Raw genomic sequence first — 169,046 nt, 5'->3', positions numbered from 1 at the left:
CGGGCGTACTCCCGGGGGAGCAGGGGGAATCACTCCCCGGGCCGGATTCGGTGCGGGGCGCGGATCGCGAGGCTGGATCCATCGGTCGAGATGCGGCCGAACCGATCCAAGGATGGTCACTCATGATCGCAACCGTCGCGGCCGTCGCCGCGCACCCCGGGCACTGGGGCATGGCCCCGTTCTGGCCCTTCTTCATCATCGGCCCGCTGATGTTCCTCGTCATCGTCGGCCTGCTCATCGCCCTCCTCGTGCGTCGTCGTCGCTGGGGCGGTCCCGGTCCGTGGGCCTGGCACGGCGCTCCGGGAACCCCCGGTGCGCAGGCGCCCTGGGCCGGCATGGCGCAGCAGGGCGGTGCGGCGCAGAGCCGCACCGCGGAGCAGATCCTCGCCGACCGCTTCGCCAAGGGCGACGTGGATGAGACCGAGTACCGCGCCCGGCTCGAGGTGCTCCGCGCGAACCGCCCTGAGGCCTGAGCCGAACACCGGAGGCCTGAGCCTGACAGCCGAGGCCTGAACCTGTGACCGGTCGGCCCGTCGTGCCCGTGCATGGCGGGCCGCCGGCGCGCGTGCGCGAGAATGGGGGCATGCTCCGGCCGCCGATCCCCTGTCCTGCACGTCGGGGCGGGACGTGACCGAGGGATCGCGCGACAGCTCGCGCACGGCGCAGATCTCCGCGGATCTGCGCCGGCGGATCTCCGAGGGGGGCTTCGCCGCCGGCACCCGGCTGCCGAGCGAGGCGATGCTGAGCGCCGAGTACGGCACGACACGCAGCGTGATCCGCGGGGCGCTCGCCCGTCTCGCTCGTCTCTCCCTCGTCGTCTCCCGGCCGCGGGGCGGATGGATCGTCCAGGCCGCGCACCAGACCCAGGGCTTCGCGCGGATGCAGTCGTTCACGGAGTGGGCGAGCGAGGGAGGGCGCATCCCAGGGGGCGAGATCACCTCCCGCACCGTGGGACCCGCGGATGCGCGCGAGGCGCAGCAGTTCCGGATCCGGCTCGGTGAGCCGCTGCACCGGTTCGTGCGGCTGCGCACACTGGACGGCCTGCCGGTCATGATCGAGCGCTCGGTCTGGGCGCCCTGGGTGGCGGAGGTCATCACGCTGGTGCCGGACGACGTGCGCTCGACCACGGTCGCGCTCGCTGAGGCCGGGATCCGCGTCGCGTCGACGAATCATCGGATCGAGGCGGCCGCCGCGACCACCGAGGATGCGGCGCTGCTCGGCGTGCGCCGATCGAGCCCGTTGCTGCAGGTCGGCCGCACCACGACGACCCGCGAGGGCAGGCTCGTGGAGATCGGCGTCGACCGCTACCGCGCCGGCGCGATCGCGTTCGAGATCGAGGCGGGGCAGACGGTCCGCACCGCGCTCTGAGCCGGGGCTGAGCCGGTGCGCTGAGCGGGCGCGGCGTTTCGTCTCGCCTGCGGCTCGCTCAACGACCGGTAGAGCGGGCGCGAAACAGCCCAGTGTGCACGCTCGGCGGCCGGATCCGGGGTGCACAGGGCCGATGCCACCGGCTCGTCCTCCCGCGTTCACCCGCCGTTCCCCTCGGCTTGCTCTCCTCGAGGTCGGCGCCCGACTCCGGGTGCCCCGTCGTCCCGAGGAGCGTCCATGTCCAGCGAGCCCGTCCCGTTCAGCCCGGATCCCTACGAGCGCACGCGAACGGTCCCCGATGAGGTGCTGCACAGCGGCCTGAGCCGCCGCGGCATGCTGCGCGCCCTCGGCCTGCTGGGCGGCGCCGCCGCCGTCGGCGCCGGCTTCGGCGCGGGGGCGGCGGCCTCCTCCGCCTCGGCCGCCGGCGGAGCGGGCACGGGAGCGGCCGTCGCCGGTGCGCCCCGTGTCTACGCTCTGCCGGAGGGCTTCTCCGGTGACATCACCGACATCAAGCACGTCGTGGTCCTCATGCAGGAGAACCGCTCTTTCGACCACTACTACGGCGCCCTGCCCGGCGTGCGCGGCTTCGACGACAAGCAGGCCCTCCGGTTCCAGAACGGCACCGACGTCTTCTCCCAGCCGCAGGGATCCGCCTTCGTCAAGCCCAGCCGGGTGACCACGGTCGCGGGCACGACCACGGGCCTCGACCACTCGTACTCCGGCGGTACGTCGGCGTGGGCGGGCGGACGCTACAACAACTGGATCGGCGCCAAGGGCGCCAACACCATGCACTACGTCTCCGGTGAGGAGATCCCGTGGCAGTACTCGCTCGCGAGCGCTTACACGATCTGCGACAACTGGCACTGCTCGGTCATGGGACCGACCACGCCGAACCGGCTTTACGCCTGGACCGGCACCTCGGGCGGCGTCGTCGACAACGGCGGCGAGTCCAACGGCAACCGCACCTGGCAGACCTACCCCGAGGCTCTGCAGGCCGCGGGCGTCTCCTGGCGGATCTACGTCGACAACACGAACAACGGATCCAGCTGGGTCGGGGACTACACCGACAACCCGATCCGCGGCTTCAATGCCTTCACGACGTCGGGCTCGTCCGCGCAGGACCTCGCGAACCGTGCCGACGCGACCAAGAACGCGGCGGGCACGGGACTGGTGTGGCGGGCGGGATCCGCGCCCTACGCGTCGACCGGGGTGACCAACAACGACAGCGACGCCAACCTGAACGGCGTGCTGAAGGACTTCATCGCGGCCTGCAAGCCGGGCGCCCAGTATCCGCTGCCGCAGGTCTCCTGGATCGTCGCGCCGTACAGCTGGTCCGAGCATCCCTCGGCGAACCCCGAGCACGGCGCGCACTTCTCGAACCGCGTGATCCAGACGCTGCAGAGCAACCCGGACATCTGGAAGAGCACGCTGCTGATTATGACGTTCGACGAGAACGACGGCTACTTCGACCACGTGCTGCCGCCGTTCGCCGAGCCCGGCACCCCGGGGGAGTACAACGGATCCACCCCGATCGGGTACGGCGCCCGCATCCCGACGATCCTCGTCTCGCCGTGGACGCGCGGCGGCTGGGTCGGCACCGAGACCTTCGATCACACCTCGCTCATCCGCTTCCTCGAGACGTGGACCACCGCGATCGGCACCCCGGCGATGTCGACCACGATCAGCGCCTGGCGCCGCGGGATCAGCGGCGACCTCACGAGCGCGATGGACTTCGCGCACCCCGTGATCGACGTCCCCTCGCTGCCCGACACTGACGCCCTCGTGCAGATCGCCCGCGCGGGCGGCACGATCGGCACCCAGGTGCCGCCGGCCGACAAGTGGTCGAGCACCCCGCTCAAGCACCGGCCGCTGTCGTACCACCCGCACGGCGTCTTCGTGGAGGACCGCAAGACGGGCAAGGTCAGCGTGCAGCTCAGCGTGGTCGGAGGTCCTGCAGGCAAGGCACTGAGCCTGCAGGCGTTCCCCGACAAGTACCTGCCCTTCGCGAACACCCCCTACACGGTCTCCGGGACGAAGCCCGCGACGCACGTCTGGGATGCGACGGCGCAGGACGGCCGCTACGCCTTCTCGGTGTACGGCCCCGACGGGTTCATCCGCGCTCACGCCGGCACGATCCTGCCCGCGGGGCAGAACGGCGGCGCCGTCCCCCGCATCGACGTCGATCTCGTCGCAGGGGAGACGCCGACCGTCACGATCGCGCTGCACAACGACGGCCGCCAGAGCGTGCACTACGCGCTCACACCGAACGACTACGCCGGCACCGCGCAGCGCATCTGGGTCAAGCCCGGCGCGACCGAGACCGTGAGCTGGCCCACGTCCGAGGGCTACTACGACGTCGTCGTCACCGCCGACACGAACAGCGGCTGGCGGCACCGCTACGCCGGTCGCGTCGCGCAGCTGCCGGCCTGACCGCCATCCACCCCGCCGAGCACCCGATCACGCCCGCACCCGATCCGATGGAGTCCCGCATGCCCCACCAGCGCCGGCGTCTGCGCCGCCTCGCCCTCGCCGCCCTCGCGGGCGCCGCCGTCGTCGTCTCGACGTTCGCGGCGACGCCCGCGGCGGTCGCGGATCCGACCCCCGCACCGTCGTCCACCGCCGCCCCGACGCCCGCTCCCACCCCGGAGCCGTCATCGTCGCCGACCGCGGAGCCCTCGCCCGAGTCGACGACCGCGCCCGCGACGACCGCACCCGCCGCACCCGCGGCGCCGGCTCCGCGGGCCGCCGTGCCGGGAGCGATCTCGCCCGTCGCGGCGTACACCTTCGACGCCGACAACGGGTCGACCGTGAAGGACGTCTCGGGCAACGGCAACGACGCGCGCTGGGTCGGATCCCCGGGCTACCGCCCCGGCATCTCGGGATCCGCGGCGACGATCGGCCTCGGCACGAACTACGTGAAGCTGCCCCTGGTCGCTGGCAAGACCGACGGCGCCTCGAGCTTCTCCTACGAGTTCTGGATGTCGGAGCAGAACCGCACCTCCTACGGCACGCTCATGAGCAACCAGGACTTCGCCTCGTGCAACAACGCGGGACTCACGCTCTACAACCAGACCACGCAGGGCGTGCTGCAGGCGTGCTGGGGCACCACGGCGGGCGGCACGAAGCGCTACATCAACGGGGCCTCGCCGAACATCGCCGGATCCTGGCACCACGTGGCCGTCACGGTCGATCGCACCGCGAACGTCATCATCGTCTACACCGACGGTGTCGAGACCAAGCGTTCGGCCGCCGGCGAGGTGACTGCGTCCACGAACCTGAAGAGCGGGCTCGCGTTCAACATCGGCGGGTTCAGCGGCAGCGAGAAGGACGTCAGCGACGGCTACGTGAACGCCGCGATCGACGACCTCCGGTTCTACGACGCGGTGCTGCCGTCGGCTCAGGTCGCCGACGACTACGCGACGCTCAAGCCCGACTCCGGCACCTACACGGTCGCCTTCGACGGCAACGGTGCGACCTCGGGCGCCATGGCGGCGCAGACGTTCACGATCGGCACAGCGTCGACGCTCGCGGCCAACGGCTTCGTCCGCCCCGGCTACCAGTTCCAGGGCTGGGCGCTGAGTGCGAAGGGCCAGGTCGTCTACTCCGACGGGCAGTCGGCCGCGGACCTCACGGTCCGCGCGAACACCACGGTGACGCTCTCCGCGATCTGGAGCCGGCTGCGGGCGCCGGGCGACACGGTCGCCCCGTTCGCCTCCTACGATTTCGAGACCGGTGACGGCGCCGCGATCCCCGACTCCTCGGGACGCGGCAACGACGCGAGCTGGTCCGGATCCCCGTCCTACGTCACCGGCACCACCGGCAAGGCTGCCTACGTCAACGCGCCGGACGGCAGCACGCGCGGCGTGAACTTCTTCTCCCTGCCGCTGGTCCCCGGTCACACCGACGGCTCCGGCAGCTTCTCCTACACGTTCTGGCTCAAGGAGGCCTCGTCGAGCTCCGACTCGCCGATCGTCTCGAACCAGGACTTCCGGCACTGCTACAACCGCGGCGCGACGCTCTACAACACCGCGGGCAGCCCCGGCATCCTGCGCGGCTGCTTCGGTCAGAACGGGACGTCCACGACGCAGAACTACCTCGCCGATGCGAGCCGCACGTCCGTCATCGGATCCTGGCATCACGTCGCCCTGGTGGTGGACCGCTCCGCGAGCACGATGACCACGTTCGTCGACGGCGAGCAGACCGCGCAGAGCACGAGCCTCGGCTCCGGCTTCTCCCTGGTCAGCGGCTATCCGTTCCGGGTCGGCGCGGAGGGGTCGCTGCTCGACGACGGCGACGGCTTCGTGAACGCGGCGATCGACACGTTCGACTTCTACGACCAGGCGATCTCGGCCGCGCAGATCCAGAACGACTACATGGCCACGCACTCCGGCGACGTCGTGACGGACGGATCCACGCTCGCCCGCGGCTTCGTGTCCGGCGTGCTGCGCGCGCCCTCGGTACGCGCAGGCGGTGCAGTCTCGCAGACCGTCGCCGGTCTCTGGAACGGCGGATCCGTGACCTCGTACACGAAGGTCGAGGGCGACGGCTGGCTGAACGTCGACGCGCAGGGCGTCGTGACCGGCACGGCGCCGACGACGGCGCCGGCCGACCCGGGCTACCTCACGATCGAGGCCACGGACGGCACGACCACGGCCCGTATCGAGGTCGAGATCCCCGTGGTCGCGGCCGATGCCGCTGCACCCTTCGACGCGGTGACCTGGAATCTCTGGGACGCCGGCGGGCACGTCAACGACGCCGCCCTGAAGAACCTCGCCGTGATCGCCGAGAACGGCTTCGACGTGATCGGCGTGCAGCAGGACGGCGGCACCGCCGCGACCGCCCTCGCGAAGGCGCTCGGCTGGAACGCGCTCGAAGGACCGGGCGGGGTCGGGCTCCTCTCGCCCTACCCGCTCAGCGCGCGCACCGTCGTCGGAGACCAGCCGGGCCTCGGCGCCACCGTGGACGTGCTCGGCCGGAAGGTGCGGGTGTGGACCATGGGTCTGGACCGCACCGGCTACGGGCCCGAGGCCGCGTGCCTGGACGGCGTGACCGACCCGGCCGCGCTCGTCGCAGCGGAGCGCGGCAGCACCCGCTACGCCCAGGTCGACGCGCTCGCGGCGGCCATCGCGACCGAGACCTCCGCGTCGACCCCTGTCGTCGTCCTCTCGGATCTGGAGTCGCCGTCCGGCGCGGACTGGACCGCCGCCACGGCCGACGCGCACTGCGGCGTCGGTGCCGTGGACTGGCCCGTGCCCGCCCGCCTGCAGCAGGCCGGCCTCGCGGACGCGTATCGCACCGCGAACCCCGATCCGGTCGCCGACGCCGGCGACACCTGGTCGCCCCTCGTCGTGAAGACGCCGTCGGGCGCCGATGAGCCGCAGGACCGCATCGACACCGTGCACTACGCCGGCTCGGCGCTGCGCGTGCTCGGCGCGAACACGGTCGTCGCCGGCTGGCCCTCGCCGACCGCGGTGCTCCGCAACGCCTGGGCGAGCAACCACCGCGCCGTGGTGGCCTCGTTCGCGCTCGGCAAGGGTGCTCCGGATCCGTCCTCGCTGCCCGCGGTGGTCGCGAGCGCCGACGGCCGCACGGTCACGCTGCACACGGTCCCCGCGGGATCGGCGGGCATCGAGTACCGCGTCGACGGCGGCGCCTGGCAGTCCTATGCCGCGCCGTTCGCGGTGCCGGGCACGGCCGCCTCGCTCGTCGAGTACCGCGCCACGGACCAGGGTGTGAGCGGGCCGACCTCGGGTCTCACGCTCGCGGCGACCGGCGCCGATGCGGCTCAGGACGTGCAGAGTCTCGGCACCGCGAAGACCGTGCTGCGCGGCGAGGCCATCACCGGTCTCGGCGCGAGGGTGGTCGATGCGGCCGGCAACGGCGTCTCCGGCGCCGACGTGGTGTTCACGATCTCGGGCGGCGTGTTCGCCGGGGGAGCGACCACCGCGACCGTCTCCAGCAACGCGGCCGGCATCGCCGTCGCGCCGAGCGCCACCGCCGCGACGGCGGGAACGGTGACGATCACCGCGGCGTTCCGCGATCGCACCGCGACGCTGCCCCCGATCACCGTCGTCGACCCCGTCGCGACCCTGACCGCCGACGTCAAGGTCACCCCGGCCGTGGTCGCGGGCAAGGTCGTGCTCACGGTCGCGGTGACGAACACCGGATCCGCCGCGGCCGACGTGAAGATCGCCACCAAGTACGGCACCAGGACGTATCCGGCGGTCGCGCCGGGAGCGACGGTGTCCTACGGATTCAGCACCATGCTGGCCGCGATCCCCGCGGGCACCGCGACCGTCACCCTGACGAGCGGATCCGGCATGGCCACGATCCCGACGCCCTACCCGGCCGCGCGATGAGCGCGGTCACCCGATCCCGTCCACCGCGCACCCGACGCCGCGGAGACACCCACGCAGGAGGAAGCACCATGACGAACCACCGCACGGCGATGGACGAAGAAGGGGCTCTTCGGAGCGACCGCGGATGGACCAGGCGACGTGCCATCGTCGCCGGCGCCTGGTCGGTGCCGGTGATCGCGGCGGCGGTCGCGCTGCCGCAGGCCTCGGCATCGGTCGCGATCACGGTCGACCTCCTCGGCGCCGTCGACGACGCGCAGACCTACCCGTTCTCGGCCGCGGGGGACACCGCGCCGCTGATCTTCCAGGTCGCGGGATCAGGTCCGATCCCCGCCGACGGCACGGCGGAGCTGGTGAACGCCGGAGGGATCGCGTCCTGGGACGAGTCCGTCCTGCTGCAGGGCGCCCTGGCCTCCGCCTCGATCGACACGGACGGGACCCTGATCCTCCCGATCGTGGCGCTCGCCGCGGGCACCTTCTCGGTGCTGGTGCATGTGGGGACGGTGACGCGGACTTTCGTGATCACCCTGGTGCAGGCGTGAAGCGGGCGGCGGGGGCGGTTGCGCTGCTGGCGGTGCTCCTCCCCGCCGTGCTGACCGGCTGCACCGTGGGCGGACCAGGAGCGGCGAAGCCCTCGGCTTCGTCTTCCGCCGACGCCCCGCAGCACGGTCCGGCGATCCGCGTCGTCTCCCCGGAGGGTGCGGTGAAGCTCGGCGACGAGGTACGGCTCGTGATCCGTGTGACCGACGACGGCGCACCCCTCGCGGAGCGCGACGCGACCTTCGAGGTGCTGTCGGGGCCGGCGACGTACCCGGGCGGATTCGAGACCTCCGCCACGGATTCCGACGGGGTGGCGAGCTCCCTCGGGCTGCACGCGGAGGGGGCGGGCCGGGTCACGATCAGAGTCGCCGTGGGGGCGATCCGCAGCGACCTCACGATCGACGTCGCGGTCCCCTGACCGAGAGCTGCTCGAAAGCCAGCATTGTATACAAGAGGTGAAATGGAATACCATTTCGAAACCACTCGAAGTGGCGGGCCAGAGCCCCGCCGCCGACGACGCACGGATCCGGGGATCCGCTCTCGAAGGTCTTCCGCAGCTTTTCCGTGCACGTCGGCGCAGAGTCGATCCGGTGCGCCCGGAGGAAGCGAGTACGCATGGTCATCAGCACCACCACCCCCGGACACGGCACGATCTTCGTGGTTACGGAGAGCCACGGGGACAAGATCGCCTTCGTCGATCTGACGGCGCCCGGTGCGCCGGTGCAGTCGGAGACGGTCGTGGGCGAGGCGCCGTGGGCGATCGCTGTGCACGAGGCGTCTCGCCGCGCATACGTCAGCACGGCCGTCGGTCTCGCCGTCGTCGACCTCGGCTCCCGGGAGCGCCTCGCGCTCGTGCCGTATCTGTCGCAGCCTGCGGTCATCGCCTACGGCGAGGAACGCCCTGGGGGCACGGGCGTCGTCGTCACCCCTGACGGATCCGCCGTGTATGTGGCCGTCACCCGCACCGGCGAGAACTCCACCGTCGAGCGCTTCGACACGGCGTCCGGTGCATTCACCGACTCCTTCGGCGTGGGACTTCGGCCGTTCGACGTGCAGCTCTCACCCGCGGGGGACCAGGTCTACACGATCGATCACGACTCGTTCACGCTGAACACGATCAGCATTCCGGAGCACATCGTCACCAGCACGGAGATCGCGCCGTTCGGCACAGAGGGCGGGCTGATGTCCCACTACAAGCCGCACTACGCCGCGGTGGCCGACGACGGCACGCTCTACCTTCCGTACCAGGGGCAGGGCCTCGTGGTCTATTCGCCGGGGACCCGCACATATGAGACGCAGGCGATGACGGCGGACTCGCACCAGCACGGTGTGGGCCTGACGTCGGACGGGCGCCTCCTGGTGGTCGGGGTCGGAGCGATCGGCGGGGCGACCAAGGGGCCGAGCCTGACCATCCGTGACATCGCATCCGGCGACGAGGTAGTGCTGCCGCTGCAGAAGGGGCACGAGAACGTCGTCGAATGGCTGGACGCGCCCGACGGCGGCCGCAAGGCCATCCTCACCGGCGGATCCACCAGCCGCGGCCCATGGGACGGTTTGGCGATCGTCGATCTGGACTCGCTCGCGATCTCGGAGATCGCGGTCCCCGGCATGCCGCAGATGGGTGTCCTGATCGCTTCGAAGTAGGGGCGGATCGAGAGCGAGTCACCCCTTGACATCCGCAAATTTGTATACCAAAATCGAGTAGCGAAGGTAATGTATTACACACTACTTTCGCTACCCGACCCGTTTCCGTGCACTCGCTGACGCTCCGTGCCGGACGAAAGGAACCCGAAATGTCAATGAAGACACAGCGACGCGGGCGTCTCGTGGGCCTCGGTGCCGCGCTCGCCGTCGGCACGGTGCTGCTGGCGGGCTGCATGGGCAACGCCGGCTCGACGAGCAGCTCCGGCGGCAGCGGCGCGGCCACGACGGACAACGGTTCCGCGACCCTCGCGATGCCGACCGAGCCGGCCAACATCGACCCGATCATGATGCGCTCGTTGTCGGCCTGGAACATGTACTACGCGGTGTTCGACGGGCTCACCCGCATCGACGCCAAGGGCAAGATCCAGCCGGGGCTCGCGACGGATTGGAAGTCGAACGCCACTCAGGACGTCTGGACGTTCACGATCCGCAAGGGCGTGAAGTTCCAGGACGGGTCCGAACTGAAGGTCTCGGACATCGTCTACACCTACGACAAGATCCTCGCCAGCGACAAGTCCACCAACCGCGTCGCCATCGCGATGATCAGCAAGGTCGAGGCGACGGATGACCACACGGTGCAGTTCACGTTGAAGAATCCCTTCAGCGCGTGGCTCAACCAGGTCGCGACGATCGGGATCGTGCCCGAGAAGGTGTACGAGGCGGAGGGACCGGAGAAGTTCCCGAACGCTCCTGTCGGCACGGGCCCCTACTCGTTCGTCGCCTGGGACCACGGCGTGGACTACAAGGTCACCCGCAACGACGCCTACTGGGGTGACAAGGCGAAGATCAAGGACATCACGTTCTCCTTCGTCGGCGCTCCCGACGCGCGCGTCACGGGCGTCGAATCCGGATCGCTGGACACTGCGATCATCCCGGCCAGCCAGGTCCCCGTCTTCGACGGCGCGGCGAACGCCAAGGTGATCGAGGCGGCGTCCAACCAGGTCGCGTTCATCGGCGTGAACACGACCGCCGGGGCGCTGTCGAACCTCAAGGTGCGGCAGGCCATCCCGCTCGCGATCGACCGCAAGTCGATCGTGGACAGCCTGCTGAACGGCTTCGCGTCGCCGACCGGCGAGCCGGTCGCGAAGGGCGTCACCGGATATGTGGACGGGTTCCCCACGCCGAAGTACGATCCTGCGGCCGCGAAGAAGCTCGTCGAGGAATCCGGCTACGACGGTGCGGAGATCACGCTGCAGTACCCGAGCACCGGCGGATCCCCGACCGACCCCGAGGTCGCTCAGGCGATCGCGGCGGACCTCGGCAAGGCGGGCCTGAAGATCAAGCTGGTGGGCGCCGAACAGGCCAGCCTGAGCCTGAGCCTGGCCAACCACCAGATCACCGGGCTGTACCTGAACTACTGGTCCCCGTCGAGCATGGACGGAGACGTCGTGGTCAGCCAGCTGCTCGCCGGCGGCCCAGAAGACTACGCACGCAGCCCGGAGATGGCGCAGGCCTACCTCGACCAGCAGGCGGCGAACACGGACAAGCGGACCGATGTGTTCAAGAAGATCTGGGAGTGGAACGCCACCAACGTGTCGAACGTCCCGTTGTGGCAGAACACCAACGCGTACGCGACGGCGAGCACGATCTCCTGGACCCCGGCGGTCGACGGAATCTATCGCGCCGCAGAGATCGGCCGCTCGGCCAAATGACGTCAGCGCGCGGGCCCAGGGCCTCGGGCCCGCGCGCCGACCCCTGCTGAGGAGATCTCCATGTCCTACGTCATCCGTCGCATTCTTCAGGCCGTCGTCACGCTGTTCGTCGCCGTCACGATCGCCTTCGTCCTCGGACGTGCCTCCGGCAAGCCTGCAGCCCTGATCCTGACCGAGGGCGCGACCGCGCAACAGATCGACGATCTGAACAGCAGGCTCGGATTCAACGACCCGCTGCTGGTGCAGTACGGGCGCTACCTCGTCGGCCTGCTGCACGGCGACTTCGGCGTCTCCTACCGCAATCCGTCGCAGTCGGCCATCGGGATCATCCTCGACCGGCTCCCCGCGACGACGACGCTCGCGCTGACGTCCTTCGCGATCGGCCTGGTCCTGGCCGTCGTCGCCGCCGTGCTCGTTCACATCACGGGGAGCCACACCCTGCGTGCGATGTTCGTATGGAGCGGCGCGCTGCGTTCGTCGGTGCCGGACTTCTTCTTCGGCGTGCTGCTGGTGCTGATCTTCGCGGTCGCGCTCGGCTGGCTGCCGAGCCTGGGCTACACCGGTGCCGCCTCCTTCGTCCTCCCCGTCGCGACGATCGCCACGGCGCAGTTCGTGCTCTACGTGCGTCTGCTCGATTCGGCTCTCAGCGAGCAGACCACGGCGGAGTACGTGCGGACGGCGTATGCGCGCGGCAAGAGTCACGCGGCGGTCGTGGCCACCGAGATGCTGCCGAACGCGTTCCTGCCGATCCTCACCGTCGCCGGGCTGAACCTGGCCGGGCTGCTGGGCGGCACGATCATCGTCGAGCAGGTGTTCTCCTGGCCCGGCATGGGTGTCGCCCTGATCAACGCCGTCAGCCAGCGCGACTTCGCCGTCGTGCAGGCGGGGCTGCTCGTGGTGGTGCTGATCTTCGTGGTCGTCAACGTCGTCGTCGACCTCCTCTACTCGCTCATCGACCCGAGAGTGAAACTCGCATGACCGACACAGTGGCAATGGCACAGGTGACAGCGGTGACGCGCCGTCGACCGCGACTCAGTCCCCGTCAGGGGCGTCGGCTCTCCACGATCGGTGGCGCCATCGTGGTGCTCGTGATCCTCGCCATCGTCGGCGTGCATTTCTGGCCGGGCTTCGACGCCTTCAGCCAGGATCTCGCCAACGCCCGACTGGGACCCTTCGTCGACCCTGAGCATCCGCTCGGCACCGACGTCGTCGGCCGTGACCTGCTCAGCCGGGTCGCCGCCGGGGGACAGACCACGCTGCTGATCACCGCCGCGATCGTGCTCGTCAACTTCGTCGTGGGCACAGTGCTGGGGCTGCTCGCAGGCTTCTTCGGCGGCTGGGCGGACAACGTGATCGCCCTGGTCACCGACGTCAGCCTCGCGCTGCCGGCCGTGCTGCTGCTCATCGCGCTGTCCGCGATCTTCGGTCCGAGCGCGCTCCTGATGATCCTCGTCCTGGGCCTCACCCACTGGATGAGCTTCGCCCGCCTCGCCCGTGCGACCGCGCTGTCGCTCCGCGGCCGCGATTTCGTGATGGCTCCGCGGATGCTGGGAGCATCCGCGGCGCGCATCATCCGGACGCACATCCTGCCGCACGTCCTCCCGCAGATGTTCATCGTCGCGGTGACCAGCATCGGATCCGTGATCCTGCTGCAGGCCGGCCTCGACTACCTGGGCCTCGGCATCCAGCCGCCCGAACCCACGTGGGGCGGGCTCGTCCTGGAGGGGCAGAAGTACATGCGCCTGTCGCCGTGGCAGGTGATCCTGCCCGGCCTCGCGATCTTCCTCGTGGTCGGCGGGACGACGTTCTTCAGCCAGCGGTTCACGGCGGAGAGCACCCAGCCCCTCCGAAAGGTGCGGTGACATGCCTGCAGAGAAGATCGAGACGCCGCCGCTGCTGGAGGTGCAGGGGCTCGTCGTCACGACGACCGGGCCCGATGGCGAGACCGTTCGCCTCATCGACGATGTGTCGTTCACCGTGAACGACGGCGAGGTCGTCGGGATCGTCGGGGAGTCCGGCTCCGGGAAGAGCCTCACGATGCTCGCCGTGATGGGCCTGCTGCCGTACGGCCTCGATATCGCCGAAGGGGCGATCAGATGGCGCGGCAGGGACATCGTCGGTCTGGGTGAACAGGCGATGCGCGAGATCCGCGGACGTGACATCGGCATGATCTTCCAGGACCCGATGACGGCGCTCAACCCGCTGCGGAGGATCGGATCCCAGCTCGCGGAGGCGATCCGTCTGCATCAGAAGGTGTCGCGCGGCCAGGCCAGGACCCGCGTGCACGACCTCCTCGGCAGAGTCGGCGTGAAGGATGCGGCGAAGCGCGCCAGAGCCTACCCGCACGAGTGGTCCGGCGGCATGCGCCAGCGCGCTGTCATCGCGATGGCGATGGCGAATGACCCGTCGCTGCTCATCGCCGATGAGCCGACGACGGCGCTCGACGTCACCGTGCAGGCGCAAGTCATGCAGACGCTGGAGAAGGCGCGCGCCGAGCTCTCATCCGCGCTCATCCTCATCACGCACGACCTCGGGCTCGCGGCCCAGAACGCCTCGCGCATGCTCATCATGTACTCCGGCCGAATCGTGGAGACCGGCGCAACGCGCGACATCTTCCTGTCGCCGACCCATCCCTACACGCAAGGCCTGCTGAAGAGTCAGCTCACCGAGCGCGATGAGCGCGCCTATGCGATTCCCGGCAACCCGCCCTCGCCGCGGCTGCGGCCGCCGGGATGCGCGTTCGCGCCGCGCTGCGAGCTGTCCCGCGGGCGCTCGATCTGCGTCGAGGAGCGCCCCCTGCTCGAGCTGCGCGCGAACGGTTCGTGTTCCGCGTGCCACTTCTCCGACGAGGTGGGCGCTGCCGCGCCCGTCGGATCTACCGGATCGGAGGCACGATGACTGACGCCCAGACCCCGGAGCCGCTGATCGAGGTCACCGACCTGCACGTCACCTACGGCCGTCGCGGAGCCGTCCGCCGCGGACGCGGAGTGCAGGCGGTGAAAGGCGTGAGCCTCACGCTGACCGCCGGTCGGACGCTGGGACTCGTCGGAGAGTCCGGTTGCGGGAAGTCCACGCTGATCCGCTCGCTCTTCGGGCTGAGCCCTATCTCGTCAGGGAGCATCCGGGCGTTCGGGCAGGACATCACGCGGATCCCGCCGCGGCAGCGCCGCCGGTTCGGCGGGCGCATGCAGATGGTGTTCCAGGATCCGTACTCGGCTCTGGACCCGCGGATGACCGTGCATGAGATCGTCGCAGAGCCGTTGCGGATCACGGGGGCCTACGACCGCACGGCGATCGATGACCTGCTGGATCGGGTCGGTGTGAGCGCCGAGATGGCGGCGCGGCGCCCTGGAGAGTTCTCCGGAGGGCAGCGGCAGCGGGTGGGCATCGCCCGAGCACTCGCGCTCAACCCGAAGGTGCTGGTGCTCGACGAGCCGGTGTCGGCCCTCGACGTGTCGATTCAGGCGCAGATCCTCAACCTGCTGGACGACCTGCAGAAGGATCTCGACCTGTCCTACCTGTTCGTCTCGCACGACCTGTCCGTCGTCCGTCACGTGGCCGACGATGTCGTGGTCATGCAGGCGGGCCGGTTCGTCGAGGAGGGCCCGATCGAGCAGGTCTTCGACCACCCGGAGCACCCCTACACCCGCACCCTGCTCGATTCGATCCCCCACGTCGACTTCGCCTGAGAGGATCCGCCATGCCGCTGAGGATCGATCCGGGATCCGCGCCCGCACCCTCGACCGTGGTTCTGCGCGATGCCGCGATCCTCGATGTCGAGTCCGGCGAGGTGTCGGCGCCGCGCACGATCGTCGCGCGGGGCGGGGACATCGTCGAGATCTCGAGATCGACGCGCAGCGTCCCGGGCGCGGCCGAGTTCTCGCTCGCCGGAGCCACGGTGCTGCCGGGCCTGATCGACGCCCACGCGCACGTCACCCAGGCCTCGGGCGATTTCGCCGAGATCCTCTCCTGGTCGCCGGGCTATCACGCCGCGCGCACCGCGCGGGAGCTGCATCGCATGCTGCTTCGCGGCTTCACCACCGTGCGTGACATGGGCGGCGCAGACACGGGCCTCCGCCGCGCTGTCGAGGAGCGGCTCATCACGGGCCCGCATCTCAAGGTCGGCGGTCCGATCTTCGCCCCGACCGGCGGGCACGCCCTCACCCGGGTGATCGACGGCGAGGTCGACGTGCGGCGGGCGCTGCGCGCGGAACTCCGCGACGGCGCCGACCACATCAAGCTGACGCTCTCGGGCGGAGTGATCTCGAAGATGCGGATCGACTCGCTCGGATTCTCCGAGGCAGAGATCCTCGCGGCGGTCGACGAGGCGCACCTGGCGCACCGCTACGTCGGCGCCCACGTGTACTCGGCCGAGTCCGTGGCCCGGGCGCTGCGCCTCGGAGTGCGCACGATCGAGCACGGCAATTTCCTCGATGACGAGTGCGTCGCGCTCTTCCTAGAGGAGGACGCGTTCTACGTGCCGACGCTCGCGACGTTCTGGGCGATCGTCGAAGGCCATACCGGTCAGCACCTCGACGCGGCCAAGCGCGCCGCGGTCGCTGAGGTCTTCGAGCGCGGCCTCGAGTCGCTCGCGCTCGCGGATCGGGCCGGAGTGAAGATCGGGTACGGCACGGACCTGCACGGCGAAGGGCTCGCGTTCCAGCTCAAGGAGTTCGCGATCCGCGGCCGCGTGCAGGATCCGCTCGCCGTCATCCGCTCGGCGACCGTCGTCGGCGCGGACATCATCGGCGAGACGGGACGCATCGGTGTCGTGCGCGAGGGAGCCCGTGCCGATCTCATCGCGGTGGCGGGCGACCCGGTGGAAGATCTCTCCGTGCTGTCCTCCGGGGACGCGCTGCGATTCGTGCTCACGGGCGGGGATCCGATCCCGCGCGGCTGATGCCCGGTCCAGGTCCGGTCCGTGCCGGTCGTGCCGGTCTTGCGTCAGACGAGCACCTCGGTGCGGGCTCTTCCGCCGAGCCGAGGCGTGCGGAGCGGATCCGTCGAGCCAGGCGGCAGGAACCAGACCTTCGCTCGCACGCCGATGCCCTCGATGCGGATGTCCCACCCGTTGTCGTGGATGAGGTGATGACAGGTCTCGCAGAGGAGCACCCCGTTGTCCAGATCGGTGCCGCCGTGATCCCGGGCCCACCACTCGATGTGGTGGGCTTTCGTCATCCCGGGCGGTAGTCCGCAGAACGCGCACCCGCCGTCGCGTTCGGCAAGCGCGAGTCGCTGGGACGCCGTGAAGAAACGCTGTCTCCGCCCCCAGTCGAGGATCTCGCCCTTCGTTCCGCACACCCAGGGGATGACTCCGCCGCCGGCGGCCATCCTCCGCACCGTCGTGGCGCTGACGGGCTGCTCGATGCCGTCGATGAGGCCATGACCGGTGCCGCTCATGAGGTCGTCGAGCCCGATGCGCACGACGACGCTCGCGCCGTTGAGGGAAGAGGTGCTCTCGCAGGTCAGCGCGTGCTCGGCGAGGTGCACGAGCGCGTCGGCCTGGATGGCGGCGACAGAGCGCCGGTCCGCCTCGGGAGCGGATGGGTCGCGCCCGTCCCGCTTCGCGGCGAACTCGGCCGAGACGAAGCCCTGGATCGCGGCCTTGACCGGGGCGCCCCGCGCGGGGTCGAGGGCCGCGTTGATATGGAGCATCCCGTCGCGCTCGAACATCGATAGCGAGGCCCTGGCGCGCAACTCGTCCTCGCGAGGGGCGACGCCGTCGGGATCGAGCTGCGCCTCCAGGCGCGTGATCATGGTGCGGACGCCGTCGTGGGACAGCCCGGGCGCCCGCTCGATGAGGGTCCGCTCGGCGTCCGCCACCCGCGTCGCGCCGATCGCGAGCCGGATCTTCTCCAGGAACGTGATGATCGCGCTCGCCGAGGCTGTGCTCAGCCGCCCTTCGTGCACCGCGGCCTGCACGAGCGGGAACCGCGAGGGTCGCGTCTCCCCGAGGAGGTTCGTCCGCGGGGCGATCGCCTCTCCGACCTTCACCAGTCGTGCGGCCTCTCCTGTGGAAGCACCGGTCGTGGTCGCGATGAGCTACGCCGCATTGCGGAAGCCCTGCTGCTTGGCGAGCGATTGCGGGCCGAGCTCGGCGCGGGACTCGTACGAGATCCTGCTGCCGACCTCGGAGTGCAGGCCCTCCGAGACCCGCTTCACCAGACCGAGGGCATCGTTGACGGCCAGCATCTGAGCGCGGCTCAGGTCCGCAGACGTCCGAGCAGCACCCCACGCATCCTGGAGGACGCGTGTCGCCTCCAGGAGCGGATCGAGTGTGCTGGTCATGCTTCGATTCTACCGATTCTAGAAGACACCTTCGAAAGTTATCCACAGGGGGATGAGCTCCGTGAGGGGCGAAAGCCAAGACGCGATCGGTCGGATCCTTCGCCAGGATCAGGCCCGATGTGCGCACTCGCGGAGCGTTTCGGGCGGATTTCGTTCGGGCGCGCAGAGGATCCAGAATTGTGAGCTGCACCCCAAGCGATTCGCTATTTAGCTCAAGTGCTAGATTGCAAGCATGAACGACGCGGAGAACAGCGCCTTCGAGGCTCTCGCACATCCGACGCGACGGCAGATCCTGCAGGATCTGAAGGGCGGCGAGCTCGCGGCTGGAGAAATCGCGGCGCGATTCGCTGTGAGTGGTCCGACGATCTCCCGGCACCTGCGGATCCTTCGCGGGGCTGGTCTCATCGTGGAACGCAGAGACGCGAACCGGATCCTCTACTCGCTCGCCGGTGATCGGCTCGCGCTTTCGATCGGCGACTTCCTCTCGACGGTCTGTCCCGAGCAGATCGTCTTGCGCGAGGTGCGAAAACGGCGTGGATCCGAGATCGACGTGGAGGGCGCGGACGACGCGTCGCGGGTGGCGCTGTGAGCGTCGTGCCCGGTGTCAGAGCGCACCTGCGTCGCCGTCTCCTCGTGAGCTACCGTCTCGATCCCGAAACGGCGCGGACCCTCGTGCCCGCGCCACTGCGTCCGCAGCTGGTGAACGGGCAGGCGCTCGCCGGATTCTGCGTGCTGGGGCTCGACGGGATCCGACCGCGTTGGGTACCGGCGCGTGTGGGGCTGCGCTCCGAGAATGCTGCCCATCGCATCGCCGTGGAGTGGGACGACGATGGTGTGGTCCGCAGCGGGGTGTACATCCTGGAGCGGCACAGTTCGGCGTGGCACCCGGTGCTGTTCGGGGGTCGGTTGTTCCCCGGCGTGCACCGTCGGGCACGTTTCGCGACCGACGAACGCGGCGATCGCTATGCCATGACCATGGACGCAGAAGGGGAGCACCTCGCTGCGGATGTCGAGGTCGGAGGCGCATGGGCGAGCTCGGTCTTCGCCTCGGTGGAAGAGGCGTCGGCGTTCTACCGCGCAGGCCGGATCGGATGGTCGCTCGGACACGACGGCGTCACGCTGGAAGCCGTGGCGCTCGCCGCGGAGGAGTGGGCCGTGGAAGGGGCGCGGATCAGGGGCGTGCGCTCGTCGTTCTTCGACGCGCTGCCGGATGGCGCCGCCGAACTCGACCACGTCGTGGTGATGAGAGACCTCGAGATCACGATGGAGGCGCCGATCACGGGCGCGCCCACGGGCGCGCCCACGGGAGCGCGCGCGGCGGCCTGATGCGGGAAGACGGCTCCTCGACCGGGGCGCCGCGCCTGGGTGGGCAGGGAGCGCCCACGCGCGGGGTCGGTGCCCCCGGCCGGGAGCTCCTCAGCGCTGCCGCATCGCGCCCTCCGTGGAGACCGCGGCGCCCGCCAGGCGCGAGCGGTCGTCGGCGTCGAGGGCGCGCAGATCCGCCCCCTTCGTCTCGCGCGCGGCCGCCACGGCGACGAGCGTGATCGCACAGGCGATGGCCACATAGATCGCGACCGGAACGCTCGATCCGTACTGCGCGAGCAGGCTCGTCGCGATGATCGGCGCCAGCGAGCCGGCGAAGATCGACGTGACCTGGTAGCCGAGACTCACGCCCGAGTAGCGCATCCTGGTCGGGAACATCTCGGCCATGATCGCGGGCTGACCCGCGTACATCGCGGCGTGGAAGACGAGCCCGAGGGCGATGGCCGCCCAGATGACGATGGGGTTGCCGGTGTTCATCATTGGGAAGGCGAAGAAGCCCCAGACGGCTCCGAGGAGGGCGCCGGCCGCATACACGGGCTTTCGGCCCCAGCGATCGGACAGTCGCCCGAACAGCGGGATCACGAGGAAGTGCACGACGTGGGCGCCGGCCAGGATGAGAAGCGTCGCCGACGTCGCCTCCTTGACGGTCTGGGTGAGGTAGACGATCGAGAACGTGACCACCACGTAGTAGAGGATGTTCTCGGCGACGCGCAGGCCCATCGCGACGAGCACGCCCCGCGGGTAGCGGCGCACGACCTCGAGGGGGCCGAAGCTCTTCGCGGCCTCCTGCTCCTGGGCCTGCTTCATCTCCAGGAAGATCGGCGCCTCGGTGACCTTGGTGCGGATGTACCAGCCGATGAGGACGATCACGGCCGATAGCCAGAACGCGATCCGCCAGCCCCAGCCGAGGAACGCGTCCTGCGGCAGGGTCGAGGAGAGCGCGAAGAGGACGAGCGTGGCGAGCAGGTTGCCGACCGGCACCGCCGCCTGCGGCCAGCTGGCCCAGAAGCCGCGCTGTTCGCGCGGGCTGTGCTCGGCGACCAGGAGCACGGCTCCGCCCCACTCGCCGCCGATCGCGAAGCCCTGCGCGAACCGCAGCAGGACCAGCAGGGCCGGAGCCAGGTACCCGACCTGCGCGAAGCCGGGCAGGCAGCCGATGAGGAAGGTGGCCGCGCCGATGATCAGGATGCTGGCCTGCAGGAGCTTCTTGCGTCCGTACTTATCGCCGAGGTGCCCGAACACGATCCCGCCGAGCGGCCGGGCGATGAAGCCGATCGCGTAGGTGACGAACGCGGCGATGATGCCGCTGAAGGGGTCGTCGGACGGTGGGAAGAAGACGGTGCCCAGGACGAGGGTCGACGCCGACGCGTAGAGGAAGAACTCGTACCATTCGACGACCGTGCCCGCCATCGAGGCGGCCACGACCCGACGCAGGCCTGAGGGGGATGCTGTCTCGTACGCCATGTGTGTGCTCCTTTGCACGCTCGGAGACGTCTGTCGGTTCTCCAGCCTGAGCCGATGCCGTCGATGCGACAATGCCCATATGCGGCGGACGGAGTGTGCAGGAATGCACACTGTCAGGCCGGAAGGCATCCTGTCAGAGCACGCCGATGACAAGTCTCCTTGACATGCCAAACTGGTGGACGTAACCTCGCTCCATGACAAGCGACCTTGACATGGAGGGGGAGTCTCCCTCCGAGCTGCGGCGACGCCGCGGGTTCCAGATCCGCATGTGGGTCGGGTCCGGGCTCTTCGTCCTGACCTTCTTCGCGCTCTCGGCATGGGGGCATCAGCCCACGCCGTGGCGCTGGGTGCTGGTGGTGCTGCCGTTGATCCCGTTCGTGTGGATGGTGGCTGCGACCGTGCTGCGCGTGCGTCAGATGGACGAGTACCAGGTGAAGCTGTTCTTCCCGGGCCTTGCGGTCGGGTTCGTCGTGGCCATGCTGGTGTCGGTCGTGTTCGGAGTGCTCAGCTCCGCTGGTTTCGCGGTGCCGAACGGAGGATGGCTCATCTGCATCGCCGGCGTGCTGTCCTGGCAGATCACCAACCTCTTCACCGGCGCGCCGAACGCCTGATGCAGAACAGCCTCCGCGCCGAACGCGAAGAACGGGGATGGACCCAGGCGGCGCTCGCCGAGCGGCTGGATGTGTCGCGCCAGACCGTGGTCGCCCTCGAGACCGGGCGGTACGACCCCTCCCTTCCGTTGGCGTTCCGCATCGCCGACCTGTTCGGCAAGCGCATCGACGAGCTGTTCACCCCATCGACCACGCCGGCGCGAAACCGGTAGGAGGGCTGTCGCACTCGCCACGGCGGCATAGGCTGACCGTGATGTCCGCCTCCGCCGAGTCGCTCTCCGATGCCGCCGTCCCCGCCTGGCTGCGGGAGCGGGGCGTGCCGGGGATCGTGGATCTGCACGTGCACTTCATGCCAGATCGGGTGCAGCAGAAGGTGTGGGGGTTCTTCGACCGCGTGGCCGAGCGCGGCGCGCCGGCGTGGCCGATCCGCTACCGCGGCACGGACGAGGAGCGCGTCGCACAACTGCGCGCGATCGGGGTGAGCCGGTTCACGACGCTCAGCTACGCGCATCGTCCTGGCATGGCGCAGTGGCTCAACGACTATGCGGCGGAGTTCGCGGCGGCGTATCCGGACGCGATCCCCTCGGCGACGTTCTACCCGGAGCCGGGTGCGGGACAGATCGCGGAGCGCGCCCTGGAGCGGGGTGCGAAAGTGTTCAAGATCCACGTGCAAGTCGGCGACTTCTCGCCCCTGGATCCGCTCTTGACCGAGGCGTGGGAACGGGTCGCGGCGGCAGCGGCCCCGGTCGTGATCCACTGCGGGGACGGGCCGCACGGGGGCAGGTACACGGGTCTCGAGCCCGTGCGCGCACTCGTCGAGAGGCATCCTTCGCTCGTGCTCGTCATCGCGCATGCCGGGCTTCCCGACTATCTCGGGTTCGCCGAACTTGCCGCGCGGCATCCGAACGTCTACCTCGACACGACGATGGTCGGCACGTCCTACATCGAGCGGATCGCGCCGCTGCCGTCCGGCTACGCGGAGAGGCTCGCCGACCTCGGGCCCAAGGTCGTGCTCGGCACCGATTTCCCCTCGATCCCGTACCCCTACGCGCATCAGCTCGAGGTGCTCGACGGCTGGGGTCTGGGCGATCGCTGGCTGGCCGACGTCCTCTGGAACACCCCGCGCCGACTGCTGCGGATCGAAGGATCGGGACCCGAGCCGTCCTCGGCAGATCCGTCGCCGATCCCCGCGGGCTGATCAAGAGCGGCCATGTGCGCCCTCCGGCGCCGCGCCAGGAGGCTCTCGAGCGCGAGAGGTGCGGCGATGCCGAGGAGGACCAGCGCGAGTCCCGCGAGCTGTCGTCCTTCCAGGACCTCTCCGGCCACGAGCACGCCCAGGAGCACGCCGGTCACCGGGTTGAGCAGGCCGATGAGGCCCACCGTGCCCGAGGGCAGGTGCTTCAGCGCGGCGAACCACGCGACGTTGGCGAGGGCGGTCGCGACCAGGGTGAGGTAGCCGTAGGCGGCCAGGCCCGCGCCGTCGACGACGGGCGGCGGGCCCTCGACGACGATCGCGAACGGGATGAGCGCGAGGCCGCCGAAGACGAGCTGCCAGGCGGTGGAGGGCAGGATCCCGACCTCCCCGTTCCAGCGCTTGGCGAGGATGAATCCGACCGAGGACATGGCCATCGCGGCGATCGAGGCGATCACGCCTCTCGGGTCGACGGAGGTCGCGGTGCCGAGCAGCATGAGCGCGACACCGCCGATGCCGACGAGGGCGCCGAGCATTCGCAGGATCCCCGGACGTTCGCGCAGGATCGCCCATGCGGCGACCGCGATCGCGACGGAGGAGGTGGCCATGATCGTCGACGCGATGCTCGTCGGCAGCAGCTGCGCCGCGGCATAGACGAGCACGAAGAACGCGCCGACGTTGAGGGTCCCGAGAACGGCGGACTTCCACCACCACGAGCCTCGGGGGAGGCGCCGGACCAGCGCGAGGAGCACGAGCCCGGCGGGCAGAGCGCGGATGGCCGCGCCCCAGACGGGGGCATCCGGGAGCCACTCGCGCGTGACGAAGTAGGTGCTTCCCCAGGCGATCGGCGCGATCATCGCGACGGCGAGCCATCTCCGATTAGTTTCCATGGAAGACACTATAGCTTCCTCGGAAGATATAGTGAAGGGGTGACGGACATCGAAGATCAGGTGACGCGGATCCAGCAGGCGTGGCGGCGAGAGCGTCCGGACCTCGACGTGACCCCGATCGGCACGATCGGACGGCTGCACCGGCTGGCGCTGGCGCTGACCGAGGAGCTCGTCGGGGTCTACCGTGCGCACGGACTGTCCGAGGGGGACTTCGACGTGATGGCGGCGCTGCGCCGTTCGGGGGAACCCTACGAGGCCAGTCCCACGGATCTCGCCGCCTCGACGATGATCACGAGCGGCGGGATGTCCAAGCGCATCGACAGACTCGAAGGAACGGGGCTCGTCACTCGCCGGGTCGGATCCGGCGACGCGCGAGGCCGCGTCATCGCCCTGACGGCAGAAGGCAGGGCGCTGATCGACGCCGCCTTCGCCGATCATGTCGCGAACGAGCAGCGGCTGCTGGCGATGGTTCCGGCGTCGGAGCGGGCGGCGCTGGAGGCGACGCTGGCCGGGTGGCTCGCGCACTTCGAAGCGCGCGACTGACGCCGGCCGGAGTGCTGCGGCTCAGCCGGAGCACTCCTGGGACTGCTCGGTGATGATCCAGTCGCCCGCGGGTCGCGTCATCACCACGGTGCCGCAGTTGCCCGTCGCGAGGTAGGTGACGAAGAGCGTCGCGTCGGTCGCGGTCTCCTGCTGCACGGAGATGTCGACTGCTGCATCCTGATTCAGGGCTCGATAGAGCTCCGCCGAGACGACGATCATCTCGTCGCAGCTCGAGACGCGGATCGGGCCGCGCTCATTGAGCTCGGCAATCATCCGTGTGGCGAGCTCGGGGGAGAGGGCTGCGCACGACGCCGCGGCGTCGGGGATGCGCGATGTGTCGAGCCAGGCGCGGAACGCGTCGGCGGCGCCCTGACGCGGGGGCGCCGTCTGGGCCGCAGGCTCGGGATCCGTCGATTCGGCCTTCTGCACCGTGACGCCGCTGGGTGCTGCGGTGTCATGCGGGCTGTCCTCGATCGGGTTCGCCGTGCATGCGCTCAAGAGGAGGGCTGCGGCCGCAGCGATTCCGATCAACGCTGCGACGCGTCCGTTCCGATATATCACTGTTCAACCCTCGCACGTCGAGACGGACGGCGCGAGCCGCCGCGGCGGTCTTCAGCCCGCGTTCACCGCAGACCGGACCAGACCGGGAAGTCGGCTCGCCCCCCAGACGAGCGCTCCCGCCGCGCCCAGGACGGCCAGCAGCCCGAATCCCGTCAGCGCGATCGTGCCGGCGCCGCGCTCGGGCAGGAGGAATCCGTAGGGCACCCATCCATCCGTGGCGCCCCGCACGAGGACCACCACGAGCCAGAGCACGGGGTAGGGAGCCAGGATCCACAGACGGGACCACCGCATCGGCCCGCGGTCGCCGATCAGCAGCCAGTCCAGCGCCAGGAGTGCGGGGAACACGATGTGCAGAGTGACGCTCACCCAGGGCGGAGCGGATCCGGTCCCCGGAACCAGCCCGTTGTAGATCACCGCGACCAGCAGCATGCACGCGGTCGCGACTGCACGAGCCTCGACCAGCCAGCCCGGCACCGCTCGGCCGGCCATGCAGCGAGCCCCCACCAGGATCAGGACGACCGCGGTGAGCAGGCTCGTCAGATTCGTGAAGAAGCCGAAGTAGTCGAACGGGTTGAACCCGTTGACGGCTCCGCCCTGAAAGAAGGTGAGGAACAGGATCGCGATCACCGCTGCGCCCTCGACGAGGCGCACTGCGCCGACGACTCGCGCGCGGTGGGGCGGCGCGGGCGTCGTCATCATGGTGCGACGATACCGGGTCCTCGGGACCGGCTTCCGGGAGGGGGACGACGACCGTGTTCGAGGTGTTCGTGCCGCCGAGCAAGGTCATTTCTGTTCCTCGCGTCACCTTCACGAGGGAACGAACTCCTTCTATGAGGCAGGACGGTGGTGACTCGGCCACCGCGACAACTGGGGAGTAGATATGGAACAGCTCGGCAACGAGAGCCCGAAGAGAGCTCTTTCGCGGCGCACGGTCGTCAAGGGGGCGGCGTGGTCGCTGCCGGTCATCGCCGCAGCGGTGGCGGTGCCCGCGTACGCGGCATCGACCAGCGTCGTGATCGATCCGGAGGGCCAGCCGGTGCCGACCGGCGTCTGCACGCCGCTGGGCGTCATCAGCTTCAAGATCACCAGCAACGGCGCGCCGGTCGCCGGCCAGGCGATCATCGTCACGCTGCCGCCGGCGGCGCCGTCCGGTCAGTCCTCGTTCCACTGGGACGACAATTCCACCGCACCGAAGACCTTCACGTCGGATGCGAACGGCATCGTCGACCTCACGAACCGCATCGTGACGAGCTCCACGCCCGGTACCTACACGGTCCTCGGCCAGGTCGCCCCGAACGGCGCGACCTCGAGCATCCAGGTCATGGTCTCCGGCGTGTGGATCGGCGCATCCCAGGGCTACGTCGGCACGGGGATGCACGCGGTCTACAAGAACACGCCCGCGGACCTGAGCAACCCTGGCACGCCCGACTACTACTCGTACTGCGTCGAGCACAACGTGACGGCGAAGCCGAACATGGCGGCGACGACGGGGGATCTCTCCGCATTCCTCGGCGCGAACTACCTCACCGGGAGCGCCGACATCTACAGCAAGGTGCTCTGGATCATCCAGAACAGCTACCCGGGGGTCACTCTCGCCGCGTTGACCGCGGCCGTCGCCGCCAACGCTGCCGCCGCCGGACGCCCCTTCACGACGCCGCTCAGCGCGAACGACGCGATCGAGGCGACCCAGTACGCGATCTGGCGCTACACGGACCTGACGTTCGATGCGAACTGGAGCTTCGAGACGCCCAACTCCGCGGCGGTCTACTGGTATCTCATCGATCAGATCAACGCGGGCAACCGCGGTGTCCAGAGCGGCATGACCGGCCTGATCACGGCGGAGCCGACGACGGTCTGCTCCACGCCGACCGGTGGCAACCACGCGCAGTGCCAGATCCTGGTCGTGCCGGCCTGATCTAGCGCGCATCGCAACCGCGATGGCGGTGCCACCCGGAGTCTTCCTCTGGGCGGCACCGTCACCGCCGGTCGGATCCTTCCCGCTGCGAAGATCCGGATGAGCCTCGTTCCTGGGAGGGATCGTGGACGGTCGTACCGACGCCGAGCTCCTCGCCGCATTGCGCGGCGGTGACAAGTATGCGTACGCGGCGCTCTGGGAGCGGCACTCCGCTGCCGCCCAGCGCTATGCGCACCGCCTGTCCCCGTCCCGGGCGGAGGATCTGGTCTCGGAGTCGTTCCTCGCGATCTACCAGCAGGTGACGACGACGGATGCAGGACCGCAGTTCGCGTTCCGGTCGTACCTGAAGACCGTGATGCGCAATGCCGCGATCCGCTGGTCCAAGGAAGCCGATCGGCTCGTCCTCACCGACGATCTCGAAGGCGTCGATGAGCGCGATGCGCTCAGCATCGCGGAGTCCGACAGCGACGCGGGGGACGTGCTCGCCGCGCTGCAGGCGCTGCCGGAACGATGGCAGCGCGTTCTGTGGCTGGCCGAGGTCGCGGAGGCCGGGCGCCCCGAGATCGCGCGCGAGCTGAAGATCAAGCCCAACGCGGTCTCGGCTCTGCAGCGCCGGGCGCGGACGGGGCTGAAGTACCAATGGCTGACCCTCCAGGTCCCCGCGGCCCTCCGCAATGACGAATCCCATGCCGCGCGGCTCTTTCCGCAATACCTGACGGAGCCCGCGAACCGGGCGGTCTCCGCCGAGGTGAACCTGCACGTCGCCGAATGCGCAGACTGCCGTGTGCTGCTGCACGAGACGCGGGGTGCGGCTGCGCGCGTCGGCGGTGGCACGCTCGCAGTGCTGCTGGGCACGGCGGGGATCGGCGCGGCCACGGCGACGCTGTCGTCGGCGACGACGGCCACCGCGCTCGCTGTCGTGGCCGGCGCCGGAGCCGTGGCCTGGGCGATCGGCGGGGGAGTGGCCGCCGTCACCGCGGGGGGCCTCGTCATCACGTCGTTCTTCACCGTGGGTCCCGCGGAAGCCGTGCCGAAGCCGACACACGTGCAGACGGCGCCGGCCGCCCCGCAGGCTTCTGCTCCTTTCGTTCCTGGTCCCTCCGCCGCACCTCCGGTGATCGTCGAACCGGTCGGGCCGGAGGTCACGTCGGGGCAGATCGATCCCGCCGATCAGGCCATCGGTCTGACCGACGATCCTGCGCACTTCATGCCGGGGTACCAGCCGCGCCCTGCTGCCGCGAGCGGCGTGCCGGACCCCGCGCCCGCGTCGGGACCGGGCACTCCCTCCGAGCCGACCTCGACGCCGACGCCGTCGCCATCGCCCGGCCCAGGAAACTCGACGCCGTCCCCCGGCATCACCAGCCCGACGGCCTCGTCCGCCTACATCTCCCCTGTCATCACCGGCAAGACGGCACCGGGCACCCAGGTCGCCATCCAGCTCGCCACGCGGCGCTACAGTCCGACCGTCGCGCCAGACGGCTCCTGGACCTTCGACAGCCGAGGACTCGAGCTCGGTGCCGGATCGTACGCCTACCAGGTCTGGGCCTACACCGATGCGTCGTCATCCCCTGCCGTCGACGGCACGTTCACGGTGCTCCCGCTCGAGGTCTCCGGATTCGAGAACGTCACCGGATTCGAGGACCTGACGGTGACCGAGGCGAAGACGACGGGACTCGTCGTGGAGTTCAGAGGCCCGCCCAGGGGTGTCGTCTATGTGCAGACCATGGAGGGCAACACCGGCCTCGTCGCGCTCGACGACAACGGCTATGCGAAGCGGCGACTGCTGGTGAACTCGTACGGCTGGTACTGGTTCAACATGAGCTACTTCGACCCGGATGGTTACTGGGGTCCGATCTGGGAGCACAACCTCGATGTCTACGATCCCGTCGCCGTCTACGATCCGATGGGTCCTGCCCCGGAGGACATGACCTTCTCCTTCGTCGTCCCCTGATCCCGTGCCCCGCGACCGGGCGCGCGAGTCGGCGCAGCCTGACCGAGCCCCCAAGCCCCGGCCGACGTGCTCGCCCAGCCGCTTCCCGTCGCGGGAGGCTGCACCGACAGGATCAGCGGGGTCGGGGGAGGACTCCGCATCTCCTATGGACAAAGGAGCGCCTGAGGACGAAAAGGTGACGCGGCGGGCGACGCGCACATGGATGCGGGGAGGAGCAGAACGCTCCTCCCCGCATGTCCTCCAGTCGGTCCAGGCCGTCCTTCGGCTCGGCCGCAATGAGGTGGCGGCGAGCGCGAAGTCCGGGTGGGGACTCGATGAGCATGAGACCTGGGACGACGGCTGCGTTACCCCCGTAGCCGCCTGGAAGTCGGGCGTGAAGCCGTTCGCTCATCGGCCCGCCCATCCTGTCAAGGTGCTCCCGCTGCGGGAATGGCCGAAAGTCTAGAGATCACTGGACTTCTGGCCAGGACGCGCCGTCGCGAGGAGCGCCGTCTCCTCAGACGAGGGGGAACTGCACCTCGAGGACCCACGCCTTGTGCACGGAACCGACGGTGAGCTCGCCACCGAGCTGGTGCGCCCGCGCCGTCATCCGCATGATGCCGTAGCCGCCGGAAGGGAGCACATCTCGTGCGGCCTTCGTCGCCAGCGGGCTGCGCACGGACATCCGCACGGTGCCGGATGTGACGCGCACGGTGACCTCGACCGCCCCTCGGCCGCCGTGCTTGAGCACGTTGGTGATCGACTCGCGCGCGATGCGGGCGAGTGCCGCGTCGATGACGCGGGGAACGCGGGGGTCCGCGGCATTTCCGTCGAGGAGGAGCGTCGCCCCCACGCCGTGCAGCTCCGATCGCGCGCTCTCGAGGGCGTCGGTCAGGCTCTCACGAGGCGCCTCGGCCAGCACCGCGGGGCCCTTCGCCTGTTCGACGACCCGGCGCAGATCCCCGAGGGCCTTGTGCGCGGCATCGCGGATCGTCTGCTGGGACTGTTCGCGGAGCTCCTCGTCGATGGGCTGCTCCAAGACCCGGGTGTACATCGCGATGACGGTGAGGTCGTGGGCGATGACGTCATGCAGTTCGTCTGCGATCCTCTGCCGCTCGGCGAAGGCGGCCTCCTGTTCGGCCAGATGCTGCGCGCGCAGACTCTCCTGGAGGCGCCGCTCGCGCGCGGAACCCACGGTGAGCAGATAGCCGACTGCTCCTGAGACCGTCGCCACGACGAGTGCTGCGGCGACGTTGGTCAGCGTCAGGCCCGGCACCGCGAAAGTGGCGGCGGCTGCGCCGGAGAGCAGGAAGCCGCCGACGAAGGCCACCAGCAGCGGCCTGGTTCCGGTCCTCACGACACAGCCCATGGCGACAGCCAGGGCGACGATCGCCGCGCCCTCGTTCGCGACGGCGAAGGAGACGCACATCGCGGACAGGAGCATGACGACGGCCAGGAACGGCGACCACGCGAAGAGGGCGAACACCGCGGTGAGGGCGAGCTGGAAGATGGAGGAGACGAGATCGTCCGCGGGGGAGACGATCACGAGGACAAGGCTGATGACGACGCCCGCGGAGGTCAGGGCGAGCAGCGTCAGGCGTTCGGCCGTCACGAGCGGCGTGGACGCCCCGAGCCGGAGCAGCCGAGCGACCCGATGGGCCGGTGGCGACGGTTCGGAAGACATGGCCCTCATTATCGCGGGCCGTTCTCCCTGCGCCGTGAAGGTCGCAGGTGAGGCGCTGACCCACCTCGCCTGCGACACCACCACTAGTTGCAGACGCCGAACGTCTTGCAGAGCCAGTCCCAGATTCCGGTGTAGGTCGAGACGATGAACATGGCGCACTTCCTTCGCAGATTTGAGCCGGGCGTCGGGTCGCTCGGTCGGGTGTCTGCATGCTGATCCGTACGGGAAGTGCGCACATTGGACCATTGGCCAGCCCTGCCCAGACTTCTGGCCAGTCCTTTTCTGACCTTCGGAGAGCACGCGCGCGCGTAGTCTCGGAGAATGACCTCGACGACCGCGCTGATCGCCGATGACGATCCGTTGGTGCGGCGAGCTCTCGCCGTGTTCCTGACCACGGCGGGCATCGACGTCGTGGAGGAGTCTCCGGACGGCGCTCACGCGATCGCGGCCGCTCGGCGCCTGCGCCCGGACGTCGCTCTGGTGGACGTGCAGATGCCCGGCGTCGACGGCGTGGCGGCCACTGCAGGGATCATCGAGCACTCGCCGGACACGAAGGTCCTGGCGATCACGACGTTCGGGTCGATCGAGTCGATCATGCCCATGCTCCGTGCGGGAGCCTCCGGCTACCTGCTCAAGGACACCGATCCCGAGGACATCGTCGCCGCCGTGCACGGAGTGCTGGCCGGCAACGGCGTCTTGTCTCCGCGGGTCACCACCCGGCTCATCGCCTCGATCCGCGAGGTCTCGACGCCGGCCGTCGAGCCGCTCGCGGAGTTCGAGGTGCTCTCAGACCGGGAGGTCGAAGTGGTCCGGCTCCTCGCTGCGGGCCTCTCCAACGCGGAGATCGCCCTGGAGATGCACGTGTCCGAGGGGACCGTCAAGGCCCACCTCGGCAACATCATCGCGAAGTGGGGCGTCCGCGATCGCGTTCAGGTGCTGATCCGCGCCGCCCGTTCCGGGCTCGTCTCCTTCACCTGAGCGCCCGGCCATCCGTCTCATCGGTTTGGACGATCGTCTAGCGATGTCTGCACCTTCGTCCTAGCGCCTGGTGCCGCGCGCTCGCGACGATGAATGCAGGCGCGTTCCCGTTCGCGCCATGTCTGCATGTCTTGACGAGACCGACACCTGATCGAGTGTCGTGAGACCGTGCCGCAACGAGGAGATGACAGATGACCGACCCTCGACATCAACTGAAGTCGGCGACGTTCGCCGCGATCGGTCTCACGGCTGTGCTCGTCCTCACCGGGACAGCCATGACCGCGTACGCGCTCGTCGGACTGGAGCGCGGCTCCAGCCTGTTCACCGCGACACTCTTGTGGGCGCAGGTGTTCCTCATGGCCGGCGCCGTCATCGGCGTGGGCGCCGTGTTCCTGAAGCTGATGTGGCCGGCCGCGAGTCCCGCGGCATGATCGCCGCTCTGAGAAGGATCCGTCTGCTCTGCGGGCTGATCGCGGTCGGAGGTTTCGCGATCATCGGAGTGAGTCATCTCGTGGCGCTGCTCACGCACGCGCCGGGAAACGGGTTCCTGGGCGCCGCGGAGCCTGCCGTCTTCATCGTCGCGTGCACGCTGGTCGTGGCCGCGGTGATCTCGATCCCCTACCTCCGTGAGACGACGCACCCCGGTGGATCCAGGGGATCCGCGGCCACGAAGAGCCCGGTGACCCGCCTCAGCGAGGACAGCCTGCGATGAGGCAGCTGTCCGAGTGGTTCAGCTTCAACGGCTCGGTCTCTGTGCCGGTGACGTGGCAGGGGTGGGCGACGCTCGGCATCGCCATCGCGGCGGTCGCGGGCGCGGCCTCGCTATGCGTCCTGCTCGCGGGCGGCTCGGTCTTCCACTGAGACCGACGTCTGGCGCAGCAGCGCTCCTGGCGCTGCTCGTCTATATACTCTCCTATATAGATTCGGCGAAGGAGGAACCATGGCAGTCACATCCATCGACATCAACCCTGACGAGTTGAAGCAGGCCAAGGAGCTCGCCGGCACATCTACCAACCGCGAGACTGTCGATCTCGCACTGCGCACGCTCATCGCCGTTCGTCGCCAGCCTGCCGCCGTCGAGCGCATCATCGGCCGCACGTTCGCCCCGGAGCAGATCGACGCTCCCACGATCGCACCGGCTGCGGCGCGTACATGACGACGTACCTCGTCGACAACAGCGTCTGGCAGGGGGCGGGCTCGAGCAGAGCGATCGCCGACAAACTGCGATCGCTCTCTCCGAACCACCTCATCATCACCTGCCCTCCGCAGGTGCTCGAGTACTGCCATTCCGCGCGGGATCCTCACGAATACGCGGAGCTCCGGGAGGACATGGACGAGCTCCTGCCGGCGTGGGAGCACCCCGATGAGCAGGACGCCCTCGACATCCAGCAGGCGCTCTGGGAGAGGGGACTCGTGCGCGCGGCCGCAGCGTTCGACTGCCTGATCGCCGCCTACGCCGTCGCCAACGATGCGGTGATCCTGAACTCCGATCACGACTTCGGATACATCGCGCTCGCGACCGACGGAAGGGTCCGGCAGGAGTACATCGCGGCCTGATGGCCGCGAGCGAGACGGGGCCGAGCATCCGCGATCGCCGATCCCGTCGTCCACATCCCGCAGGGCAAGCGCGATAGGTTTGAGGCGTGTCGAGTCCCGAGTCAGACAGGTCAGGGGTTGACGGTCCCACCGCCAGCCCCTTGAGCCGCTGATCACGACGCCCACGATCTGAGTGGGCCGATGTCTGGACTGCCCCTGGGCGCCGGCCGTGGTGACGAGATGGACCATCTCCTGATCACTCACCTCGGAGCACTCGATGCCTTTTGCCCTCTATCTGCTTGCCCTGGCGGTCTTCGTCATGGGAACTTCGGAATTCATGCTGGCGGGACTGCTGCCCGCGATCGCAACCGAACTCGACGTCTCGGTCGGCACCGCCGGCCTGCTGAACTCGGCGTTCGCGGTCGGCATGGTCGTCGGCGCGCCCGTCATGGCGGCGTTCGCTCGCCGCTGGCCGCCTCGGCTCATGCTGATCGTCTGCCTTCTCGTGTTCGCGGGGAGCCACGTCATCGGCGCGTTGACACCCGTGTTCTCGCTTCTCCTCATCACCCGGGTGCTCGGCGCTCTCGGGAACGCCGGATTCCTCGCCGTCGCGCTGAGCACGGCAACCACCCTCGTGCCGGCGGACCAGAAGGGACGTGCCCTGTCGATCCTGCTGTCCGGCACGACGATCGCCACCGTCGCCGGCGTCCCCGCGGGGGCGCTGCTCGGTACCGTGCTCGGTTGGCGAGCGACGTTCTGGTCGATCGTCATCCTGTGCATCCCGGCGGTCTTCGGGATCATCCGGGGCATCCCGCGCGATGTCGGTCAGGCCGCGGCTGGTGGGTCCGCGCTGCGGCTCCGTGCGGAGCTCACCGCGTTGGCGACGCCGCGGCTCATCCTGGCGATGATGCTGGGCGCGCTGATCAACGGTGGCACCTTCGCGGCGTTCACGTTCTTCGCACCCGTCGTGACAGGGACAGCCGGTCTGGCTGAAGGGTGGGTTTCCGTCGCACTGGTGATGTTCGGCATCGGCTCGTTCCTCGGGGTCACTATCGCCGGGCGGCTGTCGGATCGACGACCCAGGGTCGTACTCGCCATCGGCGGGCCGCTGCTGCTGACGGGCTGGATCCTCCTGGCGTCGGTCGCATCGCATCCCGTTGCGCTCTTCGTGCTGCTCCTCATCCAGGGGTTCCTGTCCTTCGGCGTCGGCAGCACCGTGATCACGCGTGTGCTGTACGCGGCGTCGGGGGCGCCGACCATGGGCGGTTCGTATGCGACCGCAGCCTTGAACGCGGGAGCCGCAGCAGGGCCGGCGCTGGGCGCGATCGGGCTGACGACGGGCGCGGGGCTGTCCGCACCGATATGGATCGCCGCGGCTCTGACAGCGGTCGCTCTTGTGATCATGTGCTTCGCCGGCCGGGTGCTCATGACGACAGCGAGTGAGGCCAGGGAGTAGCTCACTCGATGCGAGATGGCAAAGCCGGTCGCGGCGATCTTCCAGGACGGAATGTCGCCGATGCCGGATCCCCGCTAGGAGCGGATCAGGAACTCCACACCGTCCGGGTCGCGGAGGATCATCGCTCCGGTCGGGCCCGCGCCGATCAGCGTGGCACCGAGGGACGTCATGCGCTCGAGCTCGTCCGGGAGCTCGAGCGGATCGACCGCGAGCACGAACACCTGACGTGAAGGGTCGCGCGCGGGGTCGACCTGATCGCCGCTCCAGGCCAGTTTCGTGCCGCCGGCGGGTGACTGGATGGCGGTCTCCTCGTCCTGGTCCCAGACAAGGGGCCAGCCCAGCGCATCGGACCAGAACCGGCCGGAGGCTCGTGTCCCTTCGCAGGTGGCTTCGCCGAGCGGCCCGCACCCGTCCAGATACCGGTTCTGATCCTCGATCACGCAGAACTCGTCTCCGGTCGGGTCGGACATCACCGCGTAGCTGCCCGCAGGGATGTTCCCGCTTCCGAGCCGTCGGCCGCCGGCGTCCTCCGCCGCCGCGATCGTCTCCCGTTGCGTGCGGTCGACCCGGCTCAGATGCAGGTGCACGCGGTTCTTGAGCGGAGAGTGCGCGCCACCCCGACCGAACCGCAGACCCACCTGTGTCGGCGTCCCTGCCAGCAGGATGCCGTCCGGGTCCTCCAGCGGAGAGCGCTGGAGCATGGTCGTCCAGAACGTGGCAGCGCCGGAGGGATCGGTGCCGCGGAACATCACGGATTCGAGTTCCAGCGGCATGGGTCGAGCGTAGCCTCCCGCGGAATCCGCAGGACCCGCCTACCCGTCGGAGAGGCGTGCGTACGCGTCACGCACGGCCGATCGAAGGAAGCTGTCCGGCCAGAGATCGTGAAGCTGTCGCCCCAGGCGGACATCGGAGGGAGCGACACCCGCGTCGTGAGCGGCTCGGATCTCATCGGCAACGGCCTGCAGCTGTGTCGCCTGCGTCTCGACGAAGGCGCGATCGACGGCGGATCCGTGCCCGGGCACGATCACGTCTGCGGAACGGATCTCCTGCAGCAGGCCGCGGAGTGCTCCCGGCCACTCGAGCGGAAAGGAGCCGGATCCGAACATCGGAGGGCCCGATTGCTCGATGACGTCGCCGAGGAACCACACCCTGGCGTCCGGGACGAGGATCGCGAGGTCGGTGTCGGTATGGCCCGGCGGCAACGGCAGAAGCTCGACGGCCCGTCCGCCGGGTTCGATGCGCAGCGGTGCGTCGACCAGCATCGTCGGCGCCGTGAGCTCGACGTCGGCCCACTGCTTGTCGGGCTCGGACTCGGGCTGATTCCGGACCTTCTCGAGCCGGCGCTCCTCGTGCCGGGCGAAGTGGTGGGGAATCCGGTGGTGCCCGTAGACCGGGATGCCCCGGGCGACGAAGACCTGGTTCCCGAACGTGTGGTCGTAGTGCGCGTGCGTGTCGACCGCGGCGACGACCGGGAGCGAGAAGTCCTCGGCCACGTCGCGGAGGATCTCCTCCGCCTCGGCGGGATTGCCACGGGTGTCGACGATCACGAGCCCCGTGGGGCCGACGACCACTCCGATCGAGATGTCGAGCGGCTGGTAGCGGCGCTGGAAGACGCCGCTGCCGACACGGATCCAGTCATCGTTCATGTGCGGATGCGCCTTCCCCCGCGGGGCGCGGGGCGAATGCCCAGGCGACCATCTCCCGAAACTCCTCTCGCCAGAAGGGGTCTCCGTGGGCTCCAACACGCTGGCGGGAGACGACATCGGCCCCCGCGCTACGGCGAGCCTCCGCCCAGCGGAGGGCGTTCTCCCGGAAGAACGGCTCGTCCCTTCCGAACACGAAGTATGTGTTCGGCAGCGGGGGCAGCAACGTCGATGACGGCCGGTACCCGCCACCGGGCGAGGCGCACAGAACGGTTCCGTAGATCTCTGGATGACGGATCCCCATCGCCAAGGCAAGCTCACCGCCGGCGGAGGCTCCGTACACGGCAGTACGTCGGCGTGGGAACGACACGTCGAAGCGCTTTCGCACCCAGGCCTGCACCTCATCGACGAAGAAGGACTCGTGCGCCGCAAAGAGCTTCGGATCGAACGAGAACTCGGCGTTGCTCGTACCCGCCACATACTCCTGGATCCGACGAACTTCGTCATCGACGCGGTGGGTACCGATGACAAGCACCGGAGGCAGATTCCCGGTTTCCAACAGGCGCCCCCAGGGCGCGGTCAACTGGCCATCGGCTGCGTACACGACAGCGGCAGGCGCAGACGCCGGAACATACGCACTCACCCGCCGTCCGCCGTCGAATCCCAAGGTCTCCGTAACGAGCGACCCAGAGGACAAAAGCATGAGCTCAGTGTCCGGCGGCCGTCATCGGTCGTCAAGCCGTAACGCGGCCCCAGAGGCGCGAGGTCCTTCCGTCTTCACTCGTCGGACCGGCGCAGCACCGGCACAGGTTCTGCGGGAGAGGCGTTTCGTCTCGCTGTGCTCGCTCAACGACCGGATGCGGAGCATCGGCGGAGCGGGGTTGATCCCGAGATCACCGGAAAAAGGCGAAACCCCCGCGATGTAGAAGCTACGCGAGGGTTTCTAGGGTGATTGTAACGATCACCCTTGTGGCTCCGACGGGCGTCGATCCGTGACCTCGTTTTCAGTTGGATGCAGCGGGGTCGTGGGTACTCCTTAGTCGCCGTCTGGCGCGAGATTCCGCGGAAGTCGTCGTGGTCGGCCGCGACTGGTTTGGGGTCGCTTCAGTGGGGCAACTGGCGCGAAAGACAACTGCCCATGTTTGGTTCCCGCGGATCAGCTGCTTGGGACGCGGAGGATCTCAGCTTCGATGGTCGCCCTTCGCATTTGCGCTTCCAATAAGAAGCCTCGACACGATGCTCACCGCGTGTTCCATGTCGCGACGCTCTATCTCCCCTTCCCCACCGCCATGGACCATTGCGTTTCGGTAAGCGCGAAGGCGCGCAATAAGTTGACGTTCGCCGTACGCAATCAGTGTCCCTTCCTTCTCGGCCTTCACCCATATTCGTTCCTGTAGTGAAGTTGAGTTCAATTGAGAAATTGCGAACTCAATTCTCTTCGTCTGGGCATCGTTGAGGCCTGTTATAGCACGGCGGCGGAGCGCTCGGAGCTCAGTCTTCCGAAACGGTGGAACGCCTGCGACATCTGCCGCGTAGTACTCCAGTGCTTCCCAGAGGGCGGAGACTCGCAACGCTGTCGGTAGTTCTTCGTTCGCGGCTCGTCTAAAAGCTGCATATGAGTTCTGGCTTTGCCAATCCCTCCGTGGAGCTGGCGTATTGATCAGCGCATCGGCAACAGCTGGAAAATCTGGATGCGAAGTGCTTCGCAGATCCCGTAGCCAGCTGCGGTGGGATCGAACTCCGGTTACGAGGACCGCGGGCGCGAGGTTTGGTTTGCCGCGAAAGTTCGCTCGTGTAAATTGCTCAACGGGCCTTTGGTTACGCGCCGAGCTCCCGTTGCGCAACAGGACAACCAGCCAATCAATCGAGCTGTTGATCCTCCGGAGGCCCGCTTTCTCAGCGTCTGACATCCAGCTTTGTGCATGGACATAAGTGACGGCCAATGCTCCCGCTTCGGCATACGTCTTCTGGAGATGGTCGAGGGCCTCTCCATGCTGGACAAAACGCGCCTCCCAATCACGGCTGAAGGGGATCAAGCGAACATCGTTCGCAATTGGGATTGGGGCCCCAATATCGCAGCCGACGATGGGGACTGCAATTTCGAAAAGTTCGGCGGCTGGATGGAGACTTGTGTCAATTTGGATTCGCTCACTTGCGAACCCAGCATCGCGTACAAGCATTTGCATGAGATCTGGTGGCGGCACATTGTGTGTTGCCCAGGGCGCTACGCCTTGTTCACGTAGTTCGGTCATTCCGAAGAGATTTAGGGTTAACCGGTTCCCGGTCCTCGTTGCATCTGTAATCGTGCCTGTGAAAACGGGGTCTGTGTCGTTGTATCGAAGTGCATCGACGCGAGCCATGAAATCGAACTGTGGAAGAGGTGCGCCTTCGAGAATGATGATCGCGCTTGGCACTCGTTCATGCTCGGTGATCTCCAGCCTGGTGACAAACTCCGTTAGGTCCACGTCGCCGCACCGAACCGTCACTCTTGGTTGGGCGATTCTGCTTTGAAGAAGCGGGTCGAGCTGAATCGGCTCTGAGGTCATGACTCCTCCGAACGGGTTAGCCGCACCTCAGCTGCGCTCATTGCGGCGCTCAAGCACTGCACCATCAGGGCGGCGATTGCGACTGTGATGGGTAGTGAAGGTGGCTCGCTGTTCCTCCCATTCACTAGTGCTCGGGCTTTCGGCGCCATAGCCATGAAAGCGTCGAGAGCCGCCTGTCGCTGCGGGGGATGCAGAGTCTCGGGGCGCTCGTCCCAAGCGTCAAAGGCATAGAGTGAATAGGTCAATGTAGCCTCAGGGAGACCAACCACGGATGCGCGTTGGGCGCATTCGAGCCAAACTTCATGTGCAGGCCGTTTCCACTCGGATTGGATGCCCATATTTCCTGCATCAGAGGCGGGTATCGCTTGTCCGACTCGTAGCAATAGACTTGCGCCGTCTCTGAGCATTGTGAAGCCGCCCGACGTCCACCAGTAGTCCAACCTGGCCTGGTCATCAGTGATGATGATTTCTGCCGATGTGGGCTGGGATAGGGTGTCAAGTGAATGCGTCAATGCCTCGAACGCCGCGATGTATCCCAGCCTGAATGCCAGTGGGTCGTCTTCGTCCAGCGCGGCGAGGATTTCGGGGCCGGGCGGCCATGTGATGGTTGACTCATCGTCTGAGCTGTCAATTCTAGCCCATTCGGATGAAATTAATGCGAACCATTGATCGAGATCATACGCGATGGATTCATCTGTGATTGCTTCGGCGAGAGCGCGGGACCATCTGCGCTCAGTCTTTCGCGCGAGTGTTGTCGAGGTGAGAAACAGTCCCACGAGATCGAGCGCTTCCCATGTCGGAACGGCAGCGAGATGATCTTCAGATATGGGTGGCTCGGGGTTTCCTTCTGAACCTGCGTGCGTGTCTTGCTGTTGCTCTGGGAGGATCGGGGGCGGAGCGTCGATCTCGGCGTCAATGTCGGGCTCACGTTGGGAGCGCGCAGGTGCTGGCGAATTGCTCCCCGGAATAGTTGAGGAGACATCAATCGCGCGGGAAATCGCAACTGACAAGAGCGGCAGATCGGGGAGGGATAGATCTTGGATCTCGATTCCTTGGGTGCCATCATCGTTTGGGCTGATCCGAAGTAGCGCGGGAAACCCGAGTGCCACTTCAGCTGCAAGGCGCTTAATGACGAGCACGGCCGAGGATACCTCGTGGGAGACCGCTCGTAATAGTGAGTATTGGTAAGCGTGCGCGGCGTTCGTGAACTGAGAAACGCCTTCGTTGAGGGTGATACCTCCGTCACCGGGGATCCCAAGCCATTTCAGAGCGGTGGGAGTGAGTATCAACTCTTTGCGAACTTGCCCAGGCCGACTGCTTCGTGCTTCAAGCGTCACCAGGGGTGTAGAATCGACCAGCGATCGGGAGCGCATTCCGCGCGACAGATTGATCCATTGGCTGCCGCCCTTCGCTTCGACATCTTCGGCGAGCATTGCAATCTCTGGTGGGGCAGCAGCAAATGGCTCGGAGTACAGCGACAGTGCGCGGAGTGCGGAGAACAGGGCGATATTGATCTTTTCGAGATGTATCGGATTCTCTGATGTGGCCACAGTGAGTTGTTGCCACGACTCAGCGAGGTCATTCCATTTCGATCCTTGCGTACACCAGTTGACTAGCCGAAGCGCAGCCTCCACTTCTGCATACTCCGCTTCGGAGAGTTCGCGAATGTGCTCCAATTTGCGCTCTCGACCATCGTTGATTACTCGTGCGACGGCCCAGCCCATGCCTGGACGTTCAGTTTCCTCAGTCACGCAAGGATCCTATGATGTGCGACGTGGTTTTCGGCGTCGCTACGTGCCGAGCCACCACGAGGGCGAGCGCGTAGACCTATCAAGGGTTTTGTGTTGTCCCCCAATCTCGCCGCCACTACGTGAACGATGTGACTCTTTGCGACGGGGCAATCCGCGACCGCGTGCTTGAACGGCATTGCAGCGCGGTGCCGTTCTGAACGTGCGTGCAGAGATCTCCAGTGGCGGTTCTTGGCTGGGCCTCGTATCTCTGCGCGGCTGAGGAGCGCCCGGACCGCACAGCGGAGTGAGGACCGGACGCACCGCAGGCGGCGCGGCCGGCCGGAGGCCGGCCTTGAACGAGTAAGAAGGTTGTCGCAGATCACGATTGCGGTTGTCGGTCGCCACCCTCCGTGGGTCGGCGAACAGCGCCGAGAGGAGAGCCTCGACGTCAGCACCGTGCGGGCCCGGACCGCCTCAGCGAGTGCTGAGGGTCGTGTGCAACAGGTCGTCGCACGCGCAGTCCGGCCCATTCGGCTACTGATTCTCCGACGGCTCGTTGGAGAATCGCCCGGCAGGCTGCTAGACAGCGGTCCGACTACCGGCGCGGCACCGGCACAGGTCCTGCGGGCGAGGCGTTTCGTCTCGCTGTGCTTGCTCGACGGCCCGGGGCTTCGCTTGCTCGACGACCAGGGCTTCGCTCGCTCAACGACCGGAGGCGGAGCGGGAGTTGATCCCGAGATCACCAGGGAAAAGACGAAACCCCCGCGATGTAGAAGCTACGCGAGGGTTTCTGGGCTGATTGTAACGATCAGCCTTGTGGCTCCGACGGGCGTCGATCCCGTGACCTCTCGATTTTCAGTCGAACGCTCTACCAACTGAGCTACAGAGCCGCACAGACCGGAAGGTGGAAGCTTCTGACCTGCGTCCTAGACGACAGGCCTTTCCGAAGAAAGGCCTGTCGCTTGGAGCGACCCTGACGGGACTTGAACCCGCGACCTCCGCCGTGACAGGGCGGCACGCTAACCAACTGCGCTACAGGGCCAGAACTATGAAATTGTATCGGAAAGAGTGACCCCAACGGGATTCGAACCCGTGCTACCGCCGTGAAAGGGCGGCGTCCTAGGCCGCTAAACGATGGGGCCGGAGGCGAACCTCGGGGGTTCCCTTGCCGACGCTCAAGCATAAGGGGTTTCTGAGGCAAAACACCAATCGAGAGCGCGTCGTTCTGGATCCCGGGCGTGTCCGGGATCAGAATGAAGAGTGGTCCCGTCCCGCCGTGAACGCACGATCAGCAGATGACGATCCGAAGAATTCCCGATCCCGAGCGGGATCCGAGGGTTGCGAAAGATGCTGATGTTGTTAGTGTGACATGAGTGAAACCGGCGAAAGGGAGCCGCGTGAACCATCCGAACATCGAAGACGCCCGCCGACCCGGACAGGCGTCGCTCGTTCGGCGTGCCCGCGCGGCACGCCAGGGACGCCGTCGCAGCGGCGCCGTGCTCAGCATCGCCACCGTGGGTGCGCTGATCCTGGGCCTCTTCCTCGGCGCCCCTGCCGCATACGCCGACGACTACCCCAGCTGGGACGACGTGCAGGCGGCGAAGGCCAACGAGGACGCCGCCGCGAACGAGGTCGGCCGCATCCAGGGTCTCATCGCCTCGCTGACGCAGAACGTCGCCGACACCAAGGCTGCGGCCGAGGCCGCCGGCAATGAGTACTTCGCCGCGCAGCAGGCGCTCGACGCGCAGGCCCGACGGCTGGCGGATCTGCAGGGGCAGGCCGACACCCAGAAGAAGGTGGCGGACGACACCGCCAGCAAGGCCGGCCAGATCGCTGCGCAGCTCTCGCGCGACGGCGGCGACACGACGGCTCTGCAGCTGTTCTTCTCGAAGTCGACGGCCAACACCGACGAGCTCCTGCAGCGCCTCGGACAGATGGACCGCGTGCTCTCGGGCACGCAGGCGATCTACGACAAGGCCCTCGAGGCGAAGAACACCGCACAGTCGCTGACGGACCAGGCCACCTCGGCCAAGGTCGAGCGCGACCGCCTCGCGAAGATCGCCGAAGAGAAGATGCAGAAGGCCCAGGCCGCGGCCGACGCCGCTGCCAAGGCTCTCGCGAACCAGCAGACGTACCTCGGTCAGCTGCAGGCGCAGCTCGCTGCCCTGCAGGACACGACGGCCAAGACCGTCGCCCAGTACCAGGCCGGTGAAGCGGCCCGTGCCGCTGCAGAGGCCGCTCGTCAGGCGCAGCTCGCTGCTGAGCGTCAGGCCGCCGAAGAAGCAGCCCGCCAGAACGGCGGCGGCGGGGGCGGCAACAGCGGAGGCGGCTCGGTCGGAAGCGGCGGCTGGGTCCGTCCGTTCGGCGGCTATCAGTCCTCCGGCTACGGCTACCGCGTGCCCGACTGCGACGTCTGGGGCTGCTCGTCCAGCTTCCACGCGGGCGTCGACCTCGCCGACGGCAGCTGCGGCTCGCCGATCTTCGCGGCGCATTCCGGCACCGTCGTGTACGCCGGCTGGAACGGCGGCTACGGCAACTACATCAAGATCGACAACAGCGACGGCACCGGCCTCGCCACCGGCTACGGCCACATCCTCAACGGCGGCTACAACGTCAGCGGGGGAGATTGGGTCAACGCCGGCCAGGTGATCGCCTATGCGGGCAACACCGGCGGATCCTTCGGCTGCCACCTGCACTTCGAGGTCTACCAGTGGGGCAGCACCATCAACCCCATCAACTTCATGGAGAACCAGGGCGTCTACATGGGGTGATCCCTCGGATCCTTCACCAGAAGACCCCCGGGCCGCTGAGCGGCACCGGGGGTCTTCTGTTCGTCTGCGTCCGAAGGCTCAGTGACCGTCGTTCTTGAAGCGCTCGATGGCCTCGTCGAGGATCCGCTGCGCCTCGGCGGCGTCGCCCCACGCGTCGACCTTGACCCACTTGTTGGGCTCGAGGTCCTTGTAGTGCTCGAAGAAGTGCGCGATCTCCTTCTTCGTGTACTCGGCCAGGTCGCCCAGGTCCTGGATGTGCGACCAGCGCGGGTCCTTGCTCAGCACGGCGACGAGCTTGTCGTCTCCGCCGGCCTCGTCGCTCATCTTCAGCACGGCCACCGGGCGCACGTTCACCACGACGCCGGGGAAGATGGCCTGGTCGAGCAGCACCAGCACGTCCAGCGGGTCGCCGTCCTCGCCGAGCGTGTTGTCGAAGTAGCCGTAGTCGGCGGGGTAGCCGAAGGTCGTGTAGAGCACGCGGTCGAGGTGCACTCGTCCGGTCTCGTGGTCGACCTCGTACTTCACGCGGCTGCCGCGCGGGATCTCGATGACGGCGTCGTGTGCGCCCATGCGTGTACTCCTCAGGAAAGACGGTTGGATGCCGCGCACCAGCCTACTTGCGCACGCCCATGAGCGCCCGTCGGCGTCGGGGAACGGCGAGGAGCGAGCGCAACCCGGGTAGCGTGAGAGCGTGCCGTCCCTCTCTCCCGCCGTCGCCGAGATCCGCCGCGCCGTGCGCGCCGCGCTGGCCGCACTGCCCGAACCGCCGACCACGGTGATCGTGGCGCTCTCCGGAGGCGCCGACTCCCTGGCGCTGGCTGCCGCCACCGCATTCGAGGCGCGCGCCGCGGGCATCGGTCTGCGGAGCATGACGGTCGACCACGGGCTGCAGGACGAATCAGAGCGCGTCGCCGCCGAGGCCGCGGCGAAGGCTTCGGCGCTCGGCATCGAGGCGTTCGTGGAACGGGTCGTCGTCGCAGAATCAGGGGAGGGGCCTGAGGCCGACGCGCGGGCCGCCCGCTACGCCGCGCTGCGCCGGGTCGCGCAGGCCGAGGATGCACCCGTGCTGCTCGGCCACACCCTCGACGACCAGGCGGAGACCGTGCTGCTGGGGCTGTCCCGCGGATCCGGCGCCGGCAGCCTGCAGGGCATGGCGCCCGTGCGGATCGATGACGACGGCACGACCTGGATCCGTCCGCTCCTCGCCGTCCGGCGCGAGACGACGCGTGCGGCGTGCGCTGCGGAAGCACTCGAGCCCTGGGACGACCCGCACAACGCCGATCCCCGCTACCTGCGCGTGCGGGCCCGCGAGCGTGTGCTGCCGGTGCTGGAGGCCGAGCTCGGGCCGGGCATCGCCGAAGCGCTCGCCCGCACGGCCGAGCAGCTGCGCGAGGACGCGGAGGCGTTCGACGAGATGATCCACGAGACCATCGAGGACATCGTGGAGCACGCCGAAGCGGGGATCTCCGTCAGTGCCGCGGCCCTCGCCGCGAATCCGGCAGCACTGCGCAACCGCGTGATCCGCCTCGTCGTGCAGAGCGAGTTCGGCGTCGGCCTGACCCGCGCTCAGACCGTGGAGGTCGCGCGCCTGGTGACCGACTGGTCGGGCCAGGGTCCGATCGATCTGCCGGGCTGCACCGCCGCCCGCGCCGGCGGACGGATCGTGTTCGCCGCGCGCTAGGTGCGGGAGCTGGGGTCCGTGGATCCCTGGATCCGGCGGAACCGCGTCCGCGAGTGCACGGGTTGCTGTCGAGCGCACTGCTTCTTGACGCGAACAAGCCGCGCGCTCGACAGGATCCCGTGTGCTCGGCGGGATCCGCATCCGCCCCGAATACGACGAGACGCGGCTCCCCGGGGGAAGCCGCGTCTCGTGGTGGTCCTACTTCTTGCCGCCGAGAAGGCCGCCCAGCAGGCCGCCGATGTCGATGCCGCCCGCGCCGCTGGCCGAGGAGCCCTGCTGTCCGCCGCCGAAGAGGCCGCCGAGCCCGCCGAGGATGTCGCCCAGGCCACCGCCGCCCGAGGCCGAGCCCGAGCCCTGCTGCTGACCGCCGCCGAAGAGGCCGCCCAGGAGGTCGCCGAGACCGCCGCCGCTGCCGCCGGCCGAGCCCTTCTGGCTGTTCGCGATGAGCCCCATCACGATCGGGGCGAGCATCGGGAGCAGCTTGCCGAAGTCGATGCCGGCCGTCTTCTGGTCGCTCGTCAGGGTCTGCGCGACCTGGTCGGCGTTGTCGCCGAACACGTGCGAGACGATCTTCTGACCATCTGCCTCGTCGATGTCGTCGACCGACGCCGCTCCGGAGAATCCGTCGTGCTTGGCGAGAGCCGCCTCGATCGCGGAGGATCCCTCCTCGGTCTCGGCGTTCTTGGCGAGGCCTCCGAGCAGCGCGGCGCCGCCCTCCTGCACCGCCTGCCGCGCGACGTCCTCGCTGACGCCGAGCTTCTGGGCGATGTCGCCGATCGGCACCTGCTTGAGGATCTCGTCGATGTCCATGGGACTCCTTCCGTCCGCGGCGGGGGCTCGGTTCCCCCAAGCGCCACCCCGCCTCTCCGCTCACAGTAGCGGGCGCAGGACGCCTGCGGGAGAGCGGATCCGGTCGCGTAAGATCGTTCCATGCGCGCTGCGGACATCCCCGAAGACCTGACCGAGATCCTCGTCACCGAGGAGGAGATCCGCACCAAGCTCGATGAGCTCGCCGCGCGGGTCGCCGAAGACTACGCGGGCAAGGATCTGCTCCTGATCGGCGTGCTCAAGGGCGCCGTCATGGTCATGGCCGACTTCGCCAGGGCGCTGCCGTTCTCGGTGCCGATGGACTGGATGGCGGTCTCGAGCTACGGCGCGAGCACCAAGTCGAGCGGCGTCGTGCAGATCCGCAAGGACCTTGACACAGACCTGCACGGCAAGCACGTGCTCATCGTCGAGGACGTGATCGACTCCGGCCTGACCCTGAGCTGGTTGCTGGAGAACTTCGCCTCGCGCGGCGCCGAGTCGATCGAGGTGCTCGCGCTGCTGCGCAAGCCCGAGGCGGCCAAGGTCGAGATCGACTGCAAGTACGTCGGCTTCGACATCCCGCCGGAGTTCGTGGTGGGCTACGGCCTCGACTACTCCGAGCGCTACCGCAACCTGCGCGACGTCGCGGTGCTGGCGCCGCACGTCTACGCCTGAGCGACGGCGGAGAGAGCCGCGCCGCCCTGAACGAGCGGAGCGAGACGAAGGGTACGCCGTGGGCGAATCCCCAGGGGGGCGCTAAGTCTCTCGCGCTACGCTGATCTGATCATGGATGTCAAGAAGATCACGCGCAGCTGGCTCACGTATGTGGTGCTGATCGGTCTCTTCCTGGTCGGCGGGTTCCTGCTGATCTCGAACCTCGGATCCTCCTCGCAGGTGTCGACCAAGGACGGGCTGGACCTGCTCAAGGGCGGGACGGTCACCAAGGTGGTCAACACCGATGGCGACCAGCGCGTGGACATGACGCTGTCCAAGCCGTACAAGGGTGCGGACAGCGTGCAGTTCTACTACGTCCAGGCCCGCGCGGCCGAAGTGGTCAAGGCGATCGACGACGCCGCGCCCAAGGACGGCTACAACGACGCCGTGCCGAAGGCGAGCTGGTTCGACGGCTTCCTGTCGATCCTCATCCCCATGGTGCTGCTCGGCCTGCTCTTCTGGTGGCTGCTCTCCAGCGCCCAGGGCGGCAACAGCAAGATCATGCAGTTCGGCAAGTCCCGCGCGAAGCTCGTGAGCAAGGAGAACCCGACGGTCACCTTCGCCGACGTGGCGGGCGCCGACGAGGCCATCGAGGAGCTCCACGAGATCAAGGAGTTCCTGCAGGATCCGGGCAAGTTCCAGGCGATCGGCGCGCGGATCCCCAAGGGCGTCCTGCTGTACGGCCCTCCCGGAACCGGAAAGACCCTGCTCGCCCGCGCCGTGGCCGGCGAGGCAGGCGCCCCGTTCTACTCGATCTCCGGATCCGACTTCGTCGAGATGTTCGTCGGCGTCGGCGCCTCCCGCGTGCGCGACCTCTTCACGCAGGCGAAGGAGAACGCCCCCGCGATCATCTTCATCGACGAGATCGACGCCGTGGGCCGGCACCGCGGTGCGGGCCTCGGCGGTGGCAACGACGAGCGCGAGCAGACGCTGAACCAGATGCTCGTCGAGATGGACGGCTTCGACCCGAACGCGAACGTCATCGTGATCGCGGCGACGAACCGCCCCGACATCCTCGACCCCGCGCTCCTGCGCCCCGGCCGCTTCGACCGGCAGATCGGCGTGGATGCGCCCGATCTCAAGGGTCGCCAGCACATCCTCGAGGTGCACGCGAAGGGCAAGCCCCTCGCGAACGGCGTCGACCTCGAGGTCGTCGCCCGCAAGACTCCCGGCTTCACCGGCGCCGACCTGGCCAACGTGCTCAACGAGGCCGCCCTGCTGACGGCGCGCTCGAACGCGCAGCTCATCGACAACCGGGCACTCGATGAGGCGATCGACCGCGTCATCGCCGGACCGCAGCGACGCACCCGCGTGATGAAGGACAAGGAGAAGCTCATCACGGCGTACCACGAGGGCGGTCACGCGCTCGCGGCGGCGGCGATGAACTACACCGACCCTGTCACCAAGATCACGATCCTGCCCCGCGGCAAGGCCCTCGGCTACACGATGGTGCTCCCGCTGGACGACAAGTACTCCGTCACCCGCAACGAGCTGCAGGACCAGCTCACCTACGCGATGGGCGGCCGCGTGGCCGAGGAGATCGTGTTCCACGACCCGACCACGGGCGCCTCGAACGACATCGAGAAGGCGACGTCCATCGCCCGCAAGATGGTGCTCGAGTACGGCATGACGACCGAGCTCGGACCGGTCAAGCTCGGTACCGAGGGCGGCGAGCCCTTCGCCGGCCGCGACATGGGCCGCGGGCGCGAGTACTCCGAGACGATCGCCGAGCGGGTGGACACGCAGGTGCGCGCCCTCATCGAGCAGGCGCACAACGAGGCGTACGAGGTGCTGAGCGCCAACCGCGACATCCTCGACAAGCTCGCGCGCGAGCTGCTCGAGAAGGAGACGCTGGACCACAACCAGATCGCGGAGATCTTCACCGAGATCCGCAAGCTCCCCGAGCGGCCGCAGTGGCTCTCGAGCGAGGACCGTCCGGTGTCGCTGCTGCCCCCGATCGACATGCCGCAGCGCGTCGTCGAGGTCGGCACCGCGGCGACCGAGGCGGCCCAGCCGTCGACGGAGCGCCGGCCGGGCACCGCGGGTGGCGGGAAGCCGCGCCCCGCGACGGCCTGAGCGATGGCCGTCGATCGGGACCGCGTCGCGAGCCTGACCCGTGAGCTGCTCCTCGCGATCGGCGAGGATCCGGAACGTCCAGGGCTCAAGCAGACCCCGGCGCGGATGGCCGACCTGTACGCCGAGTTCTTCGCCGGTCTCGGCGAGGATCCCGGCGCACCGCTCGCGCGCACGATCAGCGTCTCGCACGGTCCGGCGCCCGACACCCTGCCCTCCGGAGCAGTGCTGCTGCGCGGCATCCGGTTCCGCTCGGTGTGCGAGCATCACCTGCTCCCGTTCGCCGGGCACGCGCACATCGCGTACCTGCCGGGGGAGCACGTGGTGGGCCTCGGTGCGCTCGTCAAGGTGGTCGAGATCCTCGCGTCCCGTCCTCAGGTGCAGGAGCGGCTCGGCGAGCAGGTCGCCGACGCGATCGCCTCCCACCTCGACGCGCAGGGCGTGCTCGTGGTGATGGACGCGGTGCACGGCTGCGTCACCATGCGCGGCGGTCGGCAGACCGAGGCGTCGACGCTCACGATCGCCGCACGGGGCGTGTACACGGATCCGGTCGCGCGCGCCGAGCTGATCGCCTTGATCGGGGCGGGTGCACGTTCGGTCGCCGACCCGTTCGCCCAGCCCGCCGAAGGGCACGACGCGTCGGGAACCACCGCATGACCGCGATCTGGGGGATCGTCAACGCCACCCCCGACTCGTTCAGCGATGGCGGGCGCTATGCCGACGCCGACCATGCGGTCGCGCACGGCGTGCTGCTGCGCGCGCAGGGTGCCCACGTGCTCGACATCGGCGGGGAGTCCACCCGGCCCGGCGCAGAGCGGGTGCCCGTCGCCGAGGAGCAGCGTCGCGTGCTGCCGGTCATCGAGCGCCTCGCCGCCGAGGGGGTGCCCGTGAGCGTGGACACTCTGAACGCCGTCACCGCGGTCGCCGCCGTCCGCGCGGGCGCGCGGATCGTGAACGACGTGTCGGGAGGCCTCGCGGATCCGGAGATGCTCGCGGCGGTGGCCGAATCGGGCGCCGACATCGCGCTCGGGCACTGGCGCGGACCGTCCTCGGACATGTACGCCCGCGCCGAGTACGCACGGGTCGGCCGCGAGGTGGCCGGCGAGTTGCGCGAGCGCGTCGCGGCCGCAGCCGCGGCCGGTATCGCCCCCTCGCGCATCATCGTCGATCCCGGCGTGGGCTTCGCGAAGACCGCGGGGCAGAACTGGGATCTGCTGCGCGAGCTCGCCGATGTCGTGGCGCTCGGACCGCGCGTGCTCGTGGGGACTTCGCGCAAGCGTTTCCTCGCCGACGCCCTGGGCGATGGCGCCGATGAGCGGCGCAAGGATCTGGCGACCGCCGTGACGAGCGCGCTCGCGGCACGCGCCGGGGCGTGGGCGGTGCGCGTGCACGACGTCGCCGCCACGCGCGACGCCCTCGCGGTGCTCGGCGCCTGGGACGGCTGAGCCCCTCACGCGAGCCCCGGTGCGGGTGCGGGGCCGTTCAGGGGACCGGACGTCCGCGCTTCGCCCTTCGCGGACAGCCGCGATCCGCGTCGGTCCCTCGCCGTAGGCTGTGAGCATGGACTTCCTCGACGCGATCACGCTGACCGGCTTGACGGTGTTCGGGCGGCATGGCGTGTTCGCGCACGAGCGCGAGAACGGCCAGGACTTCATCGTCGACCTGCGCCTGCACCTCTCCGTGCGTCAGGCCGCGGCCAGCGACGACGTCGCCGACACCGTGCACTACGGCGAGCTCGCAGAGCGGGTCGCCGCGGTCGTCGCCGGTGAGCCCGTGAACCTGCTGGAGACGCTCGCCACCCGCATCGCGGACATGGTGCTCGAGGACGAGCGGATCCACGGCGTCGAGGTCACCGTGCACAAGCCCCATGCGCCGATCCCGCTGAACTTCGCCGATGTGTCCGTCACGGTGCAGCGCGTGAGCCACGTGCAGCGCGAATGGAGCGAAGGATGACACCGACGCACCCGAGTCCGCCCGTCCCGCGCGGACGGCGCCTGCCCGCGGTCGACCCGCGTCCCGAGGAGGAGCCGGTCGAGGCGGTCGTCGCGCTCGGATCCAACCTCGGCGACACCTCGGCCACGATCGAGGAGGCCGTGCGGGCGATCCGCCGCCTGCCCCTCGTCGACGACGTGCGCGTCTCGAAGGTCTTCCGCACGGTCGCGCTGCGGCTGGACGGGCCTGATCCGGAGGCCCCGGAGTTCGCGAACGCGGTCGCGATCGTCACCACGCGCCTCGCCCCGCAGGTCCTGCTCGGCATGCTGCACGCGATCGAGGAGGAGCACGGACGCGTCCGCGCCCAACGCTGGGGCGACCGCACCCTCGACCTCGACCTGATCGCGTACGACGACCTGCGCAGCGACGACGAGCACCTGCTGCTGCCGCACCCGCGCGCGGCCGAGCGCGCGTTCGTGCTGGGACCGTGGCTCGACGTCGATCCCGACGCGGTGCTGCCGGGACGCGGCAGGGTCGCCGATCTGCTGGCCGCGCTCGAGGACGGCTCATGAAGCGGATCTCCCCGGTACTGCTGTCCGTGCTGGCGCTCGCCGGCGCGGCGGCGGGATTCCTGCTCGACCACGCGATGACCACCGCAGGCAGGGCCACGTTCACGCCGTCGATCCTGCTGTCGATCTTCCTCGTGCTGCTGGCGCTCGCGGTGCTGGCCCTCGCCTGGCCGATCCGGCGCAGCACGCGGTCGGCCGGGCGTCCGCCGGTCAACCCGTTCCGCGCGCTGCGGATCGCGATGCTCGCCAGGGCCTCGAGCCTGGTCGGCGCCGTGATCACCGGGTTCGGGATCGGGCTCATCGCCTATCTGCTCTCCCGCCCGATCACGCCGCCGATAGGCTCGATCATCGCGACCGCCGTCGCCGCACTCGTGCTCACGATCGCGGCGGTGATCGCGGAGAGCTTCTGCCTGCTGCCTGGAAACGGGCCCCACGACCCCGACGGCCTCACCGGGCCGCGCCTGGAGGACGACGATGACGACCATTCCCGAACCGCCGCAGATCCCGGGCACTGACCCCGTCGCGCCGCCGACCCGCGCCCAGGCGCGCGCCCAGTCCGCGAACGCCGTGCCGCCCGCGCACACGGCACCTGCGGCCGCACCGGTGCTCGACGACGGCACGTACCCTGTGCTCCGCACGCCCACGGCACGCGGAGCCCTGGCCCTCGACGGCACGTGGCACCAGATCTCGCCGAAGTACGTGATCGCCGAGGTGCTGCTGCGCATCCTCCTGCTCGCGGTGATCGCGGTCGGCGCCTACGCCGCCACGACCCTCCTCGCCCAGCCCTGGCCGTGGGCCTGGACCGTGGCCGGCGTGATCGCGGTCGTGATCCTGTTCGAGCTCGCGATCCTGCCGCGTCAGGCCAGGGCGATCGGCTACATGCTGCGCGCCGACGACATCGTCTTCCGCCGCGGGATCCTGTGGCAGCGCATGATCGCTGTCCCGTACGGCCGCATGCAGCTGGTCGACATCACCCGCGGGCCGGTCGACCGGGCCTTCGGGATCGCCAAGCTGAAGCTCGTGACGGCCGCCGCGACCACCGGCGTGGAGATCCCCGGCATGACCGAGGACGCGGCGGAGTCGCTGCGGGACACGCTCATCGATGTCGCCGAGATGCGCCGGACCGGCCTGTGAGCACGCCCGAGCAGCAGCCCTACGGCTCGCCCCCTGCACCGGGGGCCCCGCCCTTCCCGACCGCCGTGCCGGGTCGGGCGCCGGGCGCGCCCTCGCTCGCCGACGGCGAATGGCACCGGATGCACCCGCTCACGCCGCTCATGAAGGGCGGCCTGGTGCTGGTGATCGTGATCGGCTACCTGATCGCGAACCTGCGCGAGAAGATCGTGTACTGGTTCATCTCGCTGTTCACTCCGACCCGCGTGCCGGAGTTCGGCGGAGACCCGGTCGACTGGGTCCTGAACAACAATCTCGTGCTCGTGGTGCTGCTGGGCGTGCTCGCCCTGGCAGTGCTGCTCGTGGCGATGTTCTGGCTGATGTGGCGCTTCCACGACTTCCGCATCACCGAGGCGCACGTCGAGGTCCGCAAGGGCGTGGTCTTCCGCTCTCACCGCCGAGCACCGCTCGACCGCGTGCAGGGCGTGAACCTCACCCGCCCGTTCCCGGCACGCCTCATCGGACTCGCGAAGCTCGAAGTGGACGGGGCGGGCAACGACGCCAACGTGCCTCTCGAGTACCTCTCCACCGCGAAGGCCGAGTCGGTGCGCGCGGACATCCTGCGCCTCGCCTCCGGCGCGCGGCACGCCCGCGAGGCGACGCGCGGAAGCGGCGACGCGGCAGCGGCCCGCACGATGCGCGCGCAGCTCGCCGCCTCGATGGACGCCGGCGTCACCGGGCTGATCACCGGTGTCGACCTCGACGACATCGCGCCGGAGCACGTGCTGCGGATCCCCACGGGGCGTCTGGTCGGCTCGCACGTGCTGTCGGGGCTCACCTGGCTCGCCCTGTTCGCGGTGATCTTCGTGGGCGGCATGATCGGCACGCTGCCGGCGGTGCTCTCCGATGCGGGGCCCGCCGGAGGCGCGATCGCGATCGGCATCGCCCTCGCGATGGGCATCCCGCTGCTGCTCGCGTCGATCGCGGTGACCTGGAGCAGGATCGCGCGGGCGCTGCGCTACTCGATCGCGCCCACCCCCGACGGCGTGCGGATCACGTTCGGCCTGTTCACGACGGTGACGGAGACCATTCCACCCGGGCGCATCTTCGCCGTCGAGGTGATGCAGCCGCTGCTGTGGCGGCCCTTCGGCTGGTGGTCGGTGCGGATCAACCGGATGAGCGGCAAAGCCGCCTCCCAGCAGCAGTCCAGCCAGGCGCAGCAGTTCAACATCGTGCTGCCGGTGGGTGCGCGCGCAGATGTCGAACGCGTGCTGAGGCTGATCCTGCCCGATGTCCCCGCCGAGGTGCTGCCGCTGATCTGGGAGCAGGGCGTGCTCGGCCCGGTCGCCGACGATCCGTACACGACGATCCCGCCGCGCGCCTGGTGGCGGCGCCCGCTGTCCTGGCGCCGGCACGGCGCCGCGCTCACCGACTTCGCGCTGCTGCTTCGCCGCGGCCGGATCTGGCGGCAGCTGGCGGTGTTCCCGCTCGCCCGGCTGCAGGGCTTCTCGCTGCACCAGGGGCCGATCGATCGAGTGCAGGGCGTCGCCAAGGCGCAGGCGCACTCCGCCGTCGGCCCTGTGCGCGGCGACGTCTCGGGCCTCGACAGCCAGGTGCTGCTCGGCATGCTGAACACGCTGTCGGTGTCGGCCGCCCGCGCGGCCGCGGCCGACCGCGCGCATCGCTGGGCCGAGGAGCACGAGCCCGCGTCAGCGGGCCAGGGTCTGCTCACAGGCCAGGGGCTGCGCGCCGGGCACGACCTTCCGGCGGGCCAGGGGCTGCCTTCGGGGCACAGCCTTCCCACGGGGCTCGGCGGATCCGCGGAGCGCACCTCATGACGCGCGCGGGTCGCCTCAACGTCGGCATCGTCGGGGCCGGCCACGTCGGCCCCGTGATCGGTGCGGCACTCGGCGGCGCCGGCCATGCCCTCGTCGGCATCACCGCGGGATCCGACCCGGATCGCGCCGCAGCGGTGCTGCCGGGTGTCGCCGTGATGGAGGCGCCAGAGCTCGTCCGCACCTCGCAGCTCGTCGTGATCGCCGTGCCGCACGATCAGCTGCCGGGGCTCGTGTCCGGCCTCGCCGATCTCGGAGCATGGCAGCCGGGTCAGCTCGTGCTGCACACGGATCCCGCCTACGGGACCGACGTCCTGGAGCCGGCCGCGCGCGGCGGTGCGATCCCGCTCGCGGTGCATCCCGCGATCTCGTTCACCGGCACCACGCTCGACCTGCGTCAGCTGCAGGCGTCGTATGCGGCCGTGACGGCACCGGCGATGGTGCTGCCGATCGCGCAGGCCCTCGCGGTGGAGCTCGGATGCGAGCCCGTGGTGATCGAGGAAGCCGACCGGCCCGCCTATGCCGAGGCGATCTCGACGGCCTCGGAGTTCGCGCGCTCGATCGTCGGTCAGGCGACCGGGATCCTGCGGGGGATCGGTGTGGAGAACGCGGGCGGATTCCTCTCCGCGCTCGTCTCGTCGACCTTCGACCGGGCGCTCCGCGAGGTGTCGACGGACGAACGGCTCTGATCGCACCGCGGGTCCTCCCTCGCTCGTGGCCGGGGTCCCGCCCCGGGCGGGCGCGAACGCGCGCGCCGGTAGACTGATCGGCGACTTCCGAGGAGCCTTACCCATGACTGACGCGCCCGCGCCGACCCCCGACAGCAGCGACCCCTCGACGGACCCTTCGACAGGCTCAGGGACCGCGGAAGACACCTTCGAGCAGCGGGCGGTGCGTCTGGCCAAGCGCGAGCGGCTGATCGCCGATCGCGCGGACGCAGCCGGCGGCGCCTTCCCCGTCGCCGTGCCGGTCACGCACACCATCCCGCAGCTGCGCGCCGAGTACGGCGAGCTCGAGCCCGGTGCCGAGACCGGAGTGCTCGTCGGCGTCGCGGGCCGCGTGGTGTTCAGCCGCAACACCGGCAAGCTCTGCTTCGCCTCGCTGCAGGCGGGCGACGGATCCCGGATCCAGGCGATGATCTCGCTCGCCAACGTGGGGGAGGAGTCCCTTGCGCAGTGGAAGGAGCTCGTCGACCTCGGCGACCACGTGTTCGTGCACGGCGAGGTGATCTCCAGCCGCCGCGGCGAGCTGTCGATCATGGCCGACTCCTGGACGATCGCGTCCAAGGCGATCCTTCCGCTGCCGAACGCCTACGGCGAGCTCAGCGACGAGGGCCGGGTGCGCAGCCGCTTCCTCGACCTGATCCTGCGCGACCAGGCCCGCAGCACCGTGCGCGCCCGCGCCGCGGTCAACGCGAGCCTGCGCCAGACCTTCACGAGTCACGACTTCCTCGAGGTGGAGACCCCGATGCTCCAGGTGCAGCACGGTGGCGCCTCCGCCCGTCCGTTCATCACGCACTCGAACGCGTTCGACACCGAGCTGTATCTGCGCATCGCGCCCGAGCTGTACCTGAAGCGCGCCGTGGTCGGCGGCATCGAGCGGGTGTACGAGATCAACCGCAACTTCCGCAACGAGGGCGCCGACTCGACGCACAGCCCCGAGTTCGCGATGCTCGAGGCGTACCAGGCCTACTCCGACTACAACGGCATCGCCGATCTCACCCAGGAGCTGATCCAGAACGCGGCGATCGCGGTCGCCGGATCCACCCTGGTCACCTGGGCGGACGGCACCGAGTACGACCTCGGTGGCGACTGGGCCCGCATCTCGATGTACGACTCGCTGTCCGAGGCCGCGGGGCGCACCTTCACCCCGTCCGACCCGGTCGCCGACCTCATCGCGTTCGCCGAGGCCAACGGCGTCGACATCCCGCCGCACGCCACCCATGGCAAGCTCATCGAGGAGCTGTGGGAGCACTTCGTCAAGGGAGGCCTCGAGCGGCCGACCTTCGTGATGGACTTCCCCGTCGACACCTCCCCGCTCGTGCGCGAGCACCGCTCGATCCCGGGTGTCGTGGAGAAGTGGGACCTCTACGTGCGCGGCTTCGAGCTCGCCACGGGCTACTCCGAGCTCGTCGACCCCGTCATCCAGCGCGAGCGCTTCGTCGAGCAGGCGAAGCTCGCCGCGGGCGGCGACCTGGAGGCCATGCGCGTGGACGAGGAGTTCCTGCGCGCGCTCGAGCACGGCATGCCGCCGACCGGCGGAATGGGTATGGGCATCGACCGCCTGCTCATGGCCGTCACCGGCCTCGGGATCCGCGAGACGATCCTGTTCCCGCTCGTGAAGTGACGCATTCCGCGCGCCCTCATGCCGCCGCGCGGAACGACCAGCGCGGCAGCATGCCGGCATCGACGACCGCGCGCAGCAGCTCTGCGAACGTGAGCTTCGGGTCGACCTCCTGCGCCTGATCCAGGTAGCGAGCGGCGTGCGTCGATCGTCCGCAGGCCCAGGACAGCCAGGCGGCGGCCGCGAGCGGTCCGCCGCGCGTCTCCCGCGGCGCGAGCGCGACCGTATGTCGCACGAGCGCCAGCGCGACGCCCAGACGGTCGCTGTCCGGCTGTGGTCCGTCCCCGATCAGGATGCCGCCGATGTCCGACGGGACGGCGGTCGCTCTCGCCCCATGGCACAGCTGCGCGGCGAGCGCTCGATCTCCGCGGTCGATGCTGCTCGCCCACTGCACGAGGGCGACGTCGCGCAGCGCAGGGCGGTTCAGGACCCACACGAGCGCGGCCGTGGCGAACGGAGAGAGCGCCTCTGGCGTGTCCAGCGCCTCCTCCAGGAACGACGGCAGATCGTCCAGCAGCAGCGCGGTCTCGTGCGCTCTCGGATCCGCGCGCTCCGTGGCCGGCGGCCGGGTGCGCCCCGGCACGGCGGGACCGAGCACGCGTTCGACGGTGAGCAGCGCGCGACCGACCGATTCCGCAGCGAACAGCCCTGGCGAGGGCAGCTCGGTGCCGCTGAACTGATCCGGCGCGGGGCCCGCGAATCCGGGCACCGAAGGTGGGGACGGCAACTCCGTCAGCGGGTGCGGAGCGGACTCCGGATCCCGGTAGTCGGCCCAGGATCCGCCTCCGACGAACAGCGCCTCGACCACGCGCAGCTCGCACGCCTCCGCGCGCCCGATCAGCTCATCGACGAGGGCGGCGGCGGGGACGGCCCCGCTCACGGCCGCGCTGCCATCGGCGTACACCGCGATCGCGAGCGCATCCGTGTCCGGCACGCGGCAGGCCAGCCCGATCGCAGTCGCGGCGAACTCCGCCGCCGTCGGTCTCGGCGACGTGGATCCGGTGGTGCCCGCCGGCAGATCGAAGCGGAGCGCGCCTGCCGTGCGCGGGCCGCGGAACGGCAGCAACACGACGGAATCGCGCGGGGTGAAGCCGGTGAGCACGGGGATGGCGGCGAGCAGCTCTGCGGCGCCCGCGGCGTGAACGATGGTCGTCATGGATCCACCCTGCGGAGCGCGGCGGAACGCCCTCCGCGTCAGGAACGGAACAGTGCGGAAGAATCCCGCGGATCCCGGATGTGCGGACCGATCGTGCGGAGGGGCGTGAGGCCGCGGGCCGCACGTACGGCGCTCAACTCCGAAGGACGCTTGCAACTTGGCAGGACAGGATCCGCGGATCCGTCCTTCAAAGTTGCAAACATCCTGCAACCCCGCGCCCCAGGCAACCCCACGCCGCAGCCTCCCGCCGCCCCCTCTCAGCCGGCGCACCGGACCCACGGGTAGGATCGGAGCATGGACGAATTCTGGGTGGCTGCCGCGTGGTCGGTGATCCCCACGATCGTCGTCTGCATCGTGTTCTGGTTCGTGCTGCGCGGGATCCTGCGCTTCGATCGCACCGAGCGGCAGACGCACGCGCGCATCGAGGCCGAAGAGCGCGCCGCGCGCGGCCTGCCGCCCCGCTCCTCCTGACCTGAGCGCGCCGCGCGGCGGCTCGGTCCCGTACGGCTCCGAGCCGCGCCGGGCTTTGTCCTGCGCAGCCGCTACTGTGGACGAAGTCGCTGTCCGGCGGCGGTTTCCCGTGCGGAAGAGGCGGCATGTGGTCTCAGTCGTGGCCCTGGTGGGTCGGCGCCTTCGCCGTCGCCGTCGACCTGACGATCCGCGTGATCGCCATCATCGTCGTGCCGCGCAACCGGCGCCCCACGGCCGCCACGGCCTGGCTCCTCGCGATCTACTTCATCCCCTACATCGGGGTGCTGCTGTTCCTGCTGATCGGAAACCCGCGGCTGCCACGGGCGCGGCGCAAGAAGCAGGACCTCATCAACGAGACCATCGCCGAGGTCACGAAAGACCTGCACCTGGGCGTCTCTGACATCCAGATGCCGGAGAGCCTCGCGTCCCTGGTGCGCATGAATCAGCGCCTCGGCGCCCTGCCCCTGTTCGGAGACAACGGCGCGCACCTGATCTCCGAATACCAGGTGTCGCTCGACACGATGGCCGACGCGATCCGCGAGGCCACCGAGTTCGTGCACGTGGAGTTCTACATCCTGCAGTCGGACGCTTCGACCGACAACTTCTTCCGCGCCCTCGAGGAGGTGGCCGCCCGTGGCGTGCCCGTGCGGGTGCTGCTGGACCACTGGGCCAACCGTTGGAAGCCGCGCTACAAGCAGACCATCGCGCGGCTGGATGCGATGGGCGCCGACTGGCATCTGATGCTGCCGGTGCAGCCGCTCAAGGGGCGCACGCAGCGCCCCGATCTGCGCAACCACCGCAAGCTGCTCGTCGTCGACAACGAGGTGGCGTTCCTCGGATCCCAGAACGTCACCGACTCGACCTACAACCTGCCGAAGAACATCAAGCGCGGCCTGCACTGGGTCGACCTCATGGTGCGCGTCGACGGGCCGGTCGTCGGGAGCGTCAACGCGGTGTTCCTGTCCGACTGGTACAGCGAGACGGACGACGTGCCGGAGTCGGTCGCGTTCGCGCCGACCGAGAGCGGCAGCGGCGACCTGGACTGTCAGATCGTGCCGTCGGGCCCCGGCTTCGAGGCCGAGAACAACCTCCGGCTGTTCCTCGGCCTGCTGTACGCCGCCAAGCGCAAGATCATGATCGTGAGCCCCTACTTCGTGCCGGACGAGGCGCTGCTGCTCGCCGTCTCCACGGCGTGCGACCGCGGTCTCCAGGTCGAGCTTTTCGTGTCGGAGGAGGGCGACCAGGCGATCGTCTACCACGCGCAGCGCAGCTACTACGAGGCGCTGCTGCGGGCGGGCGTGCGGATCTGGATGTATCGCAAGCCGTACATCCTGCACACCAAGAGCCTGACGATCGACGACGACGTCGCGGTCATCGGATCCAGCAACATGGACATGCGCTCCTTCGGTCTGAACCTCGAGATCTCGATGCTCGTGCGCGGCGAGGAGTTCGTACGGGAGCTGCGCGAGGTCGAGGACCGGTACCGCTCCCTCAGCCGCGAGCTGACGCTCGAGGAGTGGATGCAGCAGCCCCTGCGCTCCACCGTGCTGGACAACCTGGCCCGGCTCACCTCGTCGCTGCAGTAGCCCAGCGCCGGGGTGCGGCCGGCCGGCGGAACGTCGTCGAACGAGGCATGGTGACGGGCATCCGTGCTGGATAGCATGAGCGCATGAGGATCCGCACCGCTCTGGCCATCGCGGCGCTCGCCGCCTCCGCGACGATCGCCCTCGCGGGCTGCGCCCAGCTCGAGCCGGTCGGACCGCCAGTCCCCACGGCCGAGTCGACCTCGTCGCCCGAGCCGTCCACGGATCCGACGGCGGCCTGGCTCGACGGCGGGCGCGGGATCGGTCTCGTCACCTACGGCTCCTCGTCCCTCGCCTGCACCCCGGTCGTGCAGGACGTCAACGCCGACGGGCAGACCATCACGGTGACCCTCGCGGAGCAGGATCCCACCGTCGCCTGCACGGCGGACTTCGCGCCGCGGGCGACGTTCGTCGGAGTGCCGGAGGGCGTGGATCCGACCAAGGACGTGACGGTGTCGTTCGACGGCGGCGGGTTCCAGGGGCGGCTGCCGCTCGCGGGCAACAGCGTGCTCAGCTCCGGCGGGAGCAGCGACGGCAAGCCCAGCGCCGGCTGGTTCTCCGACAACGGCATCCTGCTGCTCACCTGGGGTTCCTCGACGTGCCGCCCCGTCGTGAGCGATCTGGTCGAGAACCAGGACAAGAAGGGGGCCACGGTCACCTTCCAGACCGACCCCGCCCAGATGTGCACCATGGACTTCGTGCCCCGGATCACCGTGCTCGGGGTCGAGGCGCCCGCGGATCCGACCGGCTACTCCCTCACGCTCAAGGGCGACCACCTGGACGGCCAGGTCTCGGTCATCGGCTGACGCCGGATCAGGCCGGGCTGATCACGTGCCCGGCCGGAACGGCCACCACAAGCGCGCCAGGATCGATGCGGCAGTGGATCCGCACCGCCTCGCCGAACTCGTCGCCGTCGAGTTCGACGGGAGCGGGTTCTGTGGTCGCGGCGTCCGCATCGACGCCCTGGAGGTAGCGGATCGAACCGCCGGATCCGGTGAGCTCGATCACGCGCCGGCCGGCCTTGCTGCGCCGCAGCACGGAGTTCTGCCACCACACCGTGCGCCAGACGGCGAGCCAGCCGAACGGACCGCGGGCCTGGATCACCGCGACGTCGAGGCTGCCGTCCGTGATCGAGGCGTCGGGGATCAGGGCGATGCCCGCGGGCAGTGCGCCGCAGTTCGCGAACAGCATGCTGTGCACCTTGACCGAGTGCAGCTTGAGGTCGTCGACCGCGTACATGATGCGGAAGGGCTTCGCGCCGGGCAGCGAACGCGCGGCGCCGTCCACGTAGGCGACCCAGCCCACCGACTTCTTCAGGCCGGGGCGGGTGTTCGCGATCATGTGCGCGTCCAGCCCGATGCCGGCGAGCACCACGAAACCGTGCTTCTGCACCGCGCCGTCCGCACGCGTCAGCTCCGCCCAGCCGATGTCGACCGGATGGCGGTCGCCGTGGAAGACCGCGTCGATCGCCGCCGAGGGCGCGGCCAGGGCGAGTCCGAGGTTGCGCGCGAGCAGGTTGCCCGTGCCGCTCGGCACGATGGCCAGCGGCACTCCGGTCCCCGCCATCGTCTCGGACACGGCGCGGACCGTGCCGTCGCCGCCCGCGACCAGCACTGCGGCGGCGCCGTCGGCCAGCGCGATGCGGGTGGCCTCCTGGCCCGGATCCTCGACGGAGGTCTCGATGATGAGGGGGGCGTCCCAGTCCGCCTGCGCCGAGAGCGTGCGCAGCAGTTCGACGAGCTTCGGCGCATCGGCCTTGACCGGGTTGACGACGAGTGCGGCGCGCGGGCGTCCGGCATCGTCAGTCATGGGCACAGCCTATTCCGGAGGACCGCATCCCGGTTTCGAAGCGCGGGAGTGGCGGCATCGGGGCCGAGGATCCCGCAATGTGCGCGCTGCGAATCGGGCGGTCCGGGGCCGGAGAACCGCGGCGCGCCGCCTGGCTAGACTTGACGGGTGATCGACCTCGCCCTTCTCCGCGACGAGCCAGAGCTCGTCCGTCAGTCCCAGGCCGCGCGCGGCAACGCGCCGGAGACCGTCGATGCGGCGATCGAGGCCGACCGATCGCGCCGCGCCGCCCTCGCGGCGTTCGAAGAGCTGCGCGCCGAGCAGAATGCTTTCGGCAAGCAGGTCGCGAAGGCGCCGAAGGACGAGAAGGCCGCCCTCGTCGCGCAGGCGAAGGACCTCGCCGAGCGCGTGAAGCAGGCGCAGGCCGCGTCGAACGAGGCCGCGGAGGTCGCCGCCGACGCGCTCTCCGCGATCGAGAACGTCGTCGTCGACGGGGTGCCCGCGGGTGGCGAGGACGACTTCGTCGAGCTGCGCCGTGTGGGGGAGACCCCGACGTTCGACTTCGAGCCGCGCGATCACCTCGCGATCGGCGAGATGCTCGGTGCCATCGACATGGAGCGCGGCGCGAAGGTCTCCGGCGCCCGGTTCTACTTCCTCACCGGGATCGGCGCGCGTCTCGAGATCGCGCTCATGAACCTCGCGCTGGACAAGGCGCTCGGGGCCGGGTTCACCCCGATGATCGTGCCGACCCTCGTGCGGCCCGAGATCATGCAGGGCACCGGCTTCCTTGGCAAGCACGCCGACGAGGTCTACCACCTCGACAAGGACGACGACCTGTACCTCGTCGGCACGAGCGAGGTGGCCCTGGCCGGCTATCACTCCGGCGAGATCGTGGATCTGACCCGCGGCGCCCTGCGCTACGCGGGCTGGTCCACCTGCTACCGCCGCGAGGCCGGCTCATACGGCAAGGACACCCGCGGGATCATCCGCGTGCACCAGTTCAACAAGCTGGAGATGTTCGTCTACACGACCCCGGAGGACGCCGAGGCCGAGCACCTGCGCCTCGTCGCGCTGCAGGAGGAGATGCTCACCGCACTCGGCCTGTCCTACCGGGTGATCGACGTGGCGGCCGGGGATCTCGGATCCAGCGCCGCACGCAAGTACGACATCGAGGCATGGGTGCCCACGCAGGGCGCGTTCCGCGAGCTCACCTCCACCTCGAACTGCACCACGTTCCAGGCGCGCCGCCTCGACATCCGGCACCGTCCGGAAGCCGTGGAGGGCGCGGCGAAGACGCAGCACGTCGCCACGCTGAACGGCACGCTCGCCACCACGCGCTGGATCGTCGCGATCCTGGAGACGCATCAGCAGGAGGACGGATCCGTGCGCGTGCCCGAGGTGCTCCGCCCCTACCTCGGCGGGCTCGAGGTGCTCCGGCCGCTGAACGCTTCGGACCCTGAGCCTGTCGAAGGGGAGGGCGCGGGCGCATGACGAACGCCTGGCTCGTCGCTCTCGACATCGACGGCACCATTCTGCTGCAGGACGAGACGATGAGCCCCGGCGTGGTGGATGCCGTGGGCCGGGCCCGCGACGCCGGGAACGAGGTCATGCTCGCGACCGGGCGCAGCTGGATGGGCACGCATCGCTTCCTGGACCAGCTCGAGATCCGTCCCGAGTTCGTGGTGTGCTCGAACGGCGCCGTCACGATGCGCCGGATCGGATCCGCTGCGGAAGATGCCGCGACGGACGACAGTCTGGCGGTGGACGAGTACGAGCGCTGGAACGTGGAGACGTTCGATCCCTCCGCCGTGCTCGGTCTGCTGCATGACCGCCTGCCGGACGCGCGGTACATGGTCGAACTCGGATCCGGCCAGCGCCTGTACACCGCGGAGCTCGACGACTGGACCCTCGACGGCGGACGCCAGGTCGGCTTCGCCGAGCTGAGCGCGCAGGAGGTCTCGCGCGTGGTCGTCGTCTCCCCTGGTCACGATGAGGACGACTTCCACCGCCTCGTGCAGGACGCCGGGCTCAACGAGGTCTCGTACGCGATCGGTTGGACCGCGTGGCTCGACATCGCTCCTCGGGGCGTGGACAAGGGCACGGCGCTCGCACGTGTGCGGGAGTCGCGGGGCGTGCTGGACGATCGCGTGCTGGTCGCCGGCGACGGCCGCAACGACCTCGGCATGTTCGCCTGGGCGCGTGCACTCGGCGGGCGCGCCGTGGCGATGGGTCAGGCTCCTGACGAGGTCAAGGCCGCGGCCGGCGAGGTCACCGACGACGTCGAGGAGGGCGGGCTCGCCACCGCGATCGAACGCATCGTGCTGACGGTCCCCGTCGTTCCCTGATCCTCTTCTGCGCTTTCATCAGGTCTTCACTCAGCGGCTGCCCAGGGGGTCCGCGGCACAATGGAGAAGCGCTCACAGGGCGCTACCCGGTTCTCCGTTAGACTCGACGCCTGTTCGGTGTGCGCATGCGCGCCGAGGAGAGTTGTCCGAGCGGCCGAAGGACCTGGTCTTGAAAACCAGTGGGCAGCAATGTCCCGTGGGTTCGAATCCCACACTCTCCGCCATTAGGTCCTCATCAGCACTGACCCGAGTGAGAGCACGGGTTTGAGATGTTGTCGGGAGCCACCGAAGCTGAGGACCATCGCAGAGCTCGGCTCGAGGGAGATCGAGCGCAGCACGGTCGCTTTCGGTCTCGAAGATGCCGAGCGGTACCGTCCCAACGTCTTGTGCCTTTGGTCACGCGAGACGTTCCGATTGTCTTCGGCGGCTGCTCGAATGTTCTTAGATTCCGTCTGGATTTCTGGCCGCTAGAGGACAGACAAGAGCCTCGGCTACCGGCTACTTTGACCGGACATCGCCAGAGCGGGCGATGTGATTGAAGCCGAGGGGGAAATCATGACGGATGCGCAGAGCGTCATCAAGGGCGAAGACATTGCGAGCGGGCTGGGGCTGCGGAAGAGCCTTGCCATCGGTGCAGCAGGTCTGGCACTGGCGGTGACAGCATCTGTGGGAGTCGCGGTCGTGAACCCTGCGCCCGTGACTTCACAGGCACTCTCCCCGTGTGTGCCGTGGAACGACGGCGCTCGGGAGATGTGGAACGGCAAAGAGTTCGAGTGCAAGTACAGGGGCGCGTTCAGCTGGGAGTGGGTGCTCGTCGGCAGGGGTGGTTCCGGCGGGCGCTTCATCGTCGGGGCCTGAGTGGATCATCGTGGAAGATTCGGAGCACATGCCCGCCAGAGAGTTCTTTGAAGTGCTCGACCTCATCACTGAAACACCTTGGCGCGAGCAGCACGTTGGCTATTTCGCCGACAAAGCGAACGCTCAGGCGGTCGCAGACGATGGCAGGACGCGCAATCCACGGGCAGAGAGCAGCTTCATCAGAATCCACACGTTCGATGACCGCATTGCTGGCTTCTTCACGTGAAGCGGTTCTTCACGTGAGTGGAGACGGGACGACCCCGCACTGATACTGCGCGGGGTTGTTCTCATTTCTCTCCACGGTAGCCGCGGATCGCCCATCGAAACGAGGTTTCAGGCCCTCACACGATTCGATCAGACATCTGCCCCTACTCTTGGAGGATCTGAATCGTCCATCTGGCGCGCCAACTGGTGCGAGGCGATCCCGCGAACCGCTTCGTCTCCCGAGGGGAGTTCGAAAGCCGCTCGCTGGATCCGCTGAGTGAGCGCAGGGTGGCGCGGTTCACCCGCTGAATCCTGAAAGGCACCGTGTGAGCGCGATGACCCGATCACGACGTCCCGTCGCCGGGCACGGTCAGCTGCGCCGTCCGAGCGCCTGGAGCCAGCTGATGAAGATGCTCGGCATCACGGCGATCGTGGTGCTCGTCTCCGGTGTCGCCGTCGCTTCCTACGTCGCCTACGACCTCGGCACCACGTTCAGCGCGAACGCGGTCGCCCTCGATGGCGAGAAGTCGGTGCCGCCGGACATCGGCGCGATCAAGGGTGGCGTGAACATGCTTCTCGTCGGCAGCGACGCCTGCGAGCCGGAGTTCTCGGCCGAGTTCGGCGACCGCTGCTCCGACCCCGAGAACGCGGGCGAGCGCAACGACACGAACCTGCTGCTGCACATCTCGGACAGCCCCCGTCGCGTGACGGTCATCACGTTCCCGCGCGACCTCATGGTCCCGATCCCGTCGTGCACGGACTCCGACGGGAACGCGACCAGCGAGATGTCGAAGCAGCCGATCAACGTCACGCTCGAGACCGGTGGTCCGAAGAACGGTCTCGCGTGCGTCGCCCGCACGGTCAGCAAGGTCTCCGGACTCGACATCCAGTTCGCCGCCAAGGTCACCTGGGGCGGTGTGATGAAGATCACAGACGCGATCGGCGGTGTCGACGTGTGCATCGCGAACGGCATGAGCGACCCCGACACGGGGCTCGAGCTGACCGCGGGCACGCACACCCTGCAGGGCTACTGGGCTCTCCAGTTCCTGCGTACGAGGCACGGCGTCGGGGACGGTAGCGACCTCGGCCGCGGCAGCAACCAGCAGGTATACATGTCCTCCCTCGCGCGCAAGATGGTCTCGAACGAGGTGCTCGGCAACCCCGGCACGCTGCTGAAGCTCGCCAACACCGTGATGTCGAACGTCACGCCCAGCACGACGCTGACCAGCCCGACCCTGCTCGTGCAGATCGCCCTGGCGATGAAGGACGTGCCGCTGGACCAGATCAACTTCGTGAACTACCCGGTGCTCCAGGACCCTGACGACCCGAACAAGGTCGTCCCCGACACCGACAGCGCAGACCAGCTCTGGGCCGCGCTCGCCGCGAACCAGCCGATCCAGGTCGCCGGCCAGCGCGACGACGCCGTCGTCTCCGCGACGCCCGCACCGACGGATCCTGCGACGACCGATCCCGCCACGACGGATCCCGCCACGACGGATCCGTCCGCGGCGCCGACGCCCGGCGCGACATCGGGCCCGGTCCAGCTGCCGAAGAACGTCTCCGGCCAGTCGGCGGCGCAGCAGACCTGCTCCAACGGCAACGGCTTCAGCGGCTGACGGCTGATGCCTCTGCCTCGACTGCTTCTGCCTCGACTGCTTCTGCCTCGACGCCCCCTCGCAGCACCGACGCCCCCTCGTGGTGACGCTTCTGCGAGGGGGCGCCGACGCTCAGTGGGGGCGTCGACGGATCCGGCGCGCGCCCCGCGCTGCGGACCCGCCTGGTTCGCGCGGTGCCTGCGGACCCGTTAGGATGGATGCTGGTGTCCGGCTCGTCGGGCATCTGGAGACGTCGCATAGTGGCCTAGTGCACCACCCTGCTAAGGTGGAGTCCTCTTTAAGGGGACCGAGGGTTCAAATCCCTCCGTCTCCGCCACAGAATTCCTGATCAGAGGCGCTTTCGGGCCGATCGATGAGCGCCTTTGCGCGCGGTCTGCCCTACGCGGTGCTCTCCCACGCTGGCTGCGATGACTGCGTCAGTCGAACTCGCGACGCAGGTACTTGGGTGCTTGCACCCGCCATGCCTCCGTCACGAGCTCGGCGAAATGATCGTCGTCAATCGCCCGCATCCGGAACGCGATCTTCGGCTCGCCCCACCGTGTGGTCTGGCGGAGGAACACGTCTGGCGCCATTTCGCGCAACGCGAGCGCATCGATCTCGTCGGCGACCTTCACGCCGACAACAAGCTCCGACGCTATGACCTCACGGAGATCTTCTGGGATGCTCGGCCACGGCGAGCACTCCCACGCGAAGAGCTTGTTGCGGACGAACCAGGCGGCACCGCTGGTCATCGTGCGCTCCTCGCTGCCGGGCAGACGGGCGGCGACACGACGCAGATCATCGAGCGTGGCCATGCGTAGAGACTAGGCATCACCTCTGACACGAACGGAATCGCGCGGGGCTTCACGCAAGGATGGAACCCGATAGCAGCAAGCGCTGCCTGTGTGTCGCCGGGTCTCCGCGATGTTTGGCGTACGCGTCAAGGCGTCCGGCGCCGCCGCGAAAAGTAGCTGATGAGAAGCCGTGCGTCCGCTCGTCGATCGATCCGGCCTTGCGTCGTCGTCGTTTGATGCCCGCGACGCGCTGTGTCACGCCCGCCGCACGTTGGTATTCTCGGCCGACAACACTCCGGAGGGAATCCATGACGCGCGACGAACCGGACGACGTGACTGGCGACGAGGCCTGGTCGCTGCCGGTCGTTTGGGTATGGTTCCAGCTGCTCACCATGTCGGTCCTCGTCATCGTCGGCGTGTCCATCCTGGTGCTGACCATGACCGGTCACGCGGGGCCACCGTTGTGGTTCCTCCCGATCTGGTTCGTCGTCCTCGGGTGGAACGTCTATTGGTGGCTGTTCCGTGTTGCGTATCGAGTCGAGCTCGTCGGTGAGACGTTGCACTGGAAAGCACCATTCGCCAGCGGCGCGTTGTCGGTGGGCGCGATCACCAGTGCGGGGAGGCTCTTCGGCACTTTCTTCTGCGTCCTTCGCGCGCCTGGTCACCAGCCGTTGATCGTCTTCACACAGTCCTGGTCGTTCGAGCCGATGCTCGCCGCGCTGAACCGGCTCAACCCTGCCGTGCCTCCCCACGAGCCGTCGCGGTAGGTCGGACCCTCATCGGCCTGGCATCAGATCCGCATCGGATGACGCTCGTGAGCGCGCGAAGAACCTGGGCGCGAGGGCTGTCTTGGTAGGGTGGAGGTCAACGGGGTCCGAGGGCTCGCATCCTCCGTCTCTGTCACGAATCCCTGATCCGCCATCCTTTCTGAGGCTGCCGGATCCGCGCCTCCTCGGGGGAAGGACATCCCGCATGGCAGTCGAGCCTGGTATCTACCAGCACTTCAAGGGTGCCCGGTACGAGGTCATCGCCGTGGGTCGCCACAGCGAGACCGAGGAGCAGCTGGTCTTCTACCGCAAGCTCTACGACGACTACAGCCACTGGGCGCGGCCGCTCGCGATGTTCGAGGAGCACGTCGAGCGCGGCGGGTACAGCGGACCCCGCTTCGTCCGGATCGCCTGACACCCCGGACCGCCCGAGTTCGGATCCCTCGCGTCGCCCTGTCCCGTGTCGGCGCCGTGCGCGATGATGGCAGCATGGCCGAGATCAAGACCCAGCCCACGACAGCGGATGTCCCCGCATTCCTCGACGCGGCGACGCCGGAGCGCCGCCGGATCGACGGCCTCGCGCTCGCCGAGATCTTCGGCGAGGTGACCGGCGCCGAGCCCGTGCTCTGGGGGCCGACGATGGTCGGCTACGGCACCTACCGCTATCGCGGCGCCAGCAGCGAGGGCGACTGGCCCAGGGTCGCATTCTCGCCCCGCAAGGCGCAGCTGTCGCTCTACGGCCTGAAGGATCTGCCTGAGGGTGCGGCTCTCCTGCCGAGCCTCGGGAAGTACACCGAGGGGCGCGGATGCGTCTACGTGCGCAAGCTCGACGACATCGACCTCGGCGTGCTGCGCCGCCTCGTCGAGATCGCGTGGAACCGCGGCGAGGATCCGGAGGGCTGAACCCCATGTCGAACGACCGCGCATCCGCCTTCCTCGCTCTGCACTACGGATCCGGCTTCGTCCTCCCCAACGCGTGGGATCCGGGATCGGCGCGCATGCTCGCGCAGCTCGGCTTCCCCGCGATCGCGACGACGAGCGCCGGCATCGCCTGGTCGCTCGGCGTGCCAGACGGCGGGGCGGTCGACCTCGACACGATGCTGGAGAAGGTCGCGGCGATCGTGGCGGCGGTCGACGTCCCGGTCACCGCGGATCTCGAGTCCGGCTACGGGGACGACCCGCAGGACATCGCGCGCACCGTGCTGCGGGCGACCCAGATCGGCGTGGTCGGCGGCAACCTCGAGGACACGGACGGGGGTGCGCTCTTCGGCATCGACGAGGCGACCGACCGGATCGCCGCGGCCCGCGATGCGGCGCCGCGGGGGACCTTCGTGCTCAACGCCCGCACGGACGCGTACTTCTTCGGCGCCGCGGCGGATCCCTTCGCCGAGACCGTCGCCCGCGCGCAGCGCTACGTCGAGGCCGGCGCAGACTGCGTCTTCGTTCCGGGCGTGAACGACGAGGGCAGCATCCGGCGCCTGGCCGCCGAGATCCCGGTCCCGCTCAACATCGTGGCCGGTCTCGCTTCGCACGTCATCCCGGCGCCGGAGCTCTTCGCGCTCGGCGTGAAGCGGGTGAGTCTCGGGGGCAGCCTCGCCCGTGCCGCGCTGACCGCGCTCGAGCGCGCGGGGCGCGAACTGATCGACACGGGCACGCTCGGCTTCCTCGACGGCGCCCTCCCTTATGCGGAGGTGCAGCGCCGGTTCGCCGACTGAGCGGCGCGGCACGGCAACACGCGGCGGGACTCGGCGTCGCCGAACGGGCCGGCCCTCGGCGAGACCGACCCGTGCGGCGACGAACGGCTCAGCGCCCGATGCTCGACATGTCGGCGTAGCGCTCGCCCGCCGCGGGCGGAAGCGCTGCGAGGACATCGAGCTGCTGCGCGGTGAGCGCGAGCGCGTCCGCGCCGACGTTCTCCTCCAGTCGAGACACCCGCTTGGTGCCGGGGATCGGTGCGATGTCGTCGCCCTGGGCGAGCACCCAGGCGAGTGCGACCTGCGCCGGAGTCGCGTCGAGGTCGGCGGCGATCCCCTCCACGGCATCGACGATCCGCAGGTTCGCGTCGAGGTTCTCCCCCGCGAAGCGCGGGTTGCTGCGCCGGAAGTCGCCGGCGTCCAGGTCTTCGGCCTTCCGGATCGCCCCCGTGAGGAAGCCGCGACCGAGTGGCGAGTACGGCACGAGGCCGATCCCGAGCTCGCGCAGCACGGGCAGCAGCTCCTCTGCGGGATCCCTGGTCCACAGCGAGTACTCGGTCTGCAGTGCGGTCACCGGATGCACCGCGTGCGCGCGGCGGATCGTGGCCTCGCCCGCTTCGGACAGGCCGTAGTGCAGGATCTTGCCGTCGGAGACGAGCTCGGCGAGGGCTCCGACGGTGTCCTCGATCGGCGTCTCCGGATCCATCCGGTGCTGGTAGTAGAGATCGATGCGATCGGTGCCGAGGCGCCGCAGCGAGCCCTCGACGGAGCGTCGCACGTTCTCCGGAGTGCCGTCGAGCGCCCGGCCGCCCTCACTGCGGGCGTGCACGCCGAACTTCGTGGCGATCACGACGCCGTCGCGCCGCCCCGCGAGTGCGCGGCCGACGAGCTCCTCGTTCGTGTGCGGACCGTACATCTCGGCGGTGTCGAGCATGGTCACGCCGAGGTCGAGCGCGCGGTGGATCGTGCGGATGGACTCGGCCTCGTCCGTGTTCGCACCGGAGTAGAAGGCCGACATGCCCATGCAGCCGAGCCCGAGCCGGCCGACGGAAAGCGCGCCGAGCGCCGCCTGCTTCATCGCGATACCCCTCAGCCCGCAGCCAGCACGGACAGCACGTTGCCCGCCGGATCGGTGAACCAGGCGATGTCGGGGCCGCGGCCGGGTCCGCCGTGCGCGATGCCCTTCTCGTCCGTGCCGAAATCGGGATCCCTGTAGATCTTGGTGATCACGCCGCGGCCGTTGAGGTCGTCGACCGCCGCCTCGACGTCGTCGACCGGGAAGTTCAGGATCGTGAAGTTCGCGGGGGTGTGATCCGGCTTCGCGTAGACGAGGATGGATCCGCCCTGCGGCAGGTGGATGTCGAGGAACCCCATCGGGTTGGTCGAAACGTCCAGGCCGAGGGTCTCGCCGTAGAAGGTCCGGGCAGCGTCGACGTCATCGACGCTGAACCCGCTGAATGCGTGCGTGGGCTGGAAGGCGGTCATGGTTCCAGCATGCGCTCCTCGGTGGCGCGGGGTCCAGGGCCGATGCCGTGTCCCGCGCGAACGCCCCGGTCGCCGCGGGACTCACGCGGTCGCGGCGACCTCGGCCTCCACCGCCCGGCGGAACGCGAACTCCGCGTTCGCGAACACGACGTAGAGCAGGAGCCCCGGCACGAGCGCGCCGAGCACGGGCTGCACGACGACCGCCGCCGCCGAGATCCCGAGCAGTACGAGCGCGAACACGCTGAAGTACCACCGTCGGACCGACAGGTAGATCGCGGCCTTCACGATGGCACGCACCGACGCCTGCGGATACAGCACGAGACCGGCGAGCGCCGAGGTGCACGTCACCAGAGCCCAGGCGGCGACCACGGCGAACGTCGGCGCGAGCAGGGGCGCCCAGACCGTGCCGGTCAGGATCGCGCCGTCGTACAGGACGAAGCCGATTACGAGCGCCGTGACGAGGCCGAGCAGAGCGGCCGCCGCGCCGCGACTGCGGTAGCCGTGCCAGAACGCGGCGAACGGACGCGGGGGCTCCTCGCCGCGCATGCGGCGGAAGACCTCGAAGGCCCCCGCGAGCGACGGGGCGAGCGTGAGGGAGAGCAGCAGCGCCGTCGGCCAGGCCTGCAGCGCGTCGCGCGAGACGAACAGCAGCACGGCGAGCGGCAGGTTCGCGAGCACGAGCAGCAGATCCGTCATCAGGATCGTGTACGCGTACCCGAACATCGATTCCATAGTCTCCTGGCGCAGATGCAGGATCCGGCGTCGCGACGGGCGGGCCTGGGCGCGATCGCCGCTCACGGCGCTCATCCCTTCATCCCGCTCGTCGCGATGCCGCTGATGAAGTAGCGCTGTCCGGCGAGGAAGATGACCAGGATCGGGATGATCGAGATCACGGATCCGGTCATGATCAGCGCGTACTGCGCGGAATACTGGCCGATGAACGACTTGAGCCCGATCTGCACGGTCCACAGCTCGTTGCTGGAGAGGTAGATGAACGGTCCCATGTAGTCGTTCCAGGTGTTCACGAAGGTGAGCAGGGCGAGCGAGGCGAGCGCGGGCTTCGAGAGCGGCAGGATGATCCGCGCCCAGATGCCGTAGTCGCTGAGGCCGTCGATCCGCGCGGCCTCGTTGAGCTCGTCCGGGATGGTCATGTAGTACTGCCGCATCAGGAACACCCCGAACGCGCCGAACGCCTGCAGCAGGATGAGCGCCGTGAACGTGTTCGTCAGGCCGGCCTTCTGCATCATCACGTACTGCGGGATCATGTAGGCCTGCCACGGCACCGCGATCGTCGCGATGTAGGCGAGGAACAGGGCGTCCCGGCCGGGGAAGCGCACCTTGGAGAAGCCGTAGGCGGCGAAGCTGCCCGTGAGCACCTGAAGGATCGTGATGACGATCGCGAGGAACGCGGAGTTCGCGAGGTAGCCGGCCATCGGGATCTGGGTCCAGATCTCCGCGTAGTTGCTCCACACCCACGTGGTCGGCAGCCACTGCACGGGCACCGTGAGCACCTGGTCGTCGTGCTTGAACGACGAGGACAGCATCCACAGGAACGGCAGCAGCACGACGGTCAGCAGGACCACGAGCAGGGCGTACATCCCGATGCGGCCGATCCACTCGCGGCCCCTCCGCGTGCGGCGCCGGGGAATGGACGGAGACGGCACGCGCCCGCCGTCGAGCTCCTGAGCGAGGTCGGATGTGAGAGTGGACATCAGCGCTCCCTCCTCTGCTGGATCCGGAACTGGAAGACGGTCACGATCAGGACGATCAGGAACAGCACGAGCGAGATCGCCGAGGAGTATCCGAACTGGCCGTTCAGGATGCCGTCCTGGTAGATGAGCTGCGAGAGCACGAGCGTCGCGCGTCCCGGGCCGCCGCCGGTCATCACGAAGATGAGGTCGAACACCTTGAAGCTCGACACGCTCAGCAGCACGAGCACGAGGAACGTGGTGGGCCGCAGCGACGGCAGCGTGATGTTCCAGAACGTGCGCCACCGGCCGGCGCCGTCCATCGCGGCGGCCTCGTAGTACTCCTGCGGGATCGCCTGGAGCCCGGCGAGGAACAGCACCATGTAGTAGCCCATGTCGCGCCACACGCTCGTGATGATCACCGCGGGCAGCGCCCAGCCGGTGCTCGAGGTCCAACCCGGCGGATCCGCGATCCCGAGCAGATGCAGGAACTGGTTGATCGGCCCGTTCACCGGATCGAAGAGCATGTTCCACACGATCGCGATCGCGACGAGCGAGGTGATGTACGGGAAGAAGATGGCGACCCGGAAGAACGCGATGCCGCGCAGCTTCTGGTTGAGCAGGATCGCGAGTCCCAGCGCGCAGACGAGGGTCAGCGGCACATGACCGATCGCGTAGAGCAGGGTGTTGCCCAGTGCGACGTGGAAGTTCTGGTCGCCGAACAGGCGGGTGAAGTTCTTGATCCCGGCGAACGTGGGCGGGTTGTACGCATCCCAGTTCATGAACGCCAGCACGAAGGCGGCGAGCACCGGCACGAGCGTGAACAGAGCGAACCCGAGGAAGTTCGGCAGGATGAAGCTCCAGCCGATGAGGATGCTGCGCCGGCGCATCCGTCGGCTCGCGACCGTGCGCTGCACCGTTGCGGGCGGGCGGTCCGTGGTGGTGGTCATGTCTCTCTCTGCTCCGATTCGGGGAGGGGGTTCAGTGGCGTCGAGCGCCCTTCGTCTCGCTGCGCTCGCTCAGGGGCCGGTGGGTCAGCGGTCCCTGAGCGAGGAGCGCAGCGACGAGACGAAGGGCGCTCAACGACCCCGTCGTGTCACTGGTTCAGAACCTCGGAGGTCACGCGGCTCTGCATCTCGGAGATGCCGTCGTCCACCGACTTGCTGCCGGTCATGATGAGCTGGTGCTCCTGATCGAGCACACCCTGCAGCTGGGCCGCGAGCGGCCCGGTCGCGCCGTCGGGGCGGATCGTGTCGGGCGTGAACGCCTTCTTCGAGGTCGCGTCCTGCGGCATGCCCTTCAGCGCGAAGTACTGGGTCGTGATCTCGTCGCTGTGGTACGCCGGCACGATGCCGATCGACGCGACGGCCTTGGCGCCGTCAGGGCCTGCCGCGAAGGACAGGAACTTCTTCGCCGCGTCCTGGTTCTTGGAGTTCTTGTTGATCCCGAAGCCGGTCGGGCCGCCCATCGTGGTGACCTTGGATCCGCTCTTGATCTGCGGGATCGGCGCGATGCCCCAGTCGACGGACGTGGTGCCCGCGGCCGTGTCGGCCAGCAGCGGCGAGATGAGCCAGGTGCCCATCGGGACCATGGCGGCCTTGCCGGTCTCGAAGATGGTCTTGTACTGGGCCTGCTGGCTCTTCGCGGTGCCGTAGTCGAGGATCGTCCCGTCCTTCTGCATGCCGAGCGTGAGGTCGTACTGATCCTTCATCCACGAGTAGTTGGGCTTGTCGAAGGCCTTGTCCTGCTGCGCGGACGCGTAGCCCTGCACGAGCGAGTTCCAGGTGTGGATGTACGCGCCGTAGACCTTGTCCGCTCCGTCGCCCTTCGTGAGCTTCTTGGCATCCGCGGCGAACTCGTCCCAGGTGAGGGCCGAGGGGTCTGAGACGCCCGCGTCCTTGAGCAGCTGCTTGTTGTAGAACAGCACGCTGAAGTCCTGGCGGTAGGGGACCGCGTAGTAGGTGCCGTCGGACTTGTACTCGCCGAGCGCGGGGATCTTGTCGGCGGGCAGCGCCTTCACCAGGTCGTTCACGCCGACGAGCTGCTTCTTCTGCGCGTATCCGCCGAAGTCGGTGAGGTTCTTGACGGTGATGATGTCGGTCGTGTCGCCGCCGGCGAGCATCGTCGTGACCTTGTCCTCGTAGTTCGCGGCGAGGATGTCGACCGGTTCGATCGTGATGTCGGGGTTCGCCTTGTGGAACGCGTCGAAGAGGGCCTTGAACTCCGGCGTCTGCGCATAGTTCCACACCGAGATGCGCAGTGTGGTGCTGCCGCCGCCGCCCGAGGCGGTGGAGGCCGGGGCGGACGTGCCGGCGCAGCCGGCGAGGGCGAGCGCCGCCGCGGCGACGGTGCCGACGGCGATGAGGGATCGCTTCATGCGAGGTTCTCCTTCTGAGGTGGAATCGGGTGGAATCGGGTGGAATCGGGTGGTGCCAGGGGGAAAGAGGAGGAGCGGCTCAGGCGCTGAGCTGCAGGGCGTCGACGGTGACCTCCTCGTACAGGGGCAGACCTGCGGCGAAGCGCTCGAGCTCGTCGAGTGCGGCGTCGGTCATGCGGAAGAGCTCGGTTCCGAGGGAGCCCGCCAGATGCGGCGTGATCATCACGTTCGGCAGGCCGTACAGCGGCGAGTCGGCGGGCAGCGGCTCGGGATCCGTCACGTCGAGGATCGCGTTGAGGCGGCCGGTCGCGCACTCGCGCTCGAGCGCGGCCGTGTCGATCACGCTGCCGCGGGCGGTGTTGATGACGGTCGCGTGATCCCGGAGGGCGGCGAGCTGTGCCGTGCCGACCATGTGCCGGGTCGACGGCAGCTCAGGTGCGTGCAGCGACAGCACGTCCACGCGGGGGAGCAGCTCTTCGAGCGTCGTGTGCACGCCACCGGCCGCGGCGATCTCGGACGGGTCCGCGTACGGATCCGCCACGAGGACGGTGACGTCCTCGAGCTGCTGCACGATGTCGACGACGCGGCGGCCGACGCGGCTGAAGCCGACGACGCCGATCGTCAGGCCGAGGTTCCCGAGTCCGCCGAAGCGCTCCGCCCTGAGCCCGTTCTGCCGGCGCGTCTCGGGGTCGGCGGCGATGAACGGCGCCTTCTTGCCCGCGAAGATGATCGCGGCGAGCGTGAACTCCGCGACGGGCACCGCGTTGACCTCGGCGACCGAGGCTGCACGGATCCCGCGTCGCCAGAACTCCTCGCTCACCTGGGGGCGGATGGAGCCGGCGCAGTGCAGCATCGCGCGCAGGTTCGGCATCCGGTCCAGACGCTCGGCGTCGAGGCGAGGGGCGCCCCAGCCGGTCAGGAGCACCTCGACCGCGGCCAGTCTCTCGGACAGCGCGGGGTCGTCGAGATCCTCGGTGAAGATCGGCTCCGGAACGGTCGCGATGCGGCGCAGTCGTGCGATGCGTGCGGGGTCGAACTGGCGCTCGAACACCTCGCGGGACATCACGACGAGTGCGTTGGGGGTGGTCGTTGCGGTCATTCCCGGAGGTTCCCGTCCTTCGTCAGATCCCGACGAGGCAGGGCATTGCGTCGTCGCTGAACTCAGTAGATACTCGGACTCGTTCGAGACGAAACCAAACATTCAGAATCGAACAGATACAAGCACAAGCGAAGGTTGAATCATGACGCGGAACCCCGGTGCGGACACCCTCTCGCGGGTCAGCGCGCACGCCGTGCCGCCGCCCGGAACAGCCGTGAGCGCCGCGGAATTCCGCGGCCCGCTGTACGCGGAGTGGGGTTCGGCGATGCGCGAGGAGGGGCTGCTCGCGACGCTCGGGAGCGCCACCGCCGCGGCGCTGCGCGAACGGGTGGGGATCCCGTCGATCGAGCGCCGCGACATCTGGATGCAGGCGGATCCGAACACGATCGAACGGATCCTGGCGGACGCCGGGGAGGAACGCGACCGCCCCTGGGCCGGTGCCCTCGGCTCGCTGTTCGCCCGCTACGTCCGCGACGGCGACCGGGCGACCTACGAGCGCGCGGTGTCCGCTCGGCAGGAGCGACTGAGCCGCGCTGTGGTGGCCGCGGCCGTGACCGACGAACCGGGGTGGCTCGACGAGGCGGCGGACGGCGTCGTGGTGCTGTGCGAGCAGAGCACCTGGTCGCTGCCTGCGCACGACGACGCGCATGCCCGGCGCGGGTTCGTGCTGCCCGATGTGGCCTCCCCGTATCTCGATCTCGTCGCGGGCGAGATCGTCGCGCAGCTGGCCGTGGCGGATCGGATCCTCGGCCCGCGCTGGGACGCGAGCTGGCCAGGCCTGCGCGAGCGCATCCGGCACGAGGCCGAGACGCGCGTGTTCACCCCGTTCGAGACCCGGGACGACCTGTGGTGGCTCGGCTACTGGCGCGACGTCAACAACTGGAACCCCTGGATCCTCGGCAACGTGCTGCTCGCCGCCGTGCTGCTGCTCGACGACACCGACCGGATCGCCCGTCTGCTCGCGCGCGCCCTCGACAGCCTCGACCGCTACGTCGCGGAGCTGCCCGCCGACGGGGCGATCGACGAGGGCGTCGCCTACTGGTGGAACGGTGCCGGGCGCATGCTCGAGATGCTGGACACCGTGGCCGCGATCACCGACGGCGGACTCGACGCCACCGGGATCCCCGTGGTCGCCGAGGTCCTGCGGTTCCCGATGCGCATGCACCTCGGCGGGGCCTGGTACGTGAACGTGGCCGACGGCTGGGCGCGCTCGCGCGGGCACGAACCCTGGCAGCTCCCGTTCCGCTGGGGGAGTCTCACCCGAGACGCGAGGGTGACGGAGTGGGCACGGGCCGCCCGCCGGCCGGGCGCGCCCGTCGCGGACGCCGCGGGAGGGCTGCCGCGGCTGGTGCGCGCGCTCGCCGACACCGCCTGGCGGGACGCCGTCCCCGCCGCCGCGCCGCTTCCGGAGGCGGTCTGGCTGCCGTCGGTCCAGGTGCACGTGCGGCGCGCCGCCGCCGGCTCCGCCGCGGGACTCGCGCTCGCCGCGAAGGGCGGCACGAACGACGAGAACCACAATCACAAGGACCTCGGATCCTTCCTGGTCGCGGCGGGCGGCCGGCAGCTGCTCGTCGACGTGGGGAAGCCCACCTACACCGCGCAGACCTTCAGCGCCGAGCGGTACCTGATCCGCGCGATGCAGAGCGGCTGGCACAGCGCCCCGGCGCCGTTCGGCCTCGAGCAGGGCGAGGGACCGGCGTACGCCGCACGGGTGATCGCCGCGCCGCGGGGTGAGCCGGGACCGGTCCGGCCGACGGACCGAGAGACGGATGAGGCCGGGGAGTTCGAGCTGGAGCTCGCGGGCGCCTACCCGCTCCCTGCAGGCGACTCCTGGCGCCGCACGTTCCGGTTCCATGCCTCCGGTGCGGGCGCGGACCGCATCGAGGTCGTGGACCGGTGGGGGCTGACGGAGGACGGCGCCCACCGGATCCACCTCATCGCCGCCGGCGAGGTCACGCGCTCCGGAGGCGCGGTCGAGATCGCGGCCGACGGGCGGAGGACCCGCATCGCCGCGGACGACGGGAGCGCACCGGTCCTGCCCGCACTCGAGGTGTGGGAACTGGACGATCCAGAGCTCATCGCCGTCTGGGGTCCGCGGCTGACCCGCCTCGTCTACGACGTCGGGGGACGTACCGGCACCCTCACGACCATGATCGAGGAGCTGTCGTGAGCGGGCGGGATCCGCTCTTCGCCCTGCAGCGCCGAGAGCGGATCATGGACGAGATCCGCGAGCACGGCTCCGTCAGCGTCTCCACGATCGCCGCCCGCCTGGGCGTGAGCGAGCTCACGATCCGGCGCGACATCAATACGCTCGCCCAGCAGGGGCTCGTCACGCGCGTGCACGGCGGGGCCACCCTGCGCAGCGCCCTCGAACCAGGGCTCAGCCCCGCGCTGACCGGGCACGATCCGGCCGTCACGCGCTACACGATCGGGATGGTCGTGCCCTCGCTCGACTACTACTGGCCGCCCATCGTGCATGGCGCGAGAGCCCAGGCCGCCCAGCTGCGCGCCCGGCTGCTGCTGCGCGCATCGACCTACGACCTGCGGGACAACCGTCGCCAGGTCGAGGCGCTGCTGAACACCCCGGGTCTGCACGGCCTCATCGTCGCCCCCGACACGTTCGGCGAGCACGCGGTCGAGATGCTGGAGTGGCTGGACGCGCTGCCCGTGCCCGTCGTGCTCGCGGAGCGCCGGGTGCGCGCTGCGGCCGCCGCGCCGCATCTGGACTCGGTCGTCTCCGATCACACCGCGGGCGCCGCGCTCGCCGTACGGCACCTGCACGAGCAGGGGCACGAGCGCATCGGCCTGATCACCGAGACCGAGCGTCCCACCGGTCGCTACGTCCGGCGCGGGTGGGAGAGCACGCTGCGATCGCTCGGGCTGCCGACCGACGTCGCCAGCATCAACGGCGTGCGCTTCGACACGGCGGGTCGCGAGCAGGCGATGGACGACGCACTCAAGGTCATTCGCGACACCGCCACCACGGCGGTCATCGTGCTCCCGGATCCGCAGGCGCTCGCCCTCGAGCAGCATGCGCTGGACCGGGGGATCCGCGTGCCGCACGATCTCGCGATCGTCGCCTACGACGACGACGTCGCCCGGTTCGGCGACCCCGCGATCACCGCCGTCCGCCCGCCCAAGCAGCACGTCGGACGCGAGGCCGTGAACCTGCTCATCGCCCGGCTCGATGCCGGCGGCGGCCGCCCGGCGTTCCGGGTGAAGCTCAGCCCCGAGCTGCACGTGCGCGAATCCTCGCTGCGACCGAGCATCCAAGCCCCTCTCGTGAAGGAGACCCCGTGACCGCCTTCGATCCTGCCCGACTGATCCTGCCGCCGGAGGACCGCGCGCTCTCGCCGCATACGGGATGGACGCGCGCGCACTGGGCGGCCGTGGCCGACCACCTGCTGCTTTCGCTGTGGCCGTACTTCACGTCCACGCGCAGCCAGGTGCGGCTTCCGGGGCGGGCCAGCAGCAGCGGGGCCGACAGCGACGGGCTGGAGGGCTTCGCTCGCTCGTTCATGCTCTTCGCCTTCCGCCTCACCGGCGAACGCGGGGCGGATCCGCACGGGTTCCTGGACTGGTACCGCGACGGACTCGTCGCAGGCACCGACCCGTCGAATACGGAGCGGTGGATCCTGCCCGCCGAGCAGGCGCAGGCAGAGGTCGAGGCCGCCTCGATCGCCCTCGGGCTGCAGCTCACCCGGTCGTGGCTGTGGGACACGCTCGACGCGGAGGCACAGCAGCGCATCGTGGACTGGCTGGCCCTGAACCCCGTGGGCTGGTACCCCGACAACAACTGGCTGTGGTTCCGGATCACGGTCGAGACGTTCCTCGCCTCGGTCGGCGGACCGCATGACCCCGCGCGGATCGCGTCCGATCTCGCCCGCATCGAGGACTACTACCAGGCCGACGGCTGGTGGGCCGACGGCACGTGGCGCGCCTACGACTACTACTGCGGCTGGGCGATGCACCTGTACCCGCTGCTGTGGGCGGGGTCGCAGGGATCCGCGGACTTCGGATCCGTCGCGCTCGCGCCCGTGTTCCGCGCCCGGCTGACCGAGTTCCTCGATGACTACGCGGCGCTCACCGGCGCGGACGGCGTGCCCGTGCTGCAGGGGCGCAGCCTCATCTACCGGTTCGCCACGGCCGCGCCCCTCTGGATGGGCGCGGTGACCGGCGCCACGCAGCAGCCGCTCGGTCTGCTGCGCCGCGCCGCCTCGGGTCAGCTGCGCGCGTTCGTGGAACGAGGGGCGATCGACGAACGAGGTCTGCTCACGATGGGGCTGTTCGGCGAGTGGCCGGCGATGGCGCAGTCGTACTCGGGCGGTGGATCGCCGTACTGGGCGTCGAAAGGGTTCCTCGGCCTCGTGCTGCCGGCGGACCACGAGGTGTGGACGGCCGTCGAGGAGCCGCTGCCGATCGAGCAGGGCGATGTGCGACGGGTGATCCGGCCCGCCGGCTGGCTCGTCAGCGGAACCGCGGCCGACGGCATCGTGCGCGTGATCAATCACGGGGCGGACCATGCGTTCGAGGGCGACCGCATCGGCGACTCCGCGCTGTACGCCCGGTTCGGCTATTCCAGCGCGACGCTGCCGCCGCTCATCGGCGCGACGATCGACGATCCCGCCGACAGCATGGTAGGCGCGCTCGACGCCGAGGGGCGTTCCACGCACCGCACCGGGTTCGTCCGCGGCGCGATCGGCGACGACGGCATCGCCGCGTTCGCGAGCTCGACGGCCGATGCGCACTGGGTCGACTCGAGCATCGACCCCCCGACGTACGACCACGGATCCGGACGTGCGGGCGTCGTGACGGACGGCCCGCTGCTTGCGACGGCGAGCGTCGTCCGAGGATCGTGGGAGGTGCGCGCGACCCGGCGGCTTCCTCGGGAGGGCGTCGCCGCGACGCCGCTGCCGGTGCGCGTGAGCGGCTGGCCGCTGACCGGGTCCGCCACGGCGATCGCGGAGAGCGAGGACGCCGCGATCGCGCTCGACCTGGACGGGGTGCGCTCCGAGCTCTGCGCGCTGTCGGGGGCGGCGAGGGCCTCCGTGCGCACCGAGATCGGCGTCTCACCGATCGGCGAGGTGGCGTCGATCCCGCGGCTCGACTTCGCCGAGGTGGGCGAGGGCGACGTCGTGATCGCAGCGGTCCGCCTGGGGCGCGGATCCGACCCTGCGCCGTCGGCGCGAGCGGTCGTGTCCGATGCGGGCGAGGCCGTCGTCGAGGTGTTCTGGCCGGACGGCGCGGTGAGCGCGGTGCGGATCGGCTGAGGTCGCTCGGATCGAGGACTCGCCCCGCGGTCCTCGATCCGGCTCGTCAGCCCGCGGTCGTGAGGCGGATCGCGTTCGCCCAGGGATCCTCGAACGCGAGCGTGCGTCCGTCGTCGCGCACGGCGACGCCGAAGTGCGTCATGCGCTCGGCGACGGATCCGAGATCATCCGCCCCCGGCAGGACGATGTCGACGCGGCCGAGGCCCAGCGCCGGGGAGCGCCGGCCCGCACCCGCGCTGTTCCAGGTGTTCATCGCCATGTGGTGGTGGTAGCCGCCCGCGCTCACGAACAGCGCCGATCCGCTGAGCTCCGAGGTGGTCTCGAACCCGAGCCGGTGCACGTAGAACTCGCGCGCCGAGGCCACGTCGCCGACCGAGAGGTGCACGTGGCCGACGCTCGCGCCGCCGATCACGGGGTCCATCGTGCCGCTCTCGGTGAGATGCTCGCCGAGGAACGCGTTCGGATCCAGGTACAGGGTGTCCATCTCGATCCGGCCGTGCGCCCAGCTCCACTGCGTGCGATCGCGATCCCAGTACAGCTCGACGCCGTTGCCCTCGGGATCCGTGAAGTAGAACGCCTGGCTGACCAGGTGGTCCGCGCTGCCGGTGAAGGTTCCGGGGGCGTGCTGCGCGACGGAGTACAGCGCGGCGGCGAGGGCCGCCTGCGTCTCGAACAGGATCGCGGTGTGGAACAGTCCCGCCGTGCGCGGGGTCGCGTGCTTCAGGTCGGGGCTGTGCTGCAGGATCACCACCGGCGTCGTGCCGCGGCCGAGCACCACGCGGTCGCCCTCGGCGGACAGCACCCGCAGCGTGACCGCGTCGCGGTAGTACGCGGTCATCGCGTCGAGATCGGCGACGAGCAGCGTCACGGCGCCCATCGCGGTATCGGCGGCGAGGAGGTCGGAGCGGGATGAGGTCACGATCTATGCAACCGCATGGACCAGGGATCCATTCCTGGCGAACGCGCGCCCGCAGGGCCGCGTCACGTCGGCATGCGGCTCAGGGGCGCAGGGCCGCCTCCCAGCGCGTGCCCGTGGTGAGCAGCCGGGGGAGGCCAGCCACGAGTCCGCGCCGGGGGAGCGCGTTCATCATCGCGCTCTCGGCGGGCAGCCGGCGCTGCTCGCCCCGGCTCAGCCGCTGCAGCGCGTGTAGCAGCGCGAGCGGGTGCGATTCGAGGGCGCTGTGCCCGTTGTCGATCTCGACGAGAACCGTGTCCGGCGCGGCCGCGGCCACGCGGCGCGCCACCGCGGCGGGGGTGCGCAGGTCGCGCGAGCCGGTCAGCAGCACGATGGGCCAGTCGAAGCCGGCCGCCGCGGCCGGCAGGTCGAACGGCTCGCCGGCGAACCGGGGGAACCTGTCGGCGACCGCCGCATAGGTGAGCGAGGGGTCGAGGGCGGAGCCGTCCGGATCGGGCCCGAACCCCAGTTCGCGGAACGCGATCGCGCCGACCAGGTCGAACTCGTAGAACCCAGGAACGTGCGCCTCGGACTCGGCCTTGTCGACGTACGCCTCCAGGGCCGCCCACACCGACGCGTGCCCGCGGGAGTCGTGGCGCGGACGGTGGCCGCTCCGATCCGTGCGCCGCGCGTCGTGCACGCGCTGGCGCAGCAGCGGTTCGAGAAGTCCCTCTCCGCCGAGCTCATAGGCCGCGCGCAGCACGCCGAGGAGGATGCGCGGATCCGATCCGTCGTCGAGCAGTTCGCGCACCGAGGCGGTGATCCGGGTGTCTCCGTCGAGGAACAGCTCGCGGATCATCGCGCGCTCGGCGTCGCGATCCGCGACCGACTGGAGGGCGGAGTCCAGCAGCATCCCGGCGACCAGGCCGGGGTGGCGGGCGCCGAACGCCGCCGCGACGTAGCTGCCGTACGAGGATCCGGAGATGTACGCGCGGTGCACGCCCTCCCGCTCCAGGACGGCGGCGAGGTCGTCGATCACGTCGACCATGCGCATCGCCGAGAGCGGCAGGCTGCGCCCCTCGAGATCGGTGCGGGACAGGCCCACGCCGCGGTGCTCCATCATGATGATGTCGAGCCCGAGGGCGGCCGCCCTGCGCCGGAACCGCCGGTAGGGGAGCACGGATCCGAGTCCCGGGCCGCCCGGGATCACGACGATCGGCACCGCGGAGCGCGGTCCGCTGCGCACGTACGCGAGGTCGAAGGCCGGCGCGGTCGGCGTCGCGGGGCGGCGCACCCGGCGCACCCCGCGCACGGAGGCGGCGAGCAGGCGAGGCAGCGCGCTGGGCGCGTGCGTTCCGCGTCCCGCCTCGCTCTTCGTGTTCGCCATGGCTCGATTATGCGTGCCGGGCGCTCGGCGGGCGCTGTCCGGAAGCTATCAGCGCGGTTAAGTTCCGCGCCCGGGCGCTTCGACGGGCTCAGCGACCGGGCTCAGGCCTCGGGCTTCGCCATCGACTCCACGGCGTCGTCGGCCTCGGTCACGATCGCGGCCATCGCCGTCGCGGCCGCCTCGGGGTCGCGCGAGGTGATCGCGGCCGCGACGTCCTGATGCAGTCGCAGTGCGGTCTCGTCCGCGCGGTGCGGCATCAGCGCGTGGGCCGTGCGCCCGTGCAGCAGCTCGGCGACCACATCGGTGAGACCGGCCAGGTAGGGGTTGCCCGAGCCGCGCAGCACGGCCGCGTGGAAGTCGATGTCGTGCTGCAGGTAGACGGGCTCGTCGGCCCTGTCGCCGTGCTCGACCATCCCGAGCACCGCCCTCACGAGCGTGGCGCGCTGTTCGGGGGAGGCGTGCGCGGCGGCCAGGCGCGCGGCGAGCGGCTCGATCGCGGAGCGCAGCTGACTGAGCTCGTGCAGGGCGCCGAGCCGGTCGGATCCCTCCAGCCGCCAGCGGATCACCTCGGGCGCGTACGGACTCCAGCGCTCGGCCGGCAGGACCTCGACTCCGGCCCGGCGGCGCACCTCGACCATGCCCATCGTCTCGAGCACGCGCACCACTTCGCGCATCGCGGAGCGGGAGGCGCCGTACTCCGCGGCGACGTCGGCCGTGAGCAGCCGGGCGCCCGGTGCGAGCTCGCCCTCCACGATGCGCATGCCGATCGTGTCGAGCAACCGGCGGTGCTGCGCGGATGCCGCCTCGCGGGTCCCTTCTGCCATGAAGCCCATTATGGCGATAGCCCGGCAAGAACGACGTCGGAACCTCTTGTAGATCTGCGTATAGCAGACCAGTGCTTGATTAAGTCCTACTTATCGCTTACGCTGAGGCGAAATCTCTCCGCCAGACCAAGGAAGCTCATGGCCATGTCATCGAACCTTCTCGCCGCCGTTCCCGGAACGCTCCTCTCCGCCGCAGATCCCGTCCCGCCCACGACGACCGCCCCGGAATGGGTGCTGATCCTCGCGGCGCTCATCGGCATCGCGACCATCGTGGTGCTGATCACCTGGGTCAAGCTGCATCCGTTCCTCTCGCTCCTGATCGGTGCGCTCGTCACCGGACTCGTCGCCGGCATGTCCGCGACGCAGACGGTCACGAGCTTCTCCAACGGCTTCGGATCCACCGCCGGCGGCGTCGGCGTGCTGATCGCCCTCGGTGCGATCTACGGCAAGCTGCTCGCCGACTCCGGCGGCGCGGACCGGATCGTGGACACCCTGGTCTCCCGGGCGAGCGCCGCGGCGCTGCCCTGGGTCATGGGCCTCGTGGGCGCGCTGATCGGCCTGCCCATGTTCTTCGAGGTCGGACTCGTGCTGCTCGTGCCGGTGATCATCCTGGTCGCGCGTCGCTCCGGCGTCTCCCTGATGAAGATCGCGATCCCGACGCTCGCGGGGCTCTCCGCCATGCACGGCCTGGTGCCGCCGCACCCCGGGCCGCTCGCCGCGATCAGCCTGATCGGTGCGAACCTCGGTCTCACGCTCGCGTTCGGCGTCCTCATCGCGATCCCGACCGTAATCGTCGCCGGTCCCCTGTTCGGTCGCCTCGCGGCCCGCTGGGTCGACGTGCCCGTGCCGGCGCTGTTCCAGACCGCCGAGGACACCGCCCAGCCCGGTGAGACCGAGACCGTGCAGGCGCGCAAGCGTCCCGGCTTCGGCACCACGCTGTTCAGCATCCTGCTGCCGGTCGTCCTGATGCTGCTCTCCGCGATCGTGGACATCGTGGCGCCGAACGACACCTCGGCGTTCAAGGGCATCATCGACTTCCTCGGCAAGCCGGTCATCGCGCTGCTCATCGCCGTGCTGGTCGGCATGGTCGTGCTCGGCCGCGGGGGCGGCATGAGCTCGAAGCAGGTCGGCGCCTCGGTGTCGTCGTCGCTCCCCGCGATCGCCGGGATCCTGCTGATCGTGGGCGCCGGCGGCGGCTTCAAACAGGTGCTCGTCGACTCCACGATCGGCACGGTGATCGCGCACGCGATCTCGGGCATCGGCGGGGCACTGCCCGTCGTCCTGTTCTTCGCCTGGCTCGTCGCCGTCCTGATCCGCGTGGCCACGGGATCCGCCACGGTCGCCACCATCACGGCCGCCGGCATCCTGCAGCCGCTCGTGCACGACCTCGGCCTGTCGCCTGCGGGAGCCTCTCTGCTGGTGCTCGCGATCGGCGCCGGATCCGTCTTCCTCTCGCACGTGAACGACGCGGGGTTCTGGCTCATCAAGGAGTACTTCGGCCTGAGCATCCCGCAGACGCTGAAGTCGTGGTCGATCATGGAGTGCCTGATCTCGGTCGTCGGCCTCGCCGGCGTCCTGGTCATCGGCGTGTTCGTGGGCTGATCGGGGGACGGAGCGATGATGACGACGCAGACGGTTCCGCCGACGATCCTCGTGGTGATGGGGGTCTCCGGATCAGGCAAGAGCACGCTGGCCGGAGTGCTGGCCGGGCGCCTGGGCTGGGCGCTCGAGGAGGGGGACGATCTGCATCCCGCGGCGAACGTCGCGAAGATGGAGGCAGGGATCCCGCTCACCGACGAGGACCGCCGCCCCTGGCTCGAGCTGATCCGCGAGTGGATCGTCGCGAAGCAGGAGGCCGGTGAGCCGGGCGTCGTGACCTGTTCGGCGCTGCGGCGCAGTTATCGCGAGATCCTGGCCCGGCCGGGTGTGGAGTTCGTGCATCTCGAGGGCACCAAGCACGATCTCGCCGAGCGGCTCGGCCGCCGGCTGGGGCACTTCATGCCGGCCTCGCTGCTGGATTCCCAGCTCGACACGCTCGAACCGCTCGGGCCCGACGAGGCGGGCTTCGTCGTCGACGCAGCCCTGCCGGTGCAGGACGCCGCCCAGCAGGTGCTCGACTGGCTCGACGAGCACGGGACGCCGACCGGCCCCTGACGGCGCCCGGGGTCCGCCGAGAGAGGCGGCCCCGGTTCCGCTCCCGGATCCGGGCTCACAGCTTGCGGCCGGGCGTGTCGGTGCCACAATGGCCCCATGGGGAACGCGGGCAGCGTGGAGCTCGAGTCGGCCAGGGTGGTCCGACTCCTGCGCGACTCGATCCTGTCCGGGCAGCGCCGATCCGGTGACCGCCTCATCGAACGGGACATCGCGGACGAGCTCGCCGTGAGCCGGCTTCCGGTGCGGGAGGCGATCCGGCAGCTGCTCGCGGAGGGGATGCTCACCGCGCGTCCCAGGTCGTGGGCCGTGGTGCGCCAGTTCACCGAGGACGACGTGCGCGACATCGCTCAGGTGCGCGACGTGCTGGAGGTGCTCGTCTTCGAGATCGCTGCGCTCCGGCACACGTCGGACGGGATCGCGAAGGTCGAGGCGACGCTCGAACGCGAGTTCGCGGCAGCGGGAGTCGGGGATGCGGCGGCGGCCCATGCCGCCGGGGCGGAGTTCCACCTGATCATGGCGGAGCTCGCCGAGAACGCGACCGTCAACGAGATCCTCGGCATGATGCGGGGGCGCCTGCTGCTGCTGTTCAAGGACCACGACGACCTGATCGCGATGGCCGAGGATCACGCCCGCATCTTCGAATCCTTCGCGGCGCGGGACACCGCGACGCTTCGGCTGCGCGTGCAGCGGCACCTGCGCGCCGGCACTGCGACGGCCCTGCGCAAGCTCGCCGCCTACAACTCCGAGACGGCCGCGATCCGCGCGCGTGCGGCGGCCATGCGGGAGGGTGCGCACGCCGCCCGCGAGGACACGCGCCCTGCCCGCGAGGACACGAGCGCCCGCGAGGACGCCTCTGTCGCCGGCGAGTGAAAGGTCAGCGCGGCGACATCGGCGTCGTCGTGTCGATCGCCTCGCGCAGCGGACGCCGCATCGGCCCCCAGTAGCGCACGGGGGCGAGTCGGACGAGCGCGTCCACGAGGCGCGTCTCCCTGCCGACCAGGGTGCGGGCCCTGCGCTGCAGCGTGGCCCGCACGATGCGCTCCGCGGCGTCGGACGGCTCCATGTGGTACATCGCGGCCTGTGCGGCGGCGGCCCGTCCCGCGACCCCCGGATCGATCGAGGAGGCGTAGCGCCCGTGCAGGATGATGCCCGTGCGCACGCCGGACGGATAGACCGCGCCGACCGTCACCGTCGACCCCTCGACCTCGTGCATGAGGGCCTCGGAGAACGCGCGCACGGCGAACTTCGTCATGGAGTAGGGGATCCGGCCGCCCGGAGAGGCGAGCGCGTAGATGCTCGCGATGTGCGTGATGTGGGCGGCGGGGCAGCGGCGCAGGGCGGGCAGCAGCGCCTTGGTGATGGACACCGTGCCCCAGAGGTTCACGTCCATCAGCCAGCGCATCTCCTCCATCGTGAGCTGGTCGAGGGATCCGAGCATCGAGGATCCGGCGCAGGTGATCAGCGTCTGCAGCTCGGGATGTGCGGCCTCGATCTCCTCCCCGATCGCGGCGACGGCGTCGTCGTCGCGCAGGTCGACCGGATGCACGGTCACGGTGCTGCCGGCGGCGCGCAGCTCGTCGGCGACGAGGGCGAGTCCCGCCCGGTCGCGGTCGATGAGCGCGAGGTTCGCACCGCGGCGCGCGAGCGCTCTGGCGGTGTCTGCGCCGATGCCATGGGCGGCGCCGGTGATGGCACTGCTGCGCCCTGATGCGTCGAGAACGGGCAACGCTCCTCCTACCGCTGCGCCCTCGCACGCTTCATCGCATGCGTCGGGTGGGCGCAGACGCTGGTCCCATCCTGCCTCATGGTCCTGCTCTTGCGGAACGGGAACCGGTACGCTCGATGTCAGAGGAGGTCGGAGTGGGAAAGAGCGCGGACGCCATCGCCGAGGGCGTGGCGATCGCCACGTCTGCCGCCCGTCTGACCGTCAAGAACCACATCCTCGTGGGCACGATCGCGCAGGGCGGATCCTTCGACGTGGTCAAGTACATGAACGACGCGCGGGAGGCGCTGCTCGCGCTCGCCGCGGAGTCGGAGGAGGCGGCGGGACTCGCCACCAAGCTGCGCAAGCGCGCGCACGGCCGATACTCCGATCCGCACGGCACCCACGACTACCGCGACCGCGATGTGCGCAACCTCAAGCGCCGCGCGAAGCAGTCCTCGGCGGTCGCGGATCGCCTGCGCGAAATGGCGGAGGACGCGGAGACGCTGCGCTTCCTCGTCGAGGCCGCCCGCGCCGCCGCCTGGGGCGACGTGGCGGGCAACCTGCAGAGCCGGCTCACGGTCGAGGCCATGCGGCCGGACGAGGATCCCGACTACGCGACCATGCGCGAGGCCCGGATGCAGGCGCTGCGGCTCGTCGACCTGCAGGCGCTCGCCTCCGATCAGCGCGCGCGCCGCAAGAACCGCGAGAAGGCCGACAAGGTCGCGGAGAAGGCCGACAAGGCGGCCGCGAAGGCGGCGGAGCGCGAGGAGAAGCGCACCGCACGGCAGCTGCGCTGACGGCCGCCACGCCCGGCGGTCGAGCTCGTGGCGCTCTCGATTCGCGTTCCGGGTCGGCTCTGAGGTATTGTTGACGAGGCCCGCGAGAGCGGGCGGTCTTGTGAAAGACCGGATGCGCCTGTAGCTCAATGGATAGAGCATCTGACTACGGATCAGAAGGTTGGGGGTTCGAGTCCCTCCAGGCGCACACTGTGTTGAGACAGTAAGAAACGGCTCGCTTCGGCGGGCCGTTTCGCTTTTCCCGGGTGGATCACCGCTCGTCCGCGGAGCTCGCCGCGACCGCCTCGATCACCGCGACGAAGCCCGCCGGCTCCTCCTGAGCTGATCGCGAATCAGTTGACTTCCTCGCGGGCATTCGGCGCGGATCCGCGTGATTCTGCAGTTGACTGGCAGGAGCCGTGGCCCCGGGGCATGTTGGAATCACTCACGTATGCGCGCACGACCCGGCGGGTCTCTGGCGTCGTCGAGGGTCAGATCGGGCGCTCACTCTGCTTTGCACAGCGCTTCGCTCGCCTGCTCCTGCGATCGCATTAGTACGTTCGACCCAACCGATAGTCTGAGTTTTCTGCAGCGAGTCGAGCGTGAGCAAGTCATCAGTCATTGTCGGCTCGGAACCGAGACTGGGGAGATGGTCGAATGGCGCGACGGCGTGGATTCTTTGCCGAGATGCAGCATCAAGCGAGGATCGCGGAGCAGCGCCAGCGGCAGGCAGCTCGTGAGCACTCCGCCGCGGTCAGGCGTGCGGAGCAGGCTCAGCGGGCGGCGGAGCGCGCACGAGTGGCGGCCGCGCGCGCATCAGAGCAGGACCGTAAGCGTCTTGAGCGCGAAGCCGCGCTCGCGCATGTCGAAGCGCGTCAAGCGGAAGCCGAGGAGCTGAACTCGACACTTCAGGACAGGTACCAGATCCTCGACAGTCTGCTGACAGCAACGCTTGACGTCGATGATTTTGTCGACCTCGAGACCCTCCGGGTATTCGCGGAACATCCATCCTTTCCCCGATTGGATCTGAAGGTTCCAGTTCCCGCGCCGAAGCCCATCCCGGACCCGCCACTCCCGGTCAAGCGGGAGCCAGAGGCTGTGAGGGGGCTGTTCGGTCGCAAGCAGAAGACGGCCGAGGCGCAAGAAGCCGTTGAACGTCAATACGCGGAGGACTACTGGGCCTGGACAGCGGCGACGGAGGAGCTTCCCGCTCGTCGGGCCGCTCAGGACGCGGCGCACAACGAAGCCGAACGACGCAGGGAAGAGCAGCTCGCAGTCGAAACCGCAAAGTACGAGACTGAATGCGCGGCGCGAGAGGCAGAGGCGAAAGCGCAGAACGAGGCTCTCGATCAGCTAATCGCCGGCCTCGGGTATGGAACTGCTGATGCGGTGAAAGAGTATGTCGAGATCGTGCTCGCGAACTCTGTCTACCCCGAGGATTTCCCCGTAACACACAGCTCCGTCTTCGAGCCGAGTACTTCTGAGCTCTTCGTCAGCGTGCGCATTCCCGGGCCGGAGACCGTGCCCACGATCAAGCAGTACCGCTATGTCAAGGCCAACGACGAGATCACGCCGACGGCGGCAACGCAGAAGGACGCGAAGGATCGCTATGCCACGATCGTAAACAACGTCGCTTTGCGGACGATCCACGAGGTGTTCGAAGCCGATCGGCGTGGACTGATTCGGAGCATCTCGCTCGAACTCGGCACAGAGGCGATCAGTCCGGCGACGGGTCAGCCGCTGTACGTACCTTTCGTCGCAGTTGCGGCCAACCGTGAGCAGTTCAGTGGGCTCGATCTTCGCGCCGTTGTGCCAGCCGCTACATTGGCCCATCTCGGCGCCGCCGTGTCGAAGAACCCCCAGGGACTGGTGCCGATCGCATCAGGCGGCATTCGGCGCGGAAATGAGTGAGCCAGCGCTGAGGTTCAATCCCCCACCAGGATGGCCGAAACCGCCAGCAGGCTGGGTGCCGCCTCCAAGCTGGACGCCGGATCCCGCGTGGCCGACTCCGCCTGAGGGATGGCAGCTGTGGATCGGTGACGATGGAGAGAGCAGCGAAAGGGCACCGGAGCTGGCAGGCGAACCCGAGGTGAGAGTTCGCGAATCGACTACACCCGAAGAACTATCCTCGTCAGGCTCCGCTCGCGTCGCGTATCTGGAAGCGGAGATCGCGTCGCTCAAGGCTCGGCTCAGGAGCAACGCCGAAGACGATGCCATTGAGCTGAACGACGCACGGGTTCTTCAAGAGGTTGGCATCTACCGCTACCACCACCCTCTCGAGACGGCAGCCGCGTACCAGCAGCGCCTTGAGCTGATCGGATTGCGCATTGCCGAGCTAGTGAAGAGCGCACGCGCGATCATCAAGTCGGAGCTGTTCAGCTTTAACAACTCGCTTGCGCAAGGCCGTCGGATGACCGGTGATCTGTCCAAGCTGATGCTCCGCGCGTACAACGCGGAGGCTGAGAATGTCCTGCGCACTCTTCGGGCGGGGAACACCGTTATCGCGAAGAAACGGCTCGAAGCCTCCCGTGCGGCGATTGCAAAGCTGGGCTCGATGATGGAAATGCGAATCAGCGACGAGTTCCATGCGCTCCGCATCGAGGAGCTCGAACTGACAGCTGACTGGCTCATGAAGAAACAAGAAGAGAGGGAAGCGCAGCGAGAGGAGCGTGCCCGCCTTCGTGAGGAGAAGCGGGTTGAACGTGAACTCGCAGAGGAGCGTGAACGCCTCGACAAGGAGCGCGCGCATCTGCTCAACATGCTCGCCGCCCTCAAGGAGAAGGGTGAGTACGACGAGGCTCTTGCCCATCGGCTCGGCGAGGTGGACGAAGCGATCGCGCAGAACGACTTCCGGGCCGCAAACATCCGTGCTGGCTACGTTTACGTGATCTCGAACGAGGGCGCGTTCGGCAAGAACGTAGTCAAGATCGGTCTTACACGGCGACTTGAACCTCGCGAGCGGATCTATGAATTGGGAGGCGCGTCGGTGCCCTTCCGGTTCGACACGCACACACTGTACTTCTCAGAAGACGCAGTCTCGCTGGAAGCGGATCTTCACAGGCACTTCGCGGATCGCGCGCTCAACCGCGCGAATTCGCGCAAGGAGTTCTTCTTCGCCACACCTGCAGAGGTTCGCGATGTCCTCCTAGAAAAGGTCGGGAACATGCTCGAATTCACCGAGCATGCCGACGCGACCGAGTACAGACAGTCGGTCGGGCTCTGGCCGCGCCAGGAGTAGCAGCTCGACTTGCGAGCGAGCGCAGACAACACCCGCCCGGTCGACGTCGATGTTCCGTCGCTCGTCTGCGACTTCGTCGGTCTTCGCGTTCTTGACGACCTGCATGGCAGTCTTGGAGATCTCGCGGGCGGCGCGCACCCACCTGAGAGTGACGGGAAACCCCTGCACCGAGCAACGATCCCGGAGCGAAGTCAATCATCTCCACCGCCTCCTTTTGGTCTTGCGCGAGACCAGCCCACGAGACGGCCCGCCACGATACATCGCCGTTAGGGACCGTGATGCGATGCCGGAGACCATCTCAGCTCGGGCTTCCCAGGCGAGTGTGTTGCCGTCTTCGAATGCAAACTGGAACACCGCCACCGCTTGCAGTCGTCTACGGCGTTGGCGTTGGCGTTGGCGTTGGAATGAGGGTGCTGAACCATTTTGCGAGGGCTTCGCCGCCGTCGAACGCCACGCCGCTCGTGCAGAAGAGCGCGACGACTCCAACCCCAACGGCGAGCACCCAGACCCAAAGCTGAACAGCCCATCCGTTTGTCCAGAAAAGCGAGAGCCAGAACCAGCGCGGACGACCATAGGACGCGATGTACACACCGGAGATGCTCGCCAAGCACAGCGCAATGAAGACGACGAGCATCAGGAGGCAAAGGAATGCCCCGATCATCTGGTTTGCTACCTGTTGGAATTCGCCAGGTGGGGCCTTGAAGAATGCTCCGATCGCACCGTACTGCTCGACACGTGCGCGGAGGCGACCAACAGCATCACCATGCAGAGGCGCGTTTTGGAGCCAGTATGCGTTGAACCACCCGGTAGTCCAAAGCACCGAACTCAGCAGAATCCGCCACACGACTGAGCGACCATCGACGCACTTCTTGGCCCAGAAGACGACGAACGACAGCATCGTGCCGACGAAGACGACCGCGGAGAACAGCACAAGTGCATACGCGATCTCGCCGACGTACTGCGAGTACCTGGCAACGGCGACGACCAAGCCGAACATCACGAAGAAGGCCATGGCCCTCTCTGCATCCGGGTCGTTAGACCTGCGACGCGGGCGCGACGCTCTCCGCAACCGCCACGGCGTCGCCTTACGGGCAATTACGAGTGCGTCGTTGAGTGAGCGCCGTTGCCCTGCGACAGGAAGTGCAATCATGTCGGCAAACGCTGAGCCGACGATCACTCCGGGGACGATCAGTGCGAGTGCGGACACTACTGCGAACCAGGTCGGCGGCGTCACCAGTCTCGCCCTCCACCCCTGCGAACAAAGTTCAGAAGAAACGACGCGACCGCTCCCAACGCCATCGCACCAACGCCGATCAACACGTCCCACGTGTGCTCAGCCAGAAACGTTTGCACCGGCACCCTCCTTTGACTTGGTCCAACAGCCCCCGGCCATGCCCCCAGTATCGGCGGCATGGCGGACATTGCCTCCGGCATGCCGCGCCAGCTGCGAGGTTGTTGGCTGGAAGAGTCTTCATCGTTACCGCGGGAACGCCACCAACTGGTCGTCGCGCGAGTCCAGCCGGAAAGAACCTCGGCCCCGCACAAAAGACCCACACTGTGTTGAGACAGTAAGAAACGGCTCGCTTCGGCGGGCCGTTTCGCTTTTCCCGGAGGGATCACCGCTCGTCCGCGGAGCCGGCAGCGACCGCCTCGATCACGGCGACGAAGCCCGCCGGATCCTCCTGGAAGGGCGCGTGGCCGGTGGGCACCCGCACGATCTCGGCTCCGGCGCGCGTCGCGAGGAGCTCCTGAAAGGGAGGCGGGACGAGCACGTCGTTCTCGGTGAGCACGTATGTCGCCGGCCTGCGCTTCCACGCGACGCTGCTGACCTCGCCCTGCAGCGACGCGAGGGACTGCGGGCGGAACATGTCGGCCAACTGCTCGGCGGCTTCGGCCGGCGTCCCGGGCGGGAAGTCCGCGCTCACCATCGCGATGCGCGTCGCGCGGTCCGGTCCCAGGGAGACCTGTCCCTCCTCGACGTGCCAGAGTTCGGGAAGTGAGCCGCCGAGGGAGCTCTGCACGCTCTCGCCGGCGTCGAGGACGAAGGCGGCCACGTAGACGAGGTGCTGCACCGCGGGATGATCGCCCGCCTGCGTGATCGGCAGGCCCCCGTAGGAATGGCCGACGAGGATCACGGGGCCCGGCCTCGCATCGAGTGCGGCGGTGACTGCGGCCGCGTCGGCGTCCAGACCGGCGGTCGATCCCGTCGAGGGCAGGTCCAGGGCGTCCACCTCCCAGCCCCGCTCGCGCAGCAGGGCTACGACGGCGGCGAATTCCCAGGCGCCCACCCAGGCACCGTGGACGAGCAGGATGCGGGGACGATCGGTCATGCGCAACAGGATGCGGCCTCGGCGTCCACCGCCACCATCCGTAGGATTGCCGAATCCGGGGAGCCTCAGCGGAACGTGGCGTCGAGCGCCGCGCGCAGATCCGCGAGCAGGTCGTCCGTGTCCTCCAGCCCGACCGACAGGCGCAGGTGTCCCAGCCTTCGGAAGGGCTCCGGGTAGGTGGACACGCGGCCTCCCTCGGTCCCCGTGTGGACGATGAGGGAGTCGTCGTGTCCGAGCGAGAAGCCCGAGGTGATCAGGCGCAGGTTCGCGACGAAGCGGTTCTGCACCTCGGGGCCGCCGTCGACGGCGAAGGCCATCATCCCGCCGAACGCTCCGTCGAACTGGCGAGCCGCGAGATCGTGCTGCGGGTGCGAGGGCAGACCGGGGTAGTAGATGTAGGCGACGCGCGGGTCGTCGGACAGGAGCTCGGCGATCGCCTGCGCGGACGCGAGGTGCTGACGCATCCGCAGCGGCAGCGTGACGGATCCGCGCTGGATCTGCCAGGCGTTGAACGGCGAGATGATCCCGCCGACGTCGACCATCGCATCCGCCTTGATCGGCTCGATCAGCTCATGCCGCCCGATGACGGCTCCGCCCATGGCGTCGCCGTGTCCGTTGATGTACTTGGTCAGGGAGTGGACGACCAGGTCGGCGCCGTCCCGGAGGGGGCGGTAGCAGGGCGGGGGCGTGTAGGTGGAGTCGACCATGAGGATGGCCCCGGCGTCGTGCGCGATCCCGGCGATCGCCGCGACGTCGGTCACCTGCGTCGTCGGGTTCGCCATCGCCTCCACGCACACGAGGCGGGTGTTCGGCCGCATCGCCGCCCGCACGGCGTCGTGGTCGGTGATGTCGACGAAGGTCGCCTCGATGCCGTACCGCTGCGGCAGCAGCTCCGTCCACAGCCGCCACGTCGCCTCGTAGGTCACGTCGCTCACGACCACGTGGTCGCCCACGCGGACGTGCGTGAAGAACACGGCGTGCAGTGCCGCGACCCCCGACGCGAGCGCGACGGCGTCCTCGCCGCCCTCGAGCGCGGCGAGCTTGTCCTGCAGCGCCTGCTGGTTGACGCCCGTGTTGCGCGTGTAGAGACCCGGCGCGGTCGCCGACCAGCTGATCTCGCTCGGATCCTCCGGGAGGAGATAGGAGTTGGCCATCACGAGCGGCGTCCGCAGGGCCTTGGTCGAGTCGACCTGGATGCCCGCATGGACGGCGAGACTCGCGTCCGACAGGGTGGCGGGGCGCGTGCGGTCCGGACGTGCCGTCATGGAGTCCTCCTGGGTCTGGGCGATGGTCGTGGTCATCGCGCTGGCATTACGCTAACGTGTGATATCAACATCAGCAATTGTCTATATTGCACATGAGTGAGTAGGTGCAGCGTGGATGGGACGGACCACCGCATTCTGGCGGAGCTGACGGCGGATGCCCGCGTCGCCCTCGTGGAGCTCGCGGCCCGGGTGCATCTGTCGCGCAACGCGGTGAAGCAGCGGATCGAGCGCATGGAGCGCGACGGCGTGATCGCGGGATACACCGTGGTGCGCGGAGCGGCGGCGGCGCGGCGCGTGACCGCGATCGTGATGGTCTATCGCACCGATCGCATGCGCGGCGCGCACGTCGTGACGGCGCTCGAGCGGATCCCCGAGGTGGTGCGCTGCGACATCCTCTCCGGCGAATTCGACCTCTTCGTCACCGTGCGGGCGGACACCATGGACCGGATCGGCGAGATCTGGGAGCTGATCGCCGCCCTGCCCGGCGTCGAGAACACGGTCACGTCGCTGTCGCTCACCCGCGTGATCGACAGACCCTGATCGGCGCCGCCCCCGGGTCAGGTGCTGATGCACACCACCTTGGGCTGCGTCAGCTCCTCGTACGCGAATCGCACGCCTTCGCGGCCCATGCTGCCGTGCTTCGCACCCCCGAACGGCATGCTGTCGACGCGGTAGTCCGAGGAGTCGTTGATCATCACGCCGCCCGCCTCGATCTGCTCCGAGACGCGCAGCGCCCGGGTCAGATCCGCCGTGAACACCCCGGCATGCAGCGCGTAGGCGGTCTCGTTCGCCAGGGCGATCGCCTCCTCCTCGGTATCGAAGGGAGCGAGCGCCACGACCGGGGCGAAGGCCTCGTCCTGCCACAGCGCGCAGGAGTACGGCACCCGATCGAGGACGGTCGGCCAGTACACCGAGCCCTCGCGGCGGTTCCCGGCGAGCACGTGGGCTCCGACCGCAACGGCATCGTCGACGAGACGCTGCGCGCGCTCGGCGGCCTCGACGGTGATCATCGGGCCGACGTCGGTGCGCTCGTCCGCCGGGTCGCCGGCGACGAGCTCCCTCGTGCGGGCGACGAACGCTTCGCGGAAGCGCTCGTGCACTTCGCGCTGCACCAGGATCCGCTGCGCTCCCACGCAGTTCTGGCCCGCGGCCCAGAACGCGCCCGAGACGCAGGCCTCGACCGCCGCAGGGATGTCGGCGTCCGCGAACACCAGGACGGGGGCGTTGCCGCCGAGCTCCATCGCGAGCCGCTTCAGCCCTGCGCTGCGCGCGATGGCCTCGCCGGTCGCGAACCCGCCGGTGAACGAGATCATCCGGACGTCGTGTGCGGCCACGAGCGCCTGCGCGACCGCAGGGTCGCCGTGGACCGTCGTGATGACCTCTGTCGGCAGGCCGGCTTCGACGAGCAGGGCGACGAGGAACTCCGCGGTGAGCGGGGCGAACGGGGAGGGCTTGAGGATGACGGCGTCCCCCGCGGCGACCGCCGGGCCGAGCTTGTGCGCGACGAGGTTGAGCGGGTCGTTGTAGGGCGTGATCGCGACGATGATGCCGAGCGGCTCCCGGGTGAACCAGCCGCGGCGCTTCTCGGATCCCTCGAAGGCGTCGAACGGGATCACCTCGCCCGCGTGCGATCGCGCCGTCTCGGCGGAGAGGGACAGCGTCGTCACCGCGCGGCGCACCTCCTTGCGCGCCTGCCGGATGGTCTTGCCGGCCTCGCCCACGATGAGCGCGGCCGCCTCGTCCGCCCGTTCGCGGAGCAGGCCCGCTGCGCGGTCGAGGATCTCGTGCCGGGCGAAGCGGGACAGCGTGCGCGAGACTGCGAAGCCGGTGCGCGCCCGCTGCAGGATCCCTGCCACGTCGCCGGGCGCGCTCTGCGTGACGGATCCGATCGTCCTGCCGTCGAACGGGCTGTGCACGGCCAGCGCCGCAGGCTCCGTCACGTCGTGCGGTACCGCGATGGCGGGCGCGCTCATCGCGTCGCCTCGGCGAGGGCGTGCTGGTGCGCGTCGATCGCGATGATGTCGGAGAGGAGCGCATACGCGGTCTCCATGCGACCGGCGCCGGGACCCGAGACGGTCACGGTGCCGAGCAGATCCGTGTCGAAGGACACGGCGTTCATCGGTCCCGAGACGCCGGCCAGCGGATGCGTCGAGGGCAGTGCGACGGGCTCCACCGTGGCGACCACTCCACCCGCGTCATCGCGCCGCGCGGTGCCGATCAGCTTCCAGCGCCTTCCGTCGGCGGCCGCTTCGACGATGTCCTCCTGGGTGATACCGGAGATCCCGCGCCGCTCGACGTCGGCCGTCGTGATGTCCGCGCCGAGGATCTCGTTGGCGAGGATCACGACCTTCAGCTGCACGTCGGATCCTTCGATGTCGGCGGTCGGATCGGCCTCGGCGTAGCCGAGCGCCTGCGCCTCGGCGACGGCGTCGGCCAGCGTCATGCCGGTCTCCATCCGCCCCAGTACGTAGTTGCTCGTGCCGTTCAGGATCCCCTGCACGGCCGAGACCCGAAGACCCGGCAGCGCATCGGACGCGAAGCGGAGCACGGGCGTGCCGCTCATCACGGAGCCCTCGTACTCGAATCTCACGCCCCGCGCGTCCGCGATGCGGTTGAGCTCGGTCCCCGCGAGCGCGACCGGGCCCTTGTTCGTCGTCGTGACGCTCTTGCCGCTCTCCAGGGCCGCGCGCACGTGCGACACCGCGGGCTCGCCGTCCACGGGGTTGGTGAAGGTCGCCTCCACGACGATGTCCGCGGTGGTGCTGCGGATCACGTAGTCGTTCTGCGGCACCGCGACACCGCCGGTGAGTCCGGCGAAGGTGGCGCCATCGGCCATCCCGAGCACGGCGCCGAGATCGATGCCGTCGGACTGCATGAGCGAGCCGAGGCGCAGGTCGGTGATCGCGACGACGCGCAGCGCGAAGCCGAGCTCGTCCGCGAGCTCCTCTCCGCGGACGTGGATGATCTCGGCGAGGGCGCGGTTCACGCCGCCGAAGCCGATGAGGGCGAGGTCATGACGATTCACGTCGTGCTCCTTCGATGCTCGGAGGGGTGGGCAGGTCGCGATCCATCCTGAGCGCGCGGGGTGTCGGTGCGCGCCTGCCCGATCGTCCGAGCGCACTGCCGTTGTGCCCGCCGCGATGACGTTTCGCCCGAAACGGCGATCAGGCGCGGGAGAGCTCCCGGAACGGTTGTGCGGGGGACGCGCTCGCGGTAATGTCCGGAAACACTGCGTGCGACATCGACACATGGATGTGGTGATATAGCACGCAGATGTTCGTCTCACCCCTCACACCCTTCGAATGCGAGACATCATGAGCCCACTTCCCGGGGAGAAGGCGCTGCCCAACGCCCTGCCCCACACCACCGCCACCCAGGTACCGCTGCGCCGGCTGCAGCGTTCCATGGACGCGCGGCACCTGATCATGATCGCCCTGGGCGGCGTGATCGGATCGGGACTGTTCCTCAGCTCCGGGTACACGATCAGCCAGGCCGGTCCGCTCGGCGCGATCATCGCGTACCTCATCGGCGCGCTCGTCGTCTATCTGGTGATGGCGTGCCTCGGCGAGCTCGCGACCGCCTATCCGGTCTCCGGCGCGTTCCACATCTACGCCGCGCGATCCATCGGCCCTGCCACCGGCTTCACGACCGCCTGGCTGTACTGGCTGTGCTGGGTGGTGGCCCTCGGGTCCGAGTTCACCGCCGCGGGGATCCTGATGCAGCGCTGGTTCCCCGGCGTGCAGGTCTGGGTCTGGTGCCTCGTCTTCGCCGCGGTGCTGTTCTCCATCAACGCGATCTCCGCGCGCGTGTTCGGCGAGACCGAGTTCTGGTTCTCGCTCATCAAGGTCATCGCGATCGTCGCTCTGATCGTGCTCGGCGGGGCGGCGATCTTCGGATTCACTCCGCTCTCGGACACGCACCCCGGTGCGGTGCTGTTCAGCAACTTCGCCACCCCGCACGGGCTCTTCCCCGGTGGCGTCGGCGGAGTCCTGATGACGTCGCTCGCCGTCTTCTACGCGTTCAGCGGATCCGAGCTGATCGGGGTGGCCGCCGGCGAGACGAAGGATCCGGGCAAGAACATCCCGCGCGCCCTCAGATCCACAGTGCTGCGACTGCTGGTCCTGTTCGTGGGGTCGATCACGGTCATCGCCGCGATCCTGCCGTACGACAAGGCGAGCGTCACCAGCAGCCCGTTCGTGGACGTCTTCGCGTACGCCGGAGTGCCGTTCGCCCCGGACATCATGAACTTCGTCATCATCACCGCACTGCTCTCCGCGGGCAACAGCGGCCTGTTCTCCTGCGCGCGGATGCTGTTCTCGCTCGCGGAGGAGGGACATGCTCCGCGGTCGTTCACGCGGCTCACCCGGCGCGGGATCCCCATCGTGGCGCTGAGCGTGAGCATGGCGCTCGGCCTGGTCTCGCTGCTGTCCAGCGTCATCGCGGCGGAGACCGTGTACCTCGCCCTGGTGTCGGTCGCGGGCTTCGCGGTCGTCGCGGTGTGGATGTCGATCGTGGCGTCGCAGTTCTTCCACCGGCGCGCGTTCCTCCGCCGTGGCGGCGACCTCTCGACCCTGCCCTACCGGACGCCGCTCTTCCCCGTCCTGCCGATCGTCGCGTTCGTGCTGCTGCTCGTCTCGGTGATCGCGATCGCCTTCGATCCCAACCAGGTCGCCGCGCTGTACTTCGGCATCCCCTTCGTCGGCCTCTGCTACCTGTTCTTCTGGTGGCGCTACGGGCGACGCGGGGCGAAGGCGCCGGCCGTGGTCTCGGAGGAGGCGCCGGTCGGGGCCGGCGAGGATCCGGCCGCAGAGGAGCCGATCGAGACGCGTTGAGCGCGAGCGGGGCGGGAGTCATCATGATCGCGAAGACGCCGGATAGGCTGGCCGGACCCGGATCCGGATCAGCCGTCTCCGGAGAATGGCGCAGGAACCGGGGAGGCAGGATGTCGGCTCCCTCGTCGTTGTCGCAGGGCCTCGCGCTGCTCGGGTCGGCCGTCGTGCGCGAGCAGGCAGGGCGGTCCGGGTACAACGCCTCCCGTCTCGCCGATGCCACCGGGATCGAACGCAGCCGCGTGTCGCGCCTCACCCAGGAACTGCGCGCGCTGCGCTTCCTGCAGCGCGACGAGGATGCGGTCCTCCGCGCCGGCGACGCCTACTTCGGTATCGCCGGCGCCCTCGACGCCCCCTGGCTGAGGACCGCGCGGCAGGAACTGCGGACGCTGGCATCGACGTTGCGCATGACGGCGCGCGTCTGCGCCGCGGATGGCGCGGCGGCGCTCGTGCTGCGCGCCGAGGCGGGCATCGGCGCCACGGACCTGTCCACCCGATACGGGACGGTCACCCCGATCTGGGGCACCGGCGCCGGCCGCGCGCTGCTCTGGGACCACTCCCCGGAACAGCTCGCCGAGCTGCTCCAGGACGTGCAGTTCGTCGGAGTCGGGGGCCCTGCGGCGGCACGCACGACCGGGGAGGTGCAGGCTCTCCTCGAACGCGACAGGGCCGCCGGCGTGATCTCCGCCGTGGACGAATACGCGGAAGGCGTCGCCGAGTTCGCGCTGCCGGTGTTCGGGCGCTCCGGGATCGTGGCGTCGATCGCGATCAGCGGCGTCCCTCAGAGCGCTCGCCGCACGCGTGCGGCGCTGACCGCCCTCGGCGAGGTCCGCGACCGGCTCAGCGCATCCGCGAGCGGTCAGTGAGTCCCGTGCGCACCCCGGCGTCCGCCGGGTGCTCCGAGTGCGGCCGAAAGCGCGTCAGCAGCCGCGACGCAGGCCGTCGCGAGCTCCGTCGTGCGCGGCTGCAGCGTCCGCCGCTCGCCGACGATCTGGACGGCGGCCGCAACCTCGCCGCGGAAATCCCACACCGGCGCCGACACGGAGTAGAGGCCGGGCTCGGCCTCCTGATCCACGATCGCGTATCCGCGCTCCCTGGCCTTCTGGAGGCGACCGAGGAAGTCCTCCGCCGACGCGGGCGCGTTCGGGCCTGGACTGGTGAACGAGGTGCGGGCGAACACGGTGCGCACCTCGTCGTCGCTCGCGTCCCACAGCACGGCCTGGCCCGCGTCGCTGCAGAACGCGGGGTAGGCGCGGCCGATCCAGGATCCGATCATGCGGGATCCCGCAGGGATGCTCTCCACGATCGTCAGCGTGCTGTCGCCCTGGAGGATGCCGAGGAAGCAGGCCTCGCCGACCGAGGACGCCAGCTCGTCGAGCACCTCGAGACCTGTGGTGCGCATCCGGCGGTCGGTCAAATCCTGTGCGGCCGCGTACCAGCCCCAGCTGAGGCGGTAGCGGTGATCCTCGCCGCGGACGACGAGCCGCTGGTCGGCGAGCGCGGACAGCGTGCGGGAGACCTGCGAGCGCTCGCGGCCGAGAGCCTGCGCGACATCCTGGACCGTGACACCTGCGGGGGAGCCGGGCAGGAGCTCGGCGAGTGCGGAGAGGACGTCGAAGCCGCGGCCCATGCTGGTCCTGACCTGGGCGAGATCTTCGGCGGTCGGCATGGCACGAGCGTACTCGACCGTCGTCCCCCGTCTTTCGCGGAACGGGGACGGATCAGGTGGGGGCGATGATGCCGCACGTCACGGTCCTGGACGGCGGCCTGTCGACGGCCCTGGAGCAGCAGGGGATCGTCGTGGACGGTGCGCTGTGGACGGCGCGACTGCTCGCGGACGAGCCGGAGCGGATCGCACGGGCGCACCGCGAGTTCTTCGAGGCGGGGGCGGATGTCGCGACCACCGCGACGTATCAGGCCAGCGAGCGCGGGTTCCTCGCCGCGGGCTTCGATGCGGCCCAGGCCCGTGCCCTGATCCGCCGCGGGGTGACGGTCGCCCGCGACGTGCGCGACGAGTTCGCCTCGGCCCGCCCAGGGCTGCGGGTCGCAGCGTCCGTCGGCCCGTACGGCGCCGTGCTCGGCGACGGCTCGGAGTATCGCGGCGGCTACGGCCTCTCCGCGGCCCGACTGCGGGACTTCCACGGTCCGCGGCTGGAGCTGCTCGCGGAAGCCGGACCTGATCTGTTCGCGGTGGAGACGATCCCCGACGTCGAGGAGGCGGTCGTGCTGGTTGCGCTGCTCGACGACATCGGGCTCCCGGCGTGGTTCAGCTACTCCGTGCGCGGAGCGGCCACCTGCGCCGGTCAGCCGCTTACCGAGGCCTACGCCGCTCTCGCGGGCTCATCCGCGCTGATCGCCGCGGGGGTCAACTGCTCGGATCAGGCGGACGTTCTCGGTGCGATCACGACGGCGGTGCAGGTCACAGGGCTTCCCGGTGTCGCCTACCCGAACCGGGGCGGCATCTGGGACAGCGCCGCCAAGACGTGGTCGCAGGCGCACGCCGTCGACCACGCGCTGGTCGACGCCTGGGTCGCCGCCGGCGCCCGCTTCATCGGCGGCTGCTGCGGATACGGCACGGCCGACATCGCCGGCCTCGCGAAGGCCGTCGCCTCAGTCCTTCCGTGATCCGGGGCTGTAGGTCTCGATCGCGGCATTGAACCGGTGGAGCAGCCCGGCGAACCGGTCGATGTCGTCGTCGGTCCAGTCGCCCAGGATCTTGTCGAGGGCGTGCAGGGAGCGCTCCCGAGTGGCATCGAGGCGGATCCTCCCCTCGTTCGTGAGCGTGAACTTGCGGGCGGGGCCGCCGTCGGGATCGGGGATGCGGTCGACGAGACCCATGCGCATCGCTGCGGTCGTCTGGCGCTGCAGGGTCGACGCGTCGAGACGGAGGAGGTCGCTGAGCTCGCCGATCGAGAGCGGGCCATCGGAGGCGAGGCGGGCCAGCACGACGTAGGCGCTGCGGTCGAGGCTGCCGTCGTGCCGCAGCTGAGCGATCGTGTAGCGACTGAGCAGCATCTGCGCATACTCGATGTCCGCGATTCTGCGACGTCTCATGCCTTCATCCTACCGTGGATGTGTATGATGCATATGTAAGTTACACATCGTTGGGAGTCGTCGTGTCCGCATCCACCACCCGGCCGAAGGTCATCGTCGCGGTCCTCGCCTTCGCCGGCATCGCGTCCTCTCTCACGCAGACGATGGTGACCCCGTTGATCGCCCGGTTCCCGGAGATCTTCGACAGCTCCGCGGCGAACACGGCGTGGATCGTGACCGTGACGCTGCTGGCGGCGGCCGTCGCCGTGCCGATCGCGGGCCGGCTGGGCGACCTGTTCGGCAAGAAGCGGATGATCCTGATCGTCGCGATCCCGCTGATCCTCGGCGGGATCGTCTGCGCGCTCGCTCCGACGGTCGAGATCATGATCGTCGGACGCGCGCTGCAGGGGCTGGGTTCGGGCATGGTGCCGTTGGGTATCGCGCTGCTGCGCGACGTCGTCCCCCGCGAACAGCTCTCCTCCGCGATCGCGACGGTGAGCGCGACCCTCGGCGTCGGGGGAGCGATCGGGTTGCCGCTGTCGGCCGCCGTCGTCCAGTTCGCCGACTGGCGAGTGCTGTTCCTCGTCGGGAGCGCCGTCACCGTGATCGCGGCCGCGGCCATCTGGATCCTTGTCCCTGCGACGCCGGCCGGAGCCGCCGGGCAGCGCTTCGACGGCCTGGGAGCGCTCGGGCTCGCGCTCGGTCTCGTCTCCTTCATCCTCGCGATCTCGAAGGGCGCGGAGTGGGGCTGGGGATCTCCGTCGACGATCGGACTGCTCGCGCTCGCGGCGCTGTCGTTCGCCGGCTGGGGCGTGTGGGAGACGCGCGTGAAGGAGCCGCTCGTCGACCTGCGCACGACGGTCCGCCCGCGCGTGCTGCTGACGAACATCGCGTCGATCTTCGTGGGCTTCGGGATGTACGCGAGCATGCTGGTCATGCCCCAGGTGCTGCAGCTCCCGGCGGCGACCGGATACGGTCTCGGGCAGTCGATCCTGGCCGCCGGGCTCTGGATGGCGCCCGCCGGTCTGATGATGCTTCTGCTGTCGCCGGTCGCGGGGCGTCTGATCGACGCGCGAGGGCCGAAGTTCACGCTCGTGATCGGCGTGGTGATCCTCGCCGCAGGCTATGGCGTGGGACTCGTCGGCATGGGCAGCACCTGGGGGCTCCTCGTCACGAGCCTCGTGATCAACAGCGGGGTCGCGTTCGCCTACGGCTCGATGCCCGCGATCATCATGGGCGCCGTCCCCCGCTCGGAGACCGCCGCGGCGAACGGCTTCAACACGCTCATGCGCTCACTCGGCACGACGATCGGCGCGGCCGTCATCGGCGTCATCCTCGCGCAGATGACCATTCCCCTCGGCGATGCCGCGGTGCCCTCGGAGGCAGGCTTCCGCACGGCCCTCATCATCGGCGCCGGCGTCTCGATCGCGGCGGCGGTCGTGGCGCTGTTCATCCCGGACCCGGCCCGTCGTACGGAAGGCGCGGCGCCTGCTGCTGTCGAGGCGGATGCCGAGGCCGAGACCGTGGCCGCGTAGAGGGAAGGCGTCGTCAATCGGTCCGCGGACGCGTGCCGGGGAGCTGGCGGGCCTCGTTGGTGTGGGAGTCGATGATCGCCGTGCTCAGCGCCTCGATCGGCGCACGCGGAGCCGCCGGGTCGTCGATGAGGGCGAAGTCGAGGGTGCCCAGCCGCGGGAGGCCGAGCGTGGCGTCCGCGCGGACCAGATCGGGTGGCATCATCCCGCCGGGGAAGACGGCGACGCCGAGACCTGCGCGGACGCCGGCAAGCACTCCGGCGATGTCCCGGACGGTGCAGGTCGCCTTCCAGCGTCGTCCCGCGGATTCGAGCGCGGCGACGGCGGCGGCGCGAGAATGACTCGGCCGGGGGTACGTGACCAGAGGGACCACGTCGCTCTGGTCGAGTCGCAGCGATGGGTGCGCACTCCAGATCAGCTGCTCGCGCCGGACCACGTGACCCTCCGCGATCCCGGGCTCCTGTCGCACGTAGACGAGATCGAGCGCGCCGGCCCGCAGGCGTCGGACCAGGGCGGCGGACTGTCCGACCGTGATCTCGACGTCGACGAGCGGGTTCTTCCGGCGGAAATCGCGGAGGATTCCGGGCAGGTGGGTGAGGGCGAGGTCGTCAGCGGTGCCGAAGCGCACCGTGGCGCGTTCCGCCGGTCCGGAGAAGTACGCGTGCGCCTCATCGAGCACGGCGAGGACGCGGCGCGCGAACGCGAGCATCGCCTCGCCGCCGTCGGTGAGGCCGACGCTGTGGGTGTCCCGGGCGAAGAGTGCGCGGCCGGTCTGCTCCTCGAGGCGGCGGACCCGCTGGCTGACGGTGGGCTGGCTGATCCCGAGCTGTCTCCCGGCCTCGGAGAAGCTGCGGTTCTCGGCCACGGCGACGAAGCAGCGCAGCAGATCGGGCTCGTACACGCTCATTCCTCCCGCCGGGGAACCTGCTCATTCACAGATCCGATAACAGTTATGTCCATCATTATCGTGAGTGATCGGGCGATCCTCCGTACCGTTGAGGTCATGTCTTCCGTGTCGGCCGTGGATCATCCGATCACCGAGCCGCTGCCGGTGCTCGCGACTCGACCGACTTTCCGCGCGACCTTCGCGGCGCTGCAGGAGGCGAACTTCCGGCTCTACTTCGCGGGCCTTGCGGCGACCTCCGCAGCGGGATGGCTGGCGCGGCTGGCCACGGATTCGCTGATGATCGAGCTCACCGGCGATGTCGGCCTCGTCGCTCTGGTCGTCGCGTCGCAGCTGCTGCCGTCCATCGTGCTCGGACCGTGGGGAGGCGTGCTCAGCGACCGCTTCGCACCACGGCGGACGGTCGTTCTGACCCAGCTCGTCGTGGTGCTGGCGGCACTCTGCCTCGGCGTGCCGGCGATCCTCGGCACGGCCGGCGTGCCGCTGATCGTCGCGTCCTCGCTTTTGCTCGGCGTCGCGGCGGCGTTCGAGGCGCCGGCCCGCGCGGTGCTGCTCGTGCAGGTCGTCGGCACCCGCGCGCTGCCCAACGCGATGAGCCTGAACGCCGCCGTGCAGCAGCTCGCCGGGATCCTCGGCGCCCTGCTCACGGCGGGTCTCGTCGCGATCATCGGATCCGGATGGGCGCTGGTGGCGGCGCCCGTCGGGCCGCTCGCGGGCATCGTGATGCTGCTGGGGATCCGGCGCTCCGCGCTGCACCCCGCGATCAAGGTCGCCGCCCGGCGGGGGCAGATACGCGAGGCCATCCGCTACGTGCGGCGCAAGCCGGAGATCCGCACCGCCCTGCTGCTGATCTCATCGCTCGCGTTCTTCGCGCTCACGGCGTCGATCCTCATGGCCTGGTCCGCGAACGAGCGCTATGGCCTCGGCACGCTCGGCTACACCCTGTTCCAGACGGCGTCGGCCGTCGGCGCTCTGCTGGGCAGCCTGCTGGCGGCACGTCGGCGGCAGCTGCGCCTCCGCGACAGCGCGCTGCTGCTCGCGGGCTCGGGGCTGGTCTGGGCGTGCTCCGGGCTCGCGCCCTTCGCCGGCCTGTTCGTGGTCGGACTGGTCGCGTCGATGCTGATGCGGACCGCATTCATGATCGGCAACGACTCGCTCACCCAGCTCTCGGCCAACGGCGCGATCCGCGGGCGAGTGGTGTCGCTCTACGTCGTGTGCATGACCGGCATGCAGGCGGCGGGGGCGCTCGCCGCGGGCTGGGCGGTGCACGCGCTCGGCGGCGAGATCACCTTCCTGCTCGCCGGCGGTGCGCCCGCTCTCATCGCCCTCACCGTCGTGCTCGTCCACACCTTCCGCGGGCGCGCTCGCCGATCCGTCGCCTACGGGGCATGATCGGAGTGCATGGCGATCGAGCATCCTCATCCGCCGCATAGCTGCCTCACAGGAGTTGCGTCGGGGGGACTCGGACCATGGATCCGGGCGCGCAGAGCGGGCCCAGGGGAGGGTGGACATGGCGGAGGCGGTGCCGAAGGACGGCGACGGGGCGGGGACTTCCGCCGCGGTCTCCCTGCCCCTCGGTCTGCCCCCGATCGTGCGGGCCGACGGATCGGCGGCGCGGGCGCTCGTGGTCGACGACGAGCAGGCGCTCGCCGCGGCCGTGGGCGGATCCCTCCGCGCCGACGGCTGGGAGGTGCGGGTCGAGCACCGCGGGCGCAGCGCCCTCATCGCCGTGCGCGAGTTCCAGCCCGACGTGGTCGTGCTCGACATCATGATGCCGGACATCGACGGGCTCGACACCCTCGAGCGGATCCGTGCGATCCGGCCCGAGATCAGGGTGCTGTTCCTCACCGCCCTGGACGGCCACGACGACCGCATCGCGGGTCTCCGTGCGGGCGGTGACGACTACCTCACGAAGCCCTTCGCGATCGCCGAGCTGCAGGCGAGGGTGCGGGTGCTGGCACGCACCGCCGCGGCGATCGCGCGACCCGCCGAGTCGCAGCTGCGGGTCGGCGACCTCGCGGTGGACAAGGCGGAGACCACGGCCGAGCTCGGCGGATCCCCGCTCGAGCTCACCCCCACCGAGTTCGAGCTGCTGCTCCTGCTCGCCAACAACGCAGGGCGCGTGCTGCGCCGGGCGCAGATCCTCGAGGCGGTCTGGGGCTACGACTTCGGTGCAGAGTCGAATCTGGTCGAGGTGTACGTGTCGAGCCTGCGACGCAAGCTCGCAGACTCCGCGGTGCTGAACCTGGAGACCGTGCGGCTGGTCGGCTATGTGCTGCGGGTCGCGGATCCCGAGCAAGGCGCATGAGGCGTCCCCGCAGCCTGCGCCTGCAGGTGGTGCTCATCGCCTCGGCCCTCGTCGCGGCGGTGAGCATCGTGGTCGGCGTGGTCGCGGTGCTCTCGCTGCACGACTACATGCTGAGCCAGGTCGACGCGCGCCTGAACGGCGCCGCGGCGCGCGGCGCGGACATCGCCGGCGGGCGCGGACCCGGATCCACGCCGGGCACGACCTCGCCGAATGGTCCAGGATCCACTCCTGCTCCGACGCCGCCCACGCGGCCCAGCCGCAACGACGTGGTCGGGGCACCAGGCCAGTCCGCCGGCACGATCACCGCGATCTTCCGCGACGGCACCTTCGAGATCGGCGGCTGGATCGCCTCCGACGGGGTGCGGCACGATCTCACCGCCGCGCAGAAGAAGCTCCTCGCCGCGCGTCTTCCCACCGGATCCGCGGATCGCACGGCGCCGGTCACCCTCGACCTCGGCGGTGCTCTCGGCGACTACCGCGTCGCCGGGCGCACCACGCACAGCGGAGTGGGCGTGGTGACGGCGCTGCCGCTCGATTCCGTCACGGCGGTGACCGGGCGGCTGACGCTCGTGGTCGCGCTGGTCGGCCTCGCCTGCATCGTGCTCGCGATCGCGGCGGCCGCCGTCGCGATGGGGCGGGCGCTGCGCCCGCTGCGCCGCGTCGCGCACACCGCGGCGGCCGTCACCTCGGTGCCGCTGGACCGGGGCGAGGTGCGGCTCGCCGGCCGGGTCGACGCGCGCGACATCGCGTCGACCGCCGAGGTCGGCCAGGTCGGCACGGCCCTGAACGACATGCTCGACCACGTCGAGAGTGCCCTCGCCCAGCGCGAGGCCAGCGAGTCGACCATGCGACGCTTCGTCGCCGACGCCAGCCACGAGCTGCGCACCCCGCTCGCCACGATCCGCGCCTACGCGCAGCTCTCCGATCGTGCGGACGCGGAGGAGCCCGAGATCCGCGGCAACGCCGCGCTCATCGACGTCGAGGGGGTGCGGATGGGCGCACTCATCGATCAGCTGCTCCTGCTCGCACGCCTCGACGCGCTGCCCGCACTCGCGCAGGACGAGGTCGATCTGCGGCTGCTGCTCGCCGAGGCCGTGCTCGCCGCGCGTCTCGCCGGGCCCGATCACGTCTGGATCCTGGAGCTCGGCGAGGATGCCGCTCTCGTCCGCGGCGATGCCGGGGATCTGCGCCGCGTGGTGGACAACCTGCTCGGCAACGCGCGCGTGCATACGCCGGAGGGGACGACCGTGCGCGTGCGGCTGGACGAAGTGCGCACCGGCGAAGGGGCGGTCCCCGAGTCTGCCGAAGGGTCCGTGCGCCTCACCGTCTCGGACGACGGCCCGGGCCTTCCCGAAGCCGTCCGGGACACCGTGTTCGAGCGCTTCGCCCGCGGCGAGACCTCGCGCTCCCGCGAGGGCGGCGGCACCGGCCTCGGCATGGCGATCGCCCGCGCGGTGGTCGAGGCGCACGGCGGCACGATCACGCTGGGGCGGGGAACCGGCACCACTTTCGTGGTGACGCTGCCGATCGCGGGGCCGGACACGGATCCGGACGCCTCGCGGCGGATTACGCTGGAGGGGTGACTGCGTACGTCTCGGCCTTCGATCTGTTCTCCATCGGTGTAGGACCTTCGAGCTCCCATACCGTGGGCCCGATGCGCGCCGGCGTCGACTTCGCCGCGCGGCTCGCCGCGAACGGCGCGCTCGCGAAGGTGGCGCGCGTCACCTGCTCGCTCTACGGATCCCTCGGCGCGACCGGCCTCGGCCACGGCACGCCCGATGCGGTCGTCGCGGGGCTGCGCGGCCTCACCCCCGAGGCCTGCGATCCCGCCGACGTGCGCCGCGCCTGGGCGGACTGGACCGACGGATCCTCGCTCGCACTGAACGGCACGCACGAGGTGGTCTTCGAGAAGGACGACATCACGTTCGAGCCGCGCACGCGCCTGCCCGGCCACCCCAACGCGATGACCCTGCGTGCGCTCGACGCCGACGGGATCCACCTCGCGCAGGAGACCTACTACTCGATCGGCGGCGGGTTCATCCGCCGCGACGGCGAGGAATCCGGCCGGTCGCTGGACAAGGCCGCCTTCCCGTTCGCCTACCGGGACGCGGCCTCCCTGCTCGAGCTGTGCGACGAGAACGGGCTGACGATCGCCGAGCTCGCCCGGCGCAACGAGACCGCGCTGCGCAGCGAGGAGGACGTCGCGGCCGGGCTCGACGCGATCTGGAACGCGATGGCCGCGTGCGTCGACGCCGGCCTGCACGCCGAGGGCACGCTGCCCGGCATCCTCAAGGTCAAGCGCCGCGCCGGCGCGATCCGCGAGCAGCTGGACGAGGTCGAATCCGACGGGCACCCCGCCGTCCCCGGCGAATGGCTGGGCGCGTTCGCACTCGCCGTGAACGAGGAGAACGCCGCGGGCGGGCGCGTGGTCACCGCCCCCACGAACGGCGCCGCCGGGATCCTGCCGGCCGTGGCGATGTACTGGTGGCGCTTCCTCGCCGACTCCGGTCTCGGCGCGGGCAACGCCGTCACCCCGTACGGCGAGCTGGTCGGCAGCGCGCTGATGGGGTTCGGCGCCGAGGCGTCGCTCGTCGCGGTCGGAGCGATCGAGGACCCGGACACCGTCGCCGAGGCCAACCGCCGGCGCGGCATCCGCCGGTTCCTGCTCACCGCGACCGCGCTCGGATCCCTGTTCAAGGCGAACGCGTCGATCTCGGGCGCCGAGGGCGGCTGCCAGGCCGAGGTCGGATCCGCGTGCGCGATGGCCGCGGGCGGGCTCACCGCGGTCATGGGCGGCACGAACCGTCAGATCGAGAACGCCGCGGAGATCGCCATGGAGCACCACCTCGGGCTCACCTGCGACCCGATCGGCGGTCTCGTGCAGATCCCGTGCATCGAGCGCAACGCGATCGCCGCCTCCACGGCCGTGACCGCGGCCCGGCTCGCCCTGCGCGGCGACGGCCAGCACTACGTCTCGCTCGACGCGGTCGTCGAGACCATGCGGCAGACGGGTCTGGACATGTCGACGAAGTACAAGGAGACGAGCGAGGGCGGTCTCGCGGTGAACGTCATCGAGTGCTGAGCTCGGGGCGCGCGCTGCCGGCACCCGTCGTAGGGTGAGCAGATGAGCACGACGCGTCGCCGCGGGCGCCCCAGAGGGGAGTCCGGATCCCGGGAGCGGATCGTCGTCGCCGCGGAGCACGAGTTCGGCGAGAACGGCTACGACGGCGCCACGATCCGGGCGATCGCGGCGCGCGCGGGTGTCGATTCCGCGCTCGTGCACCACTACTTCGGCGCCAAGGCCGACCTGTTCGCAGAGGTGATCGGCATCCCGCTGCGGCCGGACGTCGACGTCCCGACGATCCTGGAGGGACCCCGCGCCGAGGTCGGCGAGCGCGTGGTGCGCTACGTGCTCGAGGCGTTCGAGCGCCCCGACGTGCGGCGGCGCGGAGTGACGATGATCCGTGTCGCGCTCGGATCCAAGGTCATGTCGCCGCCGCTCGTGGGCTTCCTGTCCCGCGAGCTGATCGGGCGGATCACGACGCGTCTCGAGACGCCGGACGCGGCTCTGCGCGCCACTCTCGTCGCATCGCAGATCGCCGGGCTGATCGTGACCCGGTACGTGGCGCGGCTGCAGCCCATCGCGGATGCGCCGGTCGACGAGCTCGTCGCGCGCGTCGGCCCGACGATCCAGCGCTACCTGTTCGAGTAGGAGCTTCGGGGATCCCGAACCCTTGACCCCCGACCCCCGCGGATCCATAATTCATCACATGATGAATAACGCGGTGGTGATCGACGGGCTGCACGTGCGGCGCGGCCGGCACGACGTGTTCGACGGCCTCGCGCTGACGATCCCGCGGGGTGAGGTGACGGGGCTGCTCGGACCCTCCGGCTGCGGCAAGACCACGCTCATGCGCGCGATCGTGGGCGTGCAGCGGATCCGCTCCGGCGAGGTCACGGTGCTCGGCGAGAAGGCCGGATCCGCCGCCCTGCGCCATCGCGTCGCGTACGGCACGCAGGGCGCCGCCGTGTACTCCGATCTCACCGTGCGGCAGAACCTGCGCTACTTCGCGGCGGTGCTCGGGGTCAGTCATGCCGACGCCGACCGCGTCATGGAGCAGGTCGGGCTGACGCCGTTCGCCGGGCAGCGGGTCTCCGCGCTCAGCGGCGGGCAGGCGAACCGGGTGTCGCTCGGCGTCGCGCTGCTGGGCGCGCCAGAGCTCGTGGTGCTCGACGAGCCGACCGTGGGACTGGATCCGGTGCTGCGGTCGGAGCTGTGGGACCTGTTCCGCCGGATCGCGGAGGCCGGCACGACGATGCTCGTCTCGAGTCACGTGATGGACGAGGCGCTGCGCTGCGACCGGCTCCTGCTGATGCGCGAGGGGCGGATCGTGTCCGACACGACGCCGGCCGAGCTGCTGGCGGACACGGGCAAGACCGATCCCGAGCAGGCGTTCCTCGTGCTCATCGCCCGCGACGAGGCTTCGGAGACCGGCGCCCATCCGCAGACGCGCCGGGAGCAGCGAGAGGCGGCGGCATCATGAACCCGCGTCGGATGTTCGCGACCGCGGGTCGGGTGCTCACCCAGTTGCGGCACGACCCGCGCTCGATCGCGCTCATGGTGGTCGCGCCGAGCCTGCTGGTCGGGCTCTTCGCCTGGTTGTTCACGGACACGAAGGGCGTGTTCGACACGTTCGGCGGAGCGATCCTCGGGCTCTTCCCGTTCATCGTGATGTTCCTGGTGAGTTCGATCACGACGCTGCGCGAGCGGCGGTCCGGCACGCTCGAGCGGCTCATGACCACCCCGCTCGGCAAGGCCGACTTCGTGCTCGGCTATGCGCTGGCGTTCGGTCTGATGGCGGTGCTGCAGGCCGTGGTCACCGTCGCGTTCGCCGTGTACGTGTGCGGGCTCACCGTGGACGGTCCGCTCTGGCAGCTCGGGCTCGTCGCGGTCGTGGATGCGCTGCTGGGCACCTCGCTCGGACTCCTCGCGAGCGCGTTCGCGCAGACCGAGTTCCAGGCCGTGCAGTTCATGCCGGTGCTGGTGTTCCCGCAGATCATCCTGGGCGGACTGTTCATGCCGCGGGACAAGATGCCCGACGTGCTCTACACGATCTCCGACTGGCTGCCGCTGAGCCATGCGATCGACGCGATCCAGGCGGTGACCGCAGGCACCGGCGACTGGGACCTGTGGCGTCCGGTATTGATCGTGGCGGGCTTCGCCGTGGCGTTCCTCGTGCTCGCGCCGCTCACACTGCGCCGGCGCACGTCCTAGTCGCGTACATGTCCTAGTCGCGTGCGGCGCGGTTCTTGGTGTGCCTGGTCGGTGCGGCCTGCCACGGGTCCTCCGGCCAGGGGTGCTTCGGATAGCGGCCGCGCATCTCGGCTCGCACCTGGGCGTAGGGTCCCGACCAGAACGAGGCCAGATCGTCGGTGACGGCGAGCGGACGTCCGGCCGGGGAGAGCAGGTGGAACAGCACGGGCACGCGCCCTCCGGCCAGGCGCGGGGTCTCGGCCCAGCCGAAGCACTCCTGCAGCTTCACCGCCACCACCGGTCGCGCGGTGGGATCGTCGTGCGCCGGGTACTGGATCCGGACGCGTGAGCCGCTCGGCACCTCGAGGCGCTCGGGCGCGAGCGTCTCGAACTCAGTCGCGGCGGGCCAGGGCAGCAGCCGGCGCAGCGCCGGGGCGAGGTCGATCCTCGTCGTGGGAGTCCCGGTCGCGAGCGCGTCGATCTCGGGGCCGAGCCAGTCGTCGAGCGCCGCGGTCAGGGCGGTGTCCGACATGTCGGGCCAGGGGGATCCGAGCGCGCGATTCAGCAGCGCGAGCCTGCGGCGCAGCTGATCCGCGGACTCCGACCAGGCGAACACCTCGAGTCCCTGCGCGTGCAGGGCGCGTCGCACCGCGTCGCGGCCCTCCTCGGCGCCCGGCCGGACCGGTGCGGAGGAGCGCACGATCGCGCCGACCCTGCGCTCGCGCCGGGCGGTGACGCGGGAGCCGGCGAACTCCGCCTCCACGCGGTCCGTGATGAGGTGGTCGGCGGCCCGCTCCACCTGTGCCTCGGTGATCGCGGCAGCGGTGCGGATCACGGCTCCTGATCCGTCCGCCACCCGTCCTGAGGCCCGTGCGACGTCGGCGACGGCCAGCCATTCGACGTTCGCGAGCGAGCCGCGCACGCCGGCGCGGGTCCCCGACGCCAGCAGGAATGTGGCTCCGTCCGCGGTGCGTTCGACCCGCCGGGCCACCCGTGCGGGGAAGGCGAGGGCGATCACCAGCCCTGCATCGTCGACCCCCGTCGCGGGGGTCGCGGACCCCAGTGGCGGGATGAAACGCCGGAGTCGCTCCGCCTCCTGCGCCCAGCGGCGGGCATCAGGACCCCGGCCGCCTCGGAGGGCGACGATCGCGGCGGCGACATCCGCATCGGGCGTGCGCAGGTCGCCGCCGAGCAGCGCGACGACCTCCGCGGCCAACCGGGCGCCCACGAGTCCGCTTCCTTCGATCAGGGCCCGGGCGAGGCGCGGGTCGACCGGGACCCGGGCCAGGGCGCGGCCCTCGTCCGTGGCGCGGCCGTCGGCGTCCGTGGCGCCGAGGTCGTGCAGCACGGACTGCGCCTCGGCGAGGGCTTCGGCGGGGAGCGGATCGATCAGTCGCAGCCCCGTCCCGCCGGGGGCGCCCCAGCACGCCAGCAGCAGCGCCGCATCGGCGAGGTCGGCGGTGGCGATCTCGGGGGCGGGCCGGGCCGGTGCCGCCGCGAAGGTCCGCTCGTCGAGGCAGCGGATCACCGTGCCAGGCCCCTGCCGGGTGGCGCGGCCGGCACGCTGCACGGCGGAGGAGCGGGCGGCCGCGGCCGTCACGAGCCCGCTCATGCCGCGCGCTGAGTCGCGCTGCGGGAACCGGGACAGGCCGCTGTCGACCACGAGGCGCACGCCAGGCACGGTGAGCGACGACTCGGCGAGCGACGTGGTGACGATGATCCGCGGCGCCTCGGCAGGGCGTCGGCCGCGGATCACCGCGTCCTGCTCGGCCGCCGGGATCTGTCCATGCAGTTCGCGGACGTCGAATGCCGGACCGCTGTCGCGGATGCGACGCGCGATCTCGGCGACCTCGCGGGCGCCCGGTGCGAAGACCAACATGTCGGCCGAGGGGTCTTGGCGGACCAGGTCCCGAGCCGCGTCCGCTGCCGTGCGCGCCACGTGGTCGAGGAAACCCCGGGTGACGCCGCGTTCGTCCAGCCGCGGGACCGGGCTCGGGGCCCAGCGCTCGGTGAGCGGATGCGCGGGGACCGTGTGCTCGACGACCGGGGCCGGCGCGTCAGCGCTGCCGATCACGGAGGCGATCCGGGCGGCGTCGAGCGTGGCCGACATCGCGACGACCACGAGGTCGTCGCGCAGTTCGCGTACCTCGCCGAGCAGGCCGATCAGGAGGTCCGTCTCGAGGGCGCGCTCGTGCACCTCGTCGATGACGACGGCGTCCACGCCGTCGAGGCTGGGATCTGCGAGCATCCGGCGCAGCAGCACGCCCGCGGTCACGAACTCGACGCGCGTGTCGCGGCCCACGGAGCGCTCGCCGCGGACGGTGAAGCCGACCCTGGTTCCGAGCGGGGATCCGTCGAGCTGCGCGAGCCGCCGTGCGGCCGCGCGGGCTGCGACACGGCGCGGCTGGGTGACGATCACGCGGCCCGGGGTGCGGGAGGCGAGCAGGGGAGGGACCAGCGTGGTCTTGCCGGTGCCGGGCGGCGCGCTGATGACGGCCGCGGTTCCGGCGTCGAGTGCTGCGGCGACCTCGTCGAGAGCCGCCGCGAAGGACAGCGAGGCGCCGATCGCACGGAGGTCGAAGGGCGCGGAGGTCATCCGTCCAGTCTGCCGCGAAACGCGGGCGGCGCCCGGACCCCGAAGGATCCGAGCGCCGTCCGTCGTGAGGGGTTACTCCGCGGCTTCGTCGGTCTCGTCGGCCTTCTTCGCGGCGGCGCGGGTCGCGGGTGCGGTCGCGTGCGCGGCCGGCTGGCGGGTTTCGGACTGGGCGAGGCCCGCGCCGAAGCCGCGGCCGACGGCCTGCCCCTGCAGGATGCCGGCCAGGTCGAGCCCGGTCGCGGCGTGCACGCTGTCGAACACGCTGCGCAGCGCCTTGGCGCTGTCTCCGCCGACGACGCTCGAGGCGCCGTCCTCGCCGGATCCGCCGATGATAGACACGCTGCCGATCGCGGAGTAGCCCTTGGCGAACTCGGCCATGATCGACGGCAGCACCTCGAGCACGCGCTGCGAGAGGAATGCCTCCTGGTTCGACGCGATGGCCTTCGCCTCGGCCTCGACGGCCGCGGCCTTCGCCTCGCCCTCGGCGCGGATCGCGTCGGCCTCCGCCGTGGCGCGCACGCGGCGAGCCGCTGCCTGTGCGTCGGCCTGGGCGCGCAGCGAGGTGGCCTCACCCGTGGCCGTCGCGACCGCGGCGGCCGCCTCACCGTCGGCGCGGGCCTTGTCGGACTGCGCCTGCTGCTCGGCGATGCGGGTGGACGCCTCGGCCTGCTTGACCTGCTCGATCGCGGCGGCCTCGGCGGCGCGCTCGCGCGTGTAGAGCTCGGCCTGGGCGCGGGTCTCCGCCTCGTAGCGCTGAGCGTCGGCGACGCGCTTGACGTCGGCGTCGAGCTGGGCCTGCTTGTTCTCGGCCTGCTGCTGGAGCACCGCCTGCTCGGCCTGCGCGCGGGCGAGCTGCTCCGCCTGCTCGGCTTCGGCGCGGGCGCGTCCGACGCCCGCGGCGGCGTTCGCGGTGTTGGTGTCGAGCGCGGTCTGCTCGACGAGGTTCGCCTCCTGGTTGGAGATGAGCTTCTGGTTGATCGCGCGGTCGGCGTTGGTCTGGGCGATCTCGGCGGCCTGACGCTTCGCCTGGATCTCCGGGGCGCCGAGCGACTGGATGTAGCCGACCTTGTCGGTGATGCCCTTGATCTGGAACGAGTCGAGGATCAGGCCCTGCTCGGCGAGCTCCTGCGAGACGTCGGCGGCGATCTGGTCGGAGAACTTCTTGCGCTCCCGCATGAGCTCGACGACCGAGAGGGTCGCGACGATGCCACGGAGCGCACCCTCGAGCTGTTCGGTGGTGAACTGCTCGATGGCCTTGTCCTGCGAGGCGAACCGCTCGGCGGCGCGGCGCACGAAGAGCGGATCGGATCCGATCTTCACGATCGCGACCCCGTCGACGTTCAGCGTGACGCTGTCGAGCGACTGCGCCTCGGCGTTCAGCAGCACCTGGCGCGAGCGCAGGGAGATGATCTCGTGGCGCTGCGTGATCGGGTTGACGAGCGACTTGCCGTTCACGATGACCGTGACCGGAGACTCGGACATCTCGGAGCTCGTCGTCCCGTCCGGCAGGAGGGTCGCGCGCTGCACCTTCTGCTTGCGACCCGAGATCACGAGCGCCTCATCGGCGCGGGCGACCTTGATCCAGCTGCGCGCGAGCAGCAGCACGACGAGCAGGATGATGACGACGCCGACGATCGCGGCCCCGATGATGATGAGCAACCCGATGAGGGCGGCGGGGTCCATATGCACTCCTGTGTTCTCCGGTCGCGCCCGATGAGGGCGTCACGAACGACTATGCCAGAACCTATGAACCGGCCGTGAGGGATGTGGATGAGTCTCCGGACTGACCGGCCCGCCGTCCTCAAGCGGCGAGGTCGAACCGGGCTCTGCCACCGAGACGGGGACTGCGCGCGGGATCGACGTGTGGCGGCGGGATGAACCACACCCTGCTGTGTCGCCCCTTGCCCTCGATCCGGATCTCCCAGTCGTTGTCGTGGATGCGATGGTGACAGCTCTCGCAGAGCAGGATCCCGTTCTCCAGGTCGGTCGGCCCCGCATCGCGTTTCCACCAGCGGATGTGATGGGCCCTGGTCATGGACGGCGGGAGTCCGCACATCGCGCAGCCGCCGTCGCGTTCGGCGAGGGCGAGACGCTGCGCGGTGGTGTACTTCGACAGGCTCAGCAACCGGCTCAGACGGCGGCCGTAGTCGAGGACCTCGCGGTCGGTACCGAGCACGCACGGGATGACGCCGCCGCTCGCGGCGAGCTGCCGGGTGGCGGCGATGCTGAGGGGGAGGTCTGATCCGTCGATGGTCGCGTATCCGGTGCCGTCGGTGAGGTCCTTCAGGTCGACCCGGACCACCACGGTCGCGCCGGCCAGCGCGGGCGCCTCGTTCTCGCAGCCGAGGGCGTGCGCGCAGATCGTGCTGAGCGCCTCGGCACGCAGCGCCGCGACCGAGCGGTGATCCGCATCGGGAGAGTCCGGGGCGAGCCGTTCCTTCCGCGCGGCGAAGAGCGCCGACACGTACCCGTTCACCGCGGCGACGATGGGCGCCCCGTGAGCGGCGTCGAAGTCGCCGTCGAGGTGGATCCGCCCGTCGCGCTCGTAGATAGACAGCGACTGGCGGTCGCGCTGCTCCTGCTCCCGCGGGGCGACCCCGTCGGGATCCAGCCACGCCTCGGCCCGGGTGACCAGCCGCCGCACATCGTCGTGCGACAGCCCGGCGGCCTTGTCCACGAGGAGTCGCTCCGCCTCTGCGGTCTGCGCCGCGCCGATCTTGACGCGCACGCGCTCGAGCAGGGCGAGGATCACGGCGAAGGCCTGTGCGCTCAGCGTGCCGGAGGCGAGCGCCTGCTGCGCGGCCGGGTACTTCGCCGGCACGCGGTCGCCGACCAGGTTCGTGCGGGGCGCCGTGGCCTCGCCGACCTTGACCAGCCTGGACGCGTCACCCGTGGTCGCGCCGGTCGTGGTCGCGATGAGCTGTGCGGCGTTGCGGAACCCCTGCTCCTTCGCCAGCGAGTCCGCGCCCAGCTCGGTGCGGGACTCGTGCGCCACGCACGCGGCGACCTCGGCGAGCATCGCCCCGGACCGGCGATGCAGCAGGCCGAGCGCCTCCGTCACGGCCATGAGCTGTGTGCGGGAGAGGTCACCCGCTTCGCGCGCGCCGCTCCACACCTCATCGAGACGCGTCAGCGCCTCGTGCAGTGGGTCGAGATGTCCGGTCATGCCTTGATTTTACGCGGGATCACAAGACATTCGAAGCTATCTACGAGATCTGTGAAGAACTTTTCCGAGGCGATGCCTGTGGAGGACGGGATCACGTCCCCGGCGCATCACCGGGCCCGGAGCTTCTCTGTCAGGGTCGTCAGAGTGCGCAGCTCCTCGTCGTCCAGCGCCGACATGCGCTCGGCGATCGAGCGACCGTGCGCGGTGGCGAGCTGGCGGAACGCGCGCGTCCCGGCCTCGGTCGCATGCACGAGGGATCCGCGTCCGTCCTCCGGATCCGGGCACTTCTCGAGCAGTCCGCGCGCGACCATGCGGTCGACGAGGCGCGAGACGCTGGGCTGGCTGATCAGCATGTTCGCCGTGACCTCGCGCAGGCGCGCGGTGTGCGACGCGCAGCGGGTGACGGTGAGCAGCACGTCGTACTCCGCGGCCGAGAGGTCGGCGCCGTCGAAGTCGGTCGACATCTCGGTGAAGATCTCGTGCTGGGCGCGGAAGAGGGTCTCCCAGGCTGTCAGGGCCAGCTTCCGATCGCTCATCGCATCAGAATATCCGCCCGGACGGACATGAGGCTTCGCGCAGTAAAGGCCGGTCGGAGAGGCTTCCGACCGGCCTTTGTCCCTTTGCACCAAGAGTGTCCTGCAATCACATGCGGTGAGAGCCACAGCAAAACTTTCACCGTGCGATCACTGTATAACGGCGGGGTAACGAATGCAACGATCAGGTCACGGTCTGGGCGGATTCATAAAGTCCTTCTCGGACACCGGATCGTGGTTCCCCACGTCTCCTCAGGGTTCGAATCCGGCCGGTTGGGCACCGGCCCACTGGGTGGCATTGGTGCCGGATTCGACGGCCACGGCAAGCGCCTGAGCTCGAGACATGCCGATCGCGAGGGCAGCAGCGAGTGCGCCGGCGAACGCATCGCCGGCGCCTGTCGTATCCATCGGCGTCGTCGCGGTCATGGGGCGGACGACCACGTCGCCCCATCGGGCTCCGGCGGCACCGAGAGTGACGACCGCGTCCCGTATCTTCATCAAGCGGTCCTCGTGTTCGTTGACGACGACGACCTCAGCGAGTTCTCCGAGCTCCTGCGACGCGGCGTCGATCGGGGAAACGTTCAGAATGGCGGGAACCCGCGCGTCCGCGGCCAGCGTCAGGGCTGCTCTCACGGCTGCGGTGGGAATCTCCTGCTGCAGCAGGACGATGTCGGCACTGCGGATGATGTCCTGGCAGCAGTGGATCCAGTGCGCCGTGAGTTCGGCGTTCGCGCCGGCGGCGACGACGATCGAGTTCTCGCCTTCGTCGTCCACCGTGATGTTGGCGCGGCCGGTGGCGAGCGGGACGCGCATCACGTGCTGCACGTTCACGCCACGATCATCGAGGTGGCGCAGGTACTGTTCTCCGTCCTCGCCCACAGCGGAGATCAGCGTGACCTGTGCGCCGGCGCGCGCTGCGCCGAGGGCCTGGTTCGCTCCCTTGCCTCCCGGGAGGACTTCGACCTTCTGCGCGAGTGCGGTCTCCCCTGGCAGGGGCAGTCTGGCGACCGAGGCGATGACATCGAGATTGATCGAGCCGATGACGACGACGTGGCCGCTCACTCGGATCCCCTCTGTGTCGCAACGGCGATGAATGGGCGAGCCGCGGTCATCGTTCTCCCTCTCGCCGCTGCTTCTCGGCTCGCCGGGCTCTGGCCCGTGCCTCGAGTCGTTCGAGCCAGTCCGCGCTTTCCTCGAGGCGCGGGGCGCTCGTGTCGCGCCAGGCCTCATCCGCATTGTGACGCGGTTGGGACAGAACGTCGGTCCCGCGACGGGGAAGCTCCTCGTAACGGGTGAAGTACGCGTCCAGGCGGGCACCGAGCTCGGCGAGGACGGGGCGGAAGGCCGGGGCGTCGATGACGTTCCGGGTCTCGCGCGGATCGGCGATGAGATCGAACAGTTCGTCGGGCCCGGTGGGGAAGCGCTTGACGAGCTTGTGGGCAGGCGTTCGTATGCTGCGCAGGTTGCCATACTCGACGAAGACGGCATCGCGGGGTTCGGGTGACGGCTCCGACTTCAGGGCGCCTGCGAAGCTCTTCCCGGGGTAGGGCTTGGTACTCGTGCGCGGGGTCGGACTCGGGGCGCCGGCGAGCTCGAGGATCGTCTGGAACGTGTCGACGTGGGTCACGGCTTCCTGGCGGCGCTGACCGCCGAGTGCACCGGACGGGTAGTTGACGATGAGCGGGATGCGGATCGACTCGTCGACCACGTTGTAGGGGAGTGTGCCATTGCCCTTCCCCCAGATCCCGTGATGGCCGGTGTTCAGCCCGTGATCGGAGGTATAGATCACGACGGTATCGTCGCGAACCGTGAGGGATTCCAGGGCATCGACGATGCGCCCCACCTGCTCGTCGATCTCCGTGACAGCCCCGTAGTACTGGGAGAGCGCCTCGCGCGGGTCGTTTCTGCTCGAATACAGGGATTCTGAACGCAGACGCCCGAACGGGTAGGTGATGTCCTCGGGGATGTCCGCGAAGGTGCAGTTCCGGTAGCGGGAGACGAGGCGCTCCAGCCCGCCGTGCCATGGGCTGTGGGTTGCGAGGTGCCCGACGACGAGGAAGAACGGGCGTTCCTTCGGGCGGTTCTCGAGGAACTCCAGCGCGTGGGTGGTGATGGCGTGGTGGTCGTACGCCAGCTCGCCGTCAGGGCGAGGTGACCAGGGGGTCTCGTAGCCGTCGGCCTCCGATACCGCGGCATTGCGGCTGTACCAGAAGTCGAATCCGCGAGGCCGGGGCTCGTCGGATCCGAGATGCCATTTGCCGCTCAGCCCCGTCGTGTAGCCGCACGCCTGAAGGAGCTGGGGGAGGAAGATCTCCTCTGCGAGCCAATCCGTGGGCACCGTCGGGTCAGCGTTTCCGATGTAGTCGTGCACGCCGTGCTGCGAGGGGATCCGACCTGTGAAGAAAGAGGCTCTGGCCGGCGAGCAGACGGGCGAGTTGGTGAAGGCGTTCTCGAACTGCACGCCGGTACGCGCCAGATGATCGATGGACGGGGTCTGGATCTCGGAGTTCCCATAGGTCCCCGCGGCCCACTGGGCATGATCGTCACTGAGGAAGACCACGATGTTCGGTTGCGACACTGCCTGCTCCTATCGTCGGACCGATACTAAAGGTTGGACCTCTGGTGGACAAGCTTCCCCTCAACGTTGACAAGTTCCGTCTGAATGTGAGATACCTGACGTCTAACCCGAAAGGACCAGAGGTCCAATCTCTTGTAAAGGAGCAAGACGTGGACGAAAGAGAAGCGAGGATCACCTCTCGCGCGAAGATCGCTTGGCTGGTCGCAGCCCTCCTCCTCGCAGTGGGGAGCTACCAGCTCAACAACACGATGATCGCTCCGGCGAATCCGCTGATCATCAAGGAACTCGGCAGTGATACGGCGACGGTAGGGCTCGCACAGACGCTGTTCCTCATCGTCGGAGCGATCTCGGCGATCATCGTGACGCGGATCAGCGACTGGACGGGGCGTCGGCGAGCGCTGATGTTCAGCCTGGCCGCGCTGGTGGTCGGAAACCTGATCGCCGCGACCGCCCCGAACATCGGTTTCTATCTGGCCGGGCGGACCATCTCGGGTCTGTGTGGCGCAGTGTTCGCTTTCGCCTTCCTGATCCTGCACGACGTACTGGAGCTCAAGACGTTCAGTCGGGCGCTCGCCGTCATCGCCGCCGTCAAGGCAGGTCTGGGTGGTGGAGAGGCAGTGCTCTCGGGGATCATCGTCGATCACCTCGGATACAGGGCGGTGTTCTGGACGATGCTGGCATTCACGCTCGTCGCGTTGGTCGTGTGCCGTTTCGCTGTGCCGGAGAAAGTGACGTCGAAACCGCAGCGCATCGACTGGGCGGGTTCCGCACTGATCGCGGGCGGCCTGACCGGGATCTCGCTCGCTCTGTCCCAGGGCGGGAAGTGGGGCTGGCTGAGCGCGCCGACGCTGCTGGTGCTGCTCGTCGGTGTGGTGCTCCTGGTGGCGTTCCCGTTCGCGGAGCGGCGCGCGGCGTCGCCTCTGATGCGCCCTTCGGAGTTGCGTTCGCGCAACGCGTGGCCTCTGCTCAGCGCCAATGTCCTCATCCTCGCCGGCGCCTTCGGGGCGACCGGATTCGTGCTGCCGCTTCTCGCGCAGAACGCGGGCGCGGGGTTCGGCATGACCGCGACGGAGTCCGCGCTTCTCTACGTCATGCCGGTGTCGTTGGTCGGCTTCGCCTTCGCGCCGATCGCCGGATCCGTTGCGCCACGTATCGGATGGCGCAGCATCCTGCTCGGAGGACTTGCCGTCACCGTCGTGGCCATGATCGTCCTCGCGGCGGCCAGCCACAGCCCGATGATCGCGTTCCTCATGACCCTGGTCCTGGGCGCCTTCTACACGGGGATGGTGCTCACTGCTCTCGACGGTCTGGGTGTGCTGCTGGCGTCGAAGGACGAGCCGGGCGCGCTGACGGGCTTCAACACGGCCGCATTCGGAATCGGTGCTTCGCTCGGTGTCGCGATCACCGGCGGAGCGATCACCTCGTCGCAGATGAACGGCGCGCCGACGCACGGCGGCTACGTGCTCGCATTGTGGATCTGTGCCGGACTCGTGGTGGCCGGGTCGCTGTTCGCGTTGCTCATCCCGAAGCGCGGCGTCGGGATCGTAGACGAGCAGGTCCCGGCCGGAGAGGCGGAACAGCGCGTCGCGTAGCCTTCGCTACGCTCCCGGAAGGAGGTATGACGTGGAACGGCTGAGAACTCTGCGGGCGCAGGCGGCGAGCGAGCTGCGCGAACTCATCGAGCGCGAGTACAAGCCAGGGGATCGGCTGCCTGCCGAAGTCGACCTCGCCGCCGCGGTGGGACTCAGCCGCAACACCATCCGGGAGGCGGTCGCGCTCCTCGTGAATGACGGGCTCGTCGAGCGCCGCTGGGGGGTCGGCACGATCGTCTTGGCGCCGCCGGACCGCACCGTCTTCAACCTCAGCAGCGAGATCGTGCCGGTTCCGGAGATCATCGCCGCATCGGGCCATGTCGCCGGCATCGAGAAGTTCTCGATCAGTGCCGTCGATGCGCCGGATGATGCAGCTACCGCGCTCCGCGGAGGGAACCAGCCGGTGTGGGCCGTCGAACGGGTCTACAGCGTCGACGGGGTGCCCGCGGTTCAGGTGCTCGACTGGTGCCTCAGAGAGGTCGACGGACGCTCCGTCGACCTCTCCTCGCTGTCGGACGTGTCGCGCGACATGATCACCATCCTCCGAGAGCAGCTGTCCGACTCTCTGCATCGGATGGAGGGGCGGATCGACGCGGTGTGCGGAGTGCCTGGGCTCCCCGCGGAGATGGACGACACTCCGTTGGTCCAGTTCACTCAGACCGGGTTCACGTCCATGTCGGTCCCGATCGTCTTCACCGTCATCCGCTACGACACGCGGATCGTTGACCTTTCCGTGCGACGGATCATCGCGAAGTAAGGATGTCGGCGACTCGTCCGGATGTCGGAACCGGTTGCCTGCTCCCGCGCCCTACCCGAGGATGTGCTCGTCCGGGACGAGGATCCCGCCTGAGGTGTTCGCGGAGTTCGCGTAGGTCTGGATGCGGGCGGGGTCCAGGGACGGCGGCTCTGGCTCGTCGAACTCGAACCGCAGTTGGACGGACGGGTGCAGCCAGATCGTCGACCTGCCGCGCGGCTGCCCTTCGTCGTGGCGCCAGGACAGGGTGAAGCTCTCGTTGCGACGCAGCTTCGTCGCGATCACGACCTTGAGATGGGCGAGAGCCACATCGTCGATGTCTATCCGGTGTTCGGAACTGCCATAGAAAAGGGCGCCCATGTCGGCTTCTCTCCTTCGGTGTGCTGTATCGCCACGAGAACCCGTGCCAAGAAAGCGCAATAGATCGGACGCGGGGAACGCGATCCGCGACGGGGATCGAGGATGCGGACCCGCAGTGGGGGATGGTGTCGTCGGGCTCAGCCCGCCGGGATCTCGGGATCGCTCACGCGCAGCCGGTCGGGGCGGAATCCGTGCTCCACGCCCCACAGCACGGCTTCCGTACGGGACGTCACGCCGATGCGGCGGTAGCCGGAGCGGATGTAGGTCTTGACCGAGTTGATGGAGAGGTGCGTGCGCTCGGCGACCTCCGCATTCGACAGGCCCTGCGTGATGAGCGCGAGCACTTCCGACTCGCGGACGGTGAGCCCCTCCTCGCGGCCCGGCCAGTCGCCCGCGGTGATCGGCGGCCGGCCCTGGGTGTCGACCCAGACCTGAGATCCGCCCGCGCGGATCTGCTGCAGCGCCGTGACCAGTTGGCGGGCGGGGATGCCCTTGTACACGTAGCCGTCGGCGCCGTTCGCGATCGCGGCGCGGATCGAGCTCTCGTCGTGAGCCCACGAGTAGACCACCACGCGGTCGACCCGCGGATTCGCGACGAGGTCCCGCACGTCGGCGCGGTCTCCCAGGGTGGATCCGAAGGTGTCGCACAGAGCGATCTCGACCGATTCGCTCACGGGCTTGTTCAGGTCCAGCTCGACGACCTGGACGACGTCCTGGTACGAGCGCAGCATCGACGCGAGACCGCGCACGACGACCTCGTAGTCGTTCACCAGGGCGATGCGCAACAGCGCGGGCTGCGCGCCGCCCTCCCTCGCTCGCCGGTTGCCGTCGGACTCACTCATTGGTTCAGCCCTTCTTCCCGCTGCGGTGATCCGCCCGGCCGGGCTGAACCGTCCGTCGATCCACTGTCGCTGAACCCCACGCTAACCGTCGCCAGGGTGACTGTCTTCACCCCTAGGGGTGAAAGGCCGAGCGGCCCGGGGCACCCGTCACTGCGAGAGGATGATCCGGTGAGCTACGACGCGGACGAGACCGTCTTCGAGCATGGGGCACGACGGGTCCGGCTGGAGACGAACGCGCAGTTCGACGCGCTGGTCGCGGCCTTCGAGGAGGCGGTCCCCGCGCTGTCCGACGCGCAGGCGCTGGCCGAACTGCGCGGCGGCGACTGGGCGGGGTTCGTGCGCGGACTGCAGTGGGAGTCGCCGAGCGGGTTCGTCCGGGTGTGGACCTCGCGGCCCGACGCGCTCATGGAGCATGCGGGCAGCGACGCCCGCAGCGTGGTGTGGCTCATCGCCCACCACGGGATCGCCGCGCGGCTGTTCCGCCACGATCCGGGCACGATGCTCTCCTCGCCGCTGCGCATCGAGATGCACACGTCGAAGGCGCCGGGGACGACGCTGAGCTTCGAGGTGCCCAGCGCCGCGCTCGGCGGCTTCGGCGTCAACAAGATCGCGCAGGCCGGCGCCGAACTCGATCGTGCTCTCGGCGACCTCATCGAGGACCTCGGCCTGCCCCGGCCCGCCGCGCTGCGGCGCTGACGCGGTCCGCGGTCAGGTCCGGGGCTTCCGCGTCAGGCCTTGTTGTCCGCGAGCAGGAGCACCCCGCCGAGGCCGATCATCATGCCGCCGCCGGTGCCGCGGACCGCGGCGAGCCGGCGCGGGGACTTCGCGAACCAGTCCCGTGCGGATCCGGCGATGAGCGCCCAGGTCGCGTCGCACGCGAACGCGATGATGGTGAAGACCAGGCCGAGGATCATCATCTGCACGGGAACGGCGCCGGCGTGGAAGTCCACGAACTGGGGGAGCGCCGCGACGAAGAAGACGATGGTCTTGGGGTTGGTGGCGCCGACGATGAATCCCTGCCGCAGCACCACGAACGGGGACACCCGTCGAGGGCTCGTCTCGGAGTCCTCTCCGATGCCGTCGCGACGGTGGCGGATGGCCTGGATCCCGAGATAGGCGAGGTAGAGCGCGCCGAGCACCTTCACGACCGTGAAGAGCGCCACCGACTGCGCGACGATGGCGCCCACCCCGAATGCCACCGCCCCGATCGGGACGAGGCTGCCGAGCTCGTTGCCCAGCACGCTCCAGAGCCCGGCGCTGCGACCCCACGCGAGCGAGCGTCCGATGACGAACAGCACGCTCGGCCCGGGGACGGCGATCAGGACCAGGGACGTGAGGGCGAAGGCGACGAGGGCTTCCATGGGCGGCACGAGAAGAACCTATGCCCGGATCCGCTCGCGCGCCAGATCCGGTCGCCCCGGGTGACGCCGCTCCGCGGCTCCGCCGCCCTCCACTTCCGAGTCGTCCCCATGAGCGGACGCTCTGGGCTGCGCTCACGGGGACGACTCGGAATGTGGAAGGGGGTGTCGGGGTCAGCGCGGGATTAGGGGGCTCGGGACTCCGCGTCGGCGGTGCAGGGGGCGCCTGCACGATCACGGCAGCCTGCACGATCACGGCACGCCTGCAGGATCACGGCACGGATGCACGACGGATTCGGTGGATCGATCGTGCAGGTGTTCACGGATCGTGCAGCTGCCCCAATCCGAGCCTTCGATGTCCGGGGGAGCCAGCCACCAACTCAGTGTGTATCACCGGGGTGTTCTTGACAGGGGTGCGGGGGACGCCGACGATGGCGGCATGATCCGAGAACCGTCCGACGAGGACAAGGCGATCGCCGACGTCATCGAACGTCTCCAGGCGAGGTTCCCCCAGACCGCGGAGATCGAGATCGACGGCGCCGTCCGAGACGCGCAGCGATCGTTCGAGCGGGCCAGGGTGCGCGACTTCGTACCCGTCCTCGTCGAGCGCGAAGCCCGCGCGCGGATCGAGCGCCCGGTCCACTGAGGCGGCCGGATCCCGGGCGTCTCACCGCCGCGCTGCGCCGGCACCTGGATCTCGATCCCGCGCCCCGGGCCTGAGCGCCCGGCGTCGCGTTAGCCCTGGGCGAACTCCGCCCGCGGGCCGCGGACCCGGGCGGAGACTCTGGTCATGGACGACAGCGAAGCACTCGACGCCTACTCGGCGACGGTCGTGCGCGTCGCGGAGACGGTGCTGCCCTCGGTCGCCGCGGTGAGCGTCCGCACCGACGGCGGGGCCGGCGCTGGGAGCGCCTCGGTGTTCCGCGAGGGCCTGCTGCTCACGAGCGCTCACGTCGTGGCCGGCGCGCGCGAGGTCGGCCTCGCCTTCACCGACGGGACCTCTTCCCAGGCGCAGGTCGTCGGATCCGATGTGCTGTCGGATCTTGCCGTGCTGCGGGCCCAGGGGGCGATTCCCGATCCGGTCCCGCTCGGCGACGCGGCGCACCTCAGAGTCGGGCAGCTGGTCGTCGCCCTCGGGAATCCGCTGGGACTCGCGGGCAGCGTGACCGCCGGCATCGTCTCGGCGCTCGGCCGCTCGCTGCCGACCGCGTCGGGGCGGGTGATCGACGAGGTGGTCCAGACCGACGCCGCGCTGAACCCCGGCAACAGCGGGGGAGCGCTCGCCGACAGCGCGGGCCGGCTGGTCGGGGTGAACACCGCGGTCGCGGGCATCGGGCTCGGGCTCGCCGTGCCGATCAACGCGACGACACTCTCGATCATCGACACGCTCGCCACGTTCGGGCGCGTGCGGCGGGCCTGGCTGGGGGTGGCCGGCGCCAAGGTCGCACTGACCCCGGAGGCTGCTGCCAAGGTCGGATCGCCGACCGGCATGCAGGTGATCTCGACCGTCCCCGGGAGCCCCGCTGCCATCGCCGGCGCCAGGGCGGGCGACATCGTCCTCTCGATCGACGGCACCGCGGTCTTCGACCCGACCGGGTTGCAGCGGGTCATGGTCGAAGGGGCGATCGGGCGGCGGATGGAGATGGTCGTGCTGCGCAGCGGCGCCCTGATCGACCTGGTGCTGGAGCCCGAGGAGCTCCGGCTCGGCTGACGCGGGTCCTGCACGGGTCCCGACAGGCCCAGGGGCCGAAAGCGACGCGTGCGCCCTGGATACGATGGCGACGTGGCGGAGGCATCCCGGATCGAGACGCTTGGCATCATCGGCGCAGGGCGGGTCGGCAGCGTGCTCGCCCGGCTCGCGGTGTCGGCCGGATACCGGGTGCTGCTCGCGGCATCGTCGGATCCGGCCCGGATCACGCGTGCGGCGCGGGCGCTCGGAGCGACCGCGGTGGACGTGGCGGAACTCGCGCGCGAGGCCGACGCCGTGCTCCTCGCCCTGCCGCTCAGCCGGCACGCGACCCTCCCGGCCGAGCTGCTGCGGGGCAAGCTCGTGATCGACGCCATGAACTACTGGTGGGGCGACGGACTCCGCGGCGACCTCGACGATCCGCGCACGTCGACTAGCGAGACCGTGCAGCGGCACCTCGCCGGATCCCGGGTCGTGAAGGCCTTCAACCACATGGGCTATCAGGACCTCGAGGACGAGACCCGGCCCGCCGGCACCTCCGACCGCAAAGCGATCGCGATCGCCGGGGACGATCCGGACGACGTGGCGCGGGTGGCCCGGCTGGTCGACGACCTCGGGTTCGATCCGGTGGTCGCCGGCGGCCTCGCGAGCGGCATCATGCTGGAACCCGGCGCGGAGGCCTTCGGAGCCGACGTCGACGCCGCGGAGCTGCGGGCGATGCTGCAGCGGTTCCCGACATCGCAGCGCGGCATCGTCGTGGCGAGGGCCCGCACGGCGGACCCGAACTCCTGAGCGGCCGCGGCCGAGCGCTCAGCCCCAGGCGGCTGCCCGCGGCACCACGAGCACGGGCACGCCCGCGTTCCGGACGATCTTCGTGCCGTGCGAACCGAGGAACACACGCGCGAGCGGGTTGAGGGAACTGGATCCGACCACCAGCAGGTCGCCGTCGGTCCAGCCGACGTCGTCGATCGCCGACGCCCACGACGCGCCGACGCCGACCGCGAGCCCGTCGACGGCGGGCGCCGGTTCGGCGATCTCGCCGAGCACTGCGGCGACATGGTCGCGGATCTGCCCCTCCCACTCGACCAGGACCGGATCCTCGGCGCGGCCGCCAGCGCCGGCCAGGATTCCGAGCTCGGCGTCCGGGCGGACGGCGAACGACGCGATCCGCAGGCGCACCCCGCCGAGCGCCGCGACGGCGGCCGCACCGGGGATGAGGTCCTGCGCGGCGCCGGATCCGCCGTACGCCACCGTGAGGCGGTCGAACCGCGCGTCCACGCGCGCCCGATAGCCGACCGGCGCGATCGCCACGGGAGCGGGGGAGGCGTGCAGCAGCGCCTCCGACACGGCCCCGAGCGCGATCCTTCCGGGCTCGCCGCGGACCGCGGATCCGAGCACGAGGGCGTCGGGGCGCTCCTGCTCCGCGAGCTCGAGAAGTCCGCGGCGGGCCGAGGCCGCCTCGTGCACGAGGTAGCGCGCCTTCACGTCGCCGCCGAGCACGCTCGCGGCGTGATCGAGCACCTGGTCCGCTGCCTCGCGGTTGTGCGCCTGCCACTCCTGATCCACGCTCGCGCGCGAGAGCGGCCAGGCGGAGGCCACGACCGCGGCGACGACGAGGTCGGTGTCGAGCGAGTTCGCGAGCTGGGCGGCGAGCGCGAGCACCGAGGACGACCGGCGCGCGGTGTCGAGTCCGACGAGGAGCGTCAACGCTCGCTCCGCTCCAGCGGACCAGGCTGGCGCACGACCGAGGTGAACGGCACATCGGCGCCGGGCGGCACGTTGCCGGGCTGCAGCGCGGAGCGCCGGCGTCCGTAGAAGAAGTAGAACGCCAGGAACACCGCGACCCAGATCGCGAACACGAAGATCGTGACGGGCCGCAGCTGGGTGATGATCCAGAGGCACCCGGCGATCGAGAGGAGCGGCGTGATCGGGTACAGCGGAACCTTGAAACCGCGCTCCAGATCCGGCTCGCGGCGGCGCAGGATGATGAGGCCGACCGACACGACGAGGAACGCGGCGAGCGTGCCGATGCTCGTCATCTCGGCGAGGAAGCTGATCGGGATGACGCCCGCGAGCACCGCGACGACGGCCGACACGATGATCGTGTTCTGGACGGGGGTCCGCGTGCGCTCGTTGACCTTCCCGAAGATCGGCGGGACCATGCCGTCGCGCGACATCGCGAACAGGATCCGGGTCTGGCCATAGAGGGTGACGAGGGTGACGCTGAAGATCGAGATCACCGCTCCCGCCGCCAGCACCGTGCCCGGCCAGGGGCTGCCCACCACGTGGGCGAGGATCTCGGAGAGCCCCGCCTCCTGCCCGTCGAACTTCGCGGGGGCCTGCGCGCCGACCGAGACCAGGGCGACGCCGACGTAGAGCACGATCACGACGGCGAGCGCCAGCAGGATCGCGAGCGGCAGGTTGCGCTTGGGGTTCTTCGCCTCCTCGCCCGCGGTCGAGACCGCGTCGAGTCCGACGAAGGAGAAGAAGATCACTCCGGCGCCCGCGGCGATGCCGCCGATCCCGTAGGGAGCGAAGTCCGCGAAGTGGTCGGAGTTCCATCCGGTCATCCCCACGGCGATGAAGAACAGCAGCACGGCGATCTTGATGCACACCATGACGGCGTTGGTGACGACGGACTCCTTGGTGCCGCGCACGAGCAGGACGGCGCAGAGCGCGACCAGGATCACCGCGGGCAGGTTGACGATGCCGCCCTCCTCCGGAGCGTTGCTCAGCGCGGCGGGCAGGTGCAGGCCGAACAGGTTGCCGATGAGCTCGTTGACGTACTGCGACCAGCCCACGGCGACCGCACCGGCGGAGACCGCGTACTCGAGCAGCAGGCAGGCGCCGACGACCATGGCGATGCCCTCGCCGAGGGTCGCGTACGCATAGGAGTAGGTGGATCCCGAGACGGGGACCGCCCCCGCGAGCTCCGCGTAGCAGAGGGCGGTGAGGCCGGCCACGATGCCGGCGATCACGAACGACCAGACCACGGCGGGGCCGGCCAGCGGCACGGCCTGGGACATGATGAAGAAGATCCCCGTGCCGATCGTGCAGCTGATCCCGATCGCCATGAGCGGGAAGAGACCGATCGTGCGTCTCAGGGGGGAATCGCCTGCCTCCCGGGCGATGGGCTTGCGCCGGAGGAGCTGCTGGGCGATCGATGTCATGCGGTTACCTGTTCTTTCACGGGCGACGGCGTCGCTGCACGTCGCAGGCCGGTTCGGGAACGCGCATCGGCGGATCCGATGCGCGTGGTCTCGGGTCGGATCCGGGTGCGCTGCTCCGGCGCCTCGACGACGACGCGCACGCCGTCGACGAGCGCGTCGGCCGCTCCGCGGACGTAGCCGCCGGGGGTCGCGGCGATCCCGCGCAGGAACGAGATCGTCTCGGCGGTGAGGATCTCACCGGGCAGCACGTTGGGGATCCCGGGCGGGTAGGCGGCGAGCGAGTCGGCGGAGACGCGGCCGACCGCGTCCTCGGCCGCGACGATCTCGGTGTGCGCGAACGCCGCATCGCGCGGGCGCATCACGGCGGGGCCGGTCTTCGGCAGCGCGATCGATCCCGCGTCGCCGCGCGCGGCGAGATCGCCGACCGGCCGCAGGGCCTCGAGCGCCGCGACGAACCGGGCCGGATCCGGGGTGGTGCCGGGGCCGACGAACGCGACGATGCAGGATCCCGTCGAGATCTCGGTCATGATCCCGGCCGTGCGCAGCAGCTCCTCGCGCACGGTGTGGCCGTGCAGCCCCGCCGCTCCGACATCGATCGACACCCGCAGCGGGTCGTGCCCCACGATGTCCGGGAAGGCGTCGAACCCGTCGCTCACGATCGGGAAGCGTCCGGTCGCGCGGACGGCGTCGCGCAGCGCGGAGGCCGCGGCGAGCGAGGCGGCGATGCGGTCGTGGCCGTCCTCGAGCGTCGCCCTGGCGAGATCGAGCGAGGCGAGCAGCAGTGAGCTCGCGCTCGTGGACTGGGTGAACAGGAAGGCGCGGTCGAGGAGCGGCTCGAGCTCCTCCGCATACGGCCCTTCGGCGAGGTGCAGCATGGCCGACTGGGTGAGGCTGCCGCCCATCTTGTGCGTGGAGGACACGACGAGGTCGGCGCCGAGGGTGATCGGGTTGGCGGGGAGATCGGGGTGGAAACCGAAGTGCGCGGCCCACGCGGCATCCACGATCAGCGGAACGCCGGCCTCGTGGCAGACCGCGGCGATGCCCTCGACGTCGGCGACCGCGCCGAAGTAGCTCGGGCTGATGATGTAGGCCGCCTTCGCGTCCGCGCCCTCGAGCGCGTCGCGCATCGCGGCGGGCGTCACGCCGTGGTTGATGCCGTGGTGCTCGTCGATCGTCGGCGGCACGAAGCGGGGGTCGAGCCCGCCGAGGATGATGCCGTCGAAGAAGCTCGAGTGGGCGCTCCGCTGCGCGACCACGATCTCATCCGGGGTGCCGAACGCGGCCAGCGCCAACGCCGTCATCCGGTTCGCCTCGGACGCGCCGTTCGTGAGGAACCAGGTGCGCCGCGCCCCCCATGCGCGGGCGGCCGCTTCGCGCGCCTCCTCGAGCGGGTTGTCGGATCCCTTGTCGATGCCGTCCAGCAGCGGCTCCACGTCGTAGCGCAGCACGTCGTCGCCGAAGAAGTCCGCGAGCAGCGGGGCGGCCGCAGGATCCGCGCTGTGCCCAGGGACGTTGAGGCGCTGCAGGTCGCGTGCGGCGAATCGGCGGATGGCGTCGGCGTAGGGCGTGGTTGTCGTCACGGATCGATTCTGGCGGGGAGGGATACGATGAGGAATGAAGACAATCCTTCATTGATCAATAGCCATTATGGAGCGACGATGCTCGATCTGCGGCAGCTCAGGGCCCTGCGCACGGTGGCCGACGAAGGCTCGGTCCTGCGCGCGGCGACCGCGTTGCAGTGGAGCCAGCCCACGGTGACCCATCACCTCCGCGGCCTCGAGCGCGAGCTCGGCGCGGCGGTCGTCACGAGCGGATCCGGAGGCACCCGCCTCACGGCTGTCGGCGAGGCGATGCTCCCGCACGCCATCGCGATCCTGGACCGCGCGGAGCGGGCCGTCGACGAAGTCCGTGACCTGCTCGCCTCCGAGCGGCGTCGGATCGCGATCGGCGTGTTCCCCTCGGCCGGGGCGCGGCTGCTGCCGCAGGTCGTGCGCGCGCTGCAGGGGGCCGGCTTCGAGCCGCTCGTCTCCGAGGCGGAGCTCGACCCGCTGATGGCGGCGGTCGTGGGCCTCCGCCTCGACGCCGCGATCGTGTACGACGCCCCGGGGCGGCCGACGATCCTGCCGCCGGGATTCCGGATGATCCCCGTCCGGCAGGAGCACCTCGCGGTGATCGTGCCGCCGGCGCATCCTCTCGCCGGGCGCACCGGCGTCCCCCTCGCTGACCTCCGCGACGAGGGCTGGATCGCCGGTGCGACCGAGGCCGATCCGGTCGATGCGGCCCTCGCCCGCGCCGCGGAGGAGGCGGGCTTCACCCCGCGGATCGCGATGCGCAGCGACGACTACGCCGTGGTCGCGGCGTACGTCGCCGCCGAGTTCGGTGTCGCCCTGGTGCCGGAGCTGGCGCTGCCGGCGCATCTGGACGCCGTGGCCACCGTCGAGATCGCCGACGCCGTGTTCGAGCGGCGGATCTTCCTGGTCACGGCGCCGACCGTGAGCGCGGCAGCGCGGCGGGCGCTCGAGGGGGCACTGCGCGCGCCTGCGGGCGGGTAATCCCCGGTCGACGTCGCTTGCAACCTCTCCGGAGCCGGAGCAGGGTGGAGCCAGGGGGGAGATCCCCGCGCGGCCGGAGAGGGATACATCGAGACATGGCAGTGCTGAAGGCGTTGCGACGACAGCCCGTGATCCCCCTCGCGCTCCTGACGCTCGTCGCGGTCCTCGCGCTGAGCGCGGCAGGTCAGGGCCTGATCGCCCGATGGATCGCGACGATCGTCGTCGGCGGCTTCGTGCTGGGCACGCTCATCCAGATGATCCGGGAGATGCTGCGCGGCCGGTTCGGGCTGGACGTGCTCGCGATCGTCGCCATGGTCGCGACCCTCGCGGTCGGCGAGTACGTCGCCTCCCTCATCATCGTGCTCATGCTCTCCGGGGGCGAGGCCCTCGAGGACTTCGCCGCGCGCCGGGCCAAGCGCGAGCTGACCGCGCTGCTCGAGCGCTCGCCGCAGACCGCTCACGTCGTCACGACCGAGGGGGAGGGCAACGGCGAACTCGTCAGGGACGTGCCCGTCGACGAGGTGGGGATCGGCGACGTGCTGCTGATCCGCCCCTCCGAGATCGTGCCCGTGGACTGCGAGCTCCTGACCGAGGAGGTCTCCTTCGACGAGTCCTCGCTCACGGGCGAGAGCCTGCCCGTGACGCGCACCGCGGGGGAGACCGTGCTCTCCGGCGCCGTCAACGGCACCCACGTCGCGCGGGCGAGAGCCCTGCGGCGCAGTGCCGACAGCCAGTACCAGCAGATCCTCGCGCTCGTGCGGCAGGCGCAGGACTCGCGCGCCCCCGTCGTGCGGTTGGCCGACCGGTTCGCGATCCCGTTCACCGCGGTCTCGCTCCTGCTCGGCGGCCTCGCCTGGGCGCTCTCGGGCGAGGCGGTGAGGTTCGCCGAGGTGCTGGTGCTCGCGACGCCGTGCCCGCTGCTGATCGCGGCGCCCGTCGCGTTCCTCGGCGGCCTGTCGCGATCGGCGAAGGACGGGATCGTGCTCAAGGGCGGCGCGGTCATCGAGACGCTCTCGCGGGTGCGCTCTGCCGCGTTCGACAAGACGGGCACGCTCACCCGCGGCAGGCCCGCCCTGGTGGACATCCGGCCCGCGGCCGGGTTCACGGCGGAGGAGGTGCTGGGACTCGCCGCATCGGCGGAGCAGTACTCCTCGCACGCCCTCGCGGCGGGGATCCGTGCGGCGGCACGCGACCGCGGCCTCGCGCCCGAGACCGCGGAGGACGCGAGCGAGGTCGCGACGAACGGCGTGATGGCGCGCATCGGCGGCCGGACGGTGGTCGTGGGCAAGCCCGCGTACATCGCCTCCCTCGTGCCGGAGTTCGCGCGCACCGACCTCGTGGCGGGGCAGGCGGCGGCCTACGTCGCGATCGACGGGCGTCACGCCGGCGCGCTGGTGCTGGCCGATGCTCCGCGTCCCGAGTCGCCGAGCGTCGTCGCCTGGCTCCGCGATCACGGCGTGGGACAGATCGTGATGCTGACCGGCGACACCGCCGCGACGGCGGATCCGATCGCTGCGCAGGTGGGCATCGCCGAGGTGCACGCCGAACTCCTTCCGGACGACAAGGTGCGGCTCGCCCGCGACCTGCGTCCGCGCCCGCTCATGATGGTCGGCGACGGCGTGAACGACGCCCCGGTGCTCGCCGCATCCGACGTGGGGATCGCGATGGGCGCGAAGGGCGCGACCGCCGCCGGCGAGGCCGCCGACGCCGTGATCCTCGTCGACTCCCTGGCGAAGGTCGCGCACGCGGTGGAGATCGGCCGGCACACCGTGCGGGTCGCGCTCACCGCGATCTGGATCGGCATCGGGCTGAGCGTCGCGCTCATGATCGTGGCGATGACCGGGGTGATCCCCGCGGTCGTGGGCGCCCTCGTGCAGGAGCTCGTGGATCTCGCCACGATCCTGTACGCGCTGCGGGCGCTGCGCGGCCCGCTGACCCCGGAGCGCGCCTTCGCGGCGGAGGCCCCGGAGGAGGCGGCGGCGGAAGGGCGTCCTGCGATACGCGGCTGAGCGCCCAGCGAGGCCTGCCCCCGCCTTTCGCTCATCGCAGCACGGGCCCATGTCGAGAACCGCGCTTCGGCTCCGACCACAGGGCATGACTCGCACAGACGGAGAAGTGACGGAAGGCGCACGGCCGGCGGCAGGGGCGCGCACGCGTGCGGGCTCGCCCGCCGGACCCAAGGAGTGGCTGGGGCTCGCGGTGCTCGCGGCCGCGGCCCTGATGACCGCGATCGACACCTCGGTGGTGCTGCTGGCCCTGCCCAGCATCGGGCGGGAACTGCACGCGGATGCGGTGCAGCAGCTCTGGATCGTGGACGGATACGGCTTCGTCTTCGCGGGGCTGCTCATCGCGTTCGGCGGACTGGCCGACCACCTCGGCCGGCGGCGCATGGCGATGCTCGGCGCGACGGTCTTCGGCCTCGCGTCGCTGGCGGCGGCCTTCGCCCTCTCGCCCGAGATGCTGATCGCCGCGAGGGCCGTCATGGGGATCGGTGCCGCAGCGCTCGCTCCGTCGCTCTACGGCCTGCTGACCGGGCTCTTCCCCGAATCGGGGCAGCGGGCGATCGCGATCGGCGTCTTCATGACCTGCCTCATGGGCGGGATGATCATCGGACCGGTGGTCGGCGGGATCGCGCTGAGCCTCTGGTGGTGGGGCGCGGTGTTCCTCATCGCCGTGCCGGTCATGGCGCTCGTGCTGGTGGTCTTCCCGCTGCTCGTCGCGGACGCATCGACGGCGCACCCGCACCGCACCGGGCGCGGTGTCGATGCGGTCAGCGTGCCGCTGTCCCTGCTGGCCGTGCTGCCGATCGTCTTCGGCATCAAGGAGGCGGCCCGCTCCGGCGATGCCGTCCTCGCGATCGCGAGCGTGATCGTCGGGGTGGTCTTCCTCGTGGTGTTCCTGCGGCGTCAGCGCGCCCTCTCCCGCGGCGCGGGGCATGCGCCCCTGCTCGACCTCGCGATGTTCCGCCGCCGCGGGGTGTGCGTGGTGCTCATCGCGATGCTGCTCATGACGATGCTCACCGGTCCGCTGATGATGCTCGACACCCAGTACTTCCAGGCGGTCGCCGGGGCGGATCCGCTCGCGGCCGGCCTCCTCACCGTCCCGCCGGCCCTGACCGGCGCCGCGGGCTTCCTCACGATGCCGCTGCTCGCGAAGCGGATCCGACCTGGCCTGCTCATCGCCGCCGGCCTCGCGCTCCCCGCCGCCGGGCTCGTGCTCATGGCGCAGATCACGCCGGGAACGGGACCCTCGCCTCTCGTCGTCGGCTTCAGCGTGGTCAGTTTCGGCACGTCGGCCCTTCCGACGCTCGGCACGAACGCGATCCTCGGCAGCGTGCCCGCCGAGCAGGCGTCGTCCGCCGCGTCCACGCAGGAGGCGAGCGGCCAATTCGGCTACGCGCTCGGCATCGCCGTGGTCGGCAGCCTGACGACCGCCGTGTACCGCCTCCTCGTCGCGGGCGCGCCGGGGCTGGACGCCGCCGACCGCCACGCCGTGTCGGCCGGGATCGACGCCGCCCTCGGCGTCGCGGATCCTGCGGCGCGCGCCGTCGCGGGCGCGGCCTTCACCTCGTCGCTGCAGGTCGCAGCCCTCGTCGCCGCCATCGCCATGCTCGCGCTCGCCGGGGTCACCGCCGCGCGACTCCGGCACATTCCGGCGTTCGGCGCGCAGAATGATGTCGAGAACTGAGCATCGGCTCCGACCACATATCGAGGCGGACATCGGGTCCCCCGACGAATCGAAGGAGAACGACCATGAAGTACATGATCCTCATGCAGGTGCGGCAGGACGTGCTGGATGCGCTCACCGCCGAGCAGATGCAGGCGATCGGCGAGGGGCACCAGGCGTTCATCGACACGATCACCGCCTCGGGCGAGATGCTCGGCACCGTCGCCCTCGCCGACCCCAGCCAGTCGAAGGTCGTGCGCGCCGCGGGCGGCTCGCCCGAGGTGGTCGACGGGCCGTTCGCCGAGACCAAGGAGTTCATGGGCGGGTACTACCTGATCGAGGTCGAGTCCGAGGAGCGCGCCGTCGAGCTCGCCCGCCAGATCCCGGATGCGGCGATCGACGGTCTCGCGCTGGAGGTCCGCCCCGTGATGTTCTCGGCCGGGACCGACGTGTGACCGATCGCGGTTTCGAGGACCTGTGGCGCAGCAACGCGCCGCAGGTCCTCGCCGCGCTGCTGCGCCGCTACGGCGCAGCCCAGCTCGACCTGTGCGAGGACGCGGTGCAGGAGGCGCTCCTCGCCGCGCACCAGCAGTGGCCGACCGAGGGCGCTCCTGCGGATGCGAAGGGCTGGCTGCTGACGGTCGCCCGACGCCGCATGATCGACCGGATCCGCAGCGAGCACCAGCGCCGCGAGCGCGAGCACGCCTACGCCGACGCCTGGCGTCCCCTCGCCGAGGCGGAGGCGGCGCACGCGGACGACAGCGTCGAGGTGCTCCGACTGTGCTGCCATCCCGCGCTCACTATGCCGGCGCAGGTGGCGCTCACGCTGCGTGCGGTCGCCGGCCTCTCGACCGCGCAGATCGCCCGCGCGCACCTGCTGCCCGAGGCGACGATCGCCCAGCGGATCAGCAGGGCGAAGGCGCGGATCCGCGCCGCCGGGGCGGTCTTCCCCGAGCCGTCCGACCCCGACGACCGCCTGGATCCGGTGCTCGCCGTGCTCTACGTCATGTTCACCGAGGGGCACACGGCCAGCGAAGGCGCCGACGTCAACGACGTGCGGCTCAGCGACGAGGCGATCCGCCTGGCCCGGATGCTGCGCCGCGAACGCCCGGACGACGTCGAGGTCGCTGGCCTGCTCGCGCTCATGCTGCTCACCGATGCGCGCCGGACCGCGCGCACCGGCGCTCACGGCGAGCTGATCCCGCTCGACGAGCAGGACCGCCTGCGGTGGGACAGGGACAGGATCGTCGAGGGCACGGAGATCCTCGACGCCGCGCTCGCCGCCGGCCGCCACGGCCCCTATGCGATCCAGGCCGCGATCGCGGCGCTGCACGACGACGCGCCCAGCACCGAGACGACGGATTGGCCGCAGATCCTGGCCCTGTACCGCCTGCTCGAGCTCGAGACCGGCAACCCCGTCGCGACGATCAACCGCGCCGTCGCGCAGGCGATGGTGCACGGTGCCGAGTCGGGGCTGGCCGTGATCGACGGGATCGCGGATCCACGGGTGCGCGGCGACCGGCGTCGCATCGCGTCCGTGCGCGCGCATCTGCTGGAACGCGCAGGGCGCACGACCGAGGCGATCGAGGAATACCTGGACGCGGCGCGTGCGACGCTCTCGATCCCGGAGCGCGACTATCTGCGCGCCCGCGCGGCCCGGCTGCGCGGCTGAGCCCCGATATTCCGTCGCCTCTGGCGGCCCGTCCCGGCGAGTGGAACACTGAGGCATGGCGAACGACTGACCCGCAGGGACGCGGGCCCGTCGCGGGCGGAAAGGTCATCATCATGGCTGTCGTCGGCAATCTCGGTCGATCCTCGCGTGCGGAGTCCCGCGGACTGCTCGCGCGGCATCCGCTCACCTCCTACTTCGTGATCGCCTATCTCTTCTCCTGGCTGATCGAGGTGCCGGTCGCACTGTCCGCCCAGGGCATGCTGCCCGCCCTGCCGAAGCCCATGATCGCGCTCGCGGTGGTGGCTGCGACGTTCGGGCCGACCGTCGGCGCCTTCGTCATGACGGGCGTGACCGAGGGAGGCGAGGGAGTCGTCCGCCTGCTGCGCCGGTACGTGCACTGGCGCGTCGGGATCGTCTGGTACCTGTTCCTGCTCGTCGGCGTGCCGATCATCATCGTTCTCGGCACGATCGTCGTGCCGGGCGCGCTGTCGGCGTTCCAGCCCATCGTGGGGCCGCTGCTCGCCGCGTACCCGCTGGCTTTCCTGATGACGTTCCTCCTCGGCGGCCCGCTGGGCGAGGAGCCCGGCTGGCGAGGATTCGCGCTGCCGCGGCTGCAGGAGCGCCACGGTCCGCTGGTCGGCAGCGTCATCCTCGGCCTGCTGTGGGCGTTCTGGCACTTCCCGCTCTTCTGGAGCGGGGTCTGGACCCCGCCCACCGCGGGGAACATGGTGATGTTCGTCGTGATGATCACGGCGCTGACCATTATGATGACCTGGGTCTTCAACCACGCGGCGGGCAGCCTGCTGATCACGATGCTGATGCACGCCTCGTTCAACACCTTCGCGAACAAGGTGGGGGCGCCGCTGTTCCCGGCGCCGATCTTCAACGACTACGGGCTGCTTCCGGTTCTGATCGGCTTCACGGTGACGGCCGTCGTGCTGATCGTCGTCACCCGAGGTCGCCTCGGCCTGCCGAAGGGTGCCAGATCCCCTGGTCTGGCTACGCCCTCGGCTGCGCCCGTGCCCGCGCCGTCGACCTGATCGGAACGACGCGAGGGGGCGATCGTCAGCCGACCCGCTGCGGATCGATCATGGTCATGCCCGCCACGGTCGCGCGGTCAAAAGCGGGCAGCAGCGCCGCCGCCTCCTCGAGCCCGATCGTGCGCTCGATGAGACGCTGCGGCTCCAGGCGCCCCTCGGCGATCAGGTCCATCATCGCGGGGTAGTCGGCGGCCGCCATCCCGTGGCTGCCGAGCAGGTCGAGCTCCCAGCCGATCACCCGCTCCATCGGCACGCGGGGATGCCCGTCGATCGGTGGGAGCAGGCCGATCTGCACGTGCCTGCCGCGTCGGCGGAGCCCCAGGATCGCGTCGGCGAGGGTCTGCTCGCTGCCGACGGCGTCGACGGAGACGTGGCTGCCCCCGCCGGTCAGCGCGGCGACGGCGGCCGGGATGTCGGTTCCGTCGGCGAGGAGCGTATGCGCCGCGCCGACCTCCCTCGCCACCGCGAGCGCCTCCGGGTTGCGGTCCACCGCGATCACCCTGGCGCCGCGCGCCTTCGCGATCATGACGGCGCTGAGGCCGACGCCGCCTGCGCCGATCACGGTGACCCACTCGTCCTCGCGCACCTGGGCGCGTCCGACGAGTGCCCGGAACGCGGTCGCGAAGCGGCAGCCGAGACTCGCCGCCGTGGCGAAGTCCACCTCGTCGGGGAGCGCGACGAGGTTCACATCCGCGGCGTGCAGGGCGACGACCTCGGCGAAGGATCCCCAGTGCGTGAAGCCCGGCTGCTGCTGGTCGGGGCAGACCTGCGCATCCCCGGAGAGACACCACTCGCAGCGCCCGCAGCCGCAGACGAACGGCACCGTCACGCGATCTCCGACCTGCCAGCGGGTCACCTGCGGCCCCACGGCGGCGATGATCCCGGCGAGCTCGTGTCCCGGCACATGCGGGAACGCGATGTTGTCATGTCCTGCCCAGGCGTGCCAGTCGCTCCGGCACATGCCCGTCGCCTTCACCTGCACCAGCACCCCGTCGGCAGGGAGCCCGGGCTCAGGAACCTCGCGCACCTCGGGCTGGGCACGGACCGCATCGAAGACCACTGCACGCATGGCCTCATCCTGCCAGGCGCCCGTGTCCTCGTCACAGCTTGTTCACGCGAGGTGCGCGCGACGAAACGGATCCGAAACATTGCGCGCGTCGAGGCGAAACGCGCGAGTGACAGTCTGACCTCACCCGACGCTGCAGGAGCGTCCTGACAGAGAGGAGCGGACCTCATGGATCAGGGAAACACCGCCTTCGTTTTGATCTGCGCGGCCCTCGTGCTGCTTATGACCCCCGGCCTCGCGTTCTTCTACGGAGGCCTCGTCAAGGCCAAGAGCGTGATCAGCATGATGATGCTGAGCTTCGGCGCGATCGGCCTGATCGGCGTGCTGTGGGTGATCTACGGCTACGCGATCGCCTTCCCCGGCAACCACGGCACCGTCGCACCATGGACGATCGACTGGTCCTCGATCGGGCTGTCGAATCTGCTCGAGGTACCGAAGGACGCCGCCTACCCGCCGCTCGCGTTCGTCGCGTTCCAGGCCACGTTCGCGATCATCACGGTCGCGCTCATCTCCGGTGCGATCGCCGACCGCGCGAAGTTCGGATCCTGGATGATCTTCGCCGGCATCTGGGCGACGGTCGTCTACTTCCCCGTCGCGAGCTGGGTGTTCAACTTCGGCCTGAACAAGGACGGCAGCTTCGCCTACGGCGGCTGGGTCACGCACGGCCTGCAGGACCTGCTCGGCGTCGGCGCGATCGACTTCGCCGGCGGCACCGCGGTGCACATCAATGCGGGCGCCGCGGCCCTCGCCCTCGCCCTCGTGCTCGGAAAGCGCCTCGGGTTCCAGAAGGGCGCGGACGTTCCGCACAACCCGCCGTTCGTGCTGCTCGGTGCGGGGCTGCTGTGGTTCGGCTGGTTCGGCTTCAACGCCGGTTCGGAGCTGGCCGCCGACGGCACCGCCGCGGTCGCATTCGTGAACACGATCGCCGCTCCCGCAGCGGCGCTGCTGAGCTGGCTGGTGATGGAGAAGATCCGCAACGGCAAGCCGACCTCGGTCGGAGCGGCGTCCGGTGCGGTCGCCGGTCTGGTGGCGATCACCCCGGCCTGCGCCTCGCTGACCCCGATCTGGGCGGTCGTGCTGGGCCTGCTCGCCGGCGCCGTCTGCCAGCTGGCCATCGATCTGAAGTTCAAGCTCGGCTTCGACGACTCCCTCGACGTGGTCGGCATCCACCTCGTCGGCGGCATCATCGGGACGCTGTACCTCGGCATCTTCGCGAACGGCACGGGCCTGATCTACAGCGGCAACTTCGCACAGCTCGCGGCGCAGGCGCTCGCGGCCGGCGCGGTGCTGGTGTACTCCTTCGTCCTCGCCTATGCGATCGGCTTCGTGATCGAGAAGACCCTCGGCTTCCGGGTCAAGGACGAGGACGAGATCGCCGGGCTCGACACCGTGGTGCACGGCGAAGAGGGCTATGTCCTCACCGGCGCACGGGCCTGAGCCGATGAACCCCGTCTCCCTCGCGGCGAGCACCGCCCCGGCCGAACTCCTGCAGCTGCGGAGTCTGCCGAGGCGCGGTCTCGCCGCGGGAGGCGGGCACGTGCGCGAGATCTGCGGACGGCGCGGCGCGAACGGCGAACTGCACTGGACCCTGCAACTGGTCGAGCTGCGGGGGCCGGCGGGCATCCTGCACCTGGCTCACGAGGCGACGCATGTGCTCGCCGGGATCGGCGGGCCGCAGGTCGAGGTCGGACCGGGGGCGTCGGTGGGACTGCGGAAGGAGCGGGTGCTGCGTCACACTGACCCTCTTCTGGAGCTGCGCAGGCCACGGCTCCGCGCCGCGGAGCTGAGCCGGGTCCTCGTCCTGTCCACGGTGACCGCGCGGGCGCGACCGGCGCTCGTCTTCGCGGATCTGCACGGAGCATCGATCCTGCCCGACGGAGTGCGCGCGATCGTCGTGCGTTCTGGGCGGGTGAGCACGGGCGGCAGCACGGCAGCGGCGATGGAGGCGCTGGTGCTGCCGTCCGCGATGACGGGCGACGGCGTGGTCGCCCCTGGACCCGGGATCGTCGCCGATGACGCCCGGGTCCTCATGGTCGTCGGCTGATCTCGCGCGGGGGCGTCAGCCGCCCAGCGCGGCGATGACTGCGAGGTGGTCGCTGGCGCCGGCCGATGCGGTCCGCCCTGAGGCGGAGGGGTAACCGCGCTGGAACACGTGGTCGATCCGGACCGCCGGGAACGATGCGGGCCAGGTGAACGACGGCCCGATCCCGCCGAAGCGCACTTCGCCCAGTGCTCCGGCGATCGGGGAGAGGGCCGGATCCGTCGACACCGCGTTGAAGTCGCCGAGGGCGATCACGCGAGCGCTCTTGTCGTCGCGGATCCGCTCGCCCAGTGCGGAGAGCATGCCGTCCCGAGCGCTCTGCGCACCCGGGCGCAGCGAGGCGGCGTGCACCACGTACACGCTCACGGCGCCGCCGGGGGCGTCGACCTCGACGCGCAGCGCGCGCTTCCAGCCGAGTCCGAGATCGAGGGCCTCCTCATCGAGGATCGGGTAGCGGCTCCACACCCCGACCGTGCCCACGCGGTAGGCGTGCGGGTAGGAGTCGGCGAGCTCGTCCGCGATCGCCGACCCGGAGTCGGCGTCGAGCTCCGTGAACGCGAGGATCCCCGCCCCGCCGTCGGCGAGGGTGCGGGCGGACGCGGCTCCGGTGCCGGATCCCGCCTCGACGTTCTGCGTCGCGATCAGCAGCCCGTGGTCCCCGGCGGACGGATCTCCCTGCCACGGCACCGGGAGGAACCCCCACAGCGCCATGGTCCAGGCGACCAGGGGCACCGCGGTGATCCACGCCGTGCGCGGCCGGATCAGCAGGGCGGCGACGACGAGCGGGACGAGGGCGAATCCCAGCCAGGGCAGGACTACGGCGATCCCGGTCCCGATCAGGCCGGGGATCCCGCCGAGCAGGACGATCACGGTGAGCGCGGCGGTGATCAGCAGGATCGCGATCACGGCGCCCCGACGAGGCGTCGCGCGTCGCGCCCTGACCTGCTCTCTCGTCGCCTGGCTCACGGATCAATCCTCCCGGTCCGGGTCTGGGGAACCGCTGACGGTCCGGCCAGGGCTCTGTCGGTCCGGCCCGGCACAATGGAGCGGAGCCGATCGCCGAAGGGAGCGTCATGGATCCGTTCTGGGACCCGGGCAGCCGCCGACGCCGGCAGCAGCCCGTGGCCGCGGTGCATCCTGCCGAGGATGCCCCCGCCCCCGGCCGCACCTGGCCTGCGAGCATTCCCGCCGTCGCGCAGGTGCTGCGGGAGGGCATCGATCTCGACCCCGGCGTGACGTTCCTCGTCGGTGAGAACGGCAGCGGCAAGTCGACGCTGGTCGAGGGCATCGCGATCGCCTACGGACTCTCGCCGGAGGGCGGATCCCGCCAGGCCAGGCACAGCACGCGGCCGACCGAGTCCCCGCTGTCGGACTGGCTCCGCATCCAGCGCGGCGTGGGCGCGAACCGGTGGGGGTTCTTCCTGCGCGCCGAGACGATGCACTCGTTCTACACGTACCTCGAGGAGAACCCCTCGCCAGGACCGGAGCCGCTCTTCCACGAGATGAGCCACGGCGAATCCTTCCTCGCACTGCTCGAATCGCGGTTCGACGACCCAGGCTTCTACTGCCTCGACGAGCCGGAGGCGGCGCTCTCGTTCTCCTCGACGCTGAGCCTCATCGCGGTGCTGCGCCGGATCGCCGAGGAAGGCGGGCAGGTGCTCTGCGCGACCCACTCGCCGGTGCTCGCGGCGCTGCCCGGCGCGAAGATCCTCGAGGTCGGGGAGTGGGGGCTCCGCCCGGCGGTCTGGGAGGATCTGGAGCTCGTGCGGCACTGGCGGTCGTTCCTCGACGAGCCGGGGCGCTACACCCGGCACCTCCTGGACTGAGGCGGGAGCGGAGCCGCGGCCCGGGCCGCGCTGGGTCAGTGCACGTATGCGAGCTTGTCCGGGTTGCACACCTGACGGAGCCCGTGGATCAACCCGTCGGCGCCGAACTCGAGGGCGAGCACATCGGTGCGGCCGGAGCGCAGGAACGCGATCGCCGGTTCTCCGTTGACCTCGAGCCGCTGCACGGAGAACGGCAGCGCGGGGTCGGCGGTCGCCTTCTGCAGCACGCCCACGAGGAAGCGCCGCACACGGTCGGCGCCGAAGATCGGGTTGCGCGCGGCGCTGACCTTGCCGCCCCCGTCGTTCCACAGGATCGCGTCGTCGGAGAGCAGAGCGAGAACGCCCGAGATGTCACCGTGCTCGACGGCCGCGAGCAGAGCGCCGAGCGCAGCCGGATCCGCCGCGCGCGTGACGGAGGGATCGTCGGCGAGCCGCAGTCGGCGCTCGCCGCGGGAGACGAGCTGCCGCACGGCAGCGGGCGACTTCTCCAGGATCGGCGCGATCTCGACGGCCGACATCCCGAACGCGCGGTGCAGCACGATGGCAGCTCGCGCCTCGGGTGCGAGCTGCTCCGCCATGTGCAGCAGCGCGAGCGAGAGCAGCTCGCGATCGGCCACCGCGTCCTCGGGCAGCCGCGAGGTCGCGACGGGCTCCGGCAGCCACGGGCCGATGTAGTCCTCGCGCATCGCGGCGAGTGCGCGCACGCGGTCGATCGAGCGGCGCACGCACACGGTCGTCATCCACGCGGGCCAGGAGCGCACGCGCCCCGCCGCGGAGGGTCCGTCCCCGCGGGATTCGTCCTGATCGGGGCGTTCGGCGCGCTCCCGCTGCAGGGCCTCGATCGCGACCTCGGACACGATGTCCTCGGCGTGACCGTAGTCGCCGAGCATCCGGTACGCGATGCCGATGAGGCGCCCCCGCTCCGCCTGCCACGCACGGGTGGCAGGGGAGACGAGGGTCATGGGCCCACGGTACCGCCCGGGGTCGGACACCGCTCAGACGATCGGGTGCTTGTCGTCGATCGGCGGCGCCATCTCTGTGGCGATCGCGATGCGGTTCCACACGTTGATCGTGCAGATGGCCATCACGAGCCCGCCGAGCTCTCCGTCGTCGAAGTGCTGCGCAGCGGCGTTCCAGATCTCGTCCGTCACGGTCTCGGGGCCGAGCTGAGTGACCGCGTCGGTCAGGGCGAGCGCCGCGAGCTCGCGTGCATCGAAGAAGCCCTTCGCGTGCTGCCACGCGCCGACCGCGTGCAGCGTGCGCTGCGGGATCCCGCGCTTGGCGCCCTCGGTCGCGTGCATGTCGACGCAGAAGCCGCATCCGTTCAGGATCGAGGCGCGCAGCTTGATGAGCTCGTACAGCCGCGGCTCCACGCTCTTGCGGGAGTACGCCTCCATCCCGAGCACCGCGGCGTAGCCGAGCTTGTTGGTGCGGGCCATGTCGATCCTGGTCATCGTCGTTCCTTCCGTGGCCGGGCCCGCGGGTCTCGCGGGCACTCGTGCGGCTCTCATCAGGACTGTCGGATCCGGGGGGCGAAGTGTGACAGGGGTGCCGGCACGGGCGTGTCCGACCCCCGGCGTACGATCGCGGCATGACCTACTCCGGCTCGATCGCCACTCCGGTGGGCGTGATCGCCGTGCACAGCGACGGGATCGCGATCACCCGGGTGACCTGGCCGCGCGTGGGGCGGTCCGTGGCGCCGGTTCCGGGAGAGAGCCAGGACGCCGAGCGGGATCCGCTGCTCGCCGAGGCGCTCGCACAGCTGGGCGCGTACTTCGCGGGGGAGCGGGCGGGCTTCTACCTGCCCTTCGACCTCGGCCCGCAGTCCGACGTCACCAACGCGGTGCTCCACGCGCTCTACGACACGGTCGGCCACGGTCAGACCGTCACCTATGGCGAGCTCGCGGAGCGCAGCGGCACGACGGTGCCCGCGCGGGCGATCGGATCCATCATGGGCGCCAACCCCATCCCGATCATCGTGCCGTGCCACCGCGTGGTCGCGAGCGACGGGCTCGGCGGCTATTCCGGGGGAGCACCCGGCGAGGGCCTGCTCACCAAGCGCTGGCTGCTCGAGCACGAGGGAGCCCTGCCGACCGCGCTGTTCTGAACAGCGCTGCAACGACGCGGCGACGACGCGGGGCCTGTGGATAACTCTTCCTCTTGTCGAAGATATGTTCTATACTTGAGGGCATGGACAAGCCGCTCGATCACTATCTCCGCCGCAGTGCGGAGATCGTGGCGGAGTGCGCGGAGCTGGGGCGTGAGGTCGCGCGGATGCAGGCGCGACAGGCGGCCCTGGCACACGAGAGGGTCGCGCTGCTGCTCGAGGAGGTCCCGACCGGATCCGCGGGATTCGACCAGGCGGAGCGCTCGATGATCTCCGAGGTCGCGGCGGGGCTGCATCTGTCGCGCTACGCCGCAGCGAAGATGCTCGCGACCGGCCACGTTCTGCACGAGCGGTTCCCGAGAGCCCGCGCCGCTCTGGAAGCGGGAGACGTGTCCCTCGCCCACGCGGAGGTCGTCATCGAAGCGGCTGCCGACATCCCCCACGACGACACCTCGGCGCTCGCCGAGTACGAAGCGCAGGTCGTGCCGTTCGCTGCGGCCGAGTCCCGCGCGCGCACGAAGGCCTTCGCCGAGTCCGTGGCCGCTGCCGTGGCTCCGATCGCGCTGACTGATGCGCACCGGCGAGCGCACGACGACCGCGCGGTGACCGTGACGGACGACGGTGCGGGACAGGCCACGATGCATGCGAGTGGTCCCGCGGCGCTCATCCATGCGGCATACGACCTGCTCACGCAGGAGGCCCGGACGATCCTCGACGCGGCCAAGCAGGCGCGTCGTGAGTCGGGCGACGAGGACCGCACCGGCGGCGGGCAGCGGCTGGATCAGGTGCGGTTCGACCGCTTCCTGCTGAAGGTCCTCACCGGCCGGATCGCCGATGACGCCGACATCATCACGGGCATCCGCGCGACATCACGGGCATCCGCGCGACGGTGCAGGTCACGGTCGCCGAGTCCACGCTCCTCGGTCGGGATGACCGCATGGCAGAGCTGGACGGGCGCGGCCCCATGGATCCGGACCTCGCCCGCCGGCTCGCCGTCGCGGCGTTCAGCTGGGAGCGACTCGAGCTCGACGCGCAGGGCAGGGTCGTCCGCACCAGCCCGTACCGGATCCCGGAAGCCACGAGGCGACAGCTTCGCGCCCGGGATCGCACATGCCGATTCCCCGGCTGCCGCCAGCCCGCTCGACGAAGTCAGATCGACCACAATCACGATTTCGCCCGAGGCGGTCCCACCGACCCCTGCAACCTCGCATGCCTCTGCGAGACCCACCACGCCCTGAAGCATCCGGACGTGGACCCCCGCTGGCGCTGGACCGCCGAGCAGCGGGCGGGTGGCGTCATCGTCTGGACCACTCCCGCGGGCGTCGATCACATCGACGCGCCGCCGCCCCGGGTGATGTTCGTGGAGGCGGACTCCGTCGAACCCCGCGCCGCGGCCTGAATCCTTTCGGCGGGCAGGCCCGAACCACTACTGCGCGACGAAGAACGGGATCGCGCCGGTCAGGATCCCGACCGCGAGCATCACGAGCGAGACCACGAGCGCACGCCACAGCACCTTGCGGTGATGATCGCCGAGGTTCACGCTCGCGAGCGAGACCAGGAGCAGGATCGCCGGCACCAGGGGGCTCTGCAGGTGGACGGGCTGGCCGGTGATCGAAGCGCGGGCCATCTCGACCGGAGCGATGCCGAAGTGCGCGGCGCTCTCGGACAGGACCGGCAGGATGCCGAAGTAGAACGCGTCGTTCGACATCAGGAACGTGAACGGGATCGACAGCACGCCCGTGATCGGCGCGAGGAACGGGCCGAGCTGCGGCGGCAGCACCGTGGTGATCCAGTTCGCCATCGCATCGACCATGCCCGTACCGCTCAGCACGCCGACGAGCACACCCGCGGCGATCACCATGGAGACGACCCCGACGATGCTCGGCGCGTGCGCGACGATCTCGGAGGCCTGGTCCTTGAGCTTGCGGAAGTTCACGAGCAGCGCCACCGCGGCGCCGACCATGAACACGTACGGCAGCGGCATGATGTCGATCACGAGCAGCACCATCACGGCGATCGTGAGAGCGAGGTTGAACCAGATCAGTCGCGGGCGCAGCGTGGGCCGGTTCGGGTCGAGCATGGTGTCAGCCATCGCGGTGTCGGCCGGGTCGACCCCGGCGGCGGCGACCGGTCCGTGACCGTGCGCGACCGTGACGATGTTGCCCGTGCGCAGCGAAGCGCGAGCGCCGGGCTTGGCGTCGGCGCCGCGGAAGATCGCGGGGATCGCCGCGAGCAGCCCGCCCTCGGCGGTGCCGGTCAGACGGCTCTCGTCGAGCGCGCCGAGACGGCGCCGCTCCTGCAGGCCGAGCATCCAGGCGAACCCGAGCGCGACGAGCAGGCCGACCCCGAGCGAGGGCAGCATCGGCACGAACACGTCGGTGGGCTGCAGGCTCAGCGCGGTCGCGGCGCGCACGGTGGGGCCGCCCCAGGGCACGATGTTGAGCGTGCCGTTCATGAGGCCGGCCACGCACGTGAGCACCACGGGGTTCATACCGAGGCGCAGGTAGATCGGCAGCATCGCCGAGGTGGTGATGATGAACGTCGTGGATCCGTCGCCGTCCAGCGACACCGCGCCGGCCAGCAGTGCGGTGCCCACGACGACCTTGGCCGGATCGTCGCCCAGCACGCGGGTGATCACGCGGATCAGCGGGTCGAACAGGCCGACGTCGATCATGATGCCGAAGAACATGATCGCGAACATCAGCAGGGCGGCGGTCGGCGCCATCTTGCCGATCGCGTCGAGGATCATGTCGCCGAGACCCAGCCCCGCGCCGGCGAAGAGGCCGAACGCGGTGGGGACCAGGATCAGCGCGACCATCGGAGTGAGGCGCTTGGTCATGATCAGCGTCATGAACACGAGCACCATCACGAAGCCGAGGATCACCAGAACCCATTCCGGCGGCGCGAAAGCGATGTCGTACGAGGGCTTGTCCTCGGCCGCTGCGAGCAGACCGGTGAGCACCGTGGGCATGAGCTGACTCCTTCGTCATCCGCCTGTCGTCATCGACGGACCTCGCCGACATTAGGGGTGACGCGCGCGTCCGCCCCGGTAAGTCGCATTCCCCGCGTTGTGCGCGTAGCGTGACTTCTGCGCATATTGCTCAAGGAGGACGGATGCCCGTGACGCGTCGAGTGCGGTTCGCGACGCGGACCCTCCTCCTGCAGCTCGCGACAGTCGTGCTCGTGGTCGCGCTGTGCACCGGGGTCTACCTCTTCCTGGCCGTGCAGCAGCTCCGTGCCGAGGCCGAGTCCTCCGCGCTGGGGATCGCGCGCACGCTGGCGGAGGATCCGGAGGTCCGCGCGGAGGTCGCCCGCGCCTCGGCAGAGCCGGGCACGCCACCGGCCGCCGAACTGCAGACCGGTGTGCTGCAGCGCACCGCGACCGCGATCGCTTCGCGCACCGGAGCACTCTTCGTCGTGATCACCGACGACCAAGGGATCCGTCTCGCGCATCCCGATCCGGATCGTCTCGGGCAGGAGGTGAGCACCCCGTATCAGGACGTGCTCGCCGGGCACGAGGTCGTCGAATGGGAGATCGGCACCCTGGGCGACTCGGCGCGGGCGAAGGTGCCGGTGCGGGACGACGGAGGTACGCCGGTCGGGGAGGTCAGCGTCGGCTTCGCGCGCGCGGGAGTGTTCGACGACCTGCCGCCGCTGCTCGCCGTGATCGGCATCGCCGCCGCGGGATCGCTGCTGCTGGCGGGCATCGCCGCGCTCCTGCTGCGCCGCCGCTGGGAGCGGCTCACCCTCGGCGTGCAGCCCGAGGAGCTGGTCGCGCTCGTGCAGAACCAGACCGCCGTGCTGGACGGCGTGGACGACGGGGTGCTCGCGGTCGACCAAGGCGGCATCGTGCGGGTCTGCAACGCCGCCGCCGAGCGCCTGCTCGGAGTGCGCGACCTCGTCGGCGTGCCGCTGGACCGGACCGGCCTTCCCGACGCGGTGCGCGACGCGGCCTCCGGGGCACGGGCGCTCTCCGAGGTCGTGCTCGGGGAGCGGGTGCTCTACCTCGACACGCGTCCGGTCGAACGCGAAGGGCGCGCGCTCGGCACCGTCGCCGTGATCCGCGATCGCACCGAGCTCATCGCGCTCTCGGAGCGGCTGGAGAGCGTGCGCACGATGACCGCGGCCCTGCGCGTGCAGCGCCACGAGTTCGCCAACCGGATCCATGTCGCTGCCGGGCTCATCGACGCGGAGCGCGTGCAGGACGCCAGGGAGTTCCTCGCCGAGCTCATGCAACGCGGGTCCGTGGACTTCCCGATCGCGGGGCGGGAGCGGCTGAGCGATCCGTTCCTGCAGTCGTTCCTGGGGGCCAAGGCGCTCGAGGCGTCCGAGCGCGGCGTGACGCTGCGGATCGCGGAGGACACGCACCTGCGCGGTGCCGTGGTCGCGGCTGAGGACGTCGCAGCGGTGCTCGGCAATCTCGTCGACAACGCCGTGACCGCGGCCGTCGCGGGAGATGTGCCGCGCTGGGTCGAGGTCGCCGTGCTCGACGACGATGACGCCCTCGTCGTCACGGTCGCGGATTCCGGGGCGGGACTCGATGCGGCGCCCGATGAACCGGACTTCGATAGGCCCGACGCCGCGGGACCCTCGGATGATGCCGGCGCGGTGCACGGCCACGGGCTGGGTCTGCCCCTGTCCCGGGAGATCGCCCGTCGCGGAGGCGGCGATCTGTGGATCATCGACCGCGGCGGCGACGCCCACGGGGCGGTCTTCGCAGCCCGCCTCGACGGCGCGGTCGCGCCCGTCGGAGAGCCCGGCCGCGCGGATCCCGGCGAACGCGGTCCCGCAGGCAGCCGACCCGAGAAGCGAGCAGGGAACCGACCCGAGACGCGAGCAGGGAACCGACCGGAGAAGGAAGAGCGCAGATGACGGATCCGATCCGCACCCTCGTACTGGACGACGACTTCCGGGTCGGTCGCCTGCATCAGGCCATCGTCGACGACCGTCCCGGCTTCGTCGCGCTGGAGCCCGTGCGCACGATCGCGGAGGCCAGGGCGGCCGTCCGCGATCTCGCGCCGGACCTGCTCGTCGCCGACGTCTATCTGCCCGACGGCGACGGGATCGGACTCGTCCGCGAGGCCGGCGTGGATGCGATCGTCGTCTCGGCGGCCGACGATCCGGCGACCGTGCGGCGTGCGCTGCGCTCGGGCGCGCACGCCTACCTGATCAAGCCGTTCGAGCAGCGCGCCCTCGTCGGCGCCCTCGATCGCTACGCGCGATTCCGCAACCTGCTCTCGGGCGATCGCGCCCTGCCGCAGAAGGACCTCGATCGCGCGCTCGCCATCCTGCACGGATCCGGAGAGGCCGCATCGCCCTCGCGGTCCGCGACCGAACAGGTCGTGCTGGCCGCGCTGGGCGAGGACGAGGCCTCGGCCGCCGAGATCGGCGAGCGCGTGGGGATCTCCCGCGCCACCGCGCAACGGCACCTGGCCGCTCTCGCCGAACGGGAGGCCGTCGAGGTGCGGCTCCGCTACGGCGCCACAGGCCGTCCGGAGCATCGCTACACGCGGCGGGCGTGACAGTGCGGGCGGTCAGTGCGAGCGTGACAGCTCGGGCGGGCTTCAGCCCCGGCCGAAGAGCGCGCCGCCGTTGACCTGGATGATCTGCCCCGTGGTCCAGCCGCCCTCCGGCCCGGCGAGATAGGCGACGGCGCCGGCGACCTCGTCCGGCGTTCCCGCGCGGTTCATCGGCACCTGCGCGAGCCGCGACGACACGATGTCCGGCGTTCGCCGTCCGTCCCAGAATCCGGTGTCGGGCACGTACCCCGGCGCGACCGCGTTGACCGTCACGCCCTCGCCGGCCAGCTCTGCCGCGAGCCCCATCATCCAGCCGTGGATCGCGGCCTTGGCCGCACCGTAGCCGTTCGCGCCGCGGAGCGCCGCGATCGAGCTGATCGAGATGATCCGGCCGCCCGGCCGCGTGATGCGGGGGAGCAGCGCCTCGGTCAGCAGGACCGCGGTGAGCACGTTCAGGCGCATGTTGGCCTCGTAGTTGGCGGCGATGCCGGCGAGGCCCTCGCCGCGATCCAGCACGTTGCCGCCGGCGTTGTTCAGCAGCACGTCGACGTCGCCGGCGATCTCGCCCACGGCGCGTTCGACGGCGTCCGGATCCTGCAGGTCCGCGACGATCGTCTGCACGCGGGCGTCCGGGGTCCGGGTGCGGATCCGGTCGGCGGCCTCCTGCAGGACCGCCTCGCGGCGGCCGAGGAGCACGAGGTCGAAGCCGTCCCGCGCGAGACGCAGCGCCGAGGCGAGTCCGATCCCGGTTCCGCCGCCGCTGATGACGGCCTGCGGACGGGATCCTGCGGAAGACGGGTGCGGAGTGGTCATGCAGCCAGCCTAGGAGCTGGTGCACGCGCGGGGGAGGCCCGGTAGCGTTGCGCCCGTGACCTCATCCCCCGCGACCGGCTGGCGGCCGTGGGCCGGCGCCGCCCTCGTGATGCTCGCGTGGTGGGTCACGACCTACGGGTTCGGCTCGATTCCGATGCCCGCCCTGCAGCCGGGATGGTTCCCGCACCTGGGGGTCGTGCTCACCAACGGGCTCAGCCTCGCGGTCTCGCTCGCAGTGGCGCTGCTGCTGCGGCGAGCGGGATGGTGGGAGCGACGGCCGATCCGGGATCTTGCCGGCTGGCGCGCCGGCCGCGTCGAGTCGCTCGGCTGGCTGCTGCCGGTGCTGGCGATCCAGCTCTCCTACATCTGGATCGGGAAGACCGGTGTGCCGGGCCTCGCCGGCACCGCGGGGATCATGCTGAGCACGGCCGCGGGAATGCTGGCCGTCGGGATCTCCGAGGAGACCGCGGCGCGCGGGCTCGCGCTCGGCGCGGTGATGCGCCGTCATCCCTGGGCCGGCGTCTTCGCCACGGCGCTCGTGTTCGGGCTCTGGCATGTCGGCAACGGCCTGTTCTTCGGCAAGACCTGGGATGAGACCTGGTGGCAGGTGCTCAGCGCGACGACGTTCGGCGTGTGCTTCGCGGGGGCGAGGCTGCTGATCGGATCCGTCTGGGCGCTCGCGTTCCTGCACGGGCTCGGAGACTGGACGCAGTTCCTCTCCCCTGGTGCCGCGCCGGTCTGGTACCAGATCGCGGTCATGGCGTTCGAGCTGGTCTGGGGGATCGTGCTCACCGCGGTCGCGATCCGCCGCGGTTAGCATGGCCACGATGAACGCTCCTGTTCCCGGGGTCGCCGAGCGCCTGTCCCGGATGATCCAGCTGCCCACCGTGTCCGCCGAGCTGGACGAGCGCGGATCCGCGCCCTTCGAGGACTTCGTGGCGCTCATCGCCGAGCTCTACCCCCTGGTGCACGCCGAACTGACCCTCGAACGCCACACCGACTTCGGACTGCTGTTCCGGTGGGAGGGGCGCCGACAGGCGGCGGACGGACCGCTCCTGCTCATGGCGCACTACGACGTCGTTCCCGTCGACGAGTCCGACGCCTGGACGCATCCGCCGTTCGCGGGCGTGATCGAGAACGGATCCGTCTACGGCCGGGGCGCGCTGGACGACAAGGGCCCGCTCATCGTGATCCTCGAGGCGGTCGAGAAGCTGCTCGCCGAGGGGTTCACACCCGCCAGAGACGTCTACCTCTCCTTCGGCGGCAACGAGGAGACGTTCGGATCCGCCGCGATCGCGATCGCGGATGTGCTGAAGGAACGCGGCATCGTGCCCTGGCTCGTCGTCGACGAGGGCGGGGCGGTGGTCGATGCGCCTCTGCCGTTCGTGCCGGGGCGGGCGGCCATGATCGGCGTCGGCGAGAAGGGCGTCATGACGGTGAAGCTCACGGCACGCGGCGAGGGCGGCCACGCCTCGGCCCCGCCGCCGCTCACGGCGGTGCGCCGCATCGCGCGCGCCGTCGAGCGGCTCGGCCCCGGCACGTTCCGTCCGCGCACTCCGCGCGCGATCTCGCGCATGCTGACTCAGCTGTCCGGCGGCGCCTCCGGACCCGCGCGCCTGCTGCTGCGCACGCTCGGCGCGCTCCCGCCCGTGTCGGCGCGGGTGTTCGCGGCGCTCGGCGGCGAGGCGGCGGCGCTCGTGCGCACGACCGTCGCCCCCACGATGCAGTCCGGCGGCACCGCCGCGAACGTCCTGCCGTCACAGGCCTCGGCCACCGTGAACCTGCGGATCGCCCTCGGCGAGACGGTGCAGAGCGCGACCGCCCGTGTGCGCCGGCGCATCGCGGATCCGCTCGTGAGCGTCGAGGTGCTCGAGGGGAGCGACCCGTCGCCCGAGTCGCCCACGGACACGGCGCCGTTCGCGCTCCTCGCGGAGGCGCTCGCGGTCTCGCACCCGGGGATCCCCGCCGTGCCGTATGTGACGATGCAGGCGACCGACTCCCGGCACTTCCACCGTTTCGCGCCGGCGGTCTTCCGGTTCGCGCCGCTCGAGATGTCGAACGCGCAGCGCTCGACGATCCACGGCGTGGACGAGAGCGTCGAGATCGCGGCGCTCGAGCGCGGGGAGCGGTTCCACCGCGCGCTCATCGAGCGGCTACAGTGAGCTGACCCGCTGCGATCGCCGAGCATCTCGACGCGGTCGCACCACGTCCCGCCGACACCCGGGACCGTATGAAGGAGCCGCGATGACGCGCACCGCCACCCTCGGCACCCTGGTCGCCGTCGTCGGATTCCTGGCCTTCGTCGAGTTCACCAGCGGTGTGCTGCAGGGCTACTACACGCCGATGCTGAGCGACATCGCGCGGCACCTGGGCATCCACGACGCCGACGTGAACTGGTTCGAGGGCGCCCAGCTCATGCTGTCCGCCCTGGTGGTGCCGGCCTTCGCGAAGCTCGGCGACATGGTCGGCCGCAAGCGCATGCTGCTGATCTCGACCGCGATCACGGCCGTGGCCGCCTTCGTGCTGCCGTTCACCGACACCTTCGGCGTCTTCCTCGTGGCCTGGGCGATGATGGGCTTCTACGTCGTCTGGCTGCCGCTGGAGATCGCGCTGATCTGGTCGCGCGCCCGGCGCATCGAGGGCAGCTCTGCGATCACCGCGAAGGCGGCCGGCATCCTGGTCGCCGCGCTCGAAGGCGGCGCGATCATCGGCGCTCTCGTCGGCGGGGCGCTCATCGACGTGCTGCCGCTCACGGCGGTGCTGCTCGTGCCCGCTGTGCTCATCGCGGCGTGCTTCTTCGTGATCCTGTTCGGCGTGAAGGAGTCGCCGGAGAAGACCGGCGGAGTCTTCGACACGACTGGGCTCGTGCTGATCTCGCTGTCGCTGATCGGCCTGACCGGCGGGCTCAGCCTGCTGCGCCTGCCGGGCGGCGTCGCGAACCCGCTGTCCTGGATCGTGATCGTCCTCGGCGTGCTCCTCATCGTGCCGTTCGCGCTGTGGGAGCTGCGCCAGCAGGATCCGCTCATCGACGTGCGGATGTTCCGCAGCCCTGCGCTCGGCCCGGTGTTCCTGACGGCCGGCCTGTTCGGCGTGAGCGTGCTCGGTGCGCAGGCGCCGCTGTCGACCTTCGCCCGCACAGATCCGGCGGTCTACGGCTACGGCCTCGGCACCAGCGGGTTCGCGACCTCGCTGATCATCGGCGTCTACCTCGTCGCGATGATCGCGGGCGCCCTCGGCTATCCGCAGATCGCACGGTTCGCGACGCCCCGGATCACGCTCATCGGCGCCTCGGTGCTCGTGGGGATCGGGTTCCTGCTGTTCCTTCCCTTCCACGCCGCCTACGGGCAGGTCATCACGAACATGGTGATCGTCGGGATCGGATCCGGCGCCCTCGTCGCCGCGCTCCCGGCGGCGGCGGCCTCGGCGGCGCCGCACACTCAGACCGGCGTCGCAACGGGCCTCACGAACTCGGTGAAGACCGTCGGCGGCGCGATCGCCTCGTGCGTGTTCGGGATCGCGCTCATGCACGCGGTCGCCGGATCCGCCACGGCCGAGGGCACGGCCGGATCCTTCTCGGGCTACGTGACGGTCTGGGTCGTCTGCGGGGCGACCGCGCTCGCCGCGGCCGTCCTGCTCCTCTTCGTGCCGAAGCAGGCGTTCACCGATCGCGCCGGCCACGCCGCCGCCACGGAGCCCGCGATCGGCTGACGCCCGCCCCCGGGTCAGGAGCTTCTCAGCGCTCCGCGCGCGACAGCTTCGACGGCCACCACACGGCGCGGCCCACGTCGTGCACGAGCGCGGGCACGAGCAGCGAGCGCACCACGAAGGTGTCCAGCAGCACGCCGAACGCCACGATGAAGGCCAGCTGCGCGAGGAACAGGATCGGGATCACCGCGAGCGCCGCGAACGTCGTCGCGAGCACCAGACCGGCCGAGGTGATGACGCCCCCGGTGATCGCGAGCCCTCGGCGCACGCCCTCGCGCGTGCCGTGGATCCGGCTCTCCTCGCGCACGCGCGTCATGAGGAAGATGTTGTAGTCGATCCCGAGCGCGACGAGGAAGACGAAGCCGTACAGCGGCACCGCCGGATCCGCCCCGGGGAAGCGGAGGATCCCGTTGAAGACGAGTGCGGAGACGCCCATCGCGGTGCCGAACGACAGCACGGTCGTCACGATCAGCAGCACGGGCGCGACGATCGCGCGCAGCAGCATCATCAGGATCAGCATGATCACGACGAGGATCACCGGGATGATCAGGGCGCGGTCGTGGAGGGAGGCGTCGTTCGTGTCGATCGCGGTCGCGGTGACTCCGCCCACCACCGCGCCGGTTCCCTCGAGCGACGTGCGGAGGCGGCGCACCGTGTCCTCCGCAGTCGTCGAGTCCGCAGCCGCGGTGAGTGTTCCCTGCAGCATCACGTCGCCTTCGACCACGGTCGGATCGGGGGCAGGGGTCCCGGGACGCCCGACCGGCTGGACGCCGTCCTTCGTCACGGGCGCCGATCCGCTCGGCGAGTCCTTCGCGGTCACCGTGACGCCGTCGATGCCCTTGTCCGCGAGCAGCGCATCGGCCGCCCTCTGCAGGGAGTCCTTCGCGACGACGACCTGGACCGGGCTGCCGGATCCGCCCGGGAAGTGCTCGCCGAGCACCTTCTGCCCGTCGCGCGCCTGCGAGGAGCCGAGCACGAGGTCGGACTGCGGCACACCGGAGGCGTCGAGCTGCAGCACCCCGGCCGTGCCGAGGGCGAGCACCAGGGTCGTCGCGATCCAGATCACCCGGGAGCGGCGCCGGATCAACTCGGCGAGGCGCGCCCACACGCCGCTCGAGGGCATGCCCCCCTCGGCCGCGACGATCTCGGGCGCGTACACGGGGCGGCGCGGCCAGAACGCCGCACGCCCGAAGGCCATGAGGAGGGCAGGGAGCAGGGTGAGCGCGGACAGCATCGCGAACGCGATCCCGATCGCCGCGACCGGGCCCAGTGCGCTGTTCGACTTCAGGTCGCTGAGCAGCAGGCAGAGGAGCCCCGCGATCACGGTGCCGCCCGAGGCGAGGATCGGCTCGAACGAGCCCTTCCACGCCGCGAGCACGGCCTTCGCGCGATCGTTCTCGACGCGCAGCGCCTCGCGGAAGCGCGAGACGAAGAGCAGCGCGTAGTCGGTCGCGGCGCCGATCACGAGGATGAACAGGATGCCCTGGGTCTGCCCGCTGAGCAGCAGCACGCCCCACTTCGCGAGCCACCACACCAGCAGCAGCGCGGTGCACAGCGCGAACAGGCTGGTCATGAGCACGACGACCGGCAGCAGCAGCGAGCGGTAGACGAGCACGAGGATCACGAACACGGCCGCCAGGGCTACCCCGAGCAGGATCCCGTCGATGCCCGCGAAGCCCGCCACGAGGTCGGCGCTGAAGCCGGCTGGCCCGGTGATGTAGATGTGCACGCCGTCCGGCGCGGCTTTCTCGAGCGAAGTCCTGATCTCCGGCACGACGTCGCCGAGGTCGGCGCCGGAGCGGATCGGCACGAACGCCTGCACGGCCTTGCCGTCGTCGGAGGGCAGCGCGGGGGAGACGTCCTCGCCGACCCCCTCGATGTCCGTCGTGGCCGCGACCGCGTCGGAGAGCGCGGTGCGCTGCGCGTCCGTGAGCGTCTTGTCGGAAGCCGCGACGATGATCGCGGGGATCTCGTCGGATCCGGCGAAGCGGGTCTGCAGCTCCTGCACGCGGGCGGAGTCCGAGGAGGAGGGGAGGTATGCCGTGCGGTCGTTCGAGGAGACCTCGTCGACCTTGCCGAACAGCGGGCCGCCGAGCGACGCCGCGACCAGCCAGCCGAGGATGATCAGCGCCGGCAGGAGGATCCGCAGGAGGCGGCGGGGTCGGTGCGGGCGTGCGAGGTGCTGCGGGGCGGTCATCGGCTTCCTTCCGTCTCCGGCAGGATAGATCGAATTAGCTAGCTTGGCAAGTAATCATCCTGGCGTGAAAAGATCCCCGGTGTAGCATGACGGCATGGTGGAACGGCGCGATGAGGCGGACGAGCACGAGCTCGTGTCGCGCACCGGGGCGCCGACCCGCGACGGCGTCGAAGCGGGCGCGGTCTACGACATCGAGGCGAGCGATCCGGACGGCGTGCTGCTCGACCGCGCCGGCGTCGATGCGGGCGCGATCCGGCAGATCGGCGAGCTGATGGCCTCCCTCGGCGAGCTGCGCGACGCCGAGCAGCGCCTCGCGGAGGCGTCCCGCCGGTACATGAAGCTCAACGAGACCGACATGCGCGCGCTGCACTACCTCATCGTGTGCGCGAACCGCGGGGCAGTCGCGACGCCGGGCGGGATCGCGCAGCACCTCGGCATCTCGACGGCGTCGACCACCAAGCTGCTCGACCGGCTCGAGCGCGGGGGGCATGTCACCCGCGCCGCGCACCCCTCGGACCGGCGGGCGCTCGCGATCACCATCACGCCGGAGACGCAGCGGGCGGCGATGGAGACCGTGGGCCGTCAGCAGGCGCGTCGGTTCCACTCCGCCGCGCGGCTGACCGAGGGCGAGCGAGAGGTCGTCATCCGATTCCTGCGCGACATGACCGGCGAACTCGGACTCGACGGGGTCGCCTGGGCGGAAAGCGACACGGGAAGCGCTGAGCCCGGAACAACGCCGGGCCCAGCGCCCCGAGACCGGTCAGGCCTGGCTCTGCCCTAGTTCTGAACCACGGGGGCCCGGTCAGGCCCGGTTCCGCCCGGCGGGCCCCTGCGTGCAGATCAGGCGTTGCCCTCTCCACCGGAGAACATCCAGTCGACGCCGAACCGATCGGTGAGCATGCCGAACTGACCGCCCCACGGCGCGGGACCGTAGTCCTGGCTGACAGTGGCGCCGTCGGCGAGTTTGTCCCACGCGGCGTGGATCTCGGCCTCGTCGGAGCCGCTCAGCGACACCGAGACGCCCTGCGGGGTCTTGTACTCCATGTATCCGGGGGTGTCAGAGGCCATCAGCACCAGACCACCGGGAGTGGTCAGCTGAGCGTGCATGACGAGCGCCTGCTCGGCCTCATCCTGCAGCATGCCCGGCATGTCGCCGAAGGTCATCACCTGCAGATCGCCACCGAGGGCCTGCTGATAGAACTCCATCGCGGCGCGGGCGTCGCCGCGGAACGAGATGTACGGATTGAGATTGGTCATGGGCGTCCTCCGTGCTCGGATCGACGGCACCGGTCCGGCGCCGCACTCAGTCTGAGGCCGGCCTCCGACATCGGCAACGGTGTGTCGCGGATCAGCCAGGACCGACCGCGGCTTCCTCGCTTCTGCGAGGTCGCCGCGGCCGGCATCAGGCGCCCTTCACGTTGACGAGCTGTCGCAGCGTGTGCCGGACCCGCACCAGATCGGCGGCGTCGGCCATGACGCGGTCGATCGGCTTGTACGCCTGCGGGATCTCATCGATGAAGGCATCGGTGTCACGGAACTCGATGCCCGACATCGCGGCCCGCAACTGCTCGTGGGTGAAGATGCTCCGCGCCTTCGACCGCGAGTACTCCCGTCCCGCGCCGTGCGGCGAGGAGTTCAGCGACAGCCGATTGCCGAGGCCTTCGACCACGTAGGATGCGGTGCCCATCGAGCCGGGGATGAGTCCTGGCCTGCCGGGATCCGCCTGGATCGCCCCCTTCCGCGAGACCCACACCCTCTTCCCGAAGTGCTCCTCCGATTCTGTGAAGTTGTGATGGCAGTTGATCCGCTCCTGCTCATCCACGGCGATGCCGAGGAAGTCCGACACCTGCCTGGCGACCCGATCCATCATCTCCTCCCGGTTCAGCAGGGCGAAGTGCTGCGCCCACCGCAGCTCCCGGATGTACCGGGTGAACTCCGGCGTGCCCTCGACCAGGTAGGCGAGATCGGAGTCGGGAAGGTCGATCCACCACTGCTTCGCCAGTCTCTGGGCGACGCCGATGTGGTGCATCGCGATCCGGTTGCCGATCCCCCGGGATCCGGAGTGCAGGAACAGCCACACCCGGTCGAGCTCGTCGACCGACACCTCGATGAAGTGGTTGCCCGAGCCCAGCGAGCCGAGCTGCAGCCGCCAGTTGCCGGCGTACGCCGCGGGGTCGAAGCCCGCCTTCTCCGCAAGGTTCTCCAGCTCGGTGATCCGAGGCTCGGCCGTGGCCACGATCCTGCGGTTCTGGTGCCCTGCGGACAGCGGAACGGCGCGTTCGATCGCCTGCCGCAACGGGGCGAGGTCGCGGGACGCGAGCTCATCCACGGTGTACTGGGTGCGGACGGCGATCATGCCGCAGCCGATGTCGACGCCGACGGCCGCGGGGATGATCGCGCCGAGCGTCGGGATCACCGAGCCGACCGTCGCCCCCTTGCCCAGGTGGGCATCCGGCATGAGCGCCAGGTGCGGGTGGATGAATGGCATGCGGGCGGTGGTGCGCGCCTGATCGAGCGTCTTCTCGTCGATCAGGGACGCCCACGACAGCAGCCGTGCGGAGAGCCTCTCCATGGGTCCTTTCCTTCGTGTGTGTTCTCAGCCACAGGTCACGGGAAGGTCATGAAAAATGCCCCGGACCTGACGGTGCGGGGCATGCGGACAGCGGATGCTGTCACACGGCGCGCGCCGGAGGGTACGACTCGTCGCGGTCATTGCGCTTCGTCTGGAAGGCAAGGACCGTGGCGATGGTGGAGGTCCGCAGCGCGGTCATTCCGTCGTCTCCTCGGCTGGCGCTGTGCCGGTCGGCACAGCTTTGCCACCGTAGAGCAGGGAGAGCGGGTGCGTCAAGGGCGGGATCCGGTCGCGCAGGATCAGCCCGCTGACGCGTCCCGCGGCGGGTTGTGCACGATCTCGATCCGGATGCCGTTGTCGTCCTCGACGAACGAGGCGTAGTAGCGATCGCTGAAGCGCGGGTATTCCTTCGGCGGGCGCACGGCCGTCCAGCCGGCGTCGACGGCGATGTCGTGCACGCGGTCGACCTCGGAGCGCGTGTCGACGGCGAACGCGAGGTGCTGCCAGCCGACGCGGCCGTGCTCGTGCGGGCCGTCCGCATTGTCGCGTGCGGGGTAGAGCAGGATCTCGGGCAACCCGTCCTGCCGCCAGTAGGCGAGATCGGGAGCGTCGTGCCTGCGGGTGTACCCGAGTGCGCTCAGCACCGGATCGAACTGCGCGGAGGCGCCGGGCACGTGGTCGACGCTGATGCCGAGGTGATCGAGAGTGGCCATGCCCCCAGCATCGCGGATGCCGCGGCCATAGCGCGAGGTTCGAGCGCGAGGTTCGGTGCGGGGTTCTCGCCGAGTGCACGGGTTGTTGCCGAGCGCGCGGGTTGTCGGCGCGTGGATCCCGTGCGCTCGTCAGGATGCCGTGCGCTCGGCGAAGCGTGAAGCGAAGCGCGCAATGAGGTGTGGGCGGTCCTCAGCTCTTGACGGATTCGCGCGGCGGGTTGTACATGAACTCGATCCGGATGCCGTTGTCGTCCTCGACGAACGAGGCGTAGTAGCGATCCGAGAAGCGCGTGAAGACCTTCGGATCCCGCACGGTTGTCCAGCCGGCGTCGACGGCGATCGCGTGCAGACGCTCCACCTCAGCGCGCGAGTCGACGGCGAAGGCGAGATGCTGCCAGCCGATCTGCCCGTATCGGTGCGGTTCGCCGCCCGGCTCCGGCGCGCGGTAGAGGATCAGCTCGGTGTCGTTCTCGCGCCACCAGGCGATCCCGCCCTCCATCTCGCCGTCCTCGGGCGTGCAGCCCAGCGCCGTGAGCACCGGGTTCCACTGGGCGAAGGCACGGTCGAGGTCTTCGACCGTGAGGCCGAGGTGATCGAAAAGGGGCATGCGGCCAGTCTGCCCGACGGCGGCGTGCGGTCAGTCCCGGGGGTCAGTCCCGGTCGAGGCCGAAGGTGCGCTTGACGAGCGCCTGCACATCCCGGTCGAGGCCGTCCATGCGAGTGTTCATGACGTCGAAGCGGCCGTTCACCTCGGATCGGAGCCCGCCGATCTCCGCGCGCAGGACGCGGATGAAGAGCGTCGAGACGATGGTCATCATTCCGAGCATGAGCGCGGTGAACGCCCCGATCATCGTCCAGATCTGCGCGTCGTTCATGAATCCCACGTCCTCATCGTCGCATCGTTCGTCCGAGCATGCCAGAGGCGCAGGGCGCCGTGGTCGCCGACCACGTGATCTGTGAAGAACGGATCCCGCCGCGTGGATGTGCGGATCGATCCGCCGGCGACGCGCCATCCGACCGCCCAACGAGCACTGCGACAGACTGAGACCATGACCGCCGTGACCCTCATCCGCTCAGCGCAGCTGTCCGATGTCGCGCAGTACGCCTATGCGGCCACCGCGCCGAAGGACGCGCGGCTGATCTTCCTCGCCGGCGCCTGCCCGCTGAACCGCGATGGCTCGACGGCGGCGGTCGGCGACTACGCCGGCCAGGCCGCCGCCTGCATCGAGACCCTCAAGACGGCCCTCGCGGCTGCCGGAGCGACGCTGACCGACGTGATCAGCACGCGCGTGCTCGTCGCCTCGACTCGGCAGACGGACCTCGTCGACGCATGGGCCGTGGTCCGCGACGCGTTCGGCCCCCACGACGTGCCCAGCACGCTCATGGGCGTCACGGTGCTGGGCTACGACGACCAACTGGTCGAGATCGAGGCCGTCGCCGCGGTCCTGGACGAGGACTGATCCGGAGCGCGGCGACCTCGGTCGAGAGCCCCAGGGTGGGGCCGCCACCCGTCAGTGCGGCGCGTGGTACTCGGCCTCGCCGCGCTTCCAGTAGCCCTTCACGATGGCCTGCGCGGTGTCGACGCCCCAGCGCTCGAGCAGGGCGCGGCCCGGCTTCACGATCGACGACTCCGCCGCGACGAAGACGAACGGGGCCTTGCCAGGACGATCCGCTTCCCCGAGCGCGCCCAGGAACGCGGCGAGGGCGGATCCCGCCGGCGCGTCGCCGCGATGGATCCACTCGACCGGCACCGGTGCGTCGAGAGCCAGCTCGTGCTCCGCGCCGCGCACCTCGATCGCGATGCGGGCGGGGACGCCGGAGGGAATGCGGGCGGCGAAGCGCCGGATCGCCGGGATCGCGGTCTCGTCGCCGGCGAGGAGCCAGCCGTCGGGCTCGCCCTCCAGCACCAGGGACCCGCGCGGACCCCCGACGCCGACGACGGATCCGAGCGGCGCGGCCGTGGCCCACGGGGCGGCGACGCCCTCGTCCCCGTGCACGGCGAACTCGACGTCGAGCCAGTCCTCGCCCCACGCGAGGGGCGTGTACTCGCGGCTCGGCGCGGCGCGCAGCTCCTCGACCGAGTCGGTCGGCGCGTCCACGAAGAAGAGCCGCATGTGGTCGTCCGCGCCGAGGGAATCGAAGCCGGCGAGGTCGGATCCGGTGAGGCGCACGCGGACGAAATCAGGCGCGATCCACTCGCGCGCGGCGAGGGTCAGCGTGCGGAAGCGCAGCTCGAGCGGGCGTCGCGCCAGGGCGAAGCCGGATTTCGCGTTGTTCATAAGGTAAGGCTAACCTGTGTAAGACCTCAGGTTGAAGTTAGGTAAACCTAACCTTTCCGATCGGGGTCGCGCACACAGCACATCCCGCAGAACAGGAGCATCTCCATGTCCGTGCCTCGGATCCTCACCGCCACCGCGCTCGGCCTCGCCGCCGTCGTCGCCCTCGCCGGCTGCGCCTCCGGCCCCGCCGCGGCCCCCACGGAAAGCGCGAAGGCCAGCACCGTGACCGTCGAGGACAACAACGGCGAGCACACGATCTCCACGCCTCCGGCCTCGGTCGTCGCCACCGACAACCGCACGTTCCAGACGCTCGCGGACTGGGGCATCCCGGTCAAGGCCGCCGCCGTGTCGCTCATGCCGGAGACGGTCTCCTACGTCAAGGACAAGAGCATCATCGACCTCGGCACCCACATGGAGCCGGACCTCGAGTCCGTCGTCGCCGTGGCGCCGGATCTCATCGTGAACGGCCAGCGCTTCACCCAGCACCACGACAAGCTCGCCGCGCTCGTCCCCGATGCGACCATCCTCGAACTCGACCCGCGCGACGGACAGCCCTTCGACGCCGAGCTGAAGCGCCAGGTCACCGTGCTCGGCGAGGTCTTCGGCAAGGAGAAGGAGGCGAAGAAGCTCGTCGACGACTTCGACAAGGCGGTGGACCGCGCCAAGAAGGCCTACGACGGATCCGGTGTGATGGCCGTCACCACGTCCGGCGGCAAGATCGGCTACCTCGCGCCGAAGGTCGGCCGCACGCTCGGCCCGGTGTTCGACATCCTCGACCTCAAGCCCGCGCTGTCGGTCGAGGGCGCCGACGACAACCACAAGGGCGATGACATCTCGGTCGAGGCGATCGCCGCGTCGAACCCGTCCTGGATCCTCGTGATGGACCGCGACGCGGTGTTCGCGAAGGACGACGCCTCCTATGTGCAGGCCGCGGACATCCTGGAGAAGAACCAGGCGCTGGCCTCCGTCACCGCGATCCAGCAGAAGCACGTCGTCTACATGCCCACCGACACCTACCTCAACGAGGGCATCCAGACGTACACGACGTTCCTGAACTCCTTCGCCGACGCTCTCGAGAAGAGCGCGAAGAAGAGCTGACGCCTCGTCGCATCAGGCCATGACCGCTCCGTTCACCCGCCCCGCCCCGGGCAGCAGTTCCGCTGCTGCCCGGGGCAGGGCGCGACTCTTCGACCCCGCCCTGCTCGTCGGCATCCTCCTCGTCGGCGGGCTCCTCGCGCTGTCGCTCTTCGTCGGCGTCTACGACGTGACCGGATCCGCCGACGGCGCCGAGATGTTCGCGATCACGCGCATCCCGCGCACGACCGCGCTCGTGCTCGCCGGGGCGTCGATGGCGATGGCGGGCCTGGTCATGCAGATGCTGACCCAGAACCGCTTCGTCGAGCCGACCACCACCGGGACGACGGAGTGGGCGGGGCTGGGACTCCTGGCCGTGTCGGTGCTGGTGCCGCACCCGAGCATCCCGCTGCGGATGCTCGGGGCGGTGCTCTGCGCCTTCGTCGGCACGCTCGTGTTTTTCGCGTTCCTGCGACGCGTGTCCCTGCGGTCCTCCTTGATCGTGCCGATCGTGGGGATCATGCTGGGTGCGGTCGTCGGATCCATCTCGACCTACCTCGCCCTCGCGACCAACACGCTGCAGACGCTCGGCGTGTGGTTCGCCGGCAGCTTCACCTCGGTGCTGCGCGGGCAGTACGAGCTGCTCTGGATCGTCGCGATCGTCGGGGTGATCGTCTTCATCGTCGCCGATCGCTTCACGATCGCAGGGCTCGGCGAGGAGATCGCGACGAACGCGGGCCTGAACCACGGCAGGGTCGTCCTGCTCGGCACCGTGCTCATCGCCGCCGCCACCGGAGTTGTCACGGTCGTCGTCGGCAACCTGCCGTTCGTCGGGCTGATCGTGCCGAACCTGGTGTCGATGATCCGCGGCGACGATCTGCGCAGCAACCTGCCCTGGGTGTGCCTGCTCGGGGTGGGGCTCGTCACGGTGTGCGACCTCATCGGACGCACCATCATCATGCCGTTCGAGGTGCCCGTGTCTCTCGTGCTGGGCCTCGTCGGGGCCGCGGTGTTCATCGTGCTGATCCTGAGGCAGCGTTCTCGTGGCTGAGGTGCTGAGCCCGGCGCAGGCGCCCGCGACGCCGGTGGCCGAGCGCACGTCCGGTGCGTTCCCGACCGCCCGTGCGCGGCGGCGGTACGTCCTCGTGATCGCCGTGCTGACCGTGCTCGCGGCGGCAGCGCTGATCGGCCTGCTGGTGCACGGCAATCCCGTGCCGTTCGGCACGGACGGCTTCTGGCGGATCGTGCAGCTGCGCGTGACGAGCGTGCTGGTGATCCTCGTGGTCGCGATCGCGCAGGCCACCGCGACCGTCGCCTTCCAGACCGCGGCGAACAACCGGATCGTGACCCCGTCGATCATGGGGTTCGAGTCGCTCTACACGGCGATCCAGACCACAGCCGTGTTCCTGCTCGGGGCCGCCGGGGTCACTGCGCTGCAGGGCGTGCCGCAGTTCGCGCTGCAGATCGTGCTGATGACCGGATTCGCCGTCCTGCTCTACGGCTGGCTGCTGTCCGGCCGGCGCGGCAGCATGCACGTGATGCTGCTGATCGGGATCGTGATCGGCGGCGGGCTCGGCGCCGTGTCCACATTCATGCAGCGGCTGCTCACCCCGAGCGAGTTCGACGTGCTCGCCGCCCGGCTGTTCGGCAGCGTCGCGAACGCGGATGCCTCCTATCTGCCGCTCGCGATCCCGCTGTGCCTGGCCGGATCGGCGCTCCTCTTCCTGCGCTCACGCCGCCTGAACGTGCTGGCGCTCGGGCCCGACGCGGCGAACGCACTCGGCGTCGACCATCGGCGCGAGCAGCTGCGCGTGCTGCTGCTCGTGGCCGTGCTGATGGCGACCTCCACTGCGCTGGTGGGGCCGATGACGTTCCTCGGCTTCCTCGTCGCGACCCTCGCCTATCAGCTGGCCGACACGCACGACCATCGGCTCGTGCTGCCCGTCGCCGTGCTCACCGCGATCGCGGTGCTGGGCGGGGCTTACTTCGTGATGAAGCACCTCTTCTCGGCGCAGGGCGCCGTCTCCATCATCATCGAGCTGGTCGGCGGATCCGTCTTCCTGCTCGTCCTGCTCAGGAAGGGACGCCTATGAGCGCCACCGACAGATCCGCGAGACTCCAACTCCGCGACGAGACTGCGGTTCGTGCGCGCAGTCTCGTCGCCCAGATGAAGTCTCGCGGTCAAGGAGAGGGGGAAGGGGCGACCGGGGGCGGG

162 protein-coding genes, 6 tRNA genes and 1 pseudogene are annotated in these 169,046 nt (G+C 69.9%); 105 read left to right on the top strand and 64 right to left on the bottom strand.

What is annotated here, in order from left to right; translation table 11 throughout:
* The first annotated feature begins 122 nt into the window (after nt 1-122).
* The 13 genes from CQ044_RS09880 (at nt 123) to CQ044_RS09820 (ending at nt 16,520) form a co-directional block, all read left to right on the top strand.
* Nucleotides 123-473, top strand: a complete 351-nt coding sequence (locus tag CQ044_RS09880) for an SHOCT domain-containing protein (RefSeq protein WP_105688300.1) — start codon at nt 123-125, stop codon at nt 471-473.
* Nucleotides 474-627: 154 nt separating this feature from the next.
* A complete protein-coding gene (locus CQ044_RS09875) occupies nt 628-1,368 on the top strand; it encodes a GntR family transcriptional regulator (protein WP_105688299.1) in 741 nt (246 codons plus the stop codon).
* Nucleotides 1,369-1,605: 237 nt separating this feature from the next.
* Entirely contained in the window at nt 1,606-3,798 is a 2,193-nt protein-coding gene (locus tag CQ044_RS09870) for an alkaline phosphatase family protein (RefSeq protein ID WP_105688298.1), read from the top strand.
* Nucleotides 3,799-3,857: 59 nt separating this feature from the next.
* A complete protein-coding gene (locus tag CQ044_RS09865; protein WP_105688297.1) occupies nt 3,858-7,727 on the top strand; it encodes a LamG-like jellyroll fold domain-containing protein in 3,870 nt (1,289 codons plus the stop codon).
* A 68-nt stretch (nt 7,728-7,795) separates the two neighbouring features.
* Nucleotides 7,796-8,266: a hypothetical protein gene (locus CQ044_RS09860; protein ID WP_105688296.1), complete on the top strand. Its 471-nt coding sequence runs from the start codon at nt 7,796-7,798 to the stop codon at nt 8,264-8,266.
* Nucleotides 8,263-8,682, top strand: a complete 420-nt coding sequence (locus CQ044_RS09855; RefSeq protein ID WP_105688295.1) for a hypothetical protein — start codon at nt 8,263-8,265, stop codon at nt 8,680-8,682. Before CQ044_RS09860 ends, CQ044_RS09855 begins: the two co-directional genes overlap by 4 nt.
* 197 nt (nt 8,683-8,879) lie before the next feature.
* A complete protein-coding gene (locus tag CQ044_RS09850; RefSeq protein WP_105688294.1) occupies nt 8,880-9,908 on the top strand; it encodes a YncE family protein in 1,029 nt (342 codons plus the stop codon).
* A gap of 149 nt (nt 9,909-10,057) precedes the next feature.
* On the top strand, nt 10,058-11,620 hold the full coding sequence (locus CQ044_RS09845; protein WP_105688293.1) for an ABC transporter substrate-binding protein: 1,563 nt from the start codon (nt 10,058-10,060) through the stop codon (nt 11,618-11,620).
* Nucleotides 11,621-11,680: 60 nt separating this feature from the next.
* Nucleotides 11,681-12,598, top strand: coding sequence for an ABC transporter permease (locus CQ044_RS09840; protein WP_105688292.1), 918 nt, complete (start codon nt 11,681-11,683; stop codon nt 12,596-12,598).
* 14 nt (nt 12,599-12,612) lie between these two features.
* Nucleotides 12,613-13,482: an ABC transporter permease gene (locus CQ044_RS09835; RefSeq protein ID WP_181158266.1), complete on the top strand. Its 870-nt coding sequence runs from the start codon at nt 12,613-12,615 to the stop codon at nt 13,480-13,482.
* Nucleotide 13,483: 1 nt separating this feature from the next.
* Entirely contained in the window at nt 13,484-14,518 is a 1,035-nt protein-coding gene (locus tag CQ044_RS09830) for an ABC transporter ATP-binding protein (RefSeq protein ID WP_105688290.1), read from the top strand.
* A complete protein-coding gene (locus CQ044_RS09825) occupies nt 14,515-15,309 on the top strand; it encodes an ABC transporter ATP-binding protein (protein WP_105688289.1) in 795 nt (264 codons plus the stop codon). The genes CQ044_RS09830 and CQ044_RS09825 overlap by 4 nt, the downstream gene beginning before the upstream one ends.
* 11 nt (nt 15,310-15,320) lie before the next feature.
* Nucleotides 15,321-16,520: an amidohydrolase family protein gene (locus CQ044_RS09820; RefSeq protein WP_105688288.1), complete on the top strand. Its 1,200-nt coding sequence runs from the start codon at nt 15,321-15,323 to the stop codon at nt 16,518-16,520.
* 44 nt (nt 16,521-16,564) lie between these two features.
* Here CQ044_RS09820 and CQ044_RS09815 read toward each other — a convergent pair whose 3' ends face one another.
* Both CQ044_RS09815 and CQ044_RS19830 read right to left on the bottom strand, forming a co-directional pair.
* A complete protein-coding gene (locus CQ044_RS09815; protein ID WP_258133239.1) occupies nt 16,565-17,659 on the bottom strand; it encodes an HNH endonuclease signature motif containing protein in 1,095 nt (364 codons plus the stop codon).
* A 3-nt stretch (nt 17,660-17,662) separates the two neighbouring features.
* Nucleotides 17,663-17,908 carry a hypothetical protein gene (locus tag CQ044_RS19830; RefSeq protein ID WP_258133237.1) on the bottom strand — a complete coding sequence of 82 codons (246 nt, stop codon included), beginning with the start codon at nt 17,906-17,908 and terminating at the stop codon, nt 17,663-17,665.
* Between the two features lie 232 nt (nt 17,909-18,140).
* On the opposite strand from CQ044_RS19830, the gene CQ044_RS09810 reads away from it, so the two are divergent.
* Both CQ044_RS09810 and CQ044_RS09805 read left to right on the top strand, forming a co-directional pair.
* A complete protein-coding gene (locus CQ044_RS09810) occupies nt 18,141-18,497 on the top strand; it encodes a metalloregulator ArsR/SmtB family transcription factor (protein WP_105688287.1) in 357 nt (118 codons plus the stop codon).
* Nucleotides 18,494-19,234 (top strand): DUF2071 domain-containing protein, encoded by a 741-nt coding sequence (locus CQ044_RS09805; RefSeq protein WP_181158265.1) that lies wholly within the window; start codon nt 18,494-18,496, stop codon nt 19,232-19,234. The genes CQ044_RS09810 and CQ044_RS09805 overlap by 4 nt, the downstream gene beginning before the upstream one ends.
* 90 nt (nt 19,235-19,324) lie before the next feature.
* Here the strand turns inward: CQ044_RS09805 and CQ044_RS09800 are convergent, their stop codons facing one another.
* The gene (locus CQ044_RS09800) at nt 19,325-20,695 is read right to left on the bottom strand and encodes an MFS transporter (RefSeq protein ID WP_105688285.1); all 1,371 of its coding nucleotides are present in this window, start codon (nt 20,693-20,695) and stop codon (nt 19,325-19,327) included.
* Between the two features lie 194 nt (nt 20,696-20,889).
* Between CQ044_RS09800 and CQ044_RS09795 the strand changes: the two genes are divergently transcribed.
* Genes CQ044_RS09795 through CQ044_RS19825 form a run of 3 tightly spaced genes read left to right on the top strand, consistent with a single transcriptional unit; the run spans nt 20,890 to nt 22,504 of the window.
* Nucleotides 20,890-21,306 (top strand): hypothetical protein, encoded by a 417-nt coding sequence (locus CQ044_RS09795; protein WP_146116777.1) that lies wholly within the window; start codon nt 20,890-20,892, stop codon nt 21,304-21,306.
* The gene (locus CQ044_RS09790) at nt 21,306-21,518 is read left to right on the top strand and encodes a helix-turn-helix transcriptional regulator (RefSeq protein ID WP_105688283.1); all 213 of its coding nucleotides are present in this window, start codon (nt 21,306-21,308) and stop codon (nt 21,516-21,518) included. Before CQ044_RS09795 ends, CQ044_RS09790 begins: the two co-directional genes overlap by 1 nt.
* A gap of 41 nt (nt 21,519-21,559) precedes the next feature.
* Nucleotides 21,560-22,504, top strand: a complete 945-nt coding sequence (locus CQ044_RS19825) for an amidohydrolase family protein (protein ID WP_105688282.1) — start codon at nt 21,560-21,562, stop codon at nt 22,502-22,504.
* 74 nt (nt 22,505-22,578) lie between these two features.
* Here CQ044_RS19825 and CQ044_RS09780 read toward each other — a convergent pair.
* Nucleotides 22,579-23,355, bottom strand: a pseudogene (locus CQ044_RS09780) (EamA family transporter); the annotation flags it as partial.
* A 72-nt stretch (nt 23,356-23,427) separates the two neighbouring features.
* On the opposite strand from CQ044_RS09780, the gene CQ044_RS09775 reads away from it, so the two are divergent.
* The gene (locus CQ044_RS09775) at nt 23,428-23,931 is read left to right on the top strand and encodes a MarR family winged helix-turn-helix transcriptional regulator (RefSeq protein WP_105688280.1); all 504 of its coding nucleotides are present in this window, start codon (nt 23,428-23,430) and stop codon (nt 23,929-23,931) included.
* Between the two features lie 21 nt (nt 23,932-23,952).
* Here CQ044_RS09775 and CQ044_RS09770 read toward each other — a convergent pair whose 3' ends face one another.
* Together CQ044_RS09770 and CQ044_RS09765 are read right to left on the bottom strand one after the other, a co-directional pair.
* Complete coding sequence (locus CQ044_RS09770; protein WP_258133236.1) at nt 23,953-24,429, bottom strand: hypothetical protein; 477 nt, start codon at nt 24,427-24,429, stop codon at nt 23,953-23,955.
* A 114-nt stretch (nt 24,430-24,543) separates the two neighbouring features.
* Nucleotides 24,544-25,191: a Pr6Pr family membrane protein gene (locus CQ044_RS09765; protein ID WP_105688278.1), complete on the bottom strand. Its 648-nt coding sequence runs from the start codon at nt 25,189-25,191 to the stop codon at nt 24,544-24,546.
* Between the two features lie 181 nt (nt 25,192-25,372).
* Here CQ044_RS09765 and CQ044_RS09760 point away from each other — a divergent pair, with 181 nt between their 5' ends.
* The gene (locus CQ044_RS09760) at nt 25,373-26,407 is read left to right on the top strand and encodes a thioester domain-containing protein (protein WP_105688277.1); all 1,035 of its coding nucleotides are present in this window, start codon (nt 25,373-25,375) and stop codon (nt 26,405-26,407) included.
* Between the two features lie 124 nt (nt 26,408-26,531).
* Entirely contained in the window at nt 26,532-28,358 is a 1,827-nt protein-coding gene (locus CQ044_RS09755) for an RNA polymerase sigma factor (RefSeq protein ID WP_105688276.1), read from the top strand.
* A 496-nt stretch (nt 28,359-28,854) separates the two neighbouring features.
* Here CQ044_RS09755 and CQ044_RS09750 read toward each other — a convergent pair whose 3' ends face one another.
* The gene (locus tag CQ044_RS09750) at nt 28,855-30,021 is read right to left on the bottom strand and encodes a sensor histidine kinase (protein ID WP_105688275.1); all 1,167 of its coding nucleotides are present in this window, start codon (nt 30,019-30,021) and stop codon (nt 28,855-28,857) included.
* A 321-nt stretch (nt 30,022-30,342) separates the two neighbouring features.
* On the opposite strand from CQ044_RS09750, the gene CQ044_RS09745 reads away from it, so the two are divergent.
* The 7 genes from CQ044_RS09745 (at nt 30,343) to CQ044_RS09720 (ending at nt 33,991) form a co-directional block, all read left to right on the top strand.
* Complete coding sequence (locus CQ044_RS09745; RefSeq protein ID WP_181158264.1) at nt 30,343-30,999, top strand: response regulator transcription factor; 657 nt, start codon at nt 30,343-30,345, stop codon at nt 30,997-30,999.
* A gap of 191 nt (nt 31,000-31,190) precedes the next feature.
* Nucleotides 31,191-31,430, top strand: coding sequence for a hypothetical protein (locus CQ044_RS09740; protein WP_045272706.1), 240 nt, complete (start codon nt 31,191-31,193; stop codon nt 31,428-31,430).
* Entirely contained in the window at nt 31,427-31,711 is a 285-nt protein-coding gene (locus CQ044_RS09735; RefSeq protein WP_146116776.1) for a hypothetical protein, read from the top strand. Before CQ044_RS09740 ends, CQ044_RS09735 begins: the two co-directional genes overlap by 4 nt.
* Entirely contained in the window at nt 31,708-31,860 is a 153-nt protein-coding gene (locus CQ044_RS19565) for a hypothetical protein (RefSeq protein ID WP_181158263.1), read from the top strand. Before CQ044_RS09735 ends, CQ044_RS19565 begins: the two co-directional genes overlap by 4 nt.
* 79 nt (nt 31,861-31,939) lie before the next feature.
* On the top strand, nt 31,940-32,155 hold the full coding sequence (locus CQ044_RS09730; protein WP_045272708.1) for a type II toxin-antitoxin system VapB family antitoxin: 216 nt from the start codon (nt 31,940-31,942) through the stop codon (nt 32,153-32,155).
* Nucleotides 32,152-32,556 (top strand): PIN domain-containing protein, encoded by a 405-nt coding sequence (locus tag CQ044_RS09725; protein ID WP_105688273.1) that lies wholly within the window; start codon nt 32,152-32,154, stop codon nt 32,554-32,556. Before CQ044_RS09730 ends, CQ044_RS09725 begins: the two co-directional genes overlap by 4 nt.
* Before the next feature lie 256 nt (nt 32,557-32,812).
* A complete protein-coding gene (locus CQ044_RS09720; RefSeq protein WP_105688272.1) occupies nt 32,813-33,991 on the top strand; it encodes a Cmx/CmrA family chloramphenicol efflux MFS transporter in 1,179 nt (392 codons plus the stop codon).
* Nucleotides 33,992-34,065: 74 nt separating this feature from the next.
* Here CQ044_RS09720 and CQ044_RS09715 read toward each other — a convergent pair whose 3' ends face one another.
* From CQ044_RS09715 to CQ044_RS09690, 8 genes are all read right to left on the bottom strand, one after another.
* Nucleotides 34,066-34,764 (bottom strand): VOC family protein, encoded by a 699-nt coding sequence (locus tag CQ044_RS09715; RefSeq protein WP_219844951.1) that lies wholly within the window; start codon nt 34,762-34,764, stop codon nt 34,066-34,068.
* A 39-nt stretch (nt 34,765-34,803) separates the two neighbouring features.
* Nucleotides 34,804-35,637 (bottom strand): MBL fold metallo-hydrolase, encoded by an 834-nt coding sequence (locus CQ044_RS09710; protein WP_181158262.1) that lies wholly within the window; start codon nt 35,635-35,637, stop codon nt 34,804-34,806.
* On the bottom strand, nt 35,627-36,337 hold the full coding sequence (locus CQ044_RS09705; protein ID WP_105688270.1) for an esterase family protein: 711 nt from the start codon (nt 36,335-36,337) through the stop codon (nt 35,627-35,629). Before CQ044_RS09705 ends, CQ044_RS09710 begins: the two co-directional genes overlap by 11 nt.
* A gap of 478 nt (nt 36,338-36,815) precedes the next feature.
* Entirely contained in the window at nt 36,816-38,180 is a 1,365-nt protein-coding gene (locus CQ044_RS19435) for a hypothetical protein (RefSeq protein ID WP_146116775.1), read from the bottom strand.
* The gene (locus tag CQ044_RS19430; RefSeq protein ID WP_146116774.1) at nt 38,177-39,931 is read right to left on the bottom strand and encodes a hypothetical protein; all 1,755 of its coding nucleotides are present in this window, start codon (nt 39,929-39,931) and stop codon (nt 38,177-38,179) included. The genes CQ044_RS19435 and CQ044_RS19430 overlap by 4 nt, the downstream gene beginning before the upstream one ends.
* Nucleotides 39,932-40,727: 796 nt before the next feature.
* Nucleotides 40,728-40,800 (bottom strand) — tRNA-Phe (locus CQ044_RS09700).
* A 78-nt stretch (nt 40,801-40,878) separates the two neighbouring features.
* Nucleotides 40,879-40,952, bottom strand: a tRNA-Asp gene (locus CQ044_RS09695).
* 27 nt (nt 40,953-40,979) lie between these two features.
* Nucleotides 40,980-41,052 (bottom strand) — tRNA-Glu (locus CQ044_RS09690).
* 255 nt (nt 41,053-41,307) lie between these two features.
* On the opposite strand from CQ044_RS09690, the gene CQ044_RS09685 reads away from it, so the two are divergent.
* The gene (locus tag CQ044_RS09685; protein ID WP_258133235.1) at nt 41,308-42,681 is read left to right on the top strand and encodes a M23 family metallopeptidase; all 1,374 of its coding nucleotides are present in this window, start codon (nt 41,308-41,310) and stop codon (nt 42,679-42,681) included.
* A gap of 78 nt (nt 42,682-42,759) precedes the next feature.
* On the opposite strand, the gene ppa is transcribed toward CQ044_RS09685, so the two are convergent.
* Nucleotides 42,760-43,251 (bottom strand): inorganic diphosphatase, encoded by a 492-nt coding sequence (gene ppa / locus CQ044_RS09680; protein WP_105688269.1) that lies wholly within the window; start codon nt 43,249-43,251, stop codon nt 42,760-42,762.
* A 121-nt stretch (nt 43,252-43,372) separates the two neighbouring features.
* On the opposite strand from ppa, the gene tilS reads away from it, so the two are divergent.
* Nucleotides 43,373-44,362, top strand: coding sequence for a tRNA lysidine(34) synthetase TilS (tilS, locus tag CQ044_RS09675; RefSeq protein WP_105688268.1), 990 nt, complete (start codon nt 43,373-43,375; stop codon nt 44,360-44,362).
* A 198-nt stretch (nt 44,363-44,560) separates the two neighbouring features.
* On the opposite strand, the gene CQ044_RS09670 is transcribed toward tilS, so the two are convergent.
* Nucleotides 44,561-45,172 carry a DUF937 domain-containing protein gene (locus CQ044_RS09670; RefSeq protein WP_105688267.1) on the bottom strand — a complete coding sequence of 204 codons (612 nt, stop codon included), beginning with the start codon at nt 45,170-45,172 and terminating at the stop codon, nt 44,561-44,563.
* A 120-nt stretch (nt 45,173-45,292) separates the two neighbouring features.
* Here CQ044_RS09670 and hpt point away from each other — a divergent pair, with 120 nt between their 5' ends.
* From hpt to lysS, 11 genes are all read left to right on the top strand, one after another.
* Entirely contained in the window at nt 45,293-45,844 is a 552-nt protein-coding gene (gene hpt, locus CQ044_RS09665; protein WP_105688266.1) for a hypoxanthine phosphoribosyltransferase, read from the top strand.
* A gap of 111 nt (nt 45,845-45,955) precedes the next feature.
* On the top strand, nt 45,956-47,959 hold the full coding sequence (gene ftsH, locus CQ044_RS09660; protein WP_045272720.1) for an ATP-dependent zinc metalloprotease FtsH: 2,004 nt from the start codon (nt 45,956-45,958) through the stop codon (nt 47,957-47,959).
* Between the two features lie 3 nt (nt 47,960-47,962).
* Nucleotides 47,963-48,613: a GTP cyclohydrolase I gene (gene folE, locus CQ044_RS09655; protein WP_105688265.1), complete on the top strand. Its 651-nt coding sequence runs from the start codon at nt 47,963-47,965 to the stop codon at nt 48,611-48,613.
* The gene (folP, locus tag CQ044_RS09650) at nt 48,610-49,401 is read left to right on the top strand and encodes a dihydropteroate synthase (RefSeq protein WP_105688264.1); all 792 of its coding nucleotides are present in this window, start codon (nt 48,610-48,612) and stop codon (nt 49,399-49,401) included. Before folE ends, folP begins: the two co-directional genes overlap by 4 nt.
* Nucleotides 49,402-49,516: 115 nt before the next feature.
* Nucleotides 49,517-49,909 (top strand): dihydroneopterin aldolase, encoded by a 393-nt coding sequence (folB, locus tag CQ044_RS09645; protein WP_105688263.1) that lies wholly within the window; start codon nt 49,517-49,519, stop codon nt 49,907-49,909.
* Nucleotides 49,906-50,460 carry a 2-amino-4-hydroxy-6-hydroxymethyldihydropteridine diphosphokinase gene (gene folK / locus CQ044_RS09640; RefSeq protein WP_105688262.1) on the top strand — a complete coding sequence of 185 codons (555 nt, stop codon included), beginning with the start codon at nt 49,906-49,908 and terminating at the stop codon, nt 50,458-50,460. Before folB ends, folK begins: the two co-directional genes overlap by 4 nt.
* Nucleotides 50,457-50,972, top strand: a complete 516-nt coding sequence (locus CQ044_RS09635; RefSeq protein ID WP_105688261.1) for a DUF3180 domain-containing protein — start codon at nt 50,457-50,459, stop codon at nt 50,970-50,972. The genes folK and CQ044_RS09635 overlap by 4 nt, the downstream gene beginning before the upstream one ends.
* Before the next feature lie 52 nt (nt 50,973-51,024).
* The gene (locus CQ044_RS09630) at nt 51,025-51,591 is read left to right on the top strand and encodes a PH domain-containing protein (protein ID WP_374954853.1); all 567 of its coding nucleotides are present in this window, start codon (nt 51,025-51,027) and stop codon (nt 51,589-51,591) included.
* Nucleotides 51,588-53,405, top strand: coding sequence for a PH domain-containing protein (locus tag CQ044_RS09625; protein WP_258133234.1), 1,818 nt, complete (start codon nt 51,588-51,590; stop codon nt 53,403-53,405). The genes CQ044_RS09630 and CQ044_RS09625 overlap by 4 nt, the downstream gene beginning before the upstream one ends.
* Entirely contained in the window at nt 53,402-54,091 is a 690-nt protein-coding gene (locus tag CQ044_RS09620; protein WP_105688259.1) for a DUF2520 domain-containing protein, read from the top strand. The genes CQ044_RS09625 and CQ044_RS09620 overlap by 4 nt, the downstream gene beginning before the upstream one ends.
* 103 nt (nt 54,092-54,194) lie before the next feature.
* Nucleotides 54,195-55,748, top strand: coding sequence for a lysine--tRNA ligase (gene lysS, locus CQ044_RS09615; RefSeq protein ID WP_105688258.1), 1,554 nt, complete (start codon nt 54,195-54,197; stop codon nt 55,746-55,748).
* Between the two features lie 16 nt (nt 55,749-55,764).
* Here lysS and CQ044_RS09610 read toward each other — a convergent pair whose 3' ends face one another.
* A complete protein-coding gene (locus tag CQ044_RS09610; RefSeq protein ID WP_105688257.1) occupies nt 55,765-56,901 on the bottom strand; it encodes a DUF4192 family protein in 1,137 nt (378 codons plus the stop codon).
* A gap of 294 nt (nt 56,902-57,195) precedes the next feature.
* On the opposite strand from CQ044_RS09610, the gene CQ044_RS19560 reads away from it, so the two are divergent.
* From CQ044_RS19560 to CQ044_RS09600, 3 genes are all read left to right on the top strand, one after another.
* Nucleotides 57,196-57,372 (top strand): hypothetical protein, encoded by a 177-nt coding sequence (locus CQ044_RS19560; RefSeq protein WP_181158261.1) that lies wholly within the window; start codon nt 57,196-57,198, stop codon nt 57,370-57,372.
* 125 nt (nt 57,373-57,497) lie between these two features.
* A complete protein-coding gene (cls, locus tag CQ044_RS09605) occupies nt 57,498-58,958 on the top strand; it encodes a cardiolipin synthase (protein WP_045272728.1) in 1,461 nt (486 codons plus the stop codon).
* Between the two features lie 83 nt (nt 58,959-59,041).
* On the top strand, nt 59,042-59,761 hold the full coding sequence (locus CQ044_RS09600; protein ID WP_105688256.1) for a hypothetical protein: 720 nt from the start codon (nt 59,042-59,044) through the stop codon (nt 59,759-59,761).
* 7 nt (nt 59,762-59,768) lie between these two features.
* Here the strand turns inward: CQ044_RS09600 and CQ044_RS09595 are convergent, their stop codons facing one another.
* The gene (locus tag CQ044_RS09595; RefSeq protein WP_045272730.1) at nt 59,769-60,764 is read right to left on the bottom strand and encodes a diacylglycerol kinase family protein; all 996 of its coding nucleotides are present in this window, start codon (nt 60,762-60,764) and stop codon (nt 59,769-59,771) included.
* 147 nt (nt 60,765-60,911) lie between these two features.
* Here CQ044_RS09595 and serS point away from each other — a divergent pair, with 147 nt between their 5' ends.
* The 7 genes from serS to CQ044_RS09565 all read left to right on the top strand — a co-directional run bounded on the left by serS (nt 60,912) and on the right by CQ044_RS09565 (nt 66,082).
* Complete coding sequence (serS, locus tag CQ044_RS09590) at nt 60,912-62,234, top strand: serine--tRNA ligase (RefSeq protein ID WP_105688255.1); 1,323 nt, start codon at nt 60,912-60,914, stop codon at nt 62,232-62,234.
* Nucleotides 62,231-63,088, top strand: coding sequence for an HAD family hydrolase (locus tag CQ044_RS09585; RefSeq protein WP_105688254.1), 858 nt, complete (start codon nt 62,231-62,233; stop codon nt 63,086-63,088). The genes serS and CQ044_RS09585 overlap by 4 nt, the downstream gene beginning before the upstream one ends.
* Nucleotides 63,089-63,224: 136 nt before the next feature.
* Nucleotides 63,225-63,312, top strand: a tRNA-Ser gene (locus CQ044_RS09580).
* A gap of 331 nt (nt 63,313-63,643) precedes the next feature.
* The gene (locus CQ044_RS19425; protein WP_146116773.1) at nt 63,644-63,946 is read left to right on the top strand and encodes a hypothetical protein; all 303 of its coding nucleotides are present in this window, start codon (nt 63,644-63,646) and stop codon (nt 63,944-63,946) included.
* Between the two features lie 10 nt (nt 63,947-63,956).
* On the top strand, nt 63,957-64,172 hold the full coding sequence (locus tag CQ044_RS09575) for a hypothetical protein (RefSeq protein WP_105688253.1): 216 nt from the start codon (nt 63,957-63,959) through the stop codon (nt 64,170-64,172).
* Nucleotides 64,173-64,485: 313 nt separating this feature from the next.
* Nucleotides 64,486-65,766, top strand: a complete 1,281-nt coding sequence (locus tag CQ044_RS09570) for an LCP family protein (RefSeq protein WP_105688252.1) — start codon at nt 64,486-64,488, stop codon at nt 65,764-65,766.
* 225 nt (nt 65,767-65,991) lie between these two features.
* Nucleotides 65,992-66,082, top strand: a tRNA-Ser gene (locus CQ044_RS09565).
* A 100-nt stretch (nt 66,083-66,182) separates the two neighbouring features.
* On the opposite strand, the gene CQ044_RS09560 is transcribed toward CQ044_RS09565, so the two are convergent.
* Nucleotides 66,183-66,560: an MmcQ/YjbR family DNA-binding protein gene (locus CQ044_RS09560; RefSeq protein WP_105688251.1), complete on the bottom strand. Its 378-nt coding sequence runs from the start codon at nt 66,558-66,560 to the stop codon at nt 66,183-66,185.
* Between the two features lie 287 nt (nt 66,561-66,847).
* Here CQ044_RS09560 and CQ044_RS09555 point away from each other — a divergent pair, with 287 nt between their 5' ends.
* From CQ044_RS09555 to CQ044_RS09540, 4 genes are all read left to right on the top strand, one after another.
* On the top strand, nt 66,848-67,306 hold the full coding sequence (locus CQ044_RS09555) for a hypothetical protein (protein ID WP_105688250.1): 459 nt from the start codon (nt 66,848-66,850) through the stop codon (nt 67,304-67,306).
* Nucleotides 67,307-67,511: 205 nt separating this feature from the next.
* Nucleotides 67,512-67,721, top strand: coding sequence for a DUF1653 domain-containing protein (locus CQ044_RS09550; RefSeq protein WP_105688249.1), 210 nt, complete (start codon nt 67,512-67,514; stop codon nt 67,719-67,721).
* Between the two features lie 74 nt (nt 67,722-67,795).
* Nucleotides 67,796-68,209: a DUF1801 domain-containing protein gene (locus CQ044_RS09545; protein WP_105688248.1), complete on the top strand. Its 414-nt coding sequence runs from the start codon at nt 67,796-67,798 to the stop codon at nt 68,207-68,209.
* Between the two features lie 5 nt (nt 68,210-68,214).
* The gene (locus CQ044_RS09540) at nt 68,215-69,021 is read left to right on the top strand and encodes an isocitrate lyase/phosphoenolpyruvate mutase family protein (protein WP_105688247.1); all 807 of its coding nucleotides are present in this window, start codon (nt 68,215-68,217) and stop codon (nt 69,019-69,021) included.
* An 88-nt stretch (nt 69,022-69,109) separates the two neighbouring features.
* Here CQ044_RS09540 and CQ044_RS09535 read toward each other — a convergent pair whose 3' ends face one another.
* The 7 genes from CQ044_RS09535 to CQ044_RS09505 all read right to left on the bottom strand — a co-directional run bounded on the left by CQ044_RS09535 (nt 69,110) and on the right by CQ044_RS09505 (nt 75,649).
* Complete coding sequence (locus CQ044_RS09535; protein ID WP_105688246.1) at nt 69,110-70,078, bottom strand: aldo/keto reductase; 969 nt, start codon at nt 70,076-70,078, stop codon at nt 69,110-69,112.
* An 11-nt stretch (nt 70,079-70,089) separates the two neighbouring features.
* Nucleotides 70,090-70,485, bottom strand: a complete 396-nt coding sequence (locus tag CQ044_RS09530; RefSeq protein ID WP_105688245.1) for a VOC family protein — start codon at nt 70,483-70,485, stop codon at nt 70,090-70,092.
* Between the two features lie 81 nt (nt 70,486-70,566).
* Nucleotides 70,567-71,292, bottom strand: a complete 726-nt coding sequence (locus tag CQ044_RS09525; RefSeq protein WP_105688244.1) for a DUF624 domain-containing protein — start codon at nt 71,290-71,292, stop codon at nt 70,567-70,569.
* Nucleotides 71,289-72,197: a carbohydrate ABC transporter permease gene (locus tag CQ044_RS09520; protein WP_105688243.1), complete on the bottom strand. Its 909-nt coding sequence runs from the start codon at nt 72,195-72,197 to the stop codon at nt 71,289-71,291. The genes CQ044_RS09525 and CQ044_RS09520 overlap by 4 nt, the downstream gene beginning before the upstream one ends.
* Nucleotides 72,197-73,123 (bottom strand): carbohydrate ABC transporter permease, encoded by a 927-nt coding sequence (locus CQ044_RS09515; RefSeq protein WP_105688242.1) that lies wholly within the window; start codon nt 73,121-73,123, stop codon nt 72,197-72,199. The genes CQ044_RS09520 and CQ044_RS09515 overlap by 1 nt, the downstream gene beginning before the upstream one ends.
* Before the next feature lie 146 nt (nt 73,124-73,269).
* Entirely contained in the window at nt 73,270-74,550 is a 1,281-nt protein-coding gene (locus CQ044_RS09510; protein WP_105688241.1) for a sugar ABC transporter substrate-binding protein, read from the bottom strand.
* Between the two features lie 79 nt (nt 74,551-74,629).
* Complete coding sequence (locus CQ044_RS09505; RefSeq protein WP_105688240.1) at nt 74,630-75,649, bottom strand: hydroxyacid dehydrogenase; 1,020 nt, start codon at nt 75,647-75,649, stop codon at nt 74,630-74,632.
* Between the two features lie 142 nt (nt 75,650-75,791).
* Between CQ044_RS09505 and CQ044_RS09500 the strand changes: the two genes are divergently transcribed.
* Genes CQ044_RS09500 through CQ044_RS09490 form a run of 3 tightly spaced genes read left to right on the top strand, consistent with a single transcriptional unit; the run spans nt 75,792 to nt 80,919 of the window.
* The gene (locus CQ044_RS09500; RefSeq protein WP_105688239.1) at nt 75,792-77,819 is read left to right on the top strand and encodes a heparinase II/III family protein; all 2,028 of its coding nucleotides are present in this window, start codon (nt 75,792-75,794) and stop codon (nt 77,817-77,819) included.
* The gene (locus CQ044_RS09495; protein WP_258133233.1) at nt 77,816-78,949 is read left to right on the top strand and encodes a LacI family DNA-binding transcriptional regulator; all 1,134 of its coding nucleotides are present in this window, start codon (nt 77,816-77,818) and stop codon (nt 78,947-78,949) included. Before CQ044_RS09500 ends, CQ044_RS09495 begins: the two co-directional genes overlap by 4 nt.
* Nucleotides 78,946-80,919, top strand: coding sequence for a DUF2264 domain-containing protein (locus tag CQ044_RS09490; RefSeq protein ID WP_219844950.1), 1,974 nt, complete (start codon nt 78,946-78,948; stop codon nt 80,917-80,919). Before CQ044_RS09495 ends, CQ044_RS09490 begins: the two co-directional genes overlap by 4 nt.
* A gap of 46 nt (nt 80,920-80,965) precedes the next feature.
* Here CQ044_RS09490 and CQ044_RS09485 read toward each other — a convergent pair whose 3' ends face one another.
* The 3 genes from CQ044_RS09485 to CQ044_RS09475 form a co-directional block, all read right to left on the bottom strand.
* The gene (locus CQ044_RS09485; protein WP_105688309.1) at nt 80,966-81,796 is read right to left on the bottom strand and encodes a VOC family protein; all 831 of its coding nucleotides are present in this window, start codon (nt 81,794-81,796) and stop codon (nt 80,966-80,968) included.
* A 121-nt stretch (nt 81,797-81,917) separates the two neighbouring features.
* Complete coding sequence (locus CQ044_RS09480) at nt 81,918-83,201, bottom strand: alpha/beta fold hydrolase (protein WP_105688238.1); 1,284 nt, start codon at nt 83,199-83,201, stop codon at nt 81,918-81,920.
* Between the two features lie 101 nt (nt 83,202-83,302).
* Nucleotides 83,303-84,025 (bottom strand): FadR/GntR family transcriptional regulator, encoded by a 723-nt coding sequence (locus CQ044_RS09475; RefSeq protein WP_105688237.1) that lies wholly within the window; start codon nt 84,023-84,025, stop codon nt 83,303-83,305.
* A gap of 144 nt (nt 84,026-84,169) precedes the next feature.
* Here CQ044_RS09475 and CQ044_RS09470 point away from each other — a divergent pair, with 144 nt between their 5' ends.
* The 3 genes from CQ044_RS09470 (at nt 84,170) to CQ044_RS09460 (ending at nt 87,049) form a co-directional block, all read left to right on the top strand.
* Complete coding sequence (locus CQ044_RS09470; RefSeq protein ID WP_105688308.1) at nt 84,170-85,627, top strand: GntP family permease; 1,458 nt, start codon at nt 84,170-84,172, stop codon at nt 85,625-85,627.
* 18 nt (nt 85,628-85,645) lie between these two features.
* Nucleotides 85,646-86,179 (top strand): gluconokinase, encoded by a 534-nt coding sequence (locus tag CQ044_RS09465; protein WP_105688236.1) that lies wholly within the window; start codon nt 85,646-85,648, stop codon nt 86,177-86,179.
* Nucleotides 86,180-86,275: 96 nt separating this feature from the next.
* Entirely contained in the window at nt 86,276-87,049 is a 774-nt protein-coding gene (locus CQ044_RS09460) for a GntR family transcriptional regulator (protein WP_105688235.1), read from the top strand.
* A gap of 4 nt (nt 87,050-87,053) precedes the next feature.
* On the opposite strand, the gene CQ044_RS09455 is transcribed toward CQ044_RS09460, so the two are convergent.
* Nucleotides 87,054-87,905, bottom strand: a complete 852-nt coding sequence (locus CQ044_RS09455; RefSeq protein ID WP_105688234.1) for an SDR family oxidoreductase — start codon at nt 87,903-87,905, stop codon at nt 87,054-87,056.
* Nucleotides 87,906-88,039: 134 nt separating this feature from the next.
* Between CQ044_RS09455 and CQ044_RS09450 the strand changes: the two genes are divergently transcribed.
* From CQ044_RS09450 to CQ044_RS09435, 4 genes are all read left to right on the top strand, one after another.
* Nucleotides 88,040-88,681 carry an asparagine synthase gene (locus CQ044_RS09450; protein WP_181158260.1) on the top strand — a complete coding sequence of 214 codons (642 nt, stop codon included), beginning with the start codon at nt 88,040-88,042 and terminating at the stop codon, nt 88,679-88,681.
* A 114-nt stretch (nt 88,682-88,795) separates the two neighbouring features.
* Nucleotides 88,796-88,868, top strand: a tRNA-Arg gene (locus tag CQ044_RS09445).
* 449 nt (nt 88,869-89,317) lie between these two features.
* Nucleotides 89,318-90,571 (top strand): hypothetical protein, encoded by a 1,254-nt coding sequence (locus CQ044_RS09440; RefSeq protein ID WP_219844949.1) that lies wholly within the window; start codon nt 89,318-89,320, stop codon nt 90,569-90,571.
* Nucleotides 90,564-91,898, top strand: a complete 1,335-nt coding sequence (locus CQ044_RS09435; RefSeq protein ID WP_045272751.1) for a DUF4041 domain-containing protein — start codon at nt 90,564-90,566, stop codon at nt 91,896-91,898. Before CQ044_RS09440 ends, CQ044_RS09435 begins: the two co-directional genes overlap by 8 nt.
* A 373-nt stretch (nt 91,899-92,271) precedes the next feature.
* Here the strand turns inward: CQ044_RS09435 and CQ044_RS09430 are convergent, their stop codons facing one another.
* From CQ044_RS09430 to CQ044_RS09420, 3 genes are all read right to left on the bottom strand, one after another.
* A complete protein-coding gene (locus tag CQ044_RS09430) occupies nt 92,272-92,910 on the bottom strand; it encodes a hypothetical protein (RefSeq protein WP_105688231.1) in 639 nt (212 codons plus the stop codon).
* A 604-nt stretch (nt 92,911-93,514) separates the two neighbouring features.
* Nucleotides 93,515-94,228, bottom strand: a complete 714-nt coding sequence (locus CQ044_RS09425) for an alpha/beta hydrolase (RefSeq protein ID WP_105688230.1) — start codon at nt 94,226-94,228, stop codon at nt 93,515-93,517.
* A 65-nt stretch (nt 94,229-94,293) separates the two neighbouring features.
* Nucleotides 94,294-95,529 carry a PLP-dependent aspartate aminotransferase family protein gene (locus CQ044_RS09420; RefSeq protein WP_258133232.1) on the bottom strand — a complete coding sequence of 412 codons (1,236 nt, stop codon included), beginning with the start codon at nt 95,527-95,529 and terminating at the stop codon, nt 94,294-94,296.
* Between the two features lie 75 nt (nt 95,530-95,604).
* Between CQ044_RS09420 and CQ044_RS09415 the strand changes: the two genes are divergently transcribed.
* On the top strand, nt 95,605-96,033 hold the full coding sequence (locus CQ044_RS09415) for an Lrp/AsnC family transcriptional regulator (RefSeq protein ID WP_258133231.1): 429 nt from the start codon (nt 95,605-95,607) through the stop codon (nt 96,031-96,033).
* Between the two features lie 17 nt (nt 96,034-96,050).
* On the opposite strand, the gene CQ044_RS09410 is transcribed toward CQ044_RS09415, so the two are convergent.
* Nucleotides 96,051-97,466, bottom strand: a complete 1,416-nt coding sequence (locus tag CQ044_RS09410; protein WP_105688228.1) for an aldehyde dehydrogenase family protein — start codon at nt 97,464-97,466, stop codon at nt 96,051-96,053.
* On the bottom strand, nt 97,463-98,518 hold the full coding sequence (locus tag CQ044_RS09405) for a homoserine dehydrogenase (protein ID WP_105688227.1): 1,056 nt from the start codon (nt 98,516-98,518) through the stop codon (nt 97,463-97,465). Before CQ044_RS09405 ends, CQ044_RS09410 begins: the two co-directional genes overlap by 4 nt.
* A 289-nt stretch (nt 98,519-98,807) precedes the next feature.
* On the opposite strand from CQ044_RS09405, the gene CQ044_RS09400 reads away from it, so the two are divergent.
* Both CQ044_RS09400 and CQ044_RS09395 read left to right on the top strand, forming a co-directional pair.
* Entirely contained in the window at nt 98,808-100,325 is a 1,518-nt protein-coding gene (locus CQ044_RS09400; protein WP_105688226.1) for an amino acid permease, read from the top strand.
* Nucleotides 100,326-100,435: 110 nt separating this feature from the next.
* Nucleotides 100,436-101,188, top strand: coding sequence for an IclR family transcriptional regulator C-terminal domain-containing protein (locus tag CQ044_RS09395; protein ID WP_181158259.1), 753 nt, complete (start codon nt 100,436-100,438; stop codon nt 101,186-101,188).
* On the opposite strand, the gene CQ044_RS09390 is transcribed toward CQ044_RS09395, so the two are convergent.
* A complete protein-coding gene (locus CQ044_RS09390; RefSeq protein ID WP_105688224.1) occupies nt 101,182-101,991 on the bottom strand; it encodes an IclR family transcriptional regulator in 810 nt (269 codons plus the stop codon). The two genes, CQ044_RS09395 and CQ044_RS09390, sit on opposite strands and share 7 nt — an antisense overlap.
* A 65-nt stretch (nt 101,992-102,056) precedes the next feature.
* Between CQ044_RS09390 and mmuM the strand changes: the two genes are divergently transcribed.
* Nucleotides 102,057-102,947, top strand: coding sequence for a homocysteine S-methyltransferase (gene mmuM / locus CQ044_RS09385; protein WP_105688223.1), 891 nt, complete (start codon nt 102,057-102,059; stop codon nt 102,945-102,947).
* Here mmuM and CQ044_RS09380 read toward each other — a convergent pair.
* Nucleotides 102,933-103,376 carry a MarR family winged helix-turn-helix transcriptional regulator gene (locus CQ044_RS09380; protein ID WP_105688222.1) on the bottom strand — a complete coding sequence of 148 codons (444 nt, stop codon included), beginning with the start codon at nt 103,374-103,376 and terminating at the stop codon, nt 102,933-102,935. The two genes, mmuM and CQ044_RS09380, sit on opposite strands and share 15 nt — an antisense overlap.
* Before the next feature lie 62 nt (nt 103,377-103,438).
* Here CQ044_RS09380 and CQ044_RS09375 point away from each other — a divergent pair, with 62 nt between their 5' ends.
* Nucleotides 103,439-104,890, top strand: coding sequence for an MFS transporter (locus tag CQ044_RS09375; protein ID WP_258133230.1), 1,452 nt, complete (start codon nt 103,439-103,441; stop codon nt 104,888-104,890).
* 13 nt (nt 104,891-104,903) lie between these two features.
* On the opposite strand, the gene CQ044_RS09370 is transcribed toward CQ044_RS09375, so the two are convergent.
* Entirely contained in the window at nt 104,904-105,788 is an 885-nt protein-coding gene (locus CQ044_RS09370) for a LysR family transcriptional regulator (RefSeq protein ID WP_045272765.1), read from the bottom strand.
* Between the two features lie 102 nt (nt 105,789-105,890).
* Here CQ044_RS09370 and CQ044_RS09365 point away from each other — a divergent pair, with 102 nt between their 5' ends.
* From CQ044_RS09365 to CQ044_RS09335, 7 genes are all read left to right on the top strand, one after another.
* Nucleotides 105,891-107,183 (top strand): MFS transporter, encoded by a 1,293-nt coding sequence (locus CQ044_RS09365; RefSeq protein ID WP_181158258.1) that lies wholly within the window; start codon nt 105,891-105,893, stop codon nt 107,181-107,183.
* Between the two features lie 118 nt (nt 107,184-107,301).
* The gene (locus CQ044_RS09360; protein ID WP_105688305.1) at nt 107,302-108,099 is read left to right on the top strand and encodes a response regulator transcription factor; all 798 of its coding nucleotides are present in this window, start codon (nt 107,302-107,304) and stop codon (nt 108,097-108,099) included.
* A complete protein-coding gene (locus CQ044_RS09355; RefSeq protein ID WP_105688220.1) occupies nt 108,096-109,682 on the top strand; it encodes a cell wall metabolism sensor histidine kinase WalK in 1,587 nt (528 codons plus the stop codon). Before CQ044_RS09360 ends, CQ044_RS09355 begins: the two co-directional genes overlap by 4 nt.
* Nucleotides 109,679-111,181, top strand: coding sequence for an L-serine ammonia-lyase, iron-sulfur-dependent, subunit alpha (locus CQ044_RS09350; RefSeq protein ID WP_105688219.1), 1,503 nt, complete (start codon nt 109,679-109,681; stop codon nt 111,179-111,181). Before CQ044_RS09355 ends, CQ044_RS09350 begins: the two co-directional genes overlap by 4 nt.
* Before the next feature lie 42 nt (nt 111,182-111,223).
* Nucleotides 111,224-111,811, top strand: coding sequence for a TetR family transcriptional regulator (locus tag CQ044_RS09345; RefSeq protein WP_105688218.1), 588 nt, complete (start codon nt 111,224-111,226; stop codon nt 111,809-111,811).
* Between the two features lie 58 nt (nt 111,812-111,869).
* Entirely contained in the window at nt 111,870-112,643 is a 774-nt protein-coding gene (locus tag CQ044_RS09340) for an ABC transporter ATP-binding protein (protein ID WP_105688217.1), read from the top strand.
* Complete coding sequence (locus CQ044_RS09335; protein ID WP_045272771.1) at nt 112,640-113,374, top strand: ABC transporter permease; 735 nt, start codon at nt 112,640-112,642, stop codon at nt 113,372-113,374. The genes CQ044_RS09340 and CQ044_RS09335 overlap by 4 nt, the downstream gene beginning before the upstream one ends.
* Nucleotides 113,375-113,387: 13 nt before the next feature.
* Here the strand turns inward: CQ044_RS09335 and hrpB are convergent, their stop codons facing one another.
* The 6 genes from hrpB to CQ044_RS09300 form a co-directional block, all read right to left on the bottom strand.
* The gene (gene hrpB, locus CQ044_RS09330; RefSeq protein ID WP_105688216.1) at nt 113,388-115,949 is read right to left on the bottom strand and encodes an ATP-dependent helicase HrpB; all 2,562 of its coding nucleotides are present in this window, start codon (nt 115,947-115,949) and stop codon (nt 113,388-113,390) included.
* A 72-nt stretch (nt 115,950-116,021) separates the two neighbouring features.
* Complete coding sequence (locus CQ044_RS09325) at nt 116,022-117,632, bottom strand: flotillin family protein (protein WP_105688215.1); 1,611 nt, start codon at nt 117,630-117,632, stop codon at nt 116,022-116,024.
* A gap of 118 nt (nt 117,633-117,750) precedes the next feature.
* The gene (locus CQ044_RS09320) at nt 117,751-119,115 is read right to left on the bottom strand and encodes an HNH endonuclease signature motif containing protein (RefSeq protein WP_105688214.1); all 1,365 of its coding nucleotides are present in this window, start codon (nt 119,113-119,115) and stop codon (nt 117,751-117,753) included.
* A gap of 107 nt (nt 119,116-119,222) precedes the next feature.
* Nucleotides 119,223-119,651: a MarR family winged helix-turn-helix transcriptional regulator gene (locus tag CQ044_RS09315; protein WP_045272775.1), complete on the bottom strand. Its 429-nt coding sequence runs from the start codon at nt 119,649-119,651 to the stop codon at nt 119,223-119,225.
* Nucleotides 119,652-119,900: 249 nt separating this feature from the next.
* Nucleotides 119,901-120,710, bottom strand: coding sequence for a PfkB family carbohydrate kinase (locus CQ044_RS09305; protein ID WP_181158257.1), 810 nt, complete (start codon nt 120,708-120,710; stop codon nt 119,901-119,903).
* Nucleotides 120,711-120,756: 46 nt separating this feature from the next.
* Nucleotides 120,757-122,226 carry a sulfatase gene (locus CQ044_RS09300; RefSeq protein WP_105688213.1) on the bottom strand — a complete coding sequence of 490 codons (1,470 nt, stop codon included), beginning with the start codon at nt 122,224-122,226 and terminating at the stop codon, nt 120,757-120,759.
* A gap of 149 nt (nt 122,227-122,375) precedes the next feature.
* Between CQ044_RS09300 and CQ044_RS09295 the strand changes: the two genes are divergently transcribed.
* Nucleotides 122,376-123,818: an MFS transporter gene (locus CQ044_RS09295; protein ID WP_105688212.1), complete on the top strand. Its 1,443-nt coding sequence runs from the start codon at nt 122,376-122,378 to the stop codon at nt 123,816-123,818.
* Nucleotides 123,819-123,849: 31 nt separating this feature from the next.
* Nucleotides 123,850-124,575: a GntR family transcriptional regulator gene (locus tag CQ044_RS09290; protein ID WP_105688211.1), complete on the top strand. Its 726-nt coding sequence runs from the start codon at nt 123,850-123,852 to the stop codon at nt 124,573-124,575.
* A 51-nt stretch (nt 124,576-124,626) separates the two neighbouring features.
* On the opposite strand, the gene CQ044_RS09285 is transcribed toward CQ044_RS09290, so the two are convergent.
* Together CQ044_RS09285 and CQ044_RS09280 are read right to left on the bottom strand one after the other, a co-directional pair.
* Nucleotides 124,627-124,932 (bottom strand): hypothetical protein, encoded by a 306-nt coding sequence (locus CQ044_RS09285; protein WP_045272790.1) that lies wholly within the window; start codon nt 124,930-124,932, stop codon nt 124,627-124,629.
* 137 nt (nt 124,933-125,069) lie between these two features.
* Complete coding sequence (locus tag CQ044_RS09280) at nt 125,070-125,774, bottom strand: response regulator transcription factor (protein WP_105688210.1); 705 nt, start codon at nt 125,772-125,774, stop codon at nt 125,070-125,072.
* Nucleotides 125,775-125,942: 168 nt separating this feature from the next.
* On the opposite strand from CQ044_RS09280, the gene CQ044_RS09275 reads away from it, so the two are divergent.
* On the top strand, nt 125,943-126,470 hold the full coding sequence (locus tag CQ044_RS09275) for a hypothetical protein (RefSeq protein WP_105688209.1): 528 nt from the start codon (nt 125,943-125,945) through the stop codon (nt 126,468-126,470).
* Between the two features lie 32 nt (nt 126,471-126,502).
* Here CQ044_RS09275 and CQ044_RS09270 read toward each other — a convergent pair whose 3' ends face one another.
* On the bottom strand, nt 126,503-127,144 hold the full coding sequence (locus CQ044_RS09270) for a LysE family translocator (RefSeq protein ID WP_105688208.1): 642 nt from the start codon (nt 127,142-127,144) through the stop codon (nt 126,503-126,505).
* Nucleotides 127,145-127,571: 427 nt separating this feature from the next.
* On the opposite strand from CQ044_RS09270, the gene CQ044_RS09265 reads away from it, so the two are divergent.
* From CQ044_RS09265 to CQ044_RS09255, 3 genes are all read left to right on the top strand, one after another.
* Entirely contained in the window at nt 127,572-127,778 is a 207-nt protein-coding gene (locus CQ044_RS09265) for a three-helix bundle dimerization domain-containing protein (RefSeq protein WP_219844948.1), read from the top strand.
* 144 nt (nt 127,779-127,922) lie between these two features.
* Nucleotides 127,923-128,843, top strand: coding sequence for a S1C family serine protease (locus CQ044_RS09260; protein ID WP_105688207.1), 921 nt, complete (start codon nt 127,923-127,925; stop codon nt 128,841-128,843).
* Between the two features lie 72 nt (nt 128,844-128,915).
* A complete protein-coding gene (locus CQ044_RS09255) occupies nt 128,916-129,611 on the top strand; it encodes an NADPH-dependent F420 reductase (RefSeq protein WP_258133229.1) in 696 nt (231 codons plus the stop codon).
* Between the two features lie 18 nt (nt 129,612-129,629).
* Here the strand turns inward: CQ044_RS09255 and CQ044_RS09250 are convergent, their stop codons facing one another.
* The 3 genes from CQ044_RS09250 to CQ044_RS09240 are packed head-to-tail and all read right to left on the bottom strand — an operon-like array spanning nt 129,630 to nt 133,569.
* On the bottom strand, nt 129,630-130,526 hold the full coding sequence (locus CQ044_RS09250) for a universal stress protein (protein ID WP_105688206.1): 897 nt from the start codon (nt 130,524-130,526) through the stop codon (nt 129,630-129,632).
* Nucleotides 130,523-131,989 carry an amino acid permease gene (locus tag CQ044_RS09245; RefSeq protein WP_105688205.1) on the bottom strand — a complete coding sequence of 489 codons (1,467 nt, stop codon included), beginning with the start codon at nt 131,987-131,989 and terminating at the stop codon, nt 130,523-130,525. Before CQ044_RS09245 ends, CQ044_RS09250 begins: the two co-directional genes overlap by 4 nt.
* Nucleotides 131,986-133,569, bottom strand: coding sequence for an aminotransferase class I/II-fold pyridoxal phosphate-dependent enzyme (locus CQ044_RS09240; protein WP_258133228.1), 1,584 nt, complete (start codon nt 133,567-133,569; stop codon nt 131,986-131,988). The genes CQ044_RS09245 and CQ044_RS09240 overlap by 4 nt, the downstream gene beginning before the upstream one ends.
* Nucleotides 133,570-133,647: 78 nt before the next feature.
* Between CQ044_RS09240 and CQ044_RS09235 the strand changes: the two genes are divergently transcribed.
* The 6 genes from CQ044_RS09235 to CQ044_RS09210 all read left to right on the top strand — a co-directional run bounded on the left by CQ044_RS09235 (nt 133,648) and on the right by CQ044_RS09210 (nt 140,919).
* Nucleotides 133,648-134,541 (top strand): LysR family transcriptional regulator, encoded by an 894-nt coding sequence (locus CQ044_RS09235; RefSeq protein WP_181158256.1) that lies wholly within the window; start codon nt 133,648-133,650, stop codon nt 134,539-134,541.
* A gap of 95 nt (nt 134,542-134,636) precedes the next feature.
* On the top strand, nt 134,637-136,550 hold the full coding sequence (locus CQ044_RS09230; RefSeq protein WP_105688202.1) for a heavy metal translocating P-type ATPase: 1,914 nt from the start codon (nt 134,637-134,639) through the stop codon (nt 136,548-136,550).
* An 85-nt stretch (nt 136,551-136,635) separates the two neighbouring features.
* Entirely contained in the window at nt 136,636-138,228 is a 1,593-nt protein-coding gene (locus CQ044_RS09225; RefSeq protein ID WP_219844946.1) for an MFS transporter, read from the top strand.
* A 65-nt stretch (nt 138,229-138,293) separates the two neighbouring features.
* The gene (locus CQ044_RS09220) at nt 138,294-138,662 is read left to right on the top strand and encodes a YciI family protein (RefSeq protein WP_045272800.1); all 369 of its coding nucleotides are present in this window, start codon (nt 138,294-138,296) and stop codon (nt 138,660-138,662) included.
* On the top strand, nt 138,659-139,879 hold the full coding sequence (locus tag CQ044_RS09215) for an RNA polymerase sigma factor (protein WP_105688200.1): 1,221 nt from the start codon (nt 138,659-138,661) through the stop codon (nt 139,877-139,879). Before CQ044_RS09220 ends, CQ044_RS09215 begins: the two co-directional genes overlap by 4 nt.
* A 113-nt stretch (nt 139,880-139,992) precedes the next feature.
* Nucleotides 139,993-140,919, top strand: a complete 927-nt coding sequence (locus CQ044_RS09210; RefSeq protein WP_105688199.1) for a CPBP family intramembrane glutamic endopeptidase — start codon at nt 139,993-139,995, stop codon at nt 140,917-140,919.
* Nucleotides 140,920-140,944: 25 nt separating this feature from the next.
* Here the strand turns inward: CQ044_RS09210 and CQ044_RS09205 are convergent, their stop codons facing one another.
* A complete protein-coding gene (locus CQ044_RS09205) occupies nt 140,945-141,988 on the bottom strand; it encodes a zinc-dependent alcohol dehydrogenase family protein (RefSeq protein WP_105688198.1) in 1,044 nt (347 codons plus the stop codon).
* A 165-nt stretch (nt 141,989-142,153) separates the two neighbouring features.
* Between CQ044_RS09205 and CQ044_RS09200 the strand changes: the two genes are divergently transcribed.
* Together CQ044_RS09200 and CQ044_RS09195 are read left to right on the top strand one after the other, a co-directional pair.
* Nucleotides 142,154-143,422: an ammonium transporter gene (locus CQ044_RS09200; RefSeq protein ID WP_045272803.1), complete on the top strand. Its 1,269-nt coding sequence runs from the start codon at nt 142,154-142,156 to the stop codon at nt 143,420-143,422.
* A gap of 4 nt (nt 143,423-143,426) precedes the next feature.
* Entirely contained in the window at nt 143,427-144,029 is a 603-nt protein-coding gene (locus tag CQ044_RS09195; RefSeq protein WP_146116771.1) for a hypothetical protein, read from the top strand.
* A gap of 15 nt (nt 144,030-144,044) precedes the next feature.
* Here the strand turns inward: CQ044_RS09195 and CQ044_RS09190 are convergent, their stop codons facing one another.
* Complete coding sequence (locus CQ044_RS09190) at nt 144,045-144,992, bottom strand: endonuclease/exonuclease/phosphatase family protein (RefSeq protein ID WP_105688196.1); 948 nt, start codon at nt 144,990-144,992, stop codon at nt 144,045-144,047.
* Between the two features lie 107 nt (nt 144,993-145,099).
* Here CQ044_RS09190 and CQ044_RS09185 point away from each other — a divergent pair, with 107 nt between their 5' ends.
* Nucleotides 145,100-145,852 carry an AAA family ATPase gene (locus tag CQ044_RS09185; RefSeq protein ID WP_105688195.1) on the top strand — a complete coding sequence of 251 codons (753 nt, stop codon included), beginning with the start codon at nt 145,100-145,102 and terminating at the stop codon, nt 145,850-145,852.
* 35 nt (nt 145,853-145,887) lie between these two features.
* Here the strand turns inward: CQ044_RS09185 and CQ044_RS09180 are convergent, their stop codons facing one another.
* Together CQ044_RS09180 and CQ044_RS09175 are read right to left on the bottom strand one after the other, a co-directional pair.
* Nucleotides 145,888-146,814 (bottom strand): sigma-70 family RNA polymerase sigma factor, encoded by a 927-nt coding sequence (locus tag CQ044_RS09180; protein ID WP_105688194.1) that lies wholly within the window; start codon nt 146,812-146,814, stop codon nt 145,888-145,890.
* Nucleotides 146,815-146,847: 33 nt separating this feature from the next.
* A complete protein-coding gene (locus CQ044_RS09175; RefSeq protein WP_105688193.1) occupies nt 146,848-147,306 on the bottom strand; it encodes a carboxymuconolactone decarboxylase family protein in 459 nt (152 codons plus the stop codon).
* 137 nt (nt 147,307-147,443) lie between these two features.
* On the opposite strand from CQ044_RS09175, the gene CQ044_RS09170 reads away from it, so the two are divergent.
* The 3 genes from CQ044_RS09170 (at nt 147,444) to CQ044_RS19555 (ending at nt 149,358) form a co-directional block, all read left to right on the top strand.
* Complete coding sequence (locus CQ044_RS09170) at nt 147,444-147,959, top strand: methylated-DNA--[protein]-cysteine S-methyltransferase (protein WP_105688192.1); 516 nt, start codon at nt 147,444-147,446, stop codon at nt 147,957-147,959.
* Between the two features lie 83 nt (nt 147,960-148,042).
* Nucleotides 148,043-149,197, top strand: a complete 1,155-nt coding sequence (locus tag CQ044_RS09165; protein ID WP_105688191.1) for a DUF222 domain-containing protein — start codon at nt 148,043-148,045, stop codon at nt 149,195-149,197.
* A gap of 11 nt (nt 149,198-149,208) precedes the next feature.
* A complete protein-coding gene (locus tag CQ044_RS19555; protein ID WP_181158254.1) occupies nt 149,209-149,358 on the top strand; it encodes a hypothetical protein in 150 nt (49 codons plus the stop codon).
* 27 nt (nt 149,359-149,385) lie between these two features.
* On the opposite strand, the gene CQ044_RS09160 is transcribed toward CQ044_RS19555, so the two are convergent.
* On the bottom strand, nt 149,386-150,930 hold the full coding sequence (locus CQ044_RS09160) for a CitMHS family transporter (RefSeq protein WP_105688190.1): 1,545 nt from the start codon (nt 150,928-150,930) through the stop codon (nt 149,386-149,388).
* Between the two features lie 143 nt (nt 150,931-151,073).
* On the opposite strand from CQ044_RS09160, the gene CQ044_RS09155 reads away from it, so the two are divergent.
* A complete protein-coding gene (locus CQ044_RS09155) occupies nt 151,074-152,831 on the top strand; it encodes a sensor histidine kinase (protein ID WP_105688189.1) in 1,758 nt (585 codons plus the stop codon).
* Nucleotides 152,828-153,481: a response regulator gene (locus tag CQ044_RS09150; protein ID WP_105688188.1), complete on the top strand. Its 654-nt coding sequence runs from the start codon at nt 152,828-152,830 to the stop codon at nt 153,479-153,481. Before CQ044_RS09155 ends, CQ044_RS09150 begins: the two co-directional genes overlap by 4 nt.
* 42 nt (nt 153,482-153,523) lie before the next feature.
* Here CQ044_RS09150 and CQ044_RS09145 read toward each other — a convergent pair whose 3' ends face one another.
* A complete protein-coding gene (locus tag CQ044_RS09145; RefSeq protein WP_105688187.1) occupies nt 153,524-154,291 on the bottom strand; it encodes an SDR family NAD(P)-dependent oxidoreductase in 768 nt (255 codons plus the stop codon).
* A 55-nt stretch (nt 154,292-154,346) separates the two neighbouring features.
* Between CQ044_RS09145 and CQ044_RS09140 the strand changes: the two genes are divergently transcribed.
* From CQ044_RS09140 to CQ044_RS09130, 3 genes are all read left to right on the top strand, one after another.
* A complete protein-coding gene (locus CQ044_RS09140) occupies nt 154,347-155,108 on the top strand; it encodes a CPBP family intramembrane glutamic endopeptidase (protein ID WP_105688186.1) in 762 nt (253 codons plus the stop codon).
* A gap of 10 nt (nt 155,109-155,118) precedes the next feature.
* Nucleotides 155,119-156,453 carry a M20/M25/M40 family metallo-hydrolase gene (locus CQ044_RS09135; protein ID WP_258133227.1) on the top strand — a complete coding sequence of 445 codons (1,335 nt, stop codon included), beginning with the start codon at nt 155,119-155,121 and terminating at the stop codon, nt 156,451-156,453.
* Between the two features lie 82 nt (nt 156,454-156,535).
* A complete protein-coding gene (locus tag CQ044_RS09130; RefSeq protein ID WP_105688184.1) occupies nt 156,536-157,999 on the top strand; it encodes an MFS transporter in 1,464 nt (487 codons plus the stop codon).
* Nucleotides 158,000-158,024: 25 nt separating this feature from the next.
* Here CQ044_RS09130 and CQ044_RS09125 read toward each other — a convergent pair whose 3' ends face one another.
* On the bottom strand, nt 158,025-160,193 hold the full coding sequence (locus CQ044_RS09125) for an efflux RND transporter permease subunit (RefSeq protein ID WP_105688183.1): 2,169 nt from the start codon (nt 160,191-160,193) through the stop codon (nt 158,025-158,027).
* Nucleotides 160,194-160,287: 94 nt separating this feature from the next.
* Here CQ044_RS09125 and CQ044_RS09120 point away from each other — a divergent pair, with 94 nt between their 5' ends.
* Nucleotides 160,288-160,974 carry a MarR family winged helix-turn-helix transcriptional regulator gene (locus CQ044_RS09120; RefSeq protein ID WP_105688182.1) on the top strand — a complete coding sequence of 229 codons (687 nt, stop codon included), beginning with the start codon at nt 160,288-160,290 and terminating at the stop codon, nt 160,972-160,974.
* A gap of 59 nt (nt 160,975-161,033) precedes the next feature.
* On the opposite strand, the gene CQ044_RS09115 is transcribed toward CQ044_RS09120, so the two are convergent.
* The 5 genes from CQ044_RS09115 to CQ044_RS09095 form a co-directional block, all read right to left on the bottom strand.
* On the bottom strand, nt 161,034-161,450 hold the full coding sequence (locus CQ044_RS09115) for a VOC family protein (protein WP_105688181.1): 417 nt from the start codon (nt 161,448-161,450) through the stop codon (nt 161,034-161,036).
* 145 nt (nt 161,451-161,595) lie between these two features.
* The gene (locus tag CQ044_RS09110) at nt 161,596-162,765 is read right to left on the bottom strand and encodes an RtcB family protein (RefSeq protein WP_105688180.1); all 1,170 of its coding nucleotides are present in this window, start codon (nt 162,763-162,765) and stop codon (nt 161,596-161,598) included.
* A 299-nt stretch (nt 162,766-163,064) separates the two neighbouring features.
* On the bottom strand, nt 163,065-163,478 hold the full coding sequence (locus CQ044_RS09105) for a VOC family protein (protein WP_105688179.1): 414 nt from the start codon (nt 163,476-163,478) through the stop codon (nt 163,065-163,067).
* A 190-nt stretch (nt 163,479-163,668) separates the two neighbouring features.
* The gene (locus CQ044_RS09100; protein ID WP_105688178.1) at nt 163,669-164,085 is read right to left on the bottom strand and encodes a VOC family protein; all 417 of its coding nucleotides are present in this window, start codon (nt 164,083-164,085) and stop codon (nt 163,669-163,671) included.
* A 43-nt stretch (nt 164,086-164,128) separates the two neighbouring features.
* Nucleotides 164,129-164,353, bottom strand: a complete 225-nt coding sequence (locus CQ044_RS09095) for a hypothetical protein (protein ID WP_258133226.1) — start codon at nt 164,351-164,353, stop codon at nt 164,129-164,131.
* A gap of 174 nt (nt 164,354-164,527) precedes the next feature.
* On the opposite strand from CQ044_RS09095, the gene CQ044_RS09090 reads away from it, so the two are divergent.
* Nucleotides 164,528-164,938 carry a RidA family protein gene (locus CQ044_RS09090; protein ID WP_105688176.1) on the top strand — a complete coding sequence of 137 codons (411 nt, stop codon included), beginning with the start codon at nt 164,528-164,530 and terminating at the stop codon, nt 164,936-164,938.
* 51 nt (nt 164,939-164,989) lie between these two features.
* Here the strand turns inward: CQ044_RS09090 and CQ044_RS09085 are convergent, their stop codons facing one another.
* A complete protein-coding gene (locus CQ044_RS09085) occupies nt 164,990-165,757 on the bottom strand; it encodes a siderophore-interacting protein (protein WP_105688175.1) in 768 nt (255 codons plus the stop codon).
* Nucleotides 165,758-165,862: 105 nt separating this feature from the next.
* On the opposite strand from CQ044_RS09085, the gene CQ044_RS09080 reads away from it, so the two are divergent.
* The 3 genes from CQ044_RS09080 to CQ044_RS09070 are packed head-to-tail and all read left to right on the top strand — an operon-like array spanning nt 165,863 to nt 168,924.
* On the top strand, nt 165,863-166,855 hold the full coding sequence (locus CQ044_RS09080) for a siderophore ABC transporter substrate-binding protein (protein WP_105688174.1): 993 nt from the start codon (nt 165,863-165,865) through the stop codon (nt 166,853-166,855).
* Between the two features lie 19 nt (nt 166,856-166,874).
* On the top strand, nt 166,875-167,882 hold the full coding sequence (locus tag CQ044_RS09075) for an ABC transporter permease (RefSeq protein WP_105688173.1): 1,008 nt from the start codon (nt 166,875-166,877) through the stop codon (nt 167,880-167,882).
* Nucleotides 167,875-168,924, top strand: a complete 1,050-nt coding sequence (locus CQ044_RS09070; protein WP_219844945.1) for an iron chelate uptake ABC transporter family permease subunit — start codon at nt 167,875-167,877, stop codon at nt 168,922-168,924. The genes CQ044_RS09075 and CQ044_RS09070 overlap by 8 nt, the downstream gene beginning before the upstream one ends.
* Nucleotides 168,925-169,046: the final 122 nt, after the last annotated feature.

This window comes from Microbacterium sp. MYb64 (assembly GCF_002979495.1).
In the GTDB taxonomy this organism is placed as follows: Bacteria; Actinomycetota; Actinomycetes; order Actinomycetales; family Microbacteriaceae; genus Microbacterium; species Microbacterium azadirachtae_A.
This window is presented reverse-complemented; position numbering and strand designations above follow the sequence as displayed.

Excerpts from the sequence above, each read along its gene's own strand:
- CQ044_RS09105 (WP_105688179.1), bottom strand. The coding sequence starts at position 163,478 with ATGGCCACTCTCGATCACCTCGGCATCAGCGTCGACCACGTGCCCGGC.
- CQ044_RS09185 (WP_105688195.1), top strand. The coding sequence starts at position 145,100 with ATGGATCCGTTCTGGGACCCGGGCAGCCGCCGACGCCGGCAGCAGCCC.
- CQ044_RS09670 (WP_105688267.1), bottom strand. The coding sequence starts at position 45,172 with ATGGACATCGACGAGATCCTCAAGCAGGTGCCGATCGGCGACATCGCC.
- CQ044_RS09550 (WP_105688249.1), top strand. The coding sequence starts at position 67,512 with ATGGCAGTCGAGCCTGGTATCTACCAGCACTTCAAGGGTGCCCGGTAC.
- CQ044_RS09245 (WP_105688205.1), bottom strand. The coding sequence starts at position 131,989 with ATGACATCGATCGCCCAGCAGCTCCTCCGGCGCAAGCCCATCGCCCGG.
- CQ044_RS09155 (WP_105688189.1), top strand. The coding sequence starts at position 151,074 with ATGCCCGTGACGCGTCGAGTGCGGTTCGCGACGCGGACCCTCCTCCTG.
- folK (WP_105688262.1), top strand. The coding sequence starts at position 49,906 with ATGACACCGACGCACCCGAGTCCGCCCGTCCCGCGCGGACGGCGCCTG.
- CQ044_RS19425 (WP_146116773.1), top strand. The coding sequence starts at position 63,644 with ATGACGGATGCGCAGAGCGTCATCAAGGGCGAAGACATTGCGAGCGGG.
- ftsH (WP_045272720.1), top strand. The coding sequence starts at position 45,956 with ATGGATGTCAAGAAGATCACGCGCAGCTGGCTCACGTATGTGGTGCTG.
- CQ044_RS09465 (WP_105688236.1), top strand. The coding sequence starts at position 85,646 with ATGACGACGCAGACGGTTCCGCCGACGATCCTCGTGGTGATGGGGGTC.
- CQ044_RS09120 (WP_105688182.1), top strand. The coding sequence starts at position 160,288 with ATGGTGGAACGGCGCGATGAGGCGGACGAGCACGAGCTCGTGTCGCGC.
- lysS (WP_105688258.1), top strand. The coding sequence starts at position 54,195 with ATGACTGACGCGCCCGCGCCGACCCCCGACAGCAGCGACCCCTCGACG.
- CQ044_RS09520 (WP_105688243.1), bottom strand. The coding sequence starts at position 72,197 with ATGTCCACTCTCACATCCGACCTCGCTCAGGAGCTCGACGGCGGGCGC.
- folB (WP_105688263.1), top strand. The coding sequence starts at position 49,517 with ATGGACTTCCTCGACGCGATCACGCTGACCGGCTTGACGGTGTTCGGG.
- hrpB (WP_105688216.1), bottom strand. The coding sequence starts at position 115,949 with ATGACCTCCGCGCCCTTCGACCTCCGTGCGATCGGCGCCTCGCTGTCC.
- CQ044_RS09535 (WP_105688246.1), bottom strand. The coding sequence starts at position 70,078 with ATGAAGCAGGCGGCGCTCGGCGCGCTTTCCGTCGGCCGGCTCGGGCTC.
- CQ044_RS09460 (WP_105688235.1), top strand. The coding sequence starts at position 86,276 with ATGGGGAACGCGGGCAGCGTGGAGCTCGAGTCGGCCAGGGTGGTCCGA.
- CQ044_RS09825 (WP_105688289.1), top strand. The coding sequence starts at position 14,515 with ATGACTGACGCCCAGACCCCGGAGCCGCTGATCGAGGTCACCGACCTG.
- CQ044_RS09160 (WP_105688190.1), bottom strand. The coding sequence starts at position 150,930 with ATGCCCACGGTGCTCACCGGTCTGCTCGCAGCGGCCGAGGACAAGCCC.
- hpt (WP_105688266.1), top strand. The coding sequence starts at position 45,293 with ATGCGCGCTGCGGACATCCCCGAAGACCTGACCGAGATCCTCGTCACC.
- CQ044_RS09125 (WP_105688183.1), bottom strand. The coding sequence starts at position 160,193 with ATGACCGCCCCGCAGCACCTCGCACGCCCGCACCGACCCCGCCGCCTC.
- CQ044_RS09365 (WP_181158258.1), top strand. The coding sequence starts at position 105,891 with ATGTCTTCCGTGTCGGCCGTGGATCATCCGATCACCGAGCCGCTGCCG.
- CQ044_RS09790 (WP_105688283.1), top strand. The coding sequence starts at position 21,306 with ATGCAGAACAGCCTCCGCGCCGAACGCGAAGAACGGGGATGGACCCAG.
- CQ044_RS09075 (WP_105688173.1), top strand. The coding sequence starts at position 166,875 with ATGACCGCTCCGTTCACCCGCCCCGCCCCGGGCAGCAGTTCCGCTGCT.
- CQ044_RS09570 (WP_105688252.1), top strand. The coding sequence starts at position 64,486 with ATGACCCGATCACGACGTCCCGTCGCCGGGCACGGTCAGCTGCGCCGT.
- CQ044_RS09730 (WP_045272708.1), top strand. The coding sequence starts at position 31,940 with ATGGCAGTCACATCCATCGACATCAACCCTGACGAGTTGAAGCAGGCC.
- CQ044_RS09530 (WP_105688245.1), bottom strand. The coding sequence starts at position 70,485 with ATGACCGCCTTCCAGCCCACGCACGCATTCAGCGGGTTCAGCGTCGAT.
- CQ044_RS09195 (WP_146116771.1), top strand. The coding sequence starts at position 143,427 with ATGAACCCCGTCTCCCTCGCGGCGAGCACCGCCCCGGCCGAACTCCTG.
- CQ044_RS09110 (WP_105688180.1), bottom strand. The coding sequence starts at position 162,765 with ATGGAGAGGCTCTCCGCACGGCTGCTGTCGTGGGCGTCCCTGATCGAC.
- CQ044_RS09425 (WP_105688230.1), bottom strand. The coding sequence starts at position 94,228 with ATGACCGATCGTCCCCGCATCCTGCTCGTCCACGGTGCCTGGGTGGGC.
- CQ044_RS09345 (WP_105688218.1), top strand. The coding sequence starts at position 111,224 with ATGAGCACGACGCGTCGCCGCGGGCGCCCCAGAGGGGAGTCCGGATCC.
- CQ044_RS09745 (WP_181158264.1), top strand. The coding sequence starts at position 30,343 with ATGACCTCGACGACCGCGCTGATCGCCGATGACGATCCGTTGGTGCGG.
- CQ044_RS09810 (WP_105688287.1), top strand. The coding sequence starts at position 18,141 with ATGAACGACGCGGAGAACAGCGCCTTCGAGGCTCTCGCACATCCGACG.
- CQ044_RS09220 (WP_045272800.1), top strand. The coding sequence starts at position 138,294 with ATGAAGTACATGATCCTCATGCAGGTGCGGCAGGACGTGCTGGATGCG.
- CQ044_RS09085 (WP_105688175.1), bottom strand. The coding sequence starts at position 165,757 with ATGAACAACGCGAAATCCGGCTTCGCCCTGGCGCGACGCCCGCTCGAG.
- CQ044_RS09635 (WP_105688261.1), top strand. The coding sequence starts at position 50,457 with ATGAAGCGGATCTCCCCGGTACTGCTGTCCGTGCTGGCGCTCGCCGGC.
- CQ044_RS19565 (WP_181158263.1), top strand. The coding sequence starts at position 31,708 with ATGAGGCAGCTGTCCGAGTGGTTCAGCTTCAACGGCTCGGTCTCTGTG.
- CQ044_RS19560 (WP_181158261.1), top strand. The coding sequence starts at position 57,196 with ATGGACGAATTCTGGGTGGCTGCCGCGTGGTCGGTGATCCCCACGATC.
- CQ044_RS09840 (WP_105688292.1), top strand. The coding sequence starts at position 11,681 with ATGTCCTACGTCATCCGTCGCATTCTTCAGGCCGTCGTCACGCTGTTC.
- CQ044_RS09340 (WP_105688217.1), top strand. The coding sequence starts at position 111,870 with ATGATGAATAACGCGGTGGTGATCGACGGGCTGCACGTGCGGCGCGGC.
- ppa (WP_105688269.1), bottom strand. The coding sequence starts at position 43,251 with ATGGGCGCACACGACGCCGTCATCGAGATCCCGCGCGGCAGCCGCGTG.
- CQ044_RS09380 (WP_105688222.1), bottom strand. The coding sequence starts at position 103,376 with ATGAGACGTCGCAGAATCGCGGACATCGAGTATGCGCAGATGCTGCTC.
- CQ044_RS09100 (WP_105688178.1), bottom strand. The coding sequence starts at position 164,085 with ATGCCCCTTTTCGATCACCTCGGCCTCACGGTCGAAGACCTCGACCGT.
- CQ044_RS09165 (WP_105688191.1), top strand. The coding sequence starts at position 148,043 with ATGGACAAGCCGCTCGATCACTATCTCCGCCGCAGTGCGGAGATCGTG.
- CQ044_RS09230 (WP_105688202.1), top strand. The coding sequence starts at position 134,637 with ATGGCAGTGCTGAAGGCGTTGCGACGACAGCCCGTGATCCCCCTCGCG.
- CQ044_RS09585 (WP_105688254.1), top strand. The coding sequence starts at position 62,231 with ATGACGAACGCCTGGCTCGTCGCTCTCGACATCGACGGCACCATTCTG.
- CQ044_RS09205 (WP_105688198.1), bottom strand. The coding sequence starts at position 141,988 with ATGCGTGCAGTGGTCTTCGATGCGGTCCGTGCCCAGCCCGAGGTGCGC.
- cls (WP_045272728.1), top strand. The coding sequence starts at position 57,498 with ATGTGGTCTCAGTCGTGGCCCTGGTGGGTCGGCGCCTTCGCCGTCGCC.
- CQ044_RS09280 (WP_105688210.1), bottom strand. The coding sequence starts at position 125,774 with ATGAGTGAGTCCGACGGCAACCGGCGAGCGAGGGAGGGCGGCGCGCAG.
- CQ044_RS09145 (WP_105688187.1), bottom strand. The coding sequence starts at position 154,291 with ATGACCACTCCGCACCCGTCTTCCGCAGGATCCCGTCCGCAGGCCGTC.
- CQ044_RS09130 (WP_105688184.1), top strand. The coding sequence starts at position 156,536 with ATGACGCGCACCGCCACCCTCGGCACCCTGGTCGCCGTCGTCGGATTC.
- CQ044_RS09180 (WP_105688194.1), bottom strand. The coding sequence starts at position 146,814 with ATGACCCTCGTCTCCCCTGCCACCCGTGCGTGGCAGGCGGAGCGGGGG.
- CQ044_RS09175 (WP_105688193.1), bottom strand. The coding sequence starts at position 147,306 with ATGACCAGGATCGACATGGCCCGCACCAACAAGCTCGGCTACGCCGCG.
- CQ044_RS09835 (WP_181158266.1), top strand. The coding sequence starts at position 12,613 with ATGGCACAGGTGACAGCGGTGACGCGCCGTCGACCGCGACTCAGTCCC.
- CQ044_RS09475 (WP_105688237.1), bottom strand. The coding sequence starts at position 84,025 with ATGGCAGAAGGGACCCGCGAGGCGGCATCCGCGCAGCACCGCCGGTTG.
- CQ044_RS09355 (WP_105688220.1), top strand. The coding sequence starts at position 108,096 with ATGAGGCGTCCCCGCAGCCTGCGCCTGCAGGTGGTGCTCATCGCCTCG.
- CQ044_RS09740 (WP_045272706.1), top strand. The coding sequence starts at position 31,191 with ATGACCGACCCTCGACATCAACTGAAGTCGGCGACGTTCGCCGCGATC.
- CQ044_RS09440 (WP_219844949.1), top strand. The coding sequence starts at position 89,318 with ATGGCGCGACGGCGTGGATTCTTTGCCGAGATGCAGCATCAAGCGAGG.
- CQ044_RS09860 (WP_105688296.1), top strand. The coding sequence starts at position 7,796 with ATGACGAACCACCGCACGGCGATGGACGAAGAAGGGGCTCTTCGGAGC.
- CQ044_RS09505 (WP_105688240.1), bottom strand. The coding sequence starts at position 75,649 with ATGACCGCAACGACCACCCCCAACGCACTCGTCGTGATGTCCCGCGAG.
- CQ044_RS09845 (WP_105688293.1), top strand. The coding sequence starts at position 10,058 with ATGTCAATGAAGACACAGCGACGCGGGCGTCTCGTGGGCCTCGGTGCC.
- CQ044_RS09335 (WP_045272771.1), top strand. The coding sequence starts at position 112,640 with ATGAACCCGCGTCGGATGTTCGCGACCGCGGGTCGGGTGCTCACCCAG.
- CQ044_RS09800 (WP_105688285.1), bottom strand. The coding sequence starts at position 20,695 with ATGGCGTACGAGACAGCATCCCCCTCAGGCCTGCGTCGGGTCGTGGCC.
- CQ044_RS09430 (WP_105688231.1), bottom strand. The coding sequence starts at position 92,910 with ATGGCCTTCTTCGTGATGTTCGGCTTGGTCGTCGCCGTTGCCAGGTAC.
- CQ044_RS09555 (WP_105688250.1), top strand. The coding sequence starts at position 66,848 with ATGACGCGCGACGAACCGGACGACGTGACTGGCGACGAGGCCTGGTCG.
- folP (WP_105688264.1), top strand. The coding sequence starts at position 48,610 with ATGACCGCGATCTGGGGGATCGTCAACGCCACCCCCGACTCGTTCAGC.
- CQ044_RS09135 (WP_258133227.1), top strand. The coding sequence starts at position 155,119 with ATGAACGCTCCTGTTCCCGGGGTCGCCGAGCGCCTGTCCCGGATGATC.
- CQ044_RS09725 (WP_105688273.1), top strand. The coding sequence starts at position 32,152 with ATGACGACGTACCTCGTCGACAACAGCGTCTGGCAGGGGGCGGGCTCG.
- CQ044_RS09760 (WP_105688277.1), top strand. The coding sequence starts at position 25,373 with ATGGAACAGCTCGGCAACGAGAGCCCGAAGAGAGCTCTTTCGCGGCGC.
- CQ044_RS09390 (WP_105688224.1), bottom strand. The coding sequence starts at position 101,991 with ATGCCGACCGCCGAAGATCTCGCCCAGGTCAGGACCAGCATGGGCCGC.
- CQ044_RS09595 (WP_045272730.1), bottom strand. The coding sequence starts at position 60,764 with ATGACTGACGATGCCGGACGCCCGCGCGCCGCACTCGTCGTCAACCCG.
- CQ044_RS09485 (WP_105688309.1), bottom strand. The coding sequence starts at position 81,796 with ATGGGCGCCGTGACGCTGCTCGTCGCCGATCTCGACGCGATGACCGCG.
- CQ044_RS19830 (WP_258133237.1), bottom strand. The coding sequence starts at position 17,908 with ATGACCAGCACACTCGATCCGCTCCTGGAGGCGACACGCGTCCTCCAG.
- CQ044_RS09170 (WP_105688192.1), top strand. The coding sequence starts at position 147,444 with ATGACCTACTCCGGCTCGATCGCCACTCCGGTGGGCGTGATCGCCGTG.
- CQ044_RS09210 (WP_105688199.1), top strand. The coding sequence starts at position 139,993 with ATGGCTGTCGTCGGCAATCTCGGTCGATCCTCGCGTGCGGAGTCCCGC.
- CQ044_RS09080 (WP_105688174.1), top strand. The coding sequence starts at position 165,863 with ATGTCCGTGCCTCGGATCCTCACCGCCACCGCGCTCGGCCTCGCCGCC.
- CQ044_RS09710 (WP_181158262.1), bottom strand. The coding sequence starts at position 35,637 with ATGAACGATGACTGGATCCGTGTCGGCAGCGGCGTCTTCCAGCGCCGC.
- folE (WP_105688265.1), top strand. The coding sequence starts at position 47,963 with ATGGCCGTCGATCGGGACCGCGTCGCGAGCCTGACCCGTGAGCTGCTC.
- CQ044_RS09515 (WP_105688242.1), bottom strand. The coding sequence starts at position 73,123 with ATGACCACCACCACGGACCGCCCGCCCGCAACGGTGCAGCGCACGGTC.
- CQ044_RS09820 (WP_105688288.1), top strand. The coding sequence starts at position 15,321 with ATGCCGCTGAGGATCGATCCGGGATCCGCGCCCGCACCCTCGACCGTG.
- CQ044_RS09090 (WP_105688176.1), top strand. The coding sequence starts at position 164,528 with ATGACCGCCGTGACCCTCATCCGCTCAGCGCAGCTGTCCGATGTCGCG.
- CQ044_RS09510 (WP_105688241.1), bottom strand. The coding sequence starts at position 74,550 with ATGAAGCGATCCCTCATCGCCGTCGGCACCGTCGCCGCGGCGGCGCTC.
- CQ044_RS09715 (WP_219844951.1), bottom strand. The coding sequence starts at position 34,764 with ATGCCGCTGGAACTCGAATCCGTGATGTTCCGCGGCACCGATCCCTCC.
- CQ044_RS09620 (WP_105688259.1), top strand. The coding sequence starts at position 53,402 with ATGACGCGCGCGGGTCGCCTCAACGTCGGCATCGTCGGGGCCGGCCAC.
- CQ044_RS09610 (WP_105688257.1), bottom strand. The coding sequence starts at position 56,901 with ATGACGACCATCGTTCACGCCGCGGGCGCCGCAGAGCTGCTCGCCGCC.
- CQ044_RS09560 (WP_105688251.1), bottom strand. The coding sequence starts at position 66,560 with ATGGCCACGCTCGATGATCTGCGTCGTGTCGCCGCCCGTCTGCCCGGC.
- CQ044_RS09150 (WP_105688188.1), top strand. The coding sequence starts at position 152,828 with ATGACGGATCCGATCCGCACCCTCGTACTGGACGACGACTTCCGGGTC.
- CQ044_RS09285 (WP_045272790.1), bottom strand. The coding sequence starts at position 124,932 with ATGGGCGCCCTTTTCTATGGCAGTTCCGAACACCGGATAGACATCGAC.
- CQ044_RS09540 (WP_105688247.1), top strand. The coding sequence starts at position 68,215 with ATGTCGAACGACCGCGCATCCGCCTTCCTCGCTCTGCACTACGGATCC.
- CQ044_RS09235 (WP_181158256.1), top strand. The coding sequence starts at position 133,648 with ATGCTCGATCTGCGGCAGCTCAGGGCCCTGCGCACGGTGGCCGACGAA.
- CQ044_RS09265 (WP_219844948.1), top strand. The coding sequence starts at position 127,572 with ATGATCCGAGAACCGTCCGACGAGGACAAGGCGATCGCCGACGTCATC.
- CQ044_RS09095 (WP_258133226.1), bottom strand. The coding sequence starts at position 164,353 with ATGAACGACGCGCAGATCTGGACGATGATCGGGGCGTTCACCGCGCTC.
- CQ044_RS09500 (WP_105688239.1), top strand. The coding sequence starts at position 75,792 with ATGACGCGGAACCCCGGTGCGGACACCCTCTCGCGGGTCAGCGCGCAC.
- CQ044_RS09765 (WP_105688278.1), bottom strand. The coding sequence starts at position 25,191 with ATGATGACGACGCCCGCGCCGCCCCACCGCGCGCGAGTCGTCGGCGCA.
- CQ044_RS09865 (WP_105688297.1), top strand. The coding sequence starts at position 3,858 with ATGCCCCACCAGCGCCGGCGTCTGCGCCGCCTCGCCCTCGCCGCCCTC.
- CQ044_RS09200 (WP_045272803.1), top strand. The coding sequence starts at position 142,154 with ATGGATCAGGGAAACACCGCCTTCGTTTTGATCTGCGCGGCCCTCGTG.
- CQ044_RS09480 (WP_105688238.1), bottom strand. The coding sequence starts at position 83,201 with ATGGCGAACACGAAGAGCGAGGCGGGACGCGGAACGCACGCGCCCAGC.
- CQ044_RS09410 (WP_105688228.1), bottom strand. The coding sequence starts at position 97,466 with ATGAGCGCGCCCGCCATCGCGGTACCGCACGACGTGACGGAGCCTGCG.
- CQ044_RS09830 (WP_105688290.1), top strand. The coding sequence starts at position 13,484 with ATGCCTGCAGAGAAGATCGAGACGCCGCCGCTGCTGGAGGTGCAGGGG.
- CQ044_RS09395 (WP_181158259.1), top strand. The coding sequence starts at position 100,436 with ATGTCGGCTCCCTCGTCGTTGTCGCAGGGCCTCGCGCTGCTCGGGTCG.
- CQ044_RS09400 (WP_105688226.1), top strand. The coding sequence starts at position 98,808 with ATGAGCCCACTTCCCGGGGAGAAGGCGCTGCCCAACGCCCTGCCCCAC.
- CQ044_RS09705 (WP_105688270.1), bottom strand. The coding sequence starts at position 36,337 with ATGCTTTTGTCCTCTGGGTCGCTCGTTACGGAGACCTTGGGATTCGAC.
- CQ044_RS09750 (WP_105688275.1), bottom strand. The coding sequence starts at position 30,021 with ATGTCTTCCGAACCGTCGCCACCGGCCCATCGGGTCGCTCGGCTGCTC.
- CQ044_RS19435 (WP_146116775.1), bottom strand. The coding sequence starts at position 38,180 with ATGACCTCAGAGCCGATTCAGCTCGACCCGCTTCTTCAAAGCAGAATC.
- CQ044_RS09795 (WP_146116777.1), top strand. The coding sequence starts at position 20,890 with ATGACAAGCGACCTTGACATGGAGGGGGAGTCTCCCTCCGAGCTGCGG.
- CQ044_RS09420 (WP_258133232.1), bottom strand. The coding sequence starts at position 95,529 with ATGACCACGACCATCGCCCAGACCCAGGAGGACTCCATGACGGCACGT.
- CQ044_RS09850 (WP_105688294.1), top strand. The coding sequence starts at position 8,880 with ATGGTCATCAGCACCACCACCCCCGGACACGGCACGATCTTCGTGGTT.
- CQ044_RS09225 (WP_219844946.1), top strand. The coding sequence starts at position 136,636 with ATGACTCGCACAGACGGAGAAGTGACGGAAGGCGCACGGCCGGCGGCA.
- CQ044_RS09545 (WP_105688248.1), top strand. The coding sequence starts at position 67,796 with ATGGCCGAGATCAAGACCCAGCCCACGACAGCGGATGTCCCCGCATTC.
- CQ044_RS09315 (WP_045272775.1), bottom strand. The coding sequence starts at position 119,651 with ATGAGCGATCGGAAGCTGGCCCTGACAGCCTGGGAGACCCTCTTCCGC.
- CQ044_RS09870 (WP_105688298.1), top strand. The coding sequence starts at position 1,606 with ATGTCCAGCGAGCCCGTCCCGTTCAGCCCGGATCCCTACGAGCGCACG.
- CQ044_RS09470 (WP_105688308.1), top strand. The coding sequence starts at position 84,170 with ATGTCATCGAACCTTCTCGCCGCCGTTCCCGGAACGCTCCTCTCCGCC.
- CQ044_RS09735 (WP_146116776.1), top strand. The coding sequence starts at position 31,427 with ATGATCGCCGCTCTGAGAAGGATCCGTCTGCTCTGCGGGCTGATCGCG.
- CQ044_RS09325 (WP_105688215.1), bottom strand. The coding sequence starts at position 117,632 with ATGGACCCCGCCGCCCTCATCGGGTTGCTCATCATCATCGGGGCCGCG.
- CQ044_RS09360 (WP_105688305.1), top strand. The coding sequence starts at position 107,302 with ATGGCGGAGGCGGTGCCGAAGGACGGCGACGGGGCGGGGACTTCCGCC.
- mmuM (WP_105688223.1), top strand. The coding sequence starts at position 102,057 with ATGATGCCGCACGTCACGGTCCTGGACGGCGGCCTGTCGACGGCCCTG.
- CQ044_RS09260 (WP_105688207.1), top strand. The coding sequence starts at position 127,923 with ATGGACGACAGCGAAGCACTCGACGCCTACTCGGCGACGGTCGTGCGC.
- CQ044_RS09435 (WP_045272751.1), top strand. The coding sequence starts at position 90,564 with ATGAGTGAGCCAGCGCTGAGGTTCAATCCCCCACCAGGATGGCCGAAA.
- CQ044_RS09525 (WP_105688244.1), bottom strand. The coding sequence starts at position 71,292 with ATGAGCGCCGTGAGCGGCGATCGCGCCCAGGCCCGCCCGTCGCGACGC.
- CQ044_RS19825 (WP_105688282.1), top strand. The coding sequence starts at position 21,560 with ATGTCCGCCTCCGCCGAGTCGCTCTCCGATGCCGCCGTCCCCGCCTGG.
- CQ044_RS09115 (WP_105688181.1), bottom strand. The coding sequence starts at position 161,450 with ATGACCAATCTCAATCCGTACATCTCGTTCCGCGGCGACGCCCGCGCC.
- CQ044_RS09320 (WP_105688214.1), bottom strand. The coding sequence starts at position 119,115 with ATGACCGGACATCTCGACCCACTGCACGAGGCGCTGACGCGTCTCGAT.
- CQ044_RS09600 (WP_105688256.1), top strand. The coding sequence starts at position 59,042 with ATGAGGATCCGCACCGCTCTGGCCATCGCGGCGCTCGCCGCCTCCGCG.
- CQ044_RS09720 (WP_105688272.1), top strand. The coding sequence starts at position 32,813 with ATGCCTTTTGCCCTCTATCTGCTTGCCCTGGCGGTCTTCGTCATGGGA.
- CQ044_RS09880 (WP_105688300.1), top strand. The coding sequence starts at position 123 with ATGATCGCAACCGTCGCGGCCGTCGCCGCGCACCCCGGGCACTGGGGC.